Annotated in this window: 232 protein-coding genes, 4 tRNA genes, 1 other RNA gene and 2 pseudogenes (2 of these 239 running past the window's edge); 103 read left to right on the top strand and 136 right to left on the bottom strand. The window is 55.8% G+C overall.

The genetic code is table 11. The features are described 5' to 3' along the window. The 6 genes from ACR0KC_RS02600 to phoB form a co-directional block, all read left to right on the top strand. Positions 1 to 7, top strand: partial view of a substrate-binding domain-containing protein gene (locus ACR0KC_RS02600; RefSeq protein ID WP_170393061.1) — the end only. 1034 nt of this gene lie to the left of the window's left edge; 7 of the gene's 1041 nt are visible here — the last part of the coding sequence; the start codon falls outside the window, past its left edge; the stop codon is at positions 5 to 7. Positions 8 to 95: 88 nt separating this feature from the next. Then, a complete protein-coding gene (gene pstC / locus ACR0KC_RS02595; RefSeq protein WP_170732224.1) occupies positions 96 to 1568 on the top strand; it encodes a phosphate ABC transporter permease subunit PstC in 1473 nt (490 codons plus the stop codon). Further along, entirely contained in the window at positions 1565 to 2881 is a 1317-nt protein-coding gene (gene pstA, locus ACR0KC_RS02590; RefSeq protein ID WP_170393063.1) for a phosphate ABC transporter permease PstA, read from the top strand. Before pstC ends, pstA begins: the two co-directional genes overlap by 4 nt. Before the next feature lie 12 nt (positions 2882 to 2893). After that, on the top strand, positions 2894 to 3691 hold the full coding sequence (gene pstB, locus ACR0KC_RS02585) for a phosphate ABC transporter ATP-binding protein PstB (RefSeq protein ID WP_170393064.1): 798 nt from the start codon (positions 2894 to 2896) through the stop codon (positions 3689 to 3691). A 16-nt stretch (positions 3692 to 3707) separates the two neighbouring features. After that, on the top strand, positions 3708 to 4409 hold the full coding sequence (gene phoU / locus ACR0KC_RS02580; RefSeq protein WP_170393065.1) for a phosphate signaling complex protein PhoU: 702 nt from the start codon (positions 3708 to 3710) through the stop codon (positions 4407 to 4409). 12 nt (positions 4410 to 4421) lie between these two features. After that, complete coding sequence (gene phoB / locus ACR0KC_RS02575; protein ID WP_170393066.1) at positions 4422 to 5111, top strand: phosphate regulon transcriptional regulator PhoB; 690 nt, start codon at positions 4422 to 4424, stop codon at positions 5109 to 5111. Here the strand turns inward: phoB and ACR0KC_RS02570 are convergent. Then, entirely contained in the window at positions 5108 to 6019 is a 912-nt protein-coding gene (locus tag ACR0KC_RS02570) for a LysR substrate-binding domain-containing protein (protein ID WP_480613540.1), read from the bottom strand. The genes phoB and ACR0KC_RS02570 overlap by 4 nt on opposite strands. Before the next feature lie 98 nt (positions 6020 to 6117). Between ACR0KC_RS02570 and ACR0KC_RS02565 the strand changes: the two genes are divergently transcribed. Together ACR0KC_RS02565 and ACR0KC_RS02560 are read left to right on the top strand one after the other, a co-directional pair. Beyond that, positions 6118 to 7347 carry an acyl-CoA dehydrogenase gene (locus tag ACR0KC_RS02565; protein ID WP_480791083.1) on the top strand — a complete coding sequence of 410 codons (1230 nt, stop codon included), beginning with the start codon at positions 6118 to 6120 and terminating at the stop codon, positions 7345 to 7347. 133 nt (positions 7348 to 7480) lie between these two features. Continuing rightward, a complete protein-coding gene (locus ACR0KC_RS02560; protein ID WP_480771443.1) occupies positions 7481 to 8248 on the top strand; it encodes an SDR family oxidoreductase in 768 nt (255 codons plus the stop codon). Here the strand turns inward: ACR0KC_RS02560 and ACR0KC_RS02555 are convergent. From ACR0KC_RS02555 to ACR0KC_RS02540, 4 genes are all read right to left on the bottom strand, one after another. Beyond that, positions 8245 to 9111: an acyl-CoA thioesterase gene (locus tag ACR0KC_RS02555; protein WP_480704837.1), complete on the bottom strand. Its 867-nt coding sequence runs from the start codon at positions 9109 to 9111 to the stop codon at positions 8245 to 8247. The genes ACR0KC_RS02560 and ACR0KC_RS02555 overlap by 4 nt on opposite strands. A gap of 49 nt (positions 9112 to 9160) precedes the next feature. Then, a complete protein-coding gene (locus tag ACR0KC_RS02550) occupies positions 9161 to 10378 on the bottom strand; it encodes a serine hydrolase domain-containing protein (protein WP_480704835.1) in 1218 nt (405 codons plus the stop codon). Positions 10379 to 10485: 107 nt separating this feature from the next. After that, positions 10486 to 11517 carry a phosphotransferase family protein gene (locus ACR0KC_RS02545; RefSeq protein WP_480704833.1) on the bottom strand — a complete coding sequence of 344 codons (1032 nt, stop codon included), beginning with the start codon at positions 11515 to 11517 and terminating at the stop codon, positions 10486 to 10488. A 27-nt stretch (positions 11518 to 11544) separates the two neighbouring features. Next, positions 11545 to 12363, bottom strand: a complete 819-nt coding sequence (locus ACR0KC_RS02540) for an SDR family NAD(P)-dependent oxidoreductase (protein ID WP_480704831.1) — start codon at positions 12361 to 12363, stop codon at positions 11545 to 11547. 108 nt (positions 12364 to 12471) lie between these two features. Between ACR0KC_RS02540 and ACR0KC_RS02535 the strand changes: the two genes are divergently transcribed. From ACR0KC_RS02535 to ACR0KC_RS02525, 3 genes are all read left to right on the top strand, one after another. Beyond that, positions 12472 to 13473 (top strand): NADPH:quinone oxidoreductase family protein, encoded by a 1002-nt coding sequence (locus ACR0KC_RS02535; protein ID WP_480771442.1) that lies wholly within the window; start codon positions 12472 to 12474, stop codon positions 13471 to 13473. Between the two features lie 129 nt (positions 13474 to 13602). Next, on the top strand, positions 13603 to 14052 hold the full coding sequence (gene aroQ / locus ACR0KC_RS02530) for a type II 3-dehydroquinate dehydratase (RefSeq protein WP_170562752.1): 450 nt from the start codon (positions 13603 to 13605) through the stop codon (positions 14050 to 14052). After that, positions 14049 to 14801 (top strand): autoinducer binding domain-containing protein, encoded by a 753-nt coding sequence (locus ACR0KC_RS02525; protein WP_170393076.1) that lies wholly within the window; start codon positions 14049 to 14051, stop codon positions 14799 to 14801. Before aroQ ends, ACR0KC_RS02525 begins: the two co-directional genes overlap by 4 nt. Positions 14802 to 15164: 363 nt before the next feature. On the opposite strand, the gene tsf is transcribed toward ACR0KC_RS02525, so the two are convergent. The 5 genes from tsf to ACR0KC_RS02500 form a co-directional block, all read right to left on the bottom strand. Beyond that, complete coding sequence (tsf, locus tag ACR0KC_RS02520) at positions 15165 to 16040, bottom strand: translation elongation factor Ts (protein ID WP_480771441.1); 876 nt, start codon at positions 16038 to 16040, stop codon at positions 15165 to 15167. Between the two features lie 76 nt (positions 16041 to 16116). Beyond that, complete coding sequence (rpsB, locus tag ACR0KC_RS02515) at positions 16117 to 16917, bottom strand: 30S ribosomal protein S2 (protein ID WP_170393078.1); 801 nt, start codon at positions 16915 to 16917, stop codon at positions 16117 to 16119. Positions 16918 to 17085: 168 nt separating this feature from the next. Continuing rightward, positions 17086 to 17940 carry a lyso-ornithine lipid O-acyltransferase gene (olsA, locus tag ACR0KC_RS02510; protein WP_480705724.1) on the bottom strand — a complete coding sequence of 285 codons (855 nt, stop codon included), beginning with the start codon at positions 17938 to 17940 and terminating at the stop codon, positions 17086 to 17088. Next, the gene (gene olsB, locus ACR0KC_RS02505) at positions 17927 to 18682 is read right to left on the bottom strand and encodes an L-ornithine N(alpha)-acyltransferase (RefSeq protein ID WP_480569703.1); all 756 of its coding nucleotides are present in this window, start codon (positions 18680 to 18682) and stop codon (positions 17927 to 17929) included. The genes olsA and olsB overlap by 14 nt, the downstream gene beginning before the upstream one ends. A gap of 105 nt (positions 18683 to 18787) precedes the next feature. Continuing rightward, a complete protein-coding gene (locus ACR0KC_RS02500) occupies positions 18788 to 18970 on the bottom strand; it encodes a DUF3553 domain-containing protein (protein ID WP_170393080.1) in 183 nt (60 codons plus the stop codon). Between the two features lie 42 nt (positions 18971 to 19012). On the opposite strand from ACR0KC_RS02500, the gene ACR0KC_RS02495 reads away from it, so the two are divergent. Then, complete coding sequence (locus tag ACR0KC_RS02495; protein ID WP_480704826.1) at positions 19013 to 19609, top strand: histidine phosphotransferase family protein; 597 nt, start codon at positions 19013 to 19015, stop codon at positions 19607 to 19609. On the opposite strand, the gene ACR0KC_RS02490 is transcribed toward ACR0KC_RS02495, so the two are convergent. The 9 genes from ACR0KC_RS02490 to ACR0KC_RS02450 all read right to left on the bottom strand — a co-directional run bounded on the left by ACR0KC_RS02490 (position 19606) and on the right by ACR0KC_RS02450 (position 27091). After that, a complete protein-coding gene (locus tag ACR0KC_RS02490) occupies positions 19606 to 20868 on the bottom strand; it encodes a glutamate-5-semialdehyde dehydrogenase (protein ID WP_480771440.1) in 1263 nt (420 codons plus the stop codon). The genes ACR0KC_RS02495 and ACR0KC_RS02490 overlap by 4 nt on opposite strands. Before the next feature lie 39 nt (positions 20869 to 20907). Continuing rightward, on the bottom strand, positions 20908 to 22014 hold the full coding sequence (proB, locus tag ACR0KC_RS02485) for a glutamate 5-kinase (RefSeq protein ID WP_170393083.1): 1107 nt from the start codon (positions 22012 to 22014) through the stop codon (positions 20908 to 20910). Then, positions 22002 to 23036, bottom strand: a complete 1035-nt coding sequence (gene obgE, locus ACR0KC_RS02480; protein WP_480569695.1) for a GTPase ObgE — start codon at positions 23034 to 23036, stop codon at positions 22002 to 22004. Before obgE ends, proB begins: the two co-directional genes overlap by 13 nt. Before the next feature lie 37 nt (positions 23037 to 23073). Continuing rightward, positions 23074 to 23610 (bottom strand): GNAT family N-acetyltransferase, encoded by a 537-nt coding sequence (locus ACR0KC_RS02475; RefSeq protein WP_170393085.1) that lies wholly within the window; start codon positions 23608 to 23610, stop codon positions 23074 to 23076. Further along, entirely contained in the window at positions 23607 to 24215 is a 609-nt protein-coding gene (locus ACR0KC_RS02470; RefSeq protein WP_170509934.1) for a LysE family translocator, read from the bottom strand. The genes ACR0KC_RS02475 and ACR0KC_RS02470 overlap by 4 nt, the downstream gene beginning before the upstream one ends. A 95-nt stretch (positions 24216 to 24310) precedes the next feature. After that, positions 24311 to 24580: a 50S ribosomal protein L27 gene (gene rpmA, locus ACR0KC_RS02465; protein WP_010440093.1), complete on the bottom strand. Its 270-nt coding sequence runs from the start codon at positions 24578 to 24580 to the stop codon at positions 24311 to 24313. Positions 24581 to 24591: 11 nt separating this feature from the next. Beyond that, entirely contained in the window at positions 24592 to 25209 is a 618-nt protein-coding gene (locus tag ACR0KC_RS02460; protein WP_170405742.1) for a 50S ribosomal protein L21, read from the bottom strand. Between the two features lie 233 nt (positions 25210 to 25442). Beyond that, the gene (locus ACR0KC_RS02455; protein ID WP_480704821.1) at positions 25443 to 26249 is read right to left on the bottom strand and encodes a DUF2059 domain-containing protein; all 807 of its coding nucleotides are present in this window, start codon (positions 26247 to 26249) and stop codon (positions 25443 to 25445) included. Continuing rightward, entirely contained in the window at positions 26249 to 27091 is an 843-nt protein-coding gene (locus ACR0KC_RS02450; RefSeq protein WP_170732208.1) for a DUF2059 domain-containing protein, read from the bottom strand. Before ACR0KC_RS02450 ends, ACR0KC_RS02455 begins: the two co-directional genes overlap by 1 nt. Before the next feature lie 123 nt (positions 27092 to 27214). Between ACR0KC_RS02450 and ACR0KC_RS02445 the strand changes: the two genes are divergently transcribed. Then, positions 27215 to 27304 (top strand) — tRNA-Ser (locus ACR0KC_RS02445). Positions 27305 to 27593: 289 nt separating this feature from the next. Here the strand turns inward: ACR0KC_RS02445 and ACR0KC_RS02440 are convergent. Together ACR0KC_RS02440 and ACR0KC_RS02435 are read right to left on the bottom strand one after the other, a co-directional pair. Further along, positions 27594 to 27794, bottom strand: a complete 201-nt coding sequence (locus ACR0KC_RS02440) for a GDCCVxC domain-containing (seleno)protein (protein ID WP_480791103.1) — start codon at positions 27792 to 27794, stop codon at positions 27594 to 27596. 22 nt (positions 27795 to 27816) lie between these two features. After that, positions 27817 to 28140, bottom strand: coding sequence for a hypothetical protein (locus ACR0KC_RS02435; protein ID WP_480763711.1), 324 nt, complete (start codon positions 28138 to 28140; stop codon positions 27817 to 27819). Positions 28141 to 28239: 99 nt separating this feature from the next. Here ACR0KC_RS02435 and ACR0KC_RS02430 point away from each other — a divergent pair, with 99 nt between their 5' ends. The 3 genes from ACR0KC_RS02430 to ACR0KC_RS02420 all read left to right on the top strand — a co-directional run bounded on the left by ACR0KC_RS02430 (position 28240) and on the right by ACR0KC_RS02420 (position 30789). Continuing rightward, the gene (locus ACR0KC_RS02430) at positions 28240 to 28638 is read left to right on the top strand and encodes a MerR family transcriptional regulator (RefSeq protein WP_170509942.1); all 399 of its coding nucleotides are present in this window, start codon (positions 28240 to 28242) and stop codon (positions 28636 to 28638) included. Positions 28639 to 29002: 364 nt separating this feature from the next. Then, on the top strand, positions 29003 to 30145 hold the full coding sequence (locus ACR0KC_RS02425) for a sensor histidine kinase (protein ID WP_480796336.1): 1143 nt from the start codon (positions 29003 to 29005) through the stop codon (positions 30143 to 30145). Further along, positions 30142 to 30789 (top strand): response regulator, encoded by a 648-nt coding sequence (locus ACR0KC_RS02420; RefSeq protein WP_480763708.1) that lies wholly within the window; start codon positions 30142 to 30144, stop codon positions 30787 to 30789. Before ACR0KC_RS02425 ends, ACR0KC_RS02420 begins: the two co-directional genes overlap by 4 nt. Before the next feature lie 76 nt (positions 30790 to 30865). Here ACR0KC_RS02420 and ACR0KC_RS02415 read toward each other — a convergent pair whose 3' ends face one another. The 4 genes from ACR0KC_RS02415 to ACR0KC_RS02400 form a co-directional block, all read right to left on the bottom strand. Beyond that, a complete protein-coding gene (locus ACR0KC_RS02415; protein WP_480763707.1) occupies positions 30866 to 31729 on the bottom strand; it encodes a hypothetical protein in 864 nt (287 codons plus the stop codon). Positions 31730 to 31888: 159 nt separating this feature from the next. Then, positions 31889 to 32770 (bottom strand): cation diffusion facilitator family transporter, encoded by an 882-nt coding sequence (locus tag ACR0KC_RS02410; RefSeq protein WP_480771438.1) that lies wholly within the window; start codon positions 32768 to 32770, stop codon positions 31889 to 31891. 158 nt (positions 32771 to 32928) lie between these two features. Continuing rightward, on the bottom strand, positions 32929 to 33837 hold the full coding sequence (locus tag ACR0KC_RS02405) for a c-type cytochrome (RefSeq protein WP_480771437.1): 909 nt from the start codon (positions 33835 to 33837) through the stop codon (positions 32929 to 32931). A 13-nt stretch (positions 33838 to 33850) separates the two neighbouring features. Further along, the gene (locus tag ACR0KC_RS02400) at positions 33851 to 34318 is read right to left on the bottom strand and encodes a c-type cytochrome (protein ID WP_480771436.1); all 468 of its coding nucleotides are present in this window, start codon (positions 34316 to 34318) and stop codon (positions 33851 to 33853) included. Positions 34319 to 34404: 86 nt separating this feature from the next. On the opposite strand from ACR0KC_RS02400, the pseudogene ACR0KC_RS02395 reads away from it, so the two are divergent. Together ACR0KC_RS02395 and ACR0KC_RS02390 are read left to right on the top strand one after the other, a co-directional pair. Further along, a pseudogene (locus tag ACR0KC_RS02395) lies at positions 34405 to 34572 on the top strand (helix-turn-helix domain-containing protein); the annotation flags it as partial. Between the two features lie 42 nt (positions 34573 to 34614). Beyond that, complete coding sequence (locus ACR0KC_RS02390) at positions 34615 to 35250, top strand: LysR substrate-binding domain-containing protein (protein ID WP_480771684.1); 636 nt, start codon at positions 34615 to 34617, stop codon at positions 35248 to 35250. Between the two features lie 438 nt (positions 35251 to 35688). Here ACR0KC_RS02390 and cueR read toward each other — a convergent pair whose 3' ends face one another. From cueR to ACR0KC_RS02345, 9 genes are all read right to left on the bottom strand, one after another. Beyond that, complete coding sequence (cueR, locus tag ACR0KC_RS02385; protein WP_170392471.1) at positions 35689 to 36075, bottom strand: Cu(I)-responsive transcriptional regulator; 387 nt, start codon at positions 36073 to 36075, stop codon at positions 35689 to 35691. A 15-nt stretch (positions 36076 to 36090) separates the two neighbouring features. Further along, positions 36091 to 38601 carry a heavy metal translocating P-type ATPase gene (locus ACR0KC_RS02380; RefSeq protein WP_480771435.1) on the bottom strand — a complete coding sequence of 837 codons (2511 nt, stop codon included), beginning with the start codon at positions 38599 to 38601 and terminating at the stop codon, positions 36091 to 36093. Between the two features lie 325 nt (positions 38602 to 38926). Then, a complete protein-coding gene (locus ACR0KC_RS02375) occupies positions 38927 to 39655 on the bottom strand; it encodes a DsbA family protein (protein WP_480771434.1) in 729 nt (242 codons plus the stop codon). Between the two features lies 1 nt (position 39656). Then, entirely contained in the window at positions 39657 to 40130 is a 474-nt protein-coding gene (locus ACR0KC_RS02370; RefSeq protein WP_480771433.1) for a c-type cytochrome, read from the bottom strand. Then, complete coding sequence (locus tag ACR0KC_RS02365; protein ID WP_480771432.1) at positions 40127 to 41500, bottom strand: multicopper oxidase family protein; 1374 nt, start codon at positions 41498 to 41500, stop codon at positions 40127 to 40129. The genes ACR0KC_RS02370 and ACR0KC_RS02365 overlap by 4 nt, the downstream gene beginning before the upstream one ends. 39 nt (positions 41501 to 41539) lie before the next feature. After that, the gene (locus ACR0KC_RS02360; protein WP_170392475.1) at positions 41540 to 42439 is read right to left on the bottom strand and encodes a c-type cytochrome; all 900 of its coding nucleotides are present in this window, start codon (positions 42437 to 42439) and stop codon (positions 41540 to 41542) included. A gap of 9 nt (positions 42440 to 42448) precedes the next feature. Continuing rightward, positions 42449 to 43036 carry a c-type cytochrome gene (locus ACR0KC_RS02355; protein ID WP_480771431.1) on the bottom strand — a complete coding sequence of 196 codons (588 nt, stop codon included), beginning with the start codon at positions 43034 to 43036 and terminating at the stop codon, positions 42449 to 42451. A 396-nt stretch (positions 43037 to 43432) separates the two neighbouring features. Then, positions 43433 to 43882 carry a c-type cytochrome gene (locus ACR0KC_RS02350; protein ID WP_170392477.1) on the bottom strand — a complete coding sequence of 150 codons (450 nt, stop codon included), beginning with the start codon at positions 43880 to 43882 and terminating at the stop codon, positions 43433 to 43435. A 69-nt stretch (positions 43883 to 43951) separates the two neighbouring features. Further along, positions 43952 to 44542 (bottom strand): L,D-transpeptidase, encoded by a 591-nt coding sequence (locus tag ACR0KC_RS02345; protein ID WP_480615007.1) that lies wholly within the window; start codon positions 44540 to 44542, stop codon positions 43952 to 43954. A 1100-nt stretch (positions 44543 to 45642) separates the two neighbouring features. Here ACR0KC_RS02345 and ACR0KC_RS02340 point away from each other — a divergent pair. The 8 genes from ACR0KC_RS02340 (at position 45643) to ACR0KC_RS02305 (ending at position 54070) form a co-directional block, all read left to right on the top strand. After that, positions 45643 to 46197, top strand: coding sequence for a hypothetical protein (locus ACR0KC_RS02340; RefSeq protein ID WP_170393102.1), 555 nt, complete (start codon positions 45643 to 45645; stop codon positions 46195 to 46197). A gap of 210 nt (positions 46198 to 46407) precedes the next feature. Further along, on the top strand, positions 46408 to 47436 hold the full coding sequence (locus ACR0KC_RS02335; RefSeq protein ID WP_480771430.1) for an alcohol dehydrogenase catalytic domain-containing protein: 1029 nt from the start codon (positions 46408 to 46410) through the stop codon (positions 47434 to 47436). Between the two features lie 42 nt (positions 47437 to 47478). Further along, complete coding sequence (locus ACR0KC_RS02330; RefSeq protein ID WP_170393104.1) at positions 47479 to 48354, top strand: branched-chain amino acid ABC transporter permease; 876 nt, start codon at positions 47479 to 47481, stop codon at positions 48352 to 48354. Positions 48355 to 48358: 4 nt separating this feature from the next. After that, a complete protein-coding gene (locus tag ACR0KC_RS02325) occupies positions 48359 to 49456 on the top strand; it encodes a branched-chain amino acid ABC transporter permease (protein WP_170662529.1) in 1098 nt (365 codons plus the stop codon). Then, a complete protein-coding gene (locus ACR0KC_RS02320) occupies positions 49453 to 50217 on the top strand; it encodes an ABC transporter ATP-binding protein (protein WP_223118058.1) in 765 nt (254 codons plus the stop codon). The genes ACR0KC_RS02325 and ACR0KC_RS02320 overlap by 4 nt, the downstream gene beginning before the upstream one ends. Then, positions 50214 to 50987 (top strand): ABC transporter ATP-binding protein, encoded by a 774-nt coding sequence (locus ACR0KC_RS02315; RefSeq protein WP_170405694.1) that lies wholly within the window; start codon positions 50214 to 50216, stop codon positions 50985 to 50987. Before ACR0KC_RS02320 ends, ACR0KC_RS02315 begins: the two co-directional genes overlap by 4 nt. A 5-nt stretch (positions 50988 to 50992) precedes the next feature. Further along, complete coding sequence (locus ACR0KC_RS02310) at positions 50993 to 52879, top strand: AMP-dependent synthetase/ligase (RefSeq protein WP_480771429.1); 1887 nt, start codon at positions 50993 to 50995, stop codon at positions 52877 to 52879. A 30-nt stretch (positions 52880 to 52909) separates the two neighbouring features. Beyond that, a complete protein-coding gene (locus ACR0KC_RS02305) occupies positions 52910 to 54070 on the top strand; it encodes an ABC transporter substrate-binding protein (RefSeq protein ID WP_170393109.1) in 1161 nt (386 codons plus the stop codon). 60 nt (positions 54071 to 54130) lie between these two features. On the opposite strand, the gene rpsI is transcribed toward ACR0KC_RS02305, so the two are convergent. Together rpsI and rplM are read right to left on the bottom strand one after the other, a co-directional pair. After that, positions 54131 to 54616: a 30S ribosomal protein S9 gene (gene rpsI, locus ACR0KC_RS02300; protein ID WP_010440030.1), complete on the bottom strand. Its 486-nt coding sequence runs from the start codon at positions 54614 to 54616 to the stop codon at positions 54131 to 54133. A gap of 6 nt (positions 54617 to 54622) precedes the next feature. Beyond that, entirely contained in the window at positions 54623 to 55081 is a 459-nt protein-coding gene (gene rplM, locus ACR0KC_RS02295) for a 50S ribosomal protein L13 (protein ID WP_039536983.1), read from the bottom strand. 239 nt (positions 55082 to 55320) lie between these two features. On the opposite strand from rplM, the gene ACR0KC_RS02290 reads away from it, so the two are divergent. Further along, positions 55321 to 55686 (top strand): nuclear transport factor 2 family protein, encoded by a 366-nt coding sequence (locus ACR0KC_RS02290; protein ID WP_170421555.1) that lies wholly within the window; start codon positions 55321 to 55323, stop codon positions 55684 to 55686. A gap of 3 nt (positions 55687 to 55689) precedes the next feature. On the opposite strand, the gene ACR0KC_RS02285 is transcribed toward ACR0KC_RS02290, so the two are convergent. Next, entirely contained in the window at positions 55690 to 57093 is a 1404-nt protein-coding gene (locus tag ACR0KC_RS02285) for an aminotransferase-like domain-containing protein (RefSeq protein ID WP_170421552.1), read from the bottom strand. A 99-nt stretch (positions 57094 to 57192) separates the two neighbouring features. On the opposite strand from ACR0KC_RS02285, the gene ACR0KC_RS02280 reads away from it, so the two are divergent. Then, positions 57193 to 57420 (top strand): YjiS-like domain-containing protein, encoded by a 228-nt coding sequence (locus ACR0KC_RS02280; RefSeq protein ID WP_170393113.1) that lies wholly within the window; start codon positions 57193 to 57195, stop codon positions 57418 to 57420. A 59-nt stretch (positions 57421 to 57479) separates the two neighbouring features. Here ACR0KC_RS02280 and ACR0KC_RS02275 read toward each other — a convergent pair whose 3' ends face one another. Beyond that, the gene (locus tag ACR0KC_RS02275) at positions 57480 to 57923 is read right to left on the bottom strand and encodes a PaaI family thioesterase (protein ID WP_480704777.1); all 444 of its coding nucleotides are present in this window, start codon (positions 57921 to 57923) and stop codon (positions 57480 to 57482) included. Positions 57924 to 57972: 49 nt separating this feature from the next. On the opposite strand from ACR0KC_RS02275, the pseudogene ACR0KC_RS02270 reads away from it, so the two are divergent. The 4 genes and pseudogenes from ACR0KC_RS02270 to gluQRS form a co-directional block, all read left to right on the top strand. Then, positions 57973 to 58767, top strand: a pseudogene (locus tag ACR0KC_RS02270) (enoyl-CoA hydratase); the annotation flags it as partial. A gap of 251 nt (positions 58768 to 59018) precedes the next feature. Beyond that, positions 59019 to 60359 carry a methylenetetrahydrofolate--tRNA-(uracil(54)-C(5))-methyltransferase (FADH(2)-oxidizing) TrmFO gene (gene trmFO, locus ACR0KC_RS02265; protein WP_170405674.1) on the top strand — a complete coding sequence of 447 codons (1341 nt, stop codon included), beginning with the start codon at positions 59019 to 59021 and terminating at the stop codon, positions 60357 to 60359. Between the two features lie 38 nt (positions 60360 to 60397). After that, positions 60398 to 61012: a class I SAM-dependent methyltransferase gene (locus ACR0KC_RS02260; protein ID WP_170595665.1), complete on the top strand. Its 615-nt coding sequence runs from the start codon at positions 60398 to 60400 to the stop codon at positions 61010 to 61012. Continuing rightward, positions 61009 to 61854 (top strand): tRNA glutamyl-Q(34) synthetase GluQRS, encoded by an 846-nt coding sequence (gene gluQRS / locus ACR0KC_RS02255; RefSeq protein WP_480704775.1) that lies wholly within the window; start codon positions 61009 to 61011, stop codon positions 61852 to 61854. The genes ACR0KC_RS02260 and gluQRS overlap by 4 nt, the downstream gene beginning before the upstream one ends. Before the next feature lie 23 nt (positions 61855 to 61877). On the opposite strand, the gene hisI is transcribed toward gluQRS, so the two are convergent. After that, a complete protein-coding gene (gene hisI, locus ACR0KC_RS02250; protein WP_170421534.1) occupies positions 61878 to 62267 on the bottom strand; it encodes a phosphoribosyl-AMP cyclohydrolase in 390 nt (129 codons plus the stop codon). A 48-nt stretch (positions 62268 to 62315) separates the two neighbouring features. Between hisI and ACR0KC_RS02245 the strand changes: the two genes are divergently transcribed. Then, on the top strand, positions 62316 to 62768 hold the full coding sequence (locus tag ACR0KC_RS02245) for an iron-sulfur cluster assembly scaffold protein (RefSeq protein ID WP_480704773.1): 453 nt from the start codon (positions 62316 to 62318) through the stop codon (positions 62766 to 62768). Between the two features lie 55 nt (positions 62769 to 62823). Further along, positions 62824 to 63462, top strand: coding sequence for a MarC family protein (locus tag ACR0KC_RS02240; protein WP_170393121.1), 639 nt, complete (start codon positions 62824 to 62826; stop codon positions 63460 to 63462). Positions 63463 to 63647: 185 nt separating this feature from the next. Here ACR0KC_RS02240 and ACR0KC_RS02235 read toward each other — a convergent pair whose 3' ends face one another. The 5 genes from ACR0KC_RS02235 to sciP form a co-directional block, all read right to left on the bottom strand. Beyond that, positions 63648 to 63770 (bottom strand): hypothetical protein, encoded by a 123-nt coding sequence (locus ACR0KC_RS02235; RefSeq protein ID WP_255612104.1) that lies wholly within the window; start codon positions 63768 to 63770, stop codon positions 63648 to 63650. A gap of 110 nt (positions 63771 to 63880) precedes the next feature. Next, complete coding sequence (gene recG, locus ACR0KC_RS02230; RefSeq protein ID WP_480704771.1) at positions 63881 to 65971, bottom strand: ATP-dependent DNA helicase RecG; 2091 nt, start codon at positions 65969 to 65971, stop codon at positions 63881 to 63883. Beyond that, positions 65968 to 68220, bottom strand: coding sequence for an NAD-dependent DNA ligase LigA (gene ligA, locus ACR0KC_RS02225; RefSeq protein ID WP_480704769.1), 2253 nt, complete (start codon positions 68218 to 68220; stop codon positions 65968 to 65970). Before ligA ends, recG begins: the two co-directional genes overlap by 4 nt. Positions 68221 to 68345: 125 nt before the next feature. Beyond that, the gene (ctrA, locus tag ACR0KC_RS02220) at positions 68346 to 69062 is read right to left on the bottom strand and encodes a response regulator transcription factor CtrA (RefSeq protein ID WP_170393124.1); all 717 of its coding nucleotides are present in this window, start codon (positions 69060 to 69062) and stop codon (positions 68346 to 68348) included. A gap of 84 nt (positions 69063 to 69146) precedes the next feature. Next, positions 69147 to 69440, bottom strand: a complete 294-nt coding sequence (gene sciP / locus ACR0KC_RS02215; RefSeq protein WP_170393125.1) for a CtrA inhibitor SciP — start codon at positions 69438 to 69440, stop codon at positions 69147 to 69149. A 130-nt stretch (positions 69441 to 69570) separates the two neighbouring features. On the opposite strand from sciP, the gene mnmA reads away from it, so the two are divergent. Next, on the top strand, positions 69571 to 70716 hold the full coding sequence (mnmA, locus tag ACR0KC_RS02210) for a tRNA 2-thiouridine(34) synthase MnmA (RefSeq protein ID WP_170405650.1): 1146 nt from the start codon (positions 69571 to 69573) through the stop codon (positions 70714 to 70716). Here the strand turns inward: mnmA and ACR0KC_RS02205 are convergent. From ACR0KC_RS02205 to ACR0KC_RS02120, 18 genes are all read right to left on the bottom strand, one after another. After that, a complete protein-coding gene (locus ACR0KC_RS02205; RefSeq protein ID WP_170625932.1) occupies positions 70713 to 71294 on the bottom strand; it encodes a cadmium resistance transporter in 582 nt (193 codons plus the stop codon). The two genes, mnmA and ACR0KC_RS02205, sit on opposite strands and share 4 nt — an antisense overlap. After that, a complete protein-coding gene (gene lpxB, locus ACR0KC_RS02200) occupies positions 71294 to 72451 on the bottom strand; it encodes a lipid-A-disaccharide synthase (RefSeq protein ID WP_480704767.1) in 1158 nt (385 codons plus the stop codon). Before lpxB ends, ACR0KC_RS02205 begins: the two co-directional genes overlap by 1 nt. Beyond that, positions 72451 to 73245, bottom strand: a complete 795-nt coding sequence (locus ACR0KC_RS02195) for an LpxI family protein (protein WP_480771428.1) — start codon at positions 73243 to 73245, stop codon at positions 72451 to 72453. The genes lpxB and ACR0KC_RS02195 overlap by 1 nt, the downstream gene beginning before the upstream one ends. Before the next feature lie 4 nt (positions 73246 to 73249). Further along, entirely contained in the window at positions 73250 to 74035 is a 786-nt protein-coding gene (lpxA, locus tag ACR0KC_RS02190; protein WP_170405636.1) for an acyl-ACP--UDP-N-acetylglucosamine O-acyltransferase, read from the bottom strand. Next, positions 74032 to 74505 carry a 3-hydroxyacyl-ACP dehydratase FabZ gene (gene fabZ, locus ACR0KC_RS02185; protein ID WP_170393131.1) on the bottom strand — a complete coding sequence of 158 codons (474 nt, stop codon included), beginning with the start codon at positions 74503 to 74505 and terminating at the stop codon, positions 74032 to 74034. Before fabZ ends, lpxA begins: the two co-directional genes overlap by 4 nt. 72 nt (positions 74506 to 74577) lie before the next feature. Next, positions 74578 to 75162, bottom strand: coding sequence for an OmpH family outer membrane protein (locus ACR0KC_RS02180; RefSeq protein ID WP_480771427.1), 585 nt, complete (start codon positions 75160 to 75162; stop codon positions 74578 to 74580). Positions 75163 to 75168: 6 nt separating this feature from the next. Continuing rightward, positions 75169 to 77529 (bottom strand): outer membrane protein assembly factor BamA, encoded by a 2361-nt coding sequence (bamA, locus tag ACR0KC_RS02175; protein ID WP_170393133.1) that lies wholly within the window; start codon positions 77527 to 77529, stop codon positions 75169 to 75171. 128 nt (positions 77530 to 77657) lie between these two features. Next, positions 77658 to 77786, bottom strand: a complete 129-nt coding sequence (locus tag ACR0KC_RS02170; RefSeq protein WP_255612105.1) for a hypothetical protein — start codon at positions 77784 to 77786, stop codon at positions 77658 to 77660. Positions 77787 to 77877: 91 nt separating this feature from the next. Further along, positions 77878 to 79230: an RIP metalloprotease RseP gene (rseP, locus tag ACR0KC_RS02165; RefSeq protein ID WP_170595683.1), complete on the bottom strand. Its 1353-nt coding sequence runs from the start codon at positions 79228 to 79230 to the stop codon at positions 77878 to 77880. Between the two features lie 5 nt (positions 79231 to 79235). Further along, complete coding sequence (gene dxr / locus ACR0KC_RS02160) at positions 79236 to 80408, bottom strand: 1-deoxy-D-xylulose-5-phosphate reductoisomerase (RefSeq protein WP_170405627.1); 1173 nt, start codon at positions 80406 to 80408, stop codon at positions 79236 to 79238. After that, the gene (locus ACR0KC_RS02155) at positions 80408 to 81190 is read right to left on the bottom strand and encodes a phosphatidate cytidylyltransferase (RefSeq protein WP_170393136.1); all 783 of its coding nucleotides are present in this window, start codon (positions 81188 to 81190) and stop codon (positions 80408 to 80410) included. The genes dxr and ACR0KC_RS02155 overlap by 1 nt, the downstream gene beginning before the upstream one ends. After that, positions 81187 to 81918, bottom strand: a complete 732-nt coding sequence (locus tag ACR0KC_RS02150) for an isoprenyl transferase (RefSeq protein WP_170421502.1) — start codon at positions 81916 to 81918, stop codon at positions 81187 to 81189. The genes ACR0KC_RS02155 and ACR0KC_RS02150 overlap by 4 nt, the downstream gene beginning before the upstream one ends. A 9-nt stretch (positions 81919 to 81927) precedes the next feature. Beyond that, positions 81928 to 82491 carry a ribosome recycling factor gene (frr, locus tag ACR0KC_RS02145; RefSeq protein WP_170393138.1) on the bottom strand — a complete coding sequence of 188 codons (564 nt, stop codon included), beginning with the start codon at positions 82489 to 82491 and terminating at the stop codon, positions 81928 to 81930. 184 nt (positions 82492 to 82675) lie between these two features. After that, positions 82676 to 83671 (bottom strand): acryloyl-CoA reductase, encoded by a 996-nt coding sequence (gene acuI / locus ACR0KC_RS02140; protein WP_480771426.1) that lies wholly within the window; start codon positions 83669 to 83671, stop codon positions 82676 to 82678. 50 nt (positions 83672 to 83721) lie between these two features. Beyond that, positions 83722 to 84816, bottom strand: a complete 1095-nt coding sequence (locus ACR0KC_RS02135; protein ID WP_170510029.1) for a dimethylsulfoniopropionate demethylase — start codon at positions 84814 to 84816, stop codon at positions 83722 to 83724. Between the two features lies 1 nt (position 84817). Then, positions 84818 to 85324: a DinB family protein gene (locus ACR0KC_RS02130; protein ID WP_480704760.1), complete on the bottom strand. Its 507-nt coding sequence runs from the start codon at positions 85322 to 85324 to the stop codon at positions 84818 to 84820. Then, entirely contained in the window at positions 85324 to 86028 is a 705-nt protein-coding gene (locus ACR0KC_RS02125; protein WP_170393142.1) for a DUF1326 domain-containing protein, read from the bottom strand. Before ACR0KC_RS02125 ends, ACR0KC_RS02130 begins: the two co-directional genes overlap by 1 nt. Before the next feature lie 4 nt (positions 86029 to 86032). Then, complete coding sequence (locus ACR0KC_RS02120) at positions 86033 to 86824, bottom strand: DUF2182 domain-containing protein (protein WP_480771425.1); 792 nt, start codon at positions 86822 to 86824, stop codon at positions 86033 to 86035. A gap of 89 nt (positions 86825 to 86913) precedes the next feature. Here ACR0KC_RS02120 and ACR0KC_RS02115 point away from each other — a divergent pair, with 89 nt between their 5' ends. From ACR0KC_RS02115 to ACR0KC_RS02075, 9 genes are all read left to right on the top strand, one after another. Then, the gene (locus ACR0KC_RS02115) at positions 86914 to 87645 is read left to right on the top strand and encodes a FadR/GntR family transcriptional regulator (protein ID WP_170405607.1); all 732 of its coding nucleotides are present in this window, start codon (positions 86914 to 86916) and stop codon (positions 87643 to 87645) included. 116 nt (positions 87646 to 87761) lie between these two features. Continuing rightward, positions 87762 to 89162, top strand: a complete 1401-nt coding sequence (locus ACR0KC_RS02110) for a selenium-binding protein SBP56-related protein (RefSeq protein ID WP_170393145.1) — start codon at positions 87762 to 87764, stop codon at positions 89160 to 89162. Positions 89163 to 89175: 13 nt separating this feature from the next. Beyond that, the gene (locus ACR0KC_RS02105; RefSeq protein ID WP_170421484.1) at positions 89176 to 89826 is read left to right on the top strand and encodes a hypothetical protein; all 651 of its coding nucleotides are present in this window, start codon (positions 89176 to 89178) and stop codon (positions 89824 to 89826) included. Between the two features lie 62 nt (positions 89827 to 89888). Next, entirely contained in the window at positions 89889 to 90251 is a 363-nt protein-coding gene (locus ACR0KC_RS02100) for a DUF4345 family protein (RefSeq protein ID WP_480569632.1), read from the top strand. A gap of 36 nt (positions 90252 to 90287) precedes the next feature. Further along, positions 90288 to 90634: a transfer-messenger RNA gene (ssrA, locus tag ACR0KC_RS02095) on the top strand. A gap of 99 nt (positions 90635 to 90733) precedes the next feature. After that, positions 90734 to 91165, top strand: coding sequence for an ester cyclase (locus ACR0KC_RS02090; protein ID WP_170393148.1), 432 nt, complete (start codon positions 90734 to 90736; stop codon positions 91163 to 91165). 129 nt (positions 91166 to 91294) lie between these two features. Next, entirely contained in the window at positions 91295 to 92110 is an 816-nt protein-coding gene (locus ACR0KC_RS02085) for a chromate resistance protein ChrB domain-containing protein (protein ID WP_480569629.1), read from the top strand. Next, positions 92107 to 93357, top strand: a complete 1251-nt coding sequence (gene chrA, locus ACR0KC_RS02080) for a chromate efflux transporter (RefSeq protein ID WP_480771424.1) — start codon at positions 92107 to 92109, stop codon at positions 93355 to 93357. Before ACR0KC_RS02085 ends, chrA begins: the two co-directional genes overlap by 4 nt. A gap of 76 nt (positions 93358 to 93433) precedes the next feature. Then, a complete protein-coding gene (locus ACR0KC_RS02075) occupies positions 93434 to 93901 on the top strand; it encodes an SspB family protein (protein ID WP_170393151.1) in 468 nt (155 codons plus the stop codon). A 26-nt stretch (positions 93902 to 93927) separates the two neighbouring features. Here ACR0KC_RS02075 and ACR0KC_RS02070 read toward each other — a convergent pair whose 3' ends face one another. Then, positions 93928 to 94491 carry a hypothetical protein gene (locus ACR0KC_RS02070; RefSeq protein ID WP_480771423.1) on the bottom strand — a complete coding sequence of 188 codons (564 nt, stop codon included), beginning with the start codon at positions 94489 to 94491 and terminating at the stop codon, positions 93928 to 93930. Positions 94492 to 94698: 207 nt separating this feature from the next. Here ACR0KC_RS02070 and fumC point away from each other — a divergent pair, with 207 nt between their 5' ends. Genes fumC through ACR0KC_RS02050 form a run of 4 tightly spaced genes read left to right on the top strand, consistent with a single transcriptional unit; the run spans position 94699 to position 97149 of the window. Continuing rightward, positions 94699 to 96093, top strand: coding sequence for a class II fumarate hydratase (gene fumC / locus ACR0KC_RS02065; protein WP_480704750.1), 1395 nt, complete (start codon positions 94699 to 94701; stop codon positions 96091 to 96093). Beyond that, positions 96093 to 96269, top strand: a complete 177-nt coding sequence (locus ACR0KC_RS02060) for a DUF4169 family protein (protein ID WP_170393154.1) — start codon at positions 96093 to 96095, stop codon at positions 96267 to 96269. The genes fumC and ACR0KC_RS02060 overlap by 1 nt, the downstream gene beginning before the upstream one ends. Then, a complete protein-coding gene (locus ACR0KC_RS02055; protein WP_170405591.1) occupies positions 96266 to 96487 on the top strand; it encodes a ribbon-helix-helix domain-containing protein in 222 nt (73 codons plus the stop codon). The genes ACR0KC_RS02060 and ACR0KC_RS02055 overlap by 4 nt, the downstream gene beginning before the upstream one ends. Before the next feature lie 59 nt (positions 96488 to 96546). After that, on the top strand, positions 96547 to 97149 hold the full coding sequence (locus ACR0KC_RS02050; protein WP_480771422.1) for a DNA-3-methyladenine glycosylase I: 603 nt from the start codon (positions 96547 to 96549) through the stop codon (positions 97147 to 97149). Between the two features lie 12 nt (positions 97150 to 97161). Here the strand turns inward: ACR0KC_RS02050 and ACR0KC_RS02045 are convergent, their stop codons facing one another. The 4 genes from ACR0KC_RS02045 to ACR0KC_RS02030 form a co-directional block, all read right to left on the bottom strand. Next, positions 97162 to 98043 (bottom strand): fructose bisphosphate aldolase, encoded by an 882-nt coding sequence (locus ACR0KC_RS02045; RefSeq protein ID WP_480704746.1) that lies wholly within the window; start codon positions 98041 to 98043, stop codon positions 97162 to 97164. 72 nt (positions 98044 to 98115) lie between these two features. Next, positions 98116 to 99465, bottom strand: a complete 1350-nt coding sequence (locus ACR0KC_RS02040; RefSeq protein WP_480771421.1) for a cytochrome P450 — start codon at positions 99463 to 99465, stop codon at positions 98116 to 98118. Further along, positions 99462 to 100676 (bottom strand): hypothetical protein, encoded by a 1215-nt coding sequence (locus tag ACR0KC_RS02035; RefSeq protein WP_480704742.1) that lies wholly within the window; start codon positions 100674 to 100676, stop codon positions 99462 to 99464. Before ACR0KC_RS02035 ends, ACR0KC_RS02040 begins: the two co-directional genes overlap by 4 nt. An 87-nt stretch (positions 100677 to 100763) precedes the next feature. Continuing rightward, a complete protein-coding gene (locus ACR0KC_RS02030; protein WP_170393160.1) occupies positions 100764 to 101516 on the bottom strand; it encodes a cytochrome c biogenesis CcdA family protein in 753 nt (250 codons plus the stop codon). A gap of 105 nt (positions 101517 to 101621) precedes the next feature. Between ACR0KC_RS02030 and ACR0KC_RS02025 the strand changes: the two genes are divergently transcribed. Beyond that, positions 101622 to 101855, top strand: a complete 234-nt coding sequence (locus ACR0KC_RS02025) for a sulfurtransferase TusA family protein (RefSeq protein WP_480613598.1) — start codon at positions 101622 to 101624, stop codon at positions 101853 to 101855. A 57-nt stretch (positions 101856 to 101912) separates the two neighbouring features. Here the strand turns inward: ACR0KC_RS02025 and ACR0KC_RS02020 are convergent, their stop codons facing one another. The 6 genes from ACR0KC_RS02020 to purC all read right to left on the bottom strand — a co-directional run bounded on the left by ACR0KC_RS02020 (position 101913) and on the right by purC (position 110193). Beyond that, positions 101913 to 104744, bottom strand: a complete 2832-nt coding sequence (locus ACR0KC_RS02020) for a ribonuclease E/G (protein WP_480771420.1) — start codon at positions 104742 to 104744, stop codon at positions 101913 to 101915. A gap of 507 nt (positions 104745 to 105251) precedes the next feature. Continuing rightward, positions 105252 to 106586 (bottom strand): sigma-54-dependent transcriptional regulator, encoded by a 1335-nt coding sequence (locus ACR0KC_RS02015; protein WP_170393162.1) that lies wholly within the window; start codon positions 106584 to 106586, stop codon positions 105252 to 105254. An 11-nt stretch (positions 106587 to 106597) separates the two neighbouring features. Next, a complete protein-coding gene (locus ACR0KC_RS02010) occupies positions 106598 to 108376 on the bottom strand; it encodes a sensor histidine kinase (RefSeq protein WP_480438519.1) in 1779 nt (592 codons plus the stop codon). A gap of 36 nt (positions 108377 to 108412) precedes the next feature. Further along, positions 108413 to 109081: a phosphoribosylformylglycinamidine synthase subunit PurQ gene (gene purQ, locus ACR0KC_RS02005; RefSeq protein ID WP_480771419.1), complete on the bottom strand. Its 669-nt coding sequence runs from the start codon at positions 109079 to 109081 to the stop codon at positions 108413 to 108415. A 25-nt stretch (positions 109082 to 109106) separates the two neighbouring features. Then, positions 109107 to 109337 carry a phosphoribosylformylglycinamidine synthase subunit PurS gene (purS, locus tag ACR0KC_RS02000; RefSeq protein WP_010439914.1) on the bottom strand — a complete coding sequence of 77 codons (231 nt, stop codon included), beginning with the start codon at positions 109335 to 109337 and terminating at the stop codon, positions 109107 to 109109. A gap of 100 nt (positions 109338 to 109437) precedes the next feature. After that, a complete protein-coding gene (gene purC, locus ACR0KC_RS01995; protein ID WP_170393164.1) occupies positions 109438 to 110193 on the bottom strand; it encodes a phosphoribosylaminoimidazolesuccinocarboxamide synthase in 756 nt (251 codons plus the stop codon). A 187-nt stretch (positions 110194 to 110380) separates the two neighbouring features. Here purC and ACR0KC_RS01990 point away from each other — a divergent pair, with 187 nt between their 5' ends. Then, positions 110381 to 110701 carry a DUF1476 domain-containing protein gene (locus ACR0KC_RS01990; RefSeq protein WP_170393165.1) on the top strand — a complete coding sequence of 107 codons (321 nt, stop codon included), beginning with the start codon at positions 110381 to 110383 and terminating at the stop codon, positions 110699 to 110701. Positions 110702 to 110822: 121 nt separating this feature from the next. After that, the gene (bmt, locus tag ACR0KC_RS01985) at positions 110823 to 111836 is read left to right on the top strand and encodes a betaine--homocysteine S-methyltransferase (RefSeq protein ID WP_480771418.1); all 1014 of its coding nucleotides are present in this window, start codon (positions 110823 to 110825) and stop codon (positions 111834 to 111836) included. 8 nt (positions 111837 to 111844) lie between these two features. Here the strand turns inward: bmt and ACR0KC_RS01980 are convergent, their stop codons facing one another. From ACR0KC_RS01980 to ACR0KC_RS01935, 10 genes are all read right to left on the bottom strand, one after another. Continuing rightward, on the bottom strand, positions 111845 to 112621 hold the full coding sequence (locus tag ACR0KC_RS01980; protein WP_170393167.1) for an enoyl-CoA hydratase-related protein: 777 nt from the start codon (positions 112619 to 112621) through the stop codon (positions 111845 to 111847). 73 nt (positions 112622 to 112694) lie between these two features. After that, on the bottom strand, positions 112695 to 113150 hold the full coding sequence (locus ACR0KC_RS01975; protein WP_170405571.1) for a cytochrome c-type biogenesis protein: 456 nt from the start codon (positions 113148 to 113150) through the stop codon (positions 112695 to 112697). Next, positions 113147 to 115111, bottom strand: coding sequence for a heme lyase CcmF/NrfE family subunit (locus tag ACR0KC_RS01970; protein ID WP_170422436.1), 1965 nt, complete (start codon positions 115109 to 115111; stop codon positions 113147 to 113149). The genes ACR0KC_RS01975 and ACR0KC_RS01970 overlap by 4 nt, the downstream gene beginning before the upstream one ends. A gap of 74 nt (positions 115112 to 115185) precedes the next feature. Beyond that, on the bottom strand, positions 115186 to 115764 hold the full coding sequence (locus ACR0KC_RS01965) for a holin family protein (protein WP_480704737.1): 579 nt from the start codon (positions 115762 to 115764) through the stop codon (positions 115186 to 115188). Next, positions 115755 to 116366: a holin-associated N-acetylmuramidase gene (locus ACR0KC_RS01960; protein ID WP_480771417.1), complete on the bottom strand. Its 612-nt coding sequence runs from the start codon at positions 116364 to 116366 to the stop codon at positions 115755 to 115757. The genes ACR0KC_RS01965 and ACR0KC_RS01960 overlap by 10 nt, the downstream gene beginning before the upstream one ends. A 149-nt stretch (positions 116367 to 116515) precedes the next feature. Then, positions 116516 to 116962: a cytochrome c maturation protein CcmE gene (gene ccmE / locus ACR0KC_RS01955; protein WP_170405562.1), complete on the bottom strand. Its 447-nt coding sequence runs from the start codon at positions 116960 to 116962 to the stop codon at positions 116516 to 116518. Between the two features lie 7 nt (positions 116963 to 116969). Then, positions 116970 to 117998 (bottom strand): N-acetyl-gamma-glutamyl-phosphate reductase, encoded by a 1029-nt coding sequence (argC, locus tag ACR0KC_RS01950; protein WP_480771416.1) that lies wholly within the window; start codon positions 117996 to 117998, stop codon positions 116970 to 116972. A gap of 94 nt (positions 117999 to 118092) precedes the next feature. Then, positions 118093 to 118902 carry a glutamate racemase gene (gene murI / locus ACR0KC_RS01945; RefSeq protein ID WP_480771415.1) on the bottom strand — a complete coding sequence of 270 codons (810 nt, stop codon included), beginning with the start codon at positions 118900 to 118902 and terminating at the stop codon, positions 118093 to 118095. A gap of 8 nt (positions 118903 to 118910) precedes the next feature. Continuing rightward, positions 118911 to 119789, bottom strand: a complete 879-nt coding sequence (locus ACR0KC_RS01940) for a lysophospholipid acyltransferase family protein (protein WP_480771414.1) — start codon at positions 119787 to 119789, stop codon at positions 118911 to 118913. Positions 119790 to 119867: 78 nt separating this feature from the next. After that, positions 119868 to 123287, bottom strand: a complete 3420-nt coding sequence (locus ACR0KC_RS01935) for an indolepyruvate ferredoxin oxidoreductase family protein (RefSeq protein WP_480704731.1) — start codon at positions 123285 to 123287, stop codon at positions 119868 to 119870. 169 nt (positions 123288 to 123456) lie between these two features. Here ACR0KC_RS01935 and ACR0KC_RS01930 point away from each other — a divergent pair, with 169 nt between their 5' ends. From ACR0KC_RS01930 to grxD, 6 genes are all read left to right on the top strand, one after another. Beyond that, positions 123457 to 124365 carry a LysR family transcriptional regulator gene (locus tag ACR0KC_RS01930; RefSeq protein ID WP_170393176.1) on the top strand — a complete coding sequence of 303 codons (909 nt, stop codon included), beginning with the start codon at positions 123457 to 123459 and terminating at the stop codon, positions 124363 to 124365. A gap of 269 nt (positions 124366 to 124634) precedes the next feature. Continuing rightward, on the top strand, positions 124635 to 126881 hold the full coding sequence (locus tag ACR0KC_RS01925; RefSeq protein ID WP_170393177.1) for a mechanosensitive ion channel family protein: 2247 nt from the start codon (positions 124635 to 124637) through the stop codon (positions 126879 to 126881). Between the two features lie 189 nt (positions 126882 to 127070). Continuing rightward, positions 127071 to 129230, top strand: coding sequence for a phosphoribosylformylglycinamidine synthase subunit PurL (purL, locus tag ACR0KC_RS01920; RefSeq protein ID WP_170393178.1), 2160 nt, complete (start codon positions 127071 to 127073; stop codon positions 129228 to 129230). A 138-nt stretch (positions 129231 to 129368) separates the two neighbouring features. After that, positions 129369 to 129605 (top strand): BolA/IbaG family iron-sulfur metabolism protein, encoded by a 237-nt coding sequence (locus ACR0KC_RS01915; protein WP_170393179.1) that lies wholly within the window; start codon positions 129369 to 129371, stop codon positions 129603 to 129605. Positions 129606 to 129648: 43 nt separating this feature from the next. After that, complete coding sequence (locus ACR0KC_RS01910; RefSeq protein WP_170393180.1) at positions 129649 to 129939, top strand: hypothetical protein; 291 nt, start codon at positions 129649 to 129651, stop codon at positions 129937 to 129939. Continuing rightward, a complete protein-coding gene (grxD, locus tag ACR0KC_RS01905) occupies positions 129926 to 130288 on the top strand; it encodes a Grx4 family monothiol glutaredoxin (protein WP_170393181.1) in 363 nt (120 codons plus the stop codon). Before ACR0KC_RS01910 ends, grxD begins: the two co-directional genes overlap by 14 nt. Position 130289: 1 nt before the next feature. Here grxD and ACR0KC_RS01900 read toward each other — a convergent pair whose 3' ends face one another. The 3 genes from ACR0KC_RS01900 to ACR0KC_RS01890 are packed head-to-tail and all read right to left on the bottom strand — an operon-like array spanning position 130290 to position 131865. Next, positions 130290 to 130640 (bottom strand): MliC family protein, encoded by a 351-nt coding sequence (locus tag ACR0KC_RS01900; RefSeq protein ID WP_170405544.1) that lies wholly within the window; start codon positions 130638 to 130640, stop codon positions 130290 to 130292. Continuing rightward, positions 130640 to 131032 carry a cell division protein ZapA gene (locus ACR0KC_RS01895; protein WP_170393183.1) on the bottom strand — a complete coding sequence of 131 codons (393 nt, stop codon included), beginning with the start codon at positions 131030 to 131032 and terminating at the stop codon, positions 130640 to 130642. The genes ACR0KC_RS01900 and ACR0KC_RS01895 overlap by 1 nt, the downstream gene beginning before the upstream one ends. Next, complete coding sequence (locus ACR0KC_RS01890; protein WP_170393184.1) at positions 131032 to 131865, bottom strand: coiled-coil domain-containing protein; 834 nt, start codon at positions 131863 to 131865, stop codon at positions 131032 to 131034. Before ACR0KC_RS01890 ends, ACR0KC_RS01895 begins: the two co-directional genes overlap by 1 nt. 234 nt (positions 131866 to 132099) lie before the next feature. On the opposite strand from ACR0KC_RS01890, the gene tkt reads away from it, so the two are divergent. Beyond that, positions 132100 to 134121: a transketolase gene (gene tkt / locus ACR0KC_RS01885; protein WP_480704729.1), complete on the top strand. Its 2022-nt coding sequence runs from the start codon at positions 132100 to 132102 to the stop codon at positions 134119 to 134121. A 50-nt stretch (positions 134122 to 134171) separates the two neighbouring features. Here the strand turns inward: tkt and ACR0KC_RS01880 are convergent, their stop codons facing one another. Beyond that, positions 134172 to 134972: a thioesterase family protein gene (locus tag ACR0KC_RS01880; RefSeq protein ID WP_170421417.1), complete on the bottom strand. Its 801-nt coding sequence runs from the start codon at positions 134970 to 134972 to the stop codon at positions 134172 to 134174. 87 nt (positions 134973 to 135059) lie between these two features. Next, a complete protein-coding gene (locus tag ACR0KC_RS01875; protein ID WP_480704727.1) occupies positions 135060 to 136031 on the bottom strand; it encodes a DUF808 domain-containing protein in 972 nt (323 codons plus the stop codon). Positions 136032 to 136213: 182 nt separating this feature from the next. On the opposite strand from ACR0KC_RS01875, the gene gap (ACR0KC_RS01870) reads away from it, so the two are divergent. The 3 genes from gap (ACR0KC_RS01870) (at position 136214) to gap (ACR0KC_RS01860) (ending at position 138518) form a co-directional block, all read left to right on the top strand. Beyond that, complete coding sequence (gap, locus tag ACR0KC_RS01870) at positions 136214 to 137215, top strand: type I glyceraldehyde-3-phosphate dehydrogenase (RefSeq protein ID WP_170393188.1); 1002 nt, start codon at positions 136214 to 136216, stop codon at positions 137213 to 137215. Positions 137216 to 137288: 73 nt separating this feature from the next. After that, complete coding sequence (locus tag ACR0KC_RS01865) at positions 137289 to 137432, top strand: hypothetical protein (protein ID WP_010439846.1); 144 nt, start codon at positions 137289 to 137291, stop codon at positions 137430 to 137432. 81 nt (positions 137433 to 137513) lie between these two features. Further along, entirely contained in the window at positions 137514 to 138518 is a 1005-nt protein-coding gene (gene gap, locus ACR0KC_RS01860; protein ID WP_480771413.1) for a type I glyceraldehyde-3-phosphate dehydrogenase, read from the top strand. Here the strand turns inward: gap (ACR0KC_RS01860) and coaD are convergent. From coaD to ACR0KC_RS01845, 3 genes are all read right to left on the bottom strand, one after another. Next, positions 138510 to 139001: a pantetheine-phosphate adenylyltransferase gene (gene coaD / locus ACR0KC_RS01855; protein ID WP_170393190.1), complete on the bottom strand. Its 492-nt coding sequence runs from the start codon at positions 138999 to 139001 to the stop codon at positions 138510 to 138512. The genes gap (ACR0KC_RS01860) and coaD overlap by 9 nt on opposite strands. An 82-nt stretch (positions 139002 to 139083) precedes the next feature. Beyond that, the gene (locus ACR0KC_RS01850) at positions 139084 to 139521 is read right to left on the bottom strand and encodes a CBS domain-containing protein (protein WP_170405529.1); all 438 of its coding nucleotides are present in this window, start codon (positions 139519 to 139521) and stop codon (positions 139084 to 139086) included. Between the two features lie 61 nt (positions 139522 to 139582). Next, positions 139583 to 140485, bottom strand: coding sequence for a LysR family transcriptional regulator (locus ACR0KC_RS01845; protein WP_170405527.1), 903 nt, complete (start codon positions 140483 to 140485; stop codon positions 139583 to 139585). Positions 140486 to 140589: 104 nt separating this feature from the next. Here ACR0KC_RS01845 and ACR0KC_RS01840 point away from each other — a divergent pair, with 104 nt between their 5' ends. Further along, complete coding sequence (locus tag ACR0KC_RS01840; protein ID WP_170405524.1) at positions 140590 to 142089, top strand: CoA-acylating methylmalonate-semialdehyde dehydrogenase; 1500 nt, start codon at positions 140590 to 140592, stop codon at positions 142087 to 142089. Between the two features lie 187 nt (positions 142090 to 142276). Then, complete coding sequence (locus ACR0KC_RS01835) at positions 142277 to 142876, top strand: L,D-transpeptidase (protein ID WP_170393194.1); 600 nt, start codon at positions 142277 to 142279, stop codon at positions 142874 to 142876. Between the two features lie 78 nt (positions 142877 to 142954). Here the strand turns inward: ACR0KC_RS01835 and ACR0KC_RS01830 are convergent, their stop codons facing one another. Both ACR0KC_RS01830 and ACR0KC_RS01825 read right to left on the bottom strand, forming a co-directional pair. Next, positions 142955 to 143431 carry a fasciclin domain-containing protein gene (locus tag ACR0KC_RS01830; protein ID WP_170393195.1) on the bottom strand — a complete coding sequence of 159 codons (477 nt, stop codon included), beginning with the start codon at positions 143429 to 143431 and terminating at the stop codon, positions 142955 to 142957. A 71-nt stretch (positions 143432 to 143502) separates the two neighbouring features. After that, a complete protein-coding gene (locus tag ACR0KC_RS01825; protein WP_480561551.1) occupies positions 143503 to 144354 on the bottom strand; it encodes a class I SAM-dependent methyltransferase in 852 nt (283 codons plus the stop codon). Positions 144355 to 144489: 135 nt separating this feature from the next. Here ACR0KC_RS01825 and ACR0KC_RS01820 point away from each other — a divergent pair, with 135 nt between their 5' ends. Further along, on the top strand, positions 144490 to 145605 hold the full coding sequence (locus tag ACR0KC_RS01820) for a carboxylate-amine ligase (RefSeq protein WP_170393197.1): 1116 nt from the start codon (positions 144490 to 144492) through the stop codon (positions 145603 to 145605). A gap of 2 nt (positions 145606 to 145607) precedes the next feature. Here ACR0KC_RS01820 and ACR0KC_RS01815 read toward each other — a convergent pair whose 3' ends face one another. Beyond that, on the bottom strand, positions 145608 to 146468 hold the full coding sequence (locus tag ACR0KC_RS01815; RefSeq protein ID WP_480704719.1) for a hypothetical protein: 861 nt from the start codon (positions 146466 to 146468) through the stop codon (positions 145608 to 145610). Positions 146469 to 146627: 159 nt separating this feature from the next. Here ACR0KC_RS01815 and ACR0KC_RS01810 point away from each other — a divergent pair, with 159 nt between their 5' ends. The 3 genes from ACR0KC_RS01810 to mmsB are packed head-to-tail and all read left to right on the top strand — an operon-like array spanning position 146628 to position 149695. Then, entirely contained in the window at positions 146628 to 147770 is a 1143-nt protein-coding gene (locus tag ACR0KC_RS01810) for an acyl-CoA dehydrogenase family protein (RefSeq protein ID WP_480704717.1), read from the top strand. An 8-nt stretch (positions 147771 to 147778) separates the two neighbouring features. Next, positions 147779 to 148819: an enoyl-CoA hydratase/isomerase family protein gene (locus ACR0KC_RS01805; protein WP_480771412.1), complete on the top strand. Its 1041-nt coding sequence runs from the start codon at positions 147779 to 147781 to the stop codon at positions 148817 to 148819. A 3-nt stretch (positions 148820 to 148822) separates the two neighbouring features. Then, the gene (gene mmsB / locus ACR0KC_RS01800) at positions 148823 to 149695 is read left to right on the top strand and encodes a 3-hydroxyisobutyrate dehydrogenase (RefSeq protein ID WP_480771411.1); all 873 of its coding nucleotides are present in this window, start codon (positions 148823 to 148825) and stop codon (positions 149693 to 149695) included. Between the two features lie 74 nt (positions 149696 to 149769). Here mmsB and uvrA read toward each other — a convergent pair whose 3' ends face one another. The 4 genes from uvrA to ACR0KC_RS01780 all read right to left on the bottom strand — a co-directional run bounded on the left by uvrA (position 149770) and on the right by ACR0KC_RS01780 (position 153609). After that, positions 149770 to 152628 (bottom strand): excinuclease ABC subunit UvrA, encoded by a 2859-nt coding sequence (uvrA, locus tag ACR0KC_RS01795; protein ID WP_480771410.1) that lies wholly within the window; start codon positions 152626 to 152628, stop codon positions 149770 to 149772. Positions 152629 to 152733: 105 nt separating this feature from the next. After that, complete coding sequence (locus tag ACR0KC_RS01790) at positions 152734 to 153300, bottom strand: methyltransferase domain-containing protein (RefSeq protein WP_170393203.1); 567 nt, start codon at positions 153298 to 153300, stop codon at positions 152734 to 152736. A 103-nt stretch (positions 153301 to 153403) separates the two neighbouring features. Continuing rightward, positions 153404 to 153480, bottom strand: a tRNA-Asp gene (locus ACR0KC_RS01785). Positions 153481 to 153532: 52 nt separating this feature from the next. Then, a tRNA-Asp gene (locus ACR0KC_RS01780) sits at positions 153533 to 153609 on the bottom strand. 213 nt (positions 153610 to 153822) lie between these two features. Between ACR0KC_RS01780 and ACR0KC_RS01775 the strand changes: the two genes are divergently transcribed. Further along, a tRNA-Val gene (locus tag ACR0KC_RS01775) sits at positions 153823 to 153897 on the top strand. Between the two features lie 75 nt (positions 153898 to 153972). Here ACR0KC_RS01775 and ACR0KC_RS01770 read toward each other — a convergent pair. Beyond that, positions 153973 to 154200, bottom strand: a complete 228-nt coding sequence (locus ACR0KC_RS01770) for a hypothetical protein (protein WP_170393204.1) — start codon at positions 154198 to 154200, stop codon at positions 153973 to 153975. Positions 154201 to 154448: 248 nt separating this feature from the next. Between ACR0KC_RS01770 and ACR0KC_RS01765 the strand changes: the two genes are divergently transcribed. Next, positions 154449 to 156035: an APC family permease gene (locus ACR0KC_RS01765; RefSeq protein ID WP_480704709.1), complete on the top strand. Its 1587-nt coding sequence runs from the start codon at positions 154449 to 154451 to the stop codon at positions 156033 to 156035. Positions 156036 to 156086: 51 nt separating this feature from the next. Here the strand turns inward: ACR0KC_RS01765 and lon are convergent, their stop codons facing one another. From lon to ACR0KC_RS01745, 4 genes are all read right to left on the bottom strand, one after another. Then, positions 156087 to 158495 carry an endopeptidase La gene (gene lon / locus ACR0KC_RS01760; protein WP_170393206.1) on the bottom strand — a complete coding sequence of 803 codons (2409 nt, stop codon included), beginning with the start codon at positions 158493 to 158495 and terminating at the stop codon, positions 156087 to 156089. A 233-nt stretch (positions 158496 to 158728) separates the two neighbouring features. Then, the gene (locus tag ACR0KC_RS01755) at positions 158729 to 159139 is read right to left on the bottom strand and encodes a DUF6636 domain-containing protein (RefSeq protein WP_170393207.1); all 411 of its coding nucleotides are present in this window, start codon (positions 159137 to 159139) and stop codon (positions 158729 to 158731) included. A gap of 92 nt (positions 159140 to 159231) precedes the next feature. Further along, on the bottom strand, positions 159232 to 160362 hold the full coding sequence (gene tgt / locus ACR0KC_RS01750; RefSeq protein WP_480771683.1) for a tRNA guanosine(34) transglycosylase Tgt: 1131 nt from the start codon (positions 160360 to 160362) through the stop codon (positions 159232 to 159234). Between the two features lie 63 nt (positions 160363 to 160425). Beyond that, a complete protein-coding gene (locus ACR0KC_RS01745) occupies positions 160426 to 161337 on the bottom strand; it encodes a nucleoside hydrolase (RefSeq protein ID WP_480704707.1) in 912 nt (303 codons plus the stop codon). A 175-nt stretch (positions 161338 to 161512) separates the two neighbouring features. On the opposite strand from ACR0KC_RS01745, the gene ACR0KC_RS01740 reads away from it, so the two are divergent. The 3 genes from ACR0KC_RS01740 to ACR0KC_RS01730 all read left to right on the top strand — a co-directional run bounded on the left by ACR0KC_RS01740 (position 161513) and on the right by ACR0KC_RS01730 (position 163139). Then, positions 161513 to 162403 (top strand): SPFH domain-containing protein, encoded by an 891-nt coding sequence (locus ACR0KC_RS01740; RefSeq protein ID WP_170393209.1) that lies wholly within the window; start codon positions 161513 to 161515, stop codon positions 162401 to 162403. Beyond that, entirely contained in the window at positions 162403 to 162681 is a 279-nt protein-coding gene (locus ACR0KC_RS01735) for an NfeD family protein (RefSeq protein WP_170405488.1), read from the top strand. Before ACR0KC_RS01740 ends, ACR0KC_RS01735 begins: the two co-directional genes overlap by 1 nt. A 95-nt stretch (positions 162682 to 162776) precedes the next feature. Further along, complete coding sequence (locus ACR0KC_RS01730) at positions 162777 to 163139, top strand: SUF system Fe-S cluster assembly protein (RefSeq protein WP_170393211.1); 363 nt, start codon at positions 162777 to 162779, stop codon at positions 163137 to 163139. Positions 163140 to 163443: 304 nt separating this feature from the next. Here the strand turns inward: ACR0KC_RS01730 and ACR0KC_RS01725 are convergent, their stop codons facing one another. After that, on the bottom strand, positions 163444 to 163767 hold the full coding sequence (locus ACR0KC_RS01725; protein WP_170393212.1) for a hypothetical protein: 324 nt from the start codon (positions 163765 to 163767) through the stop codon (positions 163444 to 163446). Positions 163768 to 163931: 164 nt separating this feature from the next. On the opposite strand from ACR0KC_RS01725, the gene ACR0KC_RS01720 reads away from it, so the two are divergent. After that, complete coding sequence (locus ACR0KC_RS01720) at positions 163932 to 164297, top strand: HesB/IscA family protein (RefSeq protein WP_170465407.1); 366 nt, start codon at positions 163932 to 163934, stop codon at positions 164295 to 164297. On the opposite strand, the gene ACR0KC_RS01715 is transcribed toward ACR0KC_RS01720, so the two are convergent. Then, on the bottom strand, positions 164294 to 165208 hold the full coding sequence (locus tag ACR0KC_RS01715; RefSeq protein WP_480704704.1) for an isopenicillin N synthase family dioxygenase: 915 nt from the start codon (positions 165206 to 165208) through the stop codon (positions 164294 to 164296). The two genes, ACR0KC_RS01720 and ACR0KC_RS01715, sit on opposite strands and share 4 nt — an antisense overlap. Positions 165209 to 165328: 120 nt before the next feature. Between ACR0KC_RS01715 and tpiA the strand changes: the two genes are divergently transcribed. Beyond that, positions 165329 to 166078: a triose-phosphate isomerase gene (gene tpiA / locus ACR0KC_RS01710; RefSeq protein WP_170465411.1), complete on the top strand. Its 750-nt coding sequence runs from the start codon at positions 165329 to 165331 to the stop codon at positions 166076 to 166078. Positions 166079 to 166087: 9 nt separating this feature from the next. Here tpiA and ACR0KC_RS01705 read toward each other — a convergent pair whose 3' ends face one another. From ACR0KC_RS01705 to ACR0KC_RS01675, 7 genes are all read right to left on the bottom strand, one after another. Further along, complete coding sequence (locus ACR0KC_RS01705; RefSeq protein ID WP_170645982.1) at positions 166088 to 166534, bottom strand: nucleoside deaminase; 447 nt, start codon at positions 166532 to 166534, stop codon at positions 166088 to 166090. 65 nt (positions 166535 to 166599) lie between these two features. Next, on the bottom strand, positions 166600 to 166911 hold the full coding sequence (locus ACR0KC_RS01700) for a DMT family transporter (protein ID WP_170562909.1): 312 nt from the start codon (positions 166909 to 166911) through the stop codon (positions 166600 to 166602). A 157-nt stretch (positions 166912 to 167068) separates the two neighbouring features. After that, positions 167069 to 168445, bottom strand: a complete 1377-nt coding sequence (locus ACR0KC_RS01695) for a TRAP transporter large permease (protein WP_480771408.1) — start codon at positions 168443 to 168445, stop codon at positions 167069 to 167071. Continuing rightward, complete coding sequence (locus tag ACR0KC_RS01690; protein ID WP_170393219.1) at positions 168445 to 169122, bottom strand: TRAP transporter small permease; 678 nt, start codon at positions 169120 to 169122, stop codon at positions 168445 to 168447. Before ACR0KC_RS01690 ends, ACR0KC_RS01695 begins: the two co-directional genes overlap by 1 nt. Before the next feature lie 116 nt (positions 169123 to 169238). Next, entirely contained in the window at positions 169239 to 170240 is a 1002-nt protein-coding gene (locus ACR0KC_RS01685; RefSeq protein WP_480438504.1) for a DctP family TRAP transporter solute-binding subunit, read from the bottom strand. 318 nt (positions 170241 to 170558) lie between these two features. Then, entirely contained in the window at positions 170559 to 171788 is a 1230-nt protein-coding gene (locus ACR0KC_RS01680) for a sigma-54-dependent transcriptional regulator (RefSeq protein WP_170393221.1), read from the bottom strand. Beyond that, entirely contained in the window at positions 171785 to 173518 is a 1734-nt protein-coding gene (locus ACR0KC_RS01675) for an ATP-binding protein (RefSeq protein WP_170421367.1), read from the bottom strand. Before ACR0KC_RS01675 ends, ACR0KC_RS01680 begins: the two co-directional genes overlap by 4 nt. Before the next feature lie 46 nt (positions 173519 to 173564). Here ACR0KC_RS01675 and ACR0KC_RS01670 point away from each other — a divergent pair, with 46 nt between their 5' ends. Then, entirely contained in the window at positions 173565 to 174746 is a 1182-nt protein-coding gene (locus ACR0KC_RS01670) for a cytochrome P450 (RefSeq protein WP_480704698.1), read from the top strand. 106 nt (positions 174747 to 174852) lie between these two features. On the opposite strand, the gene ACR0KC_RS01665 is transcribed toward ACR0KC_RS01670, so the two are convergent. Further along, positions 174853 to 175326 carry an Lrp/AsnC family transcriptional regulator gene (locus ACR0KC_RS01665; RefSeq protein ID WP_010439761.1) on the bottom strand — a complete coding sequence of 158 codons (474 nt, stop codon included), beginning with the start codon at positions 175324 to 175326 and terminating at the stop codon, positions 174853 to 174855. A 245-nt stretch (positions 175327 to 175571) separates the two neighbouring features. Between ACR0KC_RS01665 and ACR0KC_RS01660 the strand changes: the two genes are divergently transcribed. The 6 genes from ACR0KC_RS01660 (at position 175572) to infC (ending at position 180417) form a co-directional block, all read left to right on the top strand. Next, complete coding sequence (locus tag ACR0KC_RS01660; protein ID WP_170393224.1) at positions 175572 to 175886, top strand: DUF2849 domain-containing protein; 315 nt, start codon at positions 175572 to 175574, stop codon at positions 175884 to 175886. Between the two features lie 65 nt (positions 175887 to 175951). Further along, entirely contained in the window at positions 175952 to 177616 is a 1665-nt protein-coding gene (locus ACR0KC_RS01655) for a nitrite/sulfite reductase (RefSeq protein ID WP_480771407.1), read from the top strand. Beyond that, positions 177606 to 178367, top strand: coding sequence for a phosphoadenylyl-sulfate reductase (locus ACR0KC_RS01650; protein ID WP_170595766.1), 762 nt, complete (start codon positions 177606 to 177608; stop codon positions 178365 to 178367). Before ACR0KC_RS01655 ends, ACR0KC_RS01650 begins: the two co-directional genes overlap by 11 nt. Then, entirely contained in the window at positions 178364 to 178771 is a 408-nt protein-coding gene (locus ACR0KC_RS01645) for a DUF934 domain-containing protein (RefSeq protein ID WP_170393227.1), read from the top strand. The genes ACR0KC_RS01650 and ACR0KC_RS01645 overlap by 4 nt, the downstream gene beginning before the upstream one ends. A 105-nt stretch (positions 178772 to 178876) precedes the next feature. Further along, positions 178877 to 179710, top strand: a complete 834-nt coding sequence (locus ACR0KC_RS01640; protein WP_170405452.1) for a ferredoxin--NADP reductase — start codon at positions 178877 to 178879, stop codon at positions 179708 to 179710. Between the two features lie 116 nt (positions 179711 to 179826). Continuing rightward, the gene (gene infC, locus ACR0KC_RS01635; protein WP_310793657.1) at positions 179827 to 180417 is read left to right on the top strand and encodes a translation initiation factor IF-3; all 591 of its coding nucleotides are present in this window, start codon (positions 179827 to 179829) and stop codon (positions 180415 to 180417) included. A 75-nt stretch (positions 180418 to 180492) separates the two neighbouring features. Here infC and ACR0KC_RS01630 read toward each other — a convergent pair whose 3' ends face one another. Beyond that, positions 180493 to 181809 (bottom strand): aspartate aminotransferase family protein, encoded by a 1317-nt coding sequence (locus ACR0KC_RS01630; protein WP_480771406.1) that lies wholly within the window; start codon positions 181807 to 181809, stop codon positions 180493 to 180495. Then, on the bottom strand, positions 181806 to 182558 hold the full coding sequence (locus ACR0KC_RS01625) for a beta-keto acid cleavage family enzyme (RefSeq protein ID WP_480771405.1): 753 nt from the start codon (positions 182556 to 182558) through the stop codon (positions 181806 to 181808). Before ACR0KC_RS01625 ends, ACR0KC_RS01630 begins: the two co-directional genes overlap by 4 nt. A gap of 110 nt (positions 182559 to 182668) precedes the next feature. Between ACR0KC_RS01625 and ACR0KC_RS01620 the strand changes: the two genes are divergently transcribed. After that, positions 182669 to 183568 (top strand): MurR/RpiR family transcriptional regulator, encoded by a 900-nt coding sequence (locus ACR0KC_RS01620; protein ID WP_170645974.1) that lies wholly within the window; start codon positions 182669 to 182671, stop codon positions 183566 to 183568. Positions 183569 to 183615: 47 nt separating this feature from the next. Here ACR0KC_RS01620 and ACR0KC_RS01615 read toward each other — a convergent pair whose 3' ends face one another. The 5 genes from ACR0KC_RS01615 to ACR0KC_RS01595 all read right to left on the bottom strand — a co-directional run bounded on the left by ACR0KC_RS01615 (position 183616) and on the right by ACR0KC_RS01595 (position 189523). Further along, positions 183616 to 184407, bottom strand: a complete 792-nt coding sequence (locus ACR0KC_RS01615) for an FAD binding domain-containing protein (protein WP_480771404.1) — start codon at positions 184405 to 184407, stop codon at positions 183616 to 183618. A gap of 95 nt (positions 184408 to 184502) precedes the next feature. After that, the gene (locus ACR0KC_RS01610) at positions 184503 to 186863 is read right to left on the bottom strand and encodes a xanthine dehydrogenase family protein molybdopterin-binding subunit (protein WP_480771403.1); all 2361 of its coding nucleotides are present in this window, start codon (positions 186861 to 186863) and stop codon (positions 184503 to 184505) included. Positions 186864 to 186914: 51 nt separating this feature from the next. Beyond that, complete coding sequence (locus ACR0KC_RS01605) at positions 186915 to 187400, bottom strand: (2Fe-2S)-binding protein (protein WP_170393234.1); 486 nt, start codon at positions 187398 to 187400, stop codon at positions 186915 to 186917. Positions 187401 to 187556: 156 nt separating this feature from the next. Then, entirely contained in the window at positions 187557 to 188558 is a 1002-nt protein-coding gene (locus tag ACR0KC_RS01600) for a molybdopterin-binding protein (RefSeq protein ID WP_170393235.1), read from the bottom strand. Further along, complete coding sequence (locus ACR0KC_RS01595) at positions 188555 to 189523, bottom strand: XdhC family protein (RefSeq protein WP_480771402.1); 969 nt, start codon at positions 189521 to 189523, stop codon at positions 188555 to 188557. Before ACR0KC_RS01595 ends, ACR0KC_RS01600 begins: the two co-directional genes overlap by 4 nt. A gap of 206 nt (positions 189524 to 189729) precedes the next feature. On the opposite strand from ACR0KC_RS01595, the gene ACR0KC_RS01590 reads away from it, so the two are divergent. Further along, positions 189730 to 190230, top strand: a complete 501-nt coding sequence (locus ACR0KC_RS01590) for a hypothetical protein (RefSeq protein ID WP_170510628.1) — start codon at positions 189730 to 189732, stop codon at positions 190228 to 190230. A gap of 3 nt (positions 190231 to 190233) precedes the next feature. Here ACR0KC_RS01590 and ACR0KC_RS01585 read toward each other — a convergent pair whose 3' ends face one another. Both ACR0KC_RS01585 and ACR0KC_RS01580 read right to left on the bottom strand, forming a co-directional pair. Beyond that, the gene (locus ACR0KC_RS01585; RefSeq protein WP_480791080.1) at positions 190234 to 191490 is read right to left on the bottom strand and encodes a vWA domain-containing protein; all 1257 of its coding nucleotides are present in this window, start codon (positions 191488 to 191490) and stop codon (positions 190234 to 190236) included. A 34-nt stretch (positions 191491 to 191524) separates the two neighbouring features. Then, positions 191525 to 192433: an AAA family ATPase gene (locus ACR0KC_RS01580; protein ID WP_170421335.1), complete on the bottom strand. Its 909-nt coding sequence runs from the start codon at positions 192431 to 192433 to the stop codon at positions 191525 to 191527. A 146-nt stretch (positions 192434 to 192579) separates the two neighbouring features. Between ACR0KC_RS01580 and pyrC the strand changes: the two genes are divergently transcribed. After that, entirely contained in the window at positions 192580 to 193617 is a 1038-nt protein-coding gene (gene pyrC / locus ACR0KC_RS01575) for a dihydroorotase (RefSeq protein WP_480704682.1), read from the top strand. Here the strand turns inward: pyrC and ACR0KC_RS01570 are convergent. Both ACR0KC_RS01570 and ACR0KC_RS01565 read right to left on the bottom strand, forming a co-directional pair. Beyond that, entirely contained in the window at positions 193614 to 194909 is a 1296-nt protein-coding gene (locus tag ACR0KC_RS01570; protein WP_480704680.1) for an MmgE/PrpD family protein, read from the bottom strand. The genes pyrC and ACR0KC_RS01570 overlap by 4 nt on opposite strands. Before the next feature lie 38 nt (positions 194910 to 194947). Continuing rightward, on the bottom strand, positions 194948 to 195391 hold the full coding sequence (locus ACR0KC_RS01565; protein ID WP_170393242.1) for a type II toxin-antitoxin system RatA family toxin: 444 nt from the start codon (positions 195389 to 195391) through the stop codon (positions 194948 to 194950). Between the two features lie 72 nt (positions 195392 to 195463). Here ACR0KC_RS01565 and hpt point away from each other — a divergent pair, with 72 nt between their 5' ends. Next, positions 195464 to 196012 (top strand): hypoxanthine phosphoribosyltransferase, encoded by a 549-nt coding sequence (gene hpt, locus ACR0KC_RS01560; RefSeq protein ID WP_010439696.1) that lies wholly within the window; start codon positions 195464 to 195466, stop codon positions 196010 to 196012. After that, positions 196012 to 196185: a hypothetical protein gene (locus ACR0KC_RS01555; RefSeq protein ID WP_170421327.1), complete on the top strand. Its 174-nt coding sequence runs from the start codon at positions 196012 to 196014 to the stop codon at positions 196183 to 196185. The genes hpt and ACR0KC_RS01555 overlap by 1 nt, the downstream gene beginning before the upstream one ends. Here ACR0KC_RS01555 and ACR0KC_RS01550 read toward each other — a convergent pair. Further along, the gene (locus tag ACR0KC_RS01550; RefSeq protein WP_480771400.1) at positions 196175 to 197320 is read right to left on the bottom strand and encodes an amidohydrolase; all 1146 of its coding nucleotides are present in this window, start codon (positions 197318 to 197320) and stop codon (positions 196175 to 196177) included. The genes ACR0KC_RS01555 and ACR0KC_RS01550 overlap by 11 nt on opposite strands. Further along, positions 197317 to 198267 carry a lipoyl synthase gene (gene lipA, locus ACR0KC_RS01545; RefSeq protein WP_480569492.1) on the bottom strand — a complete coding sequence of 317 codons (951 nt, stop codon included), beginning with the start codon at positions 198265 to 198267 and terminating at the stop codon, positions 197317 to 197319. Before lipA ends, ACR0KC_RS01550 begins: the two co-directional genes overlap by 4 nt. Before the next feature lie 262 nt (positions 198268 to 198529). Here lipA and ACR0KC_RS01540 point away from each other — a divergent pair, with 262 nt between their 5' ends. Continuing rightward, positions 198530 to 199078: a redoxin family protein gene (locus tag ACR0KC_RS01540; RefSeq protein WP_480771399.1), complete on the top strand. Its 549-nt coding sequence runs from the start codon at positions 198530 to 198532 to the stop codon at positions 199076 to 199078. Positions 199079 to 199129: 51 nt separating this feature from the next. Here the strand turns inward: ACR0KC_RS01540 and ACR0KC_RS01535 are convergent, their stop codons facing one another. Together ACR0KC_RS01535 and ACR0KC_RS01530 are read right to left on the bottom strand one after the other, a co-directional pair. Continuing rightward, the gene (locus ACR0KC_RS01535; RefSeq protein ID WP_480584899.1) at positions 199130 to 200053 is read right to left on the bottom strand and encodes a hydrogen peroxide-inducible genes activator; all 924 of its coding nucleotides are present in this window, start codon (positions 200051 to 200053) and stop codon (positions 199130 to 199132) included. 60 nt (positions 200054 to 200113) lie between these two features. Next, complete coding sequence (locus tag ACR0KC_RS01530) at positions 200114 to 201211, bottom strand: DUF6456 domain-containing protein (RefSeq protein WP_480704672.1); 1098 nt, start codon at positions 201209 to 201211, stop codon at positions 200114 to 200116. 241 nt (positions 201212 to 201452) lie between these two features. On the opposite strand from ACR0KC_RS01530, the gene ACR0KC_RS01525 reads away from it, so the two are divergent. After that, entirely contained in the window at positions 201453 to 201752 is a 300-nt protein-coding gene (locus ACR0KC_RS01525) for a DUF6477 family protein (protein ID WP_480771398.1), read from the top strand. Here ACR0KC_RS01525 and ACR0KC_RS01520 read toward each other — a convergent pair whose 3' ends face one another. Continuing rightward, a complete protein-coding gene (locus tag ACR0KC_RS01520; protein ID WP_170393250.1) occupies positions 201753 to 203297 on the bottom strand; it encodes a trimethylamine methyltransferase family protein in 1545 nt (514 codons plus the stop codon). Positions 203298 to 203431: 134 nt separating this feature from the next. Beyond that, a complete protein-coding gene (locus ACR0KC_RS01515) occupies positions 203432 to 203872 on the bottom strand; it encodes a GNAT family N-acetyltransferase (protein ID WP_170510246.1) in 441 nt (146 codons plus the stop codon). 70 nt (positions 203873 to 203942) lie between these two features. Between ACR0KC_RS01515 and guaA the strand changes: the two genes are divergently transcribed. The 10 genes from guaA to ACR0KC_RS01465 all read left to right on the top strand — a co-directional run bounded on the left by guaA (position 203943) and on the right by ACR0KC_RS01465 (position 214020). After that, the gene (guaA, locus tag ACR0KC_RS01510) at positions 203943 to 205502 is read left to right on the top strand and encodes a glutamine-hydrolyzing GMP synthase (protein WP_480771397.1); all 1560 of its coding nucleotides are present in this window, start codon (positions 203943 to 203945) and stop codon (positions 205500 to 205502) included. A 57-nt stretch (positions 205503 to 205559) separates the two neighbouring features. Beyond that, positions 205560 to 206150, top strand: a complete 591-nt coding sequence (locus tag ACR0KC_RS01505; RefSeq protein ID WP_170393253.1) for an acyltransferase — start codon at positions 205560 to 205562, stop codon at positions 206148 to 206150. 187 nt (positions 206151 to 206337) lie between these two features. After that, on the top strand, positions 206338 to 207225 hold the full coding sequence (locus tag ACR0KC_RS01500) for a DMT family transporter (protein WP_170421307.1): 888 nt from the start codon (positions 206338 to 206340) through the stop codon (positions 207223 to 207225). 137 nt (positions 207226 to 207362) lie between these two features. Next, positions 207363 to 208589, top strand: coding sequence for an OmpP1/FadL family transporter (locus tag ACR0KC_RS01495; RefSeq protein ID WP_170393255.1), 1227 nt, complete (start codon positions 207363 to 207365; stop codon positions 208587 to 208589). Between the two features lie 97 nt (positions 208590 to 208686). Then, positions 208687 to 209583: a DMT family transporter gene (locus tag ACR0KC_RS01490; RefSeq protein ID WP_480771396.1), complete on the top strand. Its 897-nt coding sequence runs from the start codon at positions 208687 to 208689 to the stop codon at positions 209581 to 209583. 49 nt (positions 209584 to 209632) lie between these two features. Continuing rightward, on the top strand, positions 209633 to 210505 hold the full coding sequence (locus ACR0KC_RS01485; protein ID WP_480771395.1) for an ATPase: 873 nt from the start codon (positions 209633 to 209635) through the stop codon (positions 210503 to 210505). A gap of 38 nt (positions 210506 to 210543) precedes the next feature. Continuing rightward, complete coding sequence (gene metA, locus ACR0KC_RS01480) at positions 210544 to 211461, top strand: homoserine O-acetyltransferase MetA (protein WP_170393257.1); 918 nt, start codon at positions 210544 to 210546, stop codon at positions 211459 to 211461. Further along, positions 211451 to 212404, top strand: a complete 954-nt coding sequence (locus ACR0KC_RS01475; RefSeq protein ID WP_480771394.1) for an alpha/beta fold hydrolase — start codon at positions 211451 to 211453, stop codon at positions 212402 to 212404. The genes metA and ACR0KC_RS01475 overlap by 11 nt, the downstream gene beginning before the upstream one ends. A 48-nt stretch (positions 212405 to 212452) precedes the next feature. Then, positions 212453 to 213322: a polyphosphate kinase 2 gene (gene ppk2 / locus ACR0KC_RS01470; protein ID WP_170393259.1), complete on the top strand. Its 870-nt coding sequence runs from the start codon at positions 212453 to 212455 to the stop codon at positions 213320 to 213322. Between the two features lie 83 nt (positions 213323 to 213405). Beyond that, the gene (locus ACR0KC_RS01465) at positions 213406 to 214020 is read left to right on the top strand and encodes a TetR/AcrR family transcriptional regulator (RefSeq protein ID WP_170393260.1); all 615 of its coding nucleotides are present in this window, start codon (positions 213406 to 213408) and stop codon (positions 214018 to 214020) included. Positions 214021 to 214031: 11 nt separating this feature from the next. On the opposite strand, the gene ACR0KC_RS01460 is transcribed toward ACR0KC_RS01465, so the two are convergent. Beyond that, entirely contained in the window at positions 214032 to 215249 is a 1218-nt protein-coding gene (locus tag ACR0KC_RS01460; protein ID WP_480771393.1) for a tetratricopeptide repeat protein, read from the bottom strand. Between the two features lie 239 nt (positions 215250 to 215488). On the opposite strand from ACR0KC_RS01460, the gene ACR0KC_RS01455 reads away from it, so the two are divergent. The 5 genes from ACR0KC_RS01455 to ACR0KC_RS01435 all read left to right on the top strand — a co-directional run bounded on the left by ACR0KC_RS01455 (position 215489) and on the right by ACR0KC_RS01435 (position 221296). Further along, positions 215489 to 215767, top strand: coding sequence for a hypothetical protein (locus ACR0KC_RS01455; protein WP_480704658.1), 279 nt, complete (start codon positions 215489 to 215491; stop codon positions 215765 to 215767). Then, on the top strand, positions 215764 to 217404 hold the full coding sequence (locus ACR0KC_RS01450; RefSeq protein WP_480704656.1) for a sulfatase-like hydrolase/transferase: 1641 nt from the start codon (positions 215764 to 215766) through the stop codon (positions 217402 to 217404). Before ACR0KC_RS01455 ends, ACR0KC_RS01450 begins: the two co-directional genes overlap by 4 nt. Positions 217405 to 217503: 99 nt before the next feature. Beyond that, positions 217504 to 219171, top strand: coding sequence for a sulfatase-like hydrolase/transferase (locus ACR0KC_RS01445; RefSeq protein WP_480704655.1), 1668 nt, complete (start codon positions 217504 to 217506; stop codon positions 219169 to 219171). Positions 219172 to 219216: 45 nt separating this feature from the next. Continuing rightward, positions 219217 to 220461, top strand: a complete 1245-nt coding sequence (locus ACR0KC_RS01440; RefSeq protein WP_480704653.1) for a DUF3179 domain-containing (seleno)protein — start codon at positions 219217 to 219219, stop codon at positions 220459 to 220461. An 82-nt stretch (positions 220462 to 220543) separates the two neighbouring features. Beyond that, entirely contained in the window at positions 220544 to 221296 is a 753-nt protein-coding gene (locus tag ACR0KC_RS01435; RefSeq protein WP_255612112.1) for an outer membrane protein, read from the top strand. A gap of 7 nt (positions 221297 to 221303) precedes the next feature. Here ACR0KC_RS01435 and ACR0KC_RS01430 read toward each other — a convergent pair whose 3' ends face one another. From ACR0KC_RS01430 to ACR0KC_RS01410, 5 genes are all read right to left on the bottom strand, one after another. Beyond that, complete coding sequence (locus tag ACR0KC_RS01430) at positions 221304 to 222011, bottom strand: ABC transporter ATP-binding protein (RefSeq protein ID WP_170393266.1); 708 nt, start codon at positions 222009 to 222011, stop codon at positions 221304 to 221306. After that, positions 222011 to 222742: an ABC transporter ATP-binding protein gene (locus tag ACR0KC_RS01425; RefSeq protein WP_170393267.1), complete on the bottom strand. Its 732-nt coding sequence runs from the start codon at positions 222740 to 222742 to the stop codon at positions 222011 to 222013. Before ACR0KC_RS01425 ends, ACR0KC_RS01430 begins: the two co-directional genes overlap by 1 nt. Continuing rightward, positions 222739 to 223686: a branched-chain amino acid ABC transporter permease gene (locus tag ACR0KC_RS01420; protein ID WP_170393268.1), complete on the bottom strand. Its 948-nt coding sequence runs from the start codon at positions 223684 to 223686 to the stop codon at positions 222739 to 222741. The genes ACR0KC_RS01425 and ACR0KC_RS01420 overlap by 4 nt, the downstream gene beginning before the upstream one ends. Positions 223687 to 223688: 2 nt before the next feature. Further along, the gene (locus ACR0KC_RS01415) at positions 223689 to 224540 is read right to left on the bottom strand and encodes a branched-chain amino acid ABC transporter permease (RefSeq protein ID WP_170510277.1); all 852 of its coding nucleotides are present in this window, start codon (positions 224538 to 224540) and stop codon (positions 223689 to 223691) included. A gap of 65 nt (positions 224541 to 224605) precedes the next feature. Further along, on the bottom strand, positions 224606 to 225877 hold the 3' portion of the coding sequence (locus ACR0KC_RS01410; RefSeq protein ID WP_170393270.1) for an ABC transporter substrate-binding protein. 9 nt of this gene lie beyond the right edge of the window; only the last 1272 of its 1281 coding nucleotides appear in the window; its start codon lies beyond the right edge, outside the window; the stop codon is at positions 224606 to 224608.

Below are 225877 nucleotides of genomic sequence, written 5' to 3'. Positions count from 1 at the left end.
CAGCTAATCCCTCACCCCGATTGAATTGACTGGGGGCGGCGTTTTCTGTCGCCCCCAATTTTTCCCTAATCCCGATCAAGACCTATGGGGGCGTCATGCCAATTCTTTGGCTCATTCTGATCGTGCTTGCGATCGCGGCAGTCGGATATGTTTTGGGGCGAATGCGCGCCTTGCAAAGTGCCGGAGGGGACAGCCGCAATCTGCATTCTCTGCCCTCGTTTTATGGCGCGAACGTCGCACTGAAAGTCATAGTTCCCGCCTTGGGTTTGTTGATCGTCTGGCTGCTGGTTCAGCCGCTCTACGTTAACTCTCAGATCTCGGAGATGGTTCCCGAAACGGCGATCAAGGAAGGATCGTCGCGCAGTCTTGTTATGGCCGAGGTGCGTCGGACCGCAAATGGTCTGGACAGTGCCGTTGCGCAGGGACATCTCACCGAAACGCTCGCACAGGATGCGCGGGCAGATATTTCCGAGATGACCCAAAAGTTGAAGGACGCGGGTCAAGTCGTAACCTCGGACATCACGCAGACGGTTTTGCATGCAGCTCAAGCCTATCGGGCGATAAATTCAACCGGTTACGCGATCATGTCCGTCGCTGTGATACTCGTCGCCTTGGCCGGTGCTGCGTTCAGTTGGTTACAGACGCATTCTGAATATCGTGCCCGCAATGTGGTTGAGCAGGGAATTCGTGTGATGCTGCTGGCGGCTGCGTCGATTGCGATCCTGACAACGGTCGGCATCGTCCTTTCGCTGGTTTTCAATACGTGGGAGTTCTTCAAGCTTTACCCGGCATCAGAATTCTTTTTCGGTACTACCTGGGCGCCCAGTTTCTCGGGCCGTGGTGGGGCATCAGATCTGGGTATCATCCCTTTGCTGTGGGGCACGTTCTATATCTCGTTGGTGGCGTTGTTGGTGGCCGTGCCAATCGGTCTTTTCGCTGCGATTTATCTCAGTGAGTACGCTTCTTCACGCGTGCGCTCGATCGCCAAACCAATGCTAGAAGTGCTGGCCGGTATCCCGACCATCGTTTACGGCCTTTTCGCTCTGCTGACGGTTGGCCCGCTGTTGCTGAGCGTGTTCGGGGATGATGGTTTGGGCTGGATGAAAGCCGGTACGGCGGTGATGACCGCCGGTCTTGTCATGGGCATCATGCTGATCCCGTTCGTTTCGTCGCTTTCCGACGACATCATCAACGCGGTGCCTCAGGCCATGCGTGATGGCTCTTACGGGCTGGGGGCCACACAATCCGAGACCATCCGGCAGGTCGTTTTGCCCGCAGCCTTGCCCGGGATCGTCGGTGCGATCTTGCTGGCAGCTTCGCGTGCAATTGGTGAGACCATGATCGTGGTTCTGGGGGCAGGGGCCGCTGCGCGTCTGGACCTGAACCCGTTCGAGGCCATGACCACCGTAACCGCCAAGATCGTCAGCCAGCTGACAGGCGACGCCGATTTCGCCTCGCCCGAGGCCCTCGTCGCCTTCGCGCTTGGCATGACACTGTTCATTCTCACGCTGGGGCTGAACGTTTTCGCCCTGTATATCGTGCGCAAGTATCGGGAGCAGTACGAATGACCGACGCCAGCATGCAAAACACCTCGACCTCGCTGACTGCATCCGATGCCCGGACCAAAAAACGCGCGGCTGCCGAAAAGCGTTTTCGCGCCTACGGGATCGTCGCTATCGCGACCGGACTGTTCTTTCTGATTGTGCTGTTTGCCTCAATCCTGTCGCAAGGCATCCCGGCCTTCCAGCGCACAGTTATCAGTTTAGAATTCACGCTGAGCGAAGCGCAGCGCGATGAAGCCGAAGGCACGATGTTCAAGACAAAGGCCTACTCCAATCTGTTCATTGCGGAACTGAATGAACAACTGGCCGAAAGTGGCATCACCGTGGATTTCGATCAGGATGCCATCGAGCGTCTGTTGGGCAAAATCGGCGGTACGATCCGGACCTTCTATGCCGATAATCCTAGCAAGCTGGGTGAGCCGATCATGTTCGATCTGGCGGCTTCAAGCCGTGTGGATGGCTACTTCAAGGGTCGGGTGTCTCGTGACACACTGCAGGACAGCCGCTTCCTGCAACTCAGCGATCTTGATCTGGTGGACGCGCTGAAAGAAGCGGGGATCATTAAACAGGCTTTCAACTGGCCGTTCATCACTGGTGCGGACTCGGGCGTGGATAACCCCGGTGGCGCGGGTATTGGTGCCTCGGTCGTCGGTTCGTTCTTCATGATGTTGGTGGTGCTGTGCCTGTCGCTGCCCATTGGGGTCGCCGCCTCGATCTATCTGGAAGAGTTTGCGCCGCAGAACAAATTTACCGACCTGATCGAGGTGAATATCTCGAACCTGGCCGCCGTTCCGTCCATCGTCTTCGGTATCCTGGGGCTGGCAGTGTTCATTCAATTCATGCACCTGCCGCAGTCGGCACCGCTGGTGGGTGGTCTGGTGCTGACGCTGATGACCCTGCCAACGATCATCATCTCGACCCGAGCCTCGCTAAAGGCGGTTCCCCCGTCTATCCGCGACGCGGCGTTGGGGGTAGGGGCCTCGAAGATGCAGGCCGTCTTCCACCACGTGCTGCCGTTGGCCGCGCCCGGTATCCTGACTGGTACCATCATTGGTTTGGCGCAGGCGCTGGGTGAAACTGCTCCGTTGCTGTTGATCGGCATGGTGGGCTTTGTCGCCCGAGGCTATCCCGATGGCTTTTTGGCGGGCTTCACCGAGCCGAACTCGGCCATGCCGGCACAGATCTACACCTGGGCCGCGCGTGCCGATGTGGGTTTTTACGAGAAAGCCTGGGGCGGCATCATCATCCTTTTGATGTTCCTGCTGACCATGAATATCATCGCTATCATCCTGCGCCGCCGCTTTGAACGCCGCTGGTAGGAGGGGTTTAAAATGAACGATATGACACGAGTGGAGAGAACCGTGGACTCCAAAGACATCAAGATCAACGCCAAGCAGGTTCAGGTCTACTACGGTGAGACCCACGCCATTAAGGACGTGAGCGTCGATATCGAAGACAAGACTGTGACGGCTTTCATCGGTCCCTCTGGCTGCGGTAAATCCACCTTCCTACGCTGTCTGAACCGGATGAACGACACAATCGACATTTGCCGGGTGCAGGGTGATATCCTGCTGGACGGTGAAGACATTTACGACAAGCGCGTCGATCCGGTACAGTTGCGTGCCAAGGTCGGCATGGTTTTTCAAAAACCGAACCCGTTCCCCAAATCGATCTATGACAACGTGGCTTACGGTCCGCGTATCCACGGCCTTGCCAAGAATAAGGCAGAACTGGATGAAATCGTAGAGAAATCTCTGCGTCGTGGTGCGATCTGGGATGAGGTCAAGGACCGTCTGGATGCCCCCGGTACCGGCCTTTCTGGTGGTCAGCAACAGCGTCTTTGCATCGCGCGCGCCGTAGCCACCGAGCCTGAGGTGCTATTGATGGACGAACCCTGTTCGGCGCTCGACCCAATCGCAACCGCGCAGGTCGAGGAACTGATTGACGAACTGCGTTCACGCTATTCAGTGGTGATCGTAACCCATTCGATGCAACAGGCCGCGCGGGTCAGTCAGAAGACAGCGTTTTTCCATCTGGGGAACTTGGTTGAGTTCGGCGAAACCGGGCAGATCTTCACCAACCCCGAAGATCCCCGAACCGAAAGTTACATCACCGGCCGGATTGGCTGAGCACAGGATAACTGCAATGAGCGAACAACATATTGCATCCGCGTTCGACCGCGACCTTGAGGCCATCCAAGCACACATCATGAAGATGGGTGGACTGGTCGAAGCCGCCATTATGGGCGCGGCCCGGTCGCTGGAGACCCGCGACGAAGAACTGGCAAATGAAGTGCGTCAAGGCGACAAGGCCATCGACGCACTGGAAGAACTGATTGACGAAGAGACCGCGCGCCTGATTGCCTTGCGTGCACCGACGGCCAGCGATTTGCGGCTGGTTCTGTCCGTTCTGAAGGTTGCGACCAACCTTGAACGGATTGGAGATTACTCCAAGAACATCGCCAAGCGAACGACCGTTCTGGTGAATGCCGGCGAAATCAACGGCAGTGCCGCCGCTCTGCGCCGAATGGCGCGCGAGGTCGAGCGGATGCTGCGCGACGCGCTAGATGCCTATATCCAGCGTGATGCTGAGCTGGCGCAGGACGTGATCGAACGGGATCTGGAAGTGGACCAGATGTATAACGGCCTGTTTCGCGAGTTCCTGACCTTCATGGCGGAGGATCCGCGCAATATCTCATCGTGCATGCACCTGCATTTCATCGCAAAAAATATCGAACGCATGGGCGATCACGTCACCGCCATTGCCGAGCAGGTCGTCTATCTCGTCACCGGCGAGAGACCCAGCGAAGCGCGCCCCAAAGCCGACAACACGTCGCAAACGATCTAGGAGATCTCAGTCATGTCCGCTGATCAACCGACGGTACTGGTTGTTGAGGATGAGTTGGCCCAAAGAGAGGTACTGGCCTATAATCTGGACGCCGAAGGGTTCCGGGTAATCCGTGCCGCTAATGGCGACGAAGCTTTGTTGCTGGTCGAAGAAGACCGCCCGGATATCATCGTTTTGGATTGGATGATGCCCAATCTGAGCGGTATCGAGGTTTGCCGCCGCCTGAAAACGCGGCCCGACACCCGATCAATTCCGATCATCATGCTGTCGGCGCGCTCGGAAGAGGTTGATAAAGTGCGCGGCCTTGAAACCGGTGCCGATGATTATGTGGTTAAGCCTTACTCGGTTGTCGAATTGATGGCGCGTGTACGGACACAATTGCGCAGAGTGCGTCCAGCGACCGTGGGCATCCGGTTGGAGTTTGACGATATCATATTGGACTCTGAGACCCACAAGGTAAGCCGCGACAACAAGCTGTTAAAACTGGGCCCGACCGAGTTCCGGTTGCTGAGCACATTCATGGAAAAGCCCGGCCGGGTCTGGAGCCGAGAGCAGTTGCTTGACCGCGTATGGGGCCGCGATATCTACGTCGACACGCGTACTGTTGATGTTCATATAGGTCGTCTGCGCAAAGCGTTGACTCAACATGGCGGCGAAGATCCGGTGCGAACGGTGCGCGGGGCAGGGTACGCGCTCGGCTAACGTGGCAGTGCTTCTTCGGTCTGGGCCTGAGAAGCAAGCCAGTGTCGAAACTCTCGCAATGATCCGTCATCCGATTTTTCGCGCGGCCAAACCAGATAATATGCCCCCATCGTCTCTATCGCGTCAGGGAAGGCTGCAACCAGCCTACCTGTCGCAAGGTCTTGTTCCACCAGATAGTTTGGCAACAGGGCAACACCCAGGCCGTGCAGCGCGGCTTGGTTGATGGTGTTGAACTGGTCGTGGACGGTGCCGGGCAGGGGATGCGGGTGCGTGACACCCATCTGTTGAAACCAGTCCTGCCAGGCGCGCGGTCGTGTCTGGATATGCAGCAGCGGCAGTTTTAGCAGATCGCGGGGTGAGGTCGGAGTGCCTTTGGGTAAAAGCTCGGGCGCGCAGACGGGCAAAACCCGCTCGACACTTAATAGCAAGCGATCAGTTCCGGGCCAATCAGGTTCCCCAAAATGTAAAGCCGCATCAAAGGGTTCCGAAGCAAAACTAAACGGTCGCAACCGCGTGGTCATGTTGATTGTGATATCCGGATGGCGGCGGGCGAAATCTGGCAGACGCGGTACCAGCCAGCGCATTCCAAATGTCGGCAGAATCGCCAGATTCAATGTCCCACCGACAGGGGAAATGTGCAGTTTCAGCGCCGCCTGCGCGATCTGAGACAAGGCTGGCCGAATTTCTTGTACATAGTCTTGTCCAGCCTTTGTCAGTGACAATCGCTTGCGATCACGGCTGACCAATTCTGCGTCCAAATGCGCTTCAAGCGTCTGCAGTTGCCGACTGACCGCGCTCTGCGTCAGTGCCATTTCATCCGCGACTGCCGAGGCTGATCCAAGGCGATCCAAAGCTTCAAGCGCGCGCAGCGCGGATATAGGCGGCAGGATAGGGCGCTTGGTGTCCATCTATGCGTTTTGATCATGAAACAATGCAAATGTCTCGCTGTTTTTTGAATATTACTCAGATTATAGTTGCGCAAACCTATTCAAGTCGGAGAAGCAAAATGAACGCTCCAGATACAAAGCCCGTCCTGCGCGCAAAAGATGCGCCTGACCTTGGACGTTTCAACTGGGACGACCCGTTTCGCTTGTCGGACCAGTTGGAAGAGGATGAACGCCTGATTGCCGACAGCGCGCGCGCTTACGCCCAGGAGAAATTGCAGCCGCGTGTCACCAAGGCTTTTGCAAACGAAGAAACCGATCCCGAGATCTTTCGTGAAATGGGTGAAATGGGGCTGTTGGGCACGACAATCCCCGAAGAATATGGTGGGATCGGTGCGAGCTACGTATCTTATGGACTGGTGGCGCGGGAAGTTGAACGGGTGGATTCCGGCTATCGCTCGATGATGTCGGTGCAAAGCTCGTTGGTGATGTACCCGATTTTCGCCTATGGCAGCGAAGAACAGCGTCGCAAATTTCTGCCGAAACTGGCAAGTGGCGAATGGATTGGGTGTTTTGGCCTGACAGAGCCGGATGCGGGTTCGGACCCGGCGGCGATGAAGACCCGCGCCGAGAAGATTGATGGCGGGTATCGTCTGACCGGCAGCAAGATGTGGATTTCAAACGCACCGATCGCAGATGTCTATGTGGTCTGGGCCAAGTCAGACGCGCATGACGGCAAGATTCGTGGGTTCGTGCTGGATAAAGGCACCAAGGGCCTGAGCGCACCGAAGATCGAGAACAAGCTGAGCCTGCGTACTTCGATCACAGGTGAAATTGTCATGGATGGCGTTGAGGTGGACGAGGGCGCTTTGCTTCCACATGTTCAGGGTCTCAAGGGACCGTTCGGCTGCCTGAACCGCGCACGCTATGGTATCAGCTGGGGTGCGATGGGGGCCGCGGAATGCTGCTGGCACGCAGCGCGTCAATACGGCTTGGATCGTAAACAGTTCAATCGACCACTTGCGCAGACCCAGTTGTTTCAACGCAAACTGGCAGAGATGCAGACCGAAATCTCTTTGGGACTGCAAGCAAGCTTGCGCGTCGGCCGTCTGATGGATCAGGCTGAAGCTGCGCCCGAGATGATCTCGATCATCAAACGTAACAATTGCGGCAAGGCATTGGATATTGCGCGGATGTCGCGTGACATGCACGGCGGCAACGGTATCTCACTTGAGTTCCAGGTGGTGCGTCACATGATCAATCTTGAGACAGTCAACACCTATGAGGGCACGCACGACGTTCATGCATTGATCCTGGGGCGGGCGCAAACCGGACTACAGGCATTTTACTGAGGCTGTACCCGTTACTCGCATAATCGGTATTATGTAAAATAAGTAGCAAGCGAGCCACGACTATAGAACACACATTGGTCGTGGCTTGCCAATATGTTACGCTGTGTTTGAGATGTAAGACACGAGCTATGCAATGGTTCTGATTGGGAAGACCGTCGTCATCACTGGCGCTGCAAATGGCATAGGTAAAGGTCTTGCCAAGCGGTTCTCAGAAGAAGGTGCGCATGTAGTCTGCGCCGATATCGACCTTGCCGGCGCGCAGGCCGTGGCGGCGCAAATTGGCGGTGATGCACTCAGCTGTGATGTGTCCAAGGAAAGTGATATTCGAAATCTGATTGAGACTGTCGAGGATACGATCGCTCCGATTGATTTATTCTGTGCCAATGCGGGAATACTCACCCTAGGTGGATTTGAAGTGCCGGATGCTGAATGGGACCGCATCTGGCAGATCAACGTTATGTCCCATGTCTGGACCGCGCGGCACCTGATCCCAAGGATGGTTGCGCGTGGTGGTGGTTATTTGATGATCACAGCTTCAGCGGCTGGATTGCTCAATCAACCCGGCGCAGCCCCTTATGGCGTAACCAAACATGCGGCTGTGGGTTTTGCTGAATGGATCGCGATGACCTATGGCGATAAAAGTCTCAGGGTTTCGGTTCTGTGTCCACAGGCCGTTCGGTCCGAGATGATACGTGGACATGAGGATTCGGTCGCCGCGATTGACGGAATAATTGAACCTGATGAGGTCGCCCAAGCCTGTGTCGAGGCGCTGGCGGATGAACGTTTCTTGATTCTTCCGCATCCACAAGTGCTTGACTATATGCGTTTAAAAACAGAAGACTACGACCGATGGTTAGGTGGAATGATGAAGCTTAATCAAAGGTTTGCTGGCAGTTCTTAGCGCAGTTTCCGTCTTCTGAGCAGGCCTTCTTGCGCGACGGATGCAACTAATTCGCCATTCTGCGAAAAGATCGAACCCCGATTGAAGCTGCGCCCCTGCCCTGTCCACGGCGATTCCATCGAATACAGATGCCAGTTTTGAAACTGCACGGGTGCATGAAACCAGATGGCATGGTCCAGACTGGCCCCATCAATTTCACCAGTGAACCAGCTCAGCCCATGGGGCCGCATTCCGGAACTGAGCAAGCTCATATCCGAGGCATAGGCCAATAGAAGATGTTGTGTGACGGTGTCCGCGTGGTTCGCTGCGCCCATGCGAAACCAGACGTGGTTCTTGTCATCTGCCTTGGCGGGTGCAAACAGGTCCAGCGGATCAATTTCGCGCACTTCGATCGGGCGCTCGCGCAGCAATTCAGCTTTCAGCTTTTCGGGAACACGATCCAGGTATTTTTCGCGCAATTCGTCACGCGATGGATGGTGCTCGGGCGCTTGAACGTCCGGAATCGGATGCTGATGTTCCCATCCGTCATCCTGCTTGTGGAACGAAGCTGACATGTTCAAAATTTGCTTGCCATGCTGGATCGCAACCACGCGGCGGGTTGTAAAAGAACCTCCATCGCGCGCGCGATCCACTTGATATATAACCGGAATTGACGGATCTCCGGGCCTTATGAAATAGGCGTGCAAGGAATGGCATAAACGATCCTCGACCGTCCTGTACGCTGCCGCAAGCGCTTGCGCGATCACCTGCCCGCCAAAGATACGCGTTGGTGTCTCGCCACCAGAACCGGTCCCGCGAAACAAATCGACCTCAAGCGGTTCGATATTCAGCAGATCAAGCAATATGCGTTCGGCTTCGGTCATTCAGGGCTCTCCGGCGTCTTGGCCTTTTCCGGTATCACTCAAACACCGATCATTCAACGAGCGCCGCGTGAACAAGCGCCTTCAGTTCCGCTCGGGATGGATAAGAGCTGGATGGCGAGAGCTGTGTAAAAAACACTGTTGAAAGCGCGTTGACCGGATCGATCCAGAAATAGGTGGAGGCCATCCCGCCCCAGCCATAGTCGCCAACCGAGCTTGGGGCTCGGGTGCTCGCCGGGTTCAGTACCACCGCGCCTCCGATGCCAAAGCCTGTGCCTTCCATGGGTTGCTCTGCAAAGCTTTGTGGACCCATGGATGCAATATCGTCCGGTAAATGGTTGCGAAACATGAATTCTACAGTCTTCGGCCCGAGCAATCGCGCGCCATTTGCGGTTCCTTTGTTTCGCAACATCTCGGCGAACTTGCTGTAATCGTCGATGGTACTGATCAATCCGCCACCGCCAGAAAAGGTCGTTGCCGCCTCAAACGGGGACTCTCCGGCCCGATCCACCAACCGCAATGTTTCGCCACCCGATTTTGCGGCATTCAGCGCCATGGCATCGCCTTCGAGCGGGGTGTAGAGCGAGGCAAATCGGTCCCCTGCCCCTTCAGGCACTGAAAACGCGGTTTCACTCATCCCAAGTGGTCGAAAGATGTGTTCTGTCAGAAACACGTCCAGCGGTTTGCCTGATACAACTTCTATCACGCGGCCAATCACGTCGATACCGACCGAGTACTCCCAGCGACTGCCTGGCTGAAAAGCCAGCGGCAACCCTGCCAGCACTTTAACCCGATCCGCCAGCGGGCCTTGTTTCGGGGAAAAGATCAGATCGAGCTCATCCATGGCCATTGGCAAAAGGCCGGGATTGAACGGGTAGCTCAGCCCGCTGGTGTGCGTCAGCAATTGATGCAAGCTGGGCGTCGGCGCGTCCTCGGTCTGGTTCAACTGCGTTGCACCCGGGACCAAAGCTTGCATCGTTGCAAACTCTGGCAGGAAATCGGAAACTGGGGCATCTAGATGAAACAACCCTTGTTCCACCAACATCATCAAAGCAACGGACGTCACAGGCTTAGTCATCGAATAGATCCGAACCAGGCTGTCGCGCTGGAACGCGAGGTCGGTTTCAATGCAGCGGCGGCCACATGCGTGAAAGAATGCCTCTTGCCCGTTCTGGTGGATCAGAAGGGCGCTGCCTGCGTATTTCCTCTGCTCCACATATCGGTGCATCCAATTGTGGATGTCGGTCTGCGCGGTCGGATCAAATCCCATGAGGCAACTCCATCTTAATCAGGCCGATCTTGCCTTCGTGAGATCCGAGGCAACAGCGAATTCTGCTGATTTTTGCTGGATTTGTTGAAGGGCGCCGAGAATACTGCCTACGTTTTTTGCAGCGCAGATAATCCGTGTTGGGCGAAGACCGGCACATAGGCACCGAAAGCCTTAGCGCGTGCCGGGTCTGACGCGTTTCCATCCAAGGCCCGCTTGTAGACACCTTGCAGAATGCCGGCCATCCGAAAGAAGTTGAAAGCAAGGTAGAAGCCAAAATTCTCAATCCCCGTTAGGCCGCGGCGCGCGCAATACTCGGCGATGAAGTCCTGATCTGACGGTAGCCCAAGGCTTAACCGATCTACGCCAGCCAACCCCCGACCCTCCTTGCCCGGGGGCAGCTGCCATTGCATGATGACGGCTGCCAGGTCCGCATATGGGTGACCGATGGTCGATAGCTCCCAATCCAGCACTCCGATGCAGGCGGTGCCATGCGCCTCGAACATCAGATTGTCGATTCGGTAGTCCCCATGAACCAGTGTTCTTTGATTGTCATCCTCGGGGATCTGGCGCTCAAGATCGGCGATCAGCTGATCCATCTCTGCGATTTTTTCGGTCTCAGAGGCGCGATATTGTTTGGTCCAGCGAGCAATTTGCCGCTCGAAATAGTTGCCTGGAGGTCCGAAATCCGAAAGACCCACCGCATCGATATCGACCATGTGCAGTTCGGCCAGTACGCGGTTAATCTCTTTCAGCACACCCGTGCGCGTCGCATTGTTTTCGCCTTTCATGACAGGGTCGACAAATGTGCGTCCTTTCAGATGCCCCATCACGTAAAAGGCCGAGCCTATGACGCTGTCATCTTCACAAAGCAGATGTACTTGCGGGACGGGCACTTTGCTTCCAGCCAGCGCCGCTTGTACGCGAAATTCCCGATCCACTGCATGTGCGGATTTCAGCAATATGCCCGGCGGCTTGCGTCTCAGAACATAGGATTTGGCCGGCGTACGCAGCAGATAGGTTGGGTTCGATTGACCCACGGTGAATTTTGTAGCCTCAAGAGGGCCATGATACCCAACAAGATGCGTATTTAGATAAGCGTCGACGGACTTGATATCCAAAGTGTTTTCAGTGTGTGTCATATATTCAGCCTGCGTATGAACCCACGGCTAAAGGGCATCGGCAAAGATATTGCCACCGGTCTGCACATTTATCCCGCCGGAGACAGGGATGACCGCGCCAGTGACATAGCTGCCTCCGCGACCGCATAGAAACAACATGCAACCAGCGATATCCTCGGCCTGGCCAACCCGGCCCAGTGGAACACCTTTGCCGACGCGCGCGCGCTTGGTTTCGTCTTCGGTGGCAAAGGCCGTCATGCGCGATACGAATGGTCCCGGGGCCAGCGCATTCACCGTTACTCTGTAGGGTGCCAATTCTTTAGCCATGATTTTGGACAGGTGAATAACCGCCGCTTTGGACGCGGAATAGCTGTAGGCCCCGTCACCCATCGGGACCTCACCCATAACCGAACCTACATTGACGACCCGCGCAGGATCCTCGTCGGTTGCGGATTTCATCAGAAGTGGCAGCAATTTTTGGGTCAGATCAAATACGCCTGCGACATTAACCGACATGACTTTGTCCCAAGCGAAATGAGGGAACTGCCCCATCGGCGCGCCCCAAGACACACCTGCATTATTCATTAATATATCAATCGCTTGAGTGCGATTTTTGATTTCATCCACCAACGCATCTACACCCGCCTCACTGCTGATGTCGCCAGCAAACCCTTCTGCCGAACCTGGCGCGTCCAGAGCGTTCAACTCTGTTGCAACCTCCTCGCATGCCTCGCCTTTGCGAGAAGCGATCAGCACATGCGCCCCGGCACGTACCAACGCCTCGGCCGCCATTCGACCGATACCGGTGGCACCCCCCGTTACCAGTGCCGTCTTTCCACTGAGCGAAAACAAAGTCTCGGGCGTCATGTGTACTCCATTCAGGCGATCTGGGATTCTGTCGTGAGGTCTTCTTGACAATACGTCCTGACAATCCAACGATTTCAAAACAGGTGAAGCAAGAGGCAATTGAAAAACATGCAGGCATTACTCAGCGTCACACCAGGCGGCCCCGAGAGTTTGGAACTGACCACCCTGCCCGATCCAACCCCTGAGTCAGATGAAATTGTATTGCGTATCCGCGCCGCCGGGGTGAACTTCCCTGATACGCTGATGATCCGGGACCTCTATCAGATAAAACCACCCCGCCCCTTTGCGCCAGGTGGTGAAATCGCCGGAGAAGTTGTCTCGGTTGGAGAAGGCGTCACAGACTTCGCGCCTGGTGATCGGGTTCTGGCGCTGACAGGGCACGGAGGGTTCGCCACGCATCTGAAGCTTAAACCAGCGACTGCCGTCAAGATACCCGACGTGATGCCGTTTGAAGATGCGGCTAGCTTTGTCTTCACCTACGGCACTTCATACCACGCCCTCAAGGACCGTGCGCTACTTAAGCCCGGCGAAAAAGTACTTGTTCTGGGGGCCGCCGGTGGCGTTGGGTCTGCGGCGATCGAGCTAGCCAAAGCGATGGGGGCACATGTGATCGCGGCGGTCTCGTCTGAAGACAAAGCATTGTTTTGCAGAGATGTTGGCGCAGACCAGACGCTGATCTATCCTCGCGATTTGGACCGCGAAGCGCAAAAGGCCCTGTCCGCCGAGATAAAGGCACTGGCCCGGGGCGAAGGTGTGGATGTGGTCTACGACGCGGTCGGCGGAGACTACGCTGAGCCCGCCTTGCGAAGTATGGCATGGGGTGGGCGTTATCTGGTTGTTGGCTTTCCTGCCGGCATCCCCAGCATTCCGCTGAACCTGACTTTGCTCAAGGGCTGTCAGATCGTCGGGGTGTTCTGGGGCGCGTCCGTATTTCGCGACCCGAAGGGGCATGCACAAAACCTGGCCGAGTTGTTCCGCCTATATGGTTCGGGAAAGATTTCACCCCGTATCAGTGCACGATTTCCGCTAACCCAGGTGGCAGAGGCAATTGGCATGCTCGAAAGGCGCGAGGCTCTCGGTAAAGTTGTGGTCACGATGGAAGATAATTGAATAGAGGATTGGATTGAGCCGATCCAGCAACCTGCATGCGTCAATGAAGCTCTACCCATAAGAGCGAAGGTCGCTGGACGACCTTTAAATTCATGTTTATGAAAAAAGGAAGATGGGGACAGTTTGAATATGCACAATATCCTGGTTCTGAATGGTCCGAACCTGAATTTGCTTGGTACACGGCAACCCGAGGTCTACGGCGCAACGACGTTGCAGATGATCGAGGACCTGTGCGTTGCGCATGGTAAAACGCTGGGTCAAAACATAACCCATCTCCAATCCAATCACGAAGGCGCGCTGATTGATGCGATCCACGCGGCACGCGGCGTTCAGGATGGCATAGTACTGAATGCAGGCGCATTCACGCATACATCGATTGCGCTGATGGATGCGATATCTTCGGCCGAAGTACCCGTGGTTGAAGTTCATTTATCTAACATCCACGCGCGCGAGGCGTTTCGTCACAAATCGCATATCGCACCAGTCGCGATTGGACAGATCTGTGGTTTTGGCGCGCAAAGCTATGTTCTTGCACTGAACGCGATTGCCGCGCATCTGGCTGAGAGGGACACAGGATGACCCTCAAAGAGTATCTGAATTTTCTGAGCTACACGAAAACTCTGGAAGAGCTTTGGGATGCACATTGCCGCCAGATGGAAAAGTATGGCTTCGACCGGTTGTTGTATGGGTATACGCAATACCGAACGGCGACTTCGCTCGGCGATCCAGAAGATTTTGTAATCCTGACCAATCACTGCTCGGATTACTTGGAAGGGTTCCTTCAATCCGGTCTGTATTTTCATGCCCCGATGCTGAAATGGGCCCTGAACAACGAAGGCGCTGCAAGTTGGAGCATGATACAGGACATGATGTCCAGCGGGGTCATGTCGAACGAAGAGCTTCGGGTTTTTGAGTTCAATAAGTCGCGTGATATTACAGTAGGTTATACGGTCAGCTTCAACTCGGTATCGATGCGTTCCAAAGGGGCGATTTCGCTTGCGGCACGTAATCACAGCCAGGAGGAGATGGACGAGGTTTGGAACGAGCACGGCGACGACATCCTTCTGATGAATAATGTTGCCCATCTCAAAATCCTGACCTTGCCATATCATGCCCCGAACCGCGCGCTGACCAAACGCCAGCGCGAAGCTTTGCAATGGGTCGGCGACGGAAAGACCACGCAGGACATCGCGCTATTGATGGGTTTGACTTCGGCAACGGTGGAAAAACACCTGAGACTCGCGCGTGAGGCGCTTTCGGTTGAAACAACTGCTCAGGCCGTATTGAAGGCCGCGTTGCAGAATCAGATGTTTGTGATGGAAGCATGACCCTATTTTGATGCTAATTAGCATCAAATTGACCTAGGGTAAGGAATACATGACTTTCCGAATCTCCCGATAAAATTGCAAATTGATATTGTTCCGTGAGTGGTGGCTTTAGCCAGGGAACGTTTTGATCGGATCTTTGTAATACCAAAGCTCTCTGATCGCTCTGACACCGAGGCGTCTATTCGTCCACGTCTCTTTGTCGGGATTATTGAGGGGCCCTTCCATCCCCATCATGCAGGGCCCCTCAATTCACCAATCTTCGCAAGCATCGGTTCACAGGCTTTTGACATGAAAAGAACCCGGCTGCGCTATGCAACCGGGCTCGGTATTTGTTGCAGCCTCTAACCGAAGCTGCAAAAGATTTTAGCCTTGGGCTGCCTTTGCAACTTCGGCAGCGAAGTCTTCTTTTTCGACCACGATGCCCTCGCCTACTTCCATGCGGACAAAACCGGTGATGGTAGCACCTGCTTCTTTGGCAGCCGCTTCGACGGTCAGATCAGGATTCACAACGAAGTCCTGGTTCAGCAGGGTCGCTTCGGCGACGAATTTCTTCATGCGACCGACGATCATCTTTTCGATCACCTGCTCGGGCTTGCCGGATTCGCGGGCGATGTCCATCTGGACCTGCTTCTCTTTCTCGACAACTTCCGGGTCCATGTCCGCCTCGGACAGGGCCGCTGGGTTCACAGCTGCAATGTGCATTGCAACCTGCTTGCCGAAGCCTTCATCACCGCCGGACAGAGCGACCAGAACGCCGATTTTGCCCATGCCGGTTGTCGCCGCGTTGTGAACGTAGGAAACGACAGTATCGCCCGACAGTTTCGACATGCGGCGGACCGACATGTTTTCACCAATGGTGGCGATCTTGTCGGTCAGAGTATCTGCAACAGACTTGCCGCCCAGATCGGCAGCCAGCAGCGCGTCGACGTCATCAACACCTTCGGCTGCGTAGGTGATCTTGCCGACCATCTCTTGGAATTCGCTGTTTTTCGCAACGAAGTCGGTTTCCGAGTTCACTTCGACTGCAACACCGTTGCCGCCGTTGACGTGAACAGCAACCAGACCTTCAGCTGCAGTACGGCCCGATTTCTTGGCCGCCTTGGCCAGGCCTTTGGTGCGCAGCCAGTCAACGGCTTCGTCCATGTTGCCGTCGGTTTCGGTCAGCGCTTTTTTTGCGTCCATCATGCCTGCGCCGGTCGAGTCGCGCAGTTCTTTTACCATTGCTGCTGTGATTGCCATCTTTTGGCTCTCCTCAATTCAAACGGAATTGGGGCAGGTCTACCCTGCCCCATATGTCATTTACGTGACGGGCAGCTTACGCTTCGGCTTTGGCTTCCGGTGCGGCTTCTTCAGCGGGTGCTTCTTCGGCAACCACTTCTTCAACCGGCGCCTCTTCGAACGCACCCAGGTCAACGCCAGCAGCACCCATCTGAGCGGTCATGCCGTCCAGAGCGGCACGTGCGGCCAGATCGCAATACAGAGCGATTGCGCGCGCTGCGTCGTCGTTGCCGGGGATGATGTAGTCAACGCCATCGGGCGAGCAGTTGGTGTCGACAACAGCCACAACCGGGATACCCAGCTTGTTGGCTTCGGCGATAGCCAGTGCTTCTTTCTTGACGTCGATGACGAACAGTAGATCCGGAACGCCACCCATCTCGCGGATACCGCCCAGTGAAGCCTGCAGCTTGGCCTGGTCACGTTCCATGCCCAGACGCTCTTTCTTGGTCAGGCCTTCGGCACCCGACTCCATGGCTTCGTCGATCTGGTTCAGACGGTTGATCGACTGGGAAACGGTTTTCCAGTTGGTCAGCGTGCCGCCCAGCCAGCGGTGGTTCATGTAGTACTGAGCCGATTTTTCAGCGGCATCTGCGATCGGCTGAGCTGCCTGACGCTTGGTGCCTACGAACAGAACGCGGCCACCTTTTGCGACGGTGTCACGGACAGCCTGCAGAGCCTGATCCAGCATCGGAACGGTCTGAGTCAGGTCCATGATGTGGATGCCATTGCGCGAGCCGTAGATGAACGGGCCCATGCGGGGATTCCAACGCTGTGTCTGGTGACCAAAGTGAACGCCAGCTTCCAGCAGCTGACGCATGGTGAACTCGGGAAGAGCCATGCTTTACTTTCCTTTTCCGGTTTACGCCTCGGCGGGGGTGAAAGAAGCGGATGCTCCAACCGGCGGGCCAGATGAGGATGTCTCCCTCAAAAAGCCCAAACCCCGCCTGCGGGTTTGAATGGCGCGCGTATACGGCAGGTTTAGCATCAGTGCAAGGGCCAAATGCCCCTATTTTTCAAGCCGCGCCAGTGAATGCGCATCACGTACCGCGTCTTCGCAATGGGCTGCCAGAGCTTTGCGGTTTTCAAAGTCGCTAACCTTAGCTGGCGCGTGGTAGATCAATTCCACGGTGCCTTGTCGACGTGCCCCCAAAGTCTTAAGCAAATGCGGACCGAAATCCATGTCGCCCCACCAGCCATAAAACCTATCGGGCTGACCTTGGGGAGCGTGAAAGATGACCGAAACCGGTTGAACATACATGAATTCCCGCAGCTCTTCAGTGAAGAACGCGGCAAAGAGTGTTGTTTTAAAGGGTAAAATTCGCTGTCCGTCGGTCGAAGTGCCTTCTGGAAAGAACAACAGCTTGTGCCCGGCTTTCAGACGTTCCTCGAAAATCCGGGTCTGCTCGCGGGCTTTCTTGCGATCACGTTCGATAAAGACCGTACCCGTCGCGCGTGCCAGCCAGCCGATGCCGGGCCATTTTGCAACTTCGGCTTTCGATACGAAATACACGCGCTTACGGGCATTCAGCGCAAAGATATCCAGCCACGACGTATGGTTTGCAACCACAGCGCCGCGTTCCTGCATGAGCGCGCCAGAGGTGCGAAATCTGATCCCGAGAATTCGAAATGCATTGCGACAAACGAACTGAGAAATGAACGGTGTCACCGGCCGTTGAACGCCATAAAGCGGTCGTTCGATGAGACGTATGGCCAATAAGACGAACAGCCCCCCAAAAACCAAAAGGGCCAGCGGCAAACCGCGAAGTATCACCAGGACCCAACCTATGAAACCAAGCTCAATTGGATCAGGCGCGTCTTCACTCTGCCACGATGGGTCGCTCACAGGGTTATGCTCCACCATAAATACGCCGCTGACGCTCATTCATGCGGGCTGTGTCAAGGATCAGACACACATCGGTTGTGTTGAAGGCATGATCGATAAATGCCCCCTCGCCCACGAATCCACCGAGGCGAAGGTAGGCCTTGATGAGAGACGGCACTTGAACCATCGCCGCGCGCCGATCCAGCGCGTTGGGTGCCAAAAGGTCCATTGATTGAAATACCTCTGGCTGGGCCCGAACCCGCAAATCCAGCGGGGCAAGATGGTTGTGATGCAGCATCGACAGCGGCTGCGCCAATTTGCTCACGTCGGTTCCGTGGAAACTCGCGACCCCGAACAAGATCTCAATACCACGCTCAGTGACGTATGCAGCCAGACCATTCCACAGATGATACATCGCCGTGCCACCACGATAATCCGGATGCACGCACGAGCGTCCAAGCTCCAACAGCTTGCGCCCGCTTTGTTTCAGAACGGTGAGATCGTATTCATCCTCGGAGTAGAATTGCCCCAGTTCGGCAGCTCGCTCACCAGGAAGCAGTCGATAGACGCCGATCACCTCTCCAGATGAATCGTCGATGGCGAGCATATGATCGAAGTATGGATCGAACCGATCCTTCTCGAGCCCCGCCTCATGATCCACCATCTCGCCGCCACCGCCCAATTCCTGAACAAACACGTCATAGCGCAGACGTTGGGCCGCCCGCAGTTCAACCTCGGTATTGGCCAATTTGACAGTGAATGAGGGGCCTTCGTCTGGCATCAAGAAAATTCCATCGATCGCGGTTGCGCGCTGATAACGCGATTGCTCGGCCAAAGGCAACTCGCCCGCGTTTTGCCCGAGTTGTTAACCTTTCCTAAACCAGTTTCACGGATCAAAGACCGGCATCAGGGCTATGCGTGTCCCGTCGATCACCACTTTCCCCTGCTCGCGAAAGTTAACGGTGATCTTGCCTCCGATGTTGGACTGCACCTGTCCAACGCCCCAATCGGGGAAATCGGGGTGGCGGACAAACATGCCCGGTGCGAGAATGGCATTCAGATCTGTCATATCGGGCCTCCGGGTCCAAGGCAGATGCAGCAGGAGGTACGCATGGGCGCGTCAGACGTCAACCTGGCCGAATTGATCGGCTCTCGGATCTGTCATGATCTGATCAGCCCCATTGGGGCAATTACCAACGGGCTTGAGCTGTTGGAGATGGTTGGCGCAGTCCAAGGCCCTGAAATGGAGCTGATTTCAGGCAGCGTTGGCAGTGCAGGCGCCCGCATCCGGTTTTTCCGCGTTGCCTTTGGATCAGCAAGCGATCAGCCGTTGGGTCGCACCGAAGTGGTCGAGCTTCTTAAAGATGTGGAAAAGGCCGGGCGCCTGCGGATCAGTTGGAACCTGACCGAACCTGTCCCGCGCAATCAGGTTAAACTCGCGTTTCTGGCTGTGATGTGCTGTGAAAATGCGATGCCCTTCGGCGGCGAAGTGGAAATCGAAACTCAGGGCGACGCATGGACGGTGACTGGCGTTGCTGACAAGCTGAACCTCAATACGGGACTGTGGAAAGGGATTGGCTCGGGGCGATTTACCGAAAAACTAAGCCCGGCGCACGTTCAATTTGCCCTGCTGCCGGACACGGCCTCGACGATGGGGCGCAGGATCACGGCAGAAACGACCGCAACCCGGGTGACACTGCGGTTTTAGTGCCGAGTGGTCCCGTTTCCGCGCACCAGATACTTAAAACTGGTCAACTGAGCGGCACCGACAGGACCGCGCGCGTGCATCTTGCCGGTGGCGATACCAATCTCAGCACCCATGCCAAACTCACCGCCATCCGCGAATTGGGTCGAGGCGTTATGCATCAGGATTGCGCTGTCAAGCCGTTCGAAAAAGTGCTCGGCGGCCACGGAATCCTCGGTAATGATACAATCGGTGTGGCTTGAGCCAAACTGCCGGATATGCGCAATCGCGGCGTCGATATCTGCGACGGGCCGTGCAGCGATGATACTATCTAGGTACTCTTTGCCCCAGTCATCATCCGACGCAGGAATGGTGTTCTCATTGGCCAAAACGCCTTCGGCATGCACTTCAACACCCGCAGCTTGAAGAGCAGCGATTAGATCACGGCCCAGTGTTTCTGCAACGTCTTGATGGATCAGCAAGCATTCTGCCGCGCCACAGATACCGGTGCGCCGAGTTTTGGCATTCAACACAACATCCAGCGTCTTCTGGGGATCGGCGGCTTTATCAACATAAATATGAACGATGCCTTCGAGATGCGCAAAGACGGGCACGCGCGCCTCGCGTTGCACAAGACCCACCAATCCTTTGCCACCTCGAGGAACGATGACGTCGACATAATCAGTCATGGTCAAAAGCTCTTGCACCGCAGCCCGGTCGCGAGTCGGCACCAGTTGAATGGCGTCTTCGGGCAAGCTAGCAGCTGCTAGCCCCTCAACCAGACAGGCGTGGATCGCGGTTGACGAATGAAAGCTCTCAGACCCGCCTCGCAAGATCACGGCGTTCCCGGATTTCAGGCACAATGCACCCGCATCCGCCGTCACGTTGGGACGGCTTTCGTAGATCACGCCGATCACACCCAATGGCGTGCGCACACGCTGAATGTTGAGGCCCGAGGCCATGTCCCATTCGGCCAACACCTCACCCACAGGATCGGTCTGATCGGCGACGGTGCGCAGTCCGTCAACCATGCCCTGAACGCGTGCTTCATCCAGCATCAGGCGGTCCATCATCGCGGGGCTCAAACCCTTTTCTCGCCCGAACTCCAAATCCTTCTTGTTCGCTTCGATAATGTCGGCACGTTTGTGCCAAACGGCGTCTGCGGCTGTGATCAGCGCAGCGTGCTTGCGTTCTGCGGTGGCAAAAGCAAGCTCTTGCGAGGCTGCTTTGGCGCGCGCACCAAGGTCGGCCATCATTGCGGGAATGTTGTCGAAATCCTTCATCTCAAGCGCCTTTCGGTCTCAGTTTATCAAATCACGCCCTTACAGCGCCAGATCGTCCCGGTGGATCAGGGCCGCGCGGCCTGGATAGCCTAGCGTCGCCTCGATTTCAGACGATTTACGTCCTTTGATCGCATCCGCCTCTTGCGCGGTATAGCGACTTAGCCCCTGTGCCAGCCTCCGCGCCTGCGCATCCAGAACAGCGACGGGATCGCCGCGACCAAAATCACCCGTGACCTCGACAATGCCAGCGGGCAACAGGCTTTTGCCATTGGAAAGCGCCCTTGCCGCGCCGTCATCGATCACGATCTCTCCGCGCGGTTTCATCGCCGAAATCCAGCGTTTCCGGGCTGCATGCGGATCGAGCGTGGCCGTGAACCAAGTGCAGCTCGCTCCATTTTCAAGCGTTTTCAGCGGGTTCAGGGGTGATCCTTCAGTTATCGCCATATCGCAGCCAGCTGCGGTTGCCATCTTGGCAGCCAACAGCTTGGTCTTCATGCCGCCCTTTGACAGCCCCGATCCCGCGTCACCTGCCATGGCCTCGATCTCGGGCGTGATCTGTTTGATCACGTCATATCGGGTGGCTGTCGTGTCCTCGTTGGGATTGCCCGAATAGAACCCGTCGACATCTGAAAGCAGGATCAACTGATCCGCGCCGATGGTCACGGCGATTTGCGCTGCCAGCCGGTCATTGTCGCCATACCGGATCTCATCCGTGGCGACTGTATCGTTTTCGTTGACAATCGGAACAACACCCAGGCTCAGCAGCGTTTCCAGCGTTGCACGGGAATTCAGATAACGCCGCCGATCCGCGCTGTCTTCCAACGTGACCAGCACCTGAGCGGTTTTGATCTCATGCGGCGTCAACGCTTCTTCATACGCACGGGCAAGCCGGATTTGTCCAACCGCCGCAGCGGCCTGTGACTGTTCCAGCGGCAGATTCTGCATCGGCAGGCCAAGTACACCTCGACCCAACGCGATTGACCCGGACGAGACCAGAACAACATCTGTCCCCTGCCCTTTCAGCCAAGCCACGTCCTGCGCCAGCGATTTCAGCCAATCCGACCTGAGCAATCCCGTATCCCGGTCGACCAACAAGGCCGATCCGATCTTGACCACCAGGCGGCGGGCATGGGTCAGGGTTGCCAAGGCGTGGCCTCCTCGGCGGGTTTCTGGCGCAGGCGGTTTTCATCGATCTGAGCCCGCAAGGACCGCAGCACCTCGGTCACGCCCAAATGCGCAACGCCTGACATGGTCATGACCGGGCCGCGAACGGCTTCTTCCAGTTCGGCCTTGATCAGTTCGCGTTCCTCATCGTCCAGAGCGTCGATCTTGTTCAAAACGGTGATACGTGGCTTATCCGCCAGCTCTCCGCCATAAGCCTCAAGCTCGGTGATGATTGTGCGATAGTCTTCGACCACAGTTTCCGAGGTGCCGTCGATCAGATGCAAAAGCACAGCGCAGCGTTCCACGTGGCCCAGAAACCGGTCACCGATTCCACGCCCTTCATGCGCGCCTTCGATCAGTCCGGGGATGTCGGCAACGACGAACTCTACATTATCGACACCGACAACGCCCAGATTGGGGTGCAGCGTAGTAAAGGGATAGTCGGCGATTTTGGGCCGTGCATTGGATGTGGCAGCCAAGAAAGTTGATTTCCCGGCGTTGGGCATGCCCAAAAGACCCACATCCGCAATTAGCTTCAGCCGCAGCCAGATGGTGCGGTCGATCCCCGCCTGCCCCGGATTGGCGCGGCGCGGGGCCTGATTGGTCGCGGATTTGAAATGCAGGTTGCCAAAGCCGCCGTTGCCGCCTTTTGCCAGCAAAAACCTCTGACCAACCTCGGTCAGGTCACAAATCACGGTCTCTTCGTCTTCGTCCAGAATCTCGGTTCCGACGGGAACGCGCAGGATGATGTCGTCACCATCCTTACCCGTACGCTGCTGACCGCGACCGGGTTGGCCGTTCTTGGCGAAAAAATGCTGTTGATAGCGAAAGTCGATCAGGGTGTTCAGCCCGTCCACAACCTCGGCCCAAACAGACCCACCCTTACCGCCGTCCCCACCATCGGGTCCGCCGTATTCGATGTACTTTTCACGTCTAAAGCTGACGCAGCCGCCACCTCCGGCCCCGGACCGGATGTAGACCTTTGCAAGATCGAGAAATTTCATAGCTGTCCCCTACTGCAAAGGCCCCATCGGCCACAAGTCAGAGTTTCTTTGTATAGGTCCAGGTGGGCACATTCGCATCGCGCGCCACCGAATAGGTTTCCGCATCGCCAAGATACTGGAACCCGCAATGGGTCAGAACCCGGGCCGAGGCCGGGTTGTCCTGGAACACGCTGGCGAACATGGTCGCGTTTTCCAGCGGATTGGCGTTGACCAGCGTTTCAACGGCCAGCGATGCAATGCCGGTGTTCCAATACACCGGGGCGACCCAATAGCCGACCTCGGACTGGTTGCGATCCAGCCGGGTCAATGAAATCAGTCCGATCAGCTCCGGGCCACCATCCTTTGTGGCATCCATTGCCCAGACATCCTCGTCCCGGTCTTCGGCCATCGCGCGCATCACAAACGCCTCAATCGAGCCGGGCGGCAATGGATGCGGGATCGATGTCGTCATGCGCGCCACACGCTCATCGCCTGCATAGTGCTCAATGAGACCCAAATCCGACCGACGCAGAGGGCGAAGGTCGAACCGCTCGGTTTCAATGACCGGCTGATTTATTATTGCCTCAATTTTCATGAGTGCGTTCCTCCTCCGAACAACACAAAAAGTACGGACGCAACTGTCAAACTGGCTAACGTCCACATCAGATATTTTTCCGCAGGCCGACCTTCAACCGCATGGGCGATCCGATCTCCTGCAAATGTCCAGATCGGGTGCAATACGATCTGGCAGATTAACAAACAGAGAGCGATCGTAAGGGTTGCCTCAAAACTGGGTGTTCCTGTTGCCACAAACCCGGTGAAGCCTGCGATAATCATTGCCCAAGCCTTAGGGTTAAGAGGATGCACTATTAACCCCGCCAGAAAACCGGGCACTTGCTTATCCGATTGACCTCGGGAAAGCCGCAGATTGGCAATTTTCCACGCGAGCCAGCAAATATATGCAGCAGAAGCATATTTGAGTGTCTCGAACACCAACGGCGCCTGATCGGCCACTTGCATCAGGCCAAAACCAACCGGCCAGATGATCAGCTGTTTACCCAGAATGACCCCGCCCACAAAGGGCAGTGCCGACCGAAAGCCAAAACGCGCACCTGTTCCCAGCAGGACCATATTGGCCGGTCCCGGCGTGCCAACCTGCGAAGCGGCAAAAATCAGGAAACTGGTGGTTGCGACTGTCATCGGTTCTGGTGATCACGACTGCGTTAAAACGAAAAAGGGACCGGCACTTTGTGCCGGTCCCCCATGAATTTTTCTTAAACCTTCTGGGTTTCGGCTTACTCTGCGGCCTCCGCCACTGGCAGGACCGAAATAAAGGTGCGGTTTTTAAGTCCCTTATGGAACTTCACGGCGCCATCGACAGTTGCAAAGATGGTATGGTCTTTGCCCATGCCTACGCCTTCGCCCGGCCAGAACTTGGTGCCGCGCTGACGCACGATGATGTTGCCTGCGATGGCGGCCTGGCCACCATACAGTTTCACGCCAAGGCGACGACCAGCTGAGTCGCGACCGTTACGGGAGGAACCGCCAGCTTTCTTATGTGCCATTCTCTCTCTCCTTAGCCCTGAGCCAGCTCTTTGGCTTGCTCAACCCATTCGGGTTTCACTTTGATAGTGTCGATAGCAGCAATCTGCTCGTCCGACAAGGCGGCCAGAGCGGCAAAGCTTTCGATACCGGCTTCAACCAGCTTTTTGGCAGCGGCAGGGCCGACACCGTTAAGGGCTGTCAGATCGTCAGCGGCAGCAGCTGCGGCGGGTGCCTCTGCTTTGGCTTCAGCTTTCTTGGCAGGCTTTTTCGCTACCGGAGCAGCTTCGCCAGCCGGTGCCGAACCGGTTGCAGCTTTGATGCCCGACTTGTCAGCGCCCGACGACAGGATGTCGGTGATTTTGACCAGAGTCAGTTTCTGACGGTGACCAACAGTACGCTTCGAGCTGTGCTTACGACGGCGCTTGACGAACTTGATGACCTTGTCACCTTTGATCTGTTCGATCACTTCGGCCTGTACACCTGCGCCTTCAACGAAAGGTGCACCAACAACCGGTGCGTCGCCGCCCAGCATCAGAACATCGTTGAATTGAACTTTTTCACCTGCGTCGGCAGCCAGCTTTTCAACACGGAGCACATCGCCCGCATGAACCTTGTACTGCTTGCCGCCAGTCTTGAGGACCGCAAACATGCGTCTTTCCTTTGTCTAACCGCGTTCTGTGGTCCCCGATTGGGTGTTACTGGCTTTCGCCACCTCGAACAGCGCGCCCTTTTCGGGCTGTGTGAATGACCTTTGGCACATGCCATCAGGTCAAAGAATAACGATACCCGGCGCGGAAAGCCGGCCGGGATGCGCGCTTATCGAAGCATTCATGAAGAAAGTCAACCAAAAATCCGCAGCTTTGAGATCCGAAAATCTGCGGCTCAGAGATCCGACGCTTTCATGGCTTGCGCAACGGATTGCCCAAGCTGGTAAGAGATGCCGTTTAGCATCTCATCAAAACCCATGAACAAGGCGGAATTCAAGGCCCGACCCGCATCGGTGCGGGAAAAGGCGATGTTCTCTCGCATCTGAGACTCGTTCAACGGCTGATAGGCCAATAAAAGGAACGAGTACATCCATTCAGTTGTCTCTGCCCTGGTGTTCTCATGCTGAGATAGCAGTTCCTGCAACACGGATGCATCGTCGAACAGGGCACTTTGCCCGGAGGCAAGTCCTTGGTAAAAACTATAATCGGCGCTGATGGTGCCTTGCACATTTTTCTCGATCAGGTCGTTGACCTGCACATATTCATCTACAAGACGAAAAAACATGCCCTCGCGATCAGCCTGTTCGTAAGCGCTGCGTGCCATCTCTTCGATCGCGTCATCTGCAATGGCCCGGCGCGCCGAGTTTTCCAGAGAAACGATGCTTTGCCCCAGTTCGCTTTCAAAAAAGATCGAAGCTTGTTCTAGCTGCACATCGGACATCATCTCGCCAACCGACAGCGAAAGTTGTTGGTGCATCGTGCTCGGATCGTACAAATCCTCAACTTGCGCCAAAAAATAGGCTCCTCCTGAGCTGCCCAGCATCGACTCGTTGATTGCATGCCCTTGCGCCACACCTTCTTCACTAAGAATTTTCATAAAATCCAAAATATGCATCGCATGCATCAGTCTTTCAGCACGCTCGCTTGCGGCCATAGGCAGCGCCCAGATCGTCAAACAGAGTGCCGTAGCTAAAACTCGCATCAGATATCCTGCGCCGGGCGCAATTCGGCCATGCGGGCGGCCAATACTTCGAACCGCATCGCCATGATTTCATATTGGATCGCATTCAACAGCTCATAGACCTCCTGCATCAGAGGCTGTTCCAGAGCGTCAACATAGGCGTCGACATCCTCATCCGAGAAATCCTGGTAGGTGTAAGCCGCCCCTGCCAAAGCTGACAGTTGGAGAGATCGACGCAACTCACCTTCATTGCGTTGGATCATCGTACGCAGTTCATCTCCGCTCAGTTGCATGTCGATAATGCCAGACGCACTTGCGGCCAGTAAAAACCGCACCTGAATCTCTTGCAGCGCGCGCAGCGAGGTTCCGCTGGCGTCCACCGCACGGTTCATGCGCTTCAGGCTTTCAACACGAGATGAGCCTTCTTTTATCAACTTCGAGACGATTTCTTGCCCGGCCAGTTGTTTGGCATCATCATCGTCATCCATATGAGCGGCGTTTTCAGCAACGACCAGTCTTTGCCCCAACTCCGAGGCGTAAAACGAGACCGCGTGGACCAGCGCCTCTTCGCTAAGCGTCTGTTCAAGGATCGAGACGGCCGTTTCGTGCATCAAAGCGGTATCAAACACCTCTTCGGTCAGACGCGCCCAATCCGATCCGAAGCCGTCAGGGTCGATACCCAGCATCTGCGGGGCCGAAGCAGAGGCCTGCGCTATGCTTTCCAAGGCAACATCAAACCCTGTCGTGGTCAGAAACGCCTCAATCTGATCCTGACTGGCGGCCTGAGATGGCGAGGCCATGACACCAAGTGAGAAAATTGGAAGGATGAGGCTGATTGCGAACTGGCGTATAAAGTAAGTCATACATATCAGCCTAGGTGTTTTCTTACCTCTGGCAATGGAAAATCCCACTATCGTCAAAATCCGGAACTTTCTGCTTGCACCCCTGCCCGTTCACCACTAAATCCCCCCCTCACAGACCCCCGCGGAGAGGTGCCGGAGTGGTCGAACGGGGCGGTCTCGAAAACCGTTGTGGGTGCAAGCCCACCCAGGGTTCGAATCCCTGTCTCTCCGCCACTATTTTGCTACCAGCAACATTCCTGAATACAGTCTCGATGCCCTACTCACGACCGAGTGCACTTGTCGTTGAGCATCGGATGGGTCCGTTTTCAAACAGATTGAAGTAGTTTTTCATTTGCCTTGCCCCAAAAAAGCTACTGTGCCCGGCGCCCTCTTTCCAATTTGTTATTTTCGGCCGAGCAGTCGTTCAAGAACCATTGCCCAACGGCTGGATCGGGCCAAAAGTATTAGATCTTTTACTCCTTCGGTATTGTCCGCAGTCAATCAATCCGACCCGTAGTAAGACCTATCCACAGCAGCTATCCCCCAACTGAATTGGCGGACACGGTACAGTTGCGTAGGAACAAAAGACACAGCAATCGCCTTCTAACGGTTTCAAGACTGCCTTGCATGATTTGCATTCATAAAACCACTGGCACGAGTCAGTTGGCATTCTTTCGGTTTCAATGTGCCCACACTTTGGGCAGGTCAAAGTGCTATCGAGCATCACAGTTTGATTTGTCATTGTCTCACATCCGCATGATTAGATAGTCATTGATTTGAGCCTCATTGAACACGATGAACCATGCCAACGCGGTAGTCGCCGTGCTTCCGACAAGCCACCATTTCAGATTTGCCAACGTCCCGTTTAGATGCGCTAAGAACCACGAAACCGCGACCAGCGCTGTTGAGACGGCGAGAACATAGTAGCTTGCCGCCGCTATTTTTCCGAATACTGCCAACCAACTGCCGCCCAAGCCTAACAACATCATGGCCATTGGAAGAACACAGCATGTTGCGACGCCCAGAGCTGAAACCGATCCCAAGTAGCTGAGGTTCACGTATTTCTTCATCTTTTGCTCCCGAGATGCTCGATTTGATTGTGTTGAAGCACCGGTATTCAGAGCGTATAACTCCTGTAGTAACTACAGGATCAAGTGGAGGCACTTCACATGATTGCGATAGGTGAGGCTTCCCGGCAATCCGGGGTTGGCATAGAAACCATCCGCTACTACGAACGCGAAGGTATCGTACCAAGACCTGTGCGAGCTCTGAACAATCGTCGCCTCTATTCAGCAAGCGATGTGGGAAGACTTCGATTTTTGAAGAGGTGCCGCGACCTGGGATTTCCTCTCCCAGACGCAAAGGCGCTTTTAGAGCTGTCAGAAGGAAGTGCCGAAGACTGCTGGTCAGTGAAAGAATTGGCCGAGGCGCATATTGCCAGCGTTCGAAGCAAGATTGATGAGCTCAGACGTCTGGAGCTCGCCTTGAGTGAGCTTACCGCCAATTGTGATAGTGGTAACGTTCACTGCCCGATGCTGCAAAGACTGGGAACGATGGATGATATCTGACACTGGACGCTGGGCGGAAACTCAGGGTCTGAGATTTAGCCAGATCACCTCAGACCAAGGTCTGTGGTGCGGTAACAGATTGTAGTTCATAGTCGATTTCACGATGAGAGTGAAAGTAACTGACCTGACGATTGGCAATTGGTCGTTGTCGCGAGTCTTTCTTGCGGCAAGTATCTTCGTGATGGGTACTGCTACCGCAATCGTTGGGGTCTGGGTGTCTAATCGAATTCAGAACGCAGTCGTGCAAAACTCCGCCAACTCCGCAGCGCTGTATATGGAAAGCGTAGTTTCCCCGCTCAGCCAGGAATTGGCACATGGCGACCGCCTTTCTGAGCAGGCGGGCCTGGCGCTGGATGAGATATTCATGACCCAACCAATGCGTGACCGTATCGTTTCCTACAAATTCTGGAAGCAAGGCGGTGTGATTGCGCATGCCTCGGATACAGACATCATAGGAAACCGTTTCAAGCCAACGGATGATTTAAGGCGAGCGTGGAGCGGAGATATCTCCGGCTCTTTCGAAGAGCTTGATCATGCCGAGAGCGCCGCCGAGGCGGCATTGGGGATACCACTGCTTGAAGTTTACAGCCCCATCCGCGAACTCTGGTCCGGCGAAATCATCGCAGTTGCGGAGTTCTACGAAAGAGCTGACCAGCTTGAGTTAGACTTAGCCAAGGCTAGGCGAACAAGTTGGTTGGTCGTCGGCTCCGCATTTCTGGCAAGTACTATTGTTCTGTATTCCATTGTCGCAATTGGCGACAAAACAATTCGACGACAGGGGTCTCTTCTTAAACAGCGGTTGAAAGAAAGTGAGAAGATGGCTGAGCAGAATGCGCTGCTGCGGTCGCGTGTGGTCGAGGCGTCAGAAAGATATACCACGCAAACAGATCGGTTCCTCAAGAATCTTGGAGCTGAGCTACATGATGGCCCTGCGCAATACCTGTCGCTCGCCGCCCTTAGACTGGAGGCGGCGTTTTCCAAAGAGTCGGAAAGGCCTAAAGAGGCAGTGGAAATTCAGCAGTCTTTGCAAAAATCGCTGGCTGAAATTCGTGCAATTTCGCGAGGGCTGTCCGCGCCAGATATCGATAGCCTGTCACTCGTCGATGTTGTGAAGAGAGCCGTAGAGGATCACGCCGAACACAGCCCGTTGCGACCGGATATTTCATTCCTGGGCAGCCAGGCCCCAGAGTTGTCATTGTCCGACAAACTGTGCGTTTTTCGGTTCCTCCAGGAAACGCTTTCCAATGCCGCTAGATATGCTCCAGCTTCCAAGTGCACTGTTATCGCTGAGGCGCAGAACGACCGCATAGTTGTAAAGATCACAGACGACGGACCAGGATTTGACAGGTCAGAAGAAACCGCGTTGCGAGACGATGGTGGCCAGGGGCTTATGGGCTTGCGAGATCGGGTCGAGAGTATTGGTGGCAGGTTCGACGTCGCATCGAGACCGGGCGAAGGCACCACCATAGCTATGACACTATTTCCCAGAAAGTTAGGCACATCATGACTACATCTGTCGTAATAGCCGATGATCACCCGATATTCAGGGATGGTTTGCAACGCACGTTGGATGAAGCAGATGGCTTCGAAGTTTTAGCCGCTGGGTCCAGTGCTGAAGAGGCAGTATCGCTGGTCGGCACGCATCAGCCGGACATAGCTATTCTTGACCTCTCGATGCCCGGTGGCGGGATAAGCGCGACACGTAAAATCGCGGCATTGGCAAATCCACCCGTCATTGCAATCTTGACGGTCTCAGAGAACAGCGGCGATGTCGCGGACGCCTTGGAGGCGGGTGCGATTGGGTACATTGTGAAGGGAGTAACCGCAAGCGAACTAACCGCTTCTTTACGCAGCATCGCCGCAGGTGAAGGGTTCGTTTCTCCTGGCTTGGCCTCGCGGGTACTTCTTCAAATCAACGCTGACACCGGCATGTCTGTTAACGGCAGCATTCTAGATGACCTTACACATCGTGAGGAAGAAATACTGAGACGTGTGGCCAAAGGACTGAGTAATCGTGAAATCGCCGACGAGTTAGACCTTCAGGAAAAGACCGTGAAGCACTACATGACCGCAGTTCTGTCCAAGCTTCATGCGCGAAATCGGGTAGAGGCCGCGCTCATTGCACATGATGTTTGGAACAAGGGAGAATAGCTGCGGTCTCTTTGACGACGGTGGCGGCCCCTCACCAAAAAGAAGCCGCCAACGGATTATCGACTGGAATTGCAGCTCAGTTGGCGACCGACTGTAACCTCCGGCGATCAGAGGCCGTTGCGTTTCTTTCAACAACAGTCCGGTTGTAAGGGTCTTTCAACTCGTAACGCCCAAACTCGATCTCCTCTTTCCAACCATTGGCATAATTTACTTCGATATTGTTGCCTTGGCGTTCGATTTTCGTGGGTCGACTTCCAGCAGTGCCGCCTTGCCCAGATGAGCGTACATTGTCGATTGAGATACCATTCGCCAAGGACCGAAGCCTTGAAACATCAGCACCGGTCGCGGGGCGTTCCTCAACAGTCCGGTTCTGAGCATTCTTTCTCTCATACCGCCCGTTTTCGATCTCTTCCTTGGTTCCGTCCGAGTAACGCACCTCAATGCCGTTGGCGTTCGTTTCGACCTTTGTTATCCCAGCCGAACCCGACGATTTGCCCCCTGAATTAGACTTATCCTTCTTTCCGCTGCCCTTATTGGAGCGTTTGGAGTCATCATCGTCATTATCGTCATCGTCGTCGCGACCACTTTTTCCTGACCCCGAATTGTCGTCCCGGTCATCATCTCTGTCGTCGTCTCGATCATCGTCTCTATCGTCATCACGATCATCATCTCGGTCGCCACCACGGCCGCTATTACCCGACCCCGAGTTATCATCCCGATCGTCGTCGCGATCATCATCCCTGTCATCGTCACGATCATCATCCCGGTCATCGTCACGATCATCCCCGTCTTTCCCTTTGCCGCTTTTGGCAAAGGCATATGACGGTTCAAAATGTAGACGGCCATCTTCATCAAAGGTTGGTACATAAGGCGTCGCGGCAATCAACGAAGCCAACGCCGCGGTACTTAGAAGTTGACCCAGCTTTCTTTGAATTTTCACTTTCGCCTCCAATTTTGATCGACACGCTTCGTGACATTGGAGACAGGCTACTACCGGCCCGACTTTCCCACATCGGGCTTAGGTCTGACGAATTTCAAGCCGAACGTCTTAATCAGATCAGTCAAACCAATAGATTTTTTGCAGAACCAAATGAGCAGTTTAGTGGGGATTAACCCCGTCGCCTTTCAGCTCGTCATCAGGTTCGAGGTGAATGACAAAGACGGAACCCGGATACAAACGATCCAGTTCTTCCTCGATGTCATTGCATATATCATGCGCGGCACTGACTGGCATGGTGCCGTCCACAACAAGGTGAAACTCCACAAATATGACATTCGCGGATCTGCGCCCTTTGAGGTCGTGATACTCTAAGGCGGCGCCGAGGTTTGCTTCGATTGCATTAGAAACAGTCTGCAAGTCATGTTCCGACAGGCTCACATCCATCAGGCCATCGACGGATGCCCGAATAACTTTCCAGCCCTCCCACAAGATGTTCAGCGCAACAAGAATTGCCAGGATCGGGTCAAGGATCAACCAGCCGGTGACAAGCGCTAGTATCAGTCCAGCGACGACACCAACAGAAGTCATAACATCCGTAAAAATGTGGCGGGAGCTCGCTTCCAAGGCGGGCGATCCCTCGCGCCTACCTGTCCTAAGCAAGAGGTAGGCCCATGCACCGTTCACACCCGTTGCTACGATATTGACGGCAATTCCAAGCAGCGGCGCATCCTCAAGATGCGGGTTCGGGAGCGCCTGTACAGTTTCTCTGATGATCAAGAACGCAGCCAACACAATAAGTGCGCCCTCAACCACAGCTGAAAGATACTCAGCTTTTTTGTGACCAAAGGGGTGGTTTTGGTCAGGGGGCTTATTGGCAACCCGCACTGCGAAATACGCCAACAAAGCCGCGACCACATTCACAGTTGATTCCATTGCGTCTGACAACAAAGCCACCGAGCCTGTCAGCCACCAAGCCAACAGTTTCAGGGCCAGTACCGCAATGGATATCGGGATAGACCAAAGAGCGATTTTTTGTGTCATTTGGCCGCGACCCTCAGTCAATCATGAACAGAAACTCGGGTGATTGGTGAGCTCCGATGTTCAAAACGTAAAACAGGTGTTTGGCGAAAAGGGAATAGGTCTTACGGCATCCTATTGGCGACAGCATCTGGTCGCCGCTGCGTGACGCCAAACGACTGTTATTCGGATGAAAGCCCGGTCGACGAAACAGGAACAGCCTTGAGATAGGCTGCAATCGCCAAACGGTCCTCATCCGTCAGCCGTGAGGTGTTCTCGATGACGTCCACCATCTCACCACCCGCACTGTCATAGTCTGGTGTAAAGCCAGATTTTAAGTATTCGGCAATGTCTGCCTCTGACCAATCAAGCTGGTCTGAGGTTAAGCCGGGGATACGACCTTTCCCGTTTGGATTTGGTGCACCCGTCAGCCAAAGGTCTCGTTTCAGGCCCCCTAAACCATTTCGCGGGGTATGGCATTCAGCGCAATGACCCAGCGCCTCGACCAAATACCTGCCATGTTTTTGTTGGTCGGTCAGATCACCTTCGACCACCCAGCCTGATGACATGAACAAGAGCTTCCATCCCCCCAGTCCGCGCCGAACGCTGAAAGGAAAACCTACGTCATGTGCAACACTTTCGGTTGCGGCCGCTGGCAGCGAGCCGAGGAATGCGTGTAGCGAAACCACGTCTTCGGCCGACATGTTGGCGTAAGAGGTATAGGGAAACGCTGGGAAATAGTGCTGCCCTTCGGGTCCGGTTCCATGGATCAAGGCATTGGCCAGATCCAGGGCAGACCAGGATCCGATACCAGTTTCCGGGTCACTGGAAATGTTGGGGGCAATGAACGCGCCGAATTCCGTCTCAAACCGGCGACCACCAGCGAGCACGAGCTTGTCTTCACCGACCGCATCCGGCGCTGAATGACAGGATGCGCATCCCCCCGCGTGGAACACGATTTCACCGCTGGCAAGATCTGGGTTCAAACCGTCGAGTCGTGATTGTTCCATTCGTTGAGGTCGGGTCAGCACCAAACCGGCCAACCCGACCAACACAATGACGATTGCGACAAAGAAAAGAAAGCGCCGCACCGTCAGTGCCCAATCAGTTCTTTGGAGCTCTGTATGCTTTGTGACATGCCGAACAGCTTCCGCCCAGATCGCCCATCGCTGCTTTTAGGGCATCAACATCTTGACCTGCCGCAGCCTGCATCGCAACAGCGGCGTCTGCCATGGCCTGCCCTTTCGCACCAACGTCAGGGAAGTTCTCCCAGATCGCAGGCAATGCACGGGTGGTCGGATCGGACGCATTGTCAGATCCCTGGGGCCACATCGCGGATTGATCGATTTGTGTCAGTACAACAAGATTATTCGCGGCCCGAGTTGCGGCCTCGGCATCATAATCGACCTCTCCCTTAGCCATTCCGCCAAGTGTACCAAGATTGAAGGCATAGAGTTGCATGATTGAGGTACGAGCTTTCACAGCCGGATTTTCACTTTCATGGGCGATGGCTGTGCCAATGGCGGCCAATGATAAAAGACCTGCCGCGAATACTGAGAACTTCTTCTTCATGATGTGTCTCCCTGTTTAATGCTCCGAATGTTAGCTTGAACGATTTTTCTTGTAATTGTTTGTTATTGGTCGACACTTGTTAATTTATGAACAATGCAAACTGGGATGATATTCGGTACGCGCTCGCCGTAAGCAAATACGGCTCACTCAATGCAGCGGCAGCGGCACTGGGCGTCACGCATGCGACCGTGTTGCGAAGGGTAGCCGCATTCGAAGAGCGCAATAGCTGTGTGATTTTCCAGAAAAGCCCTTCGGGATACTCTGCCCTGCCCGAGGCCAGAGCAGTTCTGTCGGCTATGGAAAGCGTCGAAGATGCGGTGCTATCGGTCGAACGCGCGATTGTCGGTGCAAATCAGTCCCCTACGGGCCATGTGCGAATTACATCTACAGACAGTCTTTGCCAGATTGTTCTACCTTCAATACTAAATGAGATCGCACGGCTTTACCCCGGCCTGAAGCTGACTTTGCTAAGCGGGAATAGTCACCATGATTTGTCCCGGTTAAGCGCAGACATCGCCGTGCGCCCATCGATAAAGCTCGGGGAGGGTCTGATCGGACAGCGTGCCGGAACACTGTCTTTCGGAGTCTTTGACGACGGCTCCCCCAATCGCAAATGGTTGAGGCTAGATGGCGCGTTAAGCCGTTCACTTCCTGCCAAATGGTTAAAAGCGAATGTCAGTGCTGACCAAATGATCAGCGGGGCAGACAGTTTTTTGGTGCTTCAGCAGATGGCAGCCGCAGGAGTCGGCAAAACGTTTTTGCCTACTTTTTTTGGCGACGCGGATTCCAGACTTCGAAAGTCTCACGACATCACTCCAGAAATTCAGGTTCCGCTCTGGGTTGCGGCGCTGGACGAAATTGCGAACACACCAAGATTTGCAATCGTTCAACGAGTGTTGGTTGAACGCTTAGCCACTGTTCTTACTGGATGACGCTGATTTTTTTGAAATCAAATGCGAGCATTAGGATGGAGCTTCAAGCCGATACACGACGCAGACATTTCAAACCAAAGTCTTACTAACAAGCTGTTAGGACAATGACCTCTTGATGCAGTTTGCCGGTCACTACGATAACCGAATTTGCTATCGTCTAGTTTGCGCTGTGCGGACTTGAGGTAAGGAGTGCTTTCCGCCCTAAGGGACCTAAATGCGCCTTCGATAACTGCCGGCAAAGGTTACTCGACTTTAATCACTATGACGCTTTCCTATGACACCCCCCCCACCCGCTTTTTGTGCCGAAGCCGTCCCTAGTGCTGACCCGAAGCCAACAAAACTACATTTGATAGTGCGGCACGCACTAGAGAAGAGCGGATTGCCACGTCTGAAGAAAAAGATTGCCAAACTTGGAGGCAGATCAAACAACAAGGTCAACTACGCTTGGCCCAAGTTTTTTAGAATTGGACAGTCTGGGCGGTGATCGCCAGCGCATTCTTCGATCAGATGAGACAGTGTTTCATGCATCGCCTTCAGATCGGAAATCTTATCGTCGATCTCTTTCAGATTCTGTTTTGCAATTTCTTTCACGTCCGCGCTTGCGCGTTCTTTGTCCTCGTAAAGCGCCAGTAGCGAACGACAATCCTCAATGGTAAAGCCCAATGAGCGGGCCCGCCCGATGAAGGCCAGCTTGTGCAGTTCCTTTTCGTCGAAATGGCGATACCCATTGAGGCTCCGCTTGGGTTTGATGAACCCGATATCCTCGTAATAGCGGATGGTTTTGGCAGGCAGACCCGAACGTTCTGCTACATCTCCGATATTCACAGCGGTTCTCCTATACTATCCAGCATGCACTGAACGCAGCGTTTGCTCGGTGTTTTGCGAGATCTGTTCTCGCCCAACTTTGATCGGCATAACCCAGCGCAACCGCAGCGCATTGGTCAGGACAAATACACTGGAGAGAGCCATGGCACCTGCGGCCAAAACCGGCGACAGCAGCGGGCCGCCAAACGGATAAAGCACCCCTGCCGCAACCGGTATGAGCAGTGTGTTGTAGCCGAACGCCCAGAACAGGTTTTGGCGGATGTTACGCATGGTGCGCTGACTAATATCGAAGGCATTGACCACGCCCGTCAGGTCGCCTGACATCAGAACGACGTCAGCCGCTTCGATGGCAATGTCAGTGCCTGTCCCGATCGCAATTCCTACGTCAGCTGCCGCCAAAGCAGGCGCATCATTGATGCCATCACCCACAAAGGCCAGTTTTCCGCCATTTGAACGCAAATCCTGTAACGCGGATACTTTACCCTCGGGCAGAACTTCAGCCACGACATGATCGATGCCAAGCTGCGCTGCAATGGATTTGGCAGCAGCGGCATTGTCACCGGTGATCATCGCTACTTTCAGGCCCAGCCCGTGCAGAGCTTCGATTGCGTCCGGCGTGGTGGTTTTGATTGGGTCCGCCACAGCGATTACGGCCGCGATAGCCCCGTCTACGGCAGCATAAAGTGGAGTCTTTCCGTTGATTGCGAGTTCAGCGCCCCGATCAGACAACGCGCCCATTTCAACCCCTTCGCGACTCATCAGGCGGTCGGCCCCGATCAGGATATTATGGCCTTCGACTGAGGCGCTTACCCCGTAACCGGTGATCGACGTGAAGTCTTCTGGCTTGGAAAGCTCCAGACCACGGGTTTCTGCCGCGCGCACGATGGCTGTGGCGATTGGATGTTCGGATGTGACCTCAACGGCAGCAACAAGGTGCAGAACCTCGTCTTCGGTCATTCCTTCGGCCACAATCAGGTCGGTCAGCTCCGGACGCCCTTCGGTCAGGGTGCCCGTCTTGTCCACCGCAACAACGGTGGTTTCCTGCAGCATTTGCAAGGCATCGCCCTTTCGGAACAGGACGCCCATCTCGGCAGCGCGGCCAGTGCCGACCATGATGGAAGTAGGTGTGGCCAACCCCATGGCGCAGGGGCAAGCAATGATCAGTACCGCAACCCCGGCCACCAACGCCAGGCTAAGCGCGGGATCGGGTCCGAACAACATCCATACCAGCACTGTCACAACGGCCACTGCGATCACTACCGGCACAAACCACAGCGTGATGCGGTCGACCAGGCCTTGAATCGGAAGCTTGGCACCCTGTGCTTGTTCGACCATCTGAATGATCTGGGCCAACATAGTGTCTGCGCCGATCTTTTCAGCACGGTACGTCAATGCACCCGCGCCATTTACGGTCCCCCCGACCACAGTTGCGCCCTCGGTTTTTTCGACGGGAACCGGCTCTCCGGTGATCATGCTTTCATCGACATATGACGTGCCGGTCATTACGGCACCATCCACCGCGATTTTCTCGCCCGGTCGAACGTGCACAATATCACCTACAACAATCTGCTCAATCGGTAGCTCGACAACCGATCCGTCGCGCTCAATTCGCGCTGTTTTTGCCTGCAGACCGACCAGTTTTCGGATCGCTTCACCAGTTCGACCCTTGGCGCGCGCCTCGAGGAATCGCCCAAGCAATATAAGAACCACGATCACCGCTGCGGCCTCGTAGTAGACATTTGCGGTTCCGACCGGAAGAACACCCGGCGCAAAGGTCGAGATAAGCGAGAACCCATAGGCCGCCGAAGTGCCCAGAGCCACCAGAGAATTCATGTCCGGCGCGCCTCTGACCAAGGAAGGGAATCCCTTGGTGTAGAACTGCAAGCCTGGCCCAAAAAGAACGATCGTGGTCAGAAGGAATTGCAGGTAATAGCTGTTCTGGATGCCGATGGTGCTCGCTATCAGGTGGTGCATGCCCGGAATAACATGCGAGCCCATTTCGAGAATGAATACCGGCAAAGCGAGCAAAGCGGCGAAGCTTGTTCGCCGCGCCAGATGGCTGATCTCTGCCGCTTTGCGGTCTTGTGGTTCGGTCTGCGTTGCGGATCGCAGGCTCGCCGGATAGCCGGCAGATGCCGCAAGCGCCGCGATTGCTTCGGGTGTTGTGACTCCCTCAGCAAAACGCACAGTTGCACTTTCAGTGGCCAGATTGACCGACGAGGACAAGACGCCGCCATCGGCTTCCAGGGCTCGTTCAACGCGCCCTACACAGGATGCGCAGGACATGTTCTGAATATCCAGCGTGACCTCTGCGGTCCGCGCCGGATATCCGGCGCGGTTTAACGCATCAGCAATGGCCGCTTTATCGGCTGGATCGCGGAAATCGACCTGAACGCTTTCACTGGCGAGATTAACCGAAGCGGCATCTACCCCTGGCACATCTTTCAATGCGCGCTCGACGCGCCCAACGCAGGAAGCACAGCTCATACCCTGAACCTGGAACCGCGCATGTGAATTTTCAGTCATATTGCCACCACGTATGTTCTGCTGACGGGCAACATAAGGGTTCCAGCAAGTGGAAGGTCAAGGGATGAGGCTGACTTTCTTTCTCATCATTCATGACGACGCTAAGTATCCCGGATATGAGCTGCGGGCACCGCAAGTCAGCTATAGACAAAGCCATTGACACAGTAAGTTCCTCCGCACAGTTGGACTTTGACATGAAAAACCGCAGGGTACGTGTCTTAAGCACCAATCAACTTGATCATATCCTTGCAGCTCAGAGTCCGAGGGATACGAAGCCACTTTCGCAACAGAAGTTTAGGAGCGCAAATGCTGTCGTCCCTTAGTTCTATCTTGCGTCTCTGACTGCCTCGATTAGCCGGGTCATTTCATCTTCGGCGATCAGACCCGGGGCAAGCGCATCTCCAATCACAAACGAAGGGGTGCCACTGAAGCCAAGCTGCCGGGCCATATCCATGGACACCTGAATATGCGCGTCGACTTCCGGCGCCTCCATGTCTGCGCGCAATTGATCCTCGTCCAGGCCAAGTTCCCGAACAACTTTCAGGACACTGGCCTCAGTGGCACGACCGTTCAGAGCCATAAGCGCCCAATGAAATTCTTCATATTTTCCCTGATTACGTGAGGCAAGCGCGGCGCGTGCCGCGAAGTCGGAACCTTCTCCGAGTATGGGCCATTCTCGGTAAACAACTCGGACATCGGAATCGCCTGCGATTACGTTTTTCACGACCGGGGCCGCGCGTTTGCAATATGGGCAGTTATAGTCAAAAAACTCGACTACGGTTACATCACCTTCCGGGTTTCCGATGACAGGCGCATTCGGATTCTGTTCCAGCAATTCACGCTGATTTTCCAAGACGTTTCCAATGGCTTCGGCTTTTGCCTGATCTTCGCGCTGTTGAAGCAATTGAATCGCCTGCATGATGATTTCGGGGTTTTCCATTATGGCTTCCAGAGCCAGCCGTTTTACATCGGAGTCAGACAATTCGTCAGCACTCGCCATAGCAGCACCAATCGACATAGTGATGGCAATTAAGCCTGCAAAAAATCGTTTCACGTCAGTTTCCTTCCGATTGTTCTGCCTCGGTGCGCTGCTCTTGCAGCTTGCGTTCCCGATCCGGCCAACTCTCCTTGATGAAGGCGAGGATGTCCCAGATTTCCTGATCCGACAGAGTGTACTCGAAACCTGGCATACCGCTTTTGACGTCAGTGACACCCATCTGCTTCAAAGTTTGGTACCCGCCAAGTTTTGTATAATCGAACAACAGCTTGTCGCCGTGATGCCAGGTGTGCCCTGTTCGGTCATGCGGGGGAGCTCGCAAGACGCCATCTGGATCAGGTGTCTGCCAATCTGGTTGACCCTCCAAATCTGCCCCGTGGCATGACGCGCAGTTTTCGGCGTACAAAACTGCACCACGTGCCGAATCCGCTGATGCACCGTTTTGTGCGCGACCGCTCAGGCCCCAGCCAGCGACCGCGACAATGATCACCACAGCAGCTAGTGACACCCATTTCGCCGCGCTCTTGTTCATGACGCCACGCTCAGCCAGGTCTTCATTCCAGCGGCCTGATGCGACAGCATGTGGCAATGAAACAGCCAGTCCCCCGGGTTATCCGCAACGAACGCAATCTCCCGCGTTTCCATCCGGTCAACCAGTATTGTATCTCGCAGCGGTCCCAGGCTCCCGTTCGGCAGAACTTCCTGAAAGTGCGTCCCGTGCAAGTGCATGGCATGCGCAAAGACAGTGTCGTTCTGCATCTGAATACGGACTATGTCGCCACGCGAAACAGAAGCGAGCGGGTCTTCGGGTAACCCTGCGACTCCGTTGAATGTCCAGATCTGTCCTTCCTGAACCAACTGATTAGCGCTCATGACTTGGCCGTTGTAAGTACCTTGACGCAGTCCGCCCATCGCCCCGCCTTCCATCACCAATGGAACCTTTAAGGCGTCAGAAACATCTTCAAGAAAAGAAACAGGGTTGGGTGGCAGAGCTTCAATCTCACCGCGGCTGGCAGATGTACCGCTTCCCGAAACCGGGATCTCAGCGATAACAAATGATTCATCGCGTTCGTGAAGAGTTATTTGAACGGCTTCGTTCGATTCCGCTGTGACGTCGACGATCAAGTCTGCTCGCTGTGCAGGTCCGAAAACAAGTGTTTCGAAATCTTCTGGCTGCCTTGCAGGCATGCCATCATAAGCGACCAGTTTCCCGTTTGCGCCACCTACTGACACATACATGATCCGATCAGTTGCCACGTTGACCATTCGAATTCGCAATCGCTGGTTCGTCAAAACTTCGGTCATTGGCGATATGCGCGCGTGAACGTAGTTTCCCATCCGACCTGCATGGGTCCAATCATGCATTGCACCAAAATCATCTACTATTTGAGCGTCCTTACCCAACCGCCAATCATCCAGAAGGATCGTGATGTCATGGTCCGTGTCCGGCGGGTCCGTTTCGTCGACGATGAACGCGCCGTAAAGGCCCCTGGCCACTTGTTCCGTTGACTGGTTGTGAGAGTGATACCAGAAGGTCCCCGCGTCCTTCAGAGGCAAGTCATACTGAAATTTGCCGCCGGTTGGTACAGCCTCCTGCGTAAGGCCCGGCACCCCGTCCATATTGTTCGGAACCCGCAATCCGTGCCAATGGATTGCTGTAGGCTGAGGTAGCGAGTTCAGGAGTGCCCTGCGAACCGTTTCGCCTTGCCGGGCACGAATTTCAGGGCCCGGAACACCGCCATCATATCCCCATATCTCGGTCTCCGGATAGTTGTCGGGGGCAACACGCGCCAATCCTGAGCGCGCCTCGATTATTCGGGGGGCGGTAGCCGCCCTCCCGATAGTCGGCACCGCGAACAATGCCGACGTGCCCGCAACGAATTGCCTGCGATTGAGCTTCATTAGGACTTCCTTCCAAAGAATACTTGATCTCGCACTGGATTATCCCTCGTCGTGTACATCCAGCAGATAGGTCGCCATTGCCTTCCGATCTTCGTCTGTCAGAAAGCTGGTGCCATAGTTTACGACCTCTCCCATGGCGCCGCCGAAGACATCGCCATCAGGCATGACGCCGGTGCGCAACGCGTAGGCCAGATCATCAACTGTCCACCCACGCATTTGCAGGGTCTCAAAGTCGATGGCCGGTGCCTTGTCACCGCCCGGCAGAGAGTCACTTCCCTTGAAGTGTTCCGTGTCCGAATTTCTTGCGCCAGCCAGGTTCCTCCCGGTGTGACAGGCGGCACAATGCGTGGCACCTTCAACGAGTAACCGGCCCCGGTTCCATACATCATCATTGCCCGGCACGGGATCGGTCCGCGGCGGTTCCAAAAATGCCGCCCGCCACAGCTTCAGGCCCCATCTCTGATTGAAGGGGAACACCATTTCCTGCTCTTTTGACGGTTCCGCTACCGGTGCAACCGTTTTCCAGGCGGCCCAGAGATCGGCGATGTCCTGATCCGTGAAATTCGCATAAAACGGATAAGGAAAGGCCGGGTAGTAGGGCTGCCCGTCTGGCGACACACCCTGACGCACAGCGCGGGCAAATTCCTCGATGGTCCAATCACCGATCCCGTGATCGGGATCTGTGGTCAAGTTCGGCGAAAAGAGCGTGCCGAACGGGGTATCCAACTCCACCCCACCGGCCAAGGGCGCTCCCCCTTTGGCAAAGTCTGTGTGGCAGGTGATACAGCCGCTTGCCCTTGCCAGATACGCCCCGCGGTTAACGTCACCTTGAATGTCGAGAGCTTGTAAGGGCTGGCCAATCGGCCAAGCCATCACAGCAACAAACCCTGCTGACGCCGTAACGGCGGCAGCAAGACCCAACCGTATTATCGGCTTCATGATGCATTCCTATTCCGACCGAAATCGCGTGTGACACGCCGAGCATGTCTGGCTCAGCATCATAAACACACCGTCTGCCGGCATTTCAGACAGCTGTGCTAAGTTTGGACTGCCAGCCATCATCCCGCTGCCCATCATGGAACCACCTCCCATCATGGAACCACCTCCCATCATGGATTTGCCGCCCATCATGCCGGAACCATGACCCGATCTGGACGCCATCAGCCCGTTGTCTGCCGAATGCGCAAGGCCTTCTGAGTAGATTTCCAACCGTCTGGCTATTTCTGTAAAGGAACCCCAATCCTGCCAGATTTGCGATTTGGCCTCCGAGGGTTTGCCATCAGATCCCTCTGGAAACAGCTTTGTCATGCTTTCACCGGCGTGGCTTCCGATTTTCTTGGCTTCGCTTCGTACCGTTTGCGCATTGTAGGGCGTTTTCCCCTGCATCATCGGTGTAAGGACCTTCATGCTGTCCTTCATCGCGGACATGCCGTCCATGCGTTCTTTGACGATGCCGGTTGCGCCACCATGCGCCAGGGCGGCCGCCGCAAATAGAGAAACCAGGGCCACGCCTGTAGTCATTTTTAGAAAGTTCATTTATTTGTCCTTTTCGTCTGCTTCGACGCGCCCATCTTGAGCGCAATTCGACTCGTCAGATCAGGACACGCGGCGGTGGTGGGTCAAACGCGATAATACTAAGAACCCGGTATTGAGCCCGAGGGATCGAGTATCTTCGTTCCGTGCCTTGGGGACCAGGCAGTGTTGGACCCATCAAAAATAGTCCAACAGCGTTGCAGATCGCTCCGCCATGACAATGCCCGGGATGACCCTGCTTGACATGTTCGACGTCCGCAGAGTCGGTTTGGTCAATCACATGCTGTGAATCACCGCCATGTGCATGAGCAGAATCGGCCGTCACAAGTAGCCCGCCAATAGCCAGCGCAATTGACAGGATGGAGTAACGAATTGCTGTGCCCACTCGACTCGTCACCTTCAGAAAATCCCGTTTTCTTGCTGCAACTCTCTTATGTACGCCACGATGCCCTTCACATCCGCGCGGGTCAAACCATCGACCGGCGGCATGTTACCGAACTTCCAATGGTGTGCCCGAACACCATTCTGGACGGCCACGTAAAATGCCTCGTCCGAATGGTGGCTTGGTTCATAGATTTTATGCACCAATGGTGGTGCAAGGCCTTCCAGACCAGTTGCATTCCCGCCATGGCACGCCGAGCATTTTGCGTCGAATGCCACTTTGCCGACGGCCGCAAATTCGCTTAGCTGGTCCGGTAGATTGACGTTTTGGATTGGATCTCCCGACGCCAGCGTCGACGTATCAGGTGTCGTCATCGAATGGCCAGCTGGTTGCTGATTTAGATTGTAGACGATTGCGACGGCACCTGCGATCGCCACACCGCCTATCATGAGTGTAAGTTTATCCATTTTACTATTTCACGTCGTTGTAAGTTACCGAGCTTAAGCACCTGTCCAGAAAAGCCGACTTGACCATGGTCAGATCAGTTTTACCTGCGTGCCTACAGCCGCCAGCTCGAACAATTCCGCAATCTGATCGTTATATAAGCCGATGCAGCCATTGGAGGATCTTCTTCCGATCTTGCGTGTGTCGTTGGTGCCGTGGATCCGGTAGTATTGCCAGCTCAAATAAAGTGCATGTGTCCCCAGAGGATTCTCCGGACCCGGGCCCACATAGTCGGGCCAAGCGGGGTTGCGCTTATTCATTGCTGGTGTCGGTCGCCAAGATGGCCCCTCAACCTTGCGAGTTACTGTGGTGTAGCCCAGCCTTGTAAGGTCTTCCGTCAGCGGCACGCTGGTTGGATACATCCGATAGACGCGCTCGTCTTCTGACCAATATTGCAGGACCTTGGACTGTGTATCGGACAGGATCACACCATTCTTAAGCGTATCAAAGTGATCCTGCCATTTAGCAACGCGGAATGAGGAAACATTCCGGCGCGTCCCCTCGGTTGTCATCGATTGGGCCCAAACGGCCGGTGCTGGAAAAAGAGTTGTCGCAGCAAACGCGGCAATCACTCCGCGTCGCGTAACAGCCTTTCTATCCCTGTTCGGTTTCATGCCTGCCATCCCAAGCGTGTATTCTTGCTTTACGACTCATTTGGGCTGTATGCCCGGTTCCCGCGCTGGAAGGTCAACAAACAACAGGTTTTGCGTAAGGGATATTTCATCTGGAATGCCGCCGCCGTAGGCACATGGGGCGGTTTCAAAGGTGGCTTCAGATCGTCAAGCCATTGTGAAGAAAAAACTATTCTTGGGTACTCACACCGAAACAACGTCAATACAGGTAGATAACAAGCATGGAGCGTTTTCCCGAGCTCCTATCGCCTTTGTTCAGATTGCTGCCCGTTGTCGGTCCATTAACAGCAAAGGGCGCAACACCTAAGAGAGCTTTGACCTGTGTCATGGCATCGATTTCCCAATAACCTGTATGGTCGTTGGCACGCGGCCCAGATTCACTGGACACTATACTCTCGCGTAACGGTCGCCATAATAGCTTTGTCTGAATTCACGGGCAGGCACCACCTCGTTGACTGGATTAGCCTCGGAGCGGAATACTGTTACCGTACACACCATTAAGTTGATCGCGAGGTTCTTCGCGGAACATTTGATTGAAATGACACAAAAAACGTGTGCCGCCTGGAATGCTTTACTTTCCTAGCCTACTGTTTCGGGCGAAAAAGATTTGGTGTTAGAAAGTCACGCGGAGTGGTTCCAAAAAATTCCGGTTCCGCCCTAAGGATCTTCAATGCGCGTTCGGCAACCGCTGACATAGGTCACTCACCATAAATCACTTTAATGCTTTCTTGTGACACCCCTGCCCGCTTTCTGTGCCGAACCCGCCCATCTTGCCGCCACAAAGCTCTTGTCTCTTAATGCAAGGACTTCTGTTTTGATGTAGTACACGGTCTCGGAAAACGTTGTGAGTGCAAGCCCACCCAGGGTTCGAATCCCTGTCTCTCCGCCATAAATCAATTCATCCTTCAAGGCTGTTTCTTTGCTTGTGTTGCGATTCCTGCAACGGATGGCATGATGTTGCCACTGCCTGCGGTGTCAATCAGCGCAGTGTGGCTCAAACCCGCAATATGCTGCAAAATCACGTGTTTTCCCCTTTGCTTTAACGTACCTTAACCCCATCTGAGCGACACATCATTTGAAGGAGACATCCAATGTCGCGTCTTTTACTTATCGTAGCCATCGCCGTTATCGGCGGAGGCGCTTACTATTTCGCCACAAAACCTGAACCAACCCCTGCCGAGCAGTTGCAATCGGCGGCTGAAGATGCCTCAGAGGCGGTTGGTGAAGCAGCCTCGGCAATACAAGAGGGCGCTGCTGATGCCGTTGAGGCGGCGACTGAACAAGCATCCGAGGCTGCGTCCTCGATTGCGGATCAGGCCTCGGAAGCTGCATCTTCGGTATCGGAACAGGCCAGCGACGCTGCTACATCTTTGACCGAGCAGGCCAATGATGCAGCCTCAGCAGCTGGCGATCAGGTCGCAGCGCTTGCCGGTCAGGGGCAGGAACTGTTCAACTCGTGGGTTCAGGACGGCATGCTGACCGCGCAGAATTTCGACTATGACGCAATCGTCACGTCGGTTCAGGAAAGCGCCTTGTCTCAGGACATCAAAACACAGGTTATGAAGATCCTCGACGAGATCAAAGCGTCGCCTGAGCTGGTTGTCGCGAAGATACAGGATCTGCGCAATCTGATGACGCAGCAGTGATCAATTCCAGAACCAGCCCTAAGAGGGCTGGTTCACCCGGTCGGGATGCGACTTAATTTGCGTCACATTACGGCATTACCCAATTGACATAGCTCACCGTGTTTGATTGCTTTCTTGAGATTGTTTTGAAAAAATAAAACCTTTTGTCAGTGTGTTACATTGTGACGATGAAGGCCTCGTGCTGAACTCGCATCAAAGAAGGATCGAACGATGACCACCCTGCCCGACACCATGTTTGCCGTTGTTCAGACGCAGGACGGATATTCCGGCACAGCCACGGGGCCAACGCTGGAGAATGCCTCGGACTGGTTAGCGGAGGCTGAAATGCCTGTACCTGTCCCAAAGGCGGGACAAGTGTTGATCAAAGTGCGCACTGCCTCGGTGAATCCTTCGGATATCCATTTCATCAAAGGCGAATACGGTCAGCCGCGGGTCACAGGCGCCGCAGCAGGGTTCGAGGGGTGCGGAGATGTTGTTGCCACCGGTACCGGGGCTGACGCACTGCTGGATCAGCGCGTGGCCTTTGTGGCAGCAGGCTCTGGTGCCTGGGCCGAATATGTTGTGACGCAGGCCCAGATGTGTATCCCCTTGCGCCCCGAAATCTCGGATGAAGACGGGGCGGCGCAGATCGTAAACCCGCTAACCGCAATGGCGATGGTGGATATCGCACGGGCTGAGGGCGAGGCTTTTGTAGTCTCTGCCGCCACCAGCCAGCTTGGTAAGTTGATGTGCAGCCTTGGACGGGATCTTGGGTTGAAACCGATCGCTCTGGTGCGGCGCGCCGAAACGGTCGAGATGTTAAAAGGCCTGGGTGCGGCAGAGGTGGTCGTGACCAGCGATACGGATGCGCCGACGCGGTTTGCCACGATCAGTGCAGATCTGAAACCTCGTGTTTTTCTCGACGCGGTTGCCGACCAACTGTCAGAGCAGGTGTTCTGCGCGATGCCCAATGGCGCGCGGTGGGTTTGCTATGGGAAACTCACTACGGAAATGCCGAAGTTGACTCAGATGGGCCAGTTGATCTTCATGAGCAAACGGATCGAGGGCTTCTGGCTGACCCGCTGGATGATGGACACCCCCCCGGCTGATCAAATGCGAGTTGTCAGCGAAGTGCAGGCGCGATTTGCAGATGGGCGCTGGCGCACAGATGTTTCCGCACGGCTTTCGCTACGAGAAGTGCTGCCAAATCTGGCGGATGCTCTGAAAAAGAGTGACGGGAAGGTGATAATCACTCCATAGTAGAACAAAGCGCCGGACTTAACCGGCTTAGGGAGGGTGAGATTGGATAACGCACAGCTGCTGATTAGCGGGCTGGCGAATGGTTGTGTCTACGGCCTGATCGCCCTTGGCTTTGTACTGATTTACAAAGCCACCGAGGCAGTGAATTTTGCGCAGGGCGATTTCATGATGCTGGGTGCGTTTGTCACCATTGGCCTTACGAATACGGAATATATGGGGCTGCCCTTCTGGCTGGCGCTACCGATTTCACTGGGGATTATGGGCGCACTTGGGTATCTGATCGATCGGCTGATCATCCGCCGCGTCTTTGGCGAAAGTCAAACTGCCGTGGTGATCCTAACCATCGCCTTGGGCTTTGTGATCAGGTTTGCAGCTGGTCTGATCTGGGGGCACGAGCCGCAAACGCTGCAGAACCCATTGGCTGGTAAGGAGATCCGGTTCGGTGGTCTTGTGCTGGGGATGGAGGACGTGGCCGTGATTGTTGTCACCGTCCTACTGACCTGGGGTCTTTATGTGTTCTTCAGCAAGACCAAGCTGGGGCTTGCCATGCAAGGTGCGTCTCAAAACCAGTTGGCGGCATATTACATGGGGATACCGGTCAAGCGGGTTCAGGGCTTAATCTGGGCATTGGCCGGAGTTGTCGCCGGGATTGCCGGAATTTTGTTCGCGGCCAAAGGCTCGGTCGATCCCACAACTGGGCTTCTGGGGATCAAGGCATTTGCAGCAGCTGTGATCGGCGGGTTTGGCAGCCTGCCCGGCGCATTGGCCGGCGGGCTAATCGTCGGCGTAATCGAGCCCTTTGCCAGCCGCTATATTGCAGCCGGGTACAGTCAGATCGCGCCTTATGCGCTGTTGCTGGCAGTTCTGATCTTTCGACCGCATGGGCTGTTCAGCCAGGTACGGGTCAAGAAGGTCTGATCGCATGCGGATTGTTTTCAAAACAAACTATATGCAGGACATTCGCCCGTGGAAGGATGGCTATCAGCTTAGCCTCTATCTGATCCTGTTGGCGGTCGTAGCCGCTGCGCCGTGGTGGCTGGATGATTTCTATCTTGGGGAACTGACTAATGTCCTGATCTGGGCCATCGCGGGTTTGGGCTTGATGATCCTAACCGGCCATACCGGGCAGGCCAGCCTTGGCCATGCCGCCTTTCTGGCCGTTGGGTGCTATGCCAATGTTATCCTGATCGAGGCTGGAGTACCATTCCTCATCGCTTTCCCGCTGGCGGGTCTGTTGACCGGCATCGTCGGAGCAACCGTCGCCATCCCTGCGCTACGCCTGCATGGCATCTATCTTGCGATCTTCACCCTGGCTCTGTCTGTGCTCATGGACGACATCATCGTTCTGGCCGAACCCGTCACCGGAGGTGTCGCGGGTAAATATCTGGGTGGTGTCGAAATCTTCGGATATCTGGTCGATCGTTGGGCCACCCCGGCCCCGTTTTTCTGGCTGGTGCTGGCCGTCGCCGTTATCGTGACACTGGGCTATATCAACCTATTGCGCGCGCCCTTGGGCCGCAGCTTCATCGCCGTACGAGACTCTGAGATCTCAGCGCAGGCGATGGGTGTGGATATCGCGCGCACCAAGACAATCTCTTTCGCCCTCTCCTGCGCCGTCACCGGACTAGCAGGCGCATTGATGGGTATGTTCTCTGGGGCGTTCAATAACGAGACATTCAGCGTCGTAATTTCCATCCAATTGCTGATGATGATCGTTATCGGAGGTCTGGGTTCGATCCATGGCGCGTTTTTGGGCGCAGTTGTGATCGGTTTCCTGCCGCAGTTTCTGTCGATTTCAAAGGAATACGCGGCAGCCCTGTTTGGCGGCAATACGGTCGCCATTCCGGGGCTCGAATTCGGCATCTTCGGCATGATCCTGATCGCCTTCATCCTGTTCGAACCGATGGGTCTGTATGGTAGATGGCTAAAAATCCGGACGTGGTTCGAACTGTTCCCCTTCTACCGCAAGGACATGTTCAAACGACAAAAGTCCTATCTCAAGACGGAGCGTCTGAGATGAGCTTGCTGGAGTTTGAAAACGTTACCCTGAAATTCGGCGGTCTGACTGCTGTGGATGATCTGTCCTTCAACGTGCAAGAAGGTGAGGTGTTCGCCATCGTCGGTCCCAACGGCGCCGGCAAATCAACGGTCTTCAACCTGATTTCGCGCTTCTATGATCCTTATGCAGGGGCGATCCACTTTGACGGGCATGATCTGCTGCGTATCAAGCCCTCGGGTGTCGCGGCCTATGGCGTCGCGCGGACATTCCAGAACATTGAACTGTTCGAACATGCGACCGTTTTGCAGAACCTTCTGGTCGGGCGCCACCGGCACCGCAAAACCAATCTGATCTCGGAAATTCTGTTCTCGCCCTCAGCTCGCAGTCAGGAGATCGAGAACCGAGAAAAGGTTGAAGAGATCATCGACTTCCTCGACCTCCAGGCCTTTCGTGACAAGATGATCTCGGGCCTCCCCTATGGCGTGCGTAAGGTGGTCGAAGTCGCCCGAGCGTTGGCCACCGATCCAAAACTCCTGCTGTTGGATGAACCCGCCTCGGGCCTATCGGTGGAAGAGACCACAGATATGCGTTGGTGGATCGATGACATCCGGCGTCAGATGGGCATTACCGTGCTTATGGTAGAGCATGATATGGGTCTGGTCTCGGGCGTATCCGACCGGGTTCTTGCCATGGCCGACGGAGCGAAGCTTGCCCTTGGAACCCCAGCCGAAGTTCAATCTCATCCTGCTGTGGTAGAGGCCTATTTGGGCAAAGCTTCATGAACCAACCGATCCTTAGCATTCGCAATGTTGAAAGCTTTTATGGCCCGATCATGGCCATTCGTGGCGTGTCATTGGACGTGCATCGAGGGCAGGTCGTTTCAATCCTGGGCGCAAATGGCGCGGGCAAGACAACGCTGATGAAAACAATCTCAGGCGTGATGGATCCCGAAAAAGGTTCAATCACATTTGACGGTCAGCAAATACAGGGATCGGAACCTCACAAGGTCGTGCAAAAAGGCATCGTTCATGTGCCCGAGGGACGCGAGGTCTTTCCACTTTTGACCGTCGACGAGAACCTGAACCTTGGGGCTTATACCCTGTCGGATAAAGGACAGATCGATCATGACCGCGATCTGGTGTTTTCCTACTTTCCTGTGCTGAAAGACCGCCGCAATCAAGAGGCTGGCACTCTGTCCGGCGGGCAACAGCAGATGCTGGCGATTGGGCGCGGCCTGATGGCTAACCCGCGTATCATGCTGCTGGATGAGCCCTCGCTGGGCCTATCGCCGCTGCTGGTGCAAGAGATTTTTGGCATTCTCAAACGCCTGAATGACGAACAGAGCATGACAATGATGCTGGTCGAGCAGAACGCCAATGCGGCACTGGAACTCGCCCATCATGGCTATGTAATGGAGATCGGACGGATCGTTATGGATGGTGCGGCTGAAACCTTGCTGCAATCCGAGGACATTCAGAACTTCTATCTGGGCGTTCAGGAAGAAGGCGCGCGAGAAAACCGACGCTGGAAACGCAAAAAGACGTGGAGGTGAGCTGGATGGACGCAAGCCCCCTGCCCCCTCAGACCAGTATCAACGGTGTGCAGTTCAACGCTACGCCAGGTCAGAGACCCCTGCGAGTCGATGGCTGTGTCACGATATGCGAGTTATTCCAGAAACGCTGTGCCGAACTGGGACCGCGTACGGCGCATCGCGAGAAGGACTTCGGCATCTGGAAATCCTACTCATGGGCCGACTACTGGCAACACGCCAAATGGATCGGGCTGGCCCTGCGCAAGCTGGGTCTGCAACGTGGCGAGGTTGTCTCGATCCTGTCCGAAGACCGCAAGGAATGGGCGTGGTTCGACATGGGCATCCAGTGTGTCGGAGGGATTGCTTCGGGCGTCTACACCACAGATTCGGCCAGCCAGTTAAAATACCTGATCAATGACAGTGGCAGCCGGTTTCTGATCGTTGAAGATGAAGAGCAGTTGGACAAGTTCCTCGAAGTCGAGGCGGATCTGTCCGATCTGCTCAAGGTCATTATCCTTGAGGATGAAGGCCTGCACGACCTGGATCATCCGCGTTGCATGATGATCGAGGACTTGTATGCTCTGGGGCAGCAGGCTGAGGTCGATGAACCCGGCGCATTCGAAGCAGAAATCGCTGAAACCACGTCACAAGACACCGCCCTGCTCATATATACGTCAGGTACCACCGGTAATCCCAAAGGCGCCATGCTGAGCCATGAGAACATCATGGCCGCGATAGAGGCAGGGGCGCATTCCCTGCCCTCCCAATCAACCGACGAACAGCTATGCTTTCTGCCGCTCTGTCATATCCTCGAACGCGACGTGTCGATCTACTACCCGCTTGCGATGAAGACTACTGTGAATTTCGCTGAAAGCCCCGAGACAGTGTTCTCCAACCTGCAAGAGGTCTCTCCCGCCACCTTCACTGCCGTCCCGCGCGTGTGGGAGAAGATCTACTCTCAGGTCATGTTCATGGCGAAGGAAGCAACGCCCACAGGACGCTTCGCCTTTGCACAGGCGCTCAAGTCTGGAATGGCGCGCGCCGAATTTATCCTTGCAGGCAAACCTGTTCCAGCACCGATCGCTATGCAGTTCTGGCTTTGGGATCGGCTTGTTCTGCGCAACCTGCGCCGGATGCTGGGCTTAGATCGTCTCCGCCGAGGCGGCTCTGGTGCAGCGCCGATCTCTCCCGATTTGCTCAGGTGGTATTGGGCAATTGGCGTGCCCATTGTCGAGGGCTTCGGTATGACTGAAACCGCCGGCATAGCAGCGCTGAACACGCTTGAGGCCAACAAGATCGGCACCATTGGGAAACCTGTTCCTGGCAACGACCTGCGCATCTCGGATGACGGAGAAATTCAGGTCAAAGGCCTCAACGTCTTTCAGGGCTACTGGCGCAACAATGCCAAAACAGCCGAAAGCTTCACCTGCGACGGCTGGCTGCGCACTGGGGATATGGGGCATATCGACGAGGAAGGTTTTGTCACCATCACAGGGCGCCTCAAGGACATCATCATCACTGCGGGCGGTAAGAACGTCACGCCCGCAGTGATCGAGAGCGGGTTGAAGTTCAGCCAGTATATCTCGGACGCGGTGATCATCGGGGATCGGCGCAAGTATCTGACGGCGCTAATCATGATCGATCAGGAAAATGTCGAGAAATTCGCACAAGAGCGCAAGATCCCCTTTTCGAACTTTTCTTCCCTTTGTGCTGCTTCCGAAGTGACGGAGCTGATCGGCGAGGAAATCGCAGCGGTTAATAAGGACTTTGCGCGGGTCGAACAGATCAAGGATTTCCGGCTGATCGACGTGTTGCTCACTGCCGAAGATGAGGAGCTGACGGCGACGATGAAACTCAAGCGTGGTCTGGTGGAAAAGAAACACGCACATCTCATTGAAGATATGTACAATTAGTTAAGGGGCGACCCAACAGGGAGGAGAAGTATGAAACACTTATTTAAGGGCCTTGCCGCAGCGACGGCATTGACAGCATCCGCCACGATCAGCTGGGCGCAAACACAAGGCGTGACAGATGACGAGATCGTCATTGGCTCAGTCAACGACCTCAGCGGCATCTTCGCTGCCGTGGGCGTTCCGGCCACCAAAGGCGCAAATGTGGTCTTTGATCGCGTCAACGCCGAGGGTGGCGTGCATGGCCGCAAGATCCGCTTTGTCGTCGAGGATAACGGCTATCAGATGCCACGCGCGATGCAGGGCTATAACAAGCTGCTGAACCGCGACAAGGTTTTCGCGATGTTGCAGTCGCTGGGTACGCCGATGAATGTTGCTGGGTTCAAGCTGCTGGACCCGAAAGGTATTCCCAACGTCGCCCCTCTAACCGCCGCGCGGCAAATGCTGCAAGAGCCGATGAAGAACAAGTTCACCTCATTCTCGACCTATTACGATCAAGCTCGGATCGGGGTGAAGTATCTGAACGGTGAGTTCGGATCGCAAACCGTTTGCACCATGTATCTGCCCACCGATTTCGGTGAGGAAATTCTGGAAGGCAGCAAAGCGGGAGCCGAAGAGGCTGGCATCACTTTCGGCGCTGAGACCACCCATAAACCGGACGAGACGGATTTCGTGGGGTCCTTGAGCAAGCTTAAAGAAGAAGGTTGTGACATCGTCACGATGGCGCTCGGCGTGCGTCAGGCAATCACTGTTGTTGGAACGGCCAAGAAAATGGGCCTGACCGACATGAAGTTCCTCGGCACCTCTGCCAGCTTCCTAACCGTGGTGGCGCAGGTGCCCGGTGGTGTGACCGACGGTTTCTATGCGGCGGCCTCGTGGCTGGATCTCTGGGCGCGCGCCGAAGAGCCAGCCCCGGCAGCATTTATTGCTGAATACAAAGAGGCTACGGGCGAAGACCCGGTCGGATTTTCAATGCTGGGCTATTCAGCGGCCGAGATGATGGTCAAAGCGCTTGAAGCTGCAGGTCCTGATCTGACGCATGATAGCTTTATCGCCGCGATGGAATCTCTGGATTACATGGATGAGTTGGTCGGCAACCAGATCACATATGGGCCCGATGACCATCAGGGTGCTGACTCTGTATTTGTCAGCGTCGTCGAAAATGGTGCGTGGAAACTGGTTTACGAAGAATAAACCGACCAAAGAAAAAGGGCTCGCAGTTGCGAGCCCTTGCCAATTCGGTATCCGTAGCGATTAACGCTTCGAGAACTGGAACGAACGACGCGCTTTACGCTTACCGTATTTCTTACGTTCCACAACGCGGCTGTCGCGGGTCAGGAAGCCAGCGGCTTTCAGAGCGCCACGCAGGTTAGGATCGTACAGTTGCAGCGCTTTCGAGATGCCGTGCTTGACCGCACCGGCCTGACCGGTCAGGCCACCGCCTTTGACGGTTGCAACAACGTCGAACTCACCTTCCACACCAGCAACCTGGAACGGCTGGCGCAGGATCAGCTGCAGAACGGGACGCGCAAAATACTTGTCCTGATCCTTGCCGTTTACGGTGACCTTGCCGGAACCCGGCTTGATCCAGACGCGGGCAACAGCGTCTTTACGCTTGCCGGTTGCATAGGAACGACCCAGCTCGTCACGTACAGGTTCACGCACGATGACTTCTTCGGCCACGGTTTCAACGCCTGCGACGGCGCTCAGCTCTTCGAGAGTATTGATCTGATCAGCCATCGGTCATTAGCTCCGGGTGTTTTTCTTGTTCATGGACTTAACGTCCAGAACTTCGGGCGCTTGCGCCTCATGAGGATGCTCGGCACCAGCATAAACGCGCAGGTTGGTCATCTGCTGACGCGCCAGACGGTTGCCCGGCAGCATGCGCTTGACCGCTTGGGTCACGACGCGCTCGGGGTGTGCACCCTCAAGGATCTGCTGCTTGGTGCGCGACTTGATGCCGCCCGGGTGGCCAGTGTGCCAGTAGAAGTTCTCTTCGCGCTTCTTGCCGGTCATCTGGATTTTGTCAGCGTTGATCACGATGACATTGTCGCCCATGTCCATGTTGGGTGTGAACGACGCTTTGTGCTTGCCACGCAGGCGCATGGCGACGATCGAGGCAAGACGGCCCAGAACAACGCCCTCGGCGTCGATCAGGATCCATTTCTTGTCGATGTCTGCAGGTGTTGCAGAAAAGGTTTTCATGGCAGGATAGTCCTGTTTGATGTGAAAGACCGCCCCTTGGCGGAGCGGCCCGAATTCGATGGAGGGGGTTTAGACCTACTAGTTATGCAGGTCAATACAGGCAAAGTATAATATATCTATCAATAACAATAACTTATAAAATAGGTATTATTTTACCCCAAAATTTCTTCGGCATATCCAATTTTGCGTAGCTTAGTTAAGCTAGACTCAACCAAGATCATCCAATGTCGGAGGTGGCTATGCAAGAATTGGAACAGGTTATCGCTGCCTATGGTGCGGCATGGCAGTCGACCGATCCCGAAAGGCGACTGAGCCTTCTTGAGCAGTGTTTTGCACAAACTGGTCGTTACGTCGATCCAACTGCAGAAGTTTCCGGCAGAGATCAACTCAATGCCCATATCGGAGCGGTTCTGAGTGATACAAAGGGCCGAGTTGAGCTGACCAGTGAGCCGAATTCACACCATGATGTGGTCCACTTCACCTGGCATATGATTGCTTCCGATGGGTCCATTATGGTTACCGGGCATGATTTCATTCGTCTCGATGCCGATGGCAAGATTGCACATTTGGCGGGCTTTTTTGGCGACCCTGCCCCAGTGCAATAGCGGCTAAACGCTTATTTGTTCGGGTGGGTTATCGAGCAGCGCGCGCAGACGCAGCATGGCATCTTCGAACTTCTCGAGCGAGACATGCCCATTCACCGCTATACGAACGGCATTTGGCGCGCGACCATCCCGCAGCGCGAATTCATCGGCCGATCGCAGCTGAATACCTTCCCGCTCGGCCGCCCGGCTGAACGCAGCAGACCGCCAACCGGAAGGCAAATGAAGCCAGACGAAGGGAATCTCCGAATCCCAGTTTAGATCGAAGCCACCCAGGGCGTTTACCGCCACACGTACATATTCGCCCATCTTGGTACGGACGTTTTTTGCAAGTTGCCTCGCCTCTGGATGTCCCAACAGCAACCGCGTCAACTCAGCCAAAGGCTGGGCGAGCCCGAAATACCCGTATTCTGCAGAACGCCGCAGATCGACGCTCTGCTCTTTCGGTGCGATGGCGAAACCTACCCGTAATGCTGGTGTTAGAGTTTTCGAAATTGACGAAACATGCCAGCCCCGTTCGGGTGCCAAAGCACGATAGCTGGGCGCGCGGGCCTCGCCCATGCGATAGCAATCGTCTTCGATGATCTGTAATTCATGCTTTCGCGCAATCTCGACAACTTCTTTGCGCCGCTCCAAAGGTGAATGCCCGCCCGTTGGGTTCTGCACTTCGGGTGAGACGCAGATCGCCTGCGCCTTCGTTTGCCTGAGGATGTGGTCCAGCGCATCGGGGCTTATGCCCCATTTGTCCATTTTTACCCCGACAACCTCGGCGCGCATCAACTCACCTGCCCGTCTGAACCCGGCATAAGACAAGTCCTCAACCAACACGATGGGTTTTGGATCTTTCAGAACGGTCTGGAACACAACGCAAATGCCACTTTGCCCACCATGTGTCAGTACAATGTCATCTGCATTAATTGAGCCCAGAGGAAGATCTGACAACCAGTCGGCCACAACCTGGCGCACGGGTAGGTAGGCATCTCGGGTCGGATAGTTCATAAACATCCGCGGATCGCCTTTTGCAACCTTTTCAAGGCATTCGCGGATTAATGTCACCTGCCCCACATCCGGCAAGCGTGGGCTGAACAGGCTGACATTGGATTCATATTTGTCGTCCCTCAGATGTAGCTGCCGCGACCAGACATCATCCAGAATGGGCGATCTCGGCGGGGCTACAAATGTACCACGCCCGACCTCGGCTTGTAGCAAACCTTCATCGGTCAGGATCGTATAGGCGCGCGCGACAGTGCCTGGTGTAATCTTTAATCGATACGCTAACTCACGCACCGGAGGCAGTTTCTTTCCAACCTCCAGCGTTTTGTTTTCTATCGCTTTTCGGATCGTGTCAGCGACCAGAGTATATTTTGGACCTTTGGATTTCGGTAGCGCCTCTGGCCAAATTGTATCCATTACAATTCTTCCTTTGATTTCGACACAATGCTGAATGTATCAAAGTAGTGTACCGAACATTTTTACTTTGTGTCAATACAATTTGAAAGGATACCCAAGATGACACGCGCAATGCACAACCCCGCCCTCTTGCTGCTGAACGACAGCCCCCGGCTGCCGCTGATCGCCGCGCTGGCCGTGCGGTTTGCGGCGTCGGTCACACAATGGGAACAACGCCGCCGCAGCCGGGTAAACTTAGGTAAGCTGGATGACAGGCTGCTCCGCGATGTCGGGCTGACCCGCCATCGGGCAGATGCAGAAGTCAGCCGCTATTTCTGGATGAAATAGACTATCCCCAGTCCCATCTAAGGGACCTCTTCCTGGCCGGGGTTTATCCCCGGCCTTTTTTACCCAAAGGCAGCAGCGGCTGAGCCTTCTGGAGGAAGCGAATAGGTCATGCTGGCCCGCGCGACGGGTTTGTCAGAGCCTTCCGAGTAAATCAGCACATCCCCGACAGCCAGTGTTCGACCTAATTTCAACAACCTACACTCAGCAATCAGGTCCGCCCCGCCTTCGGGCTTGCGCAAGAAATCCAGAGAACTGTTGGTGGTGACAGCCAGAGATTGCCGACCTTTCCGTGCCAAAACCATTGCATATACACTGACATCGGCCAGCCCGAACATGGACGGACCAGATACTGTGCCTCCGGGGCGCAGGTGACGGTCTTCGACCCTCAGGCGCATGGTGATGTTGGCTTCTGTCAGATCCTCGACCACAAAGTCGCTATGAACCTGTGGAAACACCTGCGCCAGGTATTCCGTCAATTCTTGCTTGTTCAGTGCTAATGACATGCTTCCCCTCGTCGCTCTGCCCGCCTAGAGTTGGCCTGAACGCCAGCGGGAGGGCAAGATGGCAATTCTGGAACGTCACGACACAGGTGCAATTGCACGGCTTCGAATGAACGCGCCTGAGCGGTTGAACGCCCTCAGCGATGAAATGCTGGCGGCCCTGCAGGCAGAGTTCAATGCGCTGCGCGAAGACAAGTCGATTCGTGTTGTTGTTCTTTCCGGTGCGGGGAAAGCCTTTTGCGCGGGGCACGATCTGAAACAGATGACCCAGGGGCGGCAGGCACCCGATGGTGGGCTTTCCTATTTTCAGGATCTGTTCGACCGATGTGCCAAGATGATGATGTCCATTCAGTCCCTGCCCCAACCCGTGATCGCCCAAGCGCACGGGATCGCCACTGCCGCAGGGTGTCAGCTTGTAGCAACCTGTGACCTGGCAATCGCGGCCGAGGGTACACGGTTCGGCGTAAATGGTGTCAATATCGGCTTGTTCTGCTCCACTCCGATGGTGGCTCTCAGCCGGAATATACCGCGGAAACAGGCGTTTGAAATGCTCACGACCGGTGATTTTATCACCGCCGAACGCGCGGCTGAGCTGGGTCTGATCAATCGAGCGGTTCCCGAGAACTTGTTGGAAGATGAAACCAATGCGTTGGCCGAGAAGTTGGCAGGCAAGCTCAGCAGTGCGGTGAAAATCGGTAAAACCGCTTTTTATCAACAGATTACAATGCGGACTGATCAGGCATACGATTATACCGCCGAGGTAATGGCACAGAATATGATGGACCGGAATACTGAGGAAGGAATTAGTGCCTTTATCGAAAAGCGCCCGCCTGATTGGCACCAGTAACGCAATTATTTAATACATTTTTGCCGACTGTTCGCATTTTTTCACTTTTCAAAAGGGCGACACTGTGGCAAAGCTGGGTCAAGGCCAAGGCCTGACCATACTTTTGGGTCGCCGTGGGCGGAAGGTCCCTCCAAGCTGGTTTCTCTCACCGGCGTTGACATTCCCGCAGCGGCGACCCCAAGAATCCCCCTCAGAACTAAAGCGATTACTGCGCATTGCGCATGGCGCTGCTCTGCCCTATTTGGCAGCCCATGACAGAGACATTGCATATCGTGGGCGGCGGCATGGCCGGGTCCGAGGCCGCCTGGCAGGCAGCGGAAATGGGCGTGGATGTTGTGATCCACGAAATGCGTCCTAATGTGGGCACGTTTGCACACCAGACCGGCAATCTGGCCGAGATGGTGTGTTCGAACTCATTCCGATCGGATGATGATGAACAGAATGCAGTCGGCTTGCTGCATTGGGAAATGCGCGCGGCAAACGGGTTGATCATGACGACCGCAGATAGCCATCGCCTGCCTGCGGGTGGCGCGCTTGCGGTTGACCGTGATCCTTTTGCCGAAGCCGTAACTGCCAAGCTGAAGGCCCATCCACGGGTCTCGGTCTCAGCGGAAGAAGTAACCAGTCTACCCCAAGACGGAAAGTGGATCTTTGCAACCGGGCCGTTGACCTCGCCCGCATTGGGGGAAGCCATTCGCGCAGAGACTGGTGCCGAGGCGCTGGCCTTTTTCGACGCGATCGCCCCCATCGTCTATGCAGACAGCATTGATATGAGCAAAGCCTGGATGCAGTCACGCTACGATAAGGGCGAGACTGAGGAAGAGCGCACCGCCTACCTCAACTGTCCGATGGATCGTGACCAGCACGAAGCCTTCATTGATGCGCTGCTGGCTGCAGATAAGACCGAATTCCACGAGGGAGAGACCGCTGGTTATTTCGACGGCTGTCTGCCGATCGAGGTTATGGCCGAGCGCGGTCGTGAAACTTTACGCCATGGCCCGATGAAACCTGTTGGCCTGACAAATCCGCATCAACCGGACGTAAAACCTTATGCCGTCGTCCAATTGCGGCGCGACAATGCCTTGGGCACGTTGTTCAATATCGTCGGCTTTCAAACCAAGATGAAATACGGAGCGCAGACCGAGGTATTTCGTATGATACCGGGTTTGGAAAATGCCAGCTTTGCGCGATTGGGTGGCATTCACCGCAACACTTTCATCAACTCTCCGACTTTGCTGGACGCGCAGATGCGGCTCAAGTCTAGGCCAAATATTCGTTTTGCGGGGCAAATTACGGGGGTGGAAGGGTATGTGGAAAGCGCAGCGATGGGCCTTTTGGCAGGCCGTTTGGCCGCTGCCGAAATACTAGGCCGATCCCTTCCCGACGTACCGCAAGACAGTGCGATGGGCGCATTGATCCACCACATCACGGGCGGCGCCGAAGCCAAGACCTTCCAGCCGATGAACGTGAATTTCGGTCTGTTTCGCCCGGTCGACGGCCTGAAGGGGGGGCGCCGAGGCCGTAAGGACCGCTACAAGGCCTATACCGATCGCGCAAAAGAAGTCTGGAGCGATTGGGTAAAGCAGTGTTGACTGGACGTCGCCCCCAGCCTGCGCCTAACATGTAAGGTATGAGCGATAAGTTTCTGAAAGACACATACAATCTGAATTCTGCCCAGGAAACGCACGATCACTACCAAAAATGGGCGGCCTCATACGATGATGAAGTCGGTGAGCACGGATATGTCACCCCGGACCGTGTTGCGGCAGCATTGAAATCCTTTGTCTCAGATGCTGATGTGCCGGTGCTGGACTACGGATGCGGTACCGGGTTGTCGGGTTTAGCACTTCGCAAGGCGGGTTTTCGTGTCATCGATGGGATGGATCCAACACCAAAGATGCTGGAAGGTGCCGCTGCCAAGGGGGTTTATCGCAACTTGATAAACTTCGAAGTTACTGATCCCAACCCCATTGAGGCCGAGGCTTACTCAGCCATAACATGCATTGGCGTCATCGGTGTTGGTGCCGCGCCGCCTGAAACCTTTGATCTACTTATGAACGCGCTGCCACGTGGCGGATATCTGGCGTTTTCCTTCAACGATCACACTTTGGCTGACCGCACTTACACCGGGCGGCTGAACGACTGGCTGGACATGGGTCACGCAAGGCTGTTATTCCGCGAATACGGTCCGCACCTACCGGGTATGGACATGAAATCTGACGTTTATGTTGTTGAAAAAACGTGACATTCACAACGCGTTTCGCACCATCTCCAACAGGTCCGCTGCATCTAGGGCATGCCTATTCCGCGCTTCTTGCGTTTGATCAGGCACGGGCTGCGGGTGGATCATTTCTTTTGCGGATCGAAGATATTGATCAATCGCGATCCAGGTCTCGTTGGGAAACCCAGATCTACGACGACCTGCACTGGCTTGGACTGCACTGGCCGCACCCGGTGATGCGCCAGTCGGACAGGCTGCCGCGATACAGAGAGGCATTGGAGATTCTCAAAAACACGGGCCTGGTCTACCCTTGCAGCTGCAATCGTGCCGATATCGAATCTGCGGCCGGTGCTCCGCAGGAAGGTGTACCCCAGTTCGGACCTGACGGGCGCATCTATCCAGGCACGTGCCGCGACCGCCCTTTGTCGAATGCTTCAGCTGGTGATGTTCTGCGCCTGAACATGCACAAGGCAATCAAGGCATCCGAACTTCGTGGATTTTGTGAAACTGGTGCGAAGTATTTGGGAACGCATGAGCTTGATGCGCACAACCTCATGAACGCGGTTGGCGATATCATTCTCGTTCGGCGCAATATGGGCAGTTCGTATCACCTGTCCGTTGTGGTTGATGACGCGGACCAGAACATCTCCCATGTGGTCCGGGGCGAGGATTTGTTCGATGCCACGCAGATACATGTCCTTTTACAAGGGCTGCTTGGGTTGCCGACACCTGTTTATCATCATCACCGTCTGATCCGGGACAACAACGGCAAACGCCTCGCAAAACGTGACGACGCACGCGCCATCTCGCTTTATCGCGAACAAGGAGCATCTCCCGCTGAAATCAGAGAGATGGTGGGCATTTGACCTGACCACCATCAGAGGCCCCTCTATTCCATTGGCTTCATGAGTTCGACTTCGGTCCCATCGCGGACGGCCGTGTAGAAACAACTTCGCCGGTTGGTGTGACAGGCTGGCCCCGTTTGGTTCACCACAACCAGCAGGCAATCCCTGTCGCAATCGACGCGAAAATCCACCAGGGCCTGCAAGTGGCCTGAGCTTTCGCCCTTGATCCAGAACGCCTGTCGTGACCGCGACCAATACGTAACCCGTCCGGTTTCCAACGTGTGCTCGATGGATTGGGCATTCATCCAGGCCATCATCAGAACCTCACCCGTCGCTTCGTCCTGTGCGATCGCGGGGATCAAACCCGCCTCGTTGAATTTTAGTGTCGACGGATCGAACAAGACTGCGTCAGCCATCGCAAAAACCTTTTGCATCCCAGAATCCCGCCATTATGTATGGGGAATGGACAACGAGGGAAAGCCATGAGCGGCGAAACCGATCTGATCAAGCTCTATTCCGGACGCATCTTGGCGCTAGCTGCGGATATTCCCCATCTGGATCGCTTGGATAATCCCGATGCGACGGTAAAGAAACGAGCCCCTTTGTGTGGATCGACCGTGACTGTAGACGTCAAGCTCGAAGATGGGCGGATCGTGGACTTTGGGCAAGACGTCAAGGCCTGTGCGTTGGGTCAGGCCTCGGCTTCGGTCGTAGGCAGCGCCGTGATCGGGGCGACGCGGTCGCAGGTCGAAACCGCACGTGATCAGCTTTCCGCAATGCTGAAGAAAGACGGCCCTGCCCCCGAGGCGCCCTTTGACGGGCTCGAAGTTCTGATACCCGCGCGGGACTACAAGAACCGCCACGCGTCAATCCTGCTGGCGCTTGACGCGACCGCCGAGGCGATGGAGCAGGCCGAACAAGCCAACTGCGCCTGATTGGCTTTTCCATACAAAGCCGTATAGGGTGCCCCCAATGATTGGGGGGGCTAACGTGAACAATTTGCTGGAACATTTTGTGACGCTCTGGGTCGTGATCGACCCGATCGGCACCATCCCCGTCTTTATCGCTGTCACTGCTGGGATCGCGACGGGTGCGCGTCGTAAAACTGCTTTACTGGCCGCGTTGGTCAGCGCAGGCATTCTGCTGTTCTTTCTGATCTTTGGGCAACTTGTGATCGAGGCTTTGGATATCGGCCTTAACTCGTTTCAGGTTGCAGGCGGAATTATTCTGTTTCTCTTCGCTCTGACCATGATCTTTGGCGAAAGCAAACAGGTGATCGAGCAGCGCCAGGCCGAAGAAGACCTGGACGACAAAATGCACAAGACCAATCCGGCCATTTTCCCTTTGGCCGTCCCTTCGCTTGCGTCACCAGGCGCGATGCTGGCGATAGTGGTTCTAACGGACAACAACCGATACAGCGTCGCCGATCAGAGCATCACTGCACTGGTTATGTTGGTCGTTATTGCCATAGCGTTTGTGCTGATGCTGCTGGCCGAGCCGATCATCCGGTTGATCGGGCATTCCGGCGCGGCAATCATCAGCCGCGTGATGGGGATGATCCTTGCATCCGTCGCCGTAAATTCAGTTCTATCCGCCACGATCGAAATCATCAAAACCGGACAGCTGTAAAAAGAACCGCCGCACCTTCCGGGCGGAAAGGGCGGCGGCAAGTCATGCGTTTCTCATGTAGGGTCCGGATCACCGCACGGGGCCGAGGCAGGCCCCTTCAAGGGAAATGGGACAGGCAGGTCACCCTTGACTATGACGGGGAGACAAGCGCGGTGTGATCGGCACGAGATCGCAGGCAGAAAGGCTCAGAACCCGGTTGGCAGGTGAAGGGCAACCACCAGCATCACAACCAGTGAAACCGCGCCCGCTGCATCCTGCAAAATCGTAGATTGTGAACGGGTAAAGGCAGTTTTGATCTGGCTCAGCATGGTCTCACCTCCGGTCAGGTTTAATCCTTTGTTGACCTTTTGTTCTCATATTTTAACGAGTCGGTAAAGAACTTTTTGAGAACATTTGTGAACTTAGTGGGATTTTCGGTCTAACCCACTGATATCAAACGGATCGCCTGATCCTGCTTCATAAGCCACAGAAGAACACGCGCAGCCTGCCCCCGATCCGAGGTCAATTTGGGGTCTGCGGACAGCAAAGCGCGCGCATCTGATTGCGCCACCGCCATCAGCCCAGCTTGCCTTTCAAGATCAGCTATCCGGAACTTTGGCAGGCCAGATTGTGCGGTTCCGATCAAGTCACCCGCACCGCGCATCTGCAGATCGGTCTCGGCAATGCGGAAGCCGTCTTCAGTTTCTCGGAGTACCTCCAGCCGTTTGCGACCACCCTCGCTAAGCGGTGGCTGATAAATCAACAAACAGGTTGAGGCATCTTCACCACGTCCAACTCGGCCCCTAAGCTGATGCAACTGCGCCAGACCAAAAATCTCTGCCCGCTCAATCACCATGATCGTGGCGTTCGGCACGTTCACCCCAACCTCGATCACCGTAGTAGCGACAAGGACTTTGGTCTTACCACTCTGAAACGCCGCCATTGCCGCGTCTTTATCGGCGGGCGGCATTTGGCCGTGTACCAGACCCACCACATCGTCCCCCAAGATCGCGCGCAACCGTTTGAAACGCTCCTCAGCCGCAGTCAGGTCCGAGACCTCGGATTCATCGACTAATGGGCACACCCAATAGCATTGTTTGCCTGCATCAATCGCACCGCGCAGATGGGCCACAACTTCATCCATGCGTTGCGTGCTGACGACTGCGGTCTTGATCGGTTTACGACCCGGCGGCTTTTCATCCAGCACCGAAACGTCCATATCGCCGTACTGCGCAAGCGCCAAACTGCGCGGGATGGGCGTAGCGGTCATCACCAGCACATCAGCGCGTTGGCCCTTTTCGGACAGCTCCATGCGTTGGCGGACGCCAAAACGGTGCTGCTCATCAACGATGGCCAGCCTTAGGGCTTTGAATTCAACATCGTCCTGAAACACCGCGTGGGTACCGACCAATATCTGAATATCTCCCTGCTTCAGCGCAGCCAGCTTCGCTCGACGCTCAGCCCCCTTGTCGCGCCCGGTCAGGATTTCCAGCACAACTCCGGCTTCTTCTGCCAATGGTCGCAGCCCTTCAAGATGCTGCCGGGCAAGGATTTCGGTAGGGGCCATCATCACCCCCTGCCCGCCAGCTTCGACGGCTATAAGCAGCGAAACAAATGCTACCAGAGTCTTTCCTGCCCCCACATCGCCCTGAAGCAACCGGTTCATCCGCGTCTCAGCGGTCATATCTGCCGAGATTTCCTCGATCGCGCGTGTCTGCGCTCCGGTTGGTCGATATGGAAGGCTTGCCAGCACCTTGGATTGCAAAGCACCGGTGCCGAGACTGACGATCCCCCGCGCTTTACGCTCACGCTGTCGTGCCAGGGCCAGCGTCAGTTGATGTGCGAGCAGTTCATCGTAAGCCAGACGTTCCCGCGCAGGCGCAAAAGGTGCTACGTCGTCCGCCCCTTGTGGGTGATGCGCCGCGTGAATAGCAGTTGTCCAATCTGGCCAATTCTGTTGTGCCACCTGAGCAGGGTCGGCCCATTCGGCCAGTGCAGGTACTCGCGCCAACGCACTTTGAGCAGCTTTATAGGCAGTTTTTTGCGTCACACCCTGCGTCAGATGATAAACCGGCTCAAACTCGGGCAATTCGCCTGCGTTTTCAGGCGCGACCATATGATCGGGGTGTACCATCTGAGCCATGCCATCGAACAGCTCAAGCTTTCCCGATACCACCCGGCGTGCGCCCTCCGGCAACAGCTTCTTCAGATAGTCCCCTCGGGCATGAAAAAACACCAGTTGGAAATCCGCCTGACTGTCTTCAACATGAATGCGATATGCGCCCCCTTTGTTCCGCGGTGGTCGATGCGTGCCGATCGTCACCTCAACAGTCAGAGTCGTTGGAAGGTCGGCGCCCTGAATCGTATCGCGTCGCCGCCGGTCAATCACCGCATAGGGTAGCGAAAACAATACATCGCGCGGTGAATCGATCCCCAATTGGCCCAAAAGCTGCGCGGTCTTCGGCCCCACACCATCTAGTGTTTCAAGACCCGCAAACAGCGGAAAGAGCTGTTCAGGCCTACCGCTCATAGATCGCCAATCAGTTGAAGCCAGCTATCTTCATCCAAGGTTTCGATGCCCAGATCAGCCGCTTTTTTCGCCTTGGACCCTGCGCCCGGGCCCGCCACGAGCAAATCAGTTTTCTGGCTGACTGAGCCGGATACCTTGGCCCCCAGCGCTTCGGCGCGGGCCTTGGCCTCGGCGCGTGTCATCTTTTCAAGCGTTCCCGTAAACACGACGGTTTTTCCTGCGACCGGACTGTCCGACGCAGGAGCCTCTGGTGGAACAACCGTCAGATGTTTACGCAGATCATCAAATGCTTGGCGTTCCTCCGAATTGGCAAACGCATCAGATAGTGACAACCCGAGCGTGGCGCCGATTCCGTCGATACCAATCAGATCAGCCCAGGCGCTGGCGGCATCTGTCGAAACATCCATTCGCGCGAAAGCCGCATCCCGAACTTCTTTAACTTTCGCGCGTCTCGCTTCTGCAGTAGCCGCGATTCTCTCGGCGTCTTCCGCTTCATCGGCTGCACGCTGCGCAAGCGCGGCAGGCCGGGCCGTATCAATGGAGGCCGCCATTACATCCCATTCCCGATAAAACAACGCCAAATCTCGCGCACCAACTTCGCCCACATGACGAATCCCCAGAGCGAACAACAGACGGGCGAACGGTATGGTCCGCTTATCATCGATCGCTGCGAACAGGTTGCTGGCCGATGTCTCGCCCCAGCCGTCGCGGTTTTTCAACCGAGCCAGGTTTTCGGTGTCGCGATCTTTCAATGTAAATATATCAGCGGGTGTATTTATTGGCAGAAGAGGATCGCCATAAAACATCTCGATTTGTTTTGCGCCAAGCCCTTCGATATCGAACGCCTTGCGCGATACGAAATGTTTGAGTTTTTCAACCGCCTGCGCTGGACATATCAGCCCCCCTGTGCAGCGGCGGACCGCATCCCCCTCTTCCCGGATCGCATCGCTGCCACATTCCGGGCATTTCGTCGGGAAAGCGAAGGGCCGCGCATCATCGGGTCGTTTCGACAGATCAACATCCGAGATTTTCGGGATCACATCCCCGGCCCGATAGACCTGAACCCAATCTCCAACGCGAATATCCTTGCCCTCACGAATGACTCCGCCTTTGGCGTCCCGCCCTGCAATATAATCTTCATTGTGTAGGGTCGCGTTCGAAACAACTACCCCGCCAACGGTTACCGGATGCAGCCGCGCTACCGGGCTAAGCGCGCCCGTACGACCCACCTGAATGTCGATGGCCTCAAGCTGCGTCCAAGCCAGTTCGGCAGGAAACTTGTGCGCAATCGCCCAGCGGGGCGTGGTAGATCGGAAACCCAGCCGGGCCTGCAGACTCAGATCATCGACCTTGTATACGACCCCATCAATGTCATAGCCCAAGGTCGCGCGCTGAGCTTCAATCTGACGGTAATGTTCCAACATCTCATTAGTCGTTGAGCAACGCCTTGTCAGCGCATTTACCTGGAACCCCAAGGTTTTGAGGCGATCAATTGCGCCCATCTGAGTCTCAGCTAGCGGTGCAGACAGTTCACCCCAGGCGTAGGCAAAGAATTTCAGCGGGCGAGATCGTGTTATTTCGGAATCCAGTTGACGGAGCGAACCAGCCGCAGCGTTGCGCGGATTTGCAAAGGTCTTTCCACCTGTTTCGACCTGACGTGCGTTCAAAGCCTCGAAATCATGGTGAGACATGTATACCTCGCCGCGGACCTCGAGAACGTCTGGTGCACCCTCAATTCGGTGTGGAATATCGGAAAGCGTACGCGCATTTGCGGTAACGTTTTCACCGGTCTCACCATCACCACGTGTTGCAGCCTGCATCAGTTCACCCTGCTCATACCGCAGGGATAATGACAGGCCGTCGATTTTGGGCTCAGCTGTATAGGCGAGCGGTGCCTCATCTCCCAGTCCCAGATATTTGCGGATCGAGCGGTCAAAATCGGCAACATCCGTGTCATCAAACGCATTGCCCAGTGACATCATACGCACGGCGTGGGTCACTTTTGCAAATCCATCTGAAACGCGTGCGCCCACTTGTTCAGTAGGGCTGTCGGAGCGTTTCAGTTCGGGGAATCGCGCCTCGATCTCGGCATTGCGACGCTTGAGAGCATCATAGTCGGCATCCGAAATTTCTGGAGCATCTTCAGTGTGATAAAGCTGGTTTGCCCGCAGCAGTTCGTTGGCGAGCCGGGCCAATTCTTCCCGTGCTTCATCTTCTGTCAGATCTGCGATTGCTGTGGTATCGCTCATGGCCCCGCCCTGTCACATCGTCTTGAAAACCAGTGATAGGACGAGGCCATGGTCAGGTCCAGTGTTGTGCTGAAACGCGAGTGGAATTACCGCCCCAGACCAACGACGGCAGCTATCAGATCAGGTCAAGCGCCCACAGCCATGCGGGTTTCACCCATGTTGTTGGCTTGTGGATCCCGCAGGACATATCCACGGCCCCAGACCGTCTCGATATAATTCTCACCGCCGGTCGCATTGCTGAGTTTCTTGCGTAACTTGCAGATGAAGACATCGATAATCTTGAGCTCGGGCTCATCCATGCCGCCGTAGAGATGGTTCAGGAACATTTCTTTGGTCAGTGTTGTTCCTTTCCGCAGGCTCAGAAGTTCCAGCATCTGATATTCCTTGCCTGTCAGGTGTACGGTTTTTCCGTTCACCTCTACGGTTTTGGCATCCAGATTTACGGCGACCTGCCCGGTGTGTATCACGGATTGAGAATGCCCCTTAGAGCGGCGGATAATCGCATGAATGCGCGCCACCAGCTCTTCGCGATGGAAAGGTTTGGTCAGATAATCGTCTGCTCCAAATCCAAATCCCTTGATCTTGCTTTCGGTGTCATCAGCGCCCGACAGGATCAGGATCGGTGTCTCTACCCGTGCTATGCGCAGTTGGCGCAATACTTCATGGCCGTTCATATCCGGCAGGTTCAAGTCCAACAGGATGAGGTCGTAATCATATAGCTTGGCCAGATCGATGCCTTCTTCGCCAAGGTCCGTCGCATACACGTTGAGATTGGCGTGTGTCAGCATCAGTTCGATGCTTTTGGACGTGGTTGGATCATCCTCGACAAGAAGTATGCGCATGTTCACTGCTCCAATTTAGGTCAAATTCTTCAACTGATTTGAGCCTGAATAAAAATGGTTAATCTGACGTTACCGTTGAATCATTTATTCACTTTCACCTTTAAGTTGTCGATATTTTTTTAAGGCCGTCACCTTCAACGCATCGATCCCGTGCTCAGCAACTGCTGAGACCCACGAGTTGAACTCTTCATCGCTGATGCCATAGCGCTTTTTGGCTTCGGACAACGAAATCAACCCATAAAGTACACCACGCACGACGATCACCTTGCGCGACGCCACCCAGCGCCGCGTGTCCGCAGGAGGTAAATCGGCGCGTGTCAGCACGCTCCCGTCCGGCAGGGTGACCGACCTTGGACCTTCCACTTTGTGCAAATACATCTCTCATACCTTCTACTGCTGCGACAAAGCTGCACCCAGCCTACTTAAAAGGGCGTGAAACCGCCCCTTGAGAGTGTGTAGAATTTTCTTATATTCTGCCGGTCTTTCTTAACCCGGACAGGAACCGCCTATGGCCCTCGATACCGAGACCCCGCTGAACTCGCTTGGCTTTGCCAAACCACCCTCGGAAACGCGGGTTGTCGTGGCCATGTCCGGCGGTGTGGACAGCTCTGTTGTGGCGGCCCATCTCGCTGATCAAGGCTATGATGTCGTAGGTGTTACTCTGCAGCTTTACGATCACGGTGCGGCGTTGGCCAAGAAAGGCGCGTGCTGTGCGGGAATCGACATCCACGATGCGCGTCGCGTGGCGGAAGAACGCGGGTTCCCTCACTACGTCTTGGACTATGAAAATATCTTCAAGGACGCTGTAATCGACGAATTCGCCGACAGCTATCTTGCCGGCGCGACTCCGGTGCCCTGCATCCGTTGCAATGAACGGGTGAAGTTCAAGGACTTGCTTGAGACCGCCAAGGACCTTGAGGCCGACTGCATGGCCACAGGCCATTACATCCAGCGAAAGATGGGCCCCAATGGCGCCGAGCTTCATAGCGCTGAGGATGCAAATCGCGATCAGTCCTATTTCCTATTTTCGACCACACCGGAACAGTTGGATTTCCTGCGTTTCCCGCTTGGCCACCTGCCCTCCAAAGACGCCACGCGCGAGATGGCGGCACAATATGGGCTGGCCGTTGCGGACAAGCCGGATAGTCAGGACATCTGTTTTGTGCCCAACGGAAACTATGCCAGCGTGATCGAAAAACTGCGCCCCGGAGCCGCAGAACCCGGTGAGATCGTACACGCCGATGGCCGCGTTCTAGCGCAGCATAACGGGGTGATTCACTATACGATCGGTCAGCGTCGTGGGCTCGGTATCGGTGGTCTCAGCGAACCTTTGTATGTGGTCAAGCTGGATGTGGACAAGAAACAGGTTGTTGTCGGCCCCAAAGAGATGTTGGCCACAAGAACCGTTCCCGTGCGCGAGATCAATTGGCTGGGAGACGAACCGTTCACGTCAAAGAACGAATGGCATGTTTCGGTCAAAGTCCGCTCGACCCGCCCCCCGCGTGAGGCGATTATTCGCCCCCTTTCGGACACAACAGCCGAGGTTGAATTGCTGACGCCCGAGGAAGGTATCTCTCCGGGTCAGGCTTGTGTGTTCTACGAAACCGATAGCAGCCGTATCTTTGGCGGCGGCTGGATCTGGCGCGGTTACTAAATCGCGTCAGTCCACGAGTTGCTGAGGATATAGATCCCGGCACAAATCATCACGTAAGGCACCAGTTTCTCAAGCCGACGTGCGAAACCGCCGGTCATGATTGGGGATTGTGCACCCCAAAGCCCCAGCATGGTCAGCGTCAGCGCTGCGGCCACCGCGCCGGTGACACCCGCAATCCGATAGCTGGGGGCTGAGTCGGCCAATAGCGGCGCAAGCACAGCGAACGTGTCCATCGACAGACTTATGAACAGCAGCATGGTGACGAATGTTGAGGCACTCGTGGATATTTGGGGGGCCTCGTCGGTTTCTGATCCGCGGAACTGACGGATAACTCCGATCAGCCCGAGGCCAAGTGGTATCACGCCCAGATATCCAGCCCAATGTGGCACCACATCATCGACACCCAAGGCCAACAATAAGGCGGCCGCGATGATTAACATCTGCGCCAGCAGGAAGCCCGCAACGGTCCGGCGCGGACCAGACACCATCATCAACGCTACAAGAGCTGCAAGGTTGTCGAGATTGGTCAAAACCTGCGCCATGAAGGCCGAAGCAGCGAAGATCGTGTGATCCAGCATCACGATTTCATTCTGTCCAAAACGGCCCTTGCCGCACGCAAACCCGGTGCTTCGCCACCGCGACCAAGACGCTCCATCGTCGTCGCCATGGCTTGATGTTGGGCGTTGGGAGTGGCGGCCACCTGTTCCAACGCCGCAGCGATCTTATCCGGTTGGCATTCATCCAGCAGACATTCGGGTACTGCGCGTGTCTCCGAGACCAGATTGACCAGTGTGACGGTGTCCAGCTTAACCATTCGTTTTGCGATCAGCGTGGTCAGCCAGTTGAGGTTATAGGCAATCACCATCGGTGTTGCCTGCGCGGCCAGTTCCAATGAGACCGTGCCGGATGCAGCCAATGCAAGATCAGCTGCGGCAAACGCTGCCCGTTTCTGCGCTTGCGCGTCGTCCGAGGGCAATTCCCGCGGATCGACAACTATCGGATTCCCCGGCCAGTTCCGAACCTGTTCGGCGACCGCATCAACCATATGTGCAACTGCGGGCACGACCACGCGCATATCGGAACGGTCTTTCAGAAATTCCTGCAAAGCAGCGCCAAAGATCGGAGCCAGCCGTTCGACCTCACCCCGCCGAGAGCCGGGCAAAGCCAGCACGATCGGCGCGTCGCCCAGATCGTGAGCCGCGCGGAATCGCTGGATATCCTGATCGGACGCAATGGGTTCGTTCACAACCGGATGGCCGACAAAGTCACACTCCATCCCTGCCCGCTCCATATAAGGCGGTTCAAAGGGTAACAGCGCAAGGACGTGATCGATTACTTTCGCCATCTTGTCTGCGCGCCCCGGCCTCCAGGCCCAGACGCTGGGGGCAACGTAGTGGACAGTGCGAATCTCGCTGGAGGCCTTTACCAGCTTAGCCACACGCAACGAGAAATCCGGGCTGTCGATAGTGATCAGTACATCAGGCTTCGTGTCTAGAACTGCCTGAGCAGTCTCAGCGATACGGCGTTTTAGGTGAAAGAACTTGGGCAGAACCTCGACCAACCCCATAATGCTGAGTTCAGACATGGGAAATCGGCTGGTCAGCCCCTGCGCCTGCATTAGCGGCCCGCCAACCCCATCAAACTGCACCTCTGGCAAAAGGGTGCGCAGACCTTCCATCAACGCGGCCCCTAAACGGTCGCCCGAAGGTTCACCGGCGACCAGAAATACGCGCATCAGACCGTGCGCTCGCGGACATAAAGAAACAGACCAAGGCGATTGCATTCTTCAATCACGCGATCGCGTTGCAAAACGATGACGCCGCCCTTTTCAATGACAATGCCAGACAAGCCCGCAGCGACGGCTGCTGACACGGTGTCGGGTCCGATGGCAGGCAAATCTGCGCGCCGGTCCTGATCCGGCTTTGGACCTTTGTACAGAATGCCACCGCCCGCGTCGGGGCGCTGTGTCAAGGATTGCAGCATCCATGCGGTGCCATAGATGCCCTCGATCGCCAACGCTTGGGATTTCAGTACTACGCAAGCCTGAGCGATATCCGCCGCCCCCATGTTGCGCAGGATTCCTGCCGCTCGATCTGCGTCGGCGTGATCCGCTTCAGAAGGCTGGGCTTCGGTCAATGAGCCAAGCGGCGGCAGCAAATCCGGCGCGATCTCATGCGCCGCACGGACCGTCAAACCGGCATCCTCAAATATACCAATGACCGCGCGCAATGCGCCGTCGTCACCGGCCATTATGGCCTTTTGCAGGATCGGCACCAGCGGCATCGTTGCCGCATCAATGCGAGCTGGATTGACAGTCGGACGACGCACTGCCCCTGCCATGCAAATCTCGGTCACGCCGCGGGCTTTGAGATCGGCGATGAAGCTACCCAGTTGCTCTAATGGAAAAACTAAGTCGGTGGTCAGTGTATCGGGCTCAAACCCTTCCAGAGCGCAGATTAGCGGGCGGTTTGGCAGATAAGTGACGACCTCGTCTGGTAAAGCGCCAGTTCCTGCGATCAATGCCAGCATTGGCCTACTTCCTCGGGGTCAGGAACGAACGGTCTGTTTGCCCCGTCACAAATTCGACGATCTGGCGCACATATTCGTTGTCAGCATCCTCGCCCAGCCGGGTGGCGCGATCCATGAAGGTGCCGTCTCCTTCTGACAGTTCCTTGAAGGCCGCGCGCAATGCCGAGATATCCTCACGCGTTACACCACGCCGTTTCAAACCGACCAGGTTCAAGCCATCCAGCTCGCCCCGAGGCGCCTGAACAAGCCCATATGGGATCACATCATTCGGGACCATCGTAAGCGCGCCAATGATGGCACCGCGACCTACGCGCACGAACTGATGCAAGCCCGAAATTCCACCAACGATGACGTCATCCTCGATAATACAGTGACCAGCCGCGCCAGCGTGATTCACCAGAATGACCCGGTTGCCGATTTGTACATCATGCGCCACGTGGACACCGGCCATCAGTAAGCAGTCATCGCCAATCCGGGTGATACCACCGCCGCCATCCGTGCCGGTGTTGATGGTCACATGCTCGCGAATGCGATTGCGTTCACCGATTTCAAGGCGTGTGTTCTCACCACCGAATTTCTTATCTTGTGGGATTTCACCGACTACTGCGAAGCTAAAAATCACTGTGTCATCACCAATTGACGTATCGCCGGTGACTACGACATGGGATTTCAATTCGACCCGATCGCCCAGACGGACCTGCGGACCGATATGGCAGAATGGACCAATCGTACAACCCTGCCCGATCTGCGCACCGTCTTCGATAATGGCGCTGGGATGAATACCGCTCATGTTGTTTTTTCCATGTCCCAGTCGACATAGGCCGAAAATTCAGCTTCGGCAGCAACCTCGCCCTCGACTGTCGCGCGGCCGCTGAACTTGAAGATCTTGCCACCTTTCTTACCGCGTACAGTTTCGACATGCATTTCGAGAACATCGCCAGGTACGACCTTGCGGCGGAATTTGCATTTGTCGATATTCATGAAATAGATCAGCAACTCGCTGTCGATTACATCCATGCCGACACCCAGCATAACCCCTGCAGTCTGCGCCATCGCCTCGACAATGGTCACGCCAGGCATGATCGGAGTTCCGGGGAAATGGCCCTGAAAGTGCGGCTCGTTCATGGTGACATTCTTGATGCCCACCGCTGATTGATAGCCATCGATATCCACAACCTTGTCGACCAACAAAAACGGATAGCGATGCGGCAATATACGCTGAATCAGCTGAATGTCGGCGCTCTTGGTTTCCGTGGTCATGGTGCGGATGTCCTGTTCTGGATGTCTCTTTCAAGCGTGGTTAGCAATACCCGTACCCAAGGGCAAGCCAGCCTATTCGTTGTTATTGTTTTCAAGTGTAGCGCCGTCGCCGATTGCGGCATCGATCCTGGCGATCGCAGCGTTGGTAATATCTGAGGCGTCCGTGCTTAGAACCACATTGGACCGCTCGATCACAATCGAGGCGCCAAATTCGCGCAGCAATTCGATCAGCACCGGTTGCGCCATTTCAAAAAACTGACCACGCGCCTCTTCGCCGCGCCGCGCTAATGCGTCCAGTTTGGCGCGCTGGCCGTCACGGTGTGATTGAACTTTCTCGTCAAAAGCTTCGGCAAGCGGGCGAAACTCGTCCGCTGAAAGATCTGACCTCTTTTCGGTCAGATCTTTTTCTTCCTTGCTCAACTGCGCCACAATCCGTTCGTTTTCTTCAGCCAAAAGGGTGCTTTCGGCTTCAATCTCGCGAAAGACGCGCTGCCCAAAGGCGGAATCTGCAAACAAACGCTCACTGGAGATTGTCAGAACGTCTGTTTGTGGCACGCCCAATTGCTGCGCACCCAGCGGCATTGCTACAGCTACAAGTATCAAAACGCACAGGGCCCTTAGCGGGCCCTGCAGGATGTTCTTAACTTCGGTGATCATTCGCGATCAGAACCTGGCTTGAACGGTCAGGTCAAAGCTTTGCTCTTTATCGAAGTCCTCTTTCTTGAGGGCCTGCGAGAAGTTGAAGCGAAGCGGACCAAACGGTGTTTCCCACAGTACGGATACCCCTACAACATGCCGGATCGAACCGCTTTCACCAACAATATCAGCGCCAGCGGTGTTGACGTTGTTGAGATTGTAGAGGTTGCCAACATCGTAGAAGACGCCGCCACGCAGCCCCAGTTCTTCGGGCAGCCCCAGCGGGAAGTCCGATTCGAAACGAGCAACCCAGTAGTAGTTGCCGCCGATGGCATCGTCCTGCCCGTTCGAAAGGTCACGCGGCCCGATACCAGCAGGCTCAAACCCGCGGAATGTGCTAGGACCTAGAACAAACCGGTCGAGCGTGCGGCTGAAATCGTCCCCGGTCCAGTTCAGTGCACCCAATTCAAGCGTCGCGCGCAATACGACTTCTTCGTTGAGGACGCGTTTCTGGGCTATCGCCCGTGCCGTGGTTTTGAAGAACTCGTTGTCCCCGCCAAGACCAGCAGCATCCACGCCGACTTCGAACAGGACGCCCGCTGTGGGGTTCAGGCCACCAATACGGCTATCGTATACGTAGGATACACCCAGAGAACTGCTGGTTCGTTTCCCCTGATCGATCTCTGATGAGATGACAGCGCCGTTCCGCTCATTGCTCTGCTGGGTCATTTCGCTGCGATCCCAACCATAGCGAAGACGCAACGCCGACAATTCACCAATCGCGTAGCTCAGCTGTGGGCGGAAGAACACTGTTTTTGTGTCGTAGCTGGCAAAGCTCGAATTGGTGCTGGCCAGACCAAGCCCAAGATCAAAGCGCAGCTTACGGCCCAGCAGATAAGGCTCGGTAAAGTTGATAACGTACTGTTCAGAATCCTGAGCTGTCGACAACGTGATACCCAGGTTTTGCCCGCGGCCGAGGAAGTTCGATTCATTCAATCCGATTGCGATCCCGAAACCGTCCGAGACCGAGTAGCTACCACCCAGGCTCAACGAACCGGTGGGTTGTTCTTCGACATCCACGTCCACGATGACCTGGCTTGGCGACGATCCCTCGCGGGTTTCCACATCAGCGACCGAGAAGAAACCCAAGGCGCGAATACGTTCGGCGCTCTGGCGGATTTCACGGGGATTGAAGGGGTCGCCTTCAACGGTATCGAATTGACGGCGGATCACACGGTCTAGCGTGGTTGTGTTCCCCTCGATATCGATGCGTTCCACAAAGATACGCGGGCCACGGGTTAGCACGAACTGGACATCCAATGTCAGATCGCGGGGATTACGCGTTACCCGGGGCTCGACCCGCAGAAAATCAACGCCGTTTTTCAGCCCCAGACGCTCCATCCGCGCGATCGAGTTCTCAAGCACCGTCGGAGAATAAATTACACCTGGTTTGACTTTCAGAGCCGCCTGATAAGGCGCCGGGTCCACACCCGGGATCTCACTGACGGTCGTAATCTGACCGAACGAGAACCGCTGTCCTTCTGTGACGTTCATAACCAGAAAGAATGCATCCCGTTCGCGGGTGAATTCGACATTGGCACTATTGACGCGAAAATCGATATAACCGCGTGACAGGTAGAAATCACGGATCACCTGTTTGTCGAATTCGATTCTGTCGGCAATGAAGGTGTCGCCGCGAAGGAAGGTCCGCAGAATGTTCGCCTGCTTTGTTTCAAGCACGCGGCGCAGTCGACGGTCCGAAAACGCGCGGTTTCCTACAAAACTGACTCGCTCGACCTCGATTGTCGTTCCCTCGGCAACTTCGAACACCAGATCGACACGGTTATCGCTGCGACGAATGATGCGCGGGATAACCGTCGCGGATACGCGGCCCTGCGCCGAATATACTTCGGCAATCAGGTCAGCGTCCGCTTCGGCCTGTTGAGGCGTGAATACGCGGCGGGTTTGGGACGATATCGCTTCGAGCAGGAGATCATCTTTTACGCGGCGATTGCCCTCGATGCTAATCTGGTTGATGGTCGGGTATTCCTCGACCGCGATGACCAACGTACTGCCACGTGGTGTAAGTTCGACTGTTTCAAAAACACCACTGTCAAGCAAACGCTGGAAGGCATCATTCAATTGTCCTGCCGTAACAGTCTGCCCCGGTTCGATTCCGGTGCGGGCGATAATCGTCGAAGTCTCGATCCGTCGATTGCCCTCAACTTCGAAGCTGTTGATGGTGTAAGATTGCGCCTGTGCGGGCTGCGTCAGAACCAGTAAACCCGGTGTAGCAAAAAGGAAAAAGAACGTTAGTGCCTGCCACAAAATGTTGCTTTTCCGCCCCCGCGAGCCGCAGTATGTGCCCGTGCGCCTGCTGTCAGTCATTTTTATCACTACCCAGAATTTTCAGCCTTTAGCTGCTGAGTAGCCCGATTGTGGGGCCATGTCAAAAGACGAAAAAGCAAAAACGGCCCATAAGGCCGTTTTACGTAAGTCAGACATGTTCAGGAGAATCACAAACCGAGCAGATAACCACCAACAGCTAGGGCCAGTGCGGTCACGGCAAAGCTGAGCAGCATATCCCAGTTCAACTGGAACAGGACGCTGACACTCTGATAGGATTTTTGAAACGCCTTGGTCATTGAACTCAAGCCTACACTTATCGATGCACCCCAATAAGATAGGCTTGAATTGCGGCAATTTTGCGTCGGAACGGTGCCAAGATCGCCTTAATCAGCAGAACAGATCATTACTGACCGAGAAAAGCATCAATGACAGGATCAGTGTGACACCGACCCCCATCAGTACCCTCAGCGCTTTATCACTGGGTGGTCTACCAGACACAGCTTCATAAGCGTAGAATAGCAAATGCCCCCCATCCAAGGCTGGGATCGGGAACAGGTTCAGCAACCCGACCGCCGTTGACAATACGGCGATAAAGAAGATGAAGTTCTGAGCTCCCTGGCTGGCCATAGCACCCGAGGTTTCGGCAATACCGATCGGCCCGGAAATGTTGCAGGTGCTGATCGCTCCGGTGATCATGTGCCACATTCCCGACAGTGAGCCTTCGATGATGCGCCCGGTTTGGACCACGCCACCTTCGATCGAATCCCAAATGCCCGCTGGAACGGTTTCGGGATCGATCATCATGCCGCCGACGATACCGATGCGCCAATGGGTGATGAAACCACCATCCGACGTCGGCTCGTCGGTGCGTCGGGGCGCAAGTGCAAATTCTAAATCCGCCCCGTCGCGCCATACATCCAACAGCAATACGCGCCCGTTCGATCCTTCGACATGTTCCTTAAGTTGCTCGAACGCAAAGATCGGATCACCGTCTACCGCCGTGATTACGTCGCCCTGCTGCAACTGTATGTCCATCGCTGCACTGCGCGGCGTAACCTGTTGGATTAGCGGTGGAAAGAGCCAAGGTGCCACGACATCAGTGGTCTCTCCATCTCGGATAACCGTATAGTCCAGCTCTGGTTCTACAGGCAGCGAATTGATGAAATCGGACCAGTTGCTTGCGTCATCGAAATCCGGTGTTGGAATGCCTGCGATGGCGATAATCTCATCGCCCTCCTGCAGACCCTGAATTGTACCAGGCAACGGCTGCAGTGCGCCAACAGTCAAAGGTTCACGGGAAACACCCTGCGACCAGAAAATCAGGCCAAACACCAATATCGACATCACGAAATTAAAGACCGGCCCTGCCGCAACAGTAGCCGCACGCGCCCAAAGCGGGGCGCCGTGCATGGTGCGGCGCAGCTCTTCCGGGCTTTGTGCAGAGATCTCACTCATCGCGTCTACGTCTTTGCCGGACGCGGCATTGGCATCCCCCAGGAATTTGACATAACCGCCAAATGGCAGCAGCGCGACCTGCCAGCGAGTGCCGCGCTTGTCTACGCGGCTCCATAGAACCGGGCCGAAACCGATCGAGAACACTTCGGCATGAATGCCAGACCACCGACCAACGATGTAGTGGCCGTATTCGTGCACCGCGACAATCACTGAAAGCGCAATAACGAAGGCTATTATCGTGTAGAGCAGATTGCCAAATTGCGGGATCAAAGAGAGTATGTCCAAAAGTTCTATCCTGCTCGTTCCAATACGGTTTCATCGACCCACTGACGTGCGAGATGGTCCGTTTGCTGTACATTATCAAGGGTCAATGGTGCATCAATCAGGCTGTCTGAGGCCTCAAAGCGCTCCAACACGGCCGACACCGTGTCTGCCATATCCAAAAAACGTATCCGGTTTTCTATAAAGTGGTCCAATGCGCGCTCTTTGGCGGCGTTGAAGATCGCACCGGACAAGCCGCCGCGCTGCATCACTTCGCGGGCAAGACGCAAAGCCGGGTAACGCGCTTCATCCGGTGCATGAAATCGCAACTGACCCAGTTGCGCGAGATCCAGACGCGCAACTGGTAAATCGCGTCGTTCGGGCCAATGCAGCGCGTACCCGATGGCATGGCGCATATCCGGAGCCCCCAGATGTGCCATCAAGGCGCCGTCCTGAAATCCGACCAGTGCGTGAACGATGGATTCGGGGTGCACGAGGACTTCGATATTCGATGGGTTAACGCCAAAATATTCTTTGGTTTCTATAACTTCCAATGCCTTGTTGAACATAGATGCGCTGTCGATCGTAATCCGCTGTCCCATGTTCCAGTTCGGATGACTCGATGCCTGTTCAACAGTTGCTTTGGCCAGATCGCCAAGCGGCCAATCCCGGAACGCTCCACCGCTTGCGGTGATAATGATCCGTTCGACGCTAGTCATATCCTCGCCCACAAGCGCCTGAAAAACTGCCGAATGTTCGCTATCCACGGGCAATAGCGTGGCGCCATGCGCCCGAGCCGTTTCCAGAACCAGCGGCCCGGCACAAACCAGCGTTTCCTTGTTGGCAAGCGCGAGTGTCGCCCCTTGTTTCAACGCTTCGATCCCCGGAGCCAGTCCTGCGGAACCGACAATTGCAGACATCACCCAATCCGCCGGTCGCGCCCCGGCCTCGATCAGAGCGGCCTGCCCCGCAGCCGCTCGCACTCTGCTGCCGGCCAATGCGTCACGCAGATCATCGAGTTTGTCATCAAACGCAGTCACCGCCACGTCTGCATCCAGGCGCACCGCATCGCGTGCAAGCTGCGCGACGTTGCGTCCACCGGTCAACGCGACCACGTCATAGGCATTCGGATTTCTTGCGATCAGATCAATCGTATTCTGGCCAATGGAACCAGTCGCGCCAAATATGGATACCCTTCGCATCACATACCTCCGGGCGCGTAAAACAGCCCTGCGAGCAACACAAAGACTGACGCGCCCATCATCCCATCAAACCGATCCAGAAACCCGCCATGGCCGGGTATAAGGTTTGAGCTGTCCTTAACGCCAAAGCCACGTTTTGTCGCGCTTTCAACAATATCACCGATCTGGCTGGCCATAGAGGCAAGAACCGAGACAACGATAAAAGCAATGCCGAAACCGGCATAGTGCGCAAAAACTGTTCCGACCAGCGCGGCGGCAACCCAGCCTCCAACCGTACCGGACCATGTCTTCTTGGGGCTAACTCTGGGCCAAAACTTAGGTCCGCCAAGCGTTTTGCCCACAAAATACCCGGCGACATCCGTGGCCACGACCACAAGGATCAGCCAAACCATCCATCCAAATCCCAGGTTTTCTCGGATCGATATGAATCCCAGCCCCGACATCGCGATCCAAAGGGCAAACAGGACGTATATCCCGCGCGCACGGTTGATCTGTCCTGCTCCTACCAATGCCGGGGCCACCAAACATGGAAGCTTGTATAGCGGTGGTAGATGATAGCTTAGGACCACGGCGAACCCGGTCAGTATCGCCAGCTGAATCGCGACACCCTGACGTTCTGGGTCGATCATCCGGATCAGTTCCCATATCATCAGACCGCAGACGGTGCCGATAAATATCTCAAACCACAGGCCGCCTAGCCAAACTTCGACTGCCGCAATAGTCACAAGAACCGAAGCCGACAAAACCCGGGCAGTCAGATCAGACCATCGGCCATCACTCATGCCGGGACCGCTCCAAACCGCCGTTCACGCGATCCATAGTTGCGGCACAGCCGTTCTAGTTCTGCAGCGGTGAAATCAGGCCACAGAGTATCGATGAATTCGTATTCGGAATAGGCAGACTGCCACAGCAGGAAATTCGAAATCCGCGCTTCACCACTGGTACGGATCACCAAATCGGGGTCAGGCAGAACGCGCGTGTCCAGATATTTGGGCAGAGTTTCCTCGTCCACGTCCTCGGGGCGCAGAATGCCATCGGCCACGTCACGTGCCAAACGTCTGGTCGCGCGCGCCACCTCGTCACGACCGCCATAGTTCAAGGCAACGGTTAGATGAACCAGGTCGTTGTTCTGTGTTTCGCGTTCAAGCGTATCCATCAGCTCGGTCAGCTTGGCATCCAGCCGAACTCTATCCCCAATGAAACGGACCCGAATGCCGTTATCTTTCAAGGTCTTGGTCTCTTTGACGATGTAACGGCGAAACAAGCTCATCAGGCCTGCAACTTCGACCTGAGTGCGTTTCCAGTTTTCAGTCGAAAACGCAAATACTGTCAGATACTTGATCCCTAAACCCGGGCAGGCCTCGACCACCTCACGGACGCGGCGCGCACCTGCATGATGGCCAAACAATCGAGGCCGCCCGCGCGACTGTGCCCAGCGACCGTTGCCGTCCATGATGATAGCAACGTGGCGCGGCCCTGCAATCGGAGAGGTATCGGGATCCTTTGGCATATCCGAGGCTCAGACCTGCATGATCTCGGCTTGTTTGGTCTCGAGCGCATCATCGACGGATTTGATCATGGTATCCGTCAGCTCCTGAACCTCGGTTTCCCAGAATTTCTGATCGTCCTCGGACATGCCGTCTGCCTTGGCCTTTTTGATCTGGTCCATGCCATCACGGCGCACATTCCTGATCGAAACCCGTGCGCTTTCTGCATATTGACCCGCGACCTTGCCGAGCTCGCGACGGCGTTCTTCGTTCAGTTCGGGAATCGGCAGCATGATGATGGTACCATTCAGTTGCGGGTTAATACCCAAACCGCTTTCCCGAATGGCCTTTTCAACTTTGCCGACGAGGCCCTTGTCCCAAACATTCACGGTTACCATGCGCGGTTCAGGGACGTTCACGGTACCAACCTGATTGATCGGAGTCATCGCGCCGTAAGCATCGACCATGACGGGCTCAAGCATTGAAGCCGATGCACGACCGGTCCGCAGCGAAGCGAATTCGGTTCTGAGGTTGGCCATGGCACCGTCCATGCGGCGTTTCAGATCATCGGTATCGAGTTCGAAATCATCAGACATGCTGCTCACTCCCCGTCTTCAGGTGATGTTCGGATGGGTCTTAAGCCATCACAAATGGGATGTATAGCAATCATGGTCACGAAATGTGGCAATGGCCAGAACTGTTTCCGGCATTTCGGCCTCATTCCCGACAATTGGGTCGGCCGGATGCATGCTCCGGCCGATCCGTTGTCTGTTTTGTCTATCAAGCGTTCACGTTTACCACGACGCGCCCTTTTACCTGACCTTGCAGGATGTCCGCTCCCAACTGGGGCAGATCAGAAAGGGTTGCTGCATGGACCATCGCCTCAAGTTTATCCATAGGCAAATCGGTCGCGATACGCTTCCAGGCACGGACCCGGTTGTCATATGGCTGCATCACGCTGTCGATGCCCAACAAATTTACACCGCGCAGCAGGAATGGGATCACGGTCGCGGGCAGCGCCGCACCTCCGGCAAGGCCAACCGCAGCTACCGAGGCCCCATACTTCATCTGCCCCAGCACGCGGGCAAGCATCGCTCCGCCCACCGCATCGACACATCCGGACCAAGTTTCACTTTCCAGCGGACGCTTGGTGGTCTCGTTCAACTCGTCACGCGGGACAATTGTGGTTGCACCCAGTGATTTCAGGTATTCTTCGGTTTCAGGACGCCCGGTCACAGCTGCAACCTCATAGCCCAGATGGGCCAAAATGGCCGTCGCGACCGAGCCGACACCTCCTGCGGCACCTGTGACCAACACCGGGCCATGACCCGGCTGCAAACCTTGATCCTCCAGCGCCATGACGGCCAGCATAGCGGTGAACCCGGCAGTGCCAACTGCCATCGCCTGCCGTGTATCCAACCCATCCGGCAACGGCACCAGCCAATCTGCCCGCGCGTTTGCTTTTTGTGAATAGCCGCCCCAATGCGCTTCACCTACGCGCCAACCCGTCAGCACGACCTTGTCGCCAGGTTTGTAGCGTGCATCCGAGGACTGCTCGACCGTGCCCGCATAATCGATGCCCGGAATATGAGGATAGCTACGCACCAGACCACCGCCTTTGGGCGACATGCACAGACCGTCCTTGTAGTTCACCGTTGAATATTCAACGGCGATCGTCACTTCTCCATCCGGCAGCGCATCCAGAGAAATCTGCTTCACCGAAGCGCTTGCGAGGCCACTTTCTTCATCTTTTTCAACGACAAGTGCATTAAACATGAACTTACTCCTTCTATTGCCTCAATCGGCTGTGTTCCTGAAACAAGGGCTTAGCGCCAGAATTTTTCCTGCACTTCGGCCCATCGCATTCCATGTTCGGTCATCAATTCGATCCGCGTACCTGGCGCCCAATGGGACCGGTCGACCATTCCAATGGCTACATTCACTCCAAACTCGGGTGAATACGCAGCCGAAGCCACCTGCCCGACCTGCCGGCCCCCGGCCATCAGCGGCCAAGATTCGGTGCACGGTCCGATCTCACCTTCAATGACAAGCGGACGGATCTGCCGGGGCGGACCGTTTTTCGCCTGATCCGCCAAATCGGCTTTGCCGATATAATCCAGCGGAGAATTGCAGAACCGTGCTAGCCCGCATTCATAGGGCGTATTCTCCCGCCGCATGTCCGACCCGAAACTCAACAGACCGCTTTCAACACGCTCAATCCCGTTTGGGCAACCTGCCCGCACGTTCAGGTCTCGGCCATTAGAAAACAGCGTGTCCCATAGTGGCATGCCATAATCCGTCCCTTCGACGTATATCTCAAACCCGCCTTGTTTCGACCAGCCTGACCGGGCGACGACGAAAGATGTATCTTCAAACGCTAACCGTTTATATCGAAAGAACTTTATATCCCTGACTTCATCACCAAAGACGCGCGTCATCAGCTCGTCCGCCTTGGGGCCTTGTACCGCCAAGGGCGACACATCCGGCTCAGAAATATCGACATCCAGCCCCAGCGCAATCACGATTCCCAGAGCAAATTGCCAAAGGTCACCATCGGCAACCGACAACCAATAGTGATCATCCGCCAGTTTGATCGCAACAGGATCATTCAGCATGCCGCCATTGTGATCTACTATCGGCACATAATAGCACTGGTTCGCCTGCATTTTGTCCATATCGCGCGGGCTGAGCATCTTCATCAGCCGCAACGCATCCGGGCCTTTGATCTGTACCTGCCGCTCACACGAGACATCCCAGACCTGTACATGCTGTTTCAGATGCGCCGCATCAGCCTCGATGCTTTCAAAAACCGTCGCAAGCAGCATGTGATTATAAACGGTATACCCTGTGACGCCTTCGGCCTCGACGCCCGGAGTGAATGGGGTTTTGCGCACGCGCCGGTTCGGTGAGATGACTGCCATGTCAGAAATCCTCTGGCAGAAAGACAAGATCGCTGACAGGTGCCTGCGAACCAGCCTCGGTCAGCATTTGGTGCAATTGTCCGCGATGATGCGTCTGATGATTGAACATATGAATGACGCATTGCCCGTAAGGCTTTGTTACGTCGTTCTCTTTTGCAGCCGAGTACCACGTGAACGAACCGCTCAGGACATCATCCCCCAACGTATTGGCCCATCTCGCAATACGGGCGTCAATCGTATCGCGCAGCGGCAGCCAGTCGGCCATGCCAGTGCAGATCGAGACACTCTTAGGAATGCCACCACCTGGCCCCGGTCCCTTGTCAAACCGGGAAATCCAGATCCAATCCCCCCAAAGCAGATGATTGGCAGTTCCCATGATCGACCCGAAAAAAGCGCCGCGATCCCGTGCCAATTCTTCGTCTGAAAGAGCTTTGAGAAAGCTCTTTAACTGGTTGTTTTGCCAGTGGTTATATCGCGCCATTTCACGGGCATAGGCACCGGTTATCATTACTTAGGCCCGTGCCAGTCAATCGGGCAGATCTCGGCTGACTTGCCGCCGAAGTCCCATACGCGACCATAGTCGCGCACCTTGGATTTCGTGCCTTTTGCTACAATGATGTCCGGCCCCATCCAGTATTTCGAATTTGAAACCATCACCGGGTGCTCTGGGTCTTTGCCCGCCAGCATTTCGATCTCACCCTGAATCTTGCGCCCTATCATGATCCGGCGTTTGGTGCCGTCCCTTTCGATCTGAACCGGTGCACGTTCAGCCCCTATGATCTCGCTGACCAACATAGTGAACAGCCCGGTTGTGCCACCTGCCTGACCGCTGAATATCTGCAACAGTCCATTATAAGCCTTGCCGCTGGCACGTTCATCCACATAAGCCGCGACTTTCCACTGGCCTTCGCCCATGCGTCCGGGGATATCAACCAGCAGACCTACATTCAGACCGGACAAATCTTCGCCTTCGTAATGGCCTTCGTCGATCGCGATACCCATCCACGCGTGGCAATGCCCTTCGGTCGGAGGGTGTGCACCCAGCGAAACCACGCATGGGCAGAATACGTCGCACGAACAATTCAGGATCAGTTCACCCTTAACCGCCCAATCGGTCGGGCTCATCTCACGCCGCTTGGGATTTGGCATCCGGCTGTCAATTCTTTGACTGACCGGCAGCTTGTCTGCATCCGGTTTTCTATTTTTAGCCATCGACTTATCCTCCGTAAACAATGTGATGAGCGAGCAGTGCAAAACCACCCGCAATCAAGACGAATCCCATAGGACGGGTCACGGCGTGCCCGATCTGGGGAAGTTTTTCCAATACCATGAACAGGGTCGCCAGCCCCATCCAGAGCAGGCTCATGACGCCGCCGACAAAGCCCAACGCCATGAAGCCCCAGCAGCAACCGACACAGAACGCACCCAGTCCAACGCCCATGCGTACACCGCCGCCGAATCCGGTTTTCCAGTGGCCCAGAAAATACGTCATCGGTGCATGGCAAACACCGTGGCAGACTTCTTTCGCCCGAGAAAACTGAAAGGCACCCACGGCGATCAACAGGCCGGCGGCCAGATATGGCGATTTAGCGATTCCCAACATATCAACCGCGCCGCCAAACAGCAGCGCCAATTGCAGGCCAGTGATCAGCGCAGCGAAGCCCACCCAAACTATGAAGTATCCGGATAGAACGCCCAGCCACCCTGCCCGCGTACCGTTCGCGCTGCGGATCAGATCATCATAAATGCGCAACGTGGGCACCAAAGTCGGCAGCATCATGGCCGCCATCATGATCGCCCACATCCAGAAAAGTGGGCCGAACTCGGCCATGGGCATATACATGTCCATACGCGGATCCATGGCCGCCATCGTCTGACCCATCGGTCCAGGTCGACCGATCCAGTCCACGTCCATATCGCGGCTCATCGAGACCATCATCCACCACGACCAAAGGATCGTGATGTAGAAGCCCAACCAAAGCGCGCTGCGGAAAATTGAGCGACTCACTTGCTCCTCCCGACTCAACTCTCTTGCTTTTCAAATGTCAGACTTTTAAATGTCAGACAAATAAAAATTACGCATCGCCGAAAACAACCATGAAAATCGACCCTCAGAGTACTGCAGATCTATCCGCTCAAATTGCTCAGGCGATCCGGGACGCAATTATCTCGGGTCGGCTGATCGTAGATGAGCGTCTGCCCTCAGAATCTGAGTTGGCCGATCAGTTCAAAGTATCACGGCCTACGGTTCGCGAAGCACTGAAACGCCTGGCAGCGCAGTCCCTTATCCGCACGCAACGCGGGGCATCGGGTGGTGCGTTTGTGAACCGACTGAGTTTTGAGGATGCCTATTCCCAACAAGTCACAACCTCGACACTGCTGCTGTCGATGAACGCTGTCAGTTTCGACACCGCATGCGAAGCGCGTTATGCGCTCGAACGTGCATGCGCTGCTTTGTCGTCACAACGCCGCACCGCAGATCAACTCGCCACCATGCGGGCCGAGATATTTCGTCAGGCGCAACCAGGTCTCACAGATGAGGCTTTCTGCGCGTCCGACGTCGCCTTTCATCGCGCGCTTGTGGATGGCGCGGGCAACCCCGTTCTGTCCTACCAATTGGCCGGTGCGGTCGAGGCTATGCAACCTCTGATGAACATGATTACGTTCACGGCTCGATCCCGCGAAGAGATCATCGCCCTCCACAGTGACATCACAGACGCACTAGAAGCGCGTGATGCCGGCTCGGTCGATGCAGCATTGATCAAACTTGAGGCCTACACACGGCAACTGGCGCAGGACGTGGCCGAAAGACGACGCAAACCCGCCTGACCACAGGCAAAAAGGAACGAAGGACGGCGAGGTGCCCGAGCAGGCAGCATGACATCCGGCGTTAAGACCGGAACTTCCAACATGAATTGAAGATCAATGACTTACGGGAGGACGTTATGAACCAAAGACCGGACCCAACCTTTTACCCATCAGCCAAACTGGCGATGGAGGGCCCCACTGAAACGCTTGCATTCACGTTGATGCTAAGCCCTGATTTTTCCCAACCAGACGGTTTGGCCGTCGTGAACGTGGATCCGACTTCGGATGATTACGGAAAAATTGTTCATCAGGTGATCATGCCAGAAAAAGGCGATGAGTTTCACCATTTCGGGTGGAACGCTTGTTCCTCTGCGCTGTCACCGCTTAGTGGCCATGCGTTTCTGGAACGCCGCTACCTCATTGTTCCTGGCATACGATCAAGCCGGATCTACATTATCGACGTCAAGAACCCGCTTGAGGCCAAGATACACAAGATCATCGAACCCGAAGAAGTTTTTGCAAAAACTGGATATTCCCGCCCGCACACGATCCATTGCGGACCGGAGGGGATCTACGTGAGCACGCTTGGAGGCGGTGGCGAAGACGGCACGGACGGTCCTCCGGGCATTTTCATCATGGATTGCGAGAGCTTCGAGATCATCGGGCGCTACGAGATCGAGCGAGGTATCCAAGACAAACACTACGATTTCTGGTGGAACCTGCCACGCGACTATATGGTCAGTTCGGAATGGGGGCTGCCTCCGCAATTCGAAAACGGCATCGTGGCCGAGGATCTGCTTTCGAACAAATACGGGCACAGCATCCATTTCTGGAACCTGCGCAGCCGGACCAATATTCAGACCATCGATCTGGGTGAAAATCACCAGATGGCCCTGGAAATCCGGCCCGCTCACGATCCGGTCAAACAATATGGGTTCTGTGGTGTGGTGGTTGACACGACCAACCTGCAGGGCGCGATCTTTACTTGGTGGCGTAATGATGATGGCACCTTCGAGGCCAAGAAGACCATCACGATCGATCCGCAGCCCGCTGATCCAGATGACTTGCCTGAATTGCTGAAAGGCTTCTCTGCCGTTCCGCCACTGGTCACGGATATCGATCTCAGCTTAGACGATAAATACCTTTATGTGGCCTGTTGGGGCACGGGTGAGATGCATCAATACGATGTCTCTGATCCGATGAACCCGACCCTTGCGGGCAAAGTCGAGATCGGGGGGATCGTCAAGAAAACCAAACATCCCAACGGGCAAGACTTTGGTTACGGGCCGCAGATGGTTGAAATCAGCCGCGACGGAAAGCGGGTATATTGGACCAATTCGCTGTATTCCACATGGGATGATCAGTTCTATCCCGGTGAACGCGGGGCTGCGATGGTCAAGGCGGATGTTGGCGAGAACGGGGGCCTGACATTGGATCCGAAGTTCTGGGTCGACTTCCCCGACGGATATCGGGCCCACCAAATCCGGCTTGAGGGTGGAGACTGTTCAACCGATAGTTTCTGCTACCCATCGGTCTGAGTTGGAGACTCTGATGACATCAACGGCTGGTCTCTGGCTGGCCGTTGTGCTTAGCGGCGCTTATCATGGCCTGAATCCCGGAATGGGCTGGCCGCTTGCGGTATCTTCGGCGCTGATGGAACAACGGCCATCAGCTTTGTGGCGCGCATTGACCGCCCTGGCTGGTGGTCATTTCGTTGCCATGCTGGGGGTCCTACTGCCATTTGCAATGATGGCAGTTCTGGTTGAATATCAACGCGAAATTCGTATCGGTGCTGCGTTGATTGTGATCACAATGGGTGTTTACATCGCCATAACACGCCGGCATCCCCGGATGTTGTCGCGCGTACCGCCAAGCAAATTGGCACTTTGGTCGTTCCTCGTTGCGCTTGCACACGGCGCGGCGTTGATGTTGGTTCCGATTTATCTTGGATTGTGTGGATCAGACGAGCTGGAAACGGGCCAGATCGCAGTCTCTCAGATCATGGCGAGCAATGGCCTGCTCGTACTGACGGTCGCTGCACTTCACACAGCCGCCATGATCCTTGGCGGGGGCATTCTGGCCTTCGCCGTCTATCGCTGGCTGGGCCTTCAATTTCTGTCACGCAGTTGGTTCAATCTGGAACTTGTCTGGGCTCTCAGCCTGATCGCGGTCGGAGTTATAGGCTTGTGGTCAGCGATTTAGATGCTTTTCTTTACATAGCGCTGCGCTAGACTCTGCGGGCAGAGCAGAAAGGGAAAAAGTCCATGATCACAGCCCTTAACGTGATTGCCGCCTTGCTGACCATCGGCTTTGGTTTGTTCGGATTTCTGGCCCCGGCCTACACAGCCAACGCGCTGGACCTAGCCCCCACCAAAAGCACCATGGGACTTAGTGAGATGCGAGCCTCGGTTGGCGGGTTGTTCGTGGTGACAGGTGCCGTGGTTCTCTGGCTCAACACACCGATGGCATATGTCATGCTGGGCGTTGTTTATGCAGGGGCGGCGTTGGGTCGGTTTGTGTCTTTGGCGCTGGATAATCCCCCGTTCGTCAAGGCGCTGACTTTTGGTGGAATCGAGCTTGTTCTGGCCCTTTGGCTTATTCTCGCCAACATGAACAGAGCTGCTTAACTTATTGAATTTGATATAAGTCAACCTTAGCATTCCGGGTTTGCATCCGACCACGTCCTAACCTATATATGAGGGGTCCTTCGGGACTATGGACATAAACGCGCTCGTAATAAGCGGATCGGACCCGGGGGCGGTACCCGGCGGCTCCACCAACATCCTTCGTTTGAGGATCATGGGGCCGAAATAGGATCGACGAACGTCTAAAGGGGTTAGCTTTGTCTCGGCTGTCTGCCACCGTTACCGGCGAAACTAGTACAATTGCAAACGACAATCGTGCTCCGGTTGCAGTTGCTGCGTAAGCAGTAGCAAGACCGAAACTTAAGCCCTTGCGCCTAGCCGCGTAAGGCGGGGTTCGCAGGTACCTGGCAACAGAAACCTGCATTTTACCGATTATGTCTGCTCCATGCCCATAACTCACCTGGGATTCAGGGTTTATTCACTTCTCTGCTTCATCTTCCTGAACAAGCGACAGGAGGGCTGAGATGACGAATTCTGACAGGCTTAGGGCGTGGTATTCAGAGGTCTGGGAACAAGGCAATACCGATGCAATCGATCAGTTTTTTGCCCCGGATACGATGGCCGAAGGGTTGATACCCGAAATGCAGGTTGGCGCGGACGACTTTCGCGATCTGGTCATGGCGTTTCGTCATGTTCTGGGCGAGATCACAGTCGAACTGCCGAAGATCATCGAAAATGGTGATTGGGTCTCGGGTATTCTGCATGTCCGCACTTTCCGGGCCGATAACGGTGCCCCGCTTGAAGTTACCGGACAAGTCATGGCGCGCTTCAAAGGGGACAAGATGGTCGAGGCCTATAATCAGTTTGATTTCATTACACTTTTTGAACAGCTGGGGCAGTTCCCACAGGATACTCTTCCGGTTTGCATGACCGGGCAAAGGTTGGACTGGGCCTGATAAACTTGACCGCAAGCTTGACCCATCCCGCATTTGCGCGCTAGCAGAGGATCAAGGGGTAAGCTTGCGAACACCCCGTGAGGCGGCAGCCCAAGTTCGCATGTATCCAAAGCAATAAGGAAACATGCAATGGCTGCCCCCAATGCAATTACACCCCGACAACTCTTGCGCCTGATCGGTACGCCTCAGGCTCCTATCCTGTTTGATGTGCGCACAGATGGGGATTTCGACGATGATCCCTCCCTCATACCCGGCGCATTCCGAATGCCATATCAAAATGTTGATGGCATAAGAAATCATACCGGCGATCATTCTTGCGTAGTAATTTGCCAGAAAGGCAAAAAGCTGAGTCAGGGCGTTGTTTCATGGCTGCAGGCTGAAGGGGTGGTGGCAGAATTTCTGGAAGGTGGAATGTTCGCCTGGCGCGCTATGCCGGGCGCAATGGTCGTGCCTGTGCCTCCCCTTCCTGCAGTTGCAAAAGGCAACACGGTCTGGGTGACGCGGCATCGCCCCAAGATTGATCGCATCGCGTGCCCCTGGCTGATCCGCAGGTTTGTCGACAGGCGCGCTCGGTTCCTGTTTGTAGCACCGGATGAAATTCAGGGGGTTGCCGAGCACTTCGGCGCCACACCCTTTGATGTTGAAGGAACTGATTGGAGCCATCGCGGCGACAATTGTACCTTTGACACGATGCTGGATGACTTCAAGCTTCGATCTGAGCCTCTGGACCGCATGGCGACGATCATACGTGCCGCCGATACAAACAGGCACGATCTGGCGCCTGAGGCCGCCGGGTTACTGGCCCTTTCGGTCGGCTTGTCGCGCCAGTATCGGGATGACCAGCAGCAATTGCAGGCTGGATTGCATATCTATGATGCTCTCTATCGCTGGGCGCGCGATGGCTCTAGCGAGACGCATGACTGGCCCGCGGGTCACGGCAGATGACCCCTTCATATCAAGAGTTGATCAGGGTGTTTGGGCGCATCGGGCTGCTGTCCTTCGGAGGCCCCGCCGCCCAGATCTCACTCATGCATCAGGAGCTGGTTGAAAGGCGCCCCTGGCTGGACGAACAGACCTATCTGCGCGCGCTTTCCTTATGCATGCTGTTGCCGGGTCCCGAGGCCATGCAGCTTGCCACTTATGCTGGCTGGCGGCTGCGCGGCGTAGCCGGAGGGTTGATCGCGGGCAGCTTGTTTGTGCTGCCGGGGGCTCTGGTGATCGCGCTGTTGGTTTTGCTCTATGCGGCCTATGGCACATTGCCTTTGGTTCAGGCCGGGTTTCTGGGCATCAAGGCCACCGTGATCATCATCGTCCTTCAGGCGCTACGGAACCTATCGAAAAAAGCGCTGACAGATGTTGAGCATCGGATGATCGCGGGCCTCGCCTTTTTAGGGATTTTTGTCTTCAACCTGCCCTTCCCGCTGATCATCCTGTGCGCCGCCGTTTGGGGGTTCGCCACTTCGAAGGATCATGCACCAGCCGCCGTTCAAACCAGCCCAACGCTTGCCAATCCCGTTCGCACTGCGGTTTTCTGGCTTGTTCTTTGGCTGGGGCCGTTGTTCGTGCTGTCTCTGACGGGTCAGGAATTGCTCAGCGATCTGGGTTGGTTCTTTGCCCGCCTTGCGGTTGTAACTTTTGGCGGTGCCTATGCGGTGCTGGCCTATATGACCCAGACCGTGGTCGAAACCTACCAATGGATCAGCACGGACCAGATGATCGACGCGCTAGGTCTGGCCGAAACCACGCCTGGGCCGCTGATTCTGGTGACTCAATTTGTGGCCATGCTTAGCGGTCAGATTGCCGGAGGCGCCTCGCTAGCGTTTGCGGCGGGCATTGTCGCTTTATGGGCGACGTTTGTACCGTGTTTTCTGTGGATTTTTCTTGCAGCCCCGCATCTAGACAGAATCGCCGAGCGTCCGCGTCTTGGGGCCGCGATGCACGGAATCACAGCTGCGGTCGTCGGAGTGATTCTCAACCTCTCCGTGTGGTTCGGGCTAAACGTCTTGTTCACCTCAATTCCGGGGTGGCATTGGGGACCAGTTTCTCTCCCCCTACCCGACCTTTCGTCGCTTGAATTCAGCGCACTTGTGCTGACCGTTCTGGCTGGCCTGTTGATTTTCCGTATGAAATCCGGTTTAGCAACCACACTTGGTATCATGGTTCTGGCCGGACTAGGCATGCAGATTTTGTAATCAATACAGCCCAGCACAGCCTTTCGTTTCCGTCCGAATGAACTATGCTGGGATTAACCACTTTCGAGGATCAACCATGTCGCAAGACATCGACTACGGGAATCTGATGCACACGGCCATGCGAGGCCTGATCAAGACCGTCCTGACCGACGTGTCCGAAACCGGCCTGCCCGGTTCGCATCATTTCTTTATCACTTTTGATACACGGCATGAGGGCGTTGAGTTGGCTGATTGGCTGCGTGAGCGCTATCCAGGCGAGATGACGATTGTCATGCAGCACTGGTTCGAAAACCTCGAAGTCGGTGACGATGGCTTTTCGATTACGCTGAATTTCGGGGATGCGCCGGAACCGCTTTACATCCCCTATCTGGCGATCAAGACCTTCGTGGATCCTTCGGTTGAGTTTGGCTTGCGCTTTGAAAGCCCGGAAGACGAGGACGAAGAGATCCATGTGACGGAAGAGGCCCCGATTGAGCTTGAGGCCGAAGAGGCTGAACCGCAGCATGATGCGGACGTGGTCTCGCTGGACAGCTTCCGGAAATGACCAGAAAACCCCGCTTGATGCGGGGTTTATTCTTTTTGAAGGAATGTCTCGACCGAGCGCGACTTAACCCCATCGCGAAACCGGGAAAATGACAGGTCGAGCCCACCATCAGCTAGTGTCCGGTCAAATTGCTGAAGCTCATAGCCACCGTTTTCGGCTATGAACAACGAAAACACCGTCAGAGTATCTCCTTCGATCCGCCCCCAAACAAAGGGTTCCCCTTTCATCGGGTCAAGCGGCACCTCGTGGCCAAACACATTACGCTTCATGGCCGCAGAATAAACATCGGGCCGATCCGAGCTTTGAAAATCAACCGAGTATTTCTCATCCTTGATGCGACCGTCGGCTTTGTAAGTCGTGGTGGTCCAACTCACGTTGAAGCCCCCTTTAATTTCCTGAATCGAAACGCTCATATCCCGAGGGGTCGCCGTACCATCCGCATCAACAACGTCGGCCGAACCGGTATAGTCGCCCACGAACGGCTCGATTCCCGTCGCCTGAGCGTGTTGCACAAATACTGCCAGCCAAAAACTCGCGGCAAACAATAACGCAAGCGTATACAAAGGGCTTATGAGAAGTGACACGCGCATGGTTGCCTCCGTCAGGGTTATTGTCCCATCTTAACTTTAGCCCGCCGACGTACAATGGCACTGTTTTCGCTAACAGAAATTATTTGTAGCTGTGCCGCGTCTATACCTTTGCGCGGCCCAAGTTTAAGGTGCGCTCAACTGGCCGATTGCGCCACAGCCTTGCTGCGGGTAAACGGCATACGACTGCATACCAGACCGGAGCGACCGATGTCTCAAACCCGCACTGAATCCGACAGCTTTGGCCCGCTTGAGGTGCCTGCCGATAAGTACTGGGGCGCGCAAACGCAGCGTTCGATCATGAACTTCCCCATCGGCTGGGAAAAGCAGCCCGTCGCCATCGTGCGCGCGTTGGGTGTGATCAAAAAGGCCTGTGCAATTGAAAACAAAGCCATCGGCAAGCTGGACGCCAAGATCGCCGACGCGATCATACAAGCGGCCGGTGAAGTGTTCGAAGGCAAGTTTGACGACAACTTTCCTCTGGTCGTATGGCAAACCGGCTCGGGCACGCAATCCAATATGAACTCGAACGAGGTCATTGCGAACCGCGCGATTGAGATTATGGGTGGCGAGATTGGCTCGAAAGATCCCGTTCACCCGAATGATCACTGCAATATGGGTCAATCCTCGAACGATACTTTCCCCACCGCGATGCACATCGCCACAGCGATGAGTGTGCGAGATGTGTTGATGCCCGGGCTTGAGAAGTTCGCCTCGGCGCTGGAAGCCAAGGCAAAAGAGTTTGCCGGTATCATCAAGATCGGCCGCACCCATACGCAGGATGCCACGCCGTTGACGTTGGAACAGGAATTCGGCGGGTATGCGCACCAAATCCGTCAGGGTATTGCGCGCGTAGAAGCTGCAATGCCCGGTATCTATGAACTGGCTCAAGGCGGTACTGCTGTGGGTACCGGTTTGAACACGCATGGCGGCTGGGATGAGGCTGTCGCCAAGAATATGGCCGATATCACCGGCCTGCCCTTTGTGACCGCGCCGAACAAATTCGAAGCGCTGGCCGCACATGATGCCATGGTCTTCCTGTCGGGCGCGTTGGCCACGATCGCCGGTTCCTGCTACAAAATTGCCAACGATATCCGTCTGTTGGGTTCGGGCCCCCGCTCAGGATTGGGTGAGCTTATTCTGCCCGAAAACGAGCCCGGTTCGTCCATCATGCCAGGCAAGGTGAACCCGACACAGGCCGAGGCGCTGACTCAGGTGGCCGCACATGTGATGGGCAACGACGCAGCAATGAAGTTTGCAGGCTCGCAGGGCCATTTCCAGTTGAACGTCTACAACCCGATGATGTCCTATAATCTGCTGCAGTCGATCCAGCTGCTCGGCGATGCAGCCGACAGCTTTACCGAGCGGATGCTGTTGGGCATCAAAGCCAACGAGCCACGCATCGACAAGCTGATGAAGGAATCCCTGATGCTGGTGACTGCTCTGGCACCGACAATCGGGTATGACAACGCCACGACCGTCGCCAAAACAGCGCACAAGAACGGCACAACACTTAAGGAAGAAGCGATTGCGTTGGGCTTTGTGGATGAGGCGACGTTTGATGCGGTTGTGCGGCCCGAGCATATGATTGGACCCAAGGGCTGATGGGTAAACCGGTTAACCTGAACCGGTTTCGAAAAGAAAAAGCGCGGGCTGAAAAAAAGGCCCGCGCGGATGCAAACGCTGCGAAACACGGGCAATCCAAAGCCGACAGGACCGTTGTAAAGCTGCAGCAAGACCGGCAGCGCCGGGACCTTGACGGTCACAAGGTCGACGAATGAGTGGACGTCCTGTCAAACGCTCCCTGACCTTGCAAGGTCATCGAACATCCGTTTCGCTTGAGGATGAGTTCTGGCAAGCCTTTCGTGACATCGCGCGGAAAAAAGATATCCCAATCAATGTCCTGGCGGCAAATATTGATGCAGAGCGAGACCCGGAAACCGGACTGGCTTCGGCCATTCGTGTCTTCATTCTGAATTGGTATCGTCAAACCGATTGAGTGCTTGATTTCAAACAATCGCGTCGCTTATCCTCGCGGAGAACAAAAAGGGTACATTCATGAATGATTTGGCAACGGGCCCAGATGGAAAACCTCGGTGTTCGTGGTGCAACGCCGCCCCCGAATTCTTTGACTATCATGATAACGAATGGGGATATCCGGTTTCCGATGACAGACGACTGTTTGAGAAACTCTGCCTCGAGAGCTTTCAGTCAGGCTTGAGTTGGCGCACCATTCTGTCAAAACGCGAGAACTTCAGGGCAGCGTTTAGAAATTTTGATTTCAACAAGATAGCAGAATTTTCTGATGCAGATATCAATCGACTTCTGGACGATAAAGGCATCGTGCGACACCGCGGCAAGATTGAAGCCGTGATCAACAACGCCCGCCGCGTGCAGGACCTAATCGCTGACGAGGGATCATTGGCCGCTTATGTCTGGAGGTACGAGCCTACGGCGCCACCCGCCCCGCAAAGCGCTTCCACATCGACAGAATCCATTGCGATGTCGAAAGATCTGAAGGAACGCGGTTGGAAATTCGTAGGCCCCACCACGATCTTTGCCTTTATGCAGGCCATGGGGTTGATCAATGATCACGCCAACGGATGTGTCTTGCGCGAAAAAGCGGCGCAATTGCGCCGCGATTTCATCAAGCCCGAATAGATTACCCCACTATCAGACCGAGGCGCGGAAGATATTGTCGATATTCCCGCCGAGCGCTGCGTTAAATTCTGCGTCAGATTGCTGTTTGGACAGCCCTTCGGTCAGTGCGCGCGAAAACGACGCGATCATCTTGCTGTTTTGGCCAAGCAGGTCGCAGGCCTGCTCGGTCGAGTATCCGCCGGACAGCGCCACAACACGCAGGACGCGCGGGTGATCCGCTACCTCATCATAAAGGTTGGCCTGGCTGGGTATGGTCAGCTTCAGCATCACTTCCTGACCCTCGGCCAATTGATCCAGGTTCTTCAGGATTTCTGAATTCAGAATATCCTCAGCTTCGGCCTTGGTTTCCGAGTGGATGTTTACCTCAGGCTCGACAATTGGGACCATTCCCGCATCAGTGACCACGCGTGCGACCTGGAACTGCTGCGCGACAACGTCGGCAATGCCCTGAGCATTTGCTTCGTGGATAACTGAGCGTTCCTTGGTGCCAAAAACACCATCCGCCTTGGCCAACGTCTCAGCCAGCCCCGGAATTGGCTTCATCATCTGAACACCGTTGGCCTGATCCTCAAGTCCTTTGTCGATTTTCAGGAACGGCACGATGCCTTTTTCGGACCAAAGGTAATCCGCAACCTTCTTGCCGTCGATTTCTTCACCCAAAGTCCGTTCGAACAGGATCGCGCCAATCACTTTATCCTTGGTGAAATCGTCAGCCAGAATGATCCGCGCGCGCATCTTCTGAATCTCGCCGAACATCTCTTCGTCTGATCCGTAATCCGATGCTTCAACACCATACAAAGCCAGCGCTTTGGGGGTTGAACCGCCGCTTTGGTCCAGTGCTGCGATAAATCCTGCGCCTTCGGACATCTGCGCGCGCTGTTCTGCTTTCGACATAACTCAATCCCGTTCAATATGATTCCGCATTTTCAATCCGCATACAGCATGCCGAAGAGCGATGGTAGTTTGTTAGCGCTCAACCAAGCGCAACCAAATTCCGTCTTTCGATCTGACGGTCAAATGCGCGACCGGTACCGGCGTTTCGTCTGGTATTGTTTCGAATCGGTAACGACGCAAGAGCATCGATAAGATCAAAGGACCTTCTACCATCGCGAACCCTGCGCCCGTGCAGACCCGGGGGCCAGCCGAAAAGGGAATATAGGCCTCGCGCTGGCATTTCTTTCCGTTTTCCGTCGTCCATCGCGTGGGGTCGAAATCGTCCGGCCGGTCCCAAAGCCTTTCGTGCCGATGCAAGTGCCAGGGGCTTACAACGATCTGAGAACCCTGCGAAATATCCCGATCACGGAAGCGTTCAGGACATGTCGCCTCGCGCACCATCATTGGAACTGGTGGATACAGGCGCAAAGCTTCACGAAACACATCGCGGCTAAGTTTCAATTGGGACATGGTAGAAAACTTGGGCATGTCCAGAGCTTTCGCTTCCTCAGCCAGCTTTTCCTGCCAGTCCGGATGCATCGCCATCAGGTAGAGCGTCCAAGCCAGTGCAGACGCGCTGGTTTCATGCCCCGCCAAAAAGAAGATGGCGACCTGATCGACCATTTCCTGCGCATCAAACCGGTCTCCGGTTTCCGGGTCTGTTGTCGTCATTATCTTGGTGGCCAGATCATCGGGGGCCGACCCGTTTTCGATTGCTATAGCGCGTTCATCCGTCAATCGGCTGATCAGATCCCGAATCTCGCTGGCGGTTTGGCGAGTTTTGCGAGAATGAAATCGGGGCATCCAGCTTGGAACCGGAACGAATGCGGCCAGGTTCAGCAAGGGCTGTTCGCGCTGATAGATTCTAAATTTATCGAAGACCTGCGCGGCAACCTCATTTTCGATGGGAACCGAAAACAGGGTGCGGAAAATCACATCCGCCGCGACATGGCTTGTGATTTCTTCACATTCCACCTTCTGCCCAACCCTGCCAGAAAGCCGATCCGCACAAGCCTGCGCCGCATTTAACATTGCGGGAAACGTATCTTTCAAACGTCCGCCTTCAAAGGCGGGATCAATGATCCTGCGCTGCCGTTTCCAGACTTCGCCATTGGTCAGGAACACCGACCGACCCAACAAGGGGCTTAAGCCTTCGCTGATGCGATTTGATTTTGGAAACGCATCCGGGCGCTCTTTCAGAACTGCGCGGATCAGATTGGGTTGGTTGACCATATACGAGTGAAAGAACGGCGTTCGGAATTCAGCCATCCACGCTCGATATAGACGCTGGGGCTGAGCAGACAGCAAGTCTTGACGAAACAGACGCAGATACCGCCACAGCGAGACTTTATCCGGTCGTGCTTCGGGCTTTGGGGGCGTCATGCTTCCACCGCAATGTATTTCGAAACCGCCCGTTCAATGCGCGACCGAGATGGCGCGCGCCCTTCAAACCGCTGCTTCAATGTTTCAGGACCTGCGGTGATGCGGAAATAGTCATAAAGTCCAGGTTGATCGAACGCACAAAGATATTGAAAGTGCAGGCGAAAAAAGCGCCAACGCAATTGCTGCCATCGCGCGGGGGACAGTGTTTGGGTGAAGGCCGCAGAAAGAACCAGCGGCCCGCACTTTTTGGGGCCAGCGACGCCGCTGACCGCGACCGGATCGCACAACGCAAACGCGCAGCCATCCCCCGGTGCAGAGACATCGATCCAAGTCATATCCGCGCGTTCGGATAGATATTTAAGATCAGCGCGAAGCGAGTGTGCCTGCGGTAGAAACGAAACCATTGGCACCACCTGTCCCAAGGTCAGAAAGGATACGACTGGCTTATCCAGTACACCGCCCCGTCGTCGTAAAACATCTGCCAACACTGACACACCAAGATGGGCGCCAGAGCTGTGACCTACGACCAGCACCTCATCGGTGTCTGTGTCCAGCGTCTCGGTGATCAGGTCAGAAAACTCCCGCAGCCTCGATTGCAGATCTTGCGAATACGCGCCGTATAGCTTCGCCGAGTGGGCATAGTCATGCATAAGGTAATAAGCGAACAGACGATTATCGATCTTTCGGAACCATTGCATCAGAGCATAGATTGCTCCGGCAGCAGGTACCAAAGACCACCACCCAACGAGTGGTTTCAATACAGCGACTAAACCCCAAGCAATCAACAACGATGCCAAAAGCTGCAGCAGCAGCATTGCCACCGGGTATAGAGCCGCAATTACGGGCCCCTTGCGCAGCTGCATCAGCCGCCAAAGCGTACCGGTCGAGATATATATCCAGGCGGTTCTCGCCAGTTGCAGATAGGTTGCCGGGATCGATTGAGCCATGCTGTCACGCACGATATCGGACCAGACCAGAACCTGAACATCTGCATCAACAGGACTGCCGTCCTGCTGAGAAGTCACCTGCCAGCCGTAGGGACCTTCGCCCGCCCTAGCGCTAATATCGATCTGGTATCCCGATATCTCAGCCTGGGCGTGCCCCTCTTTGCGGTAGAGCTCTCGATATCGGCGCGGATGAATCGGGTCGTAGCCGGGAATGTAAAACACCCGGCGTTTGCGCACCTGCGGTTTGGATTGCTGACTGCTCATTACCCGGCCCTCTGCGCCAAAGATTAGCGCAGCGTTGACGCCAAGGTAAGACCTGGCGTCTATCCATCCGCGTTTAAAGCCAGAGGGTTAACCGAGGTTTGCCAAAGCCGGGAATGTTTCCAACAGCCACCAGCTGAATTCGGTGAACAAACCGGTGACAAGCATGATGCCAACAAACAGCAGCAGCCCGCCCATCACCTTCTCGATTGTGCCCATATGCGGTTTGATGCGGTTCATAACCGCCATCGAGCGGTTCAGGAACATCGCAGCCAGCAAGAATGGAATGCCCAAGCCTGCCGCATATACGCCAAGCAATACGGTGCCACGCGTGACTGATGCTTCGGAGGCGGCAAGCGACAAGATTGCACCTAATTGTGGGCCGATGCACGGCGTCCAACCGAAGGCGAAGGCCAGTCCCAGAATATATGCCCCGAACACAGATCCGCTGGAGTCACCCGTATCAACGCGTGCCTCACGATCCAACAAAGGAATACGGAACACGTTCAGAAAGTGCAGGCCAAAGACAATGACGACAGCACCCGAGAGTTTGGCGAAAAGCACTTGGTTCTGAAGGACAAACGCCCCAAAGACCGAGGCTGTGAAGCCTAGCAGCAGGAACACTGTCGATAGACCCAAAACAAAAAACAGTGCCGCCAGGGTCGCCTTGCGCCGCGCGCGCGCCTCATCCTGCATCTCGTTGATAGTTACACCGCTCATATACGCGAGGTACGGTGGCACAATCGGCAGCACGCAGGGAGACAGAAAACTTATCAACCCGCCCAGCATGGCGATAAACATGGCAGGCAGAAGGCCCGCGTCTATGATCTCAATTCCGAACATGACTCAGCACATAAGTTATCGCGCGGGTTTCGTCACGAGGCCATTCGGTCACATCCTCGTGGTTGCGCGCTGGACAGTATGGCTCGTTAGAAATATCTCAGCCCCATGACCAATGAGATTGAAACACTGGATGCGTTGGGATTGTTGTGCCCCCTGCCTGTTTTGAAGGCTCGGAAGCGCCTGAAATCCTTGCCTGCGGGGGGTATGCTGCGCGTGCTGGCCGATGATCCAGCCGCGATTATCGACGTACCGCATTTCTGCACCGAATCTGGCCACACACTTGTCTCGCAAGAAACAGTGGATGGTCATCAGATATATGTGATCCAAAAATCGGCCTGAGGTTTCTTTGGAACGCACGCTAATGAAAAAAGGCGGGCCAGTTGGCCCGCCTATTTCTTACTGTCCCAATGACCACCACCCTCGGCGCTTTGGCTTGGTCGGCGCGGGTTCGGGTTCGTCTGCCACTGCCTCCAAGACTGGCTCTGGGGTGGCAGCCTCAATGACTTCGGGTTCTGCTGCCACGGTCGATTCTTCGGCTTCTTCGGCAACCAGTTCAGGCGCTTCAGCAGGTTCCTCTGGCACTTCTTCAGCGACTTCAGAAGCCGACGTTGCTTCGGCTATCTCAAGTTCTGATGGTGCATCAGCACTATCGGGCTCAGCGGCTGGTTCGATGCTTTCAGACTCATCGGCTGGCTCTTGCTGTTCAGCCTCGTCGGCCTCAGCATTGACCGGCTCTTTCTCCTGATCGGAGTTCGCATTATCCGCTTCGGTCTGCGTCTCGCTTGCTTCGGCTGTGGCCTCAGTATCCTTTTTGCGTCGACGCGGTGCCCGGCGCTTTTTCGGTTTGGTCGCTTTCTCGGCATCTTCCTCAGCAACAGGCTCCGCCTCGGTCTGTTTGGCTTCGACGCTCTCAGCTTCGTTGCTCGAGTCGGTTACACTGTCTGCGTCAGACTCGTCCGCATTGCCATCCGGCGCGTCACCATTGCCCGAACTCTTCTTGCGCCGGCGCCGACGCCGTTTACGCTTGGGCTTGGTCTCTTCCTCGCTCTGAACCGCAGTTTCTTCTTCGGTTTCGTCCTCATCCGTGGCGTCGACCATATCCATCAGCGACGCATCAACCGAAACCACCGGCGCAGTTGCTTCAGGAACAACACGGCTAGCGGTCTTGAACTTCTCCATCGAGAAGTCGGGGCTGACCAAATGAACGTCCCCTTCGATCCGAACCGACAAACCGTACCGCGCTTCGATCTGCGCGATGTGTTCGCGTTTCTGGTTCATCAGGAAGTTGGCGATGCTAACCGGGCAACGCACCAATACCTCACGCGAACGGCGGCGAGTGCCTTCCTCTTCAATCTGGCGAAGGATTGACAGTGCCATATTGTCGTCCGACCGGATCAGGCCGGTACCATGGCAAGACGGGCATGGCTGGGTCGTCGCCTCAAGCATTCCAGGACGCAGGCGCTGACGGCTCATTTCGAGCAGTCCAAAGCCCGAAATCCGGCCCACCTGAATACGGGCACGATCCGTTTTCAGCTTGTCTTTCAGTCGTTTCTCAACGGCCGAGTTATTTTTGCGCTCGTCCATATCGATGAAATCGATCACGATCAGACCGGCCAGATCGCGCAGACGCAATTGGCGCGCCACTTCTTCGGCGGCCTCCAGATTGGTCTTCAACGCGGTTTCCTCGATCGAACCTTCTTTGGTCGCCCGACCCGAGTTCACATCGATCGCCACCAGCGCTTCGGTCACCCCGATCACGATATAGCCACCGGATTTCAGCTGAACCGTCGGGTTGAACATCCCGGCCAGATAGCTTTCCACCTGATATCGCGCGAATAGCGGCAGCGCGTCTTCGTATCGCTTCACGTTCTTGGCGTGCGACGGCATGATCATCTTCATGAAGTCTTTGGCGATGCGATACCCGCCCTCGCCTTCAACCAGAACCTCATCGATGTCGCGATTATACAAGTCGCGGATCGAGCGTTTGATTAGGTCGCCTTCTTCATAAATTTTCGCAGGCGCAATGGATTGCAACGTCAGCTCGCGGATCTGCTCCCACAGTCGTTGCAGGTATTCATAGTCGCGCTTGATCTCTGATTTTGTCCGCTTGGCACCCGCCGTACGAACGATCAGACCCGCGCCCGTGGGCACGTCGATTTCAGCGGCAATGTCTTTCAGTTTCTTCCGGTCAGCGGCATTGGTGATCTTGCGGCTAATTCCGCCGCCCCTTGCGGTATTGGGCATCAGTACGCAGTACCGACCCGCCAAAGACAGATACGTGGTAAGTGCCGCACCCTTGTTGCCGCGCTCTTCCTTGACCACCTGCACCAGCAGGACCTGACGCACCTTGATAACTTCCTGAATCTTGTAGCGGCGCGGGCGTGGCTTGCGCGGAGGACGGATATCCTCGCTATCGTCTTCGTCCGCCACCGACTCGATGGTATCGTCTTTCGAAGCCGCGTCAGCGCTTTTGCTTTCTGTCTCGCCATCCACCTCGGGCTCATCACCAGAAGCTTCCGCCTCTTCTTCGTCAGACTTGGCTTCGACCTCATCCGAAGGTTCTTCTTGGTCGGTATCAGTTGCTTCGACAGGCGCGTCTTCCGCTACCTCAGCAGTCTCTTCTGGCGCTTCCGCCTGCTGATCTACATCTTCGGACTTGGCTTCTTCGGTCGGAGCTTCTTCAGCAACAGGCTCGTCGGCATCCTCTGGCTCTTCCACCGGCGTCTCGGCAACGATTTCCATCGGAGACGTCCCTTCGGGCACCTCCGTCTCTTCACCGTCATCCAGATCGATGGTTTCCATTCCGGTCGGCTCTGAGGAAACCTCCAGCGTCTCAACCGGATCGTCCGTCTTGACGTCAGCGGCCTTCGAGCGCGAACGTGACCGGCGCTTCTTGGGCTTTGTTTCCTCGGCCTCATCCCGCGCCTTCATCGCCTCGGCATAGGCGCGCTCTTCCTCCATCAGCGCCTCGCGGTCAGCGACGGGGATCTGGTAGTAGTCGGGATGGATTTCGGAGAAGGCCAGAAACCCGTGCCGGTTCCCGCCGTAGTCCACAAATGCCGCCTGTAGCGACGGCTCAACCCGTGTTACTTTTGCAAGATAGATGTTGCCAGCAAGCTGGCGTTTGTTTTCGGATTCAAAGTCAAATTCCTCAACCTTGTTTCCGTCGACCACCACAACGCGGGTTTCCTCCGCGTGGGTGGCATCGATAAGCATTTTCTTAGCCATGTGTCCTTGGTGCACCGCGCCAAACGCGTTGTCCTGACCCGTCCAGGCGGACAGGCGCTTTTGGGGAGGTGTCTTGTACGGGCGATATCGGACGGCGCGCGGCAGGGTCTGGCGCTTTGGCCCCCTGCCCGTATACTCAATCGTTGCGCGCGCGTCATCGCGGTTCTTCTCCGACAGGCGCGTCTATATGCGGCCCGCCCATTTATTCCTTTCACCCGCACAGACGGGTTCAGGCGTTCATCTGCCCCATCGGGGCATAATCGGTCTGCCGCGCCGCGCGGGATCTATCCTCACCATCAGCTCAGCAGCGAAACTCAAAACACGGGGCTTGCAGGCACAAAATACCCGGCCCGTTCGATCACAATAAAAGCAGTCCTGTGGAAAAGACAATGGGCAAACTGCATCGCGACCCAAGAACGCGCCGAAGAGTCCCTTCATCTGTTCAGAAATATCCAGGGGTTGAATTGAACCGCAAGCTCAAGAGGGGGCTGGCCCCCTCCTCCGCTTTCACAGGTAATCCGAACGCTGCAACCCGTACTTCGCCATCTTTTCGTTCAGTGTCCGGCGTGGCAGGCAGAGTTCTTCCATCACCGAGGCGATCGATCCCTTGTGACGGCGCATCGTATTGTCGATCAGCATCCGCTCGAAGGCTTCAACATATTCCTTCAGCGGCTTGCCTTCAGTTGTCATCACTGGCTGCATCTCTTCGTGATCCGACATCAGCAGCGAAGCAATTGTCCCCGACCCGCGCCGCGACTGCAGCACCGCACGCTCAGCAATGTTGATCAACTGCCTCACATTCCCGGGCCACGGGGCCTGAAGCAGCTGAGCCGCTTCCTGCGCACTGACCTGAGGCGCGTCGCAGCCATATTCCTCTGCGAACTGTTCGCTCAGACGGGTGAACAGCGTCAGGATGTCCTCACCCCGCTGTCGCAGCGGAGGCATGGTGATGCGCAGCGCCGCCAACCGATAGAACAGATCGGGACGCAATACATCTTCTGAGGTTTTGCCCGCTTCCTGCAGGTTCGAAATCGCAACGATCCGCGTTTCCGCAGGGGTGCCCTGCTCATTCATAACGCTCAATAGACGGGCCTGCAGCGTATCACTCAGGGCTTCGACATCCTCAAGAACCAGCGTACCGCCTCGGGCCTCTTCGATGGCGGGCAACTGCGTGTCTTCGGGGAGCATCGGGCCAAACAGGCGTTTCGACAGCGCTTCTTCCTCAAGTGCTGCGCAAGAAACCAGGACGAATTTCTTACCCGCCCGGCTACCAACCGCGTGCAATGCATGCGCCACCAAAGTCTTTCCGGTTCCGGTTTCCCCATCGATCAGGACATGACCATCCGCCTGCCCCAGATCCAGAATATCTTCACGCAACCGCTCCATGACGGGGCTGGCACCGATCAGCTTGTTCATGATCTGCGTACCGCCAGACAGCTCACGCCGCAGGGCTCGGTTGTCGAGCGTCAGACGACGCGCATTGCTGGCGCGTTTGGCCAGTTCGGACATGCGATCGGGGTTAAACGGCTTTTCAAGGAAATCGAACGCCCCGACACGCATCGCCTCTACGGCCATTGGCACATCGCCATGTCCCGTGATCATGATCACCGGAAGCGTGCTATCGGCCCCCATCAGCTTTTTCAGCAGTTGAATGCCATCCATTCCGGGCATCTTGATGTCAGAAATCACGATCCCGGGGTATTCTGGCCCTAACACCTTGAGCGCATCCTCGGCGCTTGAAAAGGTTTCGGTGTCGTACCCCGACAAAGCCAGCCACTGGCTGATCGACTGGCGCATGTCCTGTTCATCATCCACGATGGCGATTTTCATGGCCTGTGCCATAGTCACTTCCTCTATTCCGCGGCCTCAAGGCCGTCGCTTCCCAATATGGGCAATTGCATCTCAAACACCGCGCCACCCTGTTGGCCATTGCGCGCGGTCAGCCGTCCGCCATGGTCGTTCACGATCCCGGACGAGATGGCAAGCCCCAGACCAACGCCGTCCCCCGGGCGTTTGGTTGTATAAAACGGCTCGAACAGGTTTTCGATATCCTCGATCCCGTGGCCATTGTCCCGCACGGTCAGTACCGCAGTTTCACCTGCAGCGAGAATGATCTCGACATCCGGCTCATCCACAGACTTGGTCGCATCCAGCGCATTGCGCAAGAGATTGACCATAACCTGTTCGATCCGCATCCGATCACCCATCACTATAACAGGTTCTTCGGGCAAAATCTGGGTTATCTTCACATGCCGCTGACGCAGCTGCGGTTCCATCATCGACAGGGACGAGGCCAGCGCTTCGCCAAGATTTACTGGCGAAAACGCATCTGCACCTTTGCGCGCATAGGATTTGAGCTGGCGCGTGATCGCTCCCATCCGCTCGATCAATCCGTCGATCCGCCCAAAGCTGGCCAACGCTTCTTCGGGCCGGTTTCGACGCAAAAGCAGACGCGCGCCGGCAAGATAAGTTTTCATCGCAGCCAGAGGTTGATTTAACTCGTGACTGACTGCCGCAGACATCTCTCCAAGTGCTGCCAGTTTTGAGCTCTGGGCAAGGGTTTGTTCGGCAACTTCCAGCGTCTTTTCAACACGTTCACGCTCAGCGATTTCCCGCTGCAGCCTTACGTTCAATGCGCGAAGCTCCGCCGACTCGCGCTGGAACAAGGTCATGCGCAACGTCGCTCTGCGGCTGAGCGCATAGAAGGTCAGTGCCAGAAGAATCGCAAAGGCCATGATCTCAAGCGCCAGAACGCTGTTCACCCGCTCGCGGATCGACGAATAGGTGGTGAACGAGGTCATTTGCCAGCCTCGGAACGGAATACGGGTCTCCATCCGCATCACAGCCTCGCCCTGAAGATAGGCATCGGGGGGCAAAGCGCTCCAATCGGTTGTGGCCCGGATCGCGCGCTGGATCGCGTTCTGAGGGGGTTGGCGCAACATGGCACCGCTTTCATCTAGACCCCGCCACTGAGGCTCGGTCGAGAGGATGATCGTTCCAGTGCTGTCTGTGACCATCACCGCGTCAGAAATACCAGCCCAGGCGCGTTCAAATTTCTGCAAATCAACTTCGACTACGATCACGCCAAGGATCTCTGCATTCGCCTCGATTCGCCGCGAGTACACAAAGCTGTAACCGCCGGACTCACGTGGAATGACCGAGAATATAGTGGCATTCGATCGAATTGCATCGATGAAGTAAGGCGAGTTCCGGTGGCTTTCCTGCAACCGGTTCCGGTCGGTTGCAGCACGTGTCAGGCCATCCCCATCCAGCAAAACCAGCGAGGCCGCCCCGATTTCTTCAACGAAAGAGATCAGGCGCTGGCTCGACAGCGTGTAATCGCTGGATTGCAGGGCCGAAATCAGGGTGGGGTCACGGGCAAGCAACTGCGGCACGATGGCGTTGCGTCGCAACTCACTCAGCAGGTTGCCGGAATACAAGGCTAACCGCAGTTCGGCCCGGTTTCTGGTCGATTCGGTGAAGCGACTTGTTAGCAGACTGTTGGTGATCCACACTGTGGCGACGGTAGCAAGCAGCAACAAAAACACGGCAAGACGCAGCCGCCAGCCCATAGGCGCGCCGCGAAACCGGTTCAGAAACCCTTTGCTGTTTGCTTGATCTTCCGCGCTCATGTACTGACGCTACGCGTCCCGACTGATGACCTCAAGTCACGCGGGCGTCAGCACCCCGGCCAATGCGCGGAAGAGCGCCGTCCCGTCGGTGCCTCCGTGGCCTGAATCCGCCGCTCGTTCTGGGTGGGGCATCATGCCTAACACGCGCCGGTTGTGCGATAAAATCCCTGCAATATCGTCGCGCGAACCATTGGGATTTTCGGCATATGTGAAGGCAATGCGATCCTGATCCTTCAACTCGACCAAGGTCTCATCGTCTGCGAAATAATTGCCATCGTGATGCGCAATCGGGATTTCGATCACATCCCCGGCATTGTACCCTTCAGTAAAGGCGCTATCGCTGGTTTCGACCTTGAGTCCGATCGTTTTGCAGATGTATTTCAGACCGGCATTGCGCAACAGCGCGCCAGGCAGAATTCCGGTTTCGGTCAGAACCTGAAAACCGTTGCAGATACCGACGGCATAGCCACCACGCTCGGTATGCGCGGCCAGCGCTTTACAAATGGGCGATTGCGCCGCAATCGCGCCGCAGCGCAGATAGTCGCCGTAAGAAAACCCACCCGGCACACCGACGATATCTATACCCACGGGCAGCGCGGCATCCTTGTGCCAGACCATATCGACGGAAAAACCGGCCTGCTCGAAAGCAACGGCAAGATCACGATCGCAGTTGGAACCGGGGAAAACAATGACGGCTGCGCGCATGGCGGACCCTCCTAGGTCGGAAAACTCAGAGCAGTTCGATCTCGAAGCGTTCGATGACCGTGTTGGCCAACAGCTTTTCGCACATCTTGGTTACGTCCGCCTCGGTCGCGCCGTCTGCCAGTTCCAGATCGATCACCTTGCCCTGACGGACACCTTCGACTTGATCAAAGCCCATCGCACCCAATGCGTGACGCACAGCCTCACCCTGCGGGTCCAGAACCCCGTTCTTGAGCATCACATGCACACGTGCTTTCATTTTCGAGAACTCCACTGATGGACCGCGCATCGATCCGTTTCGTTGGGCGCGGGATACCCCGCTTGGGTTTGTCGGACAACCCTGTCGATATGAGACAGGATCAGTTGATCAGCGTTGGTTTTGTGACATTGCTTTTGGGCAGAACGCCAAGACGGCGGGCGACCTCAGAATATGCATCAGTCAGACTACCCAGATCACGGCGGAACACATCCTTGTCCAGCTTCTGACCGGTTTCGATATCCCATAGACGGCAGCTATCGGGGCTGATTTCGTCCGCAATGATCAGTCGTTGGAAATCGCCTTCGAACACGCGCCCGATCTCGATTTTGAAATCGACCAGACGAATACCAACCGCCAGCATCACGCCGCTCATGAAATCATTAACGCGCAGTGCAAGGCTCAGGATATCGTCCATATCCTGCTGGCTCGCCCAGCCGAATGCTGCAATGTGCTCTTCGGTCACCAACGGATCACCCAGCGCATCGTCCTTGTAGCAGTATTCAACAATCGGGCGCGGCAGTTGAGTACCCTCGGCGATACCGAGGCGTTTGGACATCGATCCGGCGGCATAGTTGCGGACGATCACTTCCAGTGGAATGATCTCACAATTCCGCACAAGTTGCTCCCGCATGTTCAGACGGCGAATAAAGTGCGTCGGAACTCCGATCTGGGCCAGACCGGTCATGAAGAATTCGCTCAACCGATTGTTCAGAACGCCTTTTCCATCGATCACGTCTTTCTTCTCGGCGTTGAAAGCTGTGGCGTCATCCTTGAAGTACTGCACGATGGTGCCCGGCTCGGGACCTTCATACAGGATCTTGGCTTTACCTTCGTAAATCTTCTTGCGACGCGCCATGAGCGACCTTTCCAGTCTGGGGAAAGGGAATGAGTCCCTTCACGTTGGCGCCCTCATAGTGCAAGCCCCGCTTTCCCGCAAGTTCGCAACCCCGAGAGGCTTTGACGCAGCGCAAATACCTTGCGCACAGGGCGTCGTATAGTCATATCATCAGAAAAGAACATCTAACCCAAGAGGTCCCCAACCAATGACCACATTCGACGAACGTGAAGCCGCGTTTGAAAACAAATTCGCTCATGACGAAAAGATGCAGTTCATCGCTCGGATGCGCCGCAACCGATTTATGGCTGTATGGGCCTCGGCGCTGAAAGGCGAGACTGTGGAACAGGCGCGTAAATACGGGCAGGAACTGGTCCACACGGACCTGCAAAATGTCAGCGAAGACGATGTTGTCGAGGCGGTCAAAGGATACCTCGGTGATCTCGCCGATGAGGCTAAAATCCGCGAGAAGATGGTCGAACTTCTGGTCGAAGCCAAAGAGCAGGTGATGGCAGAAGCCGAGTCCTGATGCCTGAGCTGCAAAACTCATGATCTTCATGAGTTTTATGAATTTGATTTGACGCCCCGGTCGTGAGACACGGGGCGTCTCATATTTTGACGGGCTGTGGCCCCAATTTTGGAATACTCCAATGACAAACGCGCTCAGCAACCTTCTGGAAACCGTAGACGTCGTTCTGGCGGATGGCGCAACCGGGACGAACCTGTTCAACATGGGCCTGCAATCAGGCGATGCGCCGGAATTGTGGAACGTCGATGCGCCTGACAAGATTCGTGCTCTGTATCAGGGCTCGGTCGATGCCGGCAGTGATCTGTTTTTGACAAACACATTTGGTGGAACAGCCGCGCGTTTGAAGTTACACGACGCCCAGAACCGCGTGGCCGAGCTGAACCGTATTGGAGCTGAACTGGGTCGCGAAGTCGCTGACAAGGCAGGTCGCCCGATCATCGTGGCCGGCTCTGTTGGCCCGACCGGCGAGATCATGGAACCTGTCGGCAGCCTTTCGCACGCCGAAGCCGTCGAGATGTTTCATGAACAGGCTGAAGCGCTAAAGGCTGGAGGCGCAGATGTTCTGTGGCTTGAGACCATAAGCGCGCCGGAAGAATTCCGGGCTGCAGCAGAAGCGTTCGCTCTGGCAGATATGCCGTGGTGCGGCACCATGAGTTTTGACACGGCTGGCCGCACAATGATGGGTGTTACATCTTCTGATCTGGCAATGATCGTGGAAACTCTGCCCAATCCTCCGGTTGCGTTCGGGGCGAATTGCGGCACTGGTGCCTCGGATATACTGCGGACGGTGCTTGGGTTCGCTGCCCAAGGAAACGAACGTCCACTGATTTCCAAGGGCAACGCAGGGATCCCGAAATATGTGGACGGTCATATCCATTATGACGGAACGCCTGAACTGATGGGCCAGTACGCCGCCATGGCGCGCGATGCAGGTGCAACGATCATTGGCGGTTGCTGTGGCACTATGCCTGCGCATTTGCGCAAAATGCGCGAGGCGTTAGACAACGGCCCGCGCGGCGAGCGCCCGACCCTGGATCAGATCGTATCGGCGCTTGGTCCGTTTACCTCAGCCTCAGATGGCACTGGGGACGAGGCCGTTCCAGAACGGCGCACTCGTCGCCGCCGCCGGGCCTGATTGAATGATCAGCGCCCTTCGAATTTCGCAGGGCGCTTTTCCAGAAAGGCTACGACGCCTTCGGCAAAGTCTCGGGTACGTCCGCATTCGCCCTGCAGGTGGGCTTCGGCTGCAAGTTGCTGAGGTAATGTTCTATCGTAAGTTCCCCGGATCGCTTGTTTGATCGCGCGAAACCCAGAGGTTGGGCCATTCGCCAAATACGCAGCTCTCTTGCGCCAATGAGCGTCGAACTCATCATCTGCAACCGCTTCCCAGATCAATCCCCATTCATCCGCCTGTCGCGCACTGATCTTGTCTGCAAACAGCGCTGCACCCATCGCTTTGGCAAACCCCATCTGACGCGGCATGAACCAGGTGCCGCCTGCATCAGGCAGCAGACCGATCCGAGCGAAAGCTTGCAGGAAATAGGCACTCTCGGTTGCTATCACCACATCGGCACAAAGTGCCAGGTTAGCCCCCGCCCCCGCTGCAGGCCCGTTAACAGCCGCTATTGTTGGCACGGGGCAATCATAGACAGCCTCAAGCATCGGTTCATATTCATCGCGAAGCGCGCGTTCGAGGTCGATCTTTCCTGTGCTCGACGCGTCACCCAAATCCTGACCTGAACAAAAGGCAGGACCAGCACCCGTCAGGACAATCGCGCGGGCGTGTTGCGCGGCATCTTTCATTGCGTAGGTGATCTCGGCCCGCATCTGCGTCGTCAACGCATTCATCTTATCCGGCCGGTTCAATGTCAAAACCGCCAAATTATCAGTAATGTCCAGAAGGACCGCTTCGTATTCCATGCAAAACCTCAGCTGCGCAGCGTTCTGCAAAACACTGACGCAAATGCGGAAAAAGGAAAAGAAGAACCGCGCGTCAGTCTTCCAGAATTCGGCGCAGACGCTCTTGTTCTTCCTCACTAAGGCCTTCTGAATGCGCTACTTCCTGATGCTGCGCACGCTTGCGCAAAAAGTTCCACCCCATGCCGGCCGCTATCAGCAGCATGACAGGAGCCGACAGCCATAACAACAGATTGGCGCCGGTCGCGGTAGGTTTCAGCAGCACATATTCGCCATAGCGATCAACGATGAAGTCCACAACCTCTTGATCAGTATCCCCCGCAACCAGACGTTCTCGCACCAAGATACGCAGATCACGCGCAAGTTCGGCATTGCTTTCGTCAATGCTTTCGTTCCTGCACACCAAGCAGCGCAGACCGGTACTAATATCCCGCGCTCGTGTCTCGAGCGCCGGGTCGTCAAGCACTTCATCCGGCTGAATAGCCATGATCGGGGATGCAATCAGCAGCAGGATAACAAGCAGGCGCTTCATTCGGCAGGAACCCCGCTTGCAGGCGTTTTCCGTGCACCGGCTGCAACACGGAAACGGCGATCCGACAGGCTGAGCACACCGCCCAGAGCCATGAGGATACATCCGCCCCAAATCCAGTTGGCCAGAGGTTTGATATAGGTTCGCATCACCCAGCCGCCATCAGCTTGTTGATCCCCGATCACAACATATAGATCGCGCAGAAAGCGGTAGTCGATTGCAGCCTCAGTTGTCGGCATCCGTGCCACAGGGTAGTCGCGCTTTTCCGGGTTAAGAGTCGCGATATAGCGCCCGTCCTTCTCAACAAGCACATCCGCCATGGTTGAGAAATAGTTCGGCCCCTGTACCTGACGCACATCTTGCAACGTCAACGTAAACTGCCCCACTTCAAAAGGCTGACCCGGTTGAGCGACACGAATATCCTCGACTTCCCAAGCGGTTAGGCCTGCGATGGCAAACATGGTGACACCCAAACCACAATGGGCCACCGCCTTACCCCAGTCTGCGCCGGGCAGTCGAAACAGGCGTCCAAAACTGCCTTTGCGGCCAGTGCGGCTCCAAAGATCGACGATGGCGCCGAAGGTGATCCACGCCCCCAGGAACAAACCTACGGGTCCCAATGCGCTGCGTCCGGTCTGCATCACCCAGACCAGTATCGCGATCGTGACCGCCAGTACAAATGCATAGCGCAAAGACCATGCCGCCCGGCTTAGCTTGCCCCGCTTCCACGGCAGCATTGCGCCGACGGGAAGAACGATTCCGAGGGCGACCATGAATGGGGTAAATGCCGCATTGAAGAACGGCGCGCCCACCGAGAGTTTTCTATCGAACGCCATCTCGGCCACCATTGGCCACATTGTGCCAAAAAACACGACAAAGCAGCTAACTGCCAACAAGATGTTGTTCAGAACCAATGCACTTTCGCGGCTGACCATTCCGAAGACACCCTTCGCCTCCATCGCCTGCGCGCGTGCAGCAAACAGGGTCAACGCACCGCCGGTAAAGATGATCAGGATGAACAGGATAAATACGCCACGCTCAGGATCATTGGCAAAAGCATGGACCGAAGTCAGCAGCCCCGATCTCACGATAAAGGTCCCGATCAGAGAAAACCCAAACGCGATAATCGCAAGCAAGATCGTCCAGCTTTTCAACGCCTCGCGTTTTTCCACCACGATGGAGGAATGCAATAGAGCGGCCGCCAGTAGCCAAGGCATAAAGCTGGCGTTCTCAACAGGATCCCAGAACCAGAACCCGCCCCAGCCCAATTCGTAGTAGGCCCACCAGGATCCAAGCGCGATACCGATCGTCAGGAAGACCCAAGCCGCCAATGTCCAAGGCCGAACCCAACGCCCCCAAGCCGCGTCCACCCGGCCCTCGATCAATGCAGCAACGGCAAAACTGAACGCCATGCTGAGGCCGACATAGCCCAGATACAGGAATGGCGGATGGAAGGCCAAACCGGGGTCCTGCAGCAGCGGGTTCAGGTCCCGTCCATCGAACGGAGGAACAGGCAGTCGGTCAAACGGGTTCGATGTGAAGAGGATAAAGGCATAGAAAGCCACTCCGATCGCGGCCTGAACGGCCAGCACCCGCGCCTTTAAGGTCGGAGGCAAGCCAGCGCCGAATATGGCGGCCATCGCGCCGAATATCGCTACAATCAGGACCCATAACAGCATCGAACCTTCATGGTTTCCCCAGGTCCCGGTAATCTTGTAGAGCATCGGTTTTGCCGAATGGCTATTCTCGACCACGATCCGCAACGAGAAGTCAGACGTGGTAAACGCCCAGACCAGTGCACCGAAGGAAAAGGCGGCCAAAATGAACTGCGTGATGGCGGCCGGTTCAGCGAAAACCATCCACCCGTTCCAACGGTTGGCAGCCCCGATCAACGGCACCACAGTTTGGACGATGGCAACGAGGAAGGCTAAGATAAGTGCGAAATGGCCGAGTTCTGTAATCATGGCCTGCTTATACTGCGGCACCGGTGCAAGTGCCATTCACATTCGCCTCGGATCACCGCACATAATGTCGCGCCTCAGGTCTTTCGAAGCCGCTTCCAGTCCTCCAATGCAGGGTTCGATTCCGGCTGGTTGACTGCTTCGGCCAACGATGCGTCCGAGCCAGTATCGGCGGCACCCGGACTGTCATCGCGCAACCCGCGGATCGTTTCAAGATTGGCGATCACCTCAGGCGCCCTCAGCATTGTCGCGCTGATTTCCCTTTGAAAATCCTGCGCTTTGATCTGATGCCGCGCGCCAAAGTAAAACGACACGATCACCCCTAACAGCCACCACAGTGGCTCTGGCACCAGCGCAATTCCCTGCATTCGTGCTGCGAACCACAACGGATCGATCATGGCGGCCAGAAACAAACCCAATGTTCCCAAAGCCAGCGCCGGTCGCGGAAGGCGATTCAGCCCATCCATGAATCGATCAAACCTGGTTTTGCTTGGGGCTTGGAATTCAGTGCCGAATTGCGCCATGGCTGCACTGCGCAGTTCGACAGAACGCTCGGCACCGCTTTCTACATTTTCGCGAAACACTTCCGCAGTTTCACGAACCACATTGCGACCTCCGCCAAACAAGAGCGCCAACAAACCCGAGATCAAACCCATCCCGAAACCCTTTTCTGAAACGCGTCCTCGCTCAGATGATACTTGGGCGATAAAAACTCTTCCGCACGCTTGATCCATCCGCCTTTGCCGCCCGCGCGTGTTCTGGCATATTTACGAAGAGCCATCCGCCGGTCTGCTAAACGGAAGTAATAGTTTCGTCTTGCGACCCCATAGGCATCACGAAACACCAGAGGCTTTGGACTAGCCGCCTCCCGGCTCGCCTGCGCAGTCTGAGGGCCGATGACCCCGTCAACCGTAATGTCATACTCCATCTGCCGCAGCAGGTTCTGCAGGATTTTCACCGCTTGAGCTCCTGCATTGACGTACATGTCGAACACGGATGCCTGTACGGCTTCCGGCAGCACCTGAAGGCGTGGTTTCTCAAAATAGTGTTCCAGAAAAATATCGACGGCCTGCACTTTGCTAAGCATGCGCACGTCTTGTTGCGTCACCGAACCATCTCGGTCCAGATCGAGACCCAATCGGCGCATGGTATGGATCGTCACCCCGTATTTCGTGGCACCGCCGGGATCATCGGGGTCATCCACAAAACCACCTTCCCGCGCCACGATCCCTTTTGCAATCTGCCGCACTGTCCGCATTGCCGCCCCCTCTGCCAAACTTTGGTAAACGGTCGGACAATTTCGTTAACACCACTGCAAAACAAAGGGCGCTGCCTACCTCTCGCACGCAACGCCCCGCTTCTTCTGTTTAGAAATTTTAGCGCCGATGGCATTCAGCGATGCTGCATTCAGCTATCGCCTGATTCCTGATAAACGCCTTGCTCTTTTAATGCGTCCACAACCTCTTTGGGCATGTAGGTTTCATCATGTTTCGCAAGGATTTCAGTGGCTTCAAAGACTCCGTTCACATAACTTCCGGTGCCCACCATACCCTGATTTTCCGAGAACAAATCAGGCAGAACACCGGTAAAAGCGACCTTTACGCTTTCACCGCCGTCGGTCACGACGAAGTGCACAGTCTCACCCTGCCCGCGAATGATCGAACCTTCTTCGACCAATCCACCTATACGGAACACCTCGGTCGGTTTCGGCGGTTCTGCAATCACCTGACTGGGTGAGCGGAAAAAGTTGATGCCATCACGCATCGCATATCCGATCAGACCCGTCGCCAGTATCAGGGCCGCAACAGCCACTAGAATGACTTGTACACGACGACGTTTCTTAAGCGTTTTCATACCGTCCTCACGGGAACAAGGGGGCCATCATCAGACCCAGGGTTTCATCCTCACCTAACATCAGGTTGGCGTTCTGCAAGGCTTGCCCACTGCTACCTTTTGTCAGGTTATCCAATGCTGCCACCACGATTGCACGGCGTTCGATCCGATCTCCAACGACACCGATATGGCAGAAGTTCGACCCCCGCACATGGTGGGTCGAGGGCGTCTCGCCAAATGGCAGCATCTCAATGAAGGGCTCGGCTTCATAGGCCGATTGAAGTGTCTCATACACGCTCTGCGGGTCACCCTTTACATAGGTTGTGGCCAGAATACCCCGGTTGGCTGGGATCAGGTGCGGTGTGAACTGCACATGCACCGTCCGTCCAGCCAGTTCCGTGAATTCCTGATCAAACTCGCCCAGATGCCGGTGCGTCCCGCCAACGGCATATGCGTTCGCCCCTTCACTGAGTTCTGCGTGCAATAGATTCTCTTTCAGCGCCCGACCTGCGCCCGAGACCGCGCATTTCAGGTCCAGAATGATGTCATCCAGATCAATCACACCCGCCGAAATCAGCGGACGCAGCACATACTGACCCGTCGCGGCATTGCATCCGGTCCCGGCAACCAGCCGAGCGCCGCGGATTTCGTCACGGTAGAACTCGGTCAGACCATAAACCGCCTCTTCCTGATGCCCAAGCGCGGCATGTGAATTACCATACCACTTCTCGTATTCGTCGCCATCGCGAAGCCGGAAATCTGCCGACAGGTCAACAATTTTCAAGGTGTTGGGCAGTTCACGAATGACTTCCTGACTGGTCTTGTGCGGCAAAGCGCAGAAACACAGGTCGATTTGGCTAAAGTCGATCTCGGAAATCTTGCAAAGCACCGGCAAATCCATATGGCGCAGATGCGGAAATACCTGCGCCATTGTCTGTCCAGCCTTCCGCTCGGCGGCCAGAGATTTGATTTCCATACTCGGATGCCCGGCGATCAGCCGCACGAGTTCCGCGCCGGTGTAACCAGAAGCGCCAAGAATTGCGATTTTGTGGGTCATGTCAGACCTCTTTCATTCATGTGTCACATGGGGTGACCGCCGCTGTGACGGTCAACGAATTACGGAATCGGAAAAGCGCCGTCCTTGACCTAGGTCAGGCGGCTTCAAAGGTGATTTGTCGTCGGAGGAACTGAGTCGCGCGATCCGTCACAACGCCCGGCTGACCCGTTGTCAGGAAGCCGTCGGTGCCCTCACCCAGCATATTCGGATGCCGTTGCAAGTAGTCTGCAAGGCTTTCCGCAACCAGATCACCCTGGCTATAGACTTTCACATCCGGTCCGAGCGCCTGCTGAAACGTCTCTGCCATCAACGGGTAATGCGTACAGCCCAGAATGGCTGCTTGCGGTTCTGGCATCTTGCGCTTCAGAGCATCCACATGGCTGCGTACCAAAGCCTCGGCCAAGATCATGTCGCCCTCTTCGATGGCGTCCACAACCCCGCCGCAGGCTTGCGCCTCGACATCAACCCCTATCGCCCGAAACGCCAGCTCCCGCTGAAACGCACGGCTCGACACTGTCGCGGGCGTCGCAAACAGCGCAACATGCTGCACCTGAACCTCACGCGGCGGAGAGTTGTCGCCCCATTGCCGTTCAGTCAGCGCCTCAATCAAAGGCACAAATACGCCCAGTACACGCTTTCCTTCTGGCACGCCCGCTTCTTGCATCCGACGCAGGGCGGCGGCGCTTGCGGTATTGCAGGCCAGAATCACCAGATTGCAGCCGCGATCCCAAAGGTCCTGCACAGCGTTTCGTGTCAGGTTAAAGATATCCTCGGCATCGCGCACACCATAAGGCGCATGCGCGCTGTCCGCGAAATAAAGAAAGTCAACGTCGGGCAGACGTTTCTGCGCGGCGTTCAGGACGGTCAAACCACCCAATCCGGAATCAAAGATACCTACTGCCATTTGCCCCTTCAGGCGCGATGCCGTTCCTCGAATTCATAGCCATAGTCATAAGACTCCAATGGCTCTGGAGACAGCTCATACGTGGCTTTGCGCAGGAAATCCATCATCTTGCGCGTATCCTTGCCCAGCGGGTCCAGAATGTCGCGCCCAATGGGGTCTCCTACAACCACGCGGACGGGGGTATCGACACGTTTCTTGAACTCTTTGATCAGCAACCCCATCCGCAGAGTGTTGTGCAGATGGCTGGCAATCTGGAACAAACGCGAGGTGTGACCATCGAAGAAAACCGGCACAACGGTCGCATTGGATTTGGCAACCATCCGCGCTGTAAATCCGCGCCACCCTGGATCCATCGGATGAGAAAATGGCTTGGCCGCAGTGCTGACGGTGCCACCCGGGAAGATCCCGATTGCATCACCATCGCTTAGGTAGTTCAGAGCGGTTTTGCGGGTCGCAAGATTCAGCTTCATCGCATCTTTTGTGGCATCAAACGAAATTGGCAGCACGATGCTGTTCAGGTCTTCAGCTTTGCGAAAAACATGATTGGCGAGAATGCGAAAGTCTGTCCGAGTCTGAGACAGGATGTGTCCCATCATTAGCCCGTCTAGAATGCCATAAGGATGGTTCGCAATCAGGATCAATGGCCCATCTTTTGGGATGTTCGACAACGCACCGCCAACCACGTCTAATGTCAGCCCATATCGATCCACCATTACGGACCAAAAATCACGCCCCTGTGCGACCTCCTGCTCATACCCGTCAGCGCGGCGGATAAGACGCAGACGACCGGTGGTGTTTTCCATCAACTTGATCACCATCCGCCCGCTCCGCGTTTCTGCGGAATGGGCGTAAGAGATGTCACGAGCGACGTGATGGCGCGAGGGCATTGGCTACTCCGGTTTGCTGCCGCTTAGATAAGGCCGGGTAGCCATTTTGCATAGGTTTGATGACAAGCTTGTAAAGCCTCACTCTGCCGCAGCTTTCATCTGAGGCCCGCCATCGCGAATAACAGCCAACAATTCCTCGCGACGTTTCGCAGCCTTGGCTTCATTCGCGACCAAAACCGGACCGAAACCGCGAATGTCCAATGGCAGAGCCGCAAGGGCCGCGATCGCATCACTGGTTTCGGGTGTCAGGCTGGGCAAAACCTCTTTCATATCCTTTTCATACTGGCGGATCAGAGCACGCTCCATTTTGCGCTCTGTCGTGTAGCCAAAGATATCCAGCGGAGTGCCGCGCAAACCTTTCAGCTTGGCTAGAACCTTCAACGGACCAAGAAACCACTCTCCGAACGCTTTCTTGGCCGGGCGTCCATTGTCGCCCTTCGTCCCCAGGGTTGGCGGCGCAAGATGGAAGGTCATCTTAAAGTCACCATCAAACTCGGCCTCCGCCTTCTGGCGACTGTCGAGCAGCAATCGGGCGACTTCATATTCATCCTTATATGACAAAAGCTTATGGTAGCCTTTGGCAATAGCCTCACGAACGTGTTGATCTTCAACGCTGTCGACCAGCTTGCGATAACGTTTCGCCAACCGCTTGTTCTGATAGTCGATCAGGTGCGCAGCGCGGAAATCGATCACTTGATCGAGGGTCTTTGGTAACTCTGCTACGTTGGGGCGCAAAATATTGGCCACGTCGTCGGGGTGGGTCACCGCCCAGCGACCAACTTCAAAGGCGCGTTTGTTGCGCTCGACCGCCGCACCATTCAACTCAATAGCACCCATTATCGCTTGGTGACTGATCGGTAGCAGACCACGCTGCCAGGCTGCGCCAAAGACCATCATATTGGAATAGATCGAGTCGCCCATCACGGCTCGCGCCAGATCGGTGGCATCGAAAAGGGCCACCCCATCTTTCAACCGCGCCTGCAGCGCAAGCTGCAATTGATCGCTGGGGATTGTGAATTCTGTATCGCGCGTGAAGTCACCGGTGATAATCTCATGACTGTTCACAACGGCGCCGGTCTGGCCGGTTTGCGTGAGGCCAAGCGTCTTGGCTCCTGCCGATACCACCAGATCACCGCCAATCAGCGCATGCGCCTCGCCAGTGGCAACACGAATCGCGCTGATATCATCGGGCCGGTTGGCCAGACGGCAATGGATATGTACGGCGCCGCCCTTCTGTGCGAGGCCGGCCATTTCCATCATACCGGCACCCTTGCCGTCGATTTGTGCGGCTTGCGCCAGAACCGCCCCGATGGTGACAACGCCTGTGCCACCAACGCCGGTGATCACGACATTATGGGTGCCGTTAATCTGTGGCAAAACGGGGTCCGGTAGGTCGGGCAAGTCGAGGTCGGTCGTCGCCTCTTTGCGGATTTTCGCCCCTTCAACGGTTACAAAAGACGGGCAGAACCCGTTCAAGCAGGAAAAATCCTTGTTGCAGCTTGACTGATCAATCGCACGCTTGCGGCCAAGTTCGGTCTCTTTCGGTACGATGGAAACACAGTTCGACTGAACGCCGCAATCTCCGCAACCCTCACAGATATCAGTATTTATGAACACTCGCTTATCGGGGTCGGGGAACGTGCCGCGCTTGCGTCTCCTGCGCTTTTCAGCTGCGCAGGTCTGGACATAAACAATGACCGATACACCCTCGATTTCGCGGAATTTTTCCTGAACCTGCATCAGTTTTGAACGCTCGAACGTCTCAACGCCCGAAGGCAACGCACCAAAATTCACATCTTCTTTTTCGTCGTAAACGACAGCGACGTTGCTGACACCCATCGCGCGGACCTCGGCGACGATGCGTTCGGCACTTAGCCCACCTTCGTTCTCCTGACCTCCGGTCATCGCAACGGCGTCGTTATAGAGGATCTTAAAGGTGATATTTGTGCCCGCGGCCAGTGCCGCCCGGATCGCCTGCACGCCGGAATGGTTATAGGTGCCATCGCCGAGGTTTTGGAAAACATGTTGTGTGGTCGAAAACGGAGCCTCGCCGATCCAGTTTGCCCCTTCGCCGCCCATCTGTGTGAAACCGGTGGTTTCGCGATCCATCCACTGCACCATGTAGTGACAGCCAATCCCGGCATAGGCTCGGCTGCCATCAGGCAGCTTGGTTGAACTGTTATGCGGACATCCTGAACAGAAGTATGGTAAACGCGCCGCGATTTCCTGCGCATTGTCAGCCCGGCGCGCTTCGGACAGCGCCTCCAGTCCGGCACGAACGCCATCTGTATCGCGCCCCTCTTCGATTAGGATCTCACCCAGCTTCTCGGCAACCATGATCGGGTCAAGCGCCCCTCGGGTCGGGAACAGTTCTTCGCGGTGCAGCGTCCCCGCGCCGCCTTTGTACCAGCCATAAACGCGACGCCCACGACGGTCGTCAAAGATAGCCTCTTTGACCTGAACTTCGATCAGCTTGCGCTTTTCCTCGACGATCACGATCAGGTCCAGCCCCTCAGCCCAATCGTGGAAGCCCTTCATATCCAAGGGGAAAGTCTGCCCGATCTTATAGGTGGTAATGCCTAGCCGTTCGGCCTCATCCGCGTTGATGTTCAGCAGCGACATGGCATGAGTCAGATCAAGCCAGTTCTTACCCGCCGCCACAAACCCAATCTTGGCACCCGGTTTTCCCCAGACCCTCTTGTCTAGCTTGTTGGCGTGCGAAAAGACCTCTGCCGCAAAGCGCTTGTGGTCGATTACGCGCGCTTCCTGCAGATGCGGTGTATCACCTAGCCGAATATTCAGCCCACCCTCTGGCATATCGAACTGAGGGGTGACCAGCTGCATCCGGTCAGGGCGGCCATCTACGACGGAAGTCACTTCGATCGTGTCTTTCATCGTTTTCAGCCCGACCCAGACCCCGGCGAAGCGGCTGAGCGCAAATCCATAGATGCCATAGTCCAGAATTTCTTGCACACCTGCCGGGCTGACCACGGGCATGTACATGTCCACCAGTGACCATTCCGACTGATGTAAAACGGTCGAGCTTTCACCCGTGTGATCATCGCCCATGGCCATCAATACACCGCCATGTTGCGCCGTGCCCGCCATATTGGCATGGCGCATCACATCACCGGATCGATCTACGCCCGGCCCCTTGCCATACCAGAGCCCAAAAACACCATCGAATTTTCCGTCGCCACGCAGCCCCGCCTGTTGGCTGCCCCACAATGCGGTTGCAGCCAGATCTTCGTTCAATCCGAATTGAAAGGTGACATCCTTTTCGGCAAGTTGCTTTTCTGCACGAGACATCTGAAGGTCTACAGCCCCAAGCGGAGACCCCCGATAGCCTGTGACCAGACCCGCTGTGTTCAATCCCGCCGCAGTGTCTCGTACTTTTTGCATCAGCATCAAACGCACCAGTGCCTGCGTGCCGTTCAAAAGAACCGGGCTTTTGGACAGGTCGAACCGGTCGTTGAGTGAAATTTTCGGCTGACTCATCTGACGTCTCCCCTCGTCGGATTAGTGTGCTTTATTCTCGTGCATATTAGGTCATAAATACTGACCTGTATAGTGATTTTACTCTATTCCGTAACGATTTCCGGGTTTCATTGTGGAATTTGTTACCTGTTTCATATAGGGCTGCGCGAGGATAACGAAAGTTGCGGCGATGGATTGGGACAAGCTCAGAATATTTCACGCGGTTGCAGACGCTGGCAGCCTCACACACGCGGGAGACAAGCTCAATTTATCTCAATCCGCGGTGAGCCGTCAGATCCGCGCGCTTGAAGAATCACTCGATGCAACCTTGTTCCACCGCCATGCACGCGGTCTGATTCTGACAGAACAAGGCGAATTGCTGTTCGATGCCACGACGGCCATGCTGAAACGTCTGGATGCCGCTGCAGCGCGTATCCGGGATAGTGAAGATGAGGTCTTTGGCGTACTGAGGGTGACCACCACCTTCGGGTTCGGCACGCTGTGGCTCGCACCGCGCCTACCGAAGCTCTATGAACAGTATCCTGACCTCAATATCGACCTCATGCTTGAAGAGCGGGTATTGGATCTGCCAATGCGTGAAGCCGATGTGGCCATCCGCATGAAAGAGCCCAGCCAGGCCGATCTCGTGCGCAAACGTCTGATGACAGTGCAGATGCTGCTCTATGCAACGCGCAGCTATTTGGATGCTCATGGTGGGGCGCCTGAAACGCTGGAAGACATTTCCAAGCACCGATTGATCTGCCAAACGCCCGCAGCCCCTCAGGTTGGGGCAAGCGCGTCGATGGTTCGTCACCTTATGACATACAATCCCGGCTCGTTGCTGACCGTGAACAACTATTTCGGCGTTCTTCAGGGCGTGCTGCATGATCTGGGTATCGGAGTACTTCCTGATTATGTGACTGAGGACTTCCCGGATCTGGTCCCCGTCATGTCAGACATCGAAAGTGCTGATGTCCCGGTTTACCTCGCCTACCCCGAAGAATTGCGTCATTCCAAACGGATAGCGGCATTTCGGGACTTTGTGCAGGATGAGATAATCGCCCATCGCAAACAGTTGAGGCAATTGGGCAAGCTATAGCCATGCACTCAGAGCATAGCGGGCATGACGCCGGGGTCTGCTAATAGACCTTGATCGTTAATAAACTGATCCCTAAATGAGCACATGAAGGCGGTGATGCTGAAACGCTCATCATCTTCATACCTCCCTGTTGGACTACGGCCGAGCTTAGTGCTCGGCCTTTTTTTTGCGCCAGGCTGATGCAATTCAGTGGAAAGCACTGGGAAAATCCAATTCGTAGGCCTATGATCCCGAAAAAACACCTAAATTTCGTGTTCGAGGGCTAATTCATGTTCCACTCATTCCGCCTATTGTTGGCGATGATTTCAGTCTTGTTCCTGGCCGTGCCACTTCATGCACAAGACACAAGCACAACCGCTACAGTTGAAATTCCCGAAGATCTGACGCCAGAACAGGTTGATGATCTGGTTGCGCGCATGTCTGACGACCAAGTACGGGCAATCCTTCTGGAACGCCTTGACGCTGTTGCCGAAAAGCAAGCGGCAGAAAAGGAAGGTCAGGAAGACCCGCTGACCGAGCTCAATGAGATCTGGGCAGAAATGGTCGCATCCTGGACACATGTTCTGACCACAGTTCCCAATATCATCAGTGCGCAAATCACTGCATTTAGCAATTTCTCTGACAAATTGGGGGGCGCTGGTGTTCTGACGCTAATGGGGCTGGTGCTCTCGGTCCTGATAGTCGGCTTCATTGCTGAGAAGCTATTCATTTTCCTGACCCGCCGCTGGCATGAGGCAACCGAGCCCTCGGGTGACGCGGATCTCAGAGGCGCTGTGAACTACCTGTTCCGCCGATTTTGCCGCGAAATTGCAGGGCTTATCGTATTCTACGTCGTCATTCGGGCGATTGGCCGAGGATTGCTGAGCCCCGAGCAGATCATCTATGCAGCCCCATTTGTATTCTACTTAATCTGGGTGCCGCGTCTGGGGGCAGCAGTCTCGCGCTTTGTTCTTGCGCCGCAAAAGCCACAATTCCGATTGGTAAACATTGACGACCACTGGGCAAAATACCTGCATCGCAACCTGATCGGTCTGCTGATCCTGATCGGCTTTACCTTGTTCGTACTAAGGTTCAATGCGCTGAACGGCGTTACCGGCGATCAGACGCGCATCGGTTTCTGGCTGAACGCAGCAATCCACGTCTATATCGGCATAATCGCCTGGACTGCGCGCGAAGGTTTGTCACAGATGATGCTGGGTACCGACCCGGACCACACCAAGTTCGACGAAGAAGTCGCGCGGTATTACCCGTATTTTGCAATCGGCGTTTCGGTTGTGATTTGGCTGCTGGTCGAATTCCTGGTGGCACAACGCAACCCGGCGCTGATCCGCGTGCTGTCCGGTGGAGCGCATTTCACAACCATGTTCTGGCTGTTGATTGCACCTGCACTTGATACATTAATACGTGGTTTGGTGCGCCACCTGCAGCCGCCAATGTCGGGCGAAGGGCCATTAGCAGAACGCGCCTATCGATCGGCCAAGCGCAGTTATATTCGCATCGGTCGGGTGATTGCTGGCCTCTTCGTCGTCTTCATGATTTCCCGTGTTTGGCAGCTTGATCTGCGCCATGTTGCGTCCGCAGGTATCGGTGCCGAAGTTGGCGGCGCAATCATCGAGTTCCTGCTGATCATCGCTGTCGGCTACATCCTGAACGAGATCGTCTCGCTGTGGATTAACCGTCGTCTGGCCAAGGAACAGACAGCGGCCGAGGAGCTGGATGAAGAAGCCGGCGGAGAAGGTGGCGGCGCGGGTGGTTCGCGTCTGGCGACCGTCCTGCCCTTGTTGCGGATTACCGCACAAGTCACCATCTCGGTGATCTTCGGCCTACTGGCCCTGAGCGCTCTGGGCATTAACATCACGCCGCTGCTGGCTGGTGCTGGTGTTTTGGGTCTGGCCATCGGCTTTGGTGCGCAGAAACTGGTGGCCGATATCGTTGGCGGCATCTTCTTCCTGATCGATGACGCCTTCCGCGTCGGCGAATATGTCGATGTCGGCGGGACCATGGGAACGGTCGAGAAAATTTCGATCCGCTCAATGCAGCTTCGCCACCATCGTGGTCCGGTGCACACTATACCTTATGGCGAGATTCAAAAGCTCACCAACTTCAGCCGTGACTGGGTGATCATGAAGTTGAAATTTACTGTGCCGTTCGACACCGACCCCAACAAGGTCAAGAAGATCTTCAAGAAGATCGGTGCCGAGATGATGCAGGACGAGGTTCACAAAGATGGCTTCCTGCAGCCCTTCAAATCTCAGGGTGTGTTCGACTTCGACGATGTCGGTATGATCATCCGAGGCAAGTTCATGGCCAAGCCCGGCAAGCAATTCACACTGCGTAAGGAAATCTTTAACCGTGTGAAGGCCGAATTCAACGCAAATGGTATCGATTTCGCCCGCCGCGAGGTGCGCGTCGCCATCCCGGGGTTGGATGAGGCTGAGAACATAACTGAGGAACAAAAAGCTGCCGCCGGCGCAGCCGCCGCAGATGCGGTCAACAAAGGGCAAAACCCCGCCTGACACTTAGGCTTCGACACGTTTCAGCCGCTGGCTGAACCAAATCAGCACGCCTCTGAAATCGGAACCGGTCTTATGGCCGGTTCCGTTTTTTATTGCCCGATGTCCCCTGTGCGGGTTTGGCTCTTTCCTCAAGCGGCCCATTGCCCTAAAAGGCCCGCAATCTCGGCCCACATGGACACAGGACAGAAGATGCAAGAGCCCGCCATCACACCCGATCTGATTGCCGCACATGGGCTCAAGCCCGAGGAATACGACATGATCCTTGAGATCATCGGGCGTGAGCCGACCTTTACCGAGCTTGGCATCTTTTCGGCGATGTGGAACGAGCATTGTTCTTATAAGTCATCCAAGAAATGGTTGCGCACCCTTCCAACCTCTGGCCCTCAGGTTATCTGCGGCCCAGGCGAGAATGCGGGTGTCGTCGATATCGGCGACGGTCAGGCCGTGGTGTTCAAGATGGAAAGCCACAACCACCCCTCGTATATCGAACCCTATCAGGGCGCGGCGACCGGCGTAGGCGGCATCCTGCGGGATGTTTTCACCATGGGCGCACGGCCCATCGCCTCGATGAACGCACTGTCCTTTGGCGAGCCGGGCCACCATAAGACGCGCCAATTGGTGAACGGAGTGGTCGAGGGGATTGGCGGCTACGGCAACTGCTTCGGTGTGCCTTGCGTGGGTGGCGAAGTTCGGTTCCACCCGGCCTATAACGGCAACTGCCTTGTGAACGCGTTTGCCGCTGGTCTGGCTGACAGTGACAAGATTTTCTACTCGGCCGCTTCGGGCGTTGGGATGCCCGTCGTCTATTTGGGCGCAAAAACCGGTCGTGACGGTGTGGGCGGAGCAACCATGGCATCGGCCGAATTCGATGACACCATCGAAGAAAAACGCCCCACCGTTCAGGTCGGCGACCCCTTCACCGAAAAGCGCCTGATGGAAGCAACGCTGGAACTGATGCAGACCGGTGCCGTGATCTCGATCCAGGACATGGGCGCGGCGGGCCTGACCTGTTCTGCCGTGGAAATGGGCGATAAGGGCGGCCTTGGCGTGCGCCTTGATCTGGAAAACGTACCTCAGCGCGAAGAGAACATGACAGCCTATGAAATGATGCTGTCGGAATCTCAGGAACGGATGCTGATGGTCCTCAAACCTGAGCTTGAGGCCGAGGCCCGCGCCGTGTTCGAAAAATGGGACCTCGATTTTGCCATCGTAGGCGAAACCATTGCCGAAGACCGTTTCCTGATCATGCACAATGGTGAGATCAAAGCCGATCTGGTCCTGTCTAAACTGTCCTCGACCGCGCCTGAATACGACCGCCCGTGGGAACCGACCCCTGAGTCCGCGCCACTGGAAGACGTACCACAGATCGATCCGATCGACGGTCTGCGCGCCCTGCTCTCTTCACCCAATTACGCAGGCAAACAATGGGTCTATGAGCAATACGACACCATGGTCATGGCGGATTCAACTCGCACGCCGGGTCTGGGCGCTGGCATGGTCCGCGTACATGGCACCGACAAGGTGCTAGCCTTTACCAGCGACGTAACCCCACGCTATGTCCGTGCAAACCCGGTGGAAGGCGGCAAACAAGCGGTGGCCGAGGCCTATCGCAACCTGACCGCCGTGGGGGCCAAACCACTTGCCACCACAGACAACCTGAACTTCGGGAACCCCGAAAAGCCCGAGATCATGGGTCAGTTCGTCGGCGCGATCCAAGGTATCGGTGCCGCCGTTGGTGCGCTGGATATGCCAATCGTGTCGGGCAACGTCTCGCTTTATAACGAGACTGACGGCCAGGCGATCCTGCCAACCCCCACCATCGGCGCGGTTGGTCTTCTTGCTCATAGCGACGAGATAATCGGAAACGAAGTTCGGGATGGCCATGTTGCGCTGGTCATCGGCGAAACCAACGGCCATATGGGTCAGTCCGCCCTGCTGGCCGAGGTATTCAACCGCGAGGACGGAGACGCGCCGCATGTTGATCTGGCTGCAGAGGCGCGCAACGGGGAATTCATCCGTGCCAATCGCGAGATGATCAAAGCATGTACTGATCTTAGCGATGGCGGCCTTGCACTGGCTGCGTTTGAACTTGCTGAAGCTGCAGGCGTCGGCGTTTGCCTGGATGATGCATCATCCGAGTTCCTATTCGGCGAAGACCAGGCCCGTTATCTTGTGGCATGCAACTTCGATCAAGCCGAGGCGCTGATGATCGCTGCCGGTCAGGCTGGTGTCCCGCTGGTCTCGGTTGGTCGATTTACCGGTGACAGCGTGAAGATCGGCAATTCCGAAGCTCCTTTGGCGGAACTGACCGAGACCTTCCGCCAGAGCTTTGCCGCCGCGGTCGCCTGATAAATCGTCTCTTTCGAATTCCAGAATTCCCGCGTCTTCCATAGGCGCGGGATTCGCGTATCTGAAAAATGCTCGACGTCTTGCACGCCCGCTCCCATCACTCTACATCTTGGGAAAGACCTACAGGAGTGAACCTACATGCCGATGAGCGCCCACGAGATTGAAACCCTGTTGCGCGAAAGCTTTCCCAATGCGGAAATTCAGGTTGGTGGCAGCGATGGCGTGCACATGTCCGCCATGGTCGTGGACGAAAGCTTTCGCGGCAAAAACCGCGTTCAGCAACAGCGTGCGGTTTACGCCGCGCTGAAAGGCAAGATGGATGGATCTGATGGGGAATTGCACGCGCTGGCGTTGACGACGAAGGTACCTGAATGACACAGCACTACTTTCAAAAAAGCGCCTAAGTGGCTTTGAAAACATGAGTGGCTGGCCCTTCTGGATATCTCTTCTTGGTGCATTGATAGTTGTCGCCGCCCTCATCGAAGCCTATGTCAAACGCAACAGAAAACGAAAACTGTCGGATATGCGCCCTGACCCCGATACGCTTAGCAAGGTTGGGGGAATTGAACGATACGGGCTTGATCCGGTGACGCTTGCACAAGCAGAACACCGGCGGCTTGAAGAAGAAGGATGGGCACCTGAACTGCCCGATAACCGAACGACCGCCGCGCAAGCGGATGAAAAGGAAAAGCAAGATGAGCGACGTTAAGACCCAGATCGACGAAACCGTCAAAGCCAACGATGTGGTGCTTTACATGAAAGGCACCAAAGAGATGCCGCAGTGCGGGTTCTCATCCCGGGTGGCCGGTGTTCTGAATTACATGGGTGTCGAATACACCGATGTGAACGTTCTGGCTGACGAAGCTGTGCGCCAGGGCATCAAGGACTACTCCGACTGGCCAACCGTGCCTCAGCTTTATGTCAAAGGCGAGTTTGTCGGCGGTTGCGACATTATCACTGAAATGACGCTGTCGGGCGAGCTAGACACACTGTTCGATGAAAACAGTGTGGGCTACAACAAAGACGCTGCGGACAAAATCCGCGAAGCAAACGCGTAAGCTATCGGCTGCTACAGTCCTTGAACAATACGAGTTCCGGGGCTGTGTCGCCTTCGGCCTGATGGCTGATCGTGGCATCCCACCCCTTGGAGCGCAGGGTATATGTCCCTGCCCCTCCGACGGATTCATACCGGATGCCCGAGCCGCTTGGAACCTGTTTCATGGGGATCAACTGATCATCGATCATCATCGCAGCCGCCCCATCGCCATTTGAGGCGTTAAAGTAGGACACCGGCACTTGCGTGTTGTTTTCACAGGTAAACGTCACGGACAGAATGTCGATATCGGCCTTTGCCATCGTGCCAGTCAGCGAGACGACGGCCGCGCAAAAGGCCATTCGGGCGATCGGCATTAGGCCGTCCTTTCTTCAATGACTGCCGCCAGGGCTTCGGCGCGCGCCGCCATTTCAGCCAGCGTATCCGTGACAGATGGCGGCACTACCGCGACCTCGATCCGTTCAGGTTCCGGCTGCGGTTGGCTGCGGAGCCGCTTCAATTCGGTCTCCAATTCAACCAGCTTTGCCTCGGCCAGTTTCATGCGATCTTCATGCGCGGCTGCCTTGTCTGCCAACATGAGTCCCGCCATCAGCAGCATCCGCGATTCCGGCATACGTCCGATCTGGTCCGACAAAACCTGAGCCTCATCATCCAGCAGTCTGGCTGCCGCTTGCAGAAACGGTTCTTCTCCGTCCTGGCACGAGACATCAAAGCCGCGGCCACCGATATGAATGGTTACTTCGGGCATTATTCCACCTCTCCCTCGGCCAGATTGGCATGACTTAGCAATGGCTCAAGTCGAGCCAGGACCGCATGCGCTTCGGCTGCGTCCGACGCGCGCGCGGCACGTATGGCTTCTAATTCGGCTGTCGTGGCCCGGTTCAGCATGTCAGCATCCGTGACACCGTCCTCTGCGGCGGCGCGTAATTCATCGACAGCGCTCCGGAGCTGATCGTTTGCATTGCGAAGCCGTTGCAAATCATCATCCAACCGGGACATCGCGGCCCCATGGCTAGCCCGTTCCGCGCGCAGCATCTCAAGCTCGGCATTGAGTTCGGTTAACCGCTCGCTATCGACCAGTTCAGCCCGCAGACGCGCCAATTCGGCCTCCATCTCTTCCGCGCGATCCGCGATTGGGGTCAGTTTCTCGACCTGCGCGCGCAACGTATTGGCCTCTTCTGCGGCGCCCTGATGTGATCGCAGAGTCTCAATCTCAGCCTTCAAGCCCTCTACTTCGTCCGTGTTTTCAAGCGCAGCCTTGGCATCCGCCAACTCGGCCCGCGCAGCCTCAACCGTGGCGAGCTGAGAGGTCGCCTCGGCCAATTGCGCACGCAGCGCATCCACTTCCGAACTCGGTGCCGGTTGCGCACGTAGCGCGTCAATCTCTTGCGCGTGTCTCTCTTTGATCGTTTTCAGCCGTTCCTCAAGCTGGGCATTGGCCACCCGCTCTTCTTCAAGCGCCGTTCGCAGCGACGTGTCATCACCGGCTGCGGATCCAGCATCGTGCAAGGCCTCGACACCATTACCGATCCGCTCCATCGCGGTGATAATGCGGCGTTGTAGTTCTTCGATCTGACTCATGCCTGTGTCACCTCTTTATCAAGGTTCGTTCTGATATTCGCCTACCCGAATCAAAAGCGGCGGCGCTCAGCCCTAGTCTAACGGAATGCGACAGAAAATACCCACTGTTTGGTTTCAACCACTTGCACACCGCTCTTGAAGCGCCAATTCGGTGTGCCACGCGGTTCTGCTTGCACTTTGACAATCGGATGGTATTCAGCGCCCATCTGCCCGTAAACCAAAGGAACTACGCCCGTGGACCTGACTGCGCTGCGCAATGCCAACCCCGAACACTGGGACAAGGCTGCGGCCATCCGCACCCTGACCCTCGACGCTGTCGCCGCCGCCAATTCCGGCCATTCCGGTATGCCGATGGGCATGGCCGATGTTGCGACCGTATTGTTCGGAAAGCACCTCAAATTCGACGCCACTGCCCCGAACTGGCCGGACCGCGATCGGTTCATCCTATCGGCGGGTCACGGTTCGATGCTGGTCTATTCGCTGCTGTATCTCACCGGTCATGGCGATGTTACGCTGGAAGAGATCAAGAACTTCCGTCAATTGGGCGCCAAAACTGCCGGGCACCCTGAAAACTTCCTGATCGATGGTGTCGAAACCACTACCGGACCTTTGGGTCAGGGCATTTCGAATGCCGTTGGCTTTGCGATGGCCGAAGAAATTCAGCGTGCGCATTATGGCAAGAAGATCGTTGATCACTATACCTACGTGATTGCGGGCGACGGCTGCCTGATGGAAGGCGTCAGCCAAGAGGCGATCACTTTGGCCGGTCGCCACGAGCTGAGCAAGCTGATCGTCTTCTGGGATAACAACAACATCACCATCGACGGCACAGTCGACATCGCCGACCGCACCGATCAGGTGCGCCGTTTTGCGGCCTCGGGCTGGCATGTGCTTGAGATTGACGGCCACGACCCCAAGGCCATCGATGCGGCCATCGTGCAGGCGAAGAAGTCGAACAAACCGACGATGATTGCTTGTGAAAGCCACATTGCACTGGGGCACGCGGCGCAGGACACTTCAAAAGGCCATGGCGCTCTGACCGATCAGGATCAGTTGAACGCCGCCAAAGAAGCATATGACTGGCCGCATGATGCGTTCGTCATCCCTGCTGAGGTCAAAGCCGCTTGGGAGGCCATTGGTGCACGTGGCAAAGCCGAGCGCGCAGCGTGGGAGGAGCGTTTTGCGCAAGTCTCCGAACGTAAACAAGCCGAATTCAACCGCGCCTATGCGTTTGAGGCACCAAAGAAGCTGGCCGGCGCCATCCGGTCGTTCAAGAAACAGATGTCGGAAGACCAGCCAAAGCTGGCCACACGCGCCTCTTCAGAGAAGGTGTTGAATGTCGTTAACCCGATCATGCCCGAAACCATTGGCGGCTCGGCTGACCTGACTGGATCGAACAACACCAAATCGGCTGATATGGGCGTGTTCCTTCCGGAAAACCGCAAGGGTCGGTATATCCATTACGGCATTCGTGAACACGGTATGGCCGCTGCTATGAACGGTATGGCGCTGCATGGTGGCATTCGCCCATATGGCGGTACGTTCATGGCCTTCACCGACTATGCGCGGCCCTCGATGCGTTTGGCTGCACTTATGAAGATCCCGACGGTGTTCGTGATGACCCACGACTCGATTGGTCTGGGCGAAGACGGTCCGACGCACCAACCGGTGGAACATCTGGCGATCTCGCGCGCGACGCCGAACACTTATGTGTTCCGCCCCGCGGATACGATTGAGACCGCCGAAGCCTGGGAATTGGCGCTGACCTTCAAGGACAGCCCCTCGGTTTTGTCGCTGACCCGTCAAGGCGTGCCAACTGTTCGGACCCAGCACAAAGCCAAAAACCTGACCGCGCAAGGCGCTTATGTATTGGCTGACGCAGAAAACAAGCGTCAGGCGATTCTGATTGCCACAGGTTCCGAGGTTTCGCTGGCGATGGAAGCTAAAGCAATACTTGAGGCCGAAGGCATCGGCACTCGGGTCGTTTCCATGCCCTGTATGGAGCTGTTTGCCGAACAAGACGAAGCCTACCGCAAGCGCGTATTGCCTGCGGGAGCCGTCCGCGTCGGTATCGAGGCTGCGGTTCGCGCCGGAGGCTGGGACCGTTGGCTTCTGGGCGAGCGTGGTCGCGAGGCCAAGGCTGGGTTCATCGGCATGTCCAGCTTTGGTGCGTCGGCACCCGCCGGAGAGCTCTACAAGCATTTTGGCATCACGACCGAGGCAACAATCGCCAAGGTCAAAGAACTGCTGGGTTGAACCTACCCAAATAAGTCAGAAGGCCTCGGTTAAAACCGGGGCCTTTTTTGTTAGACGAAAATTATTACTGACTGCATACCATCAACAATTAGATCACCATCGGTGTTCCACATCCGCATGACCTGAGAGCTGTAGCCGTCATGTCCAGCTGTCAATTGATGTTCCATCAACCACCATCCATCGCGAGTATGAATATCTTCGGAGAGCACGTTGAAAATCCAGTTCATTGACGAGTTGTTTCCCGGCTTCTTCAATGTCGGGAATATGGCCGGTGGCAATAGGTCCGCAATCGCGATCAACCCTTCGATCCTATCGCGCATATCGGCATCATTATGGCGCGCCCAAACCTTCACATAGCCACGCTCTGCACCAGCAAATGGCCGCGCCCCGTCGATCAATCGAACGTCGAAGTTCTCAAGAAATGCGATGGGAAGTTTTGGCAAATCTGGCGGGAAATAGTGTTCTGTGATCTCTGGCTGTATCTCTGCCTTAGCCGGATGTTCGAACGCCACATGGCTGTCCTGTGCCTTGCCAAACGTAAATGTCCCAAGTGCGGCTGTATTCCCCTCAATCCTTGCTCGTGTATTGATCGTTGTGACATTCCGCCCATTGCGAAGCACCTCGGTTTCGATCAGCGGAGGTGAACCGATGGGCGCGGTAAAATTGATCAGGGCCGAGCGTAATGGCGGCAGAACATCGATCGCATTTCTCGCAGCAGCCAGCAGCAAGGCAGACGAGAAGCCGCCATATGTTGTGCGGCCTTGCATCCAGTTTGGCGGCACCGGAAACTGCAGCATCCCGTTCAACCGATCTGAACTGGCAAGGACTTGGGAAAGGCTGAGTTTAGTCATCGATCTCACACCGGATATGCTTCGATTGGAACTTACCCCGCTCTTACCGTTGTGCCAGATGAAACCTCACGTCACATGATCCTGATTTCAGTGTTTGTTCGCAGATCCCGAAATCGCGCTGATCGCGGGGGACAGCAGCTTGGTTGCCACCGGTATCAGCGCCAGCCCATAGGCCAGACCGAATACACCATCCATCGTCGCCTTCGCGATCCACTTTACCGCGCCTGCCCATTGTTCAGACACAGCATGACTCGCAGCATTTGCCCAGTCGTAAATGTGATGGCCCAGCCAGCCAAAGCTCAGGACCTCCATACCGTGGATCATAATCGACCCGCCGACCCACAGCATGGCAGCAGTACCAACGATAGATAGAACTTTCATGACAACGGGCATCGCTTTGACTAGGCCCCTTCCCGTTCCACGCCCTATCGGCGTCGGAGCGTTTTGCGCCAGGAACAGCCCGACATCATCCATTTTCACGATCAGAGCGACCGAGCCATAAACGGCGACGGTGACCCCAACGCCCACCACGGCCAGCGTCGCGGCTTGCATCCACACATTCGGCGCTTCAATGGCCGCCAAAGCGATGGTCATGATTTCAGCAGACAGGATAAAGTCAGTCTTGATCGCACCCTTCACCTTTTTTTCTTCCAGATGGCCAGGATCAGGATTTTTCATATCTTCGTCTATCACATGGCTCCCATGTGGAAACAGGACGTGAAAAATCTTCTCGGCCCCCTCGAAACACAGATATGAACCACCGAGCATAAGCAGCGGTGTGATCAACCAAGGCGCAAAATTGGCTAGTAGCAATGCCACTGGCAACAACAGAATGATCTTGTTGAAAATCGATCCGCGCGCGATGCGCCAGATGATCGGCAGTTCCCGCGCTGGGGCAAAACCCTGAACGTATTTGGGCGTCACGGCCGCATCGTCAATGATCACACCCGCAGTCTTGGCCCCAGCCTTGCCGGCAGCGGCCACCACATCGTCCACCGAAGCCGCCGCGACCTTTGCAATGCCCGCCACGTCGTCCAACAGGGCCAACAGACCACTCATCGCGCTTCCTTTCCATTCATCTGTTCGATCGGACCCTACCTGATCCAACGGCTAGCGCAAGCGTTAGCGCAATCGGCGCAGGTTTGCGCTAACACCTTAAAAATATGCCATTTTTGCCCTTTTGAGATTCAATATTCGCGGCTATATGGCCTGCAACGCAAGCGCATTTTTGGAGACGTCGGATGACCATCAAGGTCGGTATCAATGGTTTTGGCCGCATCGGCCGCTGTACTCTGTCGCACATCGCCGCATCGGCGCGCAACGACATCGAAGTGATCAAGGTCAACGCCACCGGCCCGCTGGAAACCTCGGCGCATCTGTTGAAATACGACAGCATCCATGGACGTTTCCCACGCGACGTCTCGGTCGAAGGCAACACCATGGATCTGGGTCGCGGCCCGATGGAGATGTTCTCGACCTACGATATGAACGAGCTGGACTGGGAAGGCTGCGATGTCGTTCTGGAATGCACCGGTAAATTCAACGACGGCCTGAAAGCCAAAACCCATCTTGAGCGCGGCGCTGGTAAGGTTCTGCTGTCGGCTCCCGGCAAAAATGTCGACAAGACCATCGTATTTGGTGTGAACCACAACAGCCTGACCGCAAACGACAATATGGTGTCGAACGGTTCTTGCACCACCAACTGCCTTGCTCCGCTTGCCAAGGTTCTGGACGAAGGTATCGGCATCGAGCATGGCATCATGACCACGATTCACGCCTATACCGGCGACCAACCGACGCTGGACCGTCGCCACAGCGATCTTTATCGCGCCCGCGCTGCCGCCATGTCGATGATCCCGACGTCCACTGGCGCCGCTGCAGCACTGGGAGAGGTTCTGCCGAACCTCAAAGGGCGCCTGGACGGCTCGGCCATCCGCGTGCCTACCCCGAATGTTTCGGCCGTTGACCTGTCTTTCCGCGCCTCGCGCGACGTCACTGTCGAAGAGGTCAACGCCATCGTCGAAGAGGCAGCGAAAGGCCCGATGCAGCGCGTTCTAGGGTATGAGCCCGCGCCGCTGGTTTCGACCGATTTCAACCACACCGAAGAAAGCTCGATCTTTGCGCCGGATCAGACCCGAGTTGTCGACAACCGAATGGTGCGCGTATTGGCATGGTATGACAACGAATGGGGATTCTCGGTGCGTATGGCGGATGTCGCCGTCGCGATGGGCCGCCTTAACTGACCCTTCGCACATCGCTTGTACCTTTATGCCCGCTCAGGTTATCTGAGCGGGCATTTACGTTCAGGGCGCAGAAATGACAAATCAAATCGCCATCTGGCTTGGAATCCTAATTCTGGGCGGTCTGATGCTGGACGTGGCACTATTCGGCACCGAACACCTGCTGTTCCTGGGCAAGAAGCTCTACGATTTCCTGGATTGGCTCGCCTTCTGGCGCTGACAGAGGTTTTTCTTGACTTTCGCGCCAATCTGGCTTTGTTAGCGCTAACCATCTATGGACCATGTTCTGACGGAGCGCATTATGACACTCAAGCTGGCAATCAATGGATTTGGACGGATCGGGCGCGGCGTTCTTCGGGCCGTCATGGAATCCGGACGTACTGATGTTGAAATCATCGCAATCAACGATCTGGCAAAGCCCGAAATGAACGCACATCTGTTCGAGTTCGACAGTGTGCATGGACGCTATTCCAAACCCGTAACTCTGACTGATGCAGGTCTGGATGTGGGTGCTGGGCCCATCCGGCTGACCAGCGAGCATGATCCCGAAGCACTGGACTGGTCTGATGTGGATGTGGTTCTGGAATGCACCGGTGTTTTCCGGACCCGTGAAGCAGCTGAGCGGCACCTGAAAAACGGATCAAAGAAAGTATTGATCTCGGCCCCTGCCCGTGGCGACGGCGGCGTGAAGACAGTCGTGTTCGGCGTGAACGATCATGAGCTAACCGCCGACGATATCGTTGTTTCCAATGCCTCGTGCACCACCAACTGCCTATCGCCCGTGGCCGCAGCATTGGACGCAGGGCTTGGCATCAAACACGGCAACATGACAACCGTTCATGCCTATACGGCGAGCCAACCGGTTCACGACACTGCGGGCAAAGACCCCTACTTGTCGCGCGCAGCAGCACTGTCGATGATTCCCACGACAACCGGCGCGGCGTCTGCAGTGGGTCTGGTATTGCCGCAGCTTGCTGGTAAGTTGACCGGGCAAGCCATTCGTGTCCCCACGCCCAATGTCTCAGTCGTTGATCTGGTTGCTGAGGTTTCGCGACCGACGACCGAAGAAGAGGTCAATGCCCTCTTTGTAGAAGCCGCCGCCAAAATCCCCAGTGTGCTGGCGGCCGAGAATCGCCCCTTGATCTCGATCGATTTCAACCACGACTCGCATAGCTCGACGGTTTCACTGCCTGAAACCAAAGTAACTGACGGCACATTGGTTCGTGTGCTTGCATGGTACGACAACGAATGGGGCTTCTCGAACCGGATGCTGGACACAGCCGCCGCGATGGGCGCGCTATCCTAACCGCTCTTTCAAGGCGGAATTGACGCGGGGCGTGACGAATTTTGACACGTCCCCGTTCAATCTGGCGATTTCTTTGACCAGTTTCGACGCAATGGCTTGATGCCGTGCCTCTGCCATCAAGAACACGGTCTCAATCGAGTCGTCCAACGCGCGATTCATCCCAACCATCTGGAATTCATACTCGAAATCCGCAACCGCACGCAGTCCGCGCACGATGATCTGAGCGCCTACATCGCGGGCGCAATCGATCAGCAGGTTTTCAAACGGATGCGCGACAATCTCGGTGCCAGTCTGCTCGGTTAGATGGGCGCATTCGGCCTCGATCATCGCGACACGCTCTTCCAAAGAAAACAGCGGACCCTTGTCCCGGTTGATAGCAACACCAATGACGAGCTTATCCACCAGCGCAGCCGCGCGGCGAATAATGTCTATATGACCCATGGTGATAGGGTCGAAAGTACCGGGATATAATCCAACCCGCATTGGGCTCTCCAGCGCAACAATATTTCTGCGCAAGCAAACATAACTTTGCCGCAGGTGCAAGAGGCTGAAACAGCCCCCGCGTTCAGTGCCCCATGATCATGCCCTCAAGCGCGTCTTTTTCCATAGCAAGTTCAGCCAGTTGCGCCTTGACCGCATCACCCAGCGTAACGATGCCGACCAGTTTGCCATCTTCCAATACAGGCATGTGGCGAAATCGACCTTCGGTCATCTGGGACAGGATAGACTCAACAGTATCCTGCTGGCTGGCGGTCACAAGTTGCTTGGTCATATAGTTGCTAACGGGTTTATCCAAGCATCCGCTGCCGCTGGCAGCCAACTCGCGAACAATGTCTCGTTCGGATAAAATGCCCGCTGCCGTCTGCCCCCCATCCTCGGAAATGACCACAGTACCAATCCGCTTTTCCGCAAGAATCTCGGCAGCCTGAGAAACGGATGCCGTTGGCTCGACCGTCTCCACACCGCCGCTGGCCTTGGATTTGAGAATGGCCTGTACAAGCATAAGCGAAAACCTCCGGAATTACGTACTGTTTTCCAAAGCGTTGCCGGAATGTGTGAATGTGTCAAGGTGAAGCTTCGCGCTCAAGCCGCGCTACTTCGTCCCGTATTCCGCGCGTCAACGCCTCGGCAAAGCGGTTCAACCGCTCATTGCGCTGATCGCCCTGATGGCGGACCAGATAGAACCCCCGGGTCAGACTGACCTGATCCGTCAGGATTTTCTGCAATCCCCGATGGAACGGCAATGTGAAATCATGTGCCACGCAGACCCCTGTTCCCAGCGAAACTTGTCGCAGCTGAACGGAAACAGAGTTTGATGCAAGCGCGACACGTTCAACACCAATGTCGTTGAGATAGTCCAGCTCGCGGTCGAAAATCATGTCCGGAATATAGCCTATCATCCGATGCCCTTTTAGATCCTCGATGGATCGAATTTCGGCGTGACGACTCAGGTATTCCTTCGTTGCGACCATATGCAGCCGATAGTCGGATATCTTCTGCACCAGCAGTTTCCCTGCGGTGGGCGCACTGACTGTTACCGCCATGTCGGCCTCTCGCCGGGATAGGTTGATGATGCGCGGCAACGCCAGGATCTGAATGTCGAGATCAGGATTGGCATCGCTGATCTTGGCGCAGACCTGTGGCAACAGGTAATTGGCACTACCATCCGGGGCACCAATTCGGATCTGACCGCTTAGCGATTTGGCAGAGCCTGACATGACACCAGTCGCTGCACGCATAGCTTCTTCCGCCTGCAGCCCATGCTCCATCAGGCGTTGTCCTGCAGTCGTCAACACATAGCCCTGCTGTGATTTCGTGAACAACACCGCGTCCAATGCCGCTTCGAGCCGCGCGATTCTGCGCCCGACAGTCGCCGGGTCTATCTTGAGAACCCGCCCCGCACCCGAAAGGCTTTCATCGCGCGCGACCGCCAGAAATACCCGCAAATCATCCCAATTCGGCGTCATGCTCTACCCTTTGCATTTTTGCAAAACTGATTTGAAATATTGCCTCTGTTCAGGTGATTTTCGCAAGTCTATTCTTCGCGCAACTTAATCCGGAGGAGTTTGCAATGCAGAACCTGACCCATTTCATCAACGGCGAAAATGTCGCTGGCACATCTGGCCGCTTTGACAATGTATTCAACCCAGCAACGGGTGAAGTGCAGTACCAATGCCCGATGGCCAGTGTCGCCGAGACCACCGCTGCGATCGAAGACGCTGCAGCAGCTCAGGTCGCTTGGGGCGCAACCAACCCGCAGAAGCGCGCGCGCGTTATGATGGCGATGGTTGGCTTGATGAACCGCGACATGGACAAGCTGGCCGAGGCTCTCAGCCGGGAACATGGCAAGACCATTCCCGATGCGAAGGGTGATCTGCAGCGTGGTCTGGAAGTGATAGAATACTGCATCGGCGCGCCCCAGATGCTGAAAGGTGAGTTCACCGACAGCGCGGGCCCGGGCATCGATATGTATTCGATGCGTCAGCCGCTGGGCGTGGTCGCTTCGATCATGCCATTCAACTTCCCCGCAATGATGCCACTGTGGCACGTTGGCCCGGCACTGGCCTGCGGCAACGCAGTTGTTCTGAAACCGTCCGAGCGCGACCCCTCTGTTCCATTGATGCTGGCAGAGCTGTTTGTCGAAGCTGGTCTGCCCAAGGGCGTGTTCCAAGTCGTAAACGGTGACAAAGAGGCCGTGGACACCCTGCTGGACAGCGAAATCATTCAGGGCGTGTCGTTCGTGGGTTCAACTCCGATTGCGCAATACATCTATGCTCGTGCAACCGCCAACGGCAAACGGGCGCAGTGTTTCGGTGGTGCCAAGAACCACATGATCGTTATGCCTGACGCCGATCTGGATCAGGCTGCTGATGCGCTGGTCGGTGCAGGTTTCGGCGCGGCTGGCGAACGCTGCATGGCAATCTCGGTGGCCGTGCCTGTGGGCGAAGAAACCGCAGACGCACTGATCGAAAAGCTGATCCCTCGCGTGGAGAAGCTGAAAGTTGGCCCCTACACAGCGGGCGACGACGTAGACATGGGGCCAGTTGTTACTGCCGCCGCGAAAGAGCGTATCCTTGGCCTGATCAACTCGGGTGTTGAGCAAGGCGCTAAGCTGGTTGTCGACAACCGCGACTTCAGCCTGCAGGGCTATGAGGATGGCTTCTTTGTCGGCCCGCACCTGTTCGACAACGTCACACCCGAGATGGATATCTACAAGCAAGAGATCTTTGGCCCGGTCCTGTCAACCGTACGCGCGGGTTCTTATGAAGAGGCGCTGAAACTGGCGATGGATCATGAATACGGCAACGGCACTGCGATCTTCACCCGCGACGGTGATACGGCGCGTGACTTTGCCAGCCGTGTGAACATCGGCATGGTCGGCATCAACGTTCCGATCCCGGTTCCGCTGGCCTACCACACTTTTGGCGGCTGGAAGAAATCGATGTTCGGCGACCTGAACCAGCACGGTCCGGACAGCTTCAAGTTCTACACCCGCACCAAAACAGTGACATCGCGCTGGCCGTCGGGCATCAAGGAAGGTGGCGAGTTCAACTTCAAAGCGATGGACTGATCAACAGCTTTCAAATCAGGAAACCCGGCCCTACATGGGTCGGGTTTTTTCGTGCATGCGCCAGTTGCTGCCTGATCGCGTACCTCACAAGAAATTCAGAGGTCGCCCTCTGGAAAAAGCAGACATTCACTAATATTTTATCGGTAATTCAACTATCCGAGCAGCTCATAACTCCCTGGAGGCAACCTTGTCCCAAAATCGTTTTACCCGTCGTCACGCCCTTTTGGGCGCTGCATCGCTGATTGCGGCCCCTGCTATCGTGCGTGCTCAAAGCACTGATGCTTTCCCACAGACCGAGGAAGCAATCAGCACGCAGCTTCCAGTACGTCGTAACGTTTCCTCGTTCTCGCAACAGAATTGGCAGGATCACTTTGACGAGTTGGGCGTCGGCGCATTGTTGGCCGATATCACCAGCCGGGCTGTTCATTACTGGGGGCCGGATGGAACCTACAAGCTGTACCCCAGTTCTGTCCCGATGAGCGAAGAGCTGACCAAGCGCGGCTATACCAAAGTCACACGCAAGGCGGAGAACCCAAGCTGGACACCAACCCCATCAATGCGCGAGCGCGATCCCTCGTTGCCAATTCGCATGGAGGGTGGTGAACCTGGAAACCCATTGGGAACTCGCGCTATGTATCTTGGCTGGCCTGCCTACCTGGTTCACGGCACCTATGATACCCGCAAGATTGGACGTCAGAGCTCGTCCGGCTGTATTGGTCTCTATAACCAGCACGTTGAAGAGCTGTATCCGCTGGTAAAGGTCGGTACTCAGGTACGTTTGGTCTAAACGGCGAGTTTCTACACGAAACACAAAAAAGCCCCGTCCATCAGGAACGGGGCTTTTGTTTTCGTGAAGGTGGTAGATTTATTCGGGAATGATCACTTCGTCGACAACGTGAATGACGCCGTTGCTGGCTTCGATGTCGGCCTGCACAACTTTGGCACCATTAACTTTCACGCCATTTTTTGCGTTCACGCTTAGTCGGTCGCCTTGCACGGTCAAAACCTTCGCGCGCTTTCCTGCAATGTCGCCGGACATCACTTTGGCTGGCACGACATGGTAGGTCAGGATCGACACCAACTGGTCCTTGTTTTCTGGCAGAAGTAGGGTTTCAACAGTGCCTTCAGGCAGAGCTGCAAAAGCTTCATCCGTGGGTGCAAAGACGGTGAAGGGCCCATCGCCTTTCAGCGTATCAACCAGGCCCGCGGCCTGAACGGCAGCAACCAGGGTGTTGAAAGACCCGGCAGCAACTGCGGTATCTACGATATCAGCGGCCTGTGCCTTGACGGGCAGTGCAAGTGCAAATGCGGCGGCAGCGCCCATGAATGTGCGGCGGAACATGGCTGTTAACTCCTCTCCAGCTTGTTATGGAAAGGGTTACGGACCTGGGTTCGAACCGGATCACACAGAAATCAATTTTCTTTGAGCTGAACCCAGATGCTCTGCGCACGGCCCTCTTCTAGAAACGGCAGCGCTGCAACGGCGTCGGGGCGATCCTGCTGCAGGTGATATCCGGGCCAAAGCATTGAATAGAAACCGGATTGCAGCAAGGCGTGCAACATGTACTGCTCACCCCATCCTGGGCAGTCATAGAAGAACCGTTTGGGATATTCATAAGGCAGAAAAACATCGTGGACATGAATGACAACGCCGGGTTTCAGCGCCGGAATGATCCGACAGAATAGATGGGCGACATCGTTGCTCATCCGAACCACATGGCTTGAATCGATGAACAGAACATCCCCAGCCTCAAGCTGATCGAACAGCGCGGGATCTACTTCTTCCAGTCGCTTCTGCTCAAACTGATCGACGACATGGGCGATATCTGCGCGCGGGTACGGATCAATTGCCGTGATCGTCGTATCCAAACCACCATCTATGATCGCCTGCCGCGTCACGCGGGTAGAGTTCCCGCAGCCGACCTCGATCACGCGCTTGGGCTGAAAGCGGCGGATCATCAAGTAAAGCGCATCCGCATCCGGGCTATCGTAATATCCGTTGCCGGTGTAATAACCGGTTTGGTTTCGCGCCGGGTCCTTCAACGCAGCAAGCTCATCGGCATGGCGCGTATACTCTTTGATCAGTTGCGCGATATCGAATCCGTCCATCCCCGGTGACAGGGCATAGGCAGCCCTGTTCAATCCCCCTGCCCGTTCGAACGCTTCGAGCCGCGCCCGTTCATCCTGTTCTGTAACCTTGTCGATCAGCTTAACGCCCAACTCATCCAGGGCGGCATTGATCTGCGGAAATTTTCTGGGTTTCACGAGGACAGCTCCACATTGCGTTGCGCCCGCTCTTTACCTGTGCACGCAGGACCTCTGCAAGAACCGACAGGCCAAACCCTTGGCAAAACGCTAATTTCCGTATTCACTAACGTGAATTGACCAACGAGGACCGCCATGCAGCAGGAATTCACGATCGGCATTGAAGAGGAATACCTGCTGGTCGATCAAGACAGTCTGCAGCTCGCCGAGGCGCCCGCAGCATTGATGGAAGCTTGTCAGGCAGATTTCGAAGGCCAGGTCAGCCCGGAATTTCTGCAGTGCCAGATCGAAGTCGGGACCCGCCCACATGCTACGATCAGATCGGCGCGCGAAGATCTAAAGCGCCTGCGTTCTTGTGTATCAAAACGTGCGTCCGAGTATAATCTGGCTCCGATCGCGGTCTCTTGCCATCCGTTTGCGAACTGGAAAGACCAGCACCACACACGGAAAGAGCGCTACGACGCCCTGCAGCATGCTTTGGGCGGCGTGGCGCGGCGGATGCTGATCTGCGGAATGCATGTGCATGTGGGCGTCGAAGATCAAGCCTTGCGCGCCGACCTGGTACCCCAGCTTTCTTACTTCCTGCCCCATCTGCTGGCGTTGTCGACCTCGTCTCCTTATTGGAACGGCGAAGATACCGGGCTTTCCTCCTATAGGCTCACCGTGTTCGACAATCTGCCCCGGACCGGTCTGCCCCCGGTGTTCAGCAGTTGGGGCGAATACGAACGCACCACCGGCGTGCTGGTCGAACTCGGCGTGATCGAGGACACCTCTAAAATCTGGTGGGACCTACGTCCATCTCACCGGTTCCCTACCCTAGAAACACGCATCATGGACGTACAGCCAAGGCTTGAACATACGCTTTCGCTTGCAGCGCTAGTGCAGGCGCTGACCCGGATGCTGTGCCGCCTGAAAGACCGCAATCTTCGTTGGCGGCAATATGATAAGTTTCTGATCGGCGAAAACCGTTGGCGCGCGCAGCGCTACGGTGTGGGCGAAGGTCTGATCGATTTCGGTGATCGCTCAATCAAGCCGATGGCTGAACTGATCGGAGAGCTGATGGGCATGTTGGCCGAAGACACCGAGGCATTGGGCACCATGACCGAACTCGCCCGCCTTCGGCAGATCGCAGAAAATGGCACCTCCGCCACCCGCCAACGCCGTGTTTACGCTGAAGCTTTGGCGCGCGGGGATGATCCGGGCATGGCGGTGGTCAAGCACCTGATCGAGGAATTTCACGCCGACCTATAAAGTCAAATCGCCGCCAAAATCTCTTTGATCCGGTCCGCTACGGGTTCATACAAATCGCGATCCGTCCAGTATCCGTTATGCGAAAGCGGGTTCCACGACGTAAAGATTTTGCCCGCATTGATCGGCTTATCCTTCAAGGCCCCACTTTGAGCGAGCTGTTCATAGCTTGGCGCGCTTTTGCCCAAAGGAAAACCCAAAACATCATGCTTGTCATAGTAGTTTCGCCACCAGGTCGAAAACTGCAACGCAGGCGGCAGCGCGCGGTTCGGGGCCATGATCGGAAAAATCTCATTCTCGGGATATGCGAACAGAAAAATCGGAATATTGCACCCAAACGTCACGAGGCCAGCAACGGTTTTCATGTTTTCAACATCTGTCGGGTGAACCGGTGAACCACCCTGGCGCAGATGTCTTTGCATGTCATAAATATAGTTCGACATTATGTGCCCACCCAGCGAATGCGCCAGGATCAGTACAGGCCCCTGTGGTCCGACCTGGTATTTGACGACCCCCATCACATTCTCGATTTTTTTGTGGATCGCTTCATAGATCTTATCGCCATCATCCGGAGTTGGTCGGTAAGAAGCAGCATCCGACAGATTGCACACTACAAACTCGCGCAGCTTGTCGTATCCAAGGCTGCGGTTGACCTTGCGCAGATATGCCTTTTGCCGCCCTTGCAGGATCTGTGCCCAGACCACCTCGTGCCAGATCACATCATCCATATCCGCGCCGACCCGGTTTGAAACGCGTCGTTTCAGCCCTTTGGAAAACGTTGGGGTCGTGGATGGGGGCTGGTTCTGAGGATTGTACTGGCTGCCCATGCCGTGAATCGCGATAACAGCAAGCTTGTGTGACGACATAAGAATACTCCGTAATGATCAAGAAAGCAGAATTCCCGCAGTATACCTCACCGTCCAGAAATCCCCTAAATCGCCGGGTTTGCCGTCATTGAAAAATTTCTGTAAGGATTGAAGAATAAAACGCTCGTTCAATTCTATAGCCATCAGGAAGCACACGTCATGGATTTCGCGCTGACCGAAGAACAAACGGCCATTTTCGACATGGCCTACGCCTTTGGCCAAGACCACATCGCCCCCTTCGCGCGTCAGTGGGAAGCAGACGGAACCATCCCCAAAGAGCTTTGGCCCAAAATCGGCGAACTAGGATTTGGTGGACTTTATGTCTCGGAAGAGGCTGGCGGTTCGGGTTTGACGCGATTGGATGCGACACTGGTGTTCGAAGCGTTATCGATGGCCTGCCCCTCGGTCGCGGCGTTCCTGTCGATTCACAACATGTGCGCCAAAATGCTGGACAGCTTTGGCAGTGACGATCTGAAGTACCGCATTATGCCAAGTATCCTCAGCCTCGAAACCGTCCTCAGCTACTGCCTGACGGAACCCGGATCGGGATCGGACGCTGCGGCGCTGAAAACGCGCGCTGAACGGACCAATGAAGGCTTCACGCTCAACGGCACAAAAGCGTTCATTTCCGGCGGCGGCTATTCGGATGCCTATGTCTGCATGGTGCGCACGGGTCAGGACGGTCCCAAGGGGATCTCGACGGTATATGTCGAAGACGGCACGCCGGGCCTGAGTTTCGGTGGTCTGGAACAGAAAATGGGTTGGAAAAGCCAGCCAACCGCGCAAGTTCAGTTTGACGATTGCAAAATTCCATCCGGCAATCTGGTCGGAGCTGAAGGCGACGGTTTCAAATACGCGATGATGGGGCTGGACGGTGGCCGCCTGAACATCGCCTCCTGCTCGCTGGGGGCAGCTCAGAACGGTCTGGACATGACGTTGCAGTATATGTCCGAGCGCAAGGCCTTTGGACAATCGATCGATCAGTTTCAAGCGCTGCAGTTCCGACTGGCAGATATGGAGATTGAGCTACAGGCGGCGCGCACATTCTTGCGTCAGGCAGCGTGGAAACTTGATCAGGGCGCACCGGACGCCACAAAATTCTGTGCGATGGCCAAGAAATTCGTAACAGAAACCGGATCGAAGGTTGTGGATCAGTGTCTGCAATTGCACGGCGGATATGGCTATCTGGCGGATTATGGCATCGAGAAACTGGTGCGGGATCTGCGCGTGCACCAAATTCTGGAAGGCACGAACGAGATCATGCGCGTGATCGTTGCGCGCCAGATGCTCTCCAATCGCTGAGGTCTTTGATGTCCGATATCGACATTCGCACCACAGGCCGTGCCGGGCGCATCACGCTGACACGACCACACGCCCTGAACGCCCTTAGCTATGAGATGTGCATGGCCATCGATACCGCTCTGCGCAACTGGCGTGAGGATGATCAAGTCGATCTGATCATTCTCGATGCCGAAGGCGACAAAGCCTTTTGCGCTGGCGGAGATATTGCCGAGCTTTATGCGACCGGCACCAAGGCGGACTATGCTTATGGCCAAACGTTTTGGCGCGACGAATACCGCCTGAATGCCTTGATTTTTGAGTACTCAAAACCAGTGGTCAGCTTCCTGCAAGGTTTCACCATGGGTGGCGGGGTTGGCATCGGGTGCCATGGCAGCCATCGAGTGGTTGGAGAAAGCTCAAAGATCGCGATGCCGGAATGCTCAATCGGGCTGGTTCCTGATGTGGGCGGATCGCTGATGTTGGCGCTGGCGCCGGGGCGTTTGGGCGAGTATCTGGGTACCACCGGCCACCGCATGGGGCCCGGAGATGCGATCTATGCCGGGTTTGCCGACCATTTCATTCCCCAAGAGCATTGGGCGGGGCTGATAGACCAGTTGGAAGCCTCTGGACGGGCGGAACTGGTGGATGAGCATGCAGTGCCCGCACCGGATAGCCCCTTGGCTGAAATGCAGGGCGAGATCGACAGGCTATTCAGCGGAGAAAGCCTTGGCGATATCCTGAACAGCTTGCGCAGCGATGACACAGAATTTTCGACGAAAATTCTCGGCACACTGCAGCGAAACTCTCCTATCTCCATGGCTTGTGCTGTCGAGATGTTGCATCGGCTGCGCGGAACCAACCTGACATTGCAAAAAGCGCTGGATCTGGAGTACCGGTTTACCTATCGCGCGATGGAGCATGGCGATTTTCTGGAAGGCATTCGCGCCCAGATCATCGACAAGGATCGCAACCCGAATTGGCAGTTTGCAGATTTGGATGTGCCTGCCGTCGCAGTGTCCAAGATGCTGCAGCCGCTCGGTGCGGATGCTTTAAGCTTTTCAGAGGAGTAAGGGATGAAAATCGCATTCATAGGGCTTGGCAACATGGGCGGCCCGATGGCGGCCAATCTGGCGCGCGCGGGCCATGACGTCATCGGCTTTGATCAAGTTGATGTCGCCATCGAAGGCGTGGCCATGGCGTCTTCCGGCGCTGCCGCTGCTTCGGAAGCCGACGTGGTTATCACCATGCTTCCCAACGGGCAAATTCTGCGCGCTGTGGCTGATGAAGTTGTCCCTGAAATGCAAGACGGCGCGGTTCTGATTGACTGCTCTACGGTCGATGTCGACAGCGCCCGCGCGGTGGCGCAGCAAGCTGCTCAGGCTGGTCTGCTATCAGTTGATGCACCTGTATCCGGCGGGATTGGTGGGGCCGCTGCAGGCACTTTGACCTTTATGGCCGGTGGATCTGACGCAGCTTTTGCCAAGGCGGCTCCGTTATTTGAAATCATGGGGCAAAAAGCGGTTCACTGCGGTGAATCTGGCGCGGGTCAGGCCGCCAAAATCTGCAACAACATGATCCTCGGCGTGACGATGATCGCGACCTGCGAGGCATTTGCGCTTGCTGATAAATTGGGACTGGACCGGCAAAAGATGTTCGATGTGGTCAGCACCTCGTCAGGGTACAGCTGGACAATGAACGCCTATTGCCCTGCCCCAGGCGTTGGACCCGAAAGCCCATCCGACAATGACTATACCCCTGGTTTCGCCGCCGAGCTGATGTTGAAAGATCTACGCCTCAGCCAACAGGCCGCCGAAAGTGCGAATGCCGATACGCCCATGGGACAGGTTGCGACAAAGCTCTATGAATCGTTTGTCGAACACGAAGATGGCTTGGGGCGCGATTTCAGCGCCATGCTGCCACGTTTTGAGAAGCGGTCCAGAGACTGAACAACCTCAGAACGCAGCGCTCTACGAAGCAACAGAGAAGAAAATTCGCAGCATTTTCTTCTCTCGCTCTGTTCCTATTCGGCAGCTACGGCTTGCCCATCCAGCATTGGCTTCAGATAACGCCCAGTGTGGCTACGCTCACATTCAGCGACGTCTTCGGGCGTACCCTCAGCCACAATCTGACCTCCGCCATCGCCACCTTCCGGGCCAATGTCGATTATCCAGTCGGCGGTTTTTACGACATCGAGATTATGTTCGATAACAACAACAGTATTTCCTTGGTCGACCAGTTCATGCAGGACTTCCAACAGCTTACGCACGTCCTCGAAATGCAGACCCGTTGTGGGTTCGTCCAGAATATACAGCGTTCGACCCGTTGATCGCTTGCTCAGTTCTTTAGAGAGCTTTACACGCTGCGCCTCACCACCGGAGAGCGTGGTCGCCTGTTGACCAACTTTGATGTAGCCGAGCCCAACGCGAGCCAAGGCATCCATCTTGTCGCGGATCGATGGCACCGCTTTAAAGAATTCCTGCGCATCTTCCACTGTCATATCAAGTACATCCGCGATGGACTTACCCTTGAACTTGATCTCAAGCGTCTCACGGTTGTATCGCGCGCCTTTGCAGGTTTCGCAGGTGACATAAACATCAGGCAGAAAGTGCATCTCGATCTTGATGACGCCATCACCCTGACACGCTTCGCACCGGCCGCCTTTGACGTTAAAGCTGAACCGCCCGGGCTTGTATCCACGCGCTTTGGCTTCTGGCAACCCGGCAAACCAGTCTCGGATCGGGGTGAAAGCCCCGGTGTAAGTCGCTGGATTTGAACGTGGAGTCCGGCCAATGGGTCGCTGGTCTATGTCGATCACCTTGTCCAGATGCTCAAGCCCTTTGATCGTTTCACAGGGCGCCGGTGTCTGGCGAGCGCCGTTCAACCGCATCGAGGCGGTTTTGAACAAAGTCTCAATCGTCAGCGTTGATTTTCCACCGCCAGACACACCGGTCACACAAACAAATTTTCCGAGCGGAAATTCGGCCGTCACGTTCTTGAGGTTGTTTCCCGTCGCCTTAACAACGGTCACTTTCTGCTTCTTACCCTTTCGCCGCTCAACCGGCACCGGGATCTCGCGTGTCCCCGAAAGATATTGGCCGGTGATCGAGGCCGCATCGCCGGCGATATGCTCGGGCGTACCGTGGCTGACCACCTGTCCGCCATGCACTCCTGCACCGGGACCGATATCAAACACATAATCCGCCTCGCGAATGGCCTCTTCGTCATGTTCAACGACGATGACCGTGTTGCCCTGATCACGCAAATTCTTAAGCGTTCCCAGCAGACGATCATTGTCGCGTTGGTGCAGACCAATCGATGGCTCGTCGAGCACATACAATACCCCGGTCAGGCCCGAGCCGATCTGGCTTGCCAGACGGATACGCTGACTTTCACCTCCGGACAGGGTACCACTTGAACGAGACATCGTAAGATACTCTAATCCAACATTATTCAAAAAACCCAACCGCTCGCGAATTTCCTTGAGAATTGCGCGCGCGATCTCGTTCTTTTGTGCGCTCAGATGATTTGGGGCATCCTCGACCCAGGCCAACGCCTCGCGGATCGACATTTCGACGACCTGTCCAACGTGCAAACCCGCAATTTTGACGGCCAGCGCCTCAGCACGCAGACGGTAGCCTTTGCATGTGCCGCAGGGTCGGTTGTTTTGATAGCGCTCGAATTCTTCGCGAATCCAGGCGCTGTCAGTCTCGCGATAGCGGCGCTCCATGTTGGGGATGACGCCTTCAAAGCTTCGGGTAACCTGATAGACGCGGCCACCTTCATCATAACGGAACTGGATCTCTTCATCACCAGACCCGCGCAGAAACACCTGCTGGACTTTCTTGGGCAAGTCCTTCCAGGGAGTGTTCTTGTCAAACTCGTAATGTCGCGCGATAGCTTCGATCGTTTGCAGAAAATAGGGTGATTTACCCTTCCGCCAGGGCGCAAGCGCCCCGTCATAGAGTTTCAATGTCTGGTCCGGCACGACCAGACGTTCATCAAAGAACAGTTCGACCCCAAGCCCGTCGCAATCGGGGCAAGCCCCAAAGGGCGCGTTGAATGAGAACAGGCGCGGCTCGATCTCGGGGATGGTGAACCCACTGACCGGGCAGGCAAAATTCTCACTGAATGTGATGCGTTCCGGGTCGCCCTCCTTCGGTGCGGTTTCGAGGATTGCGATCCCGTCCGCCAGATCCAGTGCGGTCCTTAGGCTGTCGGCCAGGCGTGTTTCCATGCCCTCTCGTACCACCAGACGATCGACAACGACGTCGATATCGTGGCGGAACTTCTTGTCCAGCGTCGGCGGCTCATCCAATTCATAGAACTCACCATCTACCTTGACGCGTTGAAAACCCTGCTTGCGCAGCTCAAGGAACTCTTTCCGATATTCACCCTTCCGATCACGAACGATGGGGGCCAGCAGATAGCCGCGCGTGCCCTCCTCCATCGTCATGATCCGGTCGACCATGTCCTGCACCTGCTGTGCCTCAATCGGCAATCCTGTGGCCGGGCTGAAAGGCGTACCAGCACGGGCAAAGAGCAAGCGCAGATAGTCGTAGATCTCGGTTACGGTGCCCACGGTCGAACGCGGGTTTTTTGAGGTCGTCTTCTGCTCGATCGAAATCGCGGGGCTTAGTCCGCTAATGTGATCCACATCGGGCTTCTCCATCATATCGAGGAACTGGCGCGCATAGGCCGACAGGCTTTCGACATAGCGGCGCTGCCCTTCGGCATAGATCGTATCAAATGCCAAAGAAGACTTACCCGAGCCCGACAGGCCAGTGATCACCACCAGCTGATCCCGTGGGATGTCGACATCAATGCTCTTGAGGTTATGCTCGCGCGCACCGCGCACCTCGATATTCTTCAGCTCAGCCATTCAGGCCCCCAACAACCAACGTCACTCAGAGATAGGCGAGAGCGGCTGAGTCTCCAACCAAAAAATTAGAACAAAGTAAGAACAGGCGATTTTTCGACACTCGGCTTAAGCACTGGTTTTCTTAGCCAGAGCCCATGCGCAGATTGGAAAATCGGGATCGTTCTCCAAATTGTCTGTCTCAGGGTCATAAACAGGAGGCCATTCAAGTTCGAGATTGCGCAAAGCGGCATGCCGATTGCCCCACTGTTCGGCCCGGATGAGATCCGGGTCGAACCCACACTCAGTGAGCAGGTTTTTCAATCCGCGCGCAGACCAGCGCGAACAGTCATGCGGAGCAGCGTGAAACGGAATGAAGAACGGGACGGCCAGCCAGAAATACCCTCCGGGCCTTAGCATCTCTAGCACGTTCAGCGTGGCTTCAACCGGGCGATCCAAGTGCTCCCACACCTGATTGGCCAAAACCAGATCGACCTTTCGCACCTGCTGTTGTTTGTTCAGAACGGGTCCGGTGCAGATATCATGTTGCTTATGCCAAATCTGTTCATAGCTGCAAAATCCAAATTGCTTACCCCACGAACCAGAAATCTCAATGACATCAAGTGTTTCCGGCTTCAGGCCGCGGACCCACTGCCGGCTGCGCCGTGCCATGATAACTCGATTTAGACTGGTCACTGCTTGCCCCTGATGTTTTGCAGGCAATAAATCATAAGATCAGTAAGATGTCGGCACAAAAAAACGCCCACAAGGGCGTATGACTTTCTAAATCGAAGGAAAATGGCGCGGTTGACGGGGCTCGAACCCGCGACCCCCGGCGTGACAGGCCGGTACTCTAACCAACTGAGCTACAACCGCGCATTTAGGGTCTATGTGCGATCCGTTTGCCCGGATCAAAGGCTGGCAGCGATGGCGCGGTTGACGGGGCTCGAACCCGCGACCCCCGGCGTGACAGGCCGGTACTCTAACCAACTGAGCTACAACCGCCCACTGCCCGTTCATCTCTGAACGTTGGGGTGTATTATGGCTACACCCCGGCATCGTCAAGCGGCGTTTTCAAGTTTTTTGCTCGAACCTGATTTTTTCCGATCTATACGACTTGGCGGGCAATGTGTGAAAACCGGATTTCGTCTGACGCGCTGCAATTTGAACGCTTTGAACTTGCGGCGAAACACAAGCCGCTGTATCAAACGCCGCTATGGGTGATTAGCTCAGTGGTAGAGCGCTTCGTTCACATCGAAGATGTCAGGAGTTCAAATCTCTTATCACCCACCATATTATTCAAATGCTTATGCGGCATAGTTGAAGCGTTTTGGAGCCATTTGGTTCAACGCTGCGAGCACAATGCTGTCATCCTCCGACATACACGCCGGATTTAGGACGATAAAAAACCTTTTGGTCATGCAGACGCCCCAGAAGGTCGTGTGCCTTGCGCACAAAGTCTTCACGGGTTTCCCTTTCTTCTACCCTCTCGTCAACAGGGCCATTCGATCTGGAAGCTATGGCATGACGCATGGCCTCTTCGATTATATCCATATCTTCGACCGAAAGCTCGAACATATCATTGTACAGAGGCATCCTGGGTTCTCCTACCTTGGCACAGACGACCAGCGTGCCTCATGTTCCGAGTCGATTCCACTTCAAATACCTATTGCCGGCGATCGCGTTTCGAAGAACACGCCCAGCAGGATTTAGAAGATGAATCGGTCAGACCTCGTTTTCGCGATTTTTCTGCATGATATGTGGTGCTTGCCATGTTTCCCGTGGCCTGCTTATCCTGATGTCATAGCCACCAATAAGGCACCCCTCTTTGGGCGAGAAATAACATGGCGAAACTGAAGCGGGAAATTGGCCTGGTCGGCCTGACCTTCATTTCGGTTGGAGGAATCATTGGGTCAGGCTGGCTTTTCGGCCCCCTGCTCGCCGTGCAACACGCAGGCCCCGCCGCGGTTCTTTCTTGGATTATTGGCGCCGTTGCGATGTTCATACTGGCAATAACCTTCGCCGAGATTTCAGCGATGTTACCTATCCCAGGCGGAATCGCACGCGTCCCTCAGTTCTCACACGGCAACATCGTGTCGATGGCGATGGGATGGACGGCCTGGATTGGCTACAACACCACCGCTCCGATCGAAGTTGAAGCCATGCTTAAATACCTCGCACCCTACGCGTCATGGCTCCACGCCGCAGATACCGGCGAACTGACCGGCGCTGGTGTTTCGGTCGCCTTGCTGTTCATGTTGCTGTTCGTCGCTGTGAACGCACTAGGCGTGAAATTTTTTGCACAGGTAAATGCAACGCTGACCTGGGCCAAGATTGCCATTCCGATAGTTTTGTCCGTGTTGTTGATCGCGACCCGCTTTGACGTGCAGAATTTCTCCGCACCCGACGGATTCGCCCCCTACGGCCTGAAAGGCATCATGGCCGCAGTATCAACCGGTGGAGTGATCTTTTCCTTTATAGGTTTCCGACATGTTGTTGATATGGCGGGAGAAGTTCGAAACCCAAAATTCGACATCCCGGCTGCTCTGGTTCTGTCCATTGTATTATGTGCCCTGATCTACCTTGGATTACAGGTGGCCTTTATCGGCGCGCTTGATCCCACAATGATCCGCGATGGCTGGGCGAGTCTCAGCTTCGGTGGGCAAGGTCCGTTGGATGGCGTCATCATGTCCGTCGGGATATTGTGGTTCCTCAGCTTGCTGAACGTCGGGTCGGTCATCGGCCCGTTTGGCAATGGGTTGGTTGCAACTGGATCGAACGCCCGTATCGCTCTGGCCCTGTCGCAAAACGGGTTCCTGCCGAAACGTTTGCAGATCTTGTCATCGTTCGGAGTACCGCTTTGGGCCTTGGCTCTCAACTTTCTGATTGGCACTCTGTTTTTACTGACGGTCCCGTTCGCAACCGTAATCGCCCTGAACGGGGCCGCCATTGTGCTTTCATTCGCGGTCGGCCCAATCGCCGTGGTGTGCTTACGCGATCTGATGCCTGACCGCCCGCGCTCAATCCGTATTCCCGCCGTCAAACTTGTCGGGCTCACGGCCTTCGCGATCTCAACCCTGATCGTCTACTGGAGCGGATGGGACACGGTCTGGAGGCTGGGAATTGCACTGCTCATCGGCATGGCGCTGCTGCTGATCCGCTTTCACAATCGGCTCGATGAAATGGACGCGACCGAGGCGCTTTGGCTGATGCCCTATTTCTGTGGTTTGGGGCTGATCTCCTACATGGGTCAGTTTGGAGAAGGCGCGCAAAAGCAGATCCCGTTTGGTTGGGACATTGTGCTGTGTGCGGCATTTTCGGCGGTGATTTTTGCGCTCGCCGTACGCTCGGCGCTGTCAGACAAAAAATTCCAAGCTTACATCGAAAACGAAGAGGTGCTGGACCCGACCAAACCTGTCATTGGACTTTGAACAAAAAAAGGCGGGGAATGACCCCGCCTTTCTAATTAATCTGTTTCAGGCTTAGTGGGCTGTTGCCGACGGTCCTGCCCCTTCGGCCGCCTTGGCGGCAGCGGCAGCGGCCTCTTCAGCGGCCTCATCCCACTCAATTGACTCGGGCTTACGTATCAACGCTTGCTCCAGTACTTCCGAGACGTGTTTGACCGCGATGATCTCCAGCCCTTCTTTCACGTTGTCGGGAATATCTGCCAGATCCTTTTCATTCTCTTCGGGAATGAGGACAGTCTTGATCCCGCCACGCAGGGCAGCCAGCAGTTTTTCTTTCAGCCCGCCAATCGGCATCGCGTTGCCGCGCAGCGAAACCTCGCCTGTCATGGCGATGTCCTTGCGCACAGGAATACCGGTCAGGACCGAAACAATCGAGGTCACCATAGCCAAGCCCGCAGACGGACCATCCTTTGGCGTCGCACCATCGGGCACGTGCACGTGGATATCGATTTTGTCGAACTGCGGCGGTTTAACCCCGATCTGAGGCGAAATTGATCGGACGTAAGACGACGCCGCGTCGATCGATTCCTTCATCACATCGCCCAGCTTACCAGTGGTCTTCATCCGCCCTTTGCCGGGCAGTTTCAGAGCCTCGATATGCAGCAGATCACCACCGACCGAAGTCCAGGCCAAGCCAGTGACTACACCAACCTGATCGTCCTGTTCAGCCAAGCCATAACGGAACTTGGGCACTCCAAGAAAATCATCCAGATTGTCGGGCGTCACCTTTACGGTCTCCGCCTCTTTCTTGATGATCTTGGTCAACGATTTCCGCGCCACTTTGGCGATTTCGCGTTCGAGGTTCCGCACACCCGCCTCGCGGGTATAGGTGCGGATGATCGATTGCAGCGCCTCATCGGTCAGCTCAAACTCCTTGGCTTTCAGACCATGGTTTTTGACCTGTTTGTCGATCAGGTGTTGCTTGGCGATCTCGCTCTTTTCCTCTTCGGTGTAACCGGCCAGCGGGATGATCTCCATCCGGTCTAGCAGAGGCCCAGGCATGTTGTAGCTGTTAGACGTGGTCAGGAACATCACGTTGGACAGGTCATATTCGACCTCAAGATAATGATCCATGAACGTGTTGTTCTGTTCCGGGTCCAACACCTCCAGCATCGCCGAGGCTGGATCGCCACGGAAATCCTGCCCCATCTTGTCGATTTCATCGAGCAGGATGAGAGGGTTTGTGGTTTTCGCCTTCTTCAGCGCCTGAATGATCTTGCCGGGCATCGACCCGATATAAGTCCGACGGTGGCCACGAATCTCAGATTCGTCGCGCACACCACCCAGCGAGATGCGAATGAATTCGCGCCCCGTGGCTTTTGCGACCGATTTACCCAGCGAGGTTTTACCCACACCCGGAGGGCCAACAAGGCACAGGATCGGGCCTTTCAGCTTTTTCGAGCGCTGCTGAACCGCCAGATATTCGACGATCCGCTCTTTGACTTTCTCAAGTCCATAATGATCGGCGTCCAGAATGTCCTGCGCGCGACCCAGATCCTTTTTGACGCGGGATTTGGTGCCCCACGGCAGTGACAAGATCCAGTCCAGATAGTTGCGCACAACGGTCGCTTCAGCCGACATGGGCGACATGTTCTTGAGCTTTTTCAGCTCACCCTCGGCCTTTTCGCGCGCCTCTTTCGACAGCTTGGTCTCGTTGATCTTGGCTTCCAGTTCGGCAACTTCGTTGCTGCCGTCCTCACCATCGCCAAGCTCCTTCTGAATGGCTTTCATCTGCTCATTCAGATAGTACTCGCGCTGCGTCTTCTCCATCTGGGATTTGACGCGGGTCTTGATCTTTTTCTCGACCTGCAGAACCGACATTTCGCCCTGCATCAGACCATAGACTTTCTCAAGCCGCTCGCTCACCGAGAGCGTCTCAAGCAGTTCCTGTTTCTGTTCAACCTCGATGCCCAGATGACCTGACACAAGGTCGGCCAACTTTGCAGGCTCGGTGGTTTCACCAACAGCAGCCAGCGCTTCTTCGGGGATGTTCTTGCGCACTTTTGCATAGCGCTCAAACTCGTCCGCGACGGTGCGCAACAGCGCTTCGGTCGTGGTGACATCGCCCGGAATCTCGGTCAGATACTCGGCGCGCGCTTCGAAAAACTGATCGTTTTCAAGGAATTCTGTGATCTGCACCCGCGCCTGCCCCTCGACAAGCACCTTCACGGTGCCATCGGGCAGTTTCAGCAGTTGCAGCACGTTGGCCAGAACGCCCGAGCGGTAGATACCGTCGATTTCCGGATCATCCTCACCAGGATCAATCTGGCTGGACAACAGAATTTGCTTGTCATCCTGCATCACCTCTTCCAGGGCACGGACCGATTTGTCACGGCCCACGAACAGCGGCACGATCATATGTGGGAAGACCACGATATCGCGCAGCGGCAGGACGGGGTATGAGGAATTCAGAGGCTCTTGCATGCTCTATCCTTATCATTGGCAAGACGGCGCTGGTCCCTGATTCAGGCAACCTTTGGCCATCTCCTGTCTTGGACGATAAAGGTGGGGCACCTGTTCCCCCATTTCAACCTCATCGTCATTTGTCGTGATGCAGCATGACCCGATGATTTGGGGACTTCAAGGCATCCGACAGACATATCCACCGATTTTAGCGAACCCAGCTTTAAAACGGGCAACAAATCATCCAGCGTGGATCAGAACACCCTCTGCTTAGCTCGCGACAAAAAGAAGCCATGACCGACTTCGTTTCTACATTCCAAGCCCTTTTTCGAGGAATGGCAGACGAACCCGCCAAACTCTCCGGTTACGCCGTAGTCTGCACGGTCAAATCCGTCCCGGTTATGGCTGACTGGTTGGCACAGCATGCGGACGGCGCCCGTATTGGTCATGAAAAAATCATGTCCCCAGTCCGACTGACAATCCGCCGGGCGCGGGAACGCAGGCGCACCACTCCGCTCAATTATGGTGCAAGACAGGTCCGAAACACTCGCCCCCTGCCCGACGACACACTGAATATTCTCGGACGGGGTTTCGAAGGTCCAGACATCCGCAAGAGATGTCGATGCGCAAAGAACGATTGCGAGAGAAACAATAAAGCGAGGCATTGAATCCTCCTGAACAAAACAAATGAAAATGGTAAATAATGCGCGAACAGTATAGCAAAAAATACCGCGTTTGTCACCGCAATGGCCACAATCTACAGCGGTTCAATATCGCCTTGCTCCCGAAGCGCGTGGAATTGCGATTGCCAATCTGCGAATGTGCCCTGTGAAATCGCGTCCCGCATTCCCTGCATGATTTCCTGAAAGTAATGCAGATTGTGCCAAGTCAGCAGCATGCCCGAGATCATCTCATTCGAGCGGAACACGTGATGCAAGTAGGCGCGAGAATAACTTGAACACGCGGGGCATGTGCAGTTCTCATCCAGCGGGCGCGGGTCGTCAGCATGGCGGGCGTTCTTGATATTGACCACACCGTAACGCGTGAACACCTGCCCGGTGCGACCCGACCGCGAAGGTAGAACGCAATCCATCATATCTATCCCGCGTGCAACGGCACCTACGATATCATCAGGCTTGCCTACGCCCATCAGATAACGCGGTTTATCCTGGGGCAAGAAGTCAGGCGCATAGTCAAGGCAGCTGAACATGGCCTCCTGCCCCTCACCCACGGCAAGGCCGCCGACGGCGTAGCCTTCAAAACCGACCTGCTTAAGCGCCTCGGCACTTTCTTCCCGCAGATCCTGTTCCAGCCCGCCCTGCATGATCCCAAACAGGGCATGTCCGGGGCGGTCTCCAAACGCTTCACGCGACCGCGCAGCCCACCGCATCGAAAGGCGCATGGACTCGGCGATACGGTCGCGATCGGCGGGCAGCGCAGGGCATTCATCAAAGCACATGACGATGTCCGAGCCCAAAAGCCGCTGGATTTCCATCGACCGTTCCGGCGTCAATTCGTGCTTCGAGCCATCGACGTGAGATTTAAAGGTCACGCCCTTCTCGGTCAGTTTGCGCAGACCGGCCAGCGACATCACCTGAAATCCGCCAGAATCCGTCAGGATGGGCCGGTCCCATTTCATGAACTTGTGCAGGCCTCCCAAACGATCGATACGCTCGGCCGTTGGGCGCAGCATCAGATGATAGGTGTTGCCCAACAGAATATCGGCACCCGTGGCACGCACACTTTCCGGCATCATCGCCTTGACGGTCGCGGCTGTGCCCACAGGCATGAACGCCGGCGTTCGCACCTCACCGCGCGGCGTGTTGATCACGCCTGTGCGGGCCTTGCCATCGGTGGCTTTCAGGTCGAAAGAAAATCGCTGGGTCATGGTAACGCCTTGGATCGCTGAACCGGGCAGGCTTTGCCCGATCTGCAAGGGCATTGCAACCCGTCAGGGCAACGAGGCTACACGGTCCGTAAACAGGCGCACCACCCCTGCCCCATCGACATCCCGGCACACTCGCACTGGTGGCCGTGCAGGGTCAGGACGAGTCGCACCGATCTCAGCCCCGTCCAACGCCACCTGCACACCCGTTTCGACCATTTCGAACATCGGTTCATGGGTGCAGGCGATAACGGCAGTCGAGTCATGCAGTCCGCACCCTTCAAGCCCACCGATCTCTTTGTAGAACTTTAAATAGAAGCGCGAGATATCACGCAGAAAACCACCCATGTCAGGGGAACGTTCAGCGAGCGCCTCAAAATCAGCGGTCTCGTAGAGCGTTTTCAGAGTCACATCCAATCCCACCAGAATCGTAGGCGGCGGCGCGGCAAAGACTTCGTCTGCAGCTTTGGCATCGTGATAGATATTCGCCTCGGCATGTTCGGTGATGTTGCCCGGGCAGAATACAGCACCACCCATGATAACGAGCTTGCCAAGATTGTCCGCAAACTCGGGGTCCAATCGCATGGCATCAGCGATATTGGTCAATGGCCCAACCGCACATACAACCAGTTCACCGCGATGGGTGCGCGCCATGTCGACCAGAAACTCGGCGGCAGACAGGGCGTGGTTTTCGCCTATCTCATCAATCTTGGTCAGGTCACCAAAACCTTCGGGGCCATGCACATGTTCCGAAGGTGAATGCGTGGTCTCTCCCAAAGCGAATGGCGCGCCTTGGGCCACGGGAATGCCCAGCCCTAGTTTGTCCACCAGAAACCGCGCATTGCGGCTGGATTGATGCACATGGGTGTTGCCGAACACGGTGGTCAGGCCGATCAGGTCAATTTCGGAGGCAGCGGCGGCATAGGCAATGGCCATTGCGTCGTCGATGCCGGGGTCCGTATCTATTATCAGTTTCATCCTCGTCCGATAACGCAAACACCAGTGGGATGCAAAGCTGCCACAAAAGGGAATTTCTGGCCGGTATGAACGCTTTCACAGATTTGCATTCCAGCCTGTACAATCCATACCAGAGTTGAAATTGAGCGATTCAATCCCAATATGTATACCATAGTACACAATAAATGAGGACAGTATGATAGAAGACCAGATTATCGGACTGATTACTTCAAACATTATCTACCTGCTGGCAGCGGCGCTTATTGCCATTGTCATCTTCAAGGGCATCAAGATCGTGCCTCAATCCGAGAAATACGTTGTTGAACGGTTTGGCCGCCTGCATTCGGTGCTTGGGCCCGGGATCAATTTTATCGTTCCTTTTCTAGATGTTGCCCGCCACAAGATATCTATCCTTGAGCGTCAGTTGCCAAACGCAACGCAAGACGCAATTACCAAGGACAATGTTCTGGTGCAGATCGATACCTCGGTGTTCTACCGCATTCTCGAGCCGGAAAAGACGGTCTATCGCATCCGCGATGTCGACGGTGCGATTGCAACGACCGTAGCCGGTATCGTCCGCGCCGAGATCGGCAAGATGGACCTGGATGAAGTGCAATCGAACCGGGCGCAACTAATTGAACGTATTCAGGAAAGTGTCGAAACCGCCGTTGACGATTGGGGGATCGAAGTAACCCGCGCCGAGATTCTGGACGTGAACCTCGATCAGGCCACTCGTGACGCGATGTTGCAGCAATTGAACGCCGAACGTGCCCGCCGCGCACAGGTGACCGAGGCCGAGGGCCAAAAGCGTGCCGTTGAGCTGCAGGCAGATGCCGAACTTTATGCGGCAGAGCAGACCGCCAAGGCCCGCCGAATCTCGGCTGAGGCCGAAGCTTATGCGACTCAGGTCGTGGCAAAGGCCATTCAAGACAACGGGCTGGAAGCGGCACAGTATCAGGTTGCGTTGAAACAGGTGGAATCGCTGAACGCCCTAGGCAACGGCACCGGCTCGCAGACCATCGTTGTGCCTGCAAACGCCCTTGAAGCCTTCGGCAATGCCTTCAACATGCTTAAAGGAGGAAAATGATGGCCGATCCATTCTGGCTGACGTGGTGGATTTGGTTGGCCGGAGCGCTTGCTCTGGGCATCCTTGAGGTCGCGCTGCCCGGCTTCATTTTCCTGGGTTTTGCCATCGGTGCAGCCATTACCGGAGTGGTTTTGCTGATCCCTGGCCTCACGCCATCCCTGCCTGTTCTGCTGTTGATATTTGCCGTTCTGTCACTGGTCGCATGGCTGGTTCTGCGCCGTATGTTTGCCTTGCCGCACGGCCAAGTCAAAACCTTCAAGCACGACATCAACGACTGATCTGTCGTGGCGCCCAAATCAGGCGCCACGGCACCTCTGGACGCTGCCCGGCACTTTCCCTATATAATTTCTCAGGTAACAGACCCGAGGCATCAATGACCCACCCCAGTGAACAGTTCGAAGGCAGCCCCCTAATCGCTCCCTCGACCATCGATCACCCGCTCTACGAACCCGTGGTCGAAGCTTGCCGGACGGTGTTTGACCCAGAAATACCGGTCAATATCTACGATCTCGGTCTGATCTATACGATCGACATCACCGGAGAAAACGCGGTCAAGGTGATCATGACCCTCACTGCGCCAGGTTGTCCTGTCGCAGGCGAAATGCCCGGTTGGATCGTGGAAGCAATCGAACCCGTTGCAGGCGTCAAAGAGGTCGACGTCGAACTGACTTGGGAGCCACCTTGGGGCATGGAAATGATGTCAGATGAAGCCCGGCTTGAGCTGGGTTTCATGTAACTCTCGATTTACTCACAAAAAACATGGCGATGTTACAAAACGGTGTACTGCGTGTTACTTAACCGTTTTCATGTTGTCACAATGCTGGGTCACAAGGTCCTCAGGTACTGACCCAGTGATTAAGCATTCGTTTTTCGATCTGCTGGACGTGCTGGCGCAGGATGTCGAGTCGCGGGCGTCTTATCCGATTGCCCCGCTAAATTGACATACTTCGTGAATTGCATGGGCCTCTGACCATAGCCATCCCCCATTCAATTGGCCCATTCCGGGCCGCTCTTGCCCGAGAGCGGCCCTTTTTGTTTGATTATTCTATGTTACAGGTCGATTTGATTTCAGCAGCGCGCGCGTCCAGCTCTTTTATATAGTCGCCTGACAGCATCTTCAGGTGCTTGCTCTCGGTTCCTGTGACGAGACCCAGCAAGGCACCGGCAGGGAGGATCGAGAACACGCTTTCAGCCTGCTGGTCCTCGGCATGTTTCTTTTCAGCTGCGATTGCGCGCAGATCACCGGGTGCGGTAGCACAGTTGACCGGGTGCCGTTTTGTGTCATCTATCGCAAGTGCCGCAGACGCGGACGCCAGCAACATAGATGTGAAAATGGCTGCTCCTGCCCAGTTCTGCGCTCTCATCGATCCAAACCTCTCTGGAATGCCTGTCCTTTACTTCAGGTACGCTAAAGCTTTGCGCACCATCGTGACAACCCTGCGCGGAGTGTGTATTTGAACAGGCTCTCTCTTGAGCCCGGCGCGTGTCGGCCTTAGATTAGAGATAACGCGCGATAACGGAGCCCACCATGTTTGGCATTCCCGGCAAACAAGCCGTGACCATGACACCTAAAGCTGCTGAACAGATTGTTCGGCTTATGAAATCCGGCGGTCACACCGGATTGCGCATCGGCGTCAAGAAAGGCGGCTGTGCGGGGATGGAATACACCATGGACTACGTCGATGATGCCGACCCGAACGACGAAGTGGTCGAGCAGGATGGCGCGCGTGTAATGATCGCCCCCATGGCACAGATGTTCCTGTTCGGAACCGAGATCGACTACGAGGTTTCACTGCTTGAGGCCGGGTTCAAGTTCCGAAACCCGAATGTAGTCGATGCATGCGGATGCGGAGAATCGATTAAGTTCGACGAAACCTTGGCTGAACAACGCTAACTCGCAGCTTTTAGGTGGACGTAGGTCTCGTTAAATCGCCGCGTCAGGTGCTCTCCGGCGCGGATCGTGGCGTATGAACCCGGCGGCGCAACATTTGTGTCGTAAGAAGGATTAAAGAACAACGGAACCGAGATCCTCTCGTTCACGCTGCCTTTGACTCTATGCTCGGTCGCTTTGACTTCTCCTGCCGTCCAAAACTCCAGCATCTCCCCGAAATTGATTATGAATTGTCCCGGCGTGGCGTTTACAGCTTGCCAATCGCCATCAGGCATACGAACTTCCAGACCCGGTGTGCCGTCCGTGGCCAGCAAAGTCAGGCAGCCATAATCCGTATGCGCGCCGATACCAAAGTCCTTTTCTCCCGCCCAATCAGGGCGTTGCGGATAGAAGTTACCGCGCAGCAGCGCCATTGGTGTATCAAAGGCGGCATCAAAACTGTTTGCATCCCTACCGATGGCAATCGCAATCGCGCGCAAAACGCGAATGGCAACTGAGCAGGCGTCTGAATAGTAACTCTGGATCGTTCTCCGAAAGGCGTCGGCCCCGTCTGGCCAGAGATTTGGGGCATACACACTTAATCCCCGCCCCGCATAGGGATCATCGGCTGGCAGTTCAAAACCGCTATCAAAGACTTCTTTGAAATCCGGGTTCGCCCTGAGATCCACCTGTTCGGAACGCGGCGCACCCCAACCGCGGTTGGCACCCGTAGCTGCCATATCGACGCTCTGCTTGATCTCATCGGGTTGACGAAAAAAATCGCGATACGCGTCGATCACCTGCTTCACACGGGCGGCATCAAGGCCGGAATTGAAGATCGTTAGAAATCCGATCTGGCGAACAGCACGTCTCAGCTTTTCCATCTCAGCTGGATCACGCAGATCCAATTTGGCGAGATCGAGATCGTCTATCATGCCATCCTCCGCAACAACGCGCGCAATGTGTCCTGACAAGTAGCGCTATGCAACCGGAATTGTCAGCCCCGCCTGCGGGTGATATCCGAGGATTCAAAGCAGAAAACCGGAGGGATCGCGATGCGGCGTAAGTTGGCGGCAGGCAACTGGAAAATGAATGGAACTGGCGTTGCGCTGAGCGAGTTGGAAGCGTTGAAAGCCTCGCACCCATCTTCTGCGGTAGAAATCCTGATATGCCCACCAGCCACTTTGCTTCATCGCGCGGCAAATACGGTTGAAGGTTCGGGCATTACTGTTGGTGGCCAAGACTGCCACGCGGCGCTCTCGGGTGCGCATACCGGGGATCTGAGTGCCGAGATGCTGTTGGATGCAGGGGCGAGCGCAGTGATCCTTGGCCATTCCGAGCGCCGTGAAGATCATGCTGAGCAGAACGAAGACATTCGTGCCAAAGCCCGCACCGCCATGGATGCAGGCCTGAAGACGATCATCTGCGTCGGTGAAAGCCTTGAGCAGCGCGAAGCAGCAAATACTCTGGATATCATCGGTGGACAGATGTCGGGTTCGATCCCGGATCAAGCGACAGGCGAGAACCTGATTGTCGCATATGAGCCGATCTGGGCCATCGGCACCGGCAAGGTTCCAACTTTGGAAGAGATCGGAGAAGTGCACGATTTCATACGCGCACGTCTGGAACGCCGATTTGGCGAAGGTGTCGGCCGGTCAGTCCGCCTGCTGTATGGCGGATCGGTCAAACCCGGTAATGCTGCCGAGATTTTTGGCGTTTCAAATGTTGACGGAGCGTTGGTGGGTGGCGCCAGTCTGAAAGCAAATGATTTCTCGGGCATCATTCAGGCGCTTGAAAGCGCCTGATCGCCAACCTCATTCGGCAATATCTTCGGCCCAAAGCGCGGGCTTCTCTTCGATAAAACGCTTCATCAATGCAATGCAGTCCGGGTCATTTGCGATGATGACCTCGACACCACGATCGCGCAGGAAGTCCTCATTGCCGCCAAAATTCACGGTGTCTCCGATCACAACGCGCGGAATACCGAACTGTACGATCGTGCCAGAACACATCATGCAAGGCGACAGCGAGGTATAGAGCACAGTATCGCGATAGGTCTTCTGCCGCCCTGCCTTGCGCAGCGCATCCATTTCCCCATGGGCGATCGGGTCGCCCAGTTGGACACGCTGATTACGCCCTTGTGCGACGACCTCACCAACCCGCGCAAGCACTGAACCGATTGGGCAGCCTCCTTCGTCAAATCCAGCTTTCGCCTCATCATAGGCAACGCGCAGCAAGCGTGCATCGGTGTCGGTCAGCATAAGCAGGTGTCCTTTGTTCGGAGTTGTTTCGCAAAGCTGCCCGACACCACAACGGCGGTCAACGCTTAGGCCAGTTTCATGATGACCAAACCCGTCACGATTAGAACCGCAGCGCCGATCCGCATGGGCGTCAGCGCTTCACCCAGGAACAGGATGCCAATAGTGAACGCCCCTACTGCGCCGATCCCGGTCCAGATCGTATAGGCGGTACCAAGCGGCAGATCCCGCATGGCCATTGCAAGCAGGCCAAATGACCCGATCATCGCAACACCCATGATCGCCGTCGGCCACAGCCGCGTGAAACCAGCGGTCTGCTTCATCGCGACGGCCCAGACGATTTCGAGCAGGCCAGCAAACAACAGTAATATCCAGGGCATAAGAACACCTCACTTTCCGAGATCGGGTCGTCCCGAATAATCGTCCATGATGGTGAGGTCGTCCTCTGACCCTCAGATATGCGTTTGGGCATCAGTTTCAAGACAAAAAAAACCGGGCGGATTACACCGCCCGGTTCATATGCTCGGTTTAACCGATCTAGTTGGTTATGATCTCAGGCCCCATGAATGTGTTGGGCAGGAATGTCGAAATCCACGGGATATACGTAACCATGATGAGGAAGACGAACAGCACGGCCAAGAACGGCAACGCTGCCTTCACAACACTCATCATCGGCATACCTGCCACGCCCGAGGTTACGAACAGGTTCAACCCGACCGGAGGCGTGATCATCCCGATCTCCATGTTCACCACCATGATAATGCCCAGATGGATCGGATCGATACCCAACTCGATGGCAATCGGGAAGACCAGCGGGGCCACAATGACCAGCAGACCTGAGGGCTCCATGAACTGGCCACCGATCAGCAGGATCACGTTGACCACAATCAGGAAAGTCACTGGCCCCAGACCCGCCGATAGCATGGCGCTTGCGATATGCTGGGGCACCTGCTCATCCGTCAGCACATGTTTCAGGATCAGCGCGTTGGCGATCACGAACAGCAGCGTGACAGTCAGTTTGCCCGCCTCGAAAAGTGTATGCTTGGTGTCGGGGTGCACAAAGGCCGTGATCAACGCATAGGGTTTCTTGAGCAGCGAGATGTTCTGCGCATCCCCTTCGGTGCTGAGCGGACCCATATCCTTGTAGACAAAACTTGCGATCAGGAACGCATAGACGGCAGCAACAGCCGCGGCCTCGGTCGGGGTAAAGATACCTCCGTAGATACCGCCGAGGATGATGACGATCAGGAACAGACCCCAACCGGCCTCGCGCGCCGAGGTGAAAACTTCGCCCCAACCTTTCCAATCGCCTTTGGGAAGGTTCTTGACCTTGGCCATGACGTAAATGGTGATCATCAGCATCAGACCAGCCATCAAACCCGGAATAACGCCCGCAAGGAACATCCGCCCGACCGAAACCTCCACGGCTGCCGCATAGACCACCATCACGATTGATGGCGGAATCAGAATGCCCAGTGTCCCTGCGTTACAGATCACACCGGCGGCGAATTCCTTGGAATAGCCCACCTGACGCATGCCAGCGATGACGATCGACCCGATTGCCACAACTGTCGCCGGAGACGAACCCGACAAGGCCGCAAACAACATACACGCGAAGACGCCAGCAATTGCCAGACCTCCGGGCAAGTGCCCCACACAAGCGATCGAGAACCGGATGATCCGCCGCGCCACTCCACCTGTGGTCATGAAAGATGACGCGAGAATGAAAAACGGGATAGCCAAGAGGGTGAAATGTCCCTCAAACGCCTCGAACAGCGTGCCAGCGACCGAAGCCAATGAGCTGTCGGAATAGATCAGCAGGAATAGGGTCGAGCTGAGACCAAGTGCCACCGAGATCGGAACTCCGATCAACAATAGGCCAATGACCATCGAGAAAAGTAGTACGACGTCCATCAGTCATGCTCCCCCTGCTGGGCGCGGACTTCTTCGATCTCGTCCTCAACCTCGTGGCTAGCTACAAGGCGATCAGTTTCACCGCGCCAAATCTGTACTGCGACCTGTGCAAAACGGATCACCAGCAGCAACATCGAAAGAGGCAGAACGAAATACGGAACGACCTTGGGCAGTTTCTCGTAATATTCGCCATAGTTGATCATATCTTCCAGAAACCGCAGCGGCGCGACCATCGGGATATCATCAACTTCATAGAAGCTCTGGCTGCGCGCACTCATGTCAAAGCCGGTCGGAAACCAGCGACCCGAGGTGGGCGGCAGATCGGCAAACACTGCCCAGTAGTCATACGAACCCTTGAGCAGGAGCAGAGAAAACACCAGACAGCAAGCCACGGCTATCAACGCCAAAACCCGGCGTGGCGCGGGGGCCAGCATGTTCAGGATCGCATCAACACCCAGATGTGCATGCTTTTTCACTGCATAAGACGCACCCAGCAGCACCAACCAACCGAAGGTGAATACTGTCAGTTCCAGCGCCCAAAGAATGTTAGAATTGAATACAAACCGCGCGATCACATTGGCGAAGGTGACAATTGTCATCAGACCCAACAAGCACGCAATCATGGTTTCTTCGATATGGTCGACCAGCCCGCCTTGGCCGGGTTTCGCACCAGACATCTCTCTGTCCCCGCATTTTTTTGATGAGAGTGGTGGGAGTGTGGCGGGCCATTAAGGCCCGCCCAGCCTATGCGTCCATAACTCCCCAGTCCCCGGACGCGTGGCTTGAACCGGGATCAGAACCCGGCGTTGATCGCCTGTGCGGCGTCGATCTTGTCCTGACCAACGTCACCGGCAAATTTGTCCCAGACTGGCTTCATCGCATCGACCCAGGCCTGGCGCTGCTCGGGGTTCAGTTCCCGGATGATGCCCCCTGCGTCAGTGATCGAAGCCTTGGCAGCTTCGTTTACGGAAAAGGCCTCCTTGTTACGGGTCTCGGTCACTTCGGCGAGAATCGTCAGGAATTGATCGCGAACTTCAGGCTCCAGGCTGTCCAGCCAGTCAACTGAGGTTACAACCAGATAATCGATGATACCGTGGTTCGTTTCTGTGATGCCGTCCTGCACCTCGAAGAACTTCTTGCCGTAGATGTTCGACCAGGTGTTTTCCTGCCCGTCAACAACGCCCTGTTGCAGAGCACCGTACACTTCCGAGAACGCCATCTTCTGTGGGCTGCCACCAATTGCTTCCATCTGGGCAACCAATACGTCCGAAGACTGAACGCGGAACTTCAGGCCGTTCGCATCCGAAGGATCTTCCAACGGCTTGTTTGCAGACATCTGCTTCATGCCATTGTGCCAGAATGCCAGCCCTTGAAGGCCGCGGCGCTGCATGCTGTCTTTCATCGCCTGACCATCAGCCGAGGCTTGGAACGCATCCACAGCATCGATGTTCTTGAACATGAACGGCAGATCGAACAGGCGGAATTGCTTTGTAAATTTCTCGAACTTCGACAGCGAGGGCGCGGCCAACTGCACGTCGCCCTGCAGCATCGCTTCAAGAACCTTGTCATCGTTGTAAAGAGTGGAGTTCGGATAAACCTCCATGCACATCACGCCGTTCATCTCGTCATTGACGCGCTGCTCAAGCAGCGAAGCGGCGATGCCCTTGGGGTGTTTGTCCGTATTGGTCACATGCGCAAACTTGACGACGATCTCGCCATCATCGCAAGCTGCTACACCAGCGGTCGCTGTCACGGACAGTGCGATTGCGGTTGCTGCCGTTGTCAGGAATTTCATCAGTCTTATCCTCCCAGACTTCCCTAAAACTTCCATCGAGCGCCCAATCAGCGCCGTATGTTGCGGAGTGAACCGAATCGGCTCCTCACTCTCAACATTTTGTTTAGATGTTGCTGAAATCTGTTTTTTCCAAATAATTTCTTACGGTTAAATGATGTCCGTTATAAATCTGGTGTTTCGGCAGAACTACGCTGTGCGATTTTTCGCACAGGCAGTCAGCACCTTGTGCGAATTTCCGCACAATATCCGAATCGATGCGAGCGAATCGCTCGCTTAAGCCACAGCGCAACCGCAGTTCGCCCTAGCGGAAGTGTTTTGCTAACGACGATAGTCTTCTGGCCTAATGTGGTAGCGGGTCAGCTTGTCATAAAAAGTTTTGCGCGGCAGCTTCAGTGCCTTGGCGGCATCCGCAGCCTTGCCATTGTGGCGCCCAAGGGCTGCAATCAGCAAAGACCTCTCAACACGCGCCAATTGCTCGCTCAACCCCAGATCAGCGGCCTGTGCAACCTCATCCGGCATCCCCAACACAAACCGCATTGCCGCCGACATCAACGATCGGGCATTGCCCGGCCAATCCTGCGCCATCAGCGAGGCCAGATGCTCGGGTGTCACTTCAGGTTCCGCAATCCCGGCCTGCTCAGCGGCCTGCGCCACATAGCGGCGAAAGATGACGGGGATATCCTCGGGCCGTTCTGACAGGGCCGGGATTCGCACCCGCATGACATCCAACCTATAGAACAGATCGGCATTGAACCTTCCCTGTGCAGTAAGGTCCGACAAATCGGCCGTTGCCCCTGCGATGATTCTGGCTTCCGTCCCTTGTTCGATCAGTTCCAGCGCGGCGTATTGCGTGGCATCCGACATCGCCGAGATCTCATCCAGATACAGCGATCCGCCTGCCGCATCCTTACAGACACGCAACAAATCATCCGGGTTCAGGCCTGAGGCAGGGCGTTTGACAAATGGCCCCTGTCCAACCGGAGACATCAGATGGACAACTTCAGCGACCTTTGAAACTCCGCTACCCGCTGGCCCGGTAACCAGTACCTCGGCCCGTGTTGGCGCTACGCTCCGCACTCGCTCACGCAAGGCCTCGGCTTGATCTGACAACCCAAACAGCATGCGTGCTGCGGGATCGCCACGCTCAAGTTCGCGCCGTTGCTCGCGTTCCTGCAGAATTTCTGCGCGCGCGGCAAAGGCTCGTTCGAGTACCGCCAATAAGTCCGCTGCTGCACAGGGCTTTTCCAGAAAATCAAATGCTCCCTGCCCCATGGCCTGTACCGCCATCGGGATATCGCCTTCACCTGTCAGCAATACCACCGGAAGCTCAGGATCAACCTCGCGCGCGTATGCGAGCAGATGAAACCCATCCCGCCCCGGCATGCGAATATCCGAGATGATCACACCGCCGAAGTCACGATGAATATGATCCTTTGCGGCCACGAAAGATCCCGCGGTGACCGGTTCATACTCGGCCAATTCGAGGGTTTGCGCCAAGGCCTCACGTACGGCGGCATCATCATCGACCAAAAGCACTTTGCGGATCATGCTGCCTCATCTTCTTCAAAGGGTTCCAGTTCAACCGTGAATTCAGCACCCTCGTCCGTGTTGGCACCGCGAATATCCCCCCCGAAGCTCTGAACCAGACCGTAGGATATCGACAGCCCCAGCCCCATCCCCTCGGACGTCCCAACTGTTTTTGTGGTGTAGAACGGCTCAAACACGCGGTCGGGGTCCTCGATGCCGGGTCCGGTATCCCGCACAGACACGCGAATAGGCTTCCCCCCTGACAGAGTGACCAATATCCTGCGCGTCGGTCGATCGACCATCGCATCCGCTGCATTATTGATTAGGTTGACAAACACCTGCACAAGACGCACCTCTCCACCCCAAGCATAGACCGCAGTCTTTGGCGGCACCCACTCCAACGCGACATTCTCATCGCGCAGGCGCGCCTCAGTCAATTCGGTGGCAGTGTTCAGAACCTGAACCAGATCAACGCGCCCCATTGGTTCGCTTTCATTTCTCGCAAAAGCCCGCAGGTTCTTGATGATCCGCGCCATGCGTGCGGCCATATCGGAAATACGGCCCAGATTTTCGCCAGCTCTCTGGCCCTTGCCGCGCTCAAGAAAGGCGGACCCGTTGTCGGCGAACTGCTGAATCGCCATCAAGGGCTGGTTCAATTCATGACTGATGCCAGCCGACATCTTGCCCAAAGCGCTCAACTTACCAGCCTGAACCAAATCGGCCTGCGCTTGTTTGAGCGCGGCTTCTGCCTCCTGCCGCTCGGCAACTTCGTGGCGCAAAGCGCTATTAGCCGCCGTCAAGGCGCGCGTACGTTGCGCGACCCGGCTTTCCAGCACGGTATTTGCCTCTGCAAGTGTCCGACGGCGTTCCGAGGCCAGAAACAACAAAGCACCAAAGGCGAAACAGATCGCCGCAACCGCCGCCGCCTGCAACCCCGCCAACCGGCGCGCCGGGGCGACATCAACCAGCATCTCTGCGGTCATCGCAATCACCGGAAGATCGAGCGTCAGATGCAGGGCGCGACGGGGCAGATAGCGACCCCAATTGAGCTTCCACACTTCATATCCCGCAATCCAGGTTGAGGCGAAATCGACATTCTCACCTTCGGGTGACATCAGGCCCTGCTGCCCTTGCCCGCGGCGCCATAGTAGCAGATCCGATCGGTTCGAGATAAAGACAACCCCATCCGTATCAACGAAAAACACCGCATCGGTGCTACCGCGCCAAGTTTGTTCAACGTCCTGCACATCGGCCAGAACCATCAACGCGCCTTGTATCTGCCCCAATTCCCCAAATGCAGGGGCCGCATATGAATAGATGCGATCGCCGCTTGCGTCTTCGACCCCATGCGCGCTGCCTAAGGCACCTTGCATGGCGCGCTCGAAGGCCGGATGTGCGGACATATCGCGTTGCGTCACCGGTTGGGCCGCGACAAGAACCTGCCCCTCTGGATTCAGGTACATAACGTTAACGGCAGCGGTTTTGTCTGCCACATCCAGCAGCACCTTTCGGGCGGCCCGTTGCTGTTCTGATGTTTCTAGCTCCTGCAAAGCAGGATGATCCGCCATCAAGGCGGCCACTTCCTGATAGACCTGCATTTGCGTGCTCAGACGGTCGGCGGCCAGTTCCAAATCAGCCTCGGCCTTCTCGCTCAGTTGCGACAGGGCCTGACGATAGCCATAAGTCCAGACCGCCGCTGACAGCAATCCGACCGCGCATAAGAAACCGGCTATGATCCAAAAACGTTGCATATCTAGGGTCTTGCATTCAGCAGCCGCCATGGCAAGTCTGCACCGCATGAAGACGCTGACCCAATCCCCGACCGACCCGGCATTCGTGCAAAACCCATACCCCTTTTATGACAGCGCACGTCAGTTGGGCGATCTGTTCTACTGGAAAGACTACGGCCTTGTCGCGGCTGTCTCGCACAAAGCGGTGCAAATTCTGCTGCGCGATCGTCGCCTCGGGCGTGAAATCCCAGCGGAACTTGCAAAACCCGGCCCAGACCATCTTGCACCCTGGCTAGAAGTCGAATCCCATTCGATGTTAGAGCTTGAACCCCCGCGTCATACTCGATTGCGTTCTCTGGTACTGCGGGCGTTTACCTCTCGCGCGATCACGGCGCTTGAGGGGTCCACTGAACAGTTGTGTCTCGATTTAATCCAGCAGTTCCCCGACGGTCCGTTTGATCTGTTGGAAGCCTTTTGCACCCAAGTGCCCGTGATCACGATCTGCCGTCTGCTTGGTGTGCCGGAAGACATGGCACCGCAACTGTTGCAGTGGTCGCACGCCATGGTGGCCATGTATCAGGCAAACCGGACGCGCCAGACCGAAGACGAAGCCGTCCGTGCCACACAAGCCTTTACCACCTATCTCGAAGAATACATCGAAAAACGCCGCACTGACCCGCGTGACGATCTGATCACCCGGTTGATCGCGGCAGAGGAAGATGGCGAAAAACTCTCGCGGGACGAACTTATCACGACCTGCATTTTGTTGCTGAACGCCGGTCACGAGGCCACCGTGCACGCTATTGGCAATGGCGTGAAGACTATGTTGACGACGGGTACACAGCAGTATGTCCTGACGCCCGGCACCATCGACGGCGCAGTCGAGGAAATCCTGCGTTTCGATCCACCACTGCACATGTTCAGACGCTATGCCTATGAAGACATTGAACTCTTCGGTCACCGCTTTGCGCGTGGTGACGAAGTTGCCTTGCTTCTGGGCGCAGCCAATCGCGACCCTGCTGCTTGGTCCCAACCCGATACATTCGACCCGATGCGAGATGTAAGCGCTAATACTAGCTTTGGTGGTGGCCTTCACTTCTGTGTGGGCGCTCCGCTGGCCCGGCTTGAGATGCGGATCGCCCTGCCCATCCTGTTCCAGCAATGCCCAAAGCTAGAGCTGACGGCAGAGCCGCAATATTCGGACAGCTACCATTTCCACGGGCTGACCAAACTCATGGTAGCGGTCTGACTTAACATCCTGTCAAGAAACCCGGATCCGTGCTTCATCTGGCCATAAATATCTCGGGGGAGTCGCCTTCGGGCGGCGGGGGCGGCGCCCCCATTCACGCTTCATCCTATCCGACAGACTTCAGTGGTAGCATGGTGGTCGATTTGATCTCTTCCATCGAAAGCAAGGCTGTGACGTTGTGCACCCGTACCTCTGAAATCAAAGCCTGATAAAACGCATCATACGCACGCGCGTTCTTGACGCGCACTTTCAGAATGTAATCGATGTCTCCAGCCAAACGGTGCGCTTCCTGAACCTCTGGACGATCGCGCAACGCTTTCAGGAACTTCTGCTGCCACTCAGCCTCATGTTCCGACGTACGGATCAGCACAAAGAATGTGGCCTCAAAGCCCAACGCTTCGGCATCCAGCAATACGGTTTGCTGGCCAATGACTCCTGCCCCCTTCAGCTTGCGAATGCGATTCCAAACCGGCGTCTTGGAGCTCCCTACACGGGCTGCGATTTCGTCAAGCGACTGGCTGGCATCCCGTTGCAGCTCGGCTAGAATTTTCCGATCCGTGTCGTCTATTCGCACCGACATTCCAATTTCCCTTCCAATTCAGAACAAACCTTCTTTCACTCACCGCATATAGAACATTTGTTCTTATTTCTTCGCGCATATGGCGATTTGGCGGGAATATTTCCTATATTGGCACACAAGTCAATTCAGTCACGAGATGATCCGATGCAGGTCAAACAAACAAATATGCGCATTCACAAACCCGGCGTCGCCCGAGTTGCGCAATACCCGCACGTAGTCTCGGTTTTCAATAAGGAGCTTGCCTGATGGCCCGCGCTTTTACCCCCAAAGTCGTCACCGCCAACGACTTGTTGGAAGGTGATGTGATTTACCAGACCGAAGATGACCGGTGGTCGCGCGAGTTGTCCGATGCCGAACTGATCACGGACGAAGCTCACGCACAAGTTCGTCTGCTGGATGCCGCGCGTCAAGCCAACAAGATCGTCGGTGCCTATCTTGCCGACGCGGTGGCCGGAGAAAACGGCCCCGAACCCACCCACTTTCGGGAGGATTTCCGCCGGACTGGTCCGTCCAACTATGCCCACGGCAAACAGGAAACCTCCCCGCAGCCTCGGGCCTGATCTCAGGCCATTCTCTCTCCCCTTCAAGGCCCCGGGTCCGGGGCTGCAACTAAGGACAGCTAAACATGTATCGCTACTCCGAGTTCGACACAGCATTTTTGGCAGAACGCAACGCGCAGTTCCGTGCGCAGGTTGAGCGTCGCATTGACGGATCGCTGACTGAAGACGAATTCAAGCCCCTGCGCCTGATGAATGGTCTGTATCTGCAATTGCACGCTTATATGCTGCGGGTCGCTATTCCATATGGCACGCTGTCCAGTGCTCAGATGCGTCAGCTCGCTTTGCTGGCCGAGAAATGGGACAAAGGTTACGGCCATTTTACCACCCGTCAGAACATTCAGTACAACTGGCCGAAACTGAACGACGTGCCGGATATGCTGGACGCACTGGCCGAGGTTGGCATGCACGCCATCCAGACCTCGGGTAACACCATCCGCAACGTTACCGCCGATCACTTCGCCGGTGCCGCCGCGGATGAGGTCGCTGATCCGCGCCCCTATGCCGAACTGCTGCGCCAGTGGTCGACCGACCATCCTGAATTCCAGTTCATGCCCCGCAAATTCAAGATCGCCATCACCGGCAGCGAGAATGACCGCGCCGTGATCAAGGCGCATGACATCGGCCTGCAACTGGTCGAGCGTGATGGCGTTCTGGGTGCCCGCGTCATCGTTGGCGGTGGTCTGGGCCGTACGCCCATGATCGGCAAAGAGCTATCGGAATTCGTCGCCTTTGACGACCTGCTGGCCTATCTTGAGGCCACCGTTTCCGTGTGGAACCAGATCGGCCGTCGCGACAACAAGTACAAGGCACGTATCAAGATCACCGTGCATGAGCACGGCATCGACGCCATCCGTGCCAAAGTGAACGAACGCTTTTTGAAGGTTCGCCCGCAATTCAAAGGCGCGGATATGAACCTGCTGGAAGAAATCAAAGGCCACTTTGCGCCTCCGGCCTTCCGTGATGGTTCGGTTGCCTCGTTCGAGAGTGCCTACACCAACGATCCGGTCTTCCGTTCGTGGGTCGACACCAACATCGCGCCGCACAAGAACGCGGACCACGCGATCGTCACGATCTCGATCAAGAAGCACGGCCAGACGCCGGGCGATGCGACTGCCGAGCAGATGCGCGTAATGGCTGATCTGGCCGAAGAGTTTGCCTATGACGAACTGCGTATCAGCCACGAGCAGAACGTAATCCTGCCGCATGTCCACAAATCCGACCTGCCCGCGATCCACGCGACGCTGAAAGAATACGAGTTGGCGACCGCCAACATCGGCTTGATCAGCGACATTATCGCCTGCCCCGGTATGGATTACTGCGCACTGGCGACGGCACGTTCGATCCCCGTGGCGCAGGAAATCGCGACCCGGTTCGAAGACCTGAAACTGGAGCATGATATCGGCCACCTGAAGATCAAGATCTCGGGCTGCATCAACGCCTGTGGTCACCACCATGTGGGTCACATCGGCATTCTTGGCCTGGACCGCGCTGGCGTCGAAAGCTACCAGATCACTTTGGGTGGTGACGGTACCGAATCCGCAGCCATCGGTGATCGTACTGGCCCGGGCTTCGCCTATGACGAGATCGTTCCGGCGGTCGAGCGCATCGTCGACACGTATCTGGAGCAGCGCGACAGCGCTGAAGAGACCTTCTTGCAGACCTATCGCCGCGTTGGCATGGCACCGTTCAAAGCGGCGCTTTACCCCGAGGCACAGGCCAATGCCGCTTGACCTGATCCAAACGGAACTGGGGGCTGACCGCGCCGAACTGACCGAAAAGGTCGAGGCACTGAACGCCCGCTTCCGCCACCACAGTGCCCATGATGTGATGCATGGCGCATTGGACGAGATCGAGGAGCTTGCTCTGGTCTCCAGCTTTGGCGCGGAATCGGTGGTGTTGCTGCATATGGCTGCAGTGGTCGACAAGATGACCCCAGTGCTGTTCGTGGACACCCAGATGCTGTTTGCCGAAACGCTGGAATACCAGCAGGAGGTCAGCGAGCGTCTGGGCCTGCGCAATGTGCAGATCATCCGCGCCGAGGATGAAGATGTTCAGCGCGACGATCCTTATGGCGCGTTGCGTCTGCGTGACACCGATGCCTGCTGTAACCTGCGCAAGACCTTCCCGCTGCAGAAAGCTCTGACCGGGTATTGTGGCTGGATCACCGGGCGCAAACGGTTTCAGTCCGGCACCCGTGCCGCGCTGGACTTTTTCGAGGTCGAGGACGGAACCGGCCGGATCAAGGTCAACCCCTTGGCCCACTGGGCGCCCAACGATGTGCGCGCCTATATGGAAGAAAACAACCTGCCCCGGCATCCGCTGGTGGCCAAAGGATACCCCTCGATCGGCTGTGCGCCCTGCACTTCGCCGGTCAAAGAAGGCGAAGACCCCCGCGCCGGGCGCTGGCGCGATCAGAACAAGGAAGAATGCGGCATCCATTTTGTTGATGGAAAAATGGTGCGCATCGGAGAGAAAACATGAACGTAATCGTAAACGACGAGGGCTTTGCCCCCGATGATTGGACCGATGGCTATGTCACGCTGGACGATGCAGCGAATGACGTGGTTGCACTGGATATCGCCTCGGACACTGACCCCGATGAACTGTTTGACCGGCTGGGCAGCGCCCAGATGGTGCGCGTGGACTTTCCATCCTCAGCGGATGGGCGCGGCTTTACGATCGCGCGCGTTCTGCGTCTGAAAGGATATACGGGTCGCCTGCGGGCAAAAGGCCATGTTCTTGCAGACCAATACGCCATGGCGCGTCGTAGCGGCTTTGACGAAGTCGAAATTGATGACACCTTGGCGAACCGGCAGCCCGAAGATCAGTGGCTGGCCCGGGCCAATTGGCAGGACAACAACTACCAGGCCCGCCTGCGCGGCTGACCCGCCATCGCCAACCTGTGATACGAAAGGGGCAATCTGGCCCTTTTCCTGACTTGGATCAAAGATTAAACGGAGATGTCGGTTTAGCAGACCGGTAGTGAAACGATGACAGAGATGAAACCCGTGAGTGAAGCAACCGCCGTTAAGGCCCCCGTCCTGCCCGACGCCCAGACTGTGACCGAGGTCAAACATTGGACCGACCGCCTGTTCTCTTTCAAGGTGTCGCGCCCTGCATCGCTTCGTTTCCGCTCGGGTGAGTTCGTGATGATCGGCCTGCTGGGCGACAACGGTAAACCGCTACTGCGCGCCTATTCCATCGCCTCGCCTTCATGGGATGAGGAACTGGAATTCTACTCGATCAAAGTGCAGGATGGCCCGCTGACCTCAAAACTGCAGCACATCCAGCCTGGTGATCAGATCATCCTTCGGCCCAAACCCGTCGGCACGCTGGTGCATGACGCATTGCTGCCCGGCAAGCGCATCTGGTTCTTCGCCACCGGCACAGGCTTTGCGCCCTTCGCGTCGCTGCTGCGTGAACCGCAGACCTATGAGGATTATGACGAGGTTATCATCACCCATACCTGCCGCGACGTAGCTGAACTGGATTACGGTCGCGAGTTGATCGAGAGCGTCAAACAGGACGAGTTGCTGGCCGAACTGATTGGTGACGGTTTCGCCGACAAGATTCGCTATTACCCCACCACCACGCGGGAAGAGAGCCCAAAGATGGGCCGTATAACCGAGCTGTTGAAAGACGGCACCGTATTTGCCGATCTGGGCATCGAAGGTGGTATCAAGCCAGACACTGATCGCGCGATGGTTTGTGGCAGCCTTGCCTTCAACCATGACATCAAAGCAATTCTGGAAGAGTTCGGCCTGCGAGAAGGCGCCAATTCCGAACCCAAGGAATTCGTGATTGAAAAGGCATTTGTGGGCTAATGGGGTTTGCCGGTGGAGTTATCGACACCCTAAACCGGCAAAAACTCACGAAATTCATGGAAAATTCATGCGGCTTGCAATTTATGCCGCTTGAAACACCTCTCAGCCCGGTCTAAATTCCGGGCTCGAAATTCTGCAATCATCAAAGGAATGAACCCATAGCCCGCAGACCTCACAACGCGCCGCCACAGCGAGATACCGGCCCGCGCGTCAATGACAAGATCCGTGCTCCCGAAATTCGCCTGATTGGCGCCGAAGGTGAAAATGTCGGGGTGGTTCATCCCGCAAAGGCCATGCAGATGGCCGCCGATGTCGGCCTCGATCTGGTTGAGATTTCGCCCAACGCGAACCCGCCGGTCTGCAAAATCATGGATTTCGGCAAGTTCAAGTACGAACAGCAGAAACGCGAAAGCGAAGCCCGCAAGAAGCAAAAGATCATTGAGGTGAAAGAGGTCAAGTTCCGGCCCAACACCGACACGCATGACTATGACGTCAAGATGCGCAACGTGTTCAAGTTTCTTGAGAACGGCGACAAGGTCAAAGTCACCCTGCGTTTCCGGGGCCGCGAGATGGCGCACCAAAACCTGGGGCGTGAGCTGCTGGAACGTGTGGCCGAAGACGTCAAGGATCTGGGCAAGATCGAGAACATGCCCAAGATGGAAGGCCGTCAGATGATCATGATGATTGGCCCGCTGCCACAGAAGTAGGTTTTCTTTTTGTAGAATGACAAAAGCCCCTCCGAAATCGGAGGGGCTTCTTTGTTTTCTGGCTTCTCGCCTAAATCAGATCACCGAGGATATCGCCCGATCAAGCTTGTCTACAAGCTCGACCAGTTGGTCATCTTCGATGATAAAGGGCGGAGCCAGTAGAATATGGTCGCCGTTGCGTCCGTCACGCGTGCCTGACATCGGGTAACAGATCAATCCCTCGGCCATGGCGGCCTTCTTGATTTTGCCCGCCACGCCACGCGACGGATCAAACGGGGTTTTCATATCTCGATCCTCGACCAGCTCAATCCCTCGGAACAAGCCGCGACCGCGAATATCCCCGACATTCGGGTGTTGGCCAAACTTGTTTTCCAACATGCTCTGCAATTTGCCCCCCATTACGCCGGCCCGCGCCGGCAGATCACGAGAGGTAAGTTCCTGTACAACGGCAAGCGCAGCCGCAGTCGCAACCGGATGACCGATATAGGTGTGGCCATGCTGGAAGAAACCCGATCCATCCCGGATCGCATCATAGATTCGACCCGAACACAGCATCGCTCCGATAGGCTGATACCCTGCACCCAACCCTTTGGCGATACAAAGAATATCCGGCGCGACATCGTCATGATCACAGGCAAACAAATGCCCGGTACGACCCATGCCGCACATTACTTCGTCGAGGATCAGAAGAACGCCGTGTTGATCGCAAATTTCACGGATTCGCTTGTAGTACCCCTCGACTGCCGGAACAGCCCCAAGCGTCGCACCAACCACCGGCTCTGCCATGAAAGCCATGACCGTTTCAGGCCCAAGGCGCAGGATTTCTGCCTCCAGCTCATTCGCAACGCGCTGACCATATTCAAAACTGCTCTCATCCTCAGGCTTTTCGGCGTACTCATAGCAAGGAGCGATATGAGTCATCTCGATCAGCATCGGTGCAAACTGCGCCCGCCGCCATTCATTGCCACCCGCCGAAAGTGCCCCCAAAGTGTTGCCGTGATAGCTTTGCCGACGCGCGATCACATGGCGGCGTTCTGGCTGACCGGTTTCCAGATAATACTGCCGCGCCAGTTTGATAGCAGCCTCGGTCGCCTCTGACCCGCCCGAGACAAAATAGACCCGGTCCAGTTCGCCGGGGGCGTGTTTAATCAGCAGATCGGCCAGTGCCTCGGCCGGTGCCGAGGTCATAAAGCCCGTATGCGCAAACGCAATCTGCGCCACCTGATCCTGCACCGCTTTGACCACAGCGGCGTTGGAATGGCCGAGGCATGAAACGGCAGCATCACCACAATCCAGATAGCGACGGCCGGTTGAGTCGATGAGATAACAGCCGTCACCACCAGCGGCCTCAGGCAGTTCCGACTTTGTATGGCGTGGAAATACGTGACTCATGTCGACGTCCTTTTCAGAAGATCAATCAGCGCCGCGACGGATGCGGCATTGTCTGCCCAAGCCTGGCCATCCGGACCGGCAAGGCTGTTCTCAAAACCAACGCGCACATCGCCACCCAGCTGCGCGGCCTTTTGCAGGCACGCATGCTCCTGCCCTCCAAAGGCACAGACCATCCATGGATCAGCGCTGTGCGGAAACACATCCAGATCTTTCGGGTTTGATTCCTGCGCCGTGGCATAGCGACCAAGGACAAGCAGACGCTCGACCTGATCCGAATTTACCACCCCTTCAGCCTGCCAATGGGTCAGTAACTCGACGTCAGCGACATCATAGAGGATATGCTGAACACGAGTCCCTTGTTCCGCGCACAGAGCGTAGACCTTTGGCGCAAGTTCAGGCGACCGTGCAATCTCGCGCACCGAAATCGAAGCCCAGTCCGGGCGCACATTTTGCAAACAAGCAAGTTGTGCTTGAACGCCGAAAACGCCAGCAGCTTCTGTCGTAATCTGGATGTCCATATCAGGGGCCGCAGCACGCAGTTCAGCAATGGTTTCACAATACAAACCCGCATCAAGCGAATGCTGACCCGCCTGATCACGAACATGCAGGTGCAGGCCTTGCGCACCTGCCCGATTGCAGGTCTTCGCAGCTTTGACGATTTCGTCCGTTGTGATCGGCAGCGCAGGATGATCCCCATGCCCCCGCCGCGCCCCGTTCGGAGCCACCAACACATATGGCCTTCTCGTCATCCTCAAACCAGTCCCAGACATTCCGTCACCTGTTTTTTACGATCCCGAATTAAACACCTCGCTCACGTTTTCAATTTGCATTCTTCATAACATTTGTTTTTTCTTACCAAATGCAACACACCTCATCCCAACTGACCGAGCAGCTTCGGCACGAAATCGACACCCTGCCTCAGCAAATGCAAGCCGCAGCGAAATACATCATCGACCACCCTGGCGATTTCGGGCTCGACCCGGTTCGGCTTACCGCCGAAAAGATCGGTGTCAGTTCAAACGTTTTGGTGCGGTTGGCACAACGCATGGGATTCGACAGTTTTGAGTCGTTCAGACGACCCTTTCGCCAAACCCTTGTCACAGACCGAGAAGATCGGCTGGGTCAGGGCTGGCTGGATCGCATGAAATCGGGGGGCCAATTCAGCGCCGCGCAAGCTGGGTTTGCGCAAAACGAACTGAACGTCGTAGCCCGCTCCTTGCGACTGGCCGATCCTGATTTGATGCAACAGGTCACGGAGTACATGATTGCAGCTAATCGCTGTTTCATAACCGCGACCCGGGCTAGCTATGCTTTGGCCTATTATCTCCACTATGCGGGTCGGATGGCACACCCAGGATTTCAGCTTATCCCGCGACATATGGGATCAGCCATCGATGATTTGCTCGAGGCCGATGAAGCGGACTGCCTTTTCGCTATTACCGTTCACCCCTATTCCTCTGACACCATACAATCCATGCGTTTTGCGCGTAAACGCGGAATGCGCATCGCGTTATTGTCGGATAGCGACGTCATCGCCCCTGGTGTTGACCCTGACATCGTGCTGCCTGTCAGTACCCGCGCGCAACATCACTTTTCCAGCTTCTCCGGAGCGATGGTAGTGCTTGAATGCCTGCTGGGTCATCTCTTTGCCGCAGGGGGGTCAGCCGCGCGTGACCGCGTGGAACGCTATCAGACGGCCCGAGAAGACACCGGCGCCTACTGGCGCCCCGCCAAGCCCCCAAGAGTTCGGAAAGAATAAAGAGCCCCGGCTTTCACAGAGGCTCTCAACGCTGATCAACAATCAGATCAGCTGCAAGCTTCGACAGCCCGTTTCGTCATAACAGTGACCAGATGCGCCCGGTACGTTTTGCTGCCGTGCAGATCACCAATCATGTTCATCGGATTAATGTGCAGCCCCATCAAAGCGTCCGCGCGGAACTCTTTGTTCAGGGCCTCCTCAGCCTCTGCCCAGCGGAAAACTCCGTCCTCGCTTGCGCCGGTTACTGCAACTCGAACGCCATTGGCAAACCGGGCAAGATATACCCCGACCAACGCAAACCGAGACGCGGGCTGCAAAAACTTCTGATAACTCGCCGCCTGAGGCACGGGGAAACGCACCGAAGTGATAATCTCGCCCTCTTCCAGAGCTGTCGTAAACATGCCCTGAAAGAAGTCATCCGCCGCTATCTGGCGATTATTGGTGACAATGGTCGCGCCTGAACCCAGTACTCCCGCCGGATAACAGGCCGCTGGATCATTGTTGGCAATCGAACCGCCAATAGTGCCACGATTACGCACCGCAGGATCACCGATCTGGCCGGCCAGCGCTGCCAGCGCCGGATAGTTACCAACAGCTTCAGCGGCCACATTTGCGTGGGTTGTCGCACCGCCTATCGCTACCGAGCCATCATCCTCGACGCAGACCCCTTTCATTTCAGCGATTCCATTGACCGAAACCAGCTTGGATGGCGCGGCCAACCGCTGCTTCATTGTGGGGATCAGGGTTTGCCCACCCCCCAATGCCTGCGCATCCTCAACTTCCAACGCAGTAACCGCGTCAGCGATGGTCGAGGGTTTCTCAAACTCGAAATTGTACATTTCGTTCTTCCTTTCCGAAAAGCGCGGATCCGCCCTTCATCTGGCTATAAATATCTCGGGGAGCGCGAGGGGCTGGCCCCTCGCACCCGAACCTCTCAACCATGCATTGCTGTCCAAACACGCGATGGGCTCATCGGCATGTCAATGTGATCAACAGCCTTTCCACCCGAGTTCAGCGCATCCAGAACCGCGTTGACTACCGCAGGCGGCGAGCCAATCGCACCAGCTTCACCGCAGCCCTTCACACCCAACGGGTTGTGCGTACACGGCGTCTGGCTGGAATGGTCGACCGTATAGAACGGCAGATCATCGGCGCGTGGCATCGCGTAATCCATGAAGGATGCGCTCAGCAACTGGCCATTCTCGTCATAGGCGCAGTTTTCCAACAAAGCCTGACCGATACCCTGACCGATGCCGCCATGTACCTGACCATCCACAATCATCGGGTTAACGATGTTGCCAAAGTCATCCGCAGCGGTGAAGGCTTCGATGGTCACCTGTCCAGTCTCGGGATCCACCTCAACCTCGCAGGCATATGCCCCCGCTGGGAAGGTGAAGTTGGCCGGGTCATAAAATGCGGTCTCCTCCAGCCCCGGCTCAACCTCCAATGGGAAGTTGTGCGGTACATAGGCTGTCAGAGTCACATCACCCCAGGCCACCGACTTGTCAGTGCCCGCGACGCTGAACTGACCGTCCTTCAGCTCGATATCGGCCTCGGACGCCTCGAGCAGGTGTGCCGCGATCTTCTTGGCCTTGTCGATCACCTTTTCGGTCGCCTTAACCATGGCCGAACCACAGACCGCGAGCGAGCGTGAGCCATAAGTGCCCATGCCGAACGGGATCTTCGAGGTGTCGCCATGCACAATCTCGACCATCGACTCGTCGATGCCGATCATGTCGGCCACAACCTGCGGGAAAGCAGTCTCATGCCCCTGCCCGTGGCTATGTGCACCAACCATGACACTGATGGAACCGGTGGCGTTTACCCGCACCGTGGCAGCATCATAAAGACCCGCCCGGGCCCCCAGCATGCCGACGATGTTCGAGGGCGCGATGCCGCAGGCCTCGATATAGCAATTGACGCCTAGGCCACGCAGCTTGCCATTGGCCTCGCTTTCCGCCCGTCGCGCGGCAAAGCCAGCCAAATCAGCAGCAGCTTCAAGCTTATCCATCGTTCCGTTGTAATCCCCGGTGTCGTAGGTCAGCGCCACCGGTGTGTCATACGGGAACTGGGTGATGAAATTCTGGCGACGCAGGGCGATCGGATCGACACCCAGTTCACGCGCCGCCTTGTCGATGACGCGCTCCAGCTGATAGGTCGCCTCTGGCCGACCCGCACCGCGATAAGCGTCCACCGGCACTGTGTTGGTGAACATTGCCTTCACATTCACCTGAATGACCGGCGTCTTGTAGTTGCCCGCCATCAGAGTGCCATGCAGCCAAGTCGGAACCGAGCTTGAGAAGGTCGACAGATACGCGCCCAGATTGGCGTAGGTGTTGGTGCGAAGGCCTGTGAAGTTATTGTCCGCGTCCAAAGCGAGCTCAATCGTGCTGACGTGGTCGCGGCCCTGCGCATCCGACATAAACGCCTCGGACCGGCTGGCGGTCCATTTGACCGGACGGTTGCAGGCCTTGGCAGCGAATGTACAGAACGCCTCTTCCGCGTAGTGGAAAATCTTCGTGCCAAATCCACCACCAACATCAGGCGCTACGACACGCACTTTGTGTTCAGGCAAGCCCAGAACAAATGCGCACATCAGCAAGCGGATCACATGCGGGTTCTGCGAAGTGGTGTAGAGCGTGTACTCATCCGTACCCCGGCTGTACTCGGCCACCGCAACGCGCGGCTCCATCGGATTAGCAACCAGACGGTTATTGATCAGGTCCAGAGTGGTGACATGGGCCGCGTTGGCAAAAACCTCATTGACCTTGTCATTGTCTTCTTCGCCCAGATGCCAGTCATAGCAGATGTTGTTCTTCAGATCCTCATGGATAAGCGTCGCGCCATCCTGCGCTGCGGCTTTCATATCCAGCACGGCAGGGAGCTCTTCGATATCCACTTCAATCGCTTCCGCCGCATCGCGGGCGAGTTCAAGGCTGTCCGCGACAACGGCAGCGATGGGATCGCCTACATGTCGGACCTTGCCTTGCGCCAGAATGGGATGCGGTGGTTCCTGCATCGGGGCGCCATGACGGTCGGTTACTTCCCAGCCGCAAGGCATTCCGCCCACGCCTTCAAAGTCCTTGCCGGTGAACACCTTCACAACCCCCTGCATACCCTCGGCGGCAGATGTGTCGATGTTGGTGATCCGGCCATGCGCGATGTCGGACCGTAGGAAATGCACATAGGCCTGGCCATGTACGTTGATGTCGTCGGTGTAATTGCCTGCTCCGGTCAGAAAGCGTACGTCCTCGCGCCGCTTGGAACTGGCTCCGATGCCACTGTCTTTGGGCATTGCTTGTTCTCCTCCGTGGAAAAGAATTTTCGTCGAAAATTCTTAACCGCCTCACTCGGCGGCGATGCTGGAAACGTCTTGACCCGATGCGGCCATGATTGCCTTGACGATGTTGTGGTAGCCTGTGCACCGGCATAGGTTACCCTCAAGGTACTTGCGAATTTCGCCTTCGGTCGGGCGCGGGTTATCCTTTAGCAATGCTGCAGCGCTCATCACCATGCCCGGAGTGCAAAACCCGCATTGCAGCCCATGATGATCCTGAAAGGCCTGTTGGATCACGTTCAGCGTGCCATCTTCGGCCGCCTGCCCCTCGATCGTGCCCACATCCGCGCCGTCTGCTTCCAGCGCCAGCATGTTGCAGGATTTGACCGCCTCACCATTCACGTGCACTACGCACGCGCCACATTGAGCCGTGTCGCAGCCAATATGTGTGCCTGTCAAATTCAGGTGGTCGCGTAGAAATCCGGATAATAGAGTCCGCCCTTCAACATCACCGCTGACGGCAACGCCGTTCACGGTCATTGAGACCTTGGTCATAAGATCCTCCCCTTTTTTTGGCTTATTTGCTAAGCCAGAGTTAAACACGGTAAATTTCGTTTGAGAACAAAAATATTTGCCTGATTTTTCCGCAGTTTCGCTGATCAGCCTTCTAACAATGATGCGTCCACCAAACAGGGCAAAATTGCCGTTGCGTCATTTACTCTTGGCAGCGCGGGGCTGTGGCCGAGTCGGGATTTCTTTTAGCAGCCCACCGACACCCATCCCTGCGATGTCCGCGCCCGTCGTTTCGATTCCGCAAGCAACGCGGGACAAGACCCAATCCGCCCCGTTCAATGCTGGTGAGCGCGCGCATCCGGGCAAACCGATAATGGGGCGCCCGCCGGAAGATCCCAAAAACAACAGGTTCCCCGGATCGACCGGCATTCCAAACCGGTCGACGATACCCCCCGCTGCCCGCACAGAAGCAGGCGCCACATCATCTTTATCCGACGTGGCCGATCCGGTCAGGATCATGACGATCTCACCCCGAATGGCCGAAATCGATGCTGTTAAGTCGCCCATCCGATGCGGCACCACCTGAACATCTGACAGATTCATACCCAAAGCCTCAACCCGGCTACGAATAGCAGCGATACCTTTTTCATTAGATGGCCCGCCAGCAATGTCGGTAACGATGAGACCCGCATTTTCGTATTTGGGCACCGATAACCGAATAGCGTCCTGCGCATGACGGGCCGCACTCTCAACGTCGCATCGAGGTACGGCATAAGAAATCACCTTGATCGTCGCGACCATGCCGCCAGCCGCCATCTGCTGATATTGCGGCACCGTCGCAACAGTGATCATCGGATTGACCTGATTGAACTTTTGCAAGGCATCGGTATCCAGCACCGCGACGCCTGGTCCATTTGCTAAAAGGTTGACCCGGCCTGTAAAGGCTTCGGTGACACGCAGATTTGCCTGTGTGGGACTTGGTGCAAGCGCTTCTGCCAGCAGCGCTGCGGCTTCGTCCTCATGGCAATCACCTTGCTCCAGTCTCGCGACTGTGACCTCGGTCAGACCGGCTTGGTGCAACTCGGCTATGTGCTCGGACGAAAGCGTTATACCTTTCCTAAGCTTGCGGTTTCCCGCTTTGACGGAATGGGCTAACATCGCGCCGTAGGCGTCGGAAACGGGTACCGGACCAAACTTCACGCTCTGCCTCGCAGGACCGCCGTCATCTGCGCCAGGATCGCAACGGCTATCTCAGACGGTCCAGCCGCCCCGATATCAAGCCCAACAGGTCCGTGAATCAGTGAAATCTGGTCATCGTTGAACCCGGCCTGCTTCATCCGCTCCACGCGTTTGGCATGTGTGCGCTTAGATCCGAGTGCGCCGATGTAGAACACATCGGCCGCCAAACCGGCCTGAAGCGCGGGGTCATCAAGTTTGGGGTCGTGGGTCAGCAACACAAGCGCCGTGCGCGAGTCGAGACCCAGCTTTGACACAGCCTCATCCGGCCAATCCGTCAGGATGGTTTCTCCGGGAAAACGTGCGTCCGATGCGAAGGCCTCGCGCGGATCTATAATCGCCGGGTCATAGCCCGCGATCCGGGCCATCGGCACCAGAGCTTGGGCGATGTGCACCGCTCCCACCACTATCAACCGTAGCGGTGGGTTGTGGACAGCGACAAAGGTTTGCCCATCCTCTTCGAACCCGGACCTGTCCATACGCAAGCGTTCGGAATAGGCATTACGGCGCAACGCGCGCTGGCCCGTCTCGACATTGACTTCATAGGCCAAGGGCTCGCGCCGCGCCCGTGCCGCGACCAGTTCGGCCAGCATTGGTTCGGGCAGGACCTTGCCGACCGGTTCAACCAAAACCCTGATCGTACCGCCGCAGGCCAGACCGACGGCAAACGCATCCTCGTCGCTTACACCGAACTCTAGCAGCCTTGCCTCGCCTTCCTCTATGGCTTCCAGCGCTTCGACGATCACGGCACCTTCGACGCAACCACCAGAAACCGAGCCTTCGATCCGACCATCGCCCGCAATGACCAACTGCGCGCCTACACGGCGCGGCGCGCTGCCCCAGGTCTCAACCACAGTGGACAAAGCCGCGCCCTTCCCGGCGCGATACCATTTTAGTGCGGTTTCCGGGCTGCTATCGAATCGTTCCATTTAGACCTCCGGCCTTGCTTGGGTTCAACATAGTCAGCTTTGGAGCAATGAAAAGCGCTCAGCGGGTCGATCTTGTGGCGCTAACAAGCCGATTTTGAACTCACATTCACAAATTGTTGAATGTTGGAAGGCGTCATTCTAGCCTGCATGCGATTCCGGGGCCTATTCGGGATCGTCCCAACATATTTCATAGCGGAGACAAACAGTTGAAACGCATTCTTACACTCGGAGCAGCGATCGGCCTGTTGACTGCCAGCACCGGCTGGGCTGACACATTTCTGAAATACGGTGAGGTCGAAGGCTGGAAGGTTTTCATCGATCAGGACAAGAAATCCTGCCTTATCGAAGCGGTTGATGACGCTGAAAATGTCGTGCAGATGGGCCTGACCGAAGATCGCGGCGTTGGCTATGTTGGTGTCTTCACCAAGGCCAAAACCAACATCAAGAAAGGCGAGAAAGAGGCTGTTGCCATCCTTATCGGCGACAATATTTATGTCGGAGAAGCCACCGGTATGAAGGGGAACATCACCAAGGGCTATTCGGGTGGGTATGTTCTGTCAGACGACCCTCAGTTCGCAGATGATCTTGCCAAGAAGAAGGTGATGGTCGTTTTCCCGGAGAAAGAGTTCGCCTTCACCGTTGACCTGACTGGCACTTACAAAGCCATGGAAATGGCACGGAAGTGCAATGAAGAGCAGCTTTCGTAACAGCTAGTCTGAAAGCGCGGACATCAGCCGCGCTTTCTGCCCCTGATCATCTGGTTGCGAAATCACGGCGGCCAGATCTTCCAGCGACGCAATCGAATGCCCGGCGCGGAAGCTGTCGACATGTGGAAGCATTGTCGCCACACCCTGAGCTTTCGGTGCGAACCCGTCCCAGCGCAGCAATGGGTTCAGCCAAATCAGACGCCGCGACGACAGGTGCAGGCGCTCGATTTCCTTTTCCAGCATCTCGGGATCACCCCGCTCTAACCCGTCGGTGATCAACAACACGACCGCCCCCTGCCCCATGACGCGCCGGGACCAGTCGCGATTGAACTGATGCAGGCATTCTCCGATCCGGGTTCCGCCTTCCCAGTCCTGTGCCTCGGCCCCAGCAGCGGCCAGCGCTGCATCGACATCACGTTGATGCAGATGGCGGGTGATGTTGGTCAGGCGTGTGCCAAACGTGAATGCGTGCACTTTGGCCCAACCTGCGCCTTTGGCATTCGAAACCGCGTGTAGAAAGTGCAGAATGATCCGACTGTATTGGCTCATCGACCCGGATATATCGCACAACGCAACCAAATTCGGCCACCGAGGTTTGGGTTGCAAGTGCGCGATATCGCGTAGTTCACCACCCTGCCGCATCGCTGACCTAAGTGTCCGAGCGCGATCAATGCGGTGACCGAGGTGACTGGCCTGACCTCGGCGAGACTCGATGCGTTTGACCGGTAAGTTCAGGCGCGACAGCATGCGTTTGGCCTGGGCGATCTCGGATGTACTCATCTGTTCGAAATCAAGGTTGCGCAAGCGTTCTTCGGATGACGCGGTTTGGGTCGCGTTGATCTCGATCTCGCTTTCCTCTTGTTGCTCGGTTGATTCTGGCAAGTCGCGTTCGACGCCATCCAACAACGCCTCAGCCGCGCGCTTTTCAGCCGCATCCGCTTTGCGCTCCTCCTGAACACCGCGAATGGCGGGCAGCATCATGGACATCATATGTTCTAGATACCGCGGATCGCGCCAATAGAGGCGGAAGACTTGCGCAAAAACCGTTCGATGTTCCGGCCGGTTCACGAAACAGGCATGCAGCGTCCAGTAGAAATCTCGTTTCTCGGTGAACCCCGCAGCCTGCACGGCGCGGATCGCGTCAACCACGCGCCCAGTTCCTATCGGCAGTCCGGCCTTGCGCAAAGCGCGCGCAAAATGGGTGATGTTCTGGGCCAGTTTGGGGTTGTCCGGTATATCGAGTGGGAGTTGTTCGGCCATCAAACCCCCAAAGTATTTTCGAGCATATGAAGCATCAGGCTGGTTCGAGATCGGCTTTCGCCTGATCCAGAATGCGTTTGGCCTCGGACCCCTGCAACTTTTGGATGTCGTCCTGGTATTTCAGGATGGCACCCAACGTATCGCCGATTACTTCGGGACTTAGGTTGATAACGTCCAGCGCCAGCAGACATTTAGCCCAATCGATGGTCTCGGCCACCCCCGGTTTCTTGAACAAATCTTCAGTGCGCAAGCGCTGAACAAAGGCGACCACCTCACGGCTCAGCGCTTCTGCCGCTTCGGGAGCCCGTGCGTGCAGGATTTCGATTTCGCGCGCAAAGTCAGGGTAATCAACCCAATGATATAGGCAGCGGCGTTTCAGTGCGTCGTGTACTTCGCGCGTGCGGTTCGAGGTGACGATCACGATCGGCGGTTCAGGCGCTTTGACAGTACCTAACTCAGGGATCGTTACCTGAAAGTCACTGAGCGCCTCCAGCAAGAAAGCCTCAAAGGGTTCGTCGGTCCGGTCCAATTCGTCAATTAGCAATACAGGTGCCCCATTAGCATCCGGACGCATGGCCTGCAGCAAGGGGCGTTCGATCAGATAATCATCCGAGAACAGCTCGGTCTGCAACGCGCCTCGGTCCGCCCCACCCGACGCTTCTGCGGTTCGGATCGCCACCATCTGGGCGGGGAAATTCCACTCATACACAGCGGAAGAGGCATCAAGGCCTTCGTAGCACTGCAACCTGATCAGGCGCCGCCCCAATCCTGCGGCCAGCGCCTTGGCGATCTCAGTCTTGCCGACGCCCGCCTCGCCTTCCAGAAATAGAGGTCGACCAAGTTTCAGCGAAAGAAACACAACCGTCGCCAAAGCCCGGCCACAGACATAACCCTCAGAGCCCAAAAGCTCTTGCACGGCATCGATGGAGTTTGGCTGTGTCATGAGTTCCCCTTTTTCCTGCGCCCCAACAGGTCATGACCACAACCAGAGGTCAAGACCACCATCCGTCAGTGACTTACGGCGATCTGTCTCATCGGCAAGGGCAAGAGGGTCTTTCACCACCCAAGCGGCTGTGTTAGCCGGGGGCCATGACCCAATCCCTGACGATCCGCCGCCCCGATGACTGGCATTTGCATCTGCGCGATGGCGCGATGCTGCAAGCCGTCTTGCCTGAAACCGCGCGCCATTTTGCCCGTGCCATCATCATGCCGAATCTGGTTCCGCCCGTTGTCAAAGGTGACGACGCAGCAGCTTATCGGGACCGCATCCTTGCTGCTCTGCCTGAGGACATGACGTTTGAGCCGCTGATGACGCTCTACCTGACAGAAGACACAGACCCGGCGGATGTGGCCGCCGCACATGCAAGCGGATTGGTCAAGGCGGTAAAGCTTTACCCGGCTGGGGCAACAACCAACTCGTCTTCTGGCGTTCGCGATTTCGACAAGGTGCGCCCGGTGCTGGAGAAGATGGCCGAGATCGGTCTGCCGCTGTGTGTGCACGGCGAAGTCACGGATGCCGAGATCGATATCTTCGATCGTGAGGCGGTGTTCATCGACCGCGTTCTTGATCCGATTCGCAAAGCAACACCCGGACTGCGCGTGGTGATGGAGCACATCACGACGTCAAACGGCGTGGATTACGTCAAGGCGAACGAGAAAGATCTGGGTGCGACGATTACAACGCATCACCTGATCATCAACCGCAACCACATTCTGGTGGGTGGCATCAAGCCGCATTACTACTGCTTACCGGTCGCCAAACGCGAAGAGCATCGGCTGGCGCTGCTGACCGCCGCGACATCAGGCGATACGCGTTTCTTCTTGGGCACAGACAGCGCGCCGCACACGGATGCAAACAAGGAAATGGCCTGTGGCTGCGCTGGCTGTTTCACTGCAACCAATACGATGTCACTGCTGGCCGAAATGTTCGAACGAGCGGATGCGTTGGACAAGCTGGAGGCGTTCACGTCACTCAACGGCCCAGCCTTCTATCGCCTGCCAGTGAACGAAGAGACCATCACGCTGACCAAAGGCGATGAGGTCGTCTATCCGGCCAAAATCGAAAGCGGCGAAGGCCCCGTCACAATATTCGATCCGGGTTTTCCGCTGCATTGGCGGGTCACTTAATCGGTTAACCTGTCAGCCAAATCCGCTGCGCGCCCGCCGGTGCGCAGCATCGACCAGATGGCGTCCGCCTCATCCCCCCCGATCAGCTTCGCCGCTTTCTCCCTGACGCGATCTTCGCGATCCGATAGAGACATCGGTGCCAGCAGATCATGGCTGGCCTCGCGGCGCGCGCCGTCCCGGCGTAACAGGGACAGATGGGCTTGTGTCTCGGATAGACTCTCATCCGCCTCGACCGTGATCCGGTCCCTTAAGGATTGCAGTCTTGGATCAGCACAAATCTTGTCGGAAAAGCTCCCTGGCAGAGCTGTATCGTAGCCCATTGCCTGCATTGCGATCACGGTACGATAGGAAAACTTCGCTCCTAACCCACTGGTCGGCTGCAGTTGATTGCACACGCTCATCCAGCGGGGGTGGGTTTTGATCTTGATCTCGGCCACCTCAGGCTCGGCGATGTCGAGATCGCGCGCAGCCTCAAGCGCCGCGTGTAGGCCATGGCAGCAAGCGTGGAATTTGTGTCTGATGCTTTCGAACAGCCACTCGTCACCCAAACCATCAAGCGCAGCAGCTAAATCGTCAGCCCCCAAATGTGTCGCCCCAAACCCAAACGGGCCTTCCAATGCGTCAGCACCGGGTTGAAAGCCGTTGCGGATCAACTGGGCGGCCTCAACACCGTTCGAGGCTGCAAGCCCAGCGTTATAGGGTTTACCCATTGTCCCAAACTGTGATTTCTGCCCTGAGGCCCGGGTCGCGGTTAGCCCCAACAGGTCACGCATCTGCTTTACGTCAAATGCCATAATCCGACCCGCAGCCACCGCAGCCCCAAACGCACCAGCCGTGGCTGTTTGGTGAAAACCAGCCTGATAATGACCACGACCAAGCCACAAACCGATGCGGATCGATAACTCCATTCCCACTAGCGCTGCCTCAAGCAGATCGACCAGAGGTCGGTCTTCCCACGCCGCAAGAGCAAGGGCTGCAGGAAAAACAGCAACCGATGGATGACCGATATGAGCGAAATGCGTGTCGTCATAATCAAGCGCATGAGAAATGGTACCATTCACCAGCGCCGCTGCGCGTAGCGGCGCATCACCGCCTCCGAACAAACGCGCCTGCGCGGCACCGCTCTCGGAAAGAACCATCTGACGTATGATGCGGGAAACCGGCTCATCTGCGCCTGCCCGCCCCACAGCAAGCCAGTCCAACGCGGATAGAGATGTCACGATACGAGCCTGCGCCGTGGTCGACACAGAACCAGCAGCAAACTCGGCAAGGGCAGTTGTCAAATCGGTCATGTGGCGCAGTCTAGCGCGCGCCGCTCGGGCGTAAAGCCTCAGCCGTACAGGACGGCAGCACGTTGTTCGAATGCTCGGACGATACGGTGCATGGCTTCGTTGAAAACCACGCCAATGATTCCTTGCAGAACCGCGTTCTTGAATTCGAAATCAACGTGGAACGAGACGTTGCAGCCGTCTTCCGTATCTTCAAACTCCCAATCCGAGCGCATGTATTTGAACGGTCCGTCCAGATACTCGGTATCGATCCGTTTCAGCTCATCAAACAGCGTGACCCGACTGCCAAAGCGTTCGCGGAACACCTTGAATGAAATAACCAGATCCGCTTCCATCACCTTGCCATCGCCCGCGGCATAGGTCCGACGGATACGGGCCGCAGCGCACCAAGGCAAAAATTCAGGGTATTTCGCCACATCCGCGACCAGATCATACATCTGCTGAGCGGTGTAAGGCAGCGGGCGGGTCTCGGAATGGGTTGGCATGATATCCGGGATTAACTGGTGACAATGGGGCGTGATTTCGTATGTTGCGCGCCAAAGATCAAGGGGGCAGCGATGAGCCAGCGCGCATATGTGATAGATGAGATGATCTCGGCCAAGGCAATTGCTGCCCGGATCGAAGAGCTTTGCCGCGAAATAACGGCTGAATTCGGCGGCACCGACAAGCTGGTCGTTGTCGGCCTGCTGCGCGGCAGCTTCGTCTTTATCGCTGATCTGGTGCGCGAGCTGGACCTGCCCATCGAGGTCGATTTTCTGGAGGCATCGTCCTACGGTGACTCGATGGAAAGCAGTCGAGAAGTTCGTATTCTTAAGGACTTACGCGGCGCTATTGAAGGGCGTGATGTTTTGGTGGTCGAGGATATCGTGGATACCGGCCATACCCTGAACCACGTCTCCAAGCTGCTCCGTACCCGCAAGCCACACCGGTTGAAATCCATCGCCCTTCTGGACAAACCCAGCCGGCGCGAAGTCGATTTCCGCTCGGACTGGATCGGGTTTGAAATCCCTGATGAATTTGTCGTGGGTTATGGCATCGACTATGCGCAGCGCAATCGCAACCTGCCGTTTATCGGCAAGGTTCGATTTGTCGAAGATCAGGACTGATGAGTCTGCGCCATTTTGTTCGCATGTCGAAATGGGGGCGAAACCCGCCCTCGGAACGGCGCGTGAAACTGGTGTTTGGCGCGATCCTTATCTGCCTGATGATTGCCGGAATTGAATATATGGGTTGGTGGCCCGAATGGGCAGAAAGCCAGCCCAGAAAACTCAGGCCTTGAGCGTTTGTTCGATAGCAGCCAAAAAAATATCTGTCCCGATCGGGATCAAAGCATCCGGGAAATCATAGTCGGGGTTGTGTAGCTGCGGATGATCCCGCCCCGCGCCTAGCCAGAACATGGCGCTTTTTGCGCCTTTTCCGAACTGCCCGAAATCTTCCGAAAACCTTTGTGGGGTCGCAACCAGCTTGCAAGGAATGTCGCGGCTTTGGCAGGCCTCTGACAGGATCTGCACGGCTTCACCCGAATTTGTGCAAGCCTCAAACACATCGTCATAGGTGATTTCAACACCTAATCCCTGTGCCTGAGCACGTGTAGTCACCAGCTGTTCTGCGTCGCGGATCAGGCTTGCCATCCGGCTGTCCGAGACCGTGCGCAGGGTCACCCACAGTTCGGCCTGACCGGGTGCGATACCAAAAGTGGCCTCACCCAGCCTAGCATGGGTTACCGTTGTCAGTGCATATTCTGCATCCAGCGCCCCACCCCGCCCCAGAATGGCCAAAGCAGGCATAAGCTCTGCCAACGCACCGGCTGGCGACACTCCATCCTGAGGAGCCGCCGCGTGAGAGGTTTTGCCCGTCAAAACAATTCGCATCCCACGCGAGGCGCAATTCGCCGGACCCGAGCAAAGCTCAACCCCGCCCAATTCCAAACCCGGCAAATTGTGCAAAGAAAACACATAGTCCGGAGCGATATCCGCAAACTTGGGATCAGCACGATAGGCAATCGCACCTTGACCGGTTTCTTCGGCGGGTTGAAAAATCAGAACCACCCGCCCCTTGGTCGGACGCTTATCCCCCAATACAAAGGCAACACCAAGCACCATCGCCATATGGCCATCATGCCCGCAAAGATGCCCCTTTCCGGGATGTTGCGACGCGTATCGGGCACTTGAGATTTCCTGGATCGGCAAACCGTCCAATTCACACCGGATTCCGATGGTTGGTCCGGGCTGTCCGCTATCATAAACCGCCGCGACACCGTGGCCACCGATACCTGTCAGAACCGCATCGGGATCACACGCCTGAAGCAAGTTCGAGATACTCGTCGCGGTTCCACGTTCCTCGCCCGATATCTCAGGCACTTGATGCAGTTCATGGCGCTTTTCGGTAAGCCAGGATTGAAGTTCGGGTTTCACCTCTGGTTCAACTTCTTTTGTCGAGCTTCGCGCAAACGGGCGAAATCATCGCCCGCATGGTAAGACGACCGGGTCAAAGGAGTTGCCGAGACCATAAGGAAACCTTTGCCGAACGCAGCTTTTTCATAGGCCGCAAACTCTTCGGGTGTAACAAAGCGGTCAATGCCATGATGCTTGGGTGTTGGCTGCAGATACTGGCCGATAGTCAGAAAATCGATATCCGCCGCGCGCATGTCATCCATGACCTGACGAACTTGCTGCTCGTCCTCGCCCAGTCCGACCATTATGCCGGATTTGGTGAAAATGGACGGGTCCATCTCTTTGACCCGCTGCAGCAAGCGCAATGAGTGGAAATATCGCGCACCGGGACGCACCTGAGGATAAAGGCCCGGCACCGTTTCAAGATTGTGATTGAACACATCTGGCTTGGCCTCGACAACAATCTCAAGCACCGAGGGATCGCATTTCAGGAAATCCGGCGTCAGAATCTCGATCGTAGTCTTGGGCGAGCGGTGTCGCACCGCACGGATGGTCTGTGCAAAGTGATCTGCGCCTCCATCGAGCAGGTCATCCCGGTCCACGGATGTGATGACCACATGGTTCAAGCCCAGCTTCTGCACCGCATGCGCCACGCGACCCGGTTCAAATGCATCCAGAGTATCCGGCTTACCGGTCGCAATGTTGCAGAAGGTACAACCGCGCGTGCAAATCTCGCCCATGATCATCATGGTCGCGTGCCCCTGGCTCCAGCACTCACCTACATTCGGGCATCCGGCTTCTTCGCAGACGGTGACCAGATTATTGTCACGCATGATCTTGTGCGTCTCGGCATAGCCCTTGCCACCCGGCGCTTTGACCCGAATCCAGTTCGGTTTGCGCGGAGCCGCATTGTCAGGTCGATGTGCCTTTTCGGGGTGTCTTTGCTCGGGTACTTTCAGATCACGCACGGCTGGCTTTCCTGGCTTTGGGTCAATTTTCTTTGTTCATAACATAGACCGACTCATTTGGTTACACCAGCGGCGCATAGCCGCTATGCCGCACGTCTACGCGCGTGCAGCGAAAGCGATCATGCACATCATTTTACGCATTACTTATAATGCTTTATCGCCATCAAAGATATTATGCTTTTGCAGCATATATATCATTGAAGCCGAGTTAGAATCATTTTAACTCTCGCGGCAAACATAAGTGAATCACAGGAGTTTGATGATGAAAACCGGTGCAAAACTGCCTGACGTAACCTTCCACACCCGTGTCCGCGATGAGGCCGTCGAAGGCCCCAACCCGTTCCGTTGGGAAGACAAGACAACCGAGGATTATTTTGCAGGCAAGCGTGTTATCCTGTTCTCGCTGCCCGGCGCATTCACCCCGACATGCTCGACCTATCAATTGCCTGGTTTCGAAAAAGGCCACGGCGATTTTGCGGCCAAGGGCATCGATGCAATCTACTGCATGTCCGTCAACGACAGCTTTGTCATGAACAAATGGGCCGCCGATCAGGGTCTGGAAAACGTCAAGGTCATTCCTGATGGGTCCGGTGAGTTCACGCGTAAAATGGGCATGCTGGTCGACAAGGACAATCTGGGCTTTGGCATGCGCTCGTGGCGTTACGCAGCCATCGTCAACGATGGCGTTGTGGAGGCATGGTTCGAAGAACCCGGCCTGATGGATAACTGCCCCGAAGACCCTTACGGCGTGTCGTCCCCGGAAAACCTAATGAAGCATCTGGACGAAGCCCGCGAACCGGCGCTGGCATAATCCTGTCATGCCCTACTTTGAAAGGCCCGCCATTTCGGCGGGCCTTTTTCGTTAGGTTCGAGTTTTAGCTACCACGTCTTCACCGACCTGCCGGATTACTTGCGCCAATCGATCGAACCACTCCTCCGCTCCGGTCGAGCTGCGACGCACCAGGCCAATGGTCCTCGCCGGTTGCGGCGCACCAAATCGCAACAATCGCAAACCGGGGACTGCATCCGTCTCGGCCTGCGCCGCAAGTTCAGGCATCAACGTCAGGCCAAACCCTTCGGCGACCAAACGCGACAACGTGGCAAGTGAGGACGCACCCATATTAATTTGGCCGCTGGTACGATCCTGACCGCAAACTTCTAGCGCCTGATCTGTCAGGCAGTGCCCGTCTTCCAACAGCATCAATTGCGCTGTCTTCAAGTCCACAGGCCGCAACTCTTCCGGGCTGATGGTCAATCGATTCATGCGAGTCTGACTTCCTGCCAGCAAGAACCGATCTTCGAACAGTGGCTGTTCGTGGAAAGTTCCATTTCCCAAGGGCAGCGCCAGTACGGCGGCATCTATTTCGCCCAAGCCCAACATGGATAGCAGTCGCTCGGTCCGGGCCTCGCGAATCTGAACCCGTAACGAGACATCCGCAGCCCGCAACCCGGCTAACACCCCCGGCAGCAAATAAGGTGCAACCGTAGGAATAATCCCGATCGACAGGGACCTATGGCCACCCGAATGGTCGCGTGCAAACCGGTCCAACCGTTCGGCCGCGTTCAGGACATGTTGGGCATAGTCCAAAACGTCTCGACCAAGTGGTGTCAACAGGATGTCGCGGGCCTGCCGTTCGAACAACGGCCCACCGATCGAGTCTTCCAGTGACTTGATTTGAACCGAAAGCGCAGGCTGCGAAACATGGCAGACCTGCGCGGCACGGCCAAAGTTACGCTGTTCGGCGACGGCCTGGAAATATTGCAGCTGGCGGAAGGTGAAATTCATAACCCCTGACTATCATTTGGGGTCATTTCCGCAAGGCCGGTATATGGCTGCATGAAACGTTCAGCCGATCATCCGATCCCGCTCGGTCTGGTCCTCGTAGTGGCGCTTCAGCCTTTGCAACGCGATCCGCAGCACGATCTTGCCTGATCGCGCAGACCAGCCCATCCGCTTTTCAGCCAGCTCAAGCCCTTCTAGATAACAACAACAGCGCAGCGCGACGTCGCTCAAACCCGGCCCAAGGTCAGACAGCGCGCGGGCCACACGATCCCTGGCACCAGAGGGTCCTCGCCCCACATGGCTGTCCGAGGCAAAGTCACCGCGTCCACCGCCTGTCAGAAAGCGATCCCAATTCTGTGTGACCTGAGGTCCGATCTGCGCCAGTTCGAAATCCTCACGCAAGCGCTCGCCCGCGCTCACCAGAGTTTCATCCAGAAACGGCTTGCCATCCCGGTCGCGGCGGCGCGCCAAAGCGATCAGCGGGCTTTCCACAGTGCTGTAACGGACGCGAGGCTGTGATGGCGCCCTTGCACCCGCAGTTGCGGGTTTGAATGCGGCCTGCGCTTCCGCCATGCCAAATTCATTCTGCGTACGCGCCCGGTTTTCGGCCTCGGCAATCAAATGACTTAGTGCAGCCCTGCCCGAGGTTGAAATCCGGTAGCGTGAGATCCGACCCGGACTATCGCATGAAATCCAATCATTCAGCGCCAGAGCCTGCGCGATCCGGCAATCTACAACTGCTGTTTTGGTAGTTCCTCCTTTGCCGTTGTCCCGAACCACAACAGCCTTGTCCATATCCTCGGCCACGGCAAGCACGGCACCGGATTCACACATGCGCCTCAGTACACGCAGCGACTCGCGCTCGAATTCGTCGTCTTGGGCTTCGGGCCGTCCTGCCTCAGACGTCACGATTGCAAATGAAGAACCTGTGCGCTCCATTGGCGCAAAGTGTGACTGGGCCAGAGAATGCAGAGCTGCATCCACCAAAGGATCGTCCCTGCGCATCTCAACCCTGCGGATCTGACGCAGAATGGTCGAGGCATGGCACCCTGCGGACCGCGCAATATCCCGAATAGATCGCCCTGACTCCGTATGGTCCAGATATCGTTGCGCCCCTTCGGGAACCCATGCCGGAACAGTGAATGCCACGTTGTTTTCCATATTTCTTCGCCCTCGTCGACAAAACAAACTGACAGTTTTAGCCGTCGGATTCTTAGTTAACCAAATCTAACTAGAGTTGCTTTCGTTACTCGTTCGTTAATCACAGACGGCACAGAGCAGAATTGATTCAAAAAGATAAACAGTGGTGAAACCATAGTTCGGGGTGATCCCGCACAAGGCAACACCCGCTTAGGTTGTGTCACATTTCAGACAGCGAAATTGAAAAAGAAGGAAAGCTGCCGTGCAGGACCTGATGACCATGATCACCACACTCCGCCGCCCGCGATTACTGGCCCGTGCCGCCAAGATCGGGGTGCAGGACTATAATCGCGACCGCCACCTGCAACGGCTTCTTGGATATGGATCAACACCGGGCACTGGTGCAGCGTTGATCCGTTTGCTGGAATTGGAGCGTGAGATTAACGCGCAACGCATCGAAGTAGACGCGGCCTATTCACTGGTGCGCCATCTTGATCTGCTGATTGCATTAAATGGCGAAGCGCAACTGTATCAGGCCAGTCGCGCCACGCAGCATCAGTAATCAGGTGAACGCGTCCGGCATCGATGCTTTCTTTTCGGCAACATATGCGTCGAGCGCAGCCTTTACATCAGGGTCAAGCTGCGGCTGCTGGTAGTTCGCCAACAGATGCTCAACCCGTGCCGAAGCCAGCGTCCGTGTATCGCGGGCGCCTTCTTCTTCCCAGGTCTCAAACGGCTTATAATCCAAGAGATCGGTTTTCCAGAACGCTTCCTTGAAGTTGGCTTGCGTATGGGCACAACCCAAATAGTGACCTCCGGGACCGACTTCGCGGATGGCGTCCATCGCCTGTGCATTCTCATCATAGGCCACACCTTTGGCCAATCCGTGCAAAACGCCGAGCTGATCGGCATCCATGACGAATTTCTCGAAATCCGCCACCAAGCCGCCTTCGAGCCAACCGCAGGAATGCAGCATGAAATTCACACCCGACATCAGGCCCATGTTCAACGAGTTCGCGGTCTCATACGCAGCTTGCGCATCCGGCAATTTTGAACCACAGAACGAACCCGCAGAGCGATATGGCAGACCCAGTCGGCGCGCCAACTGACCCGCGCCATAAGTGACGTGCGAAGCCTCTGGGGTGCCAAAGGTCGGCGCTCCTGAATTCATGTCGATCGACGATACGAACGCCCCAAAGATCGCAGGAGCACCCGGACGGATGATCTGGCTATATGCTACACCTGCCATGACCTCGGCCAGAACCTGCGTCAGCGTGCCCGCGACCGAAACCGGTGCCATAGCACCACCCACGATGAACGGCGAAATAATGCAGGCCTGATTGTTTGCGGCATAAACTTCCAGAGAACCCATCATCACGTCGTCAAAGGTCATCGGCGAGTTGATGTTGGTCAACGATGTCATCACGGTGTTGTTCTGCACGAACTCTTTGCCGAACAGGATCTCGCACATCTCGATCGAATCCTGCGCCCGGCTGGGATCAGTGACCGAACCCATGAACGGTTTGTCGGACAGAGTCATATGCGCCATCAGCATGTCCAAATGGCGCTTGTTTACCGGAATATCTGTCGGTTCGCAGACCGTACCGCCCGAATGGTGCAGCCACTTGGACATGTAGGCCAGCTTCACGAACTTGTTGAAATCGTCCATTGTCGCGTAACGACGTCCGCCTTGCGCATCGCGTACGAACGGAGGACCATAGACCGGAGCCAGAACCATATTGCGGCCGCCGATGACTACCGATTTCTCAGGATTGCGGGCGTGCTGGGTAAATTCGCTAGGGGCGGTCTTGATCAGCTCACGTGCCAGGCCGCGCGGCAGGCGGACCCGCTCACCATCGACATCTGCACCCGCGTCTTTCCAGCGCTCAAGCGCTGCCGGATTGTCTACGAAATTGACGCCAATCTCAGCCAATACGGTTTCCGCATTGGTTTCGATAATCTCCAGCGCCTCTTCGTTGAGGACCTCGAAATTGGGGATATTGCGTTCGATATATTTCGCGGTTTCGATCTTGACCGCCGTACGCTCGGCACGACGGGCGGCACCGCCGCCACCCCGTGCCCTGCGCCGGGTGTTTGCCTCTGCCATTGAGTAAATCCCGTGATTGGTTGGTTTGGTAGATGTGTTACATGAACGGCAAACTTCGCCACAGGTAGTTTACGGCGCTCTAGAGGTAAAAGCGACATGAACCGCGGGCCGCTGCGACATATGTCTGTCGGTTACTACTTTGCCTTTTTCTGCATAACGACAGTGTTTCCTGACACCTCGACCTCAACCCACCCCAGATGAGTGTACATTTCGCGGGTTGCACGCATCAGCCGATGTGTCCGCAAGCGCAGGACTGAAAGCCCGGCCTCAACGGCCTTAGCTTCAGCAACTGCAAGCAGTTGCCGCGCAATACCCTTGCCCTGAGCCTCTGGCGAAACGGCGAGATTGAATATCATCATAGCCTCGGCCTGTTGATCAAATATGATGACACCAAAAAGTGTACCGTCCACTTCAGCAATGACGACCTGATGCTCTGCGATCTCTTCCTCGATACCAGACGTAACATCCGGCAGATCGGCAATGTCTCTCATCGCATCGGCATAAGCGCTTGCGATACAAACTTGTATCGACTTGGCGTCGCTTCGTTCGGCAGTTCTGAGTTTTATGGTGGTCATGTATCAGCCTCCTCGCTGAATTGACGTCATTACGCTTGCACAAGCAAGGCTTGCGACCTAATAGCCAATCATGACCCAAGACAGCCATGACCGCCTTTTGATCATCGACTTCGGCAGCCAGGTGACGCAGCTTATTGCCCGCCGCTTGCGCGAACTGAACGTCTATTGCGAAATCCACCCCTACCAGAACGTCACGATGGATTTCGTGCGAGAGATGGCGCCCAAGGCCGTCATTTTTTCGGGCGGCCCTGACAGTGTTACGCGCGAGGGTTCACCCCGCGCCCCGCAAGAGATTTTTGACTACGGCGTGCCGATCCTGGGCATCTGCTATGGTCAGCAGGTGATGATGCATCAACTGGGCGGCAAGGTTGAAAGCGGGCACGGCACCGCAGAATTTGGCCGCGCATTTGTTACTCAGAATAATCGGCTTGATATCCTCGATGGCTGGTTCGCCGAAGGTGACGAGCAGGTCTGGATGAGCCACGGCGATCATGTAAGCGAAATCGCTCCGGGTTTTGAGGTGTTCGGCACTTCACCCAACGCGCCGTATGCCATCACGGCCGAAGCCTCGCGTCATTTCTATGCGGTGCAATTTCACCCCGAGGTTCATCACACACCCAAGGGTGCAAAGCTCTATGAGAATTTTGTCAAACTGGCAGGGTTCAAGGGCGATTGGACCATGGGGGCTTATCGGGACGAGATGATCCGCAAGATCCGCGAACAGGTCGGGGACAAAAAAGTCATTTGTGGCTTGTCTGGCGGTGTCGACAGCTCGGTTGCGGCGATCCTGATACATGAGGCGATTGGCGATCAGCTGACCTGCGTGTTTGTCGACCATGGGCTACTACGCAAGAACGAAGCTGCCGAAGTCGTCGGCATGTTCCGCGACAATTACAACATCCAGTTGATCCACGCGGACGAAAGTGAACTGTTCCTGGGTGAACTTGATGGTCAATCCGATCCTGAGACCAAGCGCAAGATTATCGGCAAGCTGTTCATCGACGTGTTCCAGAAACACGCCGACACAATCGACGGCGCCGAGTTCTTGGCACAGGGCACCCTGTATCCAGATGTGATTGAATCCGTGTCGTTTTCAGGCGGTCCATCTGTGACCATCAAATCGCACCACAATGTGGGTGGCCTGCCTGAAAAGATGGGTTTGAAGCTGGTCGAGCCTCTGCGTGAACTCTTCAAGGACGAGGTTCGCGCGTTGGGCCGCGAGTTGGGCCTGCCCGGCAGCTTCATCGGTCGCCATCCCTTCCCCGGCCCCGGCCTTGCCATCCGCTGCCCGGGTGAGATCACCCGCGAAAAGCTTGAGATCCTGCGCGAAGCCGATGCCATCTATATCGACCAGATTCGCAAACATGGTCTGTATGATGAGATTTGGCAGGCCTTTGTCGCCATTCTTCCGGTGCGCACGGTCGGTGTAATGGGGGATGGACGAACATACGATTATGCCTGCGCCCTCCGCGCGGTCACATCCGTCGATGGCATGACAGCGGACTACTATCCGTTCAGCCACGAATTCCTCGGTGAAACCGCCACGCGTATCATCAACGAAGTCAAGGGCATCAACCGATGCACTTACGACATCACCTCGAAACCTCCCGGGACGATTGAATGGGAATGATTATTCCCCCTCGGCAGTGCTGAAATGCACCGCATTTGACGGGAGAAGGACAATTCGATGAGCAACTACTCGGTACATGAAACGGCAATCGTCGATGAAGGCGCGCAGATCGGAGATGGCTGCCGAATCTGGCATTGGGTGCACATCTGCGGAGGCGCCAAGCTGGGCCGAAATGTTTCACTCGGGCAGAATGTCTTCGTTGGGAACAAGGTCATCATTGGCGACGATTGCAAAATTCAGAACAACGTTTCGATCTATGACAACATTACGCTAGAAGACGGCGTATTCTGTGGGCCGAGCATGGTGTTCACGAATGTGTACAACCCGCGTTCATTGATCGAACGAAAGGCCGAATACCGCAATACTCTGGTAAAGAAAGGGGCCACGCTGGGCGCCAATTGCACGATCGTTTGCGGTGCTACAATCGGGGAATACGCTTTTATCGGCGCAGGTGCCGTTGTTAATGCTGACGTGAAGCCATACGCACTGATGGTGGGCGTCGCTGCCAAACAGATTGGCTGGATGAGCGAGTATGGCGAGCAGTTGGATTTACCTCTCACTGGTCGTGGTGAGGTTACCTGCCCTCATACCGGTGCTCGATACGTGTTGAACGGCGATTCGGTCAGCAAAGCTCTGCCAACCACCTGAGTATCAGCGCCAGCGCGCTTACCGGTTAAGAACCCCCTTTATTTGCGGGTTCGAGTCAGAATACTGGCATCATCTAAGCCGCTCACCCAAAGCGATCATAGACGGCCAGACGTACATTTAGCCTTGCTTCATCGGGTAAAACGCAATCTATTCAGCCCGTTGCACCACGGCACATGTAAGAGATCTCATGAACAGCAATAAAATGCAGATCGGTAAGGCGGCGCTGTGGATGACAGGGGCGATCGCCTCATTCACATCGATGGCCATTGCCGGCCGCGAGCTGAGCGTGACGCACGACACCTTTGAGATCATGTTCTATCGCAGCCTAGTGGGTATCTGCGTGGTGGCAATCGTCCTCTCGGCTTCACGCAAATGGCATCAGGTAACCACCAAACGTCTTGGTTTGCATGGTATTCGGAACGTGTTGCATTTCACCGGGCAGAACCTGTGGTTCTATGCAGTAACGGTGATCCCGTTGGCGCAGGTCTTCGCGCTCGAATTCACTCAACCCATCTGGGTGATCTTGCTATCCCCACTGCTGCTGCACGAGAGGTTGACCGCTTTGCGTCTGACCGCAGCCCTGATCGGATTTGCCGGGATTCTCATTGTGGCCCGTCCAGGGGCCGCCACACTTAGTCCCGGCGTTATTGCTGCGGCCGCATCTGCGATTTTCTTCGCGTTAACAGCAATATCGACCAAGTCCTTAACGCGCACAGCCAGCATCGGATGCATCATGTTCTGGCTTACTTTGATGCAGGCCGGTTTGGGTCTGGTTGCATCAGGTCTGGATGGGCAAATAACACTTCCAACCTTAACGACTGCGCCGCTTCTTTTGCTTGTCGGCTTGGCAGGCCTATTGGCCCACTACTGTATTACCAATGCCCTGGCCATCGCGCCTGCGACCGTGGTCGTGCCGTTTGATTTTGCACGCCTTCCGACCATCGCGATCCTCGGGATGGTCATTTATCACGAGCCGCTGGATCACTGGACGCTTCTGGGGGCCGTGGTGATCTTTGCCGGGATTTTCCTGAACGTTTGGTCCGAGAACCGTAACAATTCAGCAACACCCGCATAGAGCTATTTTGCTGAATAACGCTCCGTCACCGGTTGACCCAATTTTAAAGTTTAAGACAGTAAAAAGCGGTAACGAGGCCGAATACGCCCAATGAGGATGCGTATAACAGGCAATTTGGACAGTGTAGGGAGGAATATATGAAACGAGTGTTGTTGCACACATGCGCGTTGTGCATTGGGGCAACCGCGGCGCAGGCCGGCGGCCTAGACCGAAGTGGGCAAGGTGTTAACATCCTGTTCGAAGAGGGATCTGTCGTGCAGTTTCGGCTTGGGTATACAAAGCCGGACGTAAGCGGATCGATGGAGGATCAAATCCCGACCAGCCCGACGTTTGGGGAAACGATTGACTCGGGCAATGTCTCGAACAGCTTTTTCACACCGCATCTGGCATACAAGACTTCTTTGACCGAAAAGCTCGACTTCGCGCTGGTTTATGACGAGCCGTTTGGCGCGGATATCGACTATTCTTCGGATTATCCCTTGTCGCAGAATGTCTTGGCTCTGGCAGGTCTTCCCGGAGCAACAACTGACGTGCTTCGCGCAAAAGCAGATACCGATGCGATCACGGCTTTGCTTCGCTACAAATTGGATGGTGGCTTCAGTGTTATCGGTGGTCTCCGCGCCCAGCGTCTGAAAGCAAGTGTTTCAGTTCCGATCGCTGGTGCAAGCACAACACCATTCGCGTCCGGGGGATACCGCGTTGAAACCGATGCCGAGATCGATTTCGGTTACGTTGTTGGTGTTGCTTGGGAACGGCCAGATATCGCCGCACGGGTCGCTCTGACCTATAACTCGAAAATCACACATGATCTGTCGCAGACCGAAGCGAACGATGCCATCACTGGAATTGTTCCACCCGGCATACCCGTCGTGGGTCGCGTCAGCGCTGATTCATCGACCGAGGTTGTGACGCCTCAATCGGTCAATCTCGATTTCCAGACAGGTGTCGCGCCAAAAACGCTGTTGTTTGGTTCGATCCGTTGGGTTGACTGGCCGCAAACCGTGTACGCACCGCCGGTCTATACTGGTCTGACAGGTATTAACCTGGTCGACTACGAAGAAGCGACATGGACCTACTCACTGGGTCTCGGCTATCAGTTCAGCGAAGAATTCTCTGGCGCGGTAACGCTGGGTTACGAGAGCTCTCAGGGGAACTCGGTCTCGAACCTAGGCCCGACGGATGGGTTCTGGAGTATCGGTCTGGGCGGCACATACTCTCTTGAAAAGGCCAAGATTTCCGGTGGTGTACGCTATACGGATATTGGGGATGCCACTGCCAACGGTACTGGCCCCGATAACCGTGCCACGTTCACTGGCAACAGCGCATGGAGCGTTGGTATTCAGGTGACTTACGCGCTGAACTAAAGCAGATGCAAATGTGCATTTTAAGCCCCGCCATCTCGGTGGGGCTTTTTCGCATGTTCCGGGTCGATATGCTGATTGAGAGATGCCAGAACAAGCCATGACTTCTCAGAAAACACTCACAGCTCGCACTTGGACCGAATTGATACTGCTTGGTGTCATTTGGGGAATGTCATTCCTTGCGATCCGAATCGCACTTGATACGATTCCCGTCATAACATCAGTTTTCCACAGGGTTTTTTGGGCAGCGCTGGCGTTGTGGATCGTCATCATCTTTCAACGCCAATCGGTCCCGAGCGATCCCAAGGTCTGGGGTATTTTTCTGATCATGGGGCTGTTGAACAATGTCCTGCCATTCTCGCTTATGGCCTGGGGGCAGCTCTATGTCGAAACTGGGCTGACATCGATTCTGAACGCTGCCACCGCGATCTTCGGCGTCCTTCTGGCGGCCTTGTTTTTTCGCGACGAGAGGCTGACCAAAACCCGCCTCCTTGGCGTAGGGCTTGGGTTTCTGGGCGTTTCAATCACAATTGGCCTCAGACAGTTTAGCAACCTAAACCCAAGCAACCTGGGTCAGGTTGCGATCCTGGCTGGGACGCTTTCTTATGCGTTTGCAGCCATCTGGGCGCGTAGCCACATGAGCGCCCTTCCCCCTAAGATCGCCGCGGCAGGTATGTTGACCGGATCTGCGATCCTGATGACGCCTGTTATGTTGTTGGTCGATGGAGTTCCAACCTTCACCCTGCCCCTGCAAACCTGGCTGGCAATCGCCTATTACGCCCTGCTGGCAACAGCCGGAGCCTATCTGCTGTACTATCGGGTGCTACAACAAGCAGGCAGCGGCAATGTTCTGCTCGTAACGCTCATAATTCCGCCAATCGCAATACTAATGGGTGCTTTGGTACGCGATGAAGCTTTGCCACCACGTGCTTTTATCGGTTTTACGGTACTGGCGATCGGCTTGCTCATCCTCAGCCGATCTCGCCGACGCGATTGACGCCGCCAGCGGCCCGTTTTAGCTAGGGCAAAACAAGGGACGGCGGATTATGATCTACAACTCGGCAACGGACTGGCGTCAGGCTGCGCGAAAGAAGGTGTTGTTCTTCGGTATGTCCGGGTTGGGAAAATCCTATGTCTCAAACACGCTGCGAGATGCCGGGGACTGGTTCCACTATTCAATCGATTACCGCATCGGCACCCGCTATATGGGCGAACATATCGCGGACAATGCCAAGGCTGAGGCGATGAAAGTACCCTTTCTCCGCGAGCTTTTGCTGTCGGACTCGATCTATATCGGATCGAACATCACGTTTCAAAACCTGACCCCGGTGTCGACTTATCTGGGCAAGCCGGGCAATCCCGATCTGGGCGGCCTTGAAATCTCGGAATATCAGCTGCGGCAAGACCAGTTTCGACAGGCCGAAATCCATGCCCTGTTGGATACCAAGTATTTCATCGACCGGGCCAATCGTCTTTATAGCTATCCACACTTTATCTGCGATACCGGCGGGTCAATCTGCGAATGGGTAGAGCCTGAAAATCCAAATGACCACATTCTGACCGAATTGTCGCGCCAGACCCTGATGATCTGGATCAAGGGCGATGAAGCCCACACTGAAGAACTGATCAAACGCTTCGACAAGGCACCAAAGCCTATGTCCTATAAGGCCGAGTTCCTGCAGAGGGTTTGGGACGAATACCTCGCCCTCAACAAGTGTTCCGGCACCGAGGTTGATCCGGATGCATTCATCCGCTGGACCTATGCGCAAGCGCTGGCGCACCGGCAGCCACGCTATGAAGCGATGGCCCGAAATTGGGGCGTTACAATAGCAGCCGATGACATCGCCAAAGTGCGGGATAGTGGCGATTTCGATGAGTTGATCGAACGCACCCTTGAGACCCGCCCCAACCCCGCCTAAGTTCCAGACTTCCTTCGCAGTTTCAACAGCGTGACCAAATGCCGATCAAAATCCCCTCCGACCTGCCCGCCTTTGAAGTCCTGACAAATGAGGGCGTCATGGTCATGGCTGATGATCAGGCCGCAAGGCAGGATATTCGCCCCCTTCGGATCGGGCTTTTGAACCTGATGCCAAAGAAGATACAGACCGAAAACCAGTTCGCACGCCTGATCGGAGCGACCCCGCTGCAGATTGAGCTCTCGCTGATCCGCATGACGGAACACCAGACCAAGAATACCGCCGCCGAGCATATGGCCGAGTTCTACCATCCTTTTCAGGAGGTGAAGGACCAGAAGTTCGACGGCCTGATCATAACCGGTGCACCAATCGAACATCTGGATTTCGCTGACGTCACCTATTGGGATGAAATCCGCGAAGTGTTTGAGTGGACCCAGACCAATGTGCATTCCACATTTGGCGTATGCTGGGGTGGTATGGCGATGATCAACCATTTCCACGACGTTGAAAAACACATGCTGGATGCGAAGGCCTTTGGCTGCTTCCGGCACCGGAACCTAGCACCCGCGTCTCCATTTTTGCGTGGTTTTTCTGATGATTGCGTGATACCCGTCAGCCGCTGGACCGAGATGCGGCAATACGAGATCGATGCGGTTCCTGATCTGATCACTTTGCTTGGCAGTGATGATGTCGGCCCCTGCCTGATCGAAGATCCCGTGCATCGGGCGCTCTATATCTTCAATCACTTTGAGTATGACAGCGATACGCTTAAACAGGAATATGACCGGGACATCGCAAATAACACGCCGATTAATGTGCCTATCAACTACTATCCCGACGATGATCCAAGCCAGAACCCTCAGAACAGGTGGCGCAGTCACGCGCATCTGCTTTATGGTAACTGGATCAATGAAATTTACCAGACAACCCCGTTTGATATGAGTAAAATTGGCCAGTAAGCTTTTGATATCACTCAGCGTTGCGCTTGTGGGTCTCGCTCTTGTGACCGCATGGCGCAGCGGGCAGCGTGAAAGCAGCGCCGAGGCTTCGTTTCCGCCAGAAGGCCAGATCGTCGAAGTCGATGGTGTTGCAGTTCATGCCGTCGTGATGGGAGAAGGGCCAGATGTGGTGTTGATCCACGGATCCAGCGGAAACACGCGCGACATGACTTTTGCGCTGGCCCCAATTCTGGCCGAGACCTATCGCGTCATCGTCTTTGACCGCCCGGGTCTTGGATACTCAGATAGCTTTAACTCCGACGGAGAAACCATTGTCGAACAAGCGGAAATCCTACAACGGGCCGCATCGAAACTAGGCGCAGAAAAACCGATCGTCGCCGGGCAAAGCTATGGCGGTTCGGTTTCGCTTGCCTGGGCTGTCACCCGGCCCGACAACATCGCAGCTTTGGTCCTGATCGCTCCGGCGGCGATCCCGTGGGAAACACCTCTCGACGCGTTCAACACTATTGGTGCGACGACAGCGGGCAACGCCCTTGCTTTGCCTTTGGTCAGCGCATTTGTTCCTGACTGGTTTGTTACGAAGGCGTTGGACCAGGTGTTTGCACCGCAAAAAGCCCCCGAAGGATATGCCGAGCATTTCGGGCCGGGCTTGACCATGCGCCAGTCTTCGATGCACGCAAATGCCAAACAGCGTGCAAATCTGCTGGATGAAATCACCGAGCTTCAACCCCGCTATGGCGAGATCTCCGTGCCAACCGAAATTGTCCACGGTACGGCGGATACGACTGTCGGGCTGGGCTGGCATTCCGAGCGCCTGATCGAACAGATTCCCGGCGCTGAGCTGATCGAATTGGACGGCATAGGACACATGCCGCAGGTTGTGGCCGCCCCAGAAGTTGCCGCCGCAATCGACCGCGCAGCCGAGCGCGCGGGTTTGCGTTAAGTCCATCCGTAATTCATAGTAAGATATGGATTTTATGGCGAGGCGTGCATGACCCAATCAGACCCGGACACTATCGAGAACTATTTTCACAACCACGCCCCAAAACCCATACGCTCGGCTATTGAAGAGGCCAAGAAGGGTGAAATTCTGAACCCGACCTACCCCTACTCCAAAAAGCTTAAAGGCAAGGAATACGATCAGCAGATGGAAGGTCTGCAGATTGAGCTGGTCAAGATGCAGCGATGGGTCAAGGAGAATGACCAGCGCATCGCTATCCTGTTCGAGGGCCGTGACGCCGCTGGCAAAGGCGGAACCATCAAACGGTTCCGCGAGAATTTGAACCCGAGGGGCGCGCGGAACGTGGCGCTCAGCAAACCCTCGGACGCAGAACGCAGCCAATGGTATTTCCAACGCTATATCTCTCATCTCCCATCGGCCGGTGAAATCGTGTTTTTTGATCGCAGTTGGTATAATCGGGGCGTTGTCGAAAATGTCTTTGGCTTCTGCACGACGGAAGAGCGTGAACGGTTTTTCAGGCAGGTCCTGCCCTTGGAAACCGGTTTTAGCAATGATGGCATACATATCTTCAAGTTCTGGCTGAATGTCGGGCGTGCCGAACAATTGAACCGTTTTCTTGCCCGCGAAACCGACCCTCTGAAGCAGTGGAAACTCAGCCCGATCGACATCGCAGGCCTACACAAATGGGATGAATACAGCCAGTCGATTACCGAAACCCTTACACGAAGCCATTCCGAAAACTGCCCTTGGACGATCATTCGATCAGATGACAAGAAACGCGCCCGGCTGGCAGCCATTCGCACCGTGCTAAGCCAACTCGACTACGAAGGCAAAAACCTGGAAGTGGTGGGCATGCCGGATGAAAAGATCAGTGGTGGTCCGGAAATCTGGGATGCATAAGCTAATTGCAACACTCTGCTCAGCCTATGCTGGATTAGGCCCTAGCCGCTGCATATATATAATAAAACGCGCCTGAGGCCGGGATGACGAAACGCGGATATCACCACGGAAACCTAAAGCAAGCCTTGATGGAGGCCGCCTTATCCCTGATCGAACAGAAGGGACCGACCGGTTTTACATTGTCAGAGGCCGCAAAGACCGCTGGGGTCACTCCTGCCGCCGTTTATCGCCATTTCGAAGGGCGTGAGGACCTGATCGCCGAGGCTGCGCGGCAGGGGTTTGAGATGTTCGCCGACCTGATGCAATTTGCCTATGACAAAGGGCAACCCTCGGCACTTGCGGCGTTTGAGGCCACGGGCCGCGCCTATCTGGCCTTTGCCCGCAAGCACCCCGGCTATTATATTGCGATGTTCGAAAGCGGGATTTCAATCAATCGTACACCGGAACTGGCGCTGGCCGCGAACCGGGCCAAAAACGTGCTTGAAAAGGCCGCCAGCGATCTGTCGCAGCATATTCCGCCGGAGAAGCGTCCGCCCGCTTCGATGTTCAGCGCCCATATCTGGGCCATGAGCCATGGTGTTGTCGAACTTTTCGCACGCAATACCGGCGCAAGTTCCCCCTTCCCGCCTGAAGACCTTCTGGAGAGCGGAATTGGAATCTATCTGCGCGGTTTGGGTCTGGTCGCACAGGACGAATAAGACCGTGCCAGTCAATCACTTTCGCGGGCGGTCCCGCCGTCGATCAACGGGACTCCCGCTGCCCTCACGCCTGCAATAAGCGCATCAACCGGTTGCGACTCTTTGAATACGCGGCGTTTCAGGGCCTCCAGCGGAAAACCAGGCCAAGTTTTCTGGTAAACATTGGCGAGACGCCGTGCCTCGACTTGTTCGCCTTTGTTCCAATGCGCGGCCATCAGATAGGCCGCTGATATCGGCCCAAATGGTCCTCCGCGCTCGATCGTGTCCTCGTAAGTTCGGATCGCCGCTGCATAGTCTCCGGTATGAAAATGCACAGACCCTACTACATTGCCAAAGACAAGCCCGCCGCTGCGTTCCGCAAGCTCTTCATACCATTCAGATTGCGCCAGAATCCGCTCGAAATTCAGAGTATAGAGTGAAATAAGCGCATCGAACTCAGCAACATGCGGATCGGTCGGGGCCAGATCAACGGCTCTGCGAGACAGGGCCGATGCCCGATCGTAATTGCCCAGTGCAAATTCCAGCCAGGCCCGCGCCGAAAGCGCCCAAGCCTCATCAGGTGCGATATCCATCGCATGGGCGCTTTTTTCATCGGCAGACTTCAAATACTTTTCTGCATCCGGTTCAAAGAACAACAAAATGGCCAGCATGGTCTCGACCTGTGCCGCTCCGGCATAGCCACAGAAAAAGAGTGGATCTCGTTCAATCGCCGTCTCAAAAATCAGCAAAGCCGGTTGCAGACGCGATAGGTCAACGACGGGGAACATCACATCGCGGCCAGCACTGCAAAGGTTTATCGCTTCTACCCGCGCGGGAGATACGTCATAAATCGCGCTTTGCCCTCGGCCCACAGCGCCGCGTGGCTCATTTTTTGAATAATAGCCTGATACCCAGATGCCTAAGCCAATCAAAGCCAGAAAGAACGCGATGACCAACGCGCTTCGCCGAATGCCCTGTGGGTTTTGGGCTTGCGAACTCCCCAGCGTAAATTCGGGTGCATAGCTACCGACAGGCAGTGAAATCACCACGGGATCAGTTGCGCCATCACCTCCGTAGTAAGCTTTTAGCTTTCGCCTGACACGACCTGCATCAACGCGCACAACCCCTTCCCGCTTGGTCAAGTCGTCGGCGCTGTAACCATAAACATCCATGGCAATGGTCTTGGCGCGGATCTCATCCGTGCGGCCCGCAAGCGCTTCGGTCACGACATAGCTAAGAAAGGCCCGCATTCGGGCAGATCCTTTGAAGCCACCTGAGTTCAATACCCGCTCAAGAGCACTTCGCACTTCCTCATCCGAGAAAGAAAGCGCTGTGTCACGTTGTTTGTTATCCGCCTGGGCAGTCAAGAACTATCCTTTCATGACAATGGCTTGACCCCATGGTGCTACGGTAGCATGCGGCTTAATACGTTCAAGTCATATTCTAGGGAATGCATGCTTTATGAGCAATTTCCACGAAGGCAACGCGGATGGACGAAGAAGACTTCTTTGACGCACAATTCCCGGGAACCTCCGTTCTGCTGCGAAACATGCGCGCCCAAGACAGTGAGTTCGACCGGATTTGCCTCGATTATCAGGAGATGATGACCGAACTGGCTCAGTCTCCTCTTTCCGACACGGGCGTTCGCCCTCGGTACCTCGCGGATCTGGCGGAAACCGTTACTGATTTGCGAAGCTCTATCGAAGCAAAGCTATCAGACCTTCCAGATACTCCCGGGCATATGGATAAAACGAAAGGCTTGAAATGACCCTGAAACACATTTTGTCCGCGCTAATCCTCACTGCAGGTTCGGCATATGCCCAACAGAACCCGATTATTCACGATGGTGAGTTCGAATTTCTGCGTGCCCAGTTCGGCGCGGTCTGGGATGCCCAGGACATTGAGATTGACGCGAAACTGGCCGAAATCCGCGACGCAAACGGGGGCAAACCACCCAATATCCTGTACATCCTGATCGACGACATCAGCTTTGGTCAGATGGGTGATCGCAAGATGAACTACGTAATGGGCATCGAAACGCCCAGCATCAACCAGTTCGCCACCGAAGGTTTGTCGCTGATGCGAATGTACACGGAACCCTCGTGCACGCCGACCCGCACGGCAATGCTGACGGGGCGACATCCGGTGCGTGCCGGTGTGACAGAAGTCAAAGTGGCTCTGGTAGGCGAAGGCCTTCCAGCCAGCGAGGTGACCCTGCCCGAGATCCTAAAAGAGGTTGGCTACAACACCGTGCATGTCGGCAAGTGGCACCAAGGTGATATCGAACAGGCCTACCCCCACAACCAAGGTTTCGATTGGGCCGCCTTCCCCCTGCATCAACAAGTTCAACTGAGCCTCATGACCCCCGAGGCGATGCGCGCGAATAACATGCTTGGATACGTGCCCGAGGGGCAGAACAATCAGTTTCTGCTGGATGAGCGTTTCAAACCCTACGGGCTGGTGACCGGTGTCGAGGCAGAAGCAGGCGGCACCGCTCGAGAGGTGGATATGTCACCGGGCGAGGTCTGGACCCAAGCCAAGTATGAAGCCATGAACGAGAGGTATCAGCGTCAGGCTCTTGAGCAATTGGAGCGTGCCGCAGCCGAGGAAGAACCGTTTTTCCTGCAATATTGGCCGCTCTACCCGTTGAATTTCGTTTATGCCGAGAACGCGATCTCTCGCAACGGCGGGTTTCATGCCGACAAACTGCAACTACTGGATGGCTGGATCGGTGACCTGCTGGTCAAGCTCGAAGAAACCGGAGAAGCCGACAACACGATTGTGGTTTTGATGGCCGACAATGGACTGATGTACCACTACGAAGGAACTTCGGGGCTCAATCAACTGATCTATCGTGGCGGTAAGACCCAACATCTGGAAGGTGGCGTACGCACGGATGCATTCATTCGCTGGCCCGGAGTAATCGAGGCTGACAGCGCCGCCGGAGATATCTTTCATGTGTCTGATATCTATACCACAATGGCTCGGATCGCAGGCGCGACTGATCATATCCCGCGCGACCGCATCATCGATGGTGTCGATCAGACCGCCCTGCTGCTGAACGGTGAAGGCAACGGTCGCCGCGATTATGTATATGTCTATGAAGGCCCGGTTTTGCGCTCGGTGGTCAAGCAGGAATTCAAGATGCACCTGCCCGCGCCCGGCCAACCCGGAGCGGCGGCCCCGACCTTCAACATCTATCGTGATCCACGCGAACTGCACCCTTTGGTCGGTTACTCGCTTTGGGCCGGAGCGTCGTTTCAGGACATGATCAAACGCCATCAGAAGATGATCGCGAAACATCCACATTCCGAAATCGGGCGCGGCATCCCCTACGAGGGCATCGACAACCTGCGCCCGGAATCTGAACTGGCTCGCGATGTGTTCACCAGCTGGCAGCAGTGAAGGCTACAGAAATTCCTGTTTAAATATGATAATGTTTTAATATGAAATCAGCGGCAGGAGTGTTTGCGTTCCGCCCAGTACACGATCGGGGGATATCGAATGAAGATTTCAGGGGTATTGGTTTTATTCGTCGGCCTTGCCGCGCGCAGCACGTTCGCGCAAGAAAACCCAATCCAACACGATGCCGAATTCTATATCTTGCAAGCACAGCGCGCAGAGCAATGGGCTCAGGATGATATGGCTGTGGATGAAGCCCTGGCTGCATTTCGCGAAGGCAACAACGGCAAGCCACCGAACATCATCAGCGTTCTGATCGATGATCTGGGATTCGGCGACATGGGGATACCCGAGTTGAACGCCGTTCGGGGTTATTCGACGCCGAATATCAACGATTTCTCCGACGACGCGATGCGCATGGTTCGGATGTATACCGAACCCTCTTGCACCCCTACTCGCGTCGCCCAAATGACGGGGCGGCTGCCTGTACGCATGGGAATGGGTGATACCACCGTTGATATTGCCGGCTTTGGCCTGCCGGGGGAGGAAGTGACGTTGGCCGAAGTGCTGAAACAGGTTGGTTACGCAACCAGCCATGTTGGCAAGTGGCACATGGGGGATATCGCGGAAAGTTGGGCGATGAACCAAGGCTTTGACTATGCGCAGCACGCCATTCACCAGCAGGGTCAGCTGACGATCTTTAATGATGATGCAATCAAAGAGCAGGTCTCGGTCGCGATCAGAGATTATGATGACAAATACACGTTGGACGGTTGGTTCAGGCCGGACGCCTCAGCGATGATGACCGTCATCGAAGGCGAAACAGGCGGTCCTATTCGCGAAATTCGGATGGAGTCAGGTGAGCGCTGGAATGCGGCCAAATACGATGAGATGAACCAGGCCTTTCAGGACAAAACCTTGTCAGAGCTTGAACGTCTTGCCAGCGACGATACCCCCTTTTTCCTGCAGTATTGGCCGATGATCCCTCTGGATAATACCCGCGCCGGACGTTCTGGTCCCGAAAGCGCGAATGGCGGTCTCTATGTCGACAAGATGCAACTTTTGGATCAATGGCTGGGTGATTTGTTCGCCAGCATGGCAGAGTTGGGGGTCAGCGAGAATAGCATCGTCATCGTTATGGGGGACAACGGCCACTTTACCAAATACGCCCCGCAATCGGGCTATACTCCGATGATATATGCTGGTGGCAAAGGGGATACGACCGAGGGCGGCGTTCGGGTCGATGCCTTTATTCGCTGGCCGGGGATGATTCAGGCAGATGGTTTGCTGAACAGCATCATTCACGTGTCGGACCTATATACAACGCTTTCACGTTTTGCGGGGGCCGAGCAATACATCCCGCGAGATCGTCTGGTGGATGGCGTCGATCAATCCGCAGCGCTATTGTTTGCGGACGAAGCCAAAGCGCGCAGAGATCACGTGATCATCTATTCGGTGAACAAACCCGAGGCGATCGTGAAGGACCAGCTTAAGCTCAAACTGCCGGGAGCCGGGGAAAGCGCCATTCTGGCAAAGTTCTTTGATCTCTACCGGGACACGCGCGAGGAATATTCAGTCTCGACCGAGGTTGGCGCCTGGGGCGGGCAGGAATTCGCACGCATCCTTGGCCGACACATGGCCCGCAAAGAGAAATTCCCCGACACGCCACCCGCGTATGGCGTGCCCTATGAAGGGATCGAGAACCTGCGCCCCGAAACCCAACAAGCGGTCGAGGCTTTCCTGATCAAAAGCCAATCCCCGCAGCAATAGCACGGTGTCGCCGTCGTCATTCACTCAAGTTTCTAGGATCATCACATGCTTGGATTACTCCTATTCGCACTGGGTTTAATCGGATCACTTGGGATCGGGTTCGTCTACTTCCGTGATTTGGGCGACGTGTCCCAGATGCTGTTGAAGGTAAAGCGCGAGAATATGGTGCGTTTCATCCGCAATGAATACCGCTTGATTGCCATCGGGTTGGGCGCATTTGCTCTCGCAACGCTCGCGCATTTCGCCCTGGGAGCCGGGCCGTTCTGGCTGTGGCTCATTGCCGCTTTACTTGCTCTACTTCTCTATGGCTTTCCCTATGTCTGGGTTCATCTAGGTCTGAGAAATCAGCTAAATGACGCGCAGTATTTTCCCATCGACGAGGCCCGCAAATATGTCGGGCCGACTGCCCCCGTGATGGTGATTGAGAATGACGGCCATGCCCGAGCCCATCCTGATGCACAAATCATGCGCCCACATTTGGCGGGCGACGACAAAGGGCTGGGCGGAGAAGACGTCGTGATGACCTATTGCGCCATGGCCAATCTCGGTCAGGGCTATGCGCCAAGCATCGAAGGCAAACGGCTGAACCTTGAGGTTCTCGCCCAGCATGGCAACAACCTGATCCTGCGGGACAACGATACTGGCGAGCCCATCCAGCACATATACGGTTTTCGCGAAGCGGATCGTGACACAAATGCACACGGTCTCGCGTGCCCTCTGCGGCCCGAAGCGCAGATGACACCCTGGCCAACCTATCGGATGACTTTCCGTGGATTTCAAAAGGCTTTCCCGGAAGGCGAGGTGTTTTTGAACAAACCCTCCCCAAACCCCTTGCTGCGGCTGCTGGACATGATGACCGAGATCACGTTCGGCTGGGGCATTGGCCGCCAGCATCAGGAAGAGGCTCCGGTGATGGACAACATGGACCGTTCGGACAATCGGCTGCCGAATAAAACCTATGTCTGGGGGATCACAATCGGACAGGATGCCACCTGCTGGACCGACGATTTCGTTGTCGACAACGATTGGATCGTCAACGCGCGTGTCGGCGGGCGGGATATCGTCGTCAGCCTCGATCCAAAATTTGAAAGCTTGGGTGTTTGGTACAATGACAGCGGTCAGCCAGTGACCCAATGTGACTTTTGGGGAATGTCTGATCAGGGCCAACTGCAACGGGTCGAAACCCTGCGCGCAGGCGTGTTCTGGCATGTCTGGTCCGAGTTTTTTCCCAGCACCGATATCAATCGTGTCGGTGACGGCGCAGGCAAATCCGAAGACGTGGCAGCATGAAAGAACGAACAATGCGCTTGGCTAGATTGGCATGAGGCGACAACGGAATTTCAATTCAAGGTTCTTGGCGGGAGACGGAAAAATGGATGTGACAGTAAAGTGGACAGGATTGGCGCTTGGCCTCGCAATGGCAGGTTCGATGGCACCAATGGCCTTGGCCCAACAGTCGGACTGGTCATATGAGGCCTCAATCTATCTTTTCATGCCGGAAACTGAGACCTCACTCAGCACACCGATGGGTACACTGGATGGCACCCTGAGTTTTTCCGATGCGTTGGACAATCTCGATTTTGCTTTCATGGCCGCGTTTGCCGCCACAAATGGCCGGTGGTCCCTGTTGGCCGACTATAACTATACCAATCTGTCTTTCAGCAGCGACACTCCCGGCCCTGCCAGCTCAGGCTTGGACACATCCTTTACCACGCAATTTCTCAGCGGCTATGTCGGCTATAGGGTCTACGAGGATCAAACCGCGAATGTGGATATTGTCGGTGGATTCAGGTGGTTCAGCACGGAAACCGACTTTGAATTGCAACCAGGCGCGGCCCCCGGCCGTCGAACAACGGTTGATTCAAGCTGGACCGATCCCGTGATCGGGGCCCGCGCACGCGTCAAGTTCTCGGACAAATGGTCAGGAACTGGGTTTGTAGACTATGGCGGCTTCCGCAGTGGCAGCGAGACATGGCAGGTTCTGCTGACAGCCGACTATGCGATTAATGATCGTTGGCTGATCCGCGGTGGATACCGCTATATCTCATTCGACCACGACATCGACGGAAACGATTTCAAGTTCGACCAATCCGGTCCACTGATTGGCGCGACTTACCGCTTTTGAGCGGCTATTAGTGACCGCCAAAGTAAGCCTCGAGCAATCGCTTATCATTCCGCAACTCATCTGCGGTGCCTGATGTCTGCATGCGTCCTGACTCGAGCACGTAAATCCGGCTCGCAAGCGAAAGCGCGAAATTGGCGTTTTGCTCGGTGATTACAACTGTCAGCCCGTATTCCTTGTTGAGCTTGCGCACCACCTCGGCGATTTCGTGACAGATTTTTGGGGCCAGACCAATCGTCGGTTCGTCGACGAGCAACAGCTCGGGGCTGGTCATCAGCGCGCGTCCGAACGAGACCATCTGACGTTCCCCGCCCGACTGGGTCGAGGTCTCCTGCCCTTCCCTCTCTTCGAGACGCGGGAACAGGCTGTGTACCATTGCCAGATTGCTCTGGATGTCTTCGCGGGCCGTGAAGGCACCGACCATTAGGTTGTCACGCACTGACATATAGGGAAACAGGTTGAAGCGTTCGGGCGCATAACCCACGCCATGTCGTACAATTTCGGAAGGCGTCCGACCGGCAAGGCTGTGCCCCCTGAGCCGGATATCGCCCTCGATTTTGACTAGCCCCATGATGCTGTCCAGCAAGGTCGATTTTCCAGCCCCATTTGGACCCACCACAGCGACAATCTCACCGGGTTGGACGGTGATCGAGATGTCGGTCAGCGCTTGCGCCTTGCCATAGAATGCCGACAGGTTTTCGATTTCCAGATAAGACATTACGCGCCCCCCAGATACGAGGCCTGAACAGCCTTGTCGTTCATGACTTCGCTGAACGAGCCCTCGGCAATCATCGTGCCCCGTTCAATGGCGATCGCACGGTCGACCAATGGCTCAAGCGCAGGCAAGTCATGGCTGACGATCAGAAAAGTCATCCCATCTTTGCGCATCGACTGAATGAGATCAGAGATTTGGGCGATCTCTCCTGTGGTGAGACCCGCAAACACTTCATCCAGCAGCATCACCTTGGGCGCGGTTGCCATTGTGCGCGCCATCTCAAGTTTACGCAGATCACCCATGGCCAGTTCTGTTGGCGCTCGTTTCAAATCCGCTTCTGTAAACCCGACGCTGAGCGCAAGCTCTCGCTCACGTTCTTTATCTGGGGGTGAGACGATCATCTGCCAGATATTGTCGGGCATTAGGCCAACCCGGATATTTTCGGCAACGCTCATATCACCAAACGGGCGTGGGATCTGATAGGTTCGGCTGACCCCGGCCCGAATGCGTTGCGGGGTCGACAGCGTCGAGATTTCCTGTCCGAACAGTTCGATCGTTCCGCCGTTTTGCCGCAACTCACCCATGATCTGGCTGAACACGGTCGTCTTGCCTGCCCCGTTGGGACCGATCAATCCAAGCGACTCGCCCTCTTTGAGAGAAAACGAAAGATCATTCGTCGCGACTAATCCGCCGAAACGTTTTACCAGACCTGAAACCTGTAACGCCACGCTCATGTCGTCCGCCCCTTGCCCAGGCCTTTGAAACCACGCCGAACCAGCTCAACAATGCCTTTCGGCTGATACATATAGAGGAGCAGCGCTATGGCTCCGTAGACGAAATACCGTTCGGCGCCAGGAAGGACCGGTCGCAGATACTCCAACAGGAATGTCATGAAGAACGCGCCGATCATGGGGCCAATGATGGTCGAGGTTCCCCCCAGAAGTGCCGCAACGATGATTGTGAACAGGAAGTTAATATCAAACAACGCACGCGGCGCGAGCGATCCCAGATAGTGAACGTAGAAGGCACCACCCAAGCCCGCGATCATCGCACTTGTCAGAAAGGCAAAAGCTTTGAGGCGCGTGGTGCTGAGGCCCGAACCGCGCACACTTTCCTCGTTCATTCCGATGGCAGACAAGGCCGTACCTAGTCGCGTCTTCATCAAAAGCCACATGCTGACGGCGATTGCCAACATCAGCGTCGTGGACAGGTAATACCCGTTCGCCGCGCCGCGCGTCAGAGTTTGAATACCCGACATGCCGCGCGTTCCGCCAGTCAGATCCGGGCGAATGACCTGAACCAGTTGGTAGAGCAACTCCATGAACGCCAGCGTGACGAGCGCAAAATAACTTCCACGTATACGCAGCGCTGGAAGCAGCACCAATAGGCCTGCGATCATGGTAACAAGTACGGCGATCGGGATCGAGATTTCGACAGCGACGTCAAAGCGCTTGGTCAGGATTGCCGTGGTGTAGGCCCCGATACCGATCAGGAACGGATGACCAAAGCTCACATAGCCTGTTCGGCCAGACAACACGTCCCAGCTGATAGCGAAGATCGCCAGGTAGTTGGCAAAGATCATCGTGCGCATCGTCCCGTTCGAGACGAATTGCGGAAGCAGGAACATTCCGACGATCAAGCCACCCCAGAGTGCAAAGTGAAACCAGCGTAGCCCCATCGTCACAGCTCCTCTCGGCCGAACAGGCCCTGCGGTCGCGTGACCAGCACCCCGATGATCAACAGCATCGTGAAAACACCGCGCAACTCAGGTGCAAGCGTCGCCACAACGATGACTTCGAGGAAGCCCACAATATGCGCCACCACCAAAGTGCCCAGGATCGATCCGATCCCGCCAACGATAACCACAGCCACCGAAATGATTAGCGGAGCCACCCACATGGATGGCGATAGCTGAGTGTAGCTGGCAAAGAAGACGCCTCCGATTGCGCCCAATGCGCCAGAGATACCCCAGGTGATCAGATTGATGCGATCCGGATCGATCCCGGAAATTGCAGCGCCTTTAGCATCCATCGACACCGCCTGCATCGCCCGTCCGGTATGTGTGAGCCGCACAAAGGCATAGAGCCCTAGCAGAATTGCCCAGCTAATAAGGGTTGCAATCAGGATGTTATACGTGACCGAGGCCCCGGCCACATTGATCACCCCGGGAACAATCGGCAAAAGGATTTTGCTGCTGTCGCCAAAGACCAAAACGATCCCGGCCTGAATGACGACCGCAAGGATCAGCGTCGAAATCTCGACGGCCACGTGATCCCCTTTGAGCGTTTTGACAATCAAACGGTACTTCAGAACTCCCATCAGCACACCCAGCGCAGCGGCCACGGCAACCCCCATAAGCTTAGGCATACCAAGTGACTGCGATATCCAGAAGTAAATGTAGCCGCCGACCATCAGATAGGCGCCATAGGCGAGATTCAGAACGCGGCCTATGCTGAAGATCAGCGTGAACCCCATAGCGATGAGCGCGTAGAGACCGCTGAGCAAAAGCCCCTGAATCAGTATCTGCAACATGTGTGGATCCTTGGCTGCGAGTGCGCGTCGCCGCGCACCCGTTTCAAGCTATGGTTGGGGCAGGTTTATGGCTTTACCCAGCTGGGCAGCGTGAACTCGCCCGTCGCGTATTTCTCGGGGTACACAACTGCGGCAGTGCCGTCTTCGTACCACTGGACCACGACCATTGACGGGGCCGCATCATCAAACGGCTCGGAAAGATCAAAGCGAATGTTGTGGGGATAGGTGCGGCCTGTCACAGGCTCGACCTCATCATCGCCCCAGAAGGCATAGCGCAGCCAAAGCTGACCATCCATCTCAAGAACCAGATCCTGCTTCTTCATGGCATCGGCCCAGCCTTCGACATTGTCGAAGCCACCCGCCTCTTCCGCGGCAGCCATGGCCTGCTTCAGCCCGTGATAGGCGTTGAACCCATTGAAATGCGGCAGCAGTGGGCGGCTGTCATACTTGGCCTGATAGGTGTCGACAAAGGTCTGGCTTGCCGGGTCAAGTTTGAACCCTACAGACGGGATCGGTGACAGGGTCGAGATGCCGCCCCCGGCTCCGCCAGTGTCTTCCCAATATTCCATACCCAATGCAGCTACGTTCACGCCTGTCATCGCCATGGGCACCTGCAGTTTCACATATTGCGACGAGACCACCTGAGAATTTACGGATGAGACCTGGTAGATGAAATCCGCCCCTGTATCCTGCGCGCGGCTGAAGATCGGCGCGAAATCAACGGTGGCAACATCATAGGTGATGATGTCCTTGACCTCGATCCCCGCAACCGGCGCAAGCGCCTCGGTCACCAATCCGGTGATCGCTTCGCCAAATGCCGTATCCTCAGCCAGAATGACAACGGAATCCCAACCCATCTTTTCCTTCAGAACATCCGCACCGAAATTGATATAAAGCGTGGCAAGCGCCTCGTCTGAGGCGATGTTCATGAAATATGGTGCCATGCTTTCGGGATCTTCGACCACCATGTCGATGATGCCGATATATGACGTCCACGTGTCCAGCGTCGGAATCCGGTATTCCTGCATTCGCGGCAGCCAGCCCAGCGAAACATCATCGATAGAGCCTGAGATGATGAAATCTACTTCCTCGGTTTCCGCCAGATATTCATAGGCCCGCACACCTTCAGTCGGGTCCTGACCGGTATCGGCAGACACCAGCGTGATCTGTTCCCCCATAACGCCGCCATTCGCATTAAGCTCTTCAATCGCGATCTCTGCACCACGCAGCGTCGACAGACCGGTGTCTGAGGAAAGAGATCCAATAAAGCCCACCTTGATTTCAGCTGCGGCCGCCGAGGCCACAAGCGCGATACATGTTCCGCTGAGTAGCGCTGT

Source organism: Ruegeria sp. CF3 (assembly GCF_056537365.1).
The sequence above is the reverse complement of the archived record's forward strand: the minus strand, read 5'-3'. Positions and strand labels throughout refer to the sequence as shown.

Coding starts and splice junctions, on each gene's coding strand:
- ACR0KC_RS02545 (WP_480704833.1), bottom strand. CDS start 11,517: ATGACACACACTGAAAACACTTTGGATATCAAGTCCGTCGACGCTTAT.
- argC (WP_480771416.1), bottom strand. CDS start 117,998: ATGACCCACAAAATCGCAATTCTTGGCGCTTCTGGTTACACCGGCGCG.
- ACR0KC_RS01735 (WP_170405488.1), top strand. CDS start 162,403: ATGGCCGATCCATTCTGGCTGACGTGGTGGATTTGGTTGGCCGGAGCG.
- pstB (WP_170393064.1), top strand. CDS start 2,894: ATGAACGATATGACACGAGTGGAGAGAACCGTGGACTCCAAAGACATC.
- ccmE (WP_170405562.1), bottom strand. CDS start 116,962: ATGAAAACGCTTAAGAAACGTCGTCGTGTACAAGTCATTCTAGTGGCT.
- rpmA (WP_010440093.1), bottom strand. CDS start 24,580: ATGGCACATAAGAAAGCTGGCGGTTCCTCCCGTAACGGTCGCGACTCA.
- ACR0KC_RS02410 (WP_480771438.1), bottom strand. CDS start 32,770: ATGACACAAAAAATCGCTCTTTGGTCTATCCCGATATCCATTGCGGTA.
- ACR0KC_RS01700 (WP_170562909.1), bottom strand. CDS start 166,911: ATGCCCTGGATATTACTGTTGTTTGCTGGCCTGCTCGAAATCGTCTGG.
- ACR0KC_RS02050 (WP_480771422.1), top strand. CDS start 96,547: ATGAATGATTTGGCAACGGGCCCAGATGGAAAACCTCGGTGTTCGTGG.
- ACR0KC_RS01925 (WP_170393177.1), top strand. CDS start 124,635: ATGTTCCACTCATTCCGCCTATTGTTGGCGATGATTTCAGTCTTGTTC.
- ACR0KC_RS02150 (WP_170421502.1), bottom strand. CDS start 81,918: ATGCCAAAGGATCCCGATACCTCTCCGATTGCAGGGCCGCGCCACGTT.
- ACR0KC_RS01615 (WP_480771404.1), bottom strand. CDS start 184,407: ATGTACAATTTCGAGTTTGAGAAACCCTCGACCATCGCTGACGCGGTT.
- metA (WP_170393257.1), top strand. CDS start 210,544: ATGCCGATCAAAATCCCCTCCGACCTGCCCGCCTTTGAAGTCCTGACA.
- ACR0KC_RS01580 (WP_170421335.1), bottom strand. CDS start 192,433: ATGACACAGCCAAACTCCATCGATGCCGTGCAAGAGCTTTTGGGCTCT.
- ACR0KC_RS01485 (WP_480771395.1), top strand. CDS start 209,633: ATGATCTACAACTCGGCAACGGACTGGCGTCAGGCTGCGCGAAAGAAG.
- ACR0KC_RS02470 (WP_170509934.1), bottom strand. CDS start 24,215: ATGACAGTCGCAACCACCAGTTTCCTGATTTTTGCCGCTTCGCAGGTT.
- ACR0KC_RS01490 (WP_480771396.1), top strand. CDS start 208,687: ATGACTTCTCAGAAAACACTCACAGCTCGCACTTGGACCGAATTGATA.
- ACR0KC_RS02345 (WP_480615007.1), bottom strand. CDS start 44,542: ATGGCAGGCATGAAACCGAACAGGGATAGAAAGGCTGTTACGCGACGC.
- fumC (WP_480704750.1), top strand. CDS start 94,699: ATGTCTCAAACCCGCACTGAATCCGACAGCTTTGGCCCGCTTGAGGTG.
- coaD (WP_170393190.1), bottom strand. CDS start 139,001: ATGCGGGTTGGATTATATCCCGGTACTTTCGACCCTATCACCATGGGT.
- ACR0KC_RS01890 (WP_170393184.1), bottom strand. CDS start 131,865: ATGAGTCAGATCGAAGAACTACAACGCCGCATTATCACCGCGATGGAG.
- ACR0KC_RS01960 (WP_480771417.1), bottom strand. CDS start 116,366: ATGCGGACAGTGCGGCAGATTGCAAAAGGGATCGTGGCGCGGGAAGGT.
- ACR0KC_RS02455 (WP_480704821.1), bottom strand. CDS start 26,249: ATGCGAGTTTTAGCTACGGCACTCTGTTTGACGATCTGGGCGCTGCCT.
- ACR0KC_RS01515 (WP_170510246.1), bottom strand. CDS start 203,872: ATGACCACCATAAAACTCAGAACTGCCGAACGAAGCGACGCCAAGTCG.
- phoB (WP_170393066.1), top strand. CDS start 4,422: ATGTCCGCTGATCAACCGACGGTACTGGTTGTTGAGGATGAGTTGGCC.
- ACR0KC_RS01540 (WP_480771399.1), top strand. CDS start 198,530: ATGAAAACCGGTGCAAAACTGCCTGACGTAACCTTCCACACCCGTGTC.
- ACR0KC_RS01420 (WP_170393268.1), bottom strand. CDS start 223,686: ATGGGGCTACGCTGGTTTCACTTTGCACTCTGGGGTGGCTTGATCGTC.
- ACR0KC_RS01980 (WP_170393167.1), bottom strand. CDS start 112,621: ATGGAATACGAAGCGGTCCTTCTGGACATTACTGATAATTTGGCGGTT.
- ACR0KC_RS01655 (WP_480771407.1), top strand. CDS start 175,952: ATGTATCGCTACTCCGAGTTCGACACAGCATTTTTGGCAGAACGCAAC.
- ACR0KC_RS01630 (WP_480771406.1), bottom strand. CDS start 181,809: ATGAGTCACGTATTTCCACGCCATACAAAGTCGGAACTGCCTGAGGCC.
- ACR0KC_RS02170 (WP_255612105.1), bottom strand. CDS start 77,786: ATGACCAAGGCGTTTCAAAAATCCTATCAGAGTGTCAGCGTCCTGTTC.
- ACR0KC_RS01805 (WP_480771412.1), top strand. CDS start 147,779: ATGTCCGATATCGACATTCGCACCACAGGCCGTGCCGGGCGCATCACG.
- ACR0KC_RS01810 (WP_480704717.1), top strand. CDS start 146,628: ATGGATTTCGCGCTGACCGAAGAACAAACGGCCATTTTCGACATGGCC.
- ACR0KC_RS02075 (WP_170393151.1), top strand. CDS start 93,434: ATGTCGCAAGACATCGACTACGGGAATCTGATGCACACGGCCATGCGA.
- ACR0KC_RS02235 (WP_255612104.1), bottom strand. CDS start 63,770: ATGCTGAGCCAGATCAAAACTGCCTTTACCCGTTCACAATCTACGATT.
- ACR0KC_RS01425 (WP_170393267.1), bottom strand. CDS start 222,742: ATGAGCGTGGCGTTACAGGTTTCAGGTCTGGTAAAACGTTTCGGCGGA.
- ACR0KC_RS01725 (WP_170393212.1), bottom strand. CDS start 163,767: ATGAGAGCGCAGAACTGGGCAGGAGCAGCCATTTTCACATCTATGTTG.
- ACR0KC_RS01730 (WP_170393211.1), top strand. CDS start 162,777: ATGACCCACCCCAGTGAACAGTTCGAAGGCAGCCCCCTAATCGCTCCC.
- rplM (WP_039536983.1), bottom strand. CDS start 55,081: ATGAAAACCTTTTCTGCAACACCTGCAGACATCGACAAGAAATGGATC.
- ACR0KC_RS02315 (WP_170405694.1), top strand. CDS start 50,214: ATGAACCAACCGATCCTTAGCATTCGCAATGTTGAAAGCTTTTATGGC.
- ACR0KC_RS02430 (WP_170509942.1), top strand. CDS start 28,240: ATGATTGCGATAGGTGAGGCTTCCCGGCAATCCGGGGTTGGCATAGAA.
- ACR0KC_RS02105 (WP_170421484.1), top strand. CDS start 89,176: ATGACATCAACGGCTGGTCTCTGGCTGGCCGTTGTGCTTAGCGGCGCT.
- ACR0KC_RS01695 (WP_480771408.1), bottom strand. CDS start 168,445: ATGGACGTCGTACTACTTTTCTCGATGGTCATTGGCCTATTGTTGATC.
- ACR0KC_RS01930 (WP_170393176.1), top strand. CDS start 123,457: ATGGATTGGGACAAGCTCAGAATATTTCACGCGGTTGCAGACGCTGGC.
- purS (WP_010439914.1), bottom strand. CDS start 109,337: ATGAAAGCACGTGTGCATGTGATGCTCAAGAACGGGGTTCTGGACCCG.
- ACR0KC_RS01970 (WP_170422436.1), bottom strand. CDS start 115,111: ATGATTACAGAACTCGGCCATTTCGCACTTATCTTAGCCTTCCTCGTT.
- ACR0KC_RS01555 (WP_170421327.1), top strand. CDS start 196,012: ATGAGTCTGCGCCATTTTGTTCGCATGTCGAAATGGGGGCGAAACCCG.
- mnmA (WP_170405650.1), top strand. CDS start 69,571: ATGGCCCTCGATACCGAGACCCCGCTGAACTCGCTTGGCTTTGCCAAA.
- ACR0KC_RS01910 (WP_170393180.1), top strand. CDS start 129,649: ATGAGTGGCTGGCCCTTCTGGATATCTCTTCTTGGTGCATTGATAGTT.
- ACR0KC_RS01610 (WP_480771403.1), bottom strand. CDS start 186,863: ATGCCCAAAGACAGTGGCATCGGAGCCAGTTCCAAGCGGCGCGAGGAC.
- tpiA (WP_170465411.1), top strand. CDS start 165,329: ATGCGGCGTAAGTTGGCGGCAGGCAACTGGAAAATGAATGGAACTGGC.
- ACR0KC_RS02525 (WP_170393076.1), top strand. CDS start 14,049: ATGACCCTCAAAGAGTATCTGAATTTTCTGAGCTACACGAAAACTCTG.
- ACR0KC_RS02060 (WP_170393154.1), top strand. CDS start 96,093: ATGGGTAAACCGGTTAACCTGAACCGGTTTCGAAAAGAAAAAGCGCGG.
- ACR0KC_RS01965 (WP_480704737.1), bottom strand. CDS start 115,764: ATGGGTTTGATCTCGGGTTTGTTGGCGCTCTTGTTTGGCGGAGGTCGC.
- ACR0KC_RS02090 (WP_170393148.1), top strand. CDS start 90,734: ATGACGAATTCTGACAGGCTTAGGGCGTGGTATTCAGAGGTCTGGGAA.
- ACR0KC_RS01840 (WP_170405524.1), top strand. CDS start 140,590: ATGCAGAACCTGACCCATTTCATCAACGGCGAAAATGTCGCTGGCACA.
- tsf (WP_480771441.1), bottom strand. CDS start 16,040: ATGGCAATCACAGCAGCAATGGTAAAAGAACTGCGCGACTCGACCGGC.
- ACR0KC_RS02155 (WP_170393136.1), bottom strand. CDS start 81,190: ATGAGTGATGGCCGATGGTCTGATCTGACTGCCCGGGTTTTGTCGGCT.
- fabZ (WP_170393131.1), bottom strand. CDS start 74,505: ATGACCACGGAAACCAAGAGCGCCGACATTCAGCTGATTCAGCGTATA.
- purQ (WP_480771419.1), bottom strand. CDS start 109,081: ATGCGCGCAGCCGTCATTGTTTTCCCCGGTTCCAACTGCGATCGTGAT.
- ACR0KC_RS02130 (WP_480704760.1), bottom strand. CDS start 85,324: ATGATAACCGGTGCCTATGCCCGTGAAATGGCGCGATATAACCACTGG.
- ACR0KC_RS02570 (WP_480613540.1), bottom strand. CDS start 6,019: ATGGACACCAAGCGCCCTATCCTGCCGCCTATATCCGCGCTGCGCGCG.
- ACR0KC_RS02100 (WP_480569632.1), top strand. CDS start 89,889: ATGATCACAGCCCTTAACGTGATTGCCGCCTTGCTGACCATCGGCTTT.
- ACR0KC_RS02275 (WP_480704777.1), bottom strand. CDS start 57,923: ATGTCATTAGCACTGAACAAGCAAGAATTGACGGAATACCTGGCGCAG.
- ACR0KC_RS02350 (WP_170392477.1), bottom strand. CDS start 43,882: ATGGATAAACTTACACTCATGATAGGCGGTGTGGCGATCGCAGGTGCC.
- ACR0KC_RS01715 (WP_480704704.1), bottom strand. CDS start 165,208: ATGATAGACGATCTCGATCTCGCCAAATTGGATCTGCGTGATCCAGCT.
- uvrA (WP_480771410.1), bottom strand. CDS start 152,628: ATGGCTGAGCTGAAGAATATCGAGGTGCGCGGTGCGCGCGAGCATAAC.
- ACR0KC_RS01680 (WP_170393221.1), bottom strand. CDS start 171,788: ATGATCCGCAAAGTGCTTTTGGTCGATGATGATGCCGCCGTACGTGAG.
- ACR0KC_RS02030 (WP_170393160.1), bottom strand. CDS start 101,516: ATGTTCGGAATTGAGATCATAGACGCGGGCCTTCTGCCTGCCATGTTT.
- ACR0KC_RS02180 (WP_480771427.1), bottom strand. CDS start 75,162: ATGATCACCGAAGTTAAGAACATCCTGCAGGGCCCGCTAAGGGCCCTG.
- ACR0KC_RS02390 (WP_480771684.1), top strand. CDS start 34,615: ATGGAAAGCGTCGAAGATGCGGTGCTATCGGTCGAACGCGCGATTGTC.
- ACR0KC_RS02070 (WP_480771423.1), bottom strand. CDS start 94,491: ATGCGCGTGTCACTTCTCATAAGCCCTTTGTATACGCTTGCGTTATTG.
- ACR0KC_RS02360 (WP_170392475.1), bottom strand. CDS start 42,439: ATGAAGCCGATAATACGGTTGGGTCTTGCTGCCGCCGTTACGGCGTCA.
- ACR0KC_RS02055 (WP_170405591.1), top strand. CDS start 96,266: ATGAGTGGACGTCCTGTCAAACGCTCCCTGACCTTGCAAGGTCATCGA.
- ACR0KC_RS02290 (WP_170421555.1), top strand. CDS start 55,321: ATGCAAGAATTGGAACAGGTTATCGCTGCCTATGGTGCGGCATGGCAG.
- pstC (WP_170732224.1), top strand. CDS start 96: ATGCCAATTCTTTGGCTCATTCTGATCGTGCTTGCGATCGCGGCAGTC.
- ACR0KC_RS02310 (WP_480771429.1), top strand. CDS start 50,993: ATGGACGCAAGCCCCCTGCCCCCTCAGACCAGTATCAACGGTGTGCAG.
- ACR0KC_RS02460 (WP_170405742.1), bottom strand. CDS start 25,209: ATGTTTGCGGTCCTCAAGACTGGCGGCAAGCAGTACAAGGTTCATGCG.
- ACR0KC_RS01500 (WP_170421307.1), top strand. CDS start 206,338: ATGAACAGCAATAAAATGCAGATCGGTAAGGCGGCGCTGTGGATGACA.
- recG (WP_480704771.1), bottom strand. CDS start 65,971: ATGAGCGGTAGGCCTGAACAGCTCTTTCCGCTGTTTGCGGGTCTTGAA.
- ACR0KC_RS01625 (WP_480771405.1), bottom strand. CDS start 182,558: ATGACGAGAAGGCCATATGTGTTGGTGGCTCCGAACGGGGCGCGGCGG.
- tgt (WP_480771683.1), bottom strand. CDS start 160,362: ATGACCCAGCGATTTTCTTTCGACCTGAAAGCCACCGATGGCAAGGCC.
- ACR0KC_RS01720 (WP_170465407.1), top strand. CDS start 163,932: ATGTTTGGCATTCCCGGCAAACAAGCCGTGACCATGACACCTAAAGCT.
- ACR0KC_RS01975 (WP_170405571.1), bottom strand. CDS start 113,150: ATGAAGCGCCTGCTTGTTATCCTGCTGCTGATTGCATCCCCGATCATG.
- ACR0KC_RS01675 (WP_170421367.1), bottom strand. CDS start 173,518: ATGCAACGTTTTTGGATCATAGCCGGTTTCTTATGCGCGGTCGGATTG.
- ACR0KC_RS01765 (WP_480704709.1), top strand. CDS start 154,449: ATGGCGAAACTGAAGCGGGAAATTGGCCTGGTCGGCCTGACCTTCATT.
- hisI (WP_170421534.1), bottom strand. CDS start 62,267: ATGCAAAAGGTTTTTGCGATGGCTGACGCAGTCTTGTTCGATCCGTCG.
- ACR0KC_RS01640 (WP_170405452.1), top strand. CDS start 178,877: ATGACAGAGATGAAACCCGTGAGTGAAGCAACCGCCGTTAAGGCCCCC.
- bmt (WP_480771418.1), top strand. CDS start 110,823: ATGACAAACGCGCTCAGCAACCTTCTGGAAACCGTAGACGTCGTTCTG.
- ACR0KC_RS01740 (WP_170393209.1), top strand. CDS start 161,513: ATGATAGAAGACCAGATTATCGGACTGATTACTTCAAACATTATCTAC.
- ACR0KC_RS01670 (WP_480704698.1), top strand. CDS start 173,565: ATGAAGACGCTGACCCAATCCCCGACCGACCCGGCATTCGTGCAAAAC.
- ACR0KC_RS02425 (WP_480796336.1), top strand. CDS start 29,003: ATGACCCAACCAATGCGTGACCGTATCGTTTCCTACAAATTCTGGAAG.
- ACR0KC_RS02565 (WP_480791083.1), top strand. CDS start 6,118: ATGAACGCTCCAGATACAAAGCCCGTCCTGCGCGCAAAAGATGCGCCT.
- ACR0KC_RS02500 (WP_170393080.1), bottom strand. CDS start 18,970: ATGACAGATCTGAATGCCATTCTCGCACCGGGCATGTTTGTCCGCCAC.
- ACR0KC_RS01445 (WP_480704655.1), top strand. CDS start 217,504: ATGAAGATTTCAGGGGTATTGGTTTTATTCGTCGGCCTTGCCGCGCGC.
- ACR0KC_RS02475 (WP_170393085.1), bottom strand. CDS start 23,610: ATGAAAATTGAGGCAATAATAAATCAGCCGGTCATTGAAACCGAGCGG.
- ACR0KC_RS01535 (WP_480584899.1), bottom strand. CDS start 200,053: ATGAATTTCACCTTCCGCCAGCTGCAATATTTCCAGGCCGTCGCCGAA.
- pstA (WP_170393063.1), top strand. CDS start 1,565: ATGACCGACGCCAGCATGCAAAACACCTCGACCTCGCTGACTGCATCC.
- ACR0KC_RS01900 (WP_170405544.1), bottom strand. CDS start 130,640: ATGCCGATCGCCCGAATGGCCTTTTGCGCGGCCGTCGTCTCGCTGACT.
- ACR0KC_RS01440 (WP_480704653.1), top strand. CDS start 219,217: ATGCTTGGATTACTCCTATTCGCACTGGGTTTAATCGGATCACTTGGG.
- ACR0KC_RS01465 (WP_170393260.1), top strand. CDS start 213,406: ATGACGAAACGCGGATATCACCACGGAAACCTAAAGCAAGCCTTGATG.
- aroQ (WP_170562752.1), top strand. CDS start 13,603: ATGCACAATATCCTGGTTCTGAATGGTCCGAACCTGAATTTGCTTGGT.
- hpt (WP_010439696.1), top strand. CDS start 195,464: ATGAGCCAGCGCGCATATGTGATAGATGAGATGATCTCGGCCAAGGCA.
- ACR0KC_RS02490 (WP_480771440.1), bottom strand. CDS start 20,868: ATGAAGGATTTCGACAACATTCCCGCAATGATGGCCGACCTTGGTGCG.
- ACR0KC_RS02555 (WP_480704837.1), bottom strand. CDS start 9,111: ATGACCGAAGCCGAACGCATATTGCTTGATCTGCTGAATATCGAACCG.
- ACR0KC_RS02325 (WP_170662529.1), top strand. CDS start 48,359: ATGCGGATTGTTTTCAAAACAAACTATATGCAGGACATTCGCCCGTGG.
- ACR0KC_RS02285 (WP_170421552.1), bottom strand. CDS start 57,093: ATGGATACAATTTGGCCAGAGGCGCTACCGAAATCCAAAGGTCCAAAA.
- ACR0KC_RS01935 (WP_480704731.1), bottom strand. CDS start 123,287: ATGAGTCAGCCGAAAATTTCACTCAACGACCGGTTCGACCTGTCCAAA.
- ACR0KC_RS02260 (WP_170595665.1), top strand. CDS start 60,398: ATGAGCGATAAGTTTCTGAAAGACACATACAATCTGAATTCTGCCCAG.
- purC (WP_170393164.1), bottom strand. CDS start 110,193: ATGGCGCGTCGCAAGAAGATTTACGAAGGTAAAGCCAAGATCCTGTAT.
- ACR0KC_RS02435 (WP_480763711.1), bottom strand. CDS start 28,140: ATGAAGAAATACGTGAACCTCAGCTACTTGGGATCGGTTTCAGCTCTG.
- ACR0KC_RS02245 (WP_480704773.1), top strand. CDS start 62,316: ATGAGCGGCGAAACCGATCTGATCAAGCTCTATTCCGGACGCATCTTG.
- ACR0KC_RS01830 (WP_170393195.1), bottom strand. CDS start 143,431: ATGTTCCGCCGCACATTCATGGGCGCTGCCGCCGCATTTGCACTTGCA.
- ACR0KC_RS01845 (WP_170405527.1), bottom strand. CDS start 140,485: ATGACGCCGAATTGGGATGATTTGCGGGTATTTCTGGCGGTCGCGCGC.
- ACR0KC_RS02135 (WP_170510029.1), bottom strand. CDS start 84,816: ATGGCAGTCATCTCACCGAACCGGCGCGTGCGCAAAACCCCATTCACT.
- gap (WP_480771413.1), top strand. CDS start 137,514: ATGACACTCAAGCTGGCAATCAATGGATTTGGACGGATCGGGCGCGGC.
- olsA (WP_480705724.1), bottom strand. CDS start 17,940: ATGGTGGAGCATAACCCTGTGAGCGACCCATCGTGGCAGAGTGAAGAC.
- frr (WP_170393138.1), bottom strand. CDS start 82,491: ATGTCTGATGATTTCGAACTCGATACCGATGATCTGAAACGCCGCATG.
- ACR0KC_RS01895 (WP_170393183.1), bottom strand. CDS start 131,032: ATGCCCGAAGTAACCATTCATATCGGTGGCCGCGGCTTTGATGTCTCG.
- ACR0KC_RS02035 (WP_480704742.1), bottom strand. CDS start 100,676: ATGAGCAGTCAGCAATCCAAACCGCAGGTGCGCAAACGCCGGGTGTTT.
- olsB (WP_480569703.1), bottom strand. CDS start 18,682: ATGCCAGACGAAGGCCCCTCATTCACTGTCAAATTGGCCAATACCGAG.
- ACR0KC_RS01770 (WP_170393204.1), bottom strand. CDS start 154,200: ATGCCTCTGTACAATGATATGTTCGAGCTTTCGGTCGAAGATATGGAT.
- ACR0KC_RS01435 (WP_255612112.1), top strand. CDS start 220,544: ATGGATGTGACAGTAAAGTGGACAGGATTGGCGCTTGGCCTCGCAATG.
- ACR0KC_RS02040 (WP_480771421.1), bottom strand. CDS start 99,465: ATGACGCCCCCAAAGCCCGAAGCACGACCGGATAAAGTCTCGCTGTGG.
- ACR0KC_RS01430 (WP_170393266.1), bottom strand. CDS start 222,011: ATGTCTTATCTGGAAATCGAAAACCTGTCGGCATTCTATGGCAAGGCG.
- lon (WP_170393206.1), bottom strand. CDS start 158,495: ATGCAAGAGCCTCTGAATTCCTCATACCCCGTCCTGCCGCTGCGCGAT.
- ACR0KC_RS01815 (WP_480704719.1), bottom strand. CDS start 146,468: ATGTCGTCACACAAGCTTGCTGTTATCGCGATTCACGGCATGGGCAGC.
- ACR0KC_RS02020 (WP_480771420.1), bottom strand. CDS start 104,744: ATGGCTAAGAAAATGCTTATCGATGCCACCCACGCGGAGGAAACCCGC.
- ACR0KC_RS01530 (WP_480704672.1), bottom strand. CDS start 201,211: ATGGAAAACAACGTGGCATTCACTGTTCCGGCATGGGTTCCCGAAGGG.
- ACR0KC_RS02025 (WP_480613598.1), top strand. CDS start 101,622: ATGACCAATGAGATTGAAACACTGGATGCGTTGGGATTGTTGTGCCCC.
- ACR0KC_RS01585 (WP_480791080.1), bottom strand. CDS start 191,490: ATGGCCGAACAACTCCCACTCGATATACCGGACAACCCCAAACTGGCC.
- ACR0KC_RS02305 (WP_170393109.1), top strand. CDS start 52,910: ATGAAACACTTATTTAAGGGCCTTGCCGCAGCGACGGCATTGACAGCA.
- ACR0KC_RS02125 (WP_170393142.1), bottom strand. CDS start 86,028: ATGGCTAAAAATAGAAAACCGGATGCAGACAAGCTGCCGGTCAGTCAA.
- ACR0KC_RS01820 (WP_170393197.1), top strand. CDS start 144,490: ATGCAGCAGGAATTCACGATCGGCATTGAAGAGGAATACCTGCTGGTC.
- ACR0KC_RS02540 (WP_480704831.1), bottom strand. CDS start 12,363: ATGACGCCCGAGACTTTGTTTTCGCTCAGTGGAAAGACGGCACTGGTA.
- ACR0KC_RS02335 (WP_480771430.1), top strand. CDS start 46,408: ATGACCACCCTGCCCGACACCATGTTTGCCGTTGTTCAGACGCAGGAC.
- murI (WP_480771415.1), bottom strand. CDS start 118,902: ATGGCAGTAGGTATCTTTGATTCCGGATTGGGTGGTTTGACCGTCCTG.
- ACR0KC_RS02440 (WP_480791103.1), bottom strand. CDS start 27,794: ATGCTCGATAGCACTTTGACCTGCCCAAAGTGTGGGCACATTGAAACC.
- ACR0KC_RS02550 (WP_480704835.1), bottom strand. CDS start 10,378: ATGGGATTTGATCCGACCGCGCAGACCGACATCCACAATTGGATGCAC.
- ACR0KC_RS02205 (WP_170625932.1), bottom strand. CDS start 71,294: ATGCTGGATCACACGATCTTCGCTGCTTCGGCCTTCATGGCGCAGGTT.
- ppk2 (WP_170393259.1), top strand. CDS start 212,453: ATGACCCAATCAGACCCGGACACTATCGAGAACTATTTTCACAACCAC.
- ACR0KC_RS01495 (WP_170393255.1), top strand. CDS start 207,363: ATGAAACGAGTGTTGTTGCACACATGCGCGTTGTGCATTGGGGCAACC.
- ACR0KC_RS01455 (WP_480704658.1), top strand. CDS start 215,489: ATGGACGAAGAAGACTTCTTTGACGCACAATTCCCGGGAACCTCCGTT.
- ACR0KC_RS01520 (WP_170393250.1), bottom strand. CDS start 203,297: ATGGCAGAGGCAAACACCCGGCGCAGGGCACGGGGTGGCGGCGGTGCC.
- ACR0KC_RS01650 (WP_170595766.1), top strand. CDS start 177,606: ATGCCGCTTGACCTGATCCAAACGGAACTGGGGGCTGACCGCGCCGAA.
- ACR0KC_RS01705 (WP_170645982.1), bottom strand. CDS start 166,534: ATGCTGACCGACACCGATGCACGCTTGCTGCGCGTTGCCTATGATGAG.
- ACR0KC_RS01415 (WP_170510277.1), bottom strand. CDS start 224,540: ATGTTGCAGATACTGATTCAGGGGCTTTTGCTCAGCGGTCTCTACGCG.
- ACR0KC_RS02280 (WP_170393113.1), top strand. CDS start 57,193: ATGACACGCGCAATGCACAACCCCGCCCTCTTGCTGCTGAACGACAGC.
- ACR0KC_RS01605 (WP_170393234.1), bottom strand. CDS start 187,400: ATGACCAAGGTCTCAATGACCGTGAACGGCGTTGCCGTCAGCGGTGAT.
- mmsB (WP_480771411.1), top strand. CDS start 148,823: ATGAAAATCGCATTCATAGGGCTTGGCAACATGGGCGGCCCGATGGCG.
- ACR0KC_RS02115 (WP_170405607.1), top strand. CDS start 86,914: ATGAAAATCGACCCTCAGAGTACTGCAGATCTATCCGCTCAAATTGCT.
- ACR0KC_RS01570 (WP_480704680.1), bottom strand. CDS start 194,909: ATGACCGATTTGACAACTGCCCTTGCCGAGTTTGCTGCTGGTTCTGTG.
- obgE (WP_480569695.1), bottom strand. CDS start 23,036: ATGAAATTTCTCGATCTTGCAAAGGTCTACATCCGGTCCGGGGCCGGA.
- ACR0KC_RS01685 (WP_480438504.1), bottom strand. CDS start 170,240: ATGAAATTCCTGACAACGGCAGCAACCGCAATCGCACTGTCCGTGACA.
- rpsI (WP_010440030.1), bottom strand. CDS start 54,616: ATGGCTGATCAGATCAATACTCTCGAAGAGCTGAGCGCCGTCGCAGGC.
- ACR0KC_RS02340 (WP_170393102.1), top strand. CDS start 45,643: ATGTCGCGTCTTTTACTTATCGTAGCCATCGCCGTTATCGGCGGAGGC.
- ACR0KC_RS02015 (WP_170393162.1), bottom strand. CDS start 106,586: ATGGCACAGGCCATGAAAATCGCCATCGTGGATGATGAACAGGACATG.
- pyrC (WP_480704682.1), top strand. CDS start 192,580: ATGACCCAATCCCTGACGATCCGCCGCCCCGATGACTGGCATTTGCAT.
- ACR0KC_RS02370 (WP_480771433.1), bottom strand. CDS start 40,130: ATGAACAAGAGCGCGGCGAAATGGGTGTCACTAGCTGCTGTGGTGATC.
- ACR0KC_RS01620 (WP_170645974.1), top strand. CDS start 182,669: ATGCAACACACCTCATCCCAACTGACCGAGCAGCTTCGGCACGAAATC.
- bamA (WP_170393133.1), bottom strand. CDS start 77,529: ATGACTGACAGCAGGCGCACGGGCACATACTGCGGCTCGCGGGGGCGG.
- ACR0KC_RS01595 (WP_480771402.1), bottom strand. CDS start 189,523: ATGGAACGATTCGATAGCAGCCCGGAAACCGCACTAAAATGGTATCGC.
- ACR0KC_RS01875 (WP_480704727.1), bottom strand. CDS start 136,031: ATGAGTGGTCTGTTGGCCCTGTTGGACGACGTGGCGGGCATTGCAAAG.
- ctrA (WP_170393124.1), bottom strand. CDS start 69,062: ATGCGCATACTTCTTGTCGAGGATGATCCAACCACGTCCAAAAGCATC.
- ACR0KC_RS02045 (WP_480704746.1), bottom strand. CDS start 98,043: ATGTCGAAAGCAGAACAGCGCGCGCAGATGTCCGAAGGCGCAGGATTT.
- ligA (WP_480704769.1), bottom strand. CDS start 68,220: ATGAGCGATACCACAGCAATCGCAGATCTGACAGAAGATGAAGCACGG.
- ACR0KC_RS02110 (WP_170393145.1), top strand. CDS start 87,762: ATGAACCAAAGACCGGACCCAACCTTTTACCCATCAGCCAAACTGGCG.
- guaA (WP_480771397.1), top strand. CDS start 203,943: ATGACCCAAGACAGCCATGACCGCCTTTTGATCATCGACTTCGGCAGC.
- ACR0KC_RS01755 (WP_170393207.1), bottom strand. CDS start 159,139: ATGCCTCGCTTTATTGTTTCTCTCGCAATCGTTCTTTGCGCATCGACA.
- lpxA (WP_170405636.1), bottom strand. CDS start 74,035: ATGAGCGGTATTCATCCCAGCGCCATTATCGAAGACGGTGCGCAGATC.
- ACR0KC_RS02320 (WP_223118058.1), top strand. CDS start 49,453: ATGAGCTTGCTGGAGTTTGAAAACGTTACCCTGAAATTCGGCGGTCTG.
- lpxB (WP_480704767.1), bottom strand. CDS start 72,451: ATGCGCGTATTTCTGGTCGCCGGTGAACCTTCGGGCGACCGTTTAGGG.
- ACR0KC_RS01660 (WP_170393224.1), top strand. CDS start 175,572: ATGGCCCGCGCTTTTACCCCCAAAGTCGTCACCGCCAACGACTTGTTG.
- ACR0KC_RS01990 (WP_170393165.1), top strand. CDS start 110,381: ATGACCACATTCGACGAACGTGAAGCCGCGTTTGAAAACAAATTCGCT.
- ACR0KC_RS01565 (WP_170393242.1), bottom strand. CDS start 195,391: ATGCCAACCCATTCCGAGACCCGCCCGCTGCCTTACACCGCTCAGCAG.
- ACR0KC_RS01850 (WP_170405529.1), bottom strand. CDS start 139,521: ATGCTTGTACAGGCCATTCTCAAATCCAAGGCCAGCGGCGGTGTGGAG.
- ACR0KC_RS02495 (WP_480704826.1), top strand. CDS start 19,013: ATGGGCGCGTCAGACGTCAACCTGGCCGAATTGATCGGCTCTCGGATC.
- rpsB (WP_170393078.1), bottom strand. CDS start 16,917: ATGGCTCTTCCCGAGTTCACCATGCGTCAGCTGCTGGAAGCTGGCGTT.
- ACR0KC_RS02400 (WP_480771436.1), bottom strand. CDS start 34,318: ATGAAGAAGAAGTTCTCAGTATTCGCGGCAGGTCTTTTATCATTGGCC.
- ACR0KC_RS02535 (WP_480771442.1), top strand. CDS start 12,472: ATGCAGGCATTACTCAGCGTCACACCAGGCGGCCCCGAGAGTTTGGAA.
- grxD (WP_170393181.1), top strand. CDS start 129,926: ATGAGCGACGTTAAGACCCAGATCGACGAAACCGTCAAAGCCAACGAT.
- ACR0KC_RS01745 (WP_480704707.1), bottom strand. CDS start 161,337: ATGAAACTGATAATAGATACGGACCCCGGCATCGACGACGCAATGGCC.
- ACR0KC_RS01865 (WP_010439846.1), top strand. CDS start 137,289: ATGACAAATCAAATCGCCATCTGGCTTGGAATCCTAATTCTGGGCGGT.
- ACR0KC_RS02420 (WP_480763708.1), top strand. CDS start 30,142: ATGACTACATCTGTCGTAATAGCCGATGATCACCCGATATTCAGGGAT.
- ACR0KC_RS01665 (WP_010439761.1), bottom strand. CDS start 175,326: ATGTCGGTGCGAATAGACGACACGGATCGGAAAATTCTAGCCGAGCTG.
- ACR0KC_RS01450 (WP_480704656.1), top strand. CDS start 215,764: ATGACCCTGAAACACATTTTGTCCGCGCTAATCCTCACTGCAGGTTCG.
- ACR0KC_RS01690 (WP_170393219.1), bottom strand. CDS start 169,122: ATGTCTGGTGCGAAACCCGGCCAAGGCGGGCTGGTCGACCATATCGAA.
- ACR0KC_RS01880 (WP_170421417.1), bottom strand. CDS start 134,972: ATGACTAAACTCAGCCTTTCCCAAGTCCTTGCCAGTTCAGATCGGTTG.
- sciP (WP_170393125.1), bottom strand. CDS start 69,440: ATGTATTTGCACAAAGTGGAAGGTCCAAGGTCGGTCACCCTGCCGGAC.
- ACR0KC_RS01460 (WP_480771393.1), bottom strand. CDS start 215,249: ATGCGGGCCTTTCTTAGCTATGTCGTGACCGAAGCGCTTGCGGGCCGC.
- ACR0KC_RS02195 (WP_480771428.1), bottom strand. CDS start 73,245: ATGCTGGCATTGATCGCAGGAACTGGCGCTTTACCAGACGAGGTCGTC.
- ACR0KC_RS01940 (WP_480771414.1), bottom strand. CDS start 119,789: ATGCCCTCGCGCCATCACGTCGCTCGTGACATCTCTTACGCCCATTCC.
- acuI (WP_480771426.1), bottom strand. CDS start 83,671: ATGTTTAATGCACTTGTCGTTGAAAAAGATGAAGAAAGTGGCCTCGCA.
- phoU (WP_170393065.1), top strand. CDS start 3,708: ATGAGCGAACAACATATTGCATCCGCGTTCGACCGCGACCTTGAGGCC.
- ACR0KC_RS01915 (WP_170393179.1), top strand. CDS start 129,369: ATGCCGATGAGCGCCCACGAGATTGAAACCCTGTTGCGCGAAAGCTTT.
- ACR0KC_RS02355 (WP_480771431.1), bottom strand. CDS start 43,036: ATGAACTTTCTAAAAATGACTACAGGCGTGGCCCTGGTTTCTCTATTT.
- ACR0KC_RS02365 (WP_480771432.1), bottom strand. CDS start 41,500: ATGAAGCTCAATCGCAGGCAATTCGTTGCGGGCACGTCGGCATTGTTC.
- ACR0KC_RS01645 (WP_170393227.1), top strand. CDS start 178,364: ATGAACGTAATCGTAAACGACGAGGGCTTTGCCCCCGATGATTGGACC.
- trmFO (WP_170405674.1), top strand. CDS start 59,019: ATGACAGAGACATTGCATATCGTGGGCGGCGGCATGGCCGGGTCCGAG.
- chrA (WP_480771424.1), top strand. CDS start 92,107: ATGACCCCTTCATATCAAGAGTTGATCAGGGTGTTTGGGCGCATCGGG.
- purL (WP_170393178.1), top strand. CDS start 127,071: ATGCAAGAGCCCGCCATCACACCCGATCTGATTGCCGCACATGGGCTC.
- dxr (WP_170405627.1), bottom strand. CDS start 80,408: ATGCGAAGGGTATCCATATTTGGCGCGACTGGTTCCATTGGCCAGAAT.
- ACR0KC_RS01505 (WP_170393253.1), top strand. CDS start 205,560: ATGAGCAACTACTCGGTACATGAAACGGCAATCGTCGATGAAGGCGCG.
- ACR0KC_RS02450 (WP_170732208.1), bottom strand. CDS start 27,091: ATGACTTACTTTATACGCCAGTTCGCAATCAGCCTCATCCTTCCAATT.
- ACR0KC_RS02085 (WP_480569629.1), top strand. CDS start 91,295: ATGGCTGCCCCCAATGCAATTACACCCCGACAACTCTTGCGCCTGATC.
- ACR0KC_RS02010 (WP_480438519.1), bottom strand. CDS start 108,376: ATGAGCGCGGAAGATCAAGCAAACAGCAAAGGGTTTCTGAACCGGTTT.
- ACR0KC_RS02380 (WP_480771435.1), bottom strand. CDS start 38,601: ATGACTGAAAATTCACATGCGCGGTTCCAGGTTCAGGGTATGAGCTGT.
- gap (WP_170393188.1), top strand. CDS start 136,214: ATGACCATCAAGGTCGGTATCAATGGTTTTGGCCGCATCGGCCGCTGT.
- ACR0KC_RS02560 (WP_480771443.1), top strand. CDS start 7,481: ATGGTTCTGATTGGGAAGACCGTCGTCATCACTGGCGCTGCAAATGGC.